Annotated in this window: 210 protein-coding genes, 1 tRNA gene, 5 pseudogenes and 1 riboswitch (1 of these 217 cut by a window edge); of the genes and pseudogenes, 134 read left to right on the plus strand and 82 right to left on the minus strand. The window is 71.9% G+C overall.

Going from position 1 to position 227,154, the window contains the following annotated elements:
- Positions 1 to 175 carry the final stretch of a prepilin peptidase gene (locus OG767_RS02410; protein WP_405091953.1) on the plus strand. The gene continues 608 nt to the left of window position 1, outside the view, so the window shows 175 of its 783 coding nt (coding positions 609–783); its start codon lies beyond the left edge, outside the window; its stop codon occupies positions 173 to 175.
- Positions 176 to 219: 44 nt separating this feature from the next.
- On the opposite strand, the gene OG767_RS02415 is transcribed toward OG767_RS02410, so the two are convergent.
- Positions 220 to 708, minus strand: a complete 489-nt coding sequence (locus tag OG767_RS02415; protein ID WP_405091954.1) for a hypothetical protein — start codon at positions 706 to 708, stop codon at positions 220 to 222.
- A 60-nt stretch (positions 709 to 768) separates the two neighbouring features.
- Between OG767_RS02415 and OG767_RS02420 the strand changes: the two genes are divergently transcribed.
- Positions 769 to 1,545 (plus strand): SAM-dependent methyltransferase, encoded by a 777-nt coding sequence (locus tag OG767_RS02420; protein ID WP_405091955.1) that lies wholly within the window; start codon positions 769 to 771, stop codon positions 1,543 to 1,545.
- Between the two features lie 228 nt (positions 1,546 to 1,773).
- Positions 1,774 to 2,907 (plus strand): MFS transporter, encoded by a 1,134-nt coding sequence (locus OG767_RS02425; RefSeq protein ID WP_405091956.1) that lies wholly within the window; start codon positions 1,774 to 1,776, stop codon positions 2,905 to 2,907.
- 3 nt (positions 2,908 to 2,910) lie between these two features.
- Here the strand turns inward: OG767_RS02425 and OG767_RS02430 are convergent, their stop codons facing one another.
- Both OG767_RS02430 and OG767_RS02435 read right to left on the minus strand, forming a co-directional pair.
- Entirely contained in the window at positions 2,911 to 3,234 is a 324-nt protein-coding gene (locus OG767_RS02430; RefSeq protein WP_405091957.1) for a hypothetical protein, read from the minus strand.
- The gene (locus OG767_RS02435) at positions 3,231 to 4,130 is read right to left on the minus strand and encodes an RNA polymerase sigma-70 factor (RefSeq protein WP_405091958.1); all 900 of its coding nucleotides are present in this window, start codon (positions 4,128 to 4,130) and stop codon (positions 3,231 to 3,233) included. The genes OG767_RS02430 and OG767_RS02435 overlap by 4 nt, the downstream gene beginning before the upstream one ends.
- Before the next feature lie 166 nt (positions 4,131 to 4,296).
- Between OG767_RS02435 and OG767_RS02440 the strand changes: the two genes are divergently transcribed.
- The 7 genes from OG767_RS02440 to OG767_RS02470 all read left to right on the plus strand — a co-directional run bounded on the left by OG767_RS02440 (position 4,297) and on the right by OG767_RS02470 (position 12,717).
- On the plus strand, positions 4,297 to 4,782 hold the full coding sequence (locus OG767_RS02440) for a carboxymuconolactone decarboxylase family protein (protein WP_405091959.1): 486 nt from the start codon (positions 4,297 to 4,299) through the stop codon (positions 4,780 to 4,782).
- 205 nt (positions 4,783 to 4,987) lie between these two features.
- A complete protein-coding gene (locus tag OG767_RS02445) occupies positions 4,988 to 5,908 on the plus strand; it encodes an endonuclease domain-containing protein (protein WP_405091960.1) in 921 nt (306 codons plus the stop codon).
- Complete coding sequence (locus tag OG767_RS02450) at positions 5,895 to 6,548, plus strand: hypothetical protein (protein WP_405091961.1); 654 nt, start codon at positions 5,895 to 5,897, stop codon at positions 6,546 to 6,548. The genes OG767_RS02445 and OG767_RS02450 overlap by 14 nt, the downstream gene beginning before the upstream one ends.
- The gene (locus tag OG767_RS02455) at positions 6,548 to 9,712 is read left to right on the plus strand and encodes a helicase HerA domain-containing protein (RefSeq protein WP_405091962.1); all 3,165 of its coding nucleotides are present in this window, start codon (positions 6,548 to 6,550) and stop codon (positions 9,710 to 9,712) included. Before OG767_RS02450 ends, OG767_RS02455 begins: the two co-directional genes overlap by 1 nt.
- 212 nt (positions 9,713 to 9,924) lie before the next feature.
- Complete coding sequence (locus OG767_RS02460) at positions 9,925 to 10,218, plus strand: hypothetical protein (protein WP_405091963.1); 294 nt, start codon at positions 9,925 to 9,927, stop codon at positions 10,216 to 10,218.
- Positions 10,218 to 10,838, plus strand: a complete 621-nt coding sequence (locus OG767_RS02465) for an RNA polymerase sigma factor (protein ID WP_405094113.1) — start codon at positions 10,218 to 10,220, stop codon at positions 10,836 to 10,838. The genes OG767_RS02460 and OG767_RS02465 overlap by 1 nt, the downstream gene beginning before the upstream one ends.
- Positions 10,825 to 12,717 (plus strand): EAL domain-containing protein, encoded by a 1,893-nt coding sequence (locus OG767_RS02470; protein WP_405091964.1) that lies wholly within the window; start codon positions 10,825 to 10,827, stop codon positions 12,715 to 12,717. The genes OG767_RS02465 and OG767_RS02470 overlap by 14 nt, the downstream gene beginning before the upstream one ends.
- A gap of 211 nt (positions 12,718 to 12,928) precedes the next feature.
- Here OG767_RS02470 and OG767_RS02475 read toward each other — a convergent pair whose 3' ends face one another.
- Positions 12,929 to 13,615 carry a trypsin-like serine protease gene (locus OG767_RS02475; RefSeq protein ID WP_405091965.1) on the minus strand — a complete coding sequence of 229 codons (687 nt, stop codon included), beginning with the start codon at positions 13,613 to 13,615 and terminating at the stop codon, positions 12,929 to 12,931.
- A 297-nt stretch (positions 13,616 to 13,912) separates the two neighbouring features.
- Here OG767_RS02475 and OG767_RS02480 point away from each other — a divergent pair, with 297 nt between their 5' ends.
- Positions 13,913 to 15,388: an endo-1,4-beta-xylanase gene (locus OG767_RS02480; RefSeq protein ID WP_405091966.1), complete on the plus strand. Its 1,476-nt coding sequence runs from the start codon at positions 13,913 to 13,915 to the stop codon at positions 15,386 to 15,388.
- 78 nt (positions 15,389 to 15,466) lie between these two features.
- On the opposite strand, the gene OG767_RS02485 is transcribed toward OG767_RS02480, so the two are convergent.
- On the minus strand, positions 15,467 to 17,680 hold the full coding sequence (locus OG767_RS02485) for an ATP-dependent RecD-like DNA helicase (RefSeq protein WP_405091967.1): 2,214 nt from the start codon (positions 17,678 to 17,680) through the stop codon (positions 15,467 to 15,469).
- Positions 17,681 to 17,696: 16 nt separating this feature from the next.
- Positions 17,697 to 18,377: pseudogene (locus OG767_RS02490) on the minus strand (AAA family ATPase); the annotation flags it as partial.
- 130 nt (positions 18,378 to 18,507) lie between these two features.
- Here OG767_RS02490 and OG767_RS02495 point away from each other — a divergent pair.
- The 11 genes from OG767_RS02495 to OG767_RS02545 all read left to right on the plus strand — a co-directional run bounded on the left by OG767_RS02495 (position 18,508) and on the right by OG767_RS02545 (position 29,469).
- Complete coding sequence (locus OG767_RS02495; RefSeq protein WP_405091968.1) at positions 18,508 to 18,762, plus strand: Txe/YoeB family addiction module toxin; 255 nt, start codon at positions 18,508 to 18,510, stop codon at positions 18,760 to 18,762.
- A 113-nt stretch (positions 18,763 to 18,875) separates the two neighbouring features.
- A tRNA-Lys gene (locus OG767_RS02500) sits at positions 18,876 to 18,948 on the plus strand.
- 393 nt (positions 18,949 to 19,341) lie between these two features.
- The gene (locus OG767_RS02505) at positions 19,342 to 19,536 is read left to right on the plus strand and encodes a hypothetical protein (RefSeq protein WP_281943769.1); all 195 of its coding nucleotides are present in this window, start codon (positions 19,342 to 19,344) and stop codon (positions 19,534 to 19,536) included.
- A 156-nt stretch (positions 19,537 to 19,692) separates the two neighbouring features.
- Entirely contained in the window at positions 19,693 to 20,742 is a 1,050-nt protein-coding gene (locus tag OG767_RS02510; RefSeq protein ID WP_405091969.1) for a LacI family DNA-binding transcriptional regulator, read from the plus strand.
- A 264-nt stretch (positions 20,743 to 21,006) separates the two neighbouring features.
- On the plus strand, positions 21,007 to 22,083 hold the full coding sequence (locus tag OG767_RS02515) for a LacI family DNA-binding transcriptional regulator (protein ID WP_405091970.1): 1,077 nt from the start codon (positions 21,007 to 21,009) through the stop codon (positions 22,081 to 22,083).
- Positions 22,080 to 23,369: an extracellular solute-binding protein gene (locus OG767_RS02520; protein ID WP_405091971.1), complete on the plus strand. Its 1,290-nt coding sequence runs from the start codon at positions 22,080 to 22,082 to the stop codon at positions 23,367 to 23,369. Before OG767_RS02515 ends, OG767_RS02520 begins: the two co-directional genes overlap by 4 nt.
- On the plus strand, positions 23,369 to 24,322 hold the full coding sequence (locus OG767_RS02525) for a carbohydrate ABC transporter permease (protein ID WP_405091972.1): 954 nt from the start codon (positions 23,369 to 23,371) through the stop codon (positions 24,320 to 24,322). Before OG767_RS02520 ends, OG767_RS02525 begins: the two co-directional genes overlap by 1 nt.
- A 1-nt stretch (position 24,323) precedes the next feature.
- Entirely contained in the window at positions 24,324 to 25,169 is an 846-nt protein-coding gene (locus tag OG767_RS02530; RefSeq protein ID WP_405091973.1) for a carbohydrate ABC transporter permease, read from the plus strand.
- A gap of 1 nt (position 25,170) precedes the next feature.
- A complete protein-coding gene (locus OG767_RS02535; RefSeq protein ID WP_405091974.1) occupies positions 25,171 to 26,244 on the plus strand; it encodes a hypothetical protein in 1,074 nt (357 codons plus the stop codon).
- Positions 26,245 to 26,261: 17 nt separating this feature from the next.
- Positions 26,262 to 28,298 carry a hypothetical protein gene (locus OG767_RS02540; RefSeq protein WP_405091975.1) on the plus strand — a complete coding sequence of 679 codons (2,037 nt, stop codon included), beginning with the start codon at positions 26,262 to 26,264 and terminating at the stop codon, positions 28,296 to 28,298.
- An 88-nt stretch (positions 28,299 to 28,386) separates the two neighbouring features.
- Positions 28,387 to 29,469, plus strand: coding sequence for an NAD-dependent epimerase/dehydratase family protein (locus OG767_RS02545; protein WP_405091976.1), 1,083 nt, complete (start codon positions 28,387 to 28,389; stop codon positions 29,467 to 29,469).
- Positions 29,470 to 29,532: 63 nt separating this feature from the next.
- Here the strand turns inward: OG767_RS02545 and OG767_RS02550 are convergent, their stop codons facing one another.
- A complete protein-coding gene (locus OG767_RS02550) occupies positions 29,533 to 30,711 on the minus strand; it encodes a hypothetical protein (RefSeq protein WP_405094114.1) in 1,179 nt (392 codons plus the stop codon).
- Positions 30,712 to 30,791: 80 nt separating this feature from the next.
- The gene (locus OG767_RS02555; RefSeq protein WP_405091977.1) at positions 30,792 to 31,541 is read right to left on the minus strand and encodes a ZIP family metal transporter; all 750 of its coding nucleotides are present in this window, start codon (positions 31,539 to 31,541) and stop codon (positions 30,792 to 30,794) included.
- A 1,104-nt stretch (positions 31,542 to 32,645) separates the two neighbouring features.
- On the opposite strand from OG767_RS02555, the gene OG767_RS02560 reads away from it, so the two are divergent.
- Positions 32,646 to 35,246 (plus strand): NACHT domain-containing protein, encoded by a 2,601-nt coding sequence (locus tag OG767_RS02560; protein WP_405091978.1) that lies wholly within the window; start codon positions 32,646 to 32,648, stop codon positions 35,244 to 35,246.
- A gap of 472 nt (positions 35,247 to 35,718) precedes the next feature.
- Here the strand turns inward: OG767_RS02560 and OG767_RS02565 are convergent, their stop codons facing one another.
- Entirely contained in the window at positions 35,719 to 36,141 is a 423-nt protein-coding gene (locus tag OG767_RS02565) for a GntR family transcriptional regulator (protein WP_405091979.1), read from the minus strand.
- Between the two features lie 538 nt (positions 36,142 to 36,679).
- Here OG767_RS02565 and OG767_RS02570 point away from each other — a divergent pair.
- The 4 genes from OG767_RS02570 to OG767_RS02585 all read left to right on the plus strand — a co-directional run bounded on the left by OG767_RS02570 (position 36,680) and on the right by OG767_RS02585 (position 39,074).
- A complete protein-coding gene (locus OG767_RS02570) occupies positions 36,680 to 37,021 on the plus strand; it encodes a hypothetical protein (RefSeq protein WP_405091980.1) in 342 nt (113 codons plus the stop codon).
- A gap of 10 nt (positions 37,022 to 37,031) precedes the next feature.
- Positions 37,032 to 37,358 (plus strand): hypothetical protein, encoded by a 327-nt coding sequence (locus OG767_RS02575; protein ID WP_405091981.1) that lies wholly within the window; start codon positions 37,032 to 37,034, stop codon positions 37,356 to 37,358.
- 139 nt (positions 37,359 to 37,497) lie between these two features.
- The gene (locus OG767_RS02580; protein WP_405091982.1) at positions 37,498 to 38,310 is read left to right on the plus strand and encodes a GntR family transcriptional regulator; all 813 of its coding nucleotides are present in this window, start codon (positions 37,498 to 37,500) and stop codon (positions 38,308 to 38,310) included.
- Positions 38,298 to 39,074, plus strand: coding sequence for a glycosyltransferase family 2 protein (locus tag OG767_RS02585; RefSeq protein WP_405091983.1), 777 nt, complete (start codon positions 38,298 to 38,300; stop codon positions 39,072 to 39,074). Before OG767_RS02580 ends, OG767_RS02585 begins: the two co-directional genes overlap by 13 nt.
- Here the strand turns inward: OG767_RS02585 and OG767_RS02590 are convergent.
- Positions 39,058 to 39,504: a hypothetical protein gene (locus tag OG767_RS02590; RefSeq protein ID WP_405091984.1), complete on the minus strand. Its 447-nt coding sequence runs from the start codon at positions 39,502 to 39,504 to the stop codon at positions 39,058 to 39,060. The genes OG767_RS02585 and OG767_RS02590 overlap by 17 nt on opposite strands.
- A 90-nt stretch (positions 39,505 to 39,594) precedes the next feature.
- Positions 39,595 to 39,792 carry a hypothetical protein gene (locus OG767_RS02595; protein ID WP_405091985.1) on the minus strand — a complete coding sequence of 66 codons (198 nt, stop codon included), beginning with the start codon at positions 39,790 to 39,792 and terminating at the stop codon, positions 39,595 to 39,597.
- Positions 39,793 to 40,341: 549 nt separating this feature from the next.
- On the opposite strand from OG767_RS02595, the gene OG767_RS02600 reads away from it, so the two are divergent.
- The 8 genes from OG767_RS02600 (at position 40,342) to OG767_RS02635 (ending at position 46,753) form a co-directional block, all read left to right on the plus strand.
- Positions 40,342 to 40,737: a transcriptional regulator gene (locus OG767_RS02600; RefSeq protein ID WP_405091986.1), complete on the plus strand. Its 396-nt coding sequence runs from the start codon at positions 40,342 to 40,344 to the stop codon at positions 40,735 to 40,737.
- A 355-nt stretch (positions 40,738 to 41,092) separates the two neighbouring features.
- A complete protein-coding gene (locus OG767_RS02605; protein ID WP_405094115.1) occupies positions 41,093 to 42,631 on the plus strand; it encodes a cell division protein FtsK in 1,539 nt (512 codons plus the stop codon).
- Positions 42,628 to 42,882 (plus strand): hypothetical protein, encoded by a 255-nt coding sequence (locus OG767_RS02610; RefSeq protein ID WP_405091987.1) that lies wholly within the window; start codon positions 42,628 to 42,630, stop codon positions 42,880 to 42,882. Before OG767_RS02605 ends, OG767_RS02610 begins: the two co-directional genes overlap by 4 nt.
- A 5-nt stretch (positions 42,883 to 42,887) precedes the next feature.
- Positions 42,888 to 43,079 carry a hypothetical protein gene (locus OG767_RS02615; RefSeq protein WP_405091988.1) on the plus strand — a complete coding sequence of 64 codons (192 nt, stop codon included), beginning with the start codon at positions 42,888 to 42,890 and terminating at the stop codon, positions 43,077 to 43,079.
- Positions 43,076 to 43,621 (plus strand): DUF2637 domain-containing protein, encoded by a 546-nt coding sequence (locus OG767_RS02620; RefSeq protein WP_405091989.1) that lies wholly within the window; start codon positions 43,076 to 43,078, stop codon positions 43,619 to 43,621. The genes OG767_RS02615 and OG767_RS02620 overlap by 4 nt, the downstream gene beginning before the upstream one ends.
- Positions 43,618 to 45,372, plus strand: a complete 1,755-nt coding sequence (locus OG767_RS02625) for a replication initiator (protein WP_405091990.1) — start codon at positions 43,618 to 43,620, stop codon at positions 45,370 to 45,372. Before OG767_RS02620 ends, OG767_RS02625 begins: the two co-directional genes overlap by 4 nt.
- A complete protein-coding gene (locus tag OG767_RS02630) occupies positions 45,372 to 45,551 on the plus strand; it encodes a helix-turn-helix domain-containing protein (RefSeq protein ID WP_405091991.1) in 180 nt (59 codons plus the stop codon). Before OG767_RS02625 ends, OG767_RS02630 begins: the two co-directional genes overlap by 1 nt.
- Positions 45,551 to 46,753: a tyrosine-type recombinase/integrase gene (locus OG767_RS02635; protein WP_405091992.1), complete on the plus strand. Its 1,203-nt coding sequence runs from the start codon at positions 45,551 to 45,553 to the stop codon at positions 46,751 to 46,753. Before OG767_RS02630 ends, OG767_RS02635 begins: the two co-directional genes overlap by 1 nt.
- Before the next feature lie 65 nt (positions 46,754 to 46,818).
- Here the strand turns inward: OG767_RS02635 and eis are convergent, their stop codons facing one another.
- The 3 genes from eis to OG767_RS02650 form a co-directional block, all read right to left on the minus strand.
- Entirely contained in the window at positions 46,819 to 48,018 is a 1,200-nt protein-coding gene (gene eis / locus OG767_RS02640; RefSeq protein ID WP_405091993.1) for an enhanced intracellular survival protein Eis, read from the minus strand.
- 51 nt (positions 48,019 to 48,069) lie between these two features.
- Positions 48,070 to 48,789 (minus strand): PP2C family serine/threonine-protein phosphatase, encoded by a 720-nt coding sequence (locus OG767_RS02645; protein WP_107154591.1) that lies wholly within the window; start codon positions 48,787 to 48,789, stop codon positions 48,070 to 48,072.
- A 93-nt stretch (positions 48,790 to 48,882) separates the two neighbouring features.
- Positions 48,883 to 49,410 carry a helix-turn-helix domain-containing protein gene (locus tag OG767_RS02650; RefSeq protein WP_281943745.1) on the minus strand — a complete coding sequence of 176 codons (528 nt, stop codon included), beginning with the start codon at positions 49,408 to 49,410 and terminating at the stop codon, positions 48,883 to 48,885.
- Positions 49,411 to 49,465: 55 nt separating this feature from the next.
- On the opposite strand from OG767_RS02650, the gene OG767_RS02655 reads away from it, so the two are divergent.
- Both OG767_RS02655 and OG767_RS02660 read left to right on the plus strand, forming a co-directional pair.
- Positions 49,466 to 50,704, plus strand: a complete 1,239-nt coding sequence (locus OG767_RS02655) for a benzoate/H(+) symporter BenE family transporter (RefSeq protein ID WP_405091994.1) — start codon at positions 49,466 to 49,468, stop codon at positions 50,702 to 50,704.
- A 349-nt stretch (positions 50,705 to 51,053) separates the two neighbouring features.
- Positions 51,054 to 51,176, plus strand: coding sequence for a hypothetical protein (locus tag OG767_RS02660; RefSeq protein WP_405091995.1), 123 nt, complete (start codon positions 51,054 to 51,056; stop codon positions 51,174 to 51,176).
- A gap of 98 nt (positions 51,177 to 51,274) precedes the next feature.
- Here the strand turns inward: OG767_RS02660 and OG767_RS02665 are convergent, their stop codons facing one another.
- The 4 genes from OG767_RS02665 to OG767_RS02680 form a co-directional block, all read right to left on the minus strand.
- Entirely contained in the window at positions 51,275 to 51,640 is a 366-nt protein-coding gene (locus OG767_RS02665) for a hypothetical protein (protein WP_107154594.1), read from the minus strand.
- Positions 51,641 to 51,669: 29 nt separating this feature from the next.
- The gene (locus OG767_RS02670) at positions 51,670 to 51,918 is read right to left on the minus strand and encodes a hypothetical protein (RefSeq protein ID WP_107154595.1); all 249 of its coding nucleotides are present in this window, start codon (positions 51,916 to 51,918) and stop codon (positions 51,670 to 51,672) included.
- A gap of 78 nt (positions 51,919 to 51,996) precedes the next feature.
- Complete coding sequence (gene mscL / locus OG767_RS02675) at positions 51,997 to 52,467, minus strand: large conductance mechanosensitive channel protein MscL (protein WP_405091996.1); 471 nt, start codon at positions 52,465 to 52,467, stop codon at positions 51,997 to 51,999.
- Between the two features lie 39 nt (positions 52,468 to 52,506).
- Positions 52,507 to 53,190, minus strand: coding sequence for a FadR/GntR family transcriptional regulator (locus OG767_RS02680; RefSeq protein WP_405091997.1), 684 nt, complete (start codon positions 53,188 to 53,190; stop codon positions 52,507 to 52,509).
- 49 nt (positions 53,191 to 53,239) lie between these two features.
- Between OG767_RS02680 and OG767_RS02685 the strand changes: the two genes are divergently transcribed.
- Positions 53,240 to 54,541, plus strand: coding sequence for an MFS transporter (locus OG767_RS02685; protein WP_405091998.1), 1,302 nt, complete (start codon positions 53,240 to 53,242; stop codon positions 54,539 to 54,541).
- A gap of 10 nt (positions 54,542 to 54,551) precedes the next feature.
- Here the strand turns inward: OG767_RS02685 and OG767_RS02690 are convergent, their stop codons facing one another.
- The gene (locus tag OG767_RS02690) at positions 54,552 to 54,908 is read right to left on the minus strand and encodes an STAS domain-containing protein (RefSeq protein ID WP_067310147.1); all 357 of its coding nucleotides are present in this window, start codon (positions 54,906 to 54,908) and stop codon (positions 54,552 to 54,554) included.
- Positions 54,909 to 55,067: 159 nt separating this feature from the next.
- Here OG767_RS02690 and OG767_RS02695 point away from each other — a divergent pair, with 159 nt between their 5' ends.
- The 10 genes from OG767_RS02695 (at position 55,068) to OG767_RS02740 (ending at position 64,375) form a co-directional block, all read left to right on the plus strand.
- On the plus strand, positions 55,068 to 55,928 hold the full coding sequence (locus OG767_RS02695; RefSeq protein WP_405091999.1) for an STAS domain-containing protein: 861 nt from the start codon (positions 55,068 to 55,070) through the stop codon (positions 55,926 to 55,928).
- Complete coding sequence (locus OG767_RS02700; protein ID WP_405092000.1) at positions 55,928 to 56,341, plus strand: STAS domain-containing protein; 414 nt, start codon at positions 55,928 to 55,930, stop codon at positions 56,339 to 56,341. The genes OG767_RS02695 and OG767_RS02700 overlap by 1 nt, the downstream gene beginning before the upstream one ends.
- The gene (locus OG767_RS02705; RefSeq protein WP_396855953.1) at positions 56,338 to 56,757 is read left to right on the plus strand and encodes an ATP-binding protein; all 420 of its coding nucleotides are present in this window, start codon (positions 56,338 to 56,340) and stop codon (positions 56,755 to 56,757) included. The genes OG767_RS02700 and OG767_RS02705 overlap by 4 nt, the downstream gene beginning before the upstream one ends.
- Positions 56,754 to 57,767, plus strand: coding sequence for a SpoIIE family protein phosphatase (locus OG767_RS02710; RefSeq protein WP_405092001.1), 1,014 nt, complete (start codon positions 56,754 to 56,756; stop codon positions 57,765 to 57,767). The genes OG767_RS02705 and OG767_RS02710 overlap by 4 nt, the downstream gene beginning before the upstream one ends.
- A complete protein-coding gene (locus OG767_RS02715) occupies positions 57,764 to 59,113 on the plus strand; it encodes a sensor histidine kinase (RefSeq protein WP_405092002.1) in 1,350 nt (449 codons plus the stop codon). The genes OG767_RS02710 and OG767_RS02715 overlap by 4 nt, the downstream gene beginning before the upstream one ends.
- A gap of 2 nt (positions 59,114 to 59,115) precedes the next feature.
- On the plus strand, positions 59,116 to 60,654 hold the full coding sequence (locus OG767_RS02720; RefSeq protein ID WP_405094116.1) for a SpoIIE family protein phosphatase: 1,539 nt from the start codon (positions 59,116 to 59,118) through the stop codon (positions 60,652 to 60,654).
- 344 nt (positions 60,655 to 60,998) lie between these two features.
- Entirely contained in the window at positions 60,999 to 61,565 is a 567-nt protein-coding gene (locus OG767_RS02725; protein WP_405092003.1) for a TIGR03086 family metal-binding protein, read from the plus strand.
- A 76-nt stretch (positions 61,566 to 61,641) separates the two neighbouring features.
- Entirely contained in the window at positions 61,642 to 62,178 is a 537-nt protein-coding gene (locus tag OG767_RS02730) for a PadR family transcriptional regulator (RefSeq protein WP_405092004.1), read from the plus strand.
- The gene (locus OG767_RS02735) at positions 62,175 to 62,876 is read left to right on the plus strand and encodes an ABC transporter ATP-binding protein (RefSeq protein WP_405092005.1); all 702 of its coding nucleotides are present in this window, start codon (positions 62,175 to 62,177) and stop codon (positions 62,874 to 62,876) included. The genes OG767_RS02730 and OG767_RS02735 overlap by 4 nt, the downstream gene beginning before the upstream one ends.
- Complete coding sequence (locus OG767_RS02740) at positions 62,873 to 64,375, plus strand: FtsX-like permease family protein (protein ID WP_405092006.1); 1,503 nt, start codon at positions 62,873 to 62,875, stop codon at positions 64,373 to 64,375. The genes OG767_RS02735 and OG767_RS02740 overlap by 4 nt, the downstream gene beginning before the upstream one ends.
- Positions 64,376 to 64,385: 10 nt before the next feature.
- Here OG767_RS02740 and OG767_RS02745 read toward each other — a convergent pair whose 3' ends face one another.
- Positions 64,386 to 64,529 carry a hypothetical protein gene (locus OG767_RS02745; RefSeq protein ID WP_405092007.1) on the minus strand — a complete coding sequence of 48 codons (144 nt, stop codon included), beginning with the start codon at positions 64,527 to 64,529 and terminating at the stop codon, positions 64,386 to 64,388.
- A 134-nt stretch (positions 64,530 to 64,663) separates the two neighbouring features.
- The gene (locus tag OG767_RS02750) at positions 64,664 to 66,757 is read right to left on the minus strand and encodes a S9 family peptidase (protein WP_405092008.1); all 2,094 of its coding nucleotides are present in this window, start codon (positions 66,755 to 66,757) and stop codon (positions 64,664 to 64,666) included.
- Positions 66,758 to 66,856: 99 nt separating this feature from the next.
- On the opposite strand from OG767_RS02750, the gene OG767_RS02755 reads away from it, so the two are divergent.
- Positions 66,857 to 68,344 carry an FAD-binding oxidoreductase gene (locus OG767_RS02755; RefSeq protein ID WP_405092009.1) on the plus strand — a complete coding sequence of 496 codons (1,488 nt, stop codon included), beginning with the start codon at positions 66,857 to 66,859 and terminating at the stop codon, positions 68,342 to 68,344.
- A gap of 18 nt (positions 68,345 to 68,362) precedes the next feature.
- Here the strand turns inward: OG767_RS02755 and OG767_RS02760 are convergent, their stop codons facing one another.
- A complete protein-coding gene (locus tag OG767_RS02760) occupies positions 68,363 to 70,423 on the minus strand; it encodes a SpoIIE family protein phosphatase (protein WP_405092010.1) in 2,061 nt (686 codons plus the stop codon).
- A 181-nt stretch (positions 70,424 to 70,604) separates the two neighbouring features.
- On the opposite strand from OG767_RS02760, the gene OG767_RS02765 reads away from it, so the two are divergent.
- Together OG767_RS02765 and OG767_RS02770 are read left to right on the plus strand one after the other, a co-directional pair.
- Positions 70,605 to 74,969: a HAMP domain-containing protein gene (locus OG767_RS02765; RefSeq protein ID WP_405092011.1), complete on the plus strand. Its 4,365-nt coding sequence runs from the start codon at positions 70,605 to 70,607 to the stop codon at positions 74,967 to 74,969.
- The gene (locus OG767_RS02770) at positions 74,966 to 75,523 is read left to right on the plus strand and encodes a two-component system response regulator (RefSeq protein WP_281943698.1); all 558 of its coding nucleotides are present in this window, start codon (positions 74,966 to 74,968) and stop codon (positions 75,521 to 75,523) included. The genes OG767_RS02765 and OG767_RS02770 overlap by 4 nt, the downstream gene beginning before the upstream one ends.
- Positions 75,524 to 75,527: 4 nt before the next feature.
- Here OG767_RS02770 and OG767_RS02775 read toward each other — a convergent pair whose 3' ends face one another.
- Positions 75,528 to 76,052 carry a GbsR/MarR family transcriptional regulator gene (locus OG767_RS02775; protein WP_405092012.1) on the minus strand — a complete coding sequence of 175 codons (525 nt, stop codon included), beginning with the start codon at positions 76,050 to 76,052 and terminating at the stop codon, positions 75,528 to 75,530.
- Positions 76,053 to 76,105: 53 nt separating this feature from the next.
- On the opposite strand from OG767_RS02775, the gene OG767_RS02780 reads away from it, so the two are divergent.
- A complete protein-coding gene (locus tag OG767_RS02780) occupies positions 76,106 to 76,996 on the plus strand; it encodes an ATP-binding cassette domain-containing protein (RefSeq protein ID WP_405092013.1) in 891 nt (296 codons plus the stop codon).
- Positions 76,993 to 78,585, plus strand: a complete 1,593-nt coding sequence (locus tag OG767_RS02785) for an ABC transporter permease (protein ID WP_405092014.1) — start codon at positions 76,993 to 76,995, stop codon at positions 78,583 to 78,585. The genes OG767_RS02780 and OG767_RS02785 overlap by 4 nt, the downstream gene beginning before the upstream one ends.
- Before the next feature lie 6 nt (positions 78,586 to 78,591).
- On the opposite strand, the gene OG767_RS02790 is transcribed toward OG767_RS02785, so the two are convergent.
- Positions 78,592 to 78,909, minus strand: a complete 318-nt coding sequence (locus OG767_RS02790) for an STAS domain-containing protein (RefSeq protein WP_107154615.1) — start codon at positions 78,907 to 78,909, stop codon at positions 78,592 to 78,594.
- A 210-nt stretch (positions 78,910 to 79,119) separates the two neighbouring features.
- On the opposite strand from OG767_RS02790, the gene hemL reads away from it, so the two are divergent.
- The 6 genes from hemL to ccsB are packed head-to-tail and all read left to right on the plus strand — an operon-like array spanning position 79,120 to position 85,139.
- Positions 79,120 to 80,457, plus strand: a complete 1,338-nt coding sequence (gene hemL / locus OG767_RS02795) for a glutamate-1-semialdehyde 2,1-aminomutase (protein ID WP_405092015.1) — start codon at positions 79,120 to 79,122, stop codon at positions 80,455 to 80,457.
- 3 nt (positions 80,458 to 80,460) lie between these two features.
- Entirely contained in the window at positions 80,461 to 81,108 is a 648-nt protein-coding gene (locus tag OG767_RS02800) for a histidine phosphatase family protein (RefSeq protein ID WP_281943686.1), read from the plus strand.
- Positions 81,108 to 81,683: a TlpA disulfide reductase family protein gene (locus OG767_RS02805; protein WP_281943684.1), complete on the plus strand. Its 576-nt coding sequence runs from the start codon at positions 81,108 to 81,110 to the stop codon at positions 81,681 to 81,683. The genes OG767_RS02800 and OG767_RS02805 overlap by 1 nt, the downstream gene beginning before the upstream one ends.
- Positions 81,683 to 82,534, plus strand: coding sequence for a cytochrome c biogenesis CcdA family protein (locus OG767_RS02810; RefSeq protein WP_405092016.1), 852 nt, complete (start codon positions 81,683 to 81,685; stop codon positions 82,532 to 82,534). The genes OG767_RS02805 and OG767_RS02810 overlap by 1 nt, the downstream gene beginning before the upstream one ends.
- Positions 82,534 to 84,153: a cytochrome c biogenesis protein ResB gene (locus tag OG767_RS02815; RefSeq protein WP_405092018.1), complete on the plus strand. Its 1,620-nt coding sequence runs from the start codon at positions 82,534 to 82,536 to the stop codon at positions 84,151 to 84,153. Before OG767_RS02810 ends, OG767_RS02815 begins: the two co-directional genes overlap by 1 nt.
- A complete protein-coding gene (gene ccsB / locus OG767_RS02820; RefSeq protein WP_405092019.1) occupies positions 84,153 to 85,139 on the plus strand; it encodes a c-type cytochrome biogenesis protein CcsB in 987 nt (328 codons plus the stop codon). The genes OG767_RS02815 and ccsB overlap by 1 nt, the downstream gene beginning before the upstream one ends.
- Positions 85,140 to 85,179: 40 nt before the next feature.
- Here the strand turns inward: ccsB and OG767_RS02825 are convergent, their stop codons facing one another.
- From OG767_RS02825 to OG767_RS02845, 5 genes are all read right to left on the minus strand, one after another.
- A complete protein-coding gene (locus tag OG767_RS02825) occupies positions 85,180 to 86,511 on the minus strand; it encodes a hypothetical protein (protein WP_405092020.1) in 1,332 nt (443 codons plus the stop codon).
- Complete coding sequence (locus OG767_RS02830; RefSeq protein WP_405092021.1) at positions 86,511 to 86,846, minus strand: hypothetical protein; 336 nt, start codon at positions 86,844 to 86,846, stop codon at positions 86,511 to 86,513. The genes OG767_RS02825 and OG767_RS02830 overlap by 1 nt, the downstream gene beginning before the upstream one ends.
- A 472-nt stretch (positions 86,847 to 87,318) precedes the next feature.
- The gene (locus tag OG767_RS02835) at positions 87,319 to 88,665 is read right to left on the minus strand and encodes a hypothetical protein (protein ID WP_405092022.1); all 1,347 of its coding nucleotides are present in this window, start codon (positions 88,663 to 88,665) and stop codon (positions 87,319 to 87,321) included.
- Between the two features lie 75 nt (positions 88,666 to 88,740).
- Positions 88,741 to 90,102, minus strand: coding sequence for a DNRLRE domain-containing protein (locus OG767_RS02840; RefSeq protein WP_405092023.1), 1,362 nt, complete (start codon positions 90,100 to 90,102; stop codon positions 88,741 to 88,743).
- A gap of 151 nt (positions 90,103 to 90,253) precedes the next feature.
- Positions 90,254 to 90,454, minus strand: coding sequence for a hypothetical protein (locus tag OG767_RS02845; protein WP_405092024.1), 201 nt, complete (start codon positions 90,452 to 90,454; stop codon positions 90,254 to 90,256).
- Positions 90,455 to 90,563: 109 nt separating this feature from the next.
- Here OG767_RS02845 and OG767_RS02850 point away from each other — a divergent pair, with 109 nt between their 5' ends.
- Positions 90,564 to 91,775 carry a pectate lyase gene (locus OG767_RS02850; protein WP_405092025.1) on the plus strand — a complete coding sequence of 404 codons (1,212 nt, stop codon included), beginning with the start codon at positions 90,564 to 90,566 and terminating at the stop codon, positions 91,773 to 91,775.
- A 67-nt stretch (positions 91,776 to 91,842) separates the two neighbouring features.
- On the opposite strand, the gene OG767_RS02855 is transcribed toward OG767_RS02850, so the two are convergent.
- A complete protein-coding gene (locus OG767_RS02855; RefSeq protein ID WP_405092026.1) occupies positions 91,843 to 92,313 on the minus strand; it encodes a MarR family winged helix-turn-helix transcriptional regulator in 471 nt (156 codons plus the stop codon).
- 63 nt (positions 92,314 to 92,376) lie between these two features.
- Here OG767_RS02855 and OG767_RS02860 point away from each other — a divergent pair, with 63 nt between their 5' ends.
- Positions 92,377 to 92,931: a carboxymuconolactone decarboxylase family protein gene (locus OG767_RS02860; protein WP_405092027.1), complete on the plus strand. Its 555-nt coding sequence runs from the start codon at positions 92,377 to 92,379 to the stop codon at positions 92,929 to 92,931.
- A gap of 30 nt (positions 92,932 to 92,961) precedes the next feature.
- On the opposite strand, the gene OG767_RS02865 is transcribed toward OG767_RS02860, so the two are convergent.
- Complete coding sequence (locus OG767_RS02865; RefSeq protein WP_405092028.1) at positions 92,962 to 93,849, minus strand: alpha/beta fold hydrolase; 888 nt, start codon at positions 93,847 to 93,849, stop codon at positions 92,962 to 92,964.
- A gap of 109 nt (positions 93,850 to 93,958) precedes the next feature.
- On the opposite strand from OG767_RS02865, the gene OG767_RS02870 reads away from it, so the two are divergent.
- Positions 93,959 to 95,416, plus strand: a complete 1,458-nt coding sequence (locus OG767_RS02870; protein WP_405092029.1) for a menaquinone biosynthesis decarboxylase — start codon at positions 93,959 to 93,961, stop codon at positions 95,414 to 95,416.
- Entirely contained in the window at positions 95,416 to 96,318 is a 903-nt protein-coding gene (gene mqnP, locus OG767_RS02875) for a menaquinone biosynthesis prenyltransferase MqnP (protein ID WP_405092030.1), read from the plus strand. The genes OG767_RS02870 and mqnP overlap by 1 nt, the downstream gene beginning before the upstream one ends.
- 31 nt (positions 96,319 to 96,349) lie before the next feature.
- Here the strand turns inward: mqnP and OG767_RS02880 are convergent, their stop codons facing one another.
- Positions 96,350 to 97,315, minus strand: a complete 966-nt coding sequence (locus OG767_RS02880) for a terpene synthase family protein (RefSeq protein ID WP_405094117.1) — start codon at positions 97,313 to 97,315, stop codon at positions 96,350 to 96,352.
- A 99-nt stretch (positions 97,316 to 97,414) separates the two neighbouring features.
- Here OG767_RS02880 and OG767_RS02885 point away from each other — a divergent pair.
- Positions 97,415 to 98,038, plus strand: a pseudogene (locus OG767_RS02885) (UbiX family flavin prenyltransferase); the annotation flags it as partial.
- A gap of 267 nt (positions 98,039 to 98,305) precedes the next feature.
- On the opposite strand, the gene OG767_RS02890 reads toward OG767_RS02885, so the two are convergent.
- Positions 98,306 to 98,572 carry a BldC family transcriptional regulator gene (locus tag OG767_RS02890; protein WP_013473529.1) on the minus strand — a complete coding sequence of 89 codons (267 nt, stop codon included), beginning with the start codon at positions 98,570 to 98,572 and terminating at the stop codon, positions 98,306 to 98,308.
- Positions 98,573 to 98,840: 268 nt separating this feature from the next.
- Here OG767_RS02890 and OG767_RS02895 point away from each other — a divergent pair, with 268 nt between their 5' ends.
- The 3 genes from OG767_RS02895 to OG767_RS02905 all read left to right on the plus strand — a co-directional run bounded on the left by OG767_RS02895 (position 98,841) and on the right by OG767_RS02905 (position 101,843).
- Positions 98,841 to 99,299, plus strand: coding sequence for an Lrp/AsnC family transcriptional regulator (locus OG767_RS02895; RefSeq protein ID WP_107154636.1), 459 nt, complete (start codon positions 98,841 to 98,843; stop codon positions 99,297 to 99,299).
- A gap of 599 nt (positions 99,300 to 99,898) precedes the next feature.
- The gene (locus tag OG767_RS02900; protein WP_405092031.1) at positions 99,899 to 100,741 is read left to right on the plus strand and encodes an SDR family oxidoreductase; all 843 of its coding nucleotides are present in this window, start codon (positions 99,899 to 99,901) and stop codon (positions 100,739 to 100,741) included.
- Positions 100,742 to 100,751: 10 nt separating this feature from the next.
- Positions 100,752 to 101,843 carry a PLP-dependent cysteine synthase family protein gene (locus OG767_RS02905; protein ID WP_405092032.1) on the plus strand — a complete coding sequence of 364 codons (1,092 nt, stop codon included), beginning with the start codon at positions 100,752 to 100,754 and terminating at the stop codon, positions 101,841 to 101,843.
- A gap of 13 nt (positions 101,844 to 101,856) precedes the next feature.
- On the opposite strand, the gene OG767_RS02910 is transcribed toward OG767_RS02905, so the two are convergent.
- Positions 101,857 to 102,756 (minus strand): SDR family NAD(P)-dependent oxidoreductase, encoded by a 900-nt coding sequence (locus tag OG767_RS02910; RefSeq protein ID WP_405092033.1) that lies wholly within the window; start codon positions 102,754 to 102,756, stop codon positions 101,857 to 101,859.
- Positions 102,757 to 102,847: 91 nt separating this feature from the next.
- Here OG767_RS02910 and OG767_RS02915 point away from each other — a divergent pair, with 91 nt between their 5' ends.
- Positions 102,848 to 103,408, plus strand: coding sequence for a TetR/AcrR family transcriptional regulator (locus tag OG767_RS02915; RefSeq protein ID WP_405092034.1), 561 nt, complete (start codon positions 102,848 to 102,850; stop codon positions 103,406 to 103,408).
- 16 nt (positions 103,409 to 103,424) lie between these two features.
- Here the strand turns inward: OG767_RS02915 and OG767_RS02920 are convergent, their stop codons facing one another.
- From OG767_RS02920 to OG767_RS02930, 3 genes are all read right to left on the minus strand, one after another.
- Positions 103,425 to 104,045: a putative glycolipid-binding domain-containing protein gene (locus tag OG767_RS02920; protein WP_405092035.1), complete on the minus strand. Its 621-nt coding sequence runs from the start codon at positions 104,043 to 104,045 to the stop codon at positions 103,425 to 103,427.
- Between the two features lie 108 nt (positions 104,046 to 104,153).
- Entirely contained in the window at positions 104,154 to 106,181 is a 2,028-nt protein-coding gene (locus tag OG767_RS02925; RefSeq protein ID WP_405092036.1) for a DEAD/DEAH box helicase, read from the minus strand.
- Positions 106,182 to 106,369: 188 nt separating this feature from the next.
- A complete protein-coding gene (locus OG767_RS02930; protein ID WP_405092037.1) occupies positions 106,370 to 106,831 on the minus strand; it encodes a hypothetical protein in 462 nt (153 codons plus the stop codon).
- Between the two features lie 361 nt (positions 106,832 to 107,192).
- On the opposite strand from OG767_RS02930, the gene OG767_RS02935 reads away from it, so the two are divergent.
- Complete coding sequence (locus OG767_RS02935) at positions 107,193 to 107,411, plus strand: hypothetical protein (protein ID WP_405092038.1); 219 nt, start codon at positions 107,193 to 107,195, stop codon at positions 107,409 to 107,411.
- An 18-nt stretch (positions 107,412 to 107,429) separates the two neighbouring features.
- Positions 107,430 to 108,041 (plus strand): hypothetical protein, encoded by a 612-nt coding sequence (locus OG767_RS02940; RefSeq protein WP_405092039.1) that lies wholly within the window; start codon positions 107,430 to 107,432, stop codon positions 108,039 to 108,041.
- A gap of 301 nt (positions 108,042 to 108,342) precedes the next feature.
- Here OG767_RS02940 and OG767_RS02945 read toward each other — a convergent pair whose 3' ends face one another.
- Positions 108,343 to 110,037 (minus strand): C40 family peptidase, encoded by a 1,695-nt coding sequence (locus tag OG767_RS02945; RefSeq protein WP_405092040.1) that lies wholly within the window; start codon positions 110,035 to 110,037, stop codon positions 108,343 to 108,345.
- A gap of 230 nt (positions 110,038 to 110,267) precedes the next feature.
- On the opposite strand from OG767_RS02945, the gene mqnE reads away from it, so the two are divergent.
- The 3 genes from mqnE to OG767_RS02960 are packed head-to-tail and all read left to right on the plus strand — an operon-like array spanning position 110,268 to position 112,212.
- On the plus strand, positions 110,268 to 111,437 hold the full coding sequence (mqnE, locus tag OG767_RS02950; protein ID WP_107154643.1) for an aminofutalosine synthase MqnE: 1,170 nt from the start codon (positions 110,268 to 110,270) through the stop codon (positions 111,435 to 111,437).
- Between the two features lie 7 nt (positions 111,438 to 111,444).
- Positions 111,445 to 111,906 (plus strand): hypothetical protein, encoded by a 462-nt coding sequence (locus OG767_RS02955; protein WP_405092041.1) that lies wholly within the window; start codon positions 111,445 to 111,447, stop codon positions 111,904 to 111,906.
- A gap of 27 nt (positions 111,907 to 111,933) precedes the next feature.
- On the plus strand, positions 111,934 to 112,212 hold the full coding sequence (locus OG767_RS02960) for a DUF4229 domain-containing protein (RefSeq protein ID WP_281943650.1): 279 nt from the start codon (positions 111,934 to 111,936) through the stop codon (positions 112,210 to 112,212).
- Positions 112,213 to 112,271: 59 nt separating this feature from the next.
- Here OG767_RS02960 and OG767_RS02965 read toward each other — a convergent pair whose 3' ends face one another.
- Positions 112,272 to 113,612, minus strand: a complete 1,341-nt coding sequence (locus OG767_RS02965; RefSeq protein WP_405092042.1) for a C39 family peptidase — start codon at positions 113,610 to 113,612, stop codon at positions 112,272 to 112,274.
- Positions 113,613 to 113,818: 206 nt separating this feature from the next.
- On the opposite strand from OG767_RS02965, the pseudogene OG767_RS02970 reads away from it, so the two are divergent.
- The 4 genes and pseudogenes from OG767_RS02970 to OG767_RS02985 form a co-directional block, all read left to right on the plus strand.
- A pseudogene (locus tag OG767_RS02970) lies at positions 113,819 to 115,129 on the plus strand (M14 family metallopeptidase); the annotation flags it as partial.
- A gap of 120 nt (positions 115,130 to 115,249) precedes the next feature.
- Positions 115,250 to 115,343, plus strand: a riboswitch (cobalamin riboswitch).
- A gap of 109 nt (positions 115,344 to 115,452) precedes the next feature.
- A complete protein-coding gene (locus tag OG767_RS02975) occupies positions 115,453 to 116,385 on the plus strand; it encodes an ABC transporter substrate-binding protein (protein WP_405092043.1) in 933 nt (310 codons plus the stop codon).
- 68 nt (positions 116,386 to 116,453) lie between these two features.
- Positions 116,454 to 117,542: an iron ABC transporter permease gene (locus OG767_RS02980; RefSeq protein WP_281943823.1), complete on the plus strand. Its 1,089-nt coding sequence runs from the start codon at positions 116,454 to 116,456 to the stop codon at positions 117,540 to 117,542.
- Positions 117,543 to 117,777: 235 nt separating this feature from the next.
- Positions 117,778 to 118,554 carry an ABC transporter ATP-binding protein gene (locus OG767_RS02985; protein WP_405092044.1) on the plus strand — a complete coding sequence of 259 codons (777 nt, stop codon included), beginning with the start codon at positions 117,778 to 117,780 and terminating at the stop codon, positions 118,552 to 118,554.
- Positions 118,555 to 118,652: 98 nt separating this feature from the next.
- Here the strand turns inward: OG767_RS02985 and OG767_RS02990 are convergent, their stop codons facing one another.
- The 4 genes from OG767_RS02990 to OG767_RS03005 form a co-directional block, all read right to left on the minus strand.
- A complete protein-coding gene (locus OG767_RS02990) occupies positions 118,653 to 119,411 on the minus strand; it encodes a VOC family protein (RefSeq protein WP_405092045.1) in 759 nt (252 codons plus the stop codon).
- Positions 119,412 to 119,505: 94 nt separating this feature from the next.
- Positions 119,506 to 120,243, minus strand: a complete 738-nt coding sequence (locus OG767_RS02995) for an ABC transporter permease (RefSeq protein WP_281943642.1) — start codon at positions 120,241 to 120,243, stop codon at positions 119,506 to 119,508.
- A 9-nt stretch (positions 120,244 to 120,252) separates the two neighbouring features.
- The gene (locus OG767_RS03000; RefSeq protein WP_405092046.1) at positions 120,253 to 121,140 is read right to left on the minus strand and encodes an ABC transporter ATP-binding protein; all 888 of its coding nucleotides are present in this window, start codon (positions 121,138 to 121,140) and stop codon (positions 120,253 to 120,255) included.
- Positions 121,141 to 121,223: 83 nt separating this feature from the next.
- Positions 121,224 to 123,296: a HelD family protein gene (locus OG767_RS03005; protein WP_405092047.1), complete on the minus strand. Its 2,073-nt coding sequence runs from the start codon at positions 123,294 to 123,296 to the stop codon at positions 121,224 to 121,226.
- A gap of 228 nt (positions 123,297 to 123,524) precedes the next feature.
- Between OG767_RS03005 and OG767_RS03010 the strand changes: the two genes are divergently transcribed.
- The 3 genes from OG767_RS03010 to OG767_RS03020 are packed head-to-tail and all read left to right on the plus strand — an operon-like array spanning position 123,525 to position 126,311.
- Entirely contained in the window at positions 123,525 to 124,106 is a 582-nt protein-coding gene (locus tag OG767_RS03010; protein ID WP_405092048.1) for an ArsR/SmtB family transcription factor, read from the plus strand.
- A gap of 42 nt (positions 124,107 to 124,148) precedes the next feature.
- Positions 124,149 to 125,408, plus strand: a complete 1,260-nt coding sequence (locus OG767_RS03015) for an MFS transporter (protein ID WP_405092049.1) — start codon at positions 124,149 to 124,151, stop codon at positions 125,406 to 125,408.
- Positions 125,409 to 125,459: 51 nt separating this feature from the next.
- A complete protein-coding gene (locus tag OG767_RS03020) occupies positions 125,460 to 126,311 on the plus strand; it encodes a menaquinone biosynthetic enzyme MqnA/MqnD family protein (protein ID WP_107154657.1) in 852 nt (283 codons plus the stop codon).
- Positions 126,312 to 126,342: 31 nt separating this feature from the next.
- On the opposite strand, the gene OG767_RS03025 is transcribed toward OG767_RS03020, so the two are convergent.
- Positions 126,343 to 127,278 (minus strand): hypothetical protein, encoded by a 936-nt coding sequence (locus tag OG767_RS03025; protein ID WP_405092050.1) that lies wholly within the window; start codon positions 127,276 to 127,278, stop codon positions 126,343 to 126,345.
- Positions 127,278 to 128,270, minus strand: coding sequence for a hypothetical protein (locus OG767_RS03030; protein WP_405092051.1), 993 nt, complete (start codon positions 128,268 to 128,270; stop codon positions 127,278 to 127,280). The genes OG767_RS03025 and OG767_RS03030 overlap by 1 nt, the downstream gene beginning before the upstream one ends.
- Positions 128,271 to 128,639: 369 nt before the next feature.
- Between OG767_RS03030 and paaA the strand changes: the two genes are divergently transcribed.
- From paaA to OG767_RS03165, 27 genes and pseudogenes are all read left to right on the plus strand, one after another.
- Positions 128,640 to 129,707, plus strand: a complete 1,068-nt coding sequence (paaA, locus tag OG767_RS03035) for a 1,2-phenylacetyl-CoA epoxidase subunit PaaA (protein ID WP_281943628.1) — start codon at positions 128,640 to 128,642, stop codon at positions 129,705 to 129,707.
- Entirely contained in the window at positions 129,704 to 129,991 is a 288-nt protein-coding gene (gene paaB, locus OG767_RS03040) for a 1,2-phenylacetyl-CoA epoxidase subunit PaaB (protein ID WP_405092052.1), read from the plus strand. The genes paaA and paaB overlap by 4 nt, the downstream gene beginning before the upstream one ends.
- Positions 129,988 to 130,713: a 1,2-phenylacetyl-CoA epoxidase subunit PaaC gene (gene paaC / locus OG767_RS03045; RefSeq protein WP_405092053.1), complete on the plus strand. Its 726-nt coding sequence runs from the start codon at positions 129,988 to 129,990 to the stop codon at positions 130,711 to 130,713. Before paaB ends, paaC begins: the two co-directional genes overlap by 4 nt.
- Positions 130,710 to 131,186 carry a 1,2-phenylacetyl-CoA epoxidase subunit PaaD gene (gene paaD / locus OG767_RS03050; RefSeq protein WP_405092054.1) on the plus strand — a complete coding sequence of 159 codons (477 nt, stop codon included), beginning with the start codon at positions 130,710 to 130,712 and terminating at the stop codon, positions 131,184 to 131,186. Before paaC ends, paaD begins: the two co-directional genes overlap by 4 nt.
- Positions 131,183 to 132,304, plus strand: coding sequence for a 1,2-phenylacetyl-CoA epoxidase subunit PaaE (gene paaE, locus OG767_RS03055; protein ID WP_405092055.1), 1,122 nt, complete (start codon positions 131,183 to 131,185; stop codon positions 132,302 to 132,304). The genes paaD and paaE overlap by 4 nt, the downstream gene beginning before the upstream one ends.
- An 82-nt stretch (positions 132,305 to 132,386) precedes the next feature.
- The gene (locus tag OG767_RS03060) at positions 132,387 to 132,665 is read left to right on the plus strand and encodes a type II toxin-antitoxin system Phd/YefM family antitoxin (protein WP_405092056.1); all 279 of its coding nucleotides are present in this window, start codon (positions 132,387 to 132,389) and stop codon (positions 132,663 to 132,665) included.
- Positions 132,662 to 133,072 carry a PIN domain-containing protein gene (locus OG767_RS03065; protein ID WP_405092057.1) on the plus strand — a complete coding sequence of 137 codons (411 nt, stop codon included), beginning with the start codon at positions 132,662 to 132,664 and terminating at the stop codon, positions 133,070 to 133,072. Before OG767_RS03060 ends, OG767_RS03065 begins: the two co-directional genes overlap by 4 nt.
- Before the next feature lie 76 nt (positions 133,073 to 133,148).
- Positions 133,149 to 134,339, plus strand: coding sequence for a cyclic dehypoxanthinyl futalosine synthase (gene mqnC, locus OG767_RS03070; protein ID WP_281943618.1), 1,191 nt, complete (start codon positions 133,149 to 133,151; stop codon positions 134,337 to 134,339).
- 424 nt (positions 134,340 to 134,763) lie between these two features.
- On the plus strand, positions 134,764 to 136,017 hold the full coding sequence (locus OG767_RS03075; protein ID WP_405092058.1) for a cell wall anchor protein: 1,254 nt from the start codon (positions 134,764 to 134,766) through the stop codon (positions 136,015 to 136,017).
- Positions 136,018 to 136,107: 90 nt separating this feature from the next.
- Entirely contained in the window at positions 136,108 to 136,818 is a 711-nt protein-coding gene (locus tag OG767_RS03080) for a demethylmenaquinone methyltransferase (RefSeq protein ID WP_405092059.1), read from the plus strand.
- 73 nt (positions 136,819 to 136,891) lie between these two features.
- Positions 136,892 to 137,113: a hypothetical protein gene (locus tag OG767_RS03085; RefSeq protein ID WP_396772119.1), complete on the plus strand. Its 222-nt coding sequence runs from the start codon at positions 136,892 to 136,894 to the stop codon at positions 137,111 to 137,113.
- A gap of 135 nt (positions 137,114 to 137,248) precedes the next feature.
- A complete protein-coding gene (locus tag OG767_RS03090; RefSeq protein ID WP_405092060.1) occupies positions 137,249 to 138,523 on the plus strand; it encodes a geranylgeranyl reductase family protein in 1,275 nt (424 codons plus the stop codon).
- Positions 138,524 to 138,656: 133 nt separating this feature from the next.
- Positions 138,657 to 139,022, plus strand: coding sequence for an NADH-quinone oxidoreductase subunit A (locus OG767_RS03095; RefSeq protein ID WP_089154551.1), 366 nt, complete (start codon positions 138,657 to 138,659; stop codon positions 139,020 to 139,022).
- Between the two features lie 11 nt (positions 139,023 to 139,033).
- On the plus strand, positions 139,034 to 139,711 hold the full coding sequence (locus OG767_RS03100) for an NADH-quinone oxidoreductase subunit B family protein (protein ID WP_091062855.1): 678 nt from the start codon (positions 139,034 to 139,036) through the stop codon (positions 139,709 to 139,711).
- Positions 139,708 to 140,445 carry an NADH-quinone oxidoreductase subunit C gene (locus OG767_RS03105; RefSeq protein WP_405092061.1) on the plus strand — a complete coding sequence of 246 codons (738 nt, stop codon included), beginning with the start codon at positions 139,708 to 139,710 and terminating at the stop codon, positions 140,443 to 140,445. Before OG767_RS03100 ends, OG767_RS03105 begins: the two co-directional genes overlap by 4 nt.
- A complete protein-coding gene (locus tag OG767_RS03110) occupies positions 140,442 to 141,767 on the plus strand; it encodes an NADH-quinone oxidoreductase subunit D (protein ID WP_405092062.1) in 1,326 nt (441 codons plus the stop codon). Before OG767_RS03105 ends, OG767_RS03110 begins: the two co-directional genes overlap by 4 nt.
- Positions 141,764 to 142,618, plus strand: a pseudogene (nuoE, locus tag OG767_RS03115) (NADH-quinone oxidoreductase subunit NuoE); the annotation flags it as partial. The gene OG767_RS03110 and the pseudogene nuoE, both read left to right, overlap by 4 nt.
- A 314-nt stretch (positions 142,619 to 142,932) precedes the next feature.
- Positions 142,933 to 144,249 (plus strand): NADH-quinone oxidoreductase subunit NuoF, encoded by a 1,317-nt coding sequence (gene nuoF, locus OG767_RS03120; protein ID WP_405092063.1) that lies wholly within the window; start codon positions 142,933 to 142,935, stop codon positions 144,247 to 144,249.
- Positions 144,249 to 146,762 (plus strand): NADH-quinone oxidoreductase subunit G, encoded by a 2,514-nt coding sequence (locus tag OG767_RS03125; protein WP_405092064.1) that lies wholly within the window; start codon positions 144,249 to 144,251, stop codon positions 146,760 to 146,762. Before nuoF ends, OG767_RS03125 begins: the two co-directional genes overlap by 1 nt.
- On the plus strand, positions 146,759 to 148,114 hold the full coding sequence (gene nuoH / locus OG767_RS03130; RefSeq protein ID WP_281943601.1) for an NADH-quinone oxidoreductase subunit NuoH: 1,356 nt from the start codon (positions 146,759 to 146,761) through the stop codon (positions 148,112 to 148,114). The genes OG767_RS03125 and nuoH overlap by 4 nt, the downstream gene beginning before the upstream one ends.
- A gap of 1 nt (position 148,115) precedes the next feature.
- The gene (gene nuoI, locus OG767_RS03135; RefSeq protein ID WP_405092065.1) at positions 148,116 to 148,754 is read left to right on the plus strand and encodes an NADH-quinone oxidoreductase subunit NuoI; all 639 of its coding nucleotides are present in this window, start codon (positions 148,116 to 148,118) and stop codon (positions 148,752 to 148,754) included.
- The gene (locus OG767_RS03140) at positions 148,751 to 149,521 is read left to right on the plus strand and encodes an NADH-quinone oxidoreductase subunit J (RefSeq protein ID WP_405092066.1); all 771 of its coding nucleotides are present in this window, start codon (positions 148,751 to 148,753) and stop codon (positions 149,519 to 149,521) included. The genes nuoI and OG767_RS03140 overlap by 4 nt, the downstream gene beginning before the upstream one ends.
- A 55-nt stretch (positions 149,522 to 149,576) precedes the next feature.
- Positions 149,577 to 149,876: an NADH-quinone oxidoreductase subunit NuoK gene (gene nuoK, locus OG767_RS03145; protein ID WP_089154544.1), complete on the plus strand. Its 300-nt coding sequence runs from the start codon at positions 149,577 to 149,579 to the stop codon at positions 149,874 to 149,876.
- Positions 149,877 to 149,886: 10 nt separating this feature from the next.
- Positions 149,887 to 151,815 carry an NADH-quinone oxidoreductase subunit L gene (gene nuoL, locus OG767_RS03150; RefSeq protein ID WP_405092067.1) on the plus strand — a complete coding sequence of 643 codons (1,929 nt, stop codon included), beginning with the start codon at positions 149,887 to 149,889 and terminating at the stop codon, positions 151,813 to 151,815.
- A 64-nt stretch (positions 151,816 to 151,879) separates the two neighbouring features.
- Positions 151,880 to 153,412, plus strand: coding sequence for an NADH-quinone oxidoreductase subunit M (locus OG767_RS03155; protein ID WP_107154680.1), 1,533 nt, complete (start codon positions 151,880 to 151,882; stop codon positions 153,410 to 153,412).
- Positions 153,409 to 154,962 carry an NADH-quinone oxidoreductase subunit NuoN gene (gene nuoN / locus OG767_RS03160; RefSeq protein ID WP_405092068.1) on the plus strand — a complete coding sequence of 518 codons (1,554 nt, stop codon included), beginning with the start codon at positions 153,409 to 153,411 and terminating at the stop codon, positions 154,960 to 154,962. The genes OG767_RS03155 and nuoN overlap by 4 nt, the downstream gene beginning before the upstream one ends.
- A 90-nt stretch (positions 154,963 to 155,052) precedes the next feature.
- The gene (locus tag OG767_RS03165) at positions 155,053 to 156,093 is read left to right on the plus strand and encodes a polyprenyl synthetase family protein (protein ID WP_405092069.1); all 1,041 of its coding nucleotides are present in this window, start codon (positions 155,053 to 155,055) and stop codon (positions 156,091 to 156,093) included.
- A 246-nt stretch (positions 156,094 to 156,339) separates the two neighbouring features.
- Here OG767_RS03165 and OG767_RS03170 read toward each other — a convergent pair whose 3' ends face one another.
- Positions 156,340 to 157,521 carry an MFS transporter gene (locus OG767_RS03170; protein ID WP_405092070.1) on the minus strand — a complete coding sequence of 394 codons (1,182 nt, stop codon included), beginning with the start codon at positions 157,519 to 157,521 and terminating at the stop codon, positions 156,340 to 156,342.
- Between the two features lie 152 nt (positions 157,522 to 157,673).
- Between OG767_RS03170 and OG767_RS03175 the strand changes: the two genes are divergently transcribed.
- Entirely contained in the window at positions 157,674 to 158,456 is a 783-nt protein-coding gene (locus OG767_RS03175; protein ID WP_107154684.1) for an IclR family transcriptional regulator, read from the plus strand.
- Between the two features lie 72 nt (positions 158,457 to 158,528).
- Here OG767_RS03175 and OG767_RS03180 read toward each other — a convergent pair whose 3' ends face one another.
- A complete protein-coding gene (locus tag OG767_RS03180; protein WP_405092071.1) occupies positions 158,529 to 160,652 on the minus strand; it encodes a PhoX family protein in 2,124 nt (707 codons plus the stop codon).
- Between the two features lie 245 nt (positions 160,653 to 160,897).
- Between OG767_RS03180 and OG767_RS03185 the strand changes: the two genes are divergently transcribed.
- Positions 160,898 to 161,413 (plus strand): sigma-70 family RNA polymerase sigma factor, encoded by a 516-nt coding sequence (locus tag OG767_RS03185; protein WP_107154686.1) that lies wholly within the window; start codon positions 160,898 to 160,900, stop codon positions 161,411 to 161,413.
- A complete protein-coding gene (locus OG767_RS03190) occupies positions 161,410 to 162,099 on the plus strand; it encodes an anti-sigma factor family protein (protein WP_405092072.1) in 690 nt (229 codons plus the stop codon). The genes OG767_RS03185 and OG767_RS03190 overlap by 4 nt, the downstream gene beginning before the upstream one ends.
- Before the next feature lie 104 nt (positions 162,100 to 162,203).
- Here OG767_RS03190 and rarD read toward each other — a convergent pair whose 3' ends face one another.
- The 4 genes from rarD to eccE all read right to left on the minus strand — a co-directional run bounded on the left by rarD (position 162,204) and on the right by eccE (position 165,861).
- Positions 162,204 to 163,133 (minus strand): EamA family transporter RarD, encoded by a 930-nt coding sequence (rarD, locus tag OG767_RS03195; protein WP_405092073.1) that lies wholly within the window; start codon positions 163,131 to 163,133, stop codon positions 162,204 to 162,206.
- Between the two features lie 52 nt (positions 163,134 to 163,185).
- Positions 163,186 to 163,617 (minus strand): GNAT family N-acetyltransferase, encoded by a 432-nt coding sequence (locus OG767_RS03200; RefSeq protein ID WP_281943581.1) that lies wholly within the window; start codon positions 163,615 to 163,617, stop codon positions 163,186 to 163,188.
- Positions 163,618 to 163,717: 100 nt separating this feature from the next.
- Positions 163,718 to 164,104: a phage holin family protein gene (locus OG767_RS03205; RefSeq protein ID WP_405092074.1), complete on the minus strand. Its 387-nt coding sequence runs from the start codon at positions 164,102 to 164,104 to the stop codon at positions 163,718 to 163,720.
- Between the two features lie 47 nt (positions 164,105 to 164,151).
- Positions 164,152 to 165,861, minus strand: coding sequence for a type VII secretion protein EccE (gene eccE, locus OG767_RS03210; RefSeq protein WP_405092075.1), 1,710 nt, complete (start codon positions 165,859 to 165,861; stop codon positions 164,152 to 164,154).
- A 338-nt stretch (positions 165,862 to 166,199) separates the two neighbouring features.
- Here eccE and OG767_RS03215 point away from each other — a divergent pair, with 338 nt between their 5' ends.
- Positions 166,200 to 166,517 carry a WXG100 family type VII secretion target gene (locus OG767_RS03215; RefSeq protein WP_281943575.1) on the plus strand — a complete coding sequence of 106 codons (318 nt, stop codon included), beginning with the start codon at positions 166,200 to 166,202 and terminating at the stop codon, positions 166,515 to 166,517.
- Positions 166,518 to 166,538: 21 nt separating this feature from the next.
- The gene (locus OG767_RS03220; protein WP_405092076.1) at positions 166,539 to 166,832 is read left to right on the plus strand and encodes a WXG100 family type VII secretion target; all 294 of its coding nucleotides are present in this window, start codon (positions 166,539 to 166,541) and stop codon (positions 166,830 to 166,832) included.
- 187 nt (positions 166,833 to 167,019) lie between these two features.
- Here OG767_RS03220 and mycP read toward each other — a convergent pair whose 3' ends face one another.
- The gene (gene mycP / locus OG767_RS03225) at positions 167,020 to 168,228 is read right to left on the minus strand and encodes a type VII secretion-associated serine protease mycosin (protein ID WP_405092077.1); all 1,209 of its coding nucleotides are present in this window, start codon (positions 168,226 to 168,228) and stop codon (positions 167,020 to 167,022) included.
- 153 nt (positions 168,229 to 168,381) lie between these two features.
- On the opposite strand from mycP, the gene OG767_RS03230 reads away from it, so the two are divergent.
- Together OG767_RS03230 and OG767_RS03235 are read left to right on the plus strand one after the other, a co-directional pair.
- Complete coding sequence (locus OG767_RS03230; protein WP_405092078.1) at positions 168,382 to 172,215, plus strand: SseB family protein; 3,834 nt, start codon at positions 168,382 to 168,384, stop codon at positions 172,213 to 172,215.
- The gene (locus OG767_RS03235; protein WP_281943568.1) at positions 172,212 to 172,577 is read left to right on the plus strand and encodes a hypothetical protein; all 366 of its coding nucleotides are present in this window, start codon (positions 172,212 to 172,214) and stop codon (positions 172,575 to 172,577) included. Before OG767_RS03230 ends, OG767_RS03235 begins: the two co-directional genes overlap by 4 nt.
- Before the next feature lies 1 nt (position 172,578).
- On the opposite strand, the gene OG767_RS03240 is transcribed toward OG767_RS03235, so the two are convergent.
- The 5 genes from OG767_RS03240 to acs form a co-directional block, all read right to left on the minus strand.
- Positions 172,579 to 173,511, minus strand: a complete 933-nt coding sequence (locus OG767_RS03240) for an alpha/beta fold hydrolase (RefSeq protein ID WP_405092079.1) — start codon at positions 173,509 to 173,511, stop codon at positions 172,579 to 172,581.
- A gap of 86 nt (positions 173,512 to 173,597) precedes the next feature.
- Complete coding sequence (locus OG767_RS03245) at positions 173,598 to 174,128, minus strand: hypothetical protein (RefSeq protein ID WP_405092080.1); 531 nt, start codon at positions 174,126 to 174,128, stop codon at positions 173,598 to 173,600.
- Positions 174,129 to 174,233: 105 nt separating this feature from the next.
- On the minus strand, positions 174,234 to 176,636 hold the full coding sequence (locus OG767_RS03250; protein ID WP_405094118.1) for an immune inhibitor A domain-containing protein: 2,403 nt from the start codon (positions 176,634 to 176,636) through the stop codon (positions 174,234 to 174,236).
- A gap of 346 nt (positions 176,637 to 176,982) precedes the next feature.
- The gene (locus OG767_RS03255) at positions 176,983 to 179,775 is read right to left on the minus strand and encodes an immune inhibitor A domain-containing protein (protein ID WP_405092081.1); all 2,793 of its coding nucleotides are present in this window, start codon (positions 179,773 to 179,775) and stop codon (positions 176,983 to 176,985) included.
- Between the two features lie 205 nt (positions 179,776 to 179,980).
- Complete coding sequence (gene acs / locus OG767_RS03260) at positions 179,981 to 181,969, minus strand: acetate--CoA ligase (RefSeq protein ID WP_405092082.1); 1,989 nt, start codon at positions 181,967 to 181,969, stop codon at positions 179,981 to 179,983.
- A 207-nt stretch (positions 181,970 to 182,176) separates the two neighbouring features.
- On the opposite strand from acs, the gene OG767_RS03265 reads away from it, so the two are divergent.
- Positions 182,177 to 182,923 carry an oxidoreductase gene (locus OG767_RS03265; RefSeq protein ID WP_405092083.1) on the plus strand — a complete coding sequence of 249 codons (747 nt, stop codon included), beginning with the start codon at positions 182,177 to 182,179 and terminating at the stop codon, positions 182,921 to 182,923.
- A 104-nt stretch (positions 182,924 to 183,027) separates the two neighbouring features.
- Here the strand turns inward: OG767_RS03265 and OG767_RS03270 are convergent, their stop codons facing one another.
- The 11 genes from OG767_RS03270 to OG767_RS03320 all read right to left on the minus strand — a co-directional run bounded on the left by OG767_RS03270 (position 183,028) and on the right by OG767_RS03320 (position 191,852).
- Positions 183,028 to 183,834: an HAD family phosphatase gene (locus OG767_RS03270; protein ID WP_281943557.1), complete on the minus strand. Its 807-nt coding sequence runs from the start codon at positions 183,832 to 183,834 to the stop codon at positions 183,028 to 183,030.
- Positions 183,835 to 184,000: 166 nt separating this feature from the next.
- Positions 184,001 to 185,404 carry a tyrosine-type recombinase/integrase gene (locus OG767_RS03275; RefSeq protein ID WP_405092084.1) on the minus strand — a complete coding sequence of 468 codons (1,404 nt, stop codon included), beginning with the start codon at positions 185,402 to 185,404 and terminating at the stop codon, positions 184,001 to 184,003.
- Between the two features lie 11 nt (positions 185,405 to 185,415).
- A complete protein-coding gene (locus OG767_RS03280; protein WP_405092085.1) occupies positions 185,416 to 185,700 on the minus strand; it encodes a helix-turn-helix domain-containing protein in 285 nt (94 codons plus the stop codon).
- 15 nt (positions 185,701 to 185,715) lie between these two features.
- On the minus strand, positions 185,716 to 187,422 hold the full coding sequence (locus tag OG767_RS03285) for a replication initiator (protein ID WP_405092086.1): 1,707 nt from the start codon (positions 187,420 to 187,422) through the stop codon (positions 185,716 to 185,718).
- 68 nt (positions 187,423 to 187,490) lie between these two features.
- On the minus strand, positions 187,491 to 188,108 hold the full coding sequence (locus tag OG767_RS03290) for a DUF2637 domain-containing protein (protein WP_405092087.1): 618 nt from the start codon (positions 188,106 to 188,108) through the stop codon (positions 187,491 to 187,493).
- Positions 188,105 to 189,532: an FtsK/SpoIIIE domain-containing protein gene (locus OG767_RS03295; RefSeq protein WP_405092088.1), complete on the minus strand. Its 1,428-nt coding sequence runs from the start codon at positions 189,530 to 189,532 to the stop codon at positions 188,105 to 188,107. The genes OG767_RS03290 and OG767_RS03295 overlap by 4 nt, the downstream gene beginning before the upstream one ends.
- Positions 189,523 to 189,822: a hypothetical protein gene (locus tag OG767_RS03300; RefSeq protein WP_405092089.1), complete on the minus strand. Its 300-nt coding sequence runs from the start codon at positions 189,820 to 189,822 to the stop codon at positions 189,523 to 189,525. The genes OG767_RS03295 and OG767_RS03300 overlap by 10 nt, the downstream gene beginning before the upstream one ends.
- A gap of 97 nt (positions 189,823 to 189,919) precedes the next feature.
- Positions 189,920 to 190,348 carry a hypothetical protein gene (locus OG767_RS03305; protein WP_405092090.1) on the minus strand — a complete coding sequence of 143 codons (429 nt, stop codon included), beginning with the start codon at positions 190,346 to 190,348 and terminating at the stop codon, positions 189,920 to 189,922.
- A 114-nt stretch (positions 190,349 to 190,462) separates the two neighbouring features.
- Positions 190,463 to 191,194: a GntR family transcriptional regulator gene (locus tag OG767_RS03310; protein ID WP_405092091.1), complete on the minus strand. Its 732-nt coding sequence runs from the start codon at positions 191,192 to 191,194 to the stop codon at positions 190,463 to 190,465.
- 37 nt (positions 191,195 to 191,231) lie between these two features.
- Positions 191,232 to 191,528, minus strand: coding sequence for a DivIVA domain-containing protein (locus OG767_RS03315; RefSeq protein WP_405092092.1), 297 nt, complete (start codon positions 191,526 to 191,528; stop codon positions 191,232 to 191,234).
- A 12-nt stretch (positions 191,529 to 191,540) separates the two neighbouring features.
- Positions 191,541 to 191,852, minus strand: coding sequence for a hypothetical protein (locus OG767_RS03320; protein WP_405092093.1), 312 nt, complete (start codon positions 191,850 to 191,852; stop codon positions 191,541 to 191,543).
- A gap of 685 nt (positions 191,853 to 192,537) precedes the next feature.
- On the opposite strand from OG767_RS03320, the gene OG767_RS03325 reads away from it, so the two are divergent.
- The 3 genes from OG767_RS03325 to OG767_RS03335 all read left to right on the plus strand — a co-directional run bounded on the left by OG767_RS03325 (position 192,538) and on the right by OG767_RS03335 (position 195,428).
- Entirely contained in the window at positions 192,538 to 193,818 is a 1,281-nt protein-coding gene (locus OG767_RS03325; RefSeq protein WP_405092094.1) for a hypothetical protein, read from the plus strand.
- 14 nt (positions 193,819 to 193,832) lie between these two features.
- Positions 193,833 to 194,378, plus strand: a complete 546-nt coding sequence (locus tag OG767_RS03330; RefSeq protein ID WP_405092095.1) for a GNAT family N-acetyltransferase — start codon at positions 193,833 to 193,835, stop codon at positions 194,376 to 194,378.
- 570 nt (positions 194,379 to 194,948) lie between these two features.
- A complete protein-coding gene (locus OG767_RS03335; protein WP_405092096.1) occupies positions 194,949 to 195,428 on the plus strand; it encodes a hypothetical protein in 480 nt (159 codons plus the stop codon).
- A 54-nt stretch (positions 195,429 to 195,482) separates the two neighbouring features.
- Here OG767_RS03335 and OG767_RS03340 read toward each other — a convergent pair whose 3' ends face one another.
- Complete coding sequence (locus OG767_RS03340; protein ID WP_405092097.1) at positions 195,483 to 196,007, minus strand: hypothetical protein; 525 nt, start codon at positions 196,005 to 196,007, stop codon at positions 195,483 to 195,485.
- Positions 196,008 to 196,205: 198 nt separating this feature from the next.
- Entirely contained in the window at positions 196,206 to 196,835 is a 630-nt protein-coding gene (locus tag OG767_RS03345) for a hypothetical protein (protein WP_405092098.1), read from the minus strand.
- Between the two features lie 508 nt (positions 196,836 to 197,343).
- On the opposite strand from OG767_RS03345, the gene OG767_RS03350 reads away from it, so the two are divergent.
- Positions 197,344 to 197,997 carry a hypothetical protein gene (locus OG767_RS03350; RefSeq protein WP_405092099.1) on the plus strand — a complete coding sequence of 218 codons (654 nt, stop codon included), beginning with the start codon at positions 197,344 to 197,346 and terminating at the stop codon, positions 197,995 to 197,997.
- A 662-nt stretch (positions 197,998 to 198,659) separates the two neighbouring features.
- On the opposite strand, the gene OG767_RS03355 is transcribed toward OG767_RS03350, so the two are convergent.
- The 5 genes and pseudogenes from OG767_RS03355 to OG767_RS03375 form a co-directional block, all read right to left on the minus strand.
- Positions 198,660 to 198,971, minus strand: a complete 312-nt coding sequence (locus tag OG767_RS03355) for a hypothetical protein (protein ID WP_405092101.1) — start codon at positions 198,969 to 198,971, stop codon at positions 198,660 to 198,662.
- Between the two features lie 575 nt (positions 198,972 to 199,546).
- Positions 199,547 to 201,055 carry a hypothetical protein gene (locus OG767_RS03360; RefSeq protein ID WP_405094369.1) on the minus strand — a complete coding sequence of 503 codons (1,509 nt, stop codon included), beginning with the start codon at positions 201,053 to 201,055 and terminating at the stop codon, positions 199,547 to 199,549.
- A gap of 138 nt (positions 201,056 to 201,193) precedes the next feature.
- Positions 201,194 to 201,583 (minus strand): annotated as a pseudogene (locus tag OG767_RS03365) (ATP-binding protein); the annotation flags it as partial.
- Entirely contained in the window at positions 201,583 to 202,053 is a 471-nt protein-coding gene (locus tag OG767_RS03370; RefSeq protein ID WP_405092102.1) for a hypothetical protein, read from the minus strand. The gene OG767_RS03370 and the pseudogene OG767_RS03365, both read right to left, overlap by 1 nt.
- Before the next feature lie 2 nt (positions 202,054 to 202,055).
- Positions 202,056 to 202,967, minus strand: a complete 912-nt coding sequence (locus OG767_RS03375) for a hypothetical protein (protein WP_405092103.1) — start codon at positions 202,965 to 202,967, stop codon at positions 202,056 to 202,058.
- Between the two features lie 394 nt (positions 202,968 to 203,361).
- Between OG767_RS03375 and OG767_RS03380 the strand changes: the two genes are divergently transcribed.
- Positions 203,362 to 203,685, plus strand: coding sequence for a hypothetical protein (locus tag OG767_RS03380; protein ID WP_405092105.1), 324 nt, complete (start codon positions 203,362 to 203,364; stop codon positions 203,683 to 203,685).
- A 364-nt stretch (positions 203,686 to 204,049) separates the two neighbouring features.
- Here OG767_RS03380 and OG767_RS03385 read toward each other — a convergent pair whose 3' ends face one another.
- Both OG767_RS03385 and OG767_RS03390 read right to left on the minus strand, forming a co-directional pair.
- Positions 204,050 to 204,937: a hypothetical protein gene (locus OG767_RS03385; RefSeq protein WP_405092106.1), complete on the minus strand. Its 888-nt coding sequence runs from the start codon at positions 204,935 to 204,937 to the stop codon at positions 204,050 to 204,052.
- 120 nt (positions 204,938 to 205,057) lie between these two features.
- On the minus strand, positions 205,058 to 205,747 hold the full coding sequence (locus OG767_RS03390) for a hypothetical protein (RefSeq protein WP_405092108.1): 690 nt from the start codon (positions 205,745 to 205,747) through the stop codon (positions 205,058 to 205,060).
- A gap of 308 nt (positions 205,748 to 206,055) precedes the next feature.
- Here OG767_RS03390 and ssd point away from each other — a divergent pair, with 308 nt between their 5' ends.
- The 7 genes from ssd (at position 206,056) to OG767_RS03425 (ending at position 211,416) form a co-directional block, all read left to right on the plus strand.
- A complete protein-coding gene (gene ssd, locus OG767_RS03395; RefSeq protein ID WP_405092109.1) occupies positions 206,056 to 207,159 on the plus strand; it encodes a septum site-determining protein Ssd in 1,104 nt (367 codons plus the stop codon).
- Positions 207,156 to 208,367, plus strand: a complete 1,212-nt coding sequence (locus OG767_RS03400) for a TadA family conjugal transfer-associated ATPase (protein WP_405092110.1) — start codon at positions 207,156 to 207,158, stop codon at positions 208,365 to 208,367. The genes ssd and OG767_RS03400 overlap by 4 nt, the downstream gene beginning before the upstream one ends.
- A 59-nt stretch (positions 208,368 to 208,426) precedes the next feature.
- A complete protein-coding gene (locus OG767_RS03405; RefSeq protein WP_405094119.1) occupies positions 208,427 to 209,212 on the plus strand; it encodes a type II secretion system F family protein in 786 nt (261 codons plus the stop codon).
- Entirely contained in the window at positions 209,212 to 209,940 is a 729-nt protein-coding gene (locus tag OG767_RS03410) for a type II secretion system F family protein (protein ID WP_405092111.1), read from the plus strand. Before OG767_RS03405 ends, OG767_RS03410 begins: the two co-directional genes overlap by 1 nt.
- 23 nt (positions 209,941 to 209,963) lie before the next feature.
- Entirely contained in the window at positions 209,964 to 210,131 is a 168-nt protein-coding gene (locus tag OG767_RS03415; protein WP_013283643.1) for a DUF4244 domain-containing protein, read from the plus strand.
- A 59-nt stretch (positions 210,132 to 210,190) separates the two neighbouring features.
- Positions 210,191 to 210,601: a TadE family type IV pilus minor pilin gene (locus OG767_RS03420; protein WP_405092112.1), complete on the plus strand. Its 411-nt coding sequence runs from the start codon at positions 210,191 to 210,193 to the stop codon at positions 210,599 to 210,601.
- 455 nt (positions 210,602 to 211,056) lie between these two features.
- A complete protein-coding gene (locus OG767_RS03425; protein WP_405092113.1) occupies positions 211,057 to 211,416 on the plus strand; it encodes an Rv3654c family TadE-like protein in 360 nt (119 codons plus the stop codon).
- 152 nt (positions 211,417 to 211,568) lie between these two features.
- Here OG767_RS03425 and OG767_RS03430 read toward each other — a convergent pair whose 3' ends face one another.
- From OG767_RS03430 to OG767_RS03440, 3 genes are all read right to left on the minus strand, one after another.
- The gene (locus OG767_RS03430; RefSeq protein ID WP_405092114.1) at positions 211,569 to 212,147 is read right to left on the minus strand and encodes a hypothetical protein; all 579 of its coding nucleotides are present in this window, start codon (positions 212,145 to 212,147) and stop codon (positions 211,569 to 211,571) included.
- Between the two features lie 207 nt (positions 212,148 to 212,354).
- A complete protein-coding gene (locus OG767_RS03435; protein WP_107154710.1) occupies positions 212,355 to 212,561 on the minus strand; it encodes a hypothetical protein in 207 nt (68 codons plus the stop codon).
- Between the two features lie 338 nt (positions 212,562 to 212,899).
- Complete coding sequence (locus tag OG767_RS03440; protein WP_405094120.1) at positions 212,900 to 215,536, minus strand: DEAD/DEAH box helicase; 2,637 nt, start codon at positions 215,534 to 215,536, stop codon at positions 212,900 to 212,902.
- 104 nt (positions 215,537 to 215,640) lie between these two features.
- Here OG767_RS03440 and OG767_RS03445 point away from each other — a divergent pair, with 104 nt between their 5' ends.
- The 6 genes from OG767_RS03445 to topA all read left to right on the plus strand — a co-directional run bounded on the left by OG767_RS03445 (position 215,641) and on the right by topA (position 223,457).
- Complete coding sequence (locus tag OG767_RS03445) at positions 215,641 to 215,991, plus strand: STAS domain-containing protein (protein WP_107154711.1); 351 nt, start codon at positions 215,641 to 215,643, stop codon at positions 215,989 to 215,991.
- The gene (locus OG767_RS03450) at positions 215,991 to 216,428 is read left to right on the plus strand and encodes an ATP-binding protein (protein WP_107154712.1); all 438 of its coding nucleotides are present in this window, start codon (positions 215,991 to 215,993) and stop codon (positions 216,426 to 216,428) included. Before OG767_RS03445 ends, OG767_RS03450 begins: the two co-directional genes overlap by 1 nt.
- Before the next feature lie 293 nt (positions 216,429 to 216,721).
- Entirely contained in the window at positions 216,722 to 219,070 is a 2,349-nt protein-coding gene (locus OG767_RS03455; RefSeq protein ID WP_405092115.1) for a sodium-translocating pyrophosphatase, read from the plus strand.
- A gap of 99 nt (positions 219,071 to 219,169) precedes the next feature.
- Positions 219,170 to 219,709: a hypothetical protein gene (locus OG767_RS03460; protein ID WP_405092116.1), complete on the plus strand. Its 540-nt coding sequence runs from the start codon at positions 219,170 to 219,172 to the stop codon at positions 219,707 to 219,709.
- Entirely contained in the window at positions 219,700 to 220,314 is a 615-nt protein-coding gene (locus OG767_RS03465) for a hypothetical protein (RefSeq protein WP_405092117.1), read from the plus strand. Before OG767_RS03460 ends, OG767_RS03465 begins: the two co-directional genes overlap by 10 nt.
- 314 nt (positions 220,315 to 220,628) lie before the next feature.
- On the plus strand, positions 220,629 to 223,457 hold the full coding sequence (gene topA, locus OG767_RS03470) for a type I DNA topoisomerase (protein WP_405092118.1): 2,829 nt from the start codon (positions 220,629 to 220,631) through the stop codon (positions 223,455 to 223,457).
- Between the two features lie 50 nt (positions 223,458 to 223,507).
- On the opposite strand, the gene OG767_RS03475 is transcribed toward topA, so the two are convergent.
- Positions 223,508 to 224,815, minus strand: a complete 1,308-nt coding sequence (locus OG767_RS03475; RefSeq protein ID WP_405092119.1) for a D-arabinono-1,4-lactone oxidase — start codon at positions 224,813 to 224,815, stop codon at positions 223,508 to 223,510.
- A 228-nt stretch (positions 224,816 to 225,043) separates the two neighbouring features.
- On the opposite strand from OG767_RS03475, the gene OG767_RS03480 reads away from it, so the two are divergent.
- On the plus strand, positions 225,044 to 225,619 hold the full coding sequence (locus tag OG767_RS03480) for a TetR family transcriptional regulator (RefSeq protein WP_405094121.1): 576 nt from the start codon (positions 225,044 to 225,046) through the stop codon (positions 225,617 to 225,619).
- Between the two features lie 75 nt (positions 225,620 to 225,694).
- On the opposite strand, the gene OG767_RS03485 is transcribed toward OG767_RS03480, so the two are convergent.
- Positions 225,695 to 226,903, minus strand: a complete 1,209-nt coding sequence (locus OG767_RS03485) for an amino acid deaminase/aldolase (protein WP_405092120.1) — start codon at positions 226,901 to 226,903, stop codon at positions 225,695 to 225,697.
- Positions 226,904 to 227,154: the final 251 nt, after the last annotated feature.

Genomic DNA, 227,154 nt, shown 5'->3' on the forward strand with positions numbered 1-227,154 from the left:
GTACGGCTGGCCGGTCCTGGTGGCCGGGCTGGTGCTCGCGGTCACCCTGGCCGCGCTGGCCGGGCTGGTGCTGCTCGCCGCCCGGCGGGTCCGCTGGCGCAGTCACCTGCCGTTCGGGCCGTTCCTCATCCTCGGCACCACCGCCACGCTGGTGCTCACCACCGCAGGCGGGTAAGGACGGGCCCCCGCTTAACGCCTCCGGTAGAGAAGGGGCCCCGCCTAACGCTCCGTGCCCCGGTCGCCCGGCGGCTGGGCCGGTACGCCGGACATCCGCTCGACGATCTTCTCCAGCGCCTCGAACGCGTACGCCCAGTTGTGGCACTTGAAGCTGCGCAGCCCGGTGATCGGGGTGCGGCAGTCGGCACAGTGGACACCGGGCACCGCGTCCGGCACCTCGGTGTTGACGTACTTCCGCTCGCCGAGCACCACCCGCGCGATCATCGCCGTGTCGTGCACCCGGTGCAGCGCGGACGAGACGATGTCGTACCAGGTCACCCGGCGTCCGCACGTGGGGCAGTCCGGCTCGTCGCCGCTGACCCACAGCGGCGCGCCGATGCTGTGCGCCGGGATGTTCAGCAACCGCTCCATCCGGCGTACGTCCGACTCGGGGGTGGTCCACCGGTGCCGCCCCGGTAGCGAGGCGGGCGAGTCGTAGACGGCGCGGAACAGCACCGGGTCGACCTCCACGGTCTGCCGCCGATCGGTCATCGGTACCTCCTGGGAACAACGGGTCAGCGTTTCGTCGCCCAGGGTGCTACACATCAGGGCGTGACGGCTGCTGAAACGCGACCCAACGTGGCCCGGATGTACGACTACTACCTGGGCGGATGCCACAACTTCGCGGCCGACCGGGCCGCCGCGGAGGAGATCCTGAAGATCTTTCCGGACACCGGCGTGGCGGCCCAGACCAACCGCGCCTTCCTGCGCCGGGCCGTGCGGTGGGCGGCCGAGCGGGGCGTACGCCAGTTCCTCGACGTCGGCGCCGGGCTGCCCACCCAGGGCAACGTGCACGAGGTGGTCCGCGCGGTGAACCCGGACGCCCGGGTGGTCTACGTGGACACCGACGAGGTGGCCGTCGCGTACGCCCGGCGGTTGCTGCCCACCGACGGCGGTCGCACCGTGGTGGTCCGCGGTGACCTGCGGCGGCCCGACGAACTGCTGGCCGACCCGACGCTGCGCGCGACGCTCGACCTCCGCGAGCCGGTGGCGCTGCTGCTGGTCGCGGTGCTGCACTTCGTGCCCGACTCGGACGACCCGTGGGCGGCCGTGGCCCGGCTGCGCGACGCCACCGCGCCCGGCAGCCTGCTCGCGTTGTCGCACCTGACGCTGGACGGCGCGCCGCCGCTGCCCGCGCGGGCCGGCACCGAGGTCTACCGGCGCAGCAGCGCGCCGCTGGTGCCCCGCACCCACGCCGACGTGGCCCGCTTCCTCGACGGGTACGACCTGGTCGAGCCCGGTCTGGTCCGGCTGGCCGACTGGCGGCCGGACGGCGAGCCGCAGGCCGCGGTGTCGCACGGTTACGGCGGGGTGGGCGTGCGTCGCTGACCTCCCGACGCTATCCAAGTTAGCAAGCATCGGGCGTCTGCGGTATCGGCCGACGAACCGATCAGATCGGGCGGAAATCCTCGTTAGATTCGCCGAGCTGATCTGACGGGGAGGTCACCGGTGTCCACTGTGCCCACAATCGAAAAGCGAATTCCGCCACTGGTCCGGCGAGGACTCGTTCCGGAAACGCGACCACAGCGCATTCTCGCGCTGGCGACGTTCGTCAACATGATCGGCAGCGGCGTCTTCATGGTCACCGCCGCGCTGTTCTTCACCCGCGTGGTCGGTCTGCCGCTGGCCCAGGTCGGCCTCGGCATGGGCGTCGCCGCCGGCGCCGGCCTGCTCGCGGGCGTACCGGTGGGGCATCTCGCCGACCGGCGCGGGCCCCGGGAGGTCTACCTGGGAATGCTCGTGATCCAGGGCGCGGCGATGGGCGCGCTGCTCGTCGTCCGCAGTTTCTGGCTGGTCCTGGTGGCGCTCTGCGTCGGTGAGCTGGCCCGTTCCGCCGGGGGCGCGGCGCGGGGACCACTCGTTCGCGGAATCGGCGGCGACGACCTGCCGAGATATCGCGCGTACCTGCGTTCGGTCGCCAATCTGGCCGGCAGTTGCGCCGCGATCGCGACCGGGTTCGCCGTGCAGTTCGACAGTCGCCCGGCCTACCTGGCGCTGGTGCTGGCGAACGCGCTCAGCTTCGTCGCCGCCGCGACCGTGGTCGCCGCCCTGCCGGCGCTGCCGCCGGTGCCCGCGCCGCCACGCGCCGGCCGCTGGACGGCCCTGCGCGACCGGGGGTACGTGGCCGTCACCGTGCTGGACGGCGTCATGTCGATCCACCACCAGGTGCTGCTCTTCGCGCTGCCGCTGTGGATCGTCGGGCACACCGACGCGCCCCGCTGGCTGGTCGGCGCGACCGCCCTGGCCAACACCGCGCTCGTGGTGCTGCTCCAGGTCCGGGCGAGCCGGGGCGTGGACAGCAGCGACGCGGCCGGCCGGGCCGTACGCCGGGCCGGGGTGGCCTTCCTCGCCGGGATGGCGGTCGTCGCCGCGACCGCCACGCTGCCCACCTGGCTCGCCGTCGCCGGCATCGGGCTCGGTGTCTGCGTGCACACCGTCGGCGAGCTGTGGCACACCGCCGGCTCGATGGAGCTGCGTTTCAGCCTGGCCCCGGCGCACGCGCAGGGGCAGTACATGGGCGTGTTCGGGTTCGGCGCCGGCCTGGCGAACGTGGTGGCGCCGACCGTGCTGGCGTTGTGCTGCATCACCTGGGGCGCGCCCGGCTGGCTGCTGCTCGGCGGCGTGTTCCTGGTGGTGGGACAGGTGACGCCGGAGGTGGTGCGCCGGGCGGAGCGGAACCGCCCGGCGTGACGCTCAGTCGAGGCCGCGGTGGGCGGCCCAGAGCGTGGCCGCGCGGTCGGCCGCCGCCGCCACCAGCGCGGCCAGCTCCGGCCGGTCCGGCACCCGGAACGACACGTACGCGCCGCGCCCACCCGCCGTGGGCCGGCCGTACGCCTTCGCGGCGAGCCGGCCGTCCGGCAGCAGCCGGATGTTGAGCGTGGTCAGCGTGAACTCCTCGCCGCGCCGGGTGTCGGTCCAGCGCAGCGCCTCCGGAACGGCCACGTTGATGGCGAGGGCGGTGACGTCGGGCGGGGCGTCGCTGCTCATCCGGGCTCGGGCGGGGGCGTCGCTGCTCATCCGGGCATCGTCGCACGGCGGCTCAGCGTCGTCTCCCGGGTCATCCGGGACAGCTTCTCCGGGTTGCGCACCGCGTAGAGCCCGGTGATCAGGCCGTCGTCGAGGCGTACCGCCACGACCGTGTCCAGCTCGCAGTCGAGCCGCACGAGCAGCGCCGGGTAGCCGTTGACCTGCGCCGGCACCATCGACGCCGCCTCGGCGACCCGACGCCAGCCGCCGGCCAGCAGGCGGGCCACCTTGTCGGCGCCCGCGACCGGGCGCGGGATCGCCTGCCTGATTCCGCCGCCGTCGCCGACCAGCACGACGTCCTCGGCGAGCACCGCGAGCAACGACCGGAGGTCGCCGGTCTCGACGGCCCGCCGGAACGCGTCGAGCGCGTCCCGGGTCTCGGCCGCGGAGACGGTACGGCGGGGCCGGCGCGCCGCCACGTGGGCGCGCGCCCGGTGCGCGATCTGCCGTACCGTGGCCGGCGTCCGGTCGACCGTCTCGGCGATCTCGTCGTACCCGACGTCGAACACGTCACGCAGCACGAACACGGCCCGCTCGGTCGGCGCGAGCGTCTCCAGCACCAGCAGCATCGCCATCGAGACGCTGTCGGCCAGCGCCACGTCGTCGGCCACGTCGGGGGTGGTCAGCAGCGGCTCGGGCAGCCACGACCCGACGTACGACTCCTTGCGCCGGCCGAGCGCGCGCAGCCGGGACAGCGCCTGGCGGGTGGTGATCCGGACCAGGTAGGCGCGTCGGTCCCGGATCTCGTCGAGGTCGACACCGGCCCACCGCAGCCAGGTCTCCTGGACCACGTCCTCGGCGTCGGCGGCCGAGCCGAGCATCTCGTACGCGACCGTGAAGAGCAGGTTCCGGTGGGCGAGGAACTCCTCGGTGGCCGGGTCCGCCATGGCTGGCTCCTCCGCTGCTCGACTGCGTTCCCCACCAGACGCCGGCCGCCGGCCCGCTGTGACGCCGCACCGCTGTGGCGGTCGTCACCCGGCCACGGTGTCACGCCGGCCCCGCCGCCGGCATCTCGTGTCCGACCGAACGCCACACCACCAGAGAGGCGGAACCATGGAGACCCGATTCAACCTGTTCGACAACGCGATCTCCGCGAACTTCTTCAAGCGGTTCGCCAACGCGGGCCTGGTGATCCAGCAGTCGCCGCTGCCGCACTCCACCCAGGAGCTGGTGTCGCTGCGGGCCAGCCAGATCAACGGCTGCGGCTGGTGCATCGACATGCACACCAAGGAGGCCGCTGCCGCCGGGGAGAGCGCGGTCCGGCTGCACCTGGTCGCCGCCTGGCGCGAGTCGACGGTCTTCACCGAGGCGGAACGCGCCGCGCTGGCGTTCGCCGAGGAGGGCACCCGGCTCGCCGACGCCCACCCGGGGGTGTCCGACGAGACGTGGGCCCGGGTGCGTGAGCACTACGACGACGACCAGGTCGCGGCGCTGGTCTGCCTGATCGGGTTGATCAACGCGGCGAACCGGGTCGCGGTGATCGTGCACCAGCGGGGCGGCTCGTACGAGGCCGGCACGTTCGCCGCCGCGCTGCGCTGACCGACGGGGATCGGCCGGCCCGGGGCACTGTCGGTTTGCGGTCAGCGCGACAGCCTGGCGTGGTCCGAAGCGGATTCGTACCCTGATCCGGGACGTCTCGGTCGACGGTGGGGAGGGGCTGGCGCTGCTGTCGAACCGGAGCCTCGCCGACGTCCCGACCGATCGCGTCGTCGCCCTGCCCGACGCGGAGACCGACGCGCTGGCCATGCTGATCGCCCGCGACCATCCGGACCTGGCCGCCGTGGTGCATCGCCCGGCCACTCGACCCGTCATGCCGGCGGACGTCGTGCACGCCGCGCTGGACCGGCTCGAACAGGTCGCCGTCGAGTTGCTGCCGGCCTGGCTGCCCGAGATCGCGGACGGGGTCCGCCCGGACACGGCCGGGCTGGCGGCGGTCCGGGTCGCGGCCACCGCGCGGGCCCGCCGCGAGCGGTATCCCGGCACGTTCCTGCCCGACCTGGCCCGCTACGCGGTGACCGGTCGACGGGCCACCACCACCACGCCGCTTCCGGTGCGTACCCGGGCGGCGGCGCTGGCCCGCCTCGTCGCCGGCGCGTTCGGGCGGCGGCGGGTGGTGCTGCTCGTCGAACCGGCGGCCGGCGACGCCGCGGTGGTCGCGGCCGGGGCCACCTGGCTCGGGCAGCACGGCGGTCCGGCCGTCTGGCTGGTGGGGGCCGGCGCGGCCGGGCCGGAAGGGTTGCCGGCGTTCCGGCTCGCGCCGCCGCGCGCCCCGCTCCCCGGCGGGTTGGCGGCGGGAAAGCCGCATCCGGGCAGCGACGTCGAGAAACGGTTGGAGACGGCACTCGCCGCCGAGAGCTGGGCGGCCGGACGACGGTGGAACCAGAGCTTTCAGTCGCACGGCTTGGCCACGCCGGTGCGACTCGATCTACTGTGGCCGAACGAACGGTGCGTGGTGGAGATCGACGGGCCGGAGCACTGCCGTCCGGTCCACTACGAGGCCGACCGGCAGCGCGACGTCCAGCTCCAACTGGACGGCTACACGGTCCTGCGCTTCACGAACGCCCGGGTGATCCACGACGTCGGCGCCGTGGTCCAGCAGATCGGCACGTATCTGCGGGCCCGTCGCCGGGACATGGCGGAAGGACGGCAGCATGGCCGGCGATGAGCTGACCGCATCCGAGAGCGCGATCCTCGTCGTGCTCATGGCCGAGGCGCGGGAGGTGTTGAACACCGAACTCCGCGACCGTTACCAGCTCGACGTACGCAAGCCGCAGCGGGACAAGCTCACCCGTCTGCAGTACGTCGCCAGCCGCCGGAGCGGGTCGACGTACGCCCTCCAGCTCGACGACAAGGGCTGGGTACGCATGCAGACCGACCTCGACTTCACGCTGCGCGGGGCGTCCGCGCTCGGTGCCGCGTTGGCCGCCCTCCAGACCAACCTGCGTGAACGCGTCCTGGCGCGGAGCGGCTGCGCCACGCTGGCCGAGTTGTTCGCCCTGACCGACGTGCGCGCCCCGGCACCCGCTCCGGCGGCCGGGCCGACCGGGTCGATGGAGGCGCGCGTGGTCAGCGCCTACCGGGCGCTCGCCGACGAGCCGGGGGCCTGGGTGAGCCTGCGCCGGCTGCGCCCGTTCTTCGCCGACGTGTCGCGGGAGCACCTGGACGAGGCGCTGCGCGGGCTCAGCCGGAGCGACGGCGTGAGCATCGCGCCCGAGTCGAACCAGAAGACGCTCACCGAGGCGGACCGCGCTGCGGCGCTGCGACTCGGCGGCCAGGAGAACCACCTGCTGGCGATCGGCGTGTGATGGACGAGGCGGAACGGGCCGCGCTGGCAGCGCTGCGGTTCGACTGGGCGCCGGTGCCCGACGACGTGTGGCGACCGCTGCCCTTCCACGTCGACGGCCTGCACCTCCCGGTGGTCCGGGACGTCCTCGCCGGCGTGGACGAGGCCGCGTCGAACCCGCACGGCAGCCCGCTCGGCCTGGTCGTCCAGGGTCAGCGGGGCTCCGGCAAGACCCACCTGCTGGGCGTGATCCGCGAGCGGGTGCAGCAGCGGGGCGGCTACTTCTTCCTGGTCGGCCTGCTCGACGCCGAAAGTTTCTGGGACGGGGTGCTCGCCGCGATGCTGGACGGCCTGGCCCGGCCGGTGCCCGGCAGCTCGGAGACGCAGCTCAAGCTGCTGCTGCGGCGCCTGTCGGCGCTGGTGGGCGCGCCCCGGACGGCCCGTCGGGCGGTGATGGGCGACACCGAACTCACCCGCGCCGCACTCGACGCGTTCCTGGAAGGGCTTGGCGACTTCGACAGGCACGCGGCCCGGACCTGCCAGGAGACGGCGCGGGCGCTGGCGCTGAGCGCCTCCGAGAACATCTCGCACCGGGATGTCGCGGAGAACTACTTCCTCTCCGGCGAGGAGATGACGCCCGGCGAACGCGCGGCCTGGGGGATGCGTCGGGTGCCGCGCCCGGCCCAGCAGATCGTGCAGGACCTGTCCTGGCTGTTGGCGCTCACCGGCCCGTCCGTGGTGGCGATCGACCAGATCGACACGCTGATCGCCCAGTTGGCGATCCAGAGCGACCCGGCGGTGGTGGGCGCCGCGATGAGCCCGGAGCAGGCGCTGACGCTGGCCCGGATGGCGGACGGCCTGATGTCGCTGCGCCAGACGACGCGGCGCACGCTGACCGTGCTCGCCTGCATCCCGAACTCGTGGACCATCATCCGGTCCACCGCCGCCGACACGGTGGCCGACCGGTTCCGGGAGACGCCGATGCTGCGCCGCATCGACGACGCCGACCTGGGCCGGGCGATCGTCGAGAAGCGGTTCGCGCTGCGCTACCAGGGGGTCGGGTTCTCCCCGCCGTACCCCTCGTGGCCGGTGTCCCCGCGCGCCTTCGCCGGGGCCGGCTCGTTCACCCCGCGCCAGTTGCTGATCGAGATCGACGGGCACATCCGGGCCTGCCTCGCCGACGACGAGGTCCGGGAGATGACCGGCCTGGGCGAGCCGTCCGCCGTGCCGTCCCGGGTGCCCCGGCCCACTCCGGCGACGGCCACCGCCGAGGAGACGGGCCGCTACGACGCCCGCTTCGCGGAGCTGCGAGCGGCCGCCGATCTCGTCGCGCCGCGCGATCGCGCGTCGGAGGACGGGACGATGCCGGCACTGCTGACCGCCGGGCTCACCGCCTGGATCCTGGAACGCGGTGACGCCGGGGCGGCGTTCAGCGTCGATCCGCCGCCGAGCACGGACCCGCCGCTGCACGCCCGGCTGCGCCTGACGCTGAACGAGCACACCGAGGACCAGGTGCACTGGTGTTTCCGGGCGGTCAGCGACAACCACCACGGCAACGCGGCGCTGGCCCGGCTCCGCAAGGCGAGCATGGCGTCGGCCCTCGACACCGGGCTGACGAAACGCAAACTGTTCCTGCTGCGCAACCGCGACTGGTCGACCAGCGCGGCCACCCGGAGGACACTCGACGCGTTCCACGCGGCGGGCGGCCGGACGATCGGCCTGGACGACGAGGACCTGCGGACCCTCTCGGCGCTACGGGTGATGCTCGCCGAGACCACCATGGACCTGCGAGGCTGGCTGGCGGATCGGCGTCCGACCCGGAGCCTGACGTTCCTGCGGCACGCGCTGGCGGACGTCGACGGGTGGACGGCGGCCGACGGGCCGCCACCGGCGCCCGCGTCGACCCGGCCCGTGGCCCGGCCCACGCCACCCTCGGCCGCGAGCGGGCCGGCGTTCGTGGTGGGACACGGGTACGACGACGACGCGCCGGTCCCGCTGGCCCTGGAAGCGCTCCGGAAACACGCCACGATCTTCGCCGGCTCCGGCTCGGGCAAGACCGTGCTCATCCGCCGCATCGTCGAGGAGTGTGCCCTCGCGGGTGTCTCCGCCATCGTGCTCGACCCCAACAACGACCTCGCCCGGCTCGGGGAGGCGTGGCCCGACCCGCCGCCGCAGTGGCGGCCGGGTGACCCGGCCCGGGCGGCGGACTACCTGGCCCACACCGAGGTGGTGGTCTGGACGCCGCGCCGCAGCTCGGGCCGTCCGTTGAGCTTCCAGCCGCTGCCCGACTTCACCAGCGTGCGCGACGACCCGGACGAGTTCGGCGAAGCCGTCGAGGCGGCCGTCGCGGCGCTCGCGCCCCGGGCCATGGTCACCGGCCGGGCCACCCGGGCGCACCTGGGGCTGGCGGTGCTGCGCAAGGCCGTCGAGCACTACGGCCGGCGCGGCGGTTCCCGGTTGAAGGGCCTCGTCGACACGCTCGCCGACCTGCCGGACGGGATCATCGACCTGGAGGACGCCGACAAGATCGGTCTCGGTCTCGCCCAGACGCTCACCGCCGCCATGGTCAACGACCCGCTCTTCGGTGGCGAGGGCACGCCGATGGACCCGGGCGTGCTGCTCACCCCCGCCGCCGGCAAGCGGGCCCGGGTCTCGGTCGTCAGCCTGGTGGGGCTGCCGTCCGACGACGTCCGCCAGAGTTTCGTCAACCAGCTCCAGATGGCGTTGTTCGCGTGGATCAAGAAGCACCCGGCCGGTGACCGGCCGCTGCTGGGGCTGCTCGTGATGGACGAGGCGCAGACGTTCGCCCCGTCGGGGGCGATGACCGCCTGCACCCAGAGCACGCTGGCGCTGGCCGCGCAGGCCCGCAAGTACGGGCTCGGGTTGATCTTCGCCACGCAGGCGCCGAAGGGGCTGCACAACCGCATCCCCGGCAACGCGGCGACCCAGGTGTACGGCCTGATGAACAGCCCCATCCAGATCGAGGCGGCTCGCGAGATGGCCCGGGCCAAGGGCGGGGACGTGCCGGACATCTCCCGGCTGACGGTGGGCGAGTTCTATCTCGCCGCCGAGGGCGCCGCGCCGCGGAAGATCCGTACGCCGCTGTCGTTGAGCCACCACCCGCGCAGCCCGCTCACGGTCGAAGAGGTGCTGGAGCGGGCGCGCGGGACGGGCCGTGGTGGTTGATCGGTAGCCAAGAGTGACGGAGAGCTACGCGCAAATTGCCCTCATGGGATTGTCATGACCACTTCGCGCAGCGTCCCGACGAGATGACTTTGTGCTGTATGTGCTGCCAGAGAGCTTGATCATCGATCTTCGAGAACATTGTGGACGCGGAGGCGTCTACATCCGCTGCCCGCCACGGATAGTAATTGGCGACCGAAGGGGGCAGGAGAACGATGAACGAAGCGCTGGCGGAACCGCTCACCGGCTATCAGGTGATGGCCGTGGCTGTGGCCGTCGCGGGGGCAGCGGCCGGACTGGTGCGCGCGTGGGTCGCGTACCGGGCACGCATACAGGAGGAACGCGAGGCGACGACACGTACCACAGCCCGGGTCACCTGGCTGATCAGGCTCGCGGAGGCCGACCACGACATGGTGCGGATCGTGGAGCGCGACCGCGACGGGCACCGCGAGGTGGAGCTGGGTGGCCGCGGCGTGCCGAAGGCCGAGGCCGTCGAGGAGGCGGCGTGATGGAGTTCGAGGGCACCGCCGCCCTGACGACGGACCAGGTCGACCGCGAGACGGCGCGGAAGGCTGAGGCCGCTCGCGTGAAGGCCGCGCACGACCAGGAGTTCGCCGTGTTCGCCGAGGCCTCCTACCACCAGGTGGAGCGGATCCTCAGGTCGGCGTGCCGGGACCGCGAGGTGGTCGAGGACGCGCTCAACGAGGCGTACCTGCACGGGCGGGTCAAGTGGTCCGAGCTGCGGGCCCACGACCGGCCGATCGGCTGGATCGTGGTGACCGCCCGATTCAAGATCATGAAGGACCGCCAGCGGTGTCAGCGGGAGGCCGCGATGGCCCCGGAGGACCTGCCGCCGGTACCGCGCTCGAACATCGCCGACGTGTGGGAGGCGCAGGAGACGCTGCGGGGCTGGTTGCACCAGCTCCCGACGCGGCACGCCGAGGTGTTCCAGATGGCGCAGGAGGGATTCTCCAACCAGGAGATCGCGCGCATTCTCGGGCTGACCGAGAACAGCGTCCGCTCCTACAAGGTGGCCGCCCGGCGGGGGCTGCGCGAGTTGGCCGAGGAAGCCGGCTACACCGGCCCGGACGGCCACCGGCGGCAGGGGGAGAGCCGTGGATCTCGATGACATCCTGGCACTGGCCGAGACCACGCCCAGCCCGCTGGAACTCGCCCGGGCGCGGCGGGTCGCGCGCGCCGCGCAGAGCCAGTACGACGTCTCACTCGCCGAGGGCTACAAGATCCTGGTCGACGCCGACCTCGTCGACCCGTTGACCTGCGACGCAGACGAGGCGGCCCGGGTCGCGCGCGCCGCCCAACTGTCGAAGTTGGGCACCGTCACCTGGGCAGCCGGTGGAACCGAGGGCGTCGGGCGGATCTTCTGGTCGGACGAGATGGCGCGGATCTTCGGGCACGCGCCAGGAACGTTCCGGCTCACCCCCGACACGCTTCTCGGCCTCGTGCATCCCGGGGACGCGGGGCGGGTCCGTGCGGCGGTCCGGGCCGTATGGGAACGGAAGCGTCCCGGCGAGGTCGGCTTCCGGGTGATCCGCCCTGGCGGCAGCATCCGCCACGTGCACTGCCACCTGGAGATTACGACCGACCAGGGCGAGCCGTCCGGAATCATCGCCACCGGTGAGGACGTCACCACGCTCGAACTCGCCCGGCGGGAACGCCGTCGGCTCGCCGTCCGCAGCCGCATGCTCTGCGCCGATCCGGCCGCGCGGGACGCCCTTACCGGGCTGGCGACCCGCGGCTACGTCATCGACAGGGTCGATCGGGCCCGCCGCACCACCGGTGGCACCGTCGTCGTCGTGGCGACCGAGCCCGCCACCCGGCTGCCGGAGGCGCTCACCGACGAGGACCGCGACCAGTTGACCGCGGCGGTCGCCCGTCTCCTGCGTACGGTCGTCGGGAGCGAGCTGACGGGGGGCCTGGTCGGCTCCGGCCTGTGGGGAGTGCTCCTCGCGCCGGCCGGGGACGACGCCGAGCGCCTGGCGGCTCGGATCGTCGAGCGGTTCCGGAACCATCTGTTCAGCGTCCGGCAGAAGACGGTGCGACTCAACACCTCGGCGGGTGTCGTGCATTTCGACGGCGGGATCAGTGCGAGCGGATTCGACCTGCTCGTCGACGGCGAGCACGCGGCCCGTGACGCCCGCCGCGACGCGGCCTCCATCACCGTGCTCGACCAGCCGGTCGCCGACGGCGAGCGGGCGGACCGGTGCCGTTCCCGGGTGCGGCACGCGGTCTCGGCGAACAGATTCGCCCTCTACGCGCAGCCCATCGTCGATCTCCAGCTCAACCAGGTCACTCGCCACGAGATCCTGCTGCGGGTGCGGAGTGACACCGGCGAGCCGGTCGCACCCTGGGCCTTCCTCGACATGGCCGAGCGGGTCGGGGAGATCCTCACGGTGGACAAGTGGGTCGTCGACCACGCCCTGGAGTTGATCGGCCGGGGCGCCCAGACCTCCCACTACCAGGTCAACCTCTCCGGTAGGTCGCTCGCCGACCCGGGGCTGCTCGCCTTCGTGACCGAGGCGATCGACAGGCACGGCGTCAGGCCGGAGTGTCTGACGTTCGAGATCACCGAGACCGCCCTCATCGAGAACCGGAACGAGGCGCTTGCCTTCGCGACCGGGATCAGAGAGGTCGGCTGCCACCTGGCACTTGACGACTTCGGCACCGGCTACAGCACGCTCACCCATCTGAAACAACTTCCGGTGGACCTCGTCAAGATCGACGGGACGTTCATCGTCGACCTCTGCCGGTCTCCGGCAAGTCAGGCCCTGGTGTCCATGCTGGTCAAGCTCTGTGAGGCGCTCGGCATCCGGGTCGCCGCCGAGTACGTCCAGGACGAGCAGACCATCGAGCTGCTGCGGAACCTCGGGGTCGACTTCGCCCAGGGTTACCGGACCGGACGACCCGAGCCGATAACCGTCAGCCGGACGGAGGCGCAGACGGTCGAGCTGGAACTGCGGTTCCCGCCGCAGTACACCGCGCTCGGCTGATCGTCGTCCGGCGCGGTGCGAGCCGCGGTCAGGGCCGGAGCACGTGACGGCCGCGTACCCCGCCCTTGGCCACCGCCTGGTGTGGCTGGTGGATCATCCCCAGCGTGTGGAAGAAGCCGCTGGCGACGCCGAGGTCGACCGGGTTGACCGCTGCGGCGCCGGCTGGCGCGGGCCTGCCCCTCGGAGCGGGCAGGCCCGACGGGCGGGACGGTCAGCCGGAGACCCCGCTGATGCCGCTGACGCTGTGGATCCAGCCGGCCAGGAAGCCGGTCGGGATCGCCCGCGCACCGTTCGAGTCGTCCCCGTCGACGTAGACGGCGTGGACGCGGCTTCCGTACCAGACGCCCGCGCCCGAATCACCGTAGGAGGGATATCCGTTCAGGCCGCTGAGCACAAGCTCCGACCCCGACGCGGAGTCCAGCCGCAGCGAGCAGACCTTCAGCGACGGGGACACCGGCCCGGTCCGGGTCGTGTATCCCCAGCCCCGGACCGCCATCGTCAGGCCCGCCTTGAGCGGATTGGGGTCGGAGCTGTAGCGGACGATGAGATTCGTCTGGGTGATGTCGGCCGCCAGATGGAGCACGGCCATGTCGTAGCCCTTGGGGGCGACCGCCGTGCCGTCCACCTCGATTCGTTGACCGTATCCGAGCCGCCGGTCTCCCACCTTGACCACCAGTCTGCTGGGATGGAGGCAGTGCGCCGCGGTCAACACGTAGTGCTTACCGATGATCGTGCCGGTGCAGTTGAAGCTGGCTCCGCCGTTGATCCAGACCTGCGCCTGCCCGGTGATCGAGCCTGAGGTGGTCCCGTCGATGATCGCGGAGGCCGGGGACGGCGCACCGGCAATGATCGCGACGATGCACGCGATGGCCAGAAGCGCCCTGGGGGCACCCTTCACGGGAGTCTCCTCTTCGGTTGTCGATCGATCCGATCTCGGAAGTTACCGGTCATCCGACGGACATCCCGTATGGACAGCGTTAACGGTGCGTTATATCTGTGGGCTTCGCGACCGAAGCCGTACCCTTCCGCGCCGCGACCAGGTCAATTCCATTGACATTGACCGATCATCGGCGTCCGAGTATCTTCCGAGAAGTTACCGGTAGTTTTCCGAAAAGTTTCGGGGCTGCCGGCGGGGACGCGGGTCCGCATCCCGCCACTACCTTGCACGCCACCGTCCCATATGCAGAGGAGTGTCATGAAAGGTCTACTAAGGCGTGGCCCCTACCGCCTGCTGCTGGCCGCCACCGCCGGCTCGCTGGCCCTGGCTGGGGCCGCCCTTGTGGTGCCCGGCCCGGCCCAGGCCGCCAGCACGCTGGGCGCGGCGGCCGCGCAGTCGGGCCGCTACTTCGGCACCGCCATCGCGGCGAGCCGGTTGAACGACTCGACGTACAGCACGATCGCGGCGCGTGAGTTCAACATGATCACGGCCGAGAACGAGATGAAGCCGGACGCCACCGAGCCGAACCAGAACCAGTTCAACTTCAACTCCGGTGACCAGATCTACAACTGGGCGACCCAGCGTGGCCTGAAGGTGCGCGGTCACACGCTGGCCTGGCACGCCCAGCAGCCCGGCTGGATGCAGAACATGCAGGGCAGCACGCTGCGTAATGCGATGATCAACCACATCAACGGTGTGATGGCCCACTACAAGGGCAAGCTCGCCGCGTGGGACGTGGTGAACGAGGCGTTCAACGAGGACGGCAGCCGCCGTAACTCGAACCTCCAGGGCACCGGCAACGACTGGATCGAGGTGGCGTTCCGCACCGCGCGGGCGGCCGACCCGTCGGTCAAGCTCTGTTACAACGACTACAACATCGAGAACTGGTCGTACGGCAAGACGCAGGGTGTCTACCGGATGATCCAGGACTTCAAGTCCCGGGGCGTGCCGATCGACTGCGTCGGTCTGCAGACCCACTTCACCGGCGGCAGCTCGCTGCCGAGCAACTTCCAGACCACGCTGTCCAGCTTCGCCGCGCTCGGCGTCGACGTGGCGCTCACCGAGGTCGACGTCACCAACTCGTCGACCTCGCAGTACCAGGGTCTGACCCAGGCGTGCCTGAACGTGCCGCGCTGCATCGGCATCACCGTGTGGGGCGTGCGCGACAGCGACTCCTGGCGCTCCAACGAGAACCCGCTGCTGTTCGACGGCGGCGGCAACAAGAAGGCCGCGTACACCTCGGTCCTGAACGCGCTCAACGCGGCCGGCCCGGGGCCGACCACCTCGCCGACCACCTCGCCGACCGCGACGCCGACCTCCGGGCCGACCACGCCGCCGCCGTCCGGCGGCGCCAGCCGGATCGTCGGCAGCCAGTCCGGCCGGTGCGTCGACGTGCCCAGCTCGTCGCAGACCAACGGCACCCGGGTGCAGCTCTACGACTGCCACGGCCAGACCAACCAGCAGTGGACGTACACCGGCAGCAAGCAACTGACCATCTACGGCGGCAGCCGCTGCCTGGACGCGGCCGGCTCCGGCAACGGCGCGGCGGTCCAGATCTACGCCTGCAACGGGCAGGCCAACCAGCAGTGGAACGTCAACTCCAACGGCACCATCAGCGGCGTGCAGTCCGGCCGCTGCCTCGACGTCTGGGGCACCGCCAACGGCCAGCAGGTCCAGCTCTACGACTGCAACGGCCAGGCCAACCAGCAGTTCCGGCTCGTCGCGAACTCCTGACCGACAGGCGGTGGCTCACCGTGGCGACGGTGGGCCACCGCAGTCGTCGGGCAGGTCTCCCGCGTCGGCTCGGGGTTGTCACGCGAGGCGGTGGTTGAGGGCGGTGTGCCGTCGTCCGGCGCCGACGGTGCGGACGGCGGCGGCGAGCGCGCGGCGGGAACCGACCAGGACGACCAGTTGCTTGGCGCGGGTGACGGCGGTGTAGAGCAGATTGCGTTGCAACATCATCCAGGCGCTGGTGGTCAACGGGATCACCACGGCCGGATACTCCGAACCCTGGGACCGGTGGATGGTCATGGCGTACGCGTGGCTGAGTTCGTCCAGCTCGTCGTAGTCGTACGCGATGTCCTCGTCCTCGTCGGTGCGGACGGTGAGCGTCTGGTCCTCCGGGGAGATGGCGGTGACGATGCCGAGCGTGCCGTTGAAGACGCCCGCCTGACCCTTGTCGTAGTTGTTGCGGATCTGGGTGACCTTGTCGCCGATCCGGAACACCCGCCCACCCATCCGCCGTTCCGGCTGCCCCTCGCGGGGCGGGGTGAGTTTCTGCTGCAACAGCGTGTTCAACGCGCCGGCGCCGGCCGGGCCGCGGTGCATGGGGGCGAGCACCTGGATGTCGCGGCGGGCGTCCAGGCCGAACCTGGCCGGGACGCGGGTGCAGGCGACGTCGACGGTCAGGGCGGCGGCGGCCTCGGTGTCGTCGCAGGCGAACAGGAAGAAGTCCGGCAGCCCCTGGAGGAGGGGCGGGCGGCCGGCGTTGATGCGGTGCGCGTTGGTGACGACGCCGGACTCGGCGGCCTGGCGGAAGACCTGCGTCAGCCGCACCCGGGGAATCGCCGGGGCGGCGAGCAGGTCGCGGAGCACCTCACCGGCGCCGACCGACGGAAGCTGGTCGACGTCACCGACCAGCAGCAGGTGCGCGCCGGGCGGGACGGCCTTGACGAGCTTGTTGGCGAGGACGAGGTCGAGCATGCTCGCCTCGTCGACCACGAGCAGATCGACGTCGATCGGGTTGTCGCGGTCGTAGGAGGCGTCACCGCCGGGGCGTAGCTGCAACAGCCGGTGCACGGTGGCGGCCGGATGGCCGGTCAGCTCGGCGAGACGCTTCGCGGCGCGGCCGGTCGGCGCGACGAGCGTGACCTTCGCCTTCTTCGCGGCGGCCAGCTCGACGATCGAGCGTACGGTGAAGCTCTTGCCGCAGCCCGGCCCGCCGGTGAGCACCGCGACCTTCGAGGTCAGCGCGAGCCGGACGGCCTGCTCCTGCTCCTCGGCGAGGTCGTTGCCGGTGCGGGCCCGCAACCACCGCTGCGCCTTGCCCCAGTCCACGTCGTGGAAGTGGGGCAGCCGGTCGACCCGGTCGCGCAGCAGCCGGGTCAACGAGGTGGCGAGCGACCGTTCGGCGCGGTGGAGAGGCACCAGGTAGACCGCCGGCACCGGTTCCCCGTCCCGGCCGGGCAGCGCCTCGCGGACGACACCCTCGTCGGCCACCAGGTCGTCGAGGCAGCGGGCGACCAGGTCGGCGGGCACGTCGAGGATCTTCGTCGCGTCCGCGACCAGCTCCGGTTCGGGCAGGTAGCAGTGCCCGTCGTCGGTGGCCTCGGAGAGCGTGTACTGGAGGCCGGCCATCACGCGTTGCGGGCTGTCGTGCGGGATGCCCACCGACCGGGCGATCGTGTCGGCGGTCTTGAAGCCGATGCCCCACACGTCGGCGGCCAGCCGGTACGGCTCCTTGGTGACCACGTCGACGGAGGCGTCGCCGTACTGCTTGTAGATCCGCACCGCCAGCGAGGTCGACACGCCGACGCCCTGGAGGAAGACCATCACCTCCTTGATGGCCTTCTGTTCCTCCCACGCGGCGGTGATCTTCGCCGTACGCTTCGGGCCCAGCCCCGGCACCTCGACCAGTCGGGCCGGCTCGTCCTCGATGACCCGCAACGTGTCCAGGCCGAAGTGCGCGACGATCCGCTCGGCGAACACCGGCCCGATGCCCTTCACCAGACCCGAACCGAGGTAGCGCTGGATGCCCTGGATCGTGGCGGGCAGCACGGTGGTGTACGAGTCGACCTCGAACTGCCGGCCGTAGCGCGGATGCGACGACCAGCGTCCGTGCAGACGCAGGCTCTCACCGGGCTGCGCCCCCAACAGCGCGCCGACCACGGTCAGCAGGTCACTGCCCCGCTCGGTGGCCACCCGGGCCACCGTGTAGCCGGTCTCCTCGTTGACGTAGGTCAGGCGCTCCAGGACCGCTTCCAGCGTGGCCAGCGGGGGACGGGGTGCGGCGGTCACGGCCACCATCTTGCCTCCGACCGACGCGGCTCTCCCAGACCGGCTGCCGCGGTTCGTCGTTGTGCACGATGATGTCCGCGTGCTCGGTCGGGCGGACCGTAGCGAAGTAGAGCTGCTGGGCGGGAAGGTACCGCTCGCGCCAGCGCCGTTCGATCCCCGCCCGGGACGACACCTGGCGCTCCCGGACCACGGCCCGCTCCAAGGTCCGGTCGAGTGCGGTCGACACGAAGACGCGCAGGTCCCACCGGTCGATCAGTTCCGGGCGCATCAGGAAGACGCCGTCGAAGACCAGCACGGCGTCGGCGGGGGCGGTCGTGACCGGCGGGGCCAGCACCGTGTCCGTGGCGTGGTCGTACACCGCGGGTCGGAAGCGCCGGTCCCCGCCGGGGCCGAGCGGGTCCAGCAGCACCCGGGTCAGTGATTCCCGGTCGTGGGTGTCGAAGTAGCAGCCCTCGGCCGAGAACTCACCGCGCGGATAGCGCTGCGCCCGGGGGAACAGGAAGTCGTCGACGGTCGCCCGGATGACGTCGCGGCCCCGCTCGCGCAGGACGGTGGCCAGCTCGTCGGCGAGGGTGGTCTTGCCGGCGGCGGGCGGCCCGTCGACGGCGACGCGCGTCGGGTGGGTGGCGGTGACGGACCCGACGGCTTCGGCCAGGTGGTCGAGCAACTCGTCGCGGGTGCCGTGCTCGCGTGGCCGGCTCACCATTCCTGCTCCGCCTCGATCCGCTCGCACAACCGCACCAGGATTGCTCGACCGTCGAAGAGTTGCGCAACGGGGGCGGGGAAGTGCACGACCTGATCGATCCGGAGGTCAGCCCGGGCGGGGCGTCGGCGGCGTGAAGGTCCAGTTCGCCGGGCGGGGTTGGGAGGACTATCTGGCCTGGCAACGAGACCGTCAGATGCTCAGACGGGTGAACGCCCTGATCGAGGACGTGCGACGTAACGGGCATCAGGGCATCGGAAAGCCGGAGCAGCTTCGGGGCAGCTGGTCCGGGTTCTGGTCGCGGCGCATCGATCAGGAGCACCGGCTGGTGTACCGGATCGTCGATGACACCGTGCAGGTCGCGCAGTGCCGCTATCACCACGAATAAGTCGTTCGACACAGCATGCGACCGGATCCTGGCGATGGCTTTCGGCCCTCGCCGTGTGCACGTCGGACGGACCGCGCCCCCACGTCAGCGATCGGGTAGCCTGATGGCCCAGCGGGCCGTTAGCTCAATTGGCAGAGCTGAGGACTTTTAATCCTTAGGTTCTGGGTTCGAGTCCCAGGCGGCCCACTGGCAGCGTGCCGGCCCATAAGTCGCGCAGACGTGTGCGCCGCGTCCGGCGTGGTGCCCGCTTCGGCCTTTGCGCGCTCGGCCGCCTCGTGCCCGCGCGGTCCCCCGCGGCCACGTTGCCGTCGCCCACACGTTCACCACTGCCGCCGTCACCTCGTTCGCGGTGCCACGCGCCGCTCGGTAGCCGTGTTCGCCCCATCCGCTCTCCGGTGGACCGATTCCGAAGCGCCGCGTACGCCAGCCGCCGTTCTCCGGGCCGAGGCCCGGAGAACGGCGACACCTTCCCGGCTCGCTCTGGCCAGCAGTGGCACACGTCGATCGAAGACGCTGCACACTAGTTTCTTGACCGGTAAAGAGAGCCGCTGTACTGTACCGGTATAGAACGCAGCGCCGATGAGTCAGGAGTTCGCCATGGAGATGCCCGCCGCCTTCGTGACCGCCGTCAACGCCGTCGACTTCGAATTCGCCAGCGCCCGCCCGGACGCCCCGGTCGTCCCGTACGTGGAGAAGCCGCCGCGCACCAGGGCCGTCCGCGCGGCCGTTGCCAGGCGTCTCGCTCGCGTCGCCAAAGTGGTCAGGCTGGCGTGACGCCGGTCTTTGATAGCCTCGTACCAGCCGGTAGGCATCGGCGTCCGCCGACCCGCACGGCGGGTGTCGGACGACAGGACCGGTCCGCCGTCAGGGCTCCCTCGCCCTCCGGCGGCGGACACATCTGGACCGACTGGTGGTGGCGTGGCGTCCCGGGTGACACTGCAGACGATCGCTGACCGGGTCGGCGTGAGTCGGATGACCGTGTCGAACGCCTTCTCCAAGCCCGACCAGTTGTCCGCGGCGCTACGCGAGCGCATCCTCACCGCCGCCCAGGAAGTGGGCTACGTCGGCCCTGATCCGGCGGCCAGAGCCCTGGCCAAGGGCACCACCGGCGCCGTCGGCATCGTGCTGACCTCCTCGCTCCGCTTCGCCTTCACCGACCTGGTCGCCACCAGCTTCCTCGGCGCGGTGGCGGAGGAACTCGGCCCGACCGGCCTGTCGCTCACCCTGCTGACGTCGTCCGACGACGGCGCGATCATTCCGGCGCGTGACGTGGCGATCGACGGTGCGCTGGTCTACTCGTGCGATCCCACGTCGACCGCCGTCCAGTTCCTCACCCGCCGCAAGCTGCCCCTGGTCTACGTCGACCAGGTGCCGGTCGACGGGATCCCCGCCGTCAACGTGGACGACCGCGCCGGCGCTCGGGCCGCCGCCCAGCACCTGATCGACCTGGGGCACCGGCGGATCGGCCTGCTCCTGTCCGGCCTGCACGGCACGCACGGTGTGGTCACCGCGGCCGACCTCACGGCCGAGGGGCACGCCTCCACGCAGCGGCTGCTCGGGTGGCGCGACGCGCTCGACGCGGCCGGCATCGATCCCGTGATGGCTCGGCAGAGCGGCGCCGACCTGGAGCAGGCGAAGGCGGGCGCCCGGCTGCTCCTGGACCGACCCGACCGGCCCACCGCGCTGCTCTGCTTCTCCGACGCTGTCGCCTACGGCGCGCTCCGGTGCGCCGAGGATCTCGGCATCGACGTGCCCGGCCAGCTGTCGGTGGTCGGCTTCGACGACAACCCACTCGCCGTGCAGATTCGCCCCACCCTGACCACCGTCCGTCAGGACGTGCAGGCCAAGGGGCGGCTCGCGGCGGCAGCGCTCAGCCGTGCGATCCAGGACCGTCTCGCCGGCCGTCCGATCACCGCCGAACACACGCTGCTCCCGACCGAACTCGTCGTCCGGGACAGCACCGCCCCACCGGCAGGCTGATCACTCCGCGATTCACCGGCCAGCGCGCACACCGGCGCCCGGCTCGGCGGTCCGCCACGTCCCTCTCGGCGCACTCGCCCTCGCCCCGGACGGCACCGCCCGTGGCGCGTGCGTAACCCGGCGTCGCGTCCCCCTGACGTGGCGCTGACCTGCCGTCGAGCCGCTGTGCATCGATCGGCCGTCTCCTGTTGTGCAGTCGCGGGAACGGGTCTAACCTCCGTTTCTTAAACCGGTTTAGTCGTCCGTCCGACGAGGGAGGTGCCGGTGACCCGGCCAGGCCGACCGACGATCCGCGACGTCGCCCGCGCGGCCGGCGTATCGAAGGGTCTGGTGTCCTTCGCGCTCAACGGCCGCCCCGGGGTGGCCGACGAGACGCGGGAGCGGATCCTCACCGCCGCCCGCGCCCTGGGCTGGGAGCCGAGCCACCGGGCCCGCGCCCTGTCCGCCTCGCGGGCGTTCGCGGTCGGCCTGGTGATCACCCGCCCGCCCGAGCTGCTCGGCGCGGACCCGTTCTTCCCCGCCTTCATCGCCGGGGTGGAGCGGACCCTGTCCGACCGGGGCCAGGCCCTCGTCCTCCAGGTCGTGCCCGAGTCGACCGAGGAAGCCGGCTACCGACGGCTGGCCGCCGACGGCCGGGTGGACGGCGTCTTCCTGCTCGACCTGCGGGTGGACGACCCACGGCTCGCGCTGCTGGAACAGCTCGGGCTGCCGGCGGTGACGATCGCCCGGCCGATGGCGCCGAGCCGCTGGCCGGCGCTGCTGATCGACGACCGGCCGGGCATCGCCGCGGCGGTCGCCCACCTGGTCGAGCTGGGGCACCGGCGGATCGGGCACGTCGCCGGGCCGGACCACTTCCTGCACGGCCGGGTCCGCCGGTTGGCCTGGGAGCGGGCGCTGGCGGACGCCGGCCTGCCCGCCGACCTGTGCGTGCCGTCGGACTTCTCGGCGGCCGGCGGCGCGCAGGCCACCCGCGCGATGCTCGACCGGGCCGAGCGGCCCACCGCGATCGTGTACGCCAACGACCTGATGGCCATCGCCGGGCTCGCGGTGGCCCGGGAACTCGGCATCGACGTGCCCGGGCAGCTCTCCGTGACCGGGTTCGACGACGCCGAGTTGGCCGGCTACGTCAGCCCGCCGCTGACCACCGTGCGCACCGACCCGTTCGAGTGGGGTCGGGCGGCCTCGCACGCCCTGCTGGAACTCATCGACGGCGAGCCGGTGGCCGACGTGCCCACGCCGCCCGCGCAGCTCGTCCTCCGTGCCTCCACCGCACCACCACCACCGGCGCCACCGGCCCAGCGGCGTCGTTCCCCCGCACCGTCCCGATCGGAGCAGACATGAAACGTACCCTTCCGGCCCTGCTGCTGACCGCCGCGATCGCCGTCACCGCGGGTTGCGACGGCAGCGGCGGTGGCGGCGACGCCGCCGAGGCCAACGCCGCCCGTGGACCGATCGACATCTGGCTCTCCAACAACCAGGAGGAACTGGCCTGGGGCAAGGCGATGGTCGAGGCGTGGAACGCGGAGCACGCCGACCAGAAGATCACCGCCCAGGAGATCCCGGCGGGCACCAGCTCGGAGGAGGTGATCGGGGCCGCCATCACCGCCGGCAACGCGCCCTGCCTGATCTTCAACACCGCGCCGGCGGCCGTGCCGCAGTTCCAGAAGCAGGGCGGGCTGGTCGCCCTGGACTCGTTCGACGGTGGCGCCGCCTACATCGCCGAGCGCACCGGCCAGACGGCGGACCAGTACAAGTCGCCGGACGGCAAGTTCTACCAACTGCCGTGGAAGTCCAACCCGGTGATGATCTTCTACAACAAGACGGTCTTCGCCAAGGCCGGGCTGGACCCGGAGCGGCCCCCGCTGGCGACGTACGACGAGTTCCTCGCCGCCGCCCGGAAGATCAAGTCGTCGGGCGCCGCGCCGGCCGCCATCTACCCGGCCCCGACCAGTGAGTTCTTCCAGTCCTGGTTCGACTTCTACCCGCTGTTCGCGGCCGAGACCGGCGGCAAGCAGCTCGTCGACCAGGGCAAGGCCCAGTTCGACTCGCCGGAGGGCCAGCGGGTCGCGGAGTTCTGGAAGACGCTCTACGCCGAGGGCCTCGCCCCGAAGGAGAAGTACAACGGCGACTCGTTCGCCGACGGCAAGGCCGCCATGGCCATCGTCGGCCCGTGGGCGATCTCGGTGTACGGCAGCAAGGTGAAGTGGGGCGCGGTGCCGGTGCCGACGTCCACCGGCAAGCCGGCCGACCAGATCCGCACGTTCAGCGACGCGAAGAACGTCGCCATGTACTCCGCCTGCAAGAACCGCGCCACCGCCTGGGACGTGATGCGCTTCGCCACCAGCAAGGAGCAGGACGGCGCGCTGCTGGCCAAGACCGGTCAGATGCCGCTGCGCACCGACCTGGCCGCCGCGTACCCGGACCACTTCGCCAAGAACCCGGCCTACCAGGCGTTCGCCGACCAGGCGGCCCGGACGGTCGAGGTGCCGAACGTGCCGAACTCGGTGGCCGTCTGGCAGGCGTTCCGCGACGCGTACTCCGAGTCGGTGATCTTCGGTAAGAAGCCGGTGCCCGACGCTCTCGGCGCCGCCGCGGACAAGGTCGACCAGCTCGCCGCCGGATCCTGATGTCCACCGCCCACACCGCGGCGGCCCCCGCTGCCGGGGCCGCCGCGCGAAGCCCGAGACCGGCCGGCCGGGGCCGGGTGGCGACCGTGCTGGGCCGCCACCCGGTGGGCATGGTGCTGGCCGCGCCGTACGCGGTCTTCATCGCCGTGGTGTTCGCCTATCCGCTGGGCTTCGCGATCTGGATGAGCTTCCACGACTACTTCTTCGCCGCGCCGGGCGCGGTGGTGGACCGGCCCTTCGTCGGGCTGGACAACTACCGCGCGGTGCTCGCCGACCCCGCGGTCCGCCAGTCGTTCGGCAACATCGGGATCTTCCTGGTCATCAACGTGCCGCTGACCACGGTGCTGGCGCTGCTGCTCGCGGTCGCGCTGAACCGGGTGGTGCACGCCCGGACGTTCCTGCGGGTCGCGTTCTACGTGCCGTACGTGACCGCAAGCGTGGCGGTGGTCGGGGTGTGGCTGTTCCTGTTCAACGCCGGCGGCCTGGTCAACTCCGTGCTCGGCCCGCTGGCGCCCGACCCGTCCTGGCTGGTGAACGCCGGCCTGGCGATGCCGGTCATCGCGGTGTTCGTGGTCTGGAAGCAGCTCGGTTTCTTCATCCTGCTCTACCTCGCCGCGCTCCAGAACGTGCCGAAGGAGCTGTACGAGTCGGCGTCGGTCGACGGCGCGGGCTGGTGGCGGCGGTTCCGGTCGGTGACCGTGCCGGCGGTCCGCCCGGCGACCGCCCTGGTGGTCATCCTGGCCACCATCACCGGCGCCAACCTGTTCACCGAGCCCTACCTGCTCACCGGCGGGGGCGGCCCGAACGGCGCGTCCGCCTCCCCGGTGCTGGTGATGTACCAGCGCGGCATCCAGCAGGGCCAGCCGGACGTGGCCGCCGCCATCGGCGTGCTGCTGGTGATCGGGGTGCTGCTCATCTCGTTGGTCAACCGCCGGCTGATCGAGAGGGACTGACGTGACACCGACCTCCACCGCCCGGTGGCCGGGGCTGCTGCGCCACGTGGTGCTGTTCGCCGGGGCCCTGCTGTTCCTCTTCCCCTTCTACTACATGCTGATCGGCAGCCTCCAGGCCGAACCGGACACCTCGGTCGCCGGGGCGTTCCCCACCTCCGGCCTCACCCTCGACAACTACCGGGACATCAACTCCCGGGTCGACCTGCTCGGCTCGCTGATCAACTCGGGCGTCTTCACCGGCGGCGTCATCCTCGGCACCGTGGTCTTCGGGGTGCTCGCCGGCTACGCGCTGGCCCGGCTGCGGTTCCGCGGCCGGGGCACGCTGTTCGCGCTGGTGCTGCTGGTCCAGGTGATCCCGTTCCAGCTCCTGCTGATCCCGCTCTACGTGCTGATCGTGCGCGGCTACGGGCTGGCCGACTCCTACCTCGGGATGATCCTGCCGTTCGCGATCAACACCACCGCGGTCTTCGTCTTCCGGCAGTTCTTCCTGCAACTGCCGGACGAGTTGTTCGCCGCCGCCCGGATCGACGGCGCCGGTGAGCTGCGGCTGCTCTGGTCGGTGGCGTTGCCGCTGGTCCGCCCCGCGCTGCTGACCGCGGTGCTGCTGACCTTCATCGGGCCGTGGAACGAGTTCCTCTGGCCGTTCCTGATCACGAAGCAGGCGGACATGCAGCCGCTGGCGGTCTCCCTGGCCAACTACCTCAGCAACGTGGCGGCCCGCGCCGCCAACCCGTACGGCGCGGTGCTGGCCGGCGCCTGTGTGCTCGCCGCGCCGGCCGTCGGCCTCTTCGTGGCCTTCCAACGACACTTCATCTCCACCGACGTCGGATCCGGAGTGAAAGGTTGACATGCGATCCTTCTCGACCACTGTCCCGTACACGCTGACCCGGCTGGGCGTGCTGATGGCGCCCGACCCGGCCGAACCGTTCGAGGCCGCCGGCGTGCTCAACCCGGCGAGCGGGCGTACCCCGGACGGCCGGCTGCACCTGCTGCCCCGGCTGGTCGCCGACGGCAACGTGTCCCGCGTCGGGCTCGCCGAGGTCGAGCTGCGCGACGGCGTACCGGTCGGCGTGCGCCGGCACGGCGTCGTGCTGGCCCCGGACGAGGGCTGGGAACGCGGCCTCCACAACGCCGGGGTGGAGGACCCGCGCACCACCTGGGTGCCGGCGCTCGGCCAGCACCTGATGACGTACGTGGCGTACGGGCCGCTCGGCCCCCGCCTCGCGCTGGCCGTCTCCACCGACCTGCGCTCCTGGCGGCGGCTCGGGCCGGTGCAGTTCGCCTACCAGCCCGACCTGGACACCGACCTCAACCTGTTCCCCAACAAGGACGCGGTGTTCTTCCCCGAGCCGGTGCCCGGCCCGGACGGCCGGCCCTGCTACGCCATGCTGCACCGGCCGATGTGGGACCTCGGCTGGTTCCGCCCCGGCGAGGGCGTGCACCTGCCGGCCGGCACCACCGACGAGCGGCCCGGCATCTGGATCTCGTACGTGCCGGCGGACGAGGTGCACGCCGACGTCACCGCGCTGTCCCGCCCCCGGCACCACCGGTGCGTGGCGCTGTCCGAGTTCCCCTACGAGGAGCTGAAGATCGGTGCCGGCCCGCCGCCGCTGCGGGTGCCGGAGGGCTGGCTGCTGCTCCACCACGGGGTGACCGGCCACGTCCCCAGCGGCTGGGACCCGACCACCCAACGCGTCGAGTACGCGGCCGGGGCGATGCTGCTGGACCCGGCCGACCCGGCCCGGGTGCTGGCCCGCACCGCCGAGCCCATCCTCGCGCCGTACACCGAGGACGAGAAGGCCGGCACCGTGCCCAACGTCGTCTTCCCCACCGCGATCGAGGAGGTCGACGGCGTGCGGTTCGTGTTCTACGGAATGGCGGACACGAAGATCGGCGTCGCCCGGCTCGACCGCACCCCCTGACGCCCGAGGAGACCACCATGAAACGCCGATCCCTCCTGCTGGGTGGCAGCCTCGCGCTGGCCGGACCGCTGCTGGCGCAGCCCGCCCCCGCCGGGGCCGCCACCGTGTCCGCCGCCGACCCGTTGACGAACCTGTCCCATCTGGACTACCTGCTCGACCGGGTCACCCCGCCCGCGCAGTCCGGGCACACCACGTACCGGCTCGCCGAAACGCCCACGGTCGGGGTGCTGTGGACGTACGCCGAACCGAACCCCGACGGCACGTTCCGGCGCGTCGGCGGCGGGGCGTACGACCCGGCGACGGACACCTGGGGGCAGGGCGCCTACAACGCCGACGACATCGCCCGCGCCGCCGTGGTCTACCTGCGACACTGGCGGTCCACCGGCGCCACCACCAGCCGTGACGCCTCGTACGCCCTGCTGCGGGGCCTGACCTATCTCCAGACCGCCACCGGGCCGGACGCCGGGAACGTGGTGCTCTGGATGCAGCCCGACGGCACGCTGAACCCGAGCGCCGAACCGGTCGAGCTGCCTGACCCGTCCGACAGCGGCCCGTCGTACTGGCTGGCCCGCACCGTCTGGGCGCTGGGCGAGGGGTACGCCGCCTGGCGTACCGCCGACCCCGGGTTCGCGTCGTTCCTGCGCGCGCGCCTCGACCTCGCGGTCGGCGCGTTGGAACGCCAGGTGCTCGTCCGGTACGGCACGTGGCAGGTCGTCGACGGCGAGCGGACGCCCGGCTGGCTGATCGCGGACGGCGCGGACGCCACCGCGGAGGCCGTGCTGGGGCTGGCCGCGTACGTGCGGGCCGGTGGCGGTGCCGGGGCGCGGCGGGCGCTGAGCCGGTTCGCCGAGGGCATCGCCGCGCTGGCCGACGGGGACGTCCGCGAGTGGCCGTTCGGCGCGGTCCGCCCCTGGGCGCTGTCCCGATCGGTGTGGCACGCCTGGGGTTCGCAGATGCCCGCGGCGCTGGCCGTCGCCGCGCGGGTGCTCGGTGACCGGCGGCTGCTGCCGGCGGCGGTGGCCGACGCGGCGGTCTTCACGCCGTGGCTGCTCACCTCCGGCGGCCCGGACAACGGGCGGCAGCCCACCCCGACGGACCGGTCGCAGATCGCCTACGGCGTGGACTCCCGCGTGCAGTCGCTGCTCGCCGTCGCCGACGCCACCGGGCGCGACGGGTTCCGGCAGCTCGCCGGCCTGACGGCCGCCTGGTACTTCGGCGCCAACGCGGCCGGCGTGCCCGGGTACGACCCGGCGACCGGGCGCACCGTCGACGGCATCGCCGGCGACGGGACGGTCAACCGCAACGCCGGCGCCGAGTCGACCATCCACGGCCTGCTCAGCATGCTGGCGTTGGACGCCCACCCCGAGGTGGCGGCGCTGGCCCGGCAGGGCCGGATCGTGGCGCGGGTCGGCGGCACCGTGGTGGAGGCCGAACAGGCCACGCTGACCGGCGGCGCGGACGTGGTCACCCCCGACTCGACGTGGACCGGCGAGTCCGCGTTCAGCGGCGCGTACGCCCTGCTGCCGGCCGGCGCGACCGCCCGCTGGCGGTTGCCGGCCGCGGACCAGCCCCGGCTGGTGCTCCCGGTGGTCGAGTTGCGGCCGGGCAGCCGGGCCGTCACCCGGTGGTCCGCCGCCTCGCCCGACGGCCGGGCGCGGACCGTGGGCACCGTCCGGCACGGGCGGGTCGGCGCGCAGGGGACCTCCCCGGCGCCCGGCGCGCTGCTGCCGGTGACGCCGAGCGGCCCGGCGGAGGCGCCGGCCGACGCCGTCGACCTGGTCGCGGTCTCGGCCGGCGGGGACGCCGTGGTCGACGCGGTCCTGCTGGAACCGCTCGTCTCCCGGTACGTGATCGCCGGCACCGGATCGACGACGGCGCTGCTGCGCAGTGCCGCCCGCACGCCCCGGACCGTCCCGGTCACCGTGCCCGGCCCGGGGACGGTGTGCGTCGAGACGTACGACGCGCAGGGCGTACGGCGCTCCCGGACGCAGGCCCGGGGCGGCACGGTGCCGGCGGTGGTGCTGCCCGGCGGCTTCACCCTCGTCCGGCGCTGACGGGCGCGGCCCGGGCGGTCTCCCCGCCCGGGCCGGAAGTCGCGCTCCTGCGCGGTTGCTGTCCGGTTCAGCGGGTACCGCACCGGGCATGCGCATCGTGATCGTGGGGGCCACCGGCAACGTGGGGACCGCCGTACTCCGCCGGCTGCGGCAGGAGTCGGCGGCGGAACTGGTCGGGGTGGCCCGCCGGCTGCCCGGGCCGGACGCCGGTGAGCCGTACGACGACGTCCAGTGGCACTCCTGTGACATCGGCGCGCCCGGCGCCGCCGACGAGCTGGTGCGGATCTTCGCCGGGGCGCGGGCGGTCGTGCACCTGGCCTGGCAGATCCAGCCCAGCCACGACCGGCGCACGCTCCACCGGACCAACGTCGGCGGCAGCCGCGCGGTCATCGAGGCCACCGTCCGGGCCGGCGTTCCCGCCCTGGTGTACGCCTCGTCCGTCGGCACCTACGCGCCCGGCCCGAAGGACCATCCGGTCAGCGAGAACTGGCCGGCGACCGGGGTGCGGACGTCGTCGTACAGCCGGGACAAGGCCGAGGTGGAGGCGCTGCTGGACGACGTGCAGCGGGAGCACCCGGAGCTGCGGGTGGTCCGGCTGCGGCCGGGTCTGATCTTCCAGCGTGACGCCGGCACCGAGATCAGCCGCTACTTCCTCGGCCCGCTGGTGCCGGTGCGGCTGCTGCGCTACGGCCGGATCCCGCTGGTGCCCTCGCACAAGCGGCTCCGGATGCAGGCGGTGCACGCCGACGACGTGGCCGACGCGTACGCCCGGGCGGTCCTCGGCGACGCGCGCGGCGCGTTCAACGTGGCGACCGACCCGGTGCTGACGCCGGCGCTGGTGGCGCGGCACTTCCACGGCTGGACCGTGCCGGTGGCGGTGCCGGTGCTGCGCGCCGCGGCGGCGGTGACCTGGCGGGCCCGGCTGCAACCGGTCGACACCGGCTGGGTGGACCTGGCGCTGAACGTCCCGCTGATGTCCGCGCAGCGGGCCGAGACGGACCTCGGCTGGGTGCCCCGGGTCGACACGGTGACCGCCCTGAAGGACCTGATCGCCGGCATGTCGACGAGGTCGGGAACGAAATCCCCACCCCTGTCGACGGACCCCACCCTCCCCGGCCGCGCGGCTGCCCTGCCGAAGGGCCACCTCCCCGGCCACCCCAACCCGTACTAACCTCCGCGTTCCGGTGAGAAGGTGCCCCTTCTCTACCGGAGGCGTTAAGCAGGGGCCCGGCCTTCAGCCGCGGGTGAGGCGGGCGCCGAGGAAGAAGATGCCGGGGGCGCCCTTCGTCTCGAAGCCCCTGCTGGGGTTGCGGCGCAGGGTCGAGCTGGTGATCGACAGGGTGCCGGTGCGGTTGTTGCTGACGAAGAAGATGGCGCCGCCGCCCTCGTTGGCGCTGTTGTCCTCGACTATCGTGCCGGCGAGCTTCACCGCGAACTCGTTGCCGTCGCAGTAGATCGCGCCGCCGCTGCCGCCGCCCGGCGTGCCGCCCCGGGCCGGGTTCGCGCCGGTGCCGACCGCCTGGTTGTCGCGGAAGACGCTGTTCAGCACCGTCCAGGAGACGCCGATGCTGCTCAACGCCGCGCCGTTGGCGCACACCCCACCGGTGAACGTGCTGCCCACCACGTACACCGGCTTGTTCTCGAACTGGCTGAGCACCCGCAGCGCGGCGCCGCCCAGGTCCGGCCCGGTACGGTCGCAGCGGTTGTCGACGAACCGGGAGTTGACCACCTTGACCCGGCCGCCACGGACGAAGATCGCGCCGCCCCCGCCGCCCTCGGTCCGCTCGCCCGTCGAGTTGCCGTTCGCGAACGTCAGGTTCTGCACGGTGAGCTGCGGGTGGTCCTGGTTCTGGCAGTGCGAGGTGGTGAAGCCCTGCGCCGGGTCGCAGGTGTTCAGGTAGAGGATCCGTCGGCTGCCGCCGCCGCTCAGCGTGACCTTGCCGCCGCCGTCCAGCACGATGCGCGGGCCGTGCGCGTTCACCACCTTGGCGGTGGCCTTCATGGTGATGGTCACCGGTGCCGGGCCGCAGTCGAACGTGATGATGCCGCCGGCCGCCACCGCCTTCACCACCGCCGCCGAGGTGCAGCTCGCCGGCGTGCCGGTGCCGACGGTACGGGTCGGACGCGACGTGTCCACGGCCCGCGCCTCGGCCGGCACGGTGGCCCGCCCGTCCGGGTTGCCGGCGCGGAACGCGACAGCGGCCGGGCCAGGACTCGGCTTGGCGGTGCCGAGGCCGGCGCGGGCGTTCGGCGAGGCGGCCGGGGCGGCCGGGGCAGCGGCATCGGGGGCACCGGACGGTGTGCCGGCCGGGGTGGCGGCGGCCGGGGCGGTCCGGTCGGACGGCTCGCCGCCGCACCCGGGCAGCGTGGCGGTGGCCAGGGCGAGGACGAGGAGGGAGACAGCGGACTTCACGCGCACCCGCCGATGCTAGGGGGACCGGTCGCCCCGGCACGACTCCGTCGGCGATCCTTAACCCGCGGCTAAGCCGGCGGTCAGGCGTGCGAGAGGGCGAACGCGACCAGGAAGCCGAGCACCGTGATCAGGCCGACCAGCAGGTGGGCGTCCTCGAACGCCTCCGGGACCATGGTGTCGGTGATCATGGCCAGGATCGCGCCGGCGGCGAGCGCGGTGATGGTGGCCAGCACCTCCGGCGGGGCGCCGCCGAGCAGCGTGTACCCGGCCAGCGACGCGGCGCCGGAGATCAGCGCGATGGCCGCCCAGAGCCCGAACACGTAACGCCGGGACCGCCCGGCCTGCCGCATGCCGGCCGCGCTGGACAACCCCTCCGGCACGTTGCTGAGGAAGACCGCGATCACGGTGACGAGGCTGACCGGGCCGCCGGCCAGCAGGCTCGCGCCGATCACCACCGATTCCGGTACGCCGTCGAGCAGCGCGCCGACCGCGATCGCGTTACCCGAACCGGGCTGCTCCTGCTCGGAGGGCTGCTCGTCGCCGGAGCGCTTGCGGTGCCGCGCCCCGTGCCGGGCCAGCAGCACGTTCGCCCCGGTGTAGGTGAGCGCGCCGACCGCCGCGCCGATCGCCACCGGCAGCAGGCCGCCCTGCTCGTGCGCCTCCTCGATCAGCTCGAACGAGACGGCGGAGAGCAGCACGCCCGCCCCGAACGCCATCACCGACGCGGTGGCCCGGCGCGGCACCCGCGCGAAGAACCCGACGGCCGCCCCGATCAACAGGGCGGACCCGGCCAGCAGACCCCAGAATCCCGCTTGCAACCACTCCGGCACCCGCAGGACCCTACCCCCGGCCCGGCACCGGCAACCCGATCAGAAGTCGGCGTACAGGTCGACTCGTCCGTCGCTCACCAGCTCAGAGCTTTGATCAAGGCTCTGAGCTGGTTCTATGTCCGGGCGCCGATGGTCGTTCATGGTCAACGTTGGCCGGCGTTTGACGCCCTGACGACGCCCTGACGCCCTGGAGACGCCCTGAGCGCTGGCTCAGTTGACCCTCTTCTCGGGCCGGGCTCGCTGTGCCGCTGTGGGCCGTCTGAGGGGCTGCCGCTCGATGGTTCCGGAGCGGGGCCGGCGGCTGTGGAGAAGGGTCGGGCACGTCCTGGCGGTGGAGCTGGTGCCGCGACCCGGTGACTCGGTGGCAAGCCAGTCCCGGGGTTGGACTGGCGCGGCAGGCGGAAGCCCCGACCACTCGACCGGATTGACCTGCCGGCTTCCGTCGCGGCCTCGCTGAGCCTGCTTCCTCTCCACGTGGGGGCGGTGTCCCGGCGGCTGTCGGTGGCTCACCGCCCCGGCGCCGTAGGCGGCCGGGGCGGCTTGCCGCCGGCCGGGCTTGCCGTCCCGCACCGCGCGGAGCGCGGTGCCTTGATCCAGAACAGAGTAAATCGGCATTGGCGTGAGAGCGTCATCTGTCCCGTCATCTTCGGTGAGCGTTCGACTGCTACGACCAACACGACCATGAGGCGGCCCGAAACCGAGCGGTTCATGGGGCTGCCGCGACGTCGTCCTGGCCGGCACGTCGGCGCTATTGCCACACATGGTTTAGGAAGCCACTAGCGATCAGCACTGCGCGGCCTGTCGACCATCGCAAACGGCGGCAGCAACGTTGAGCACCTCCGAGGTCGATCCGCGTCTGTGCCGGATCTTGCGAAACGACCGGTCTGCTCACTACGAGTCGGTGATGGCTATCCCTGGTGGTTAGAGCGGGCCGCAGGCCAGGCAATCCGGTGTAGTCGCATCCACGACATTCACCTTCCTTTTGAGTCTGAGCGCTGGTATTTCTGCCCTCTTGGGCCTGCAGGTGTAGCGACGCTCGCGGCATGGAACCACTAGCCATCGCCGACAGCACACCTCAGAGGACTATTGGAGGAGTCATTGAGCTTGTACGGTCTGGATATCAAGACCGCGGCCGTTACCGCAATAGCGGTTCCCTTGATCTTTCTCGTCCTAAAAAGGATATCGCGATTTGTTCAAGAGAATGCAAACCAAATCCTTGACGCGGGAGTGTGGATAGCTGACAGGTTCATTGCCGAGTCGATAACGACACGAATGAGCTTAAAGAGATATTGTCACGCAGAGTTGGCCAAGGATACGACGAAGTTTCTTCAAGTCCCAGGAGCGGCAGAGGCTGCTTTGCCAACGGACTCAACTTTCGTTCCACTGAGGCTTGAAAGCGCTTCTCGCCATGCAAAATCGACTCAAGATATCTGGAGGGACGAGGCAACACGGGTACAGATCATTGGAGATCCCGGATCGGGCAAAACATCGCTCGTCAAGAGGACCTTCAGAGATGCGTGTTGGGATGCTTTGCAGTCGAAGCAGGCACCCTTGCCAATCGTTGTGGATCTGAAGAACTTCCTGCCGCCGAAACGGACTACCTCTGAGCGTGCTTTGGGAGACTGGGCTATCCGGCATCTTCGCGAGAAAGTCGAGTCGGTTGGCGGCTACCAGATGGGCAAACTATTTGATCTGTCGCTGGGCGGCAGAGGGCTAATGGTTCTACTTGACGGACTGGATGAGGTTTCTACTGACAGTTACCCCATAGTCGCCAAGGCAATCAGTACATTGAGTCAAAGAATGGCTAATGCGGGCCCCAGTAATAAGCTCGCCTTGACGATGCGGACCCAGTTTTACAAGCAGATCCATTCCAGCTTCTCTGAGGCGTTTCCGATCGTGTATCATGTCCAACCGTTTACACCGACGGACATTTATAGTTTCCTATCAGTGTGGCCTTACCCTGACGGCGTTCCGCGAAACGCTACGATCAACAGAATTTTCGCCGAACTTACCGATAGGCCAACGCTGCGAGAAATGTGTAGCAATCCCCTCGTGCTAGCAATGTATGTCGCCAGCGACCAAGGCGGGAACAGTGTCGGAACTCCAGACACACGTACAGGTTTCTACTCGCGGGTTGTTGATGAACTATTGCTTTTTCGACGAAACCGTCAATTAGACTTGCCCATGAAGAGCACAGTCCGCGAACAGCGAGAGCGTCTCTTCGGAAAACTTTCCTTTGAAAACTTGACTGACCCTTCTCAGCCCGCCAACCTAATTAATTGGGATCGCGCCCTGGCGGTTACTAGCGAGATCTACGGCTGCAACTCCGAACAAGAGGCGAAAGGGCGATTGCGAGAAATATGTAAAGAGACGGGGTTGTTGTCGGAGGAGCGAGCCGGTGAAACCCTTCGGTTTATCCACTTAACATTTTGTGAATTTCTAGCGGCAAAGGAGGCGATCCACGGGCGAGAAACGGGGTGGCTTGAACTAATTTCCGTACATCGGGAGTTTGCGACGAAGGATGTACAAAGCGCCACAAAACTCATCGAGGTGCTCCCGTTCGCAGCGGGACTAACATCGCGAGTTATGAGGGCGCGGATGCTAGACGACATCGCGGCTTTGAGTGATTCAAGAGTCTTGGGCCGCGTGTTCTTGGAGACACATGCTTACGATCACCCTATTTGGACGTCTTTTGCCAGCTCTGAGGCGGCTTTCCTGACAAGCAGTCCTCAGTCACGTTGGGACGACGAATGGTTACAAAGACTCCACCTTTTCACCGTAATTCTCACCGACGAGGCCGAGTGGCGACAAGCATATAATCGAGCCCCGGCAGCAATAACCCACGAACAACTTCTCAAGATGCTGATTCAGGGTGACCGGACGAGACTTGTAGCAGTACTAGGCTCGTACGCCTCCGTTGATCCGCAAGCCGCTTTCCGTCTGGCCCAGTCTCTTCAGGTGGATCTCATTGCAGACCATCCCGCAGTGATCGTAGAAAACCTCTCCAATTATCCCCTGTATTCGCTTGTGATCGAGGATTTAAGCACACGTCCGACTCCGGAACTACAGCAAGCGCTCATAGTCTGCGAGGCGGCAATGCTGAACCCCTTTGCGGGTTTCAACCTAAGCGACGAACCGTATTCGACCTTGCGATTTCCGGCACCTTCGTCGATTCCTCGTCGATTCCGCTGGTACACGAGCGACAAAGATCTGAATTTGCTCTCGTATTCGGCGAGCATCATATCCAATGCCCACTTAACTGACGTCATAGATGAAAAAAAGTTCCCCCGCTGCGCTCGGCTGGCAGCGTTGAAGCCCCCGGGCGCCTTCCTGTTCACGAGATTTCTCTGGTTTGGACGATGGCGCGTTCTGGCGTTGAGCTTCGCCTTTTATGCGGCCTCGGCCGTGGTGGCGCTGGACAGGACAAGCGGCCGACTTTTCCTCTGGGCCAGCAGCCTAGGCATCTCCGCCTTTTTTTGGATCGCCAGTAGCTTCATCTTTTATAGGCAGGAACGTATGAGGCACTTCGAGTGGTTCTTGCTTGGATTGCTCCACGATGTTAGGGGGCGCGTTCGCTTGACGGCCCCGAGAAAACGGCCCTGGATCTTGCGAATCCCCGCTCTGCTTGCCGTGCGCGCCTCGCAGCCTCTGCTTAATGCCGCCACCGCCGCCGAAGACGCGACTTCCAAATCGCCAAAGCAATAGTCGCCATAGGCCATCCTCACTGTCTTTGGCCGACCCACCCTCTAGGGAGCGGGCCACCGCCCGACCGCCACGTCAAGTGGACCTTGGTGCCACGTACGCACGCGCTGGCGGGTCGGGGCGGCGGCCCGCTCGGCTCGGTGGCTGACAGGATGGCCCAGCGCAGCCACATACCGATCGCAACCCGCCGACGGACCCCGACCATCTCGGAGTCACCGCGGCTCGTCGCGCGGACCCCGCGTACGCTCCCCTGTGCCGTGCCGCTCGGGGCGCGGCCCGGCCGGCTGCCGGCTCACGAACACTAACCACCTTCGGCATCCTCAGAGGCGGCACTGGGCCTTCCGCTCTTCGCGTTGGCCGATGGGCATGGGCATGACCGCTGCCATCTCCCGGCCGGGCGGTCATGGCGCCTAATTGGCGGCGCTCGCGGCCCGTTGAGGGCCGCCTCGAAAAGCATCGAAAGTGCGGAGGAATGTTATTTATTCGTTCGAAGTAGGTGGTAGGTTCTGGCGACTGTTCTAACCGCTCCATTCGTTCGGGCAACGGTTTGCTCTTCTACCAGTAGCGAGCCAACCTCGACAGCGAAGAGCGCCGCTAGCTCCCTGTCGGCGGCGACGCGGCGTCTCCGCGTTTCCGATCCAGAATTCTTGTCAAGCGCGCTGTCGTGCCAGCGAGGGTTCGCGTAGGTGCCGCGTCCTTGCTCGGTATTAACTACCCGTTCCTCGCGCAGAACCGCAATAGCTTGGCGGATTGTGCCGCGACTGGCCCGAAACTCCGTGGTGAGGGCGCTCTCTGGTGGTAGTAGGGCGCCCAGCGGGATAGCGCCGCTCTGTATGCGCTCTCTCAGCTCGTCGGCGATGACGCGGTAGCGGGGTTGTCCGTAGTGCGGGGTGGGCACCTGCTCACCGTACCTGGCACTTGTCTTACCAAGTGTCAACCAAACGACCCGTTTCGACGTCTAGACAACTCGTTCACTTGTAGATACGTTTCGTGGTGTGCGGCCAGGGTGACGGCCCGTGTCAGGGGTGGTCTCGTGCTGGCCCTGGTCGCACCTGACGCGCGGCGTCCTGTCGGACCGGTTGCGGTAGCCGCGCGGACAAGTTGGCTCGGCGATACCCGACCCGTCCCCGTCGGGCGGTGCGCCGTGCCTTCATCCGAGCCGGTGGCCGGCCGCATTCCCCCGTGGCCGGCCGCCAGCTCTCTTCTACCTGTGGAGGTGCTATGTCCAGCCGTCCTCGCCGACGCCGCCGGCTCTCCCTGCGGTGGCCCCGAAAGCGGTACCCGACGCGATCAGCCACGGGCAATGTCCCGGCAGGTGCGTGCCCGACGGTCCCACTGTTCGCGCGATGGTCGGTCGAGCAGGCACGGAAGTCGTCCGCGTTGCCGCCTACCCCGCCGATCACGCAAGTCCAGATCTACCGGGACGGTGCCGGGCGGTGGCCGCGGTGACGCCTACGAACAAGCGCGCCGACGTTACGAGCCACCCGGACTGGTGTGCCCCGGATCGCTGCGGTCACCTCGTGCCGCCGCTAATGACGGAGATGACTCGCAACCATCGCGGTGCAATGCATCGGGTCGGCAACGCTCGTGCGGGCGGCATGGTGGTTGCGTACCTCATCGGCGCCGACGTCCGGACTCCCCTGATCGCGGTGCATGCGACGTGCCGGGCTGGTATCGGCTGGGCTGAGCTGTCCCTGACGCAGGCCGTTCGACTGGCCGAGTGCCTGCGGGGCCTGGTGATCGAGGCGGGCGGAGATCCCGGGAGCCGTGATGACTGAGGCAGGGAGCATGCCGGAGTACGTCCTGGGGTCGGTGACCGATGTCGTCGGATGTCCCGCGTGGTGCCAGGGGTGTGGGTCGAACGACCCGATGCACCGAGGGTTCCTCGCCACCGTCGGCCAGGAGCGGACGGGCTGGGTCAGCGTTCAGATGCTGCTCGACCGGTTCGGCCGACGGGACCTGGTCGTGAAGCTCGACGCCACCCGCGACGGCGTGATCCAGCCCGTCCTGCTCGATCGAGTCCGTCTGGACCGCCTCATCTACGAACTGACCTACGTCCGCCTGGTGATGATGACCAAGGGCCTACATCTGGAAGAGCACGATGAGCACCCCTGAGCGTCGGCACAGCCAGACTCCCTCACCGGCCGCGCGGCAGACCAGGCGGCCTGCGCCTCCGGTCGCCCCGGTCCCCGAGCGTCCGGCTAGGGGGACCACCTGGCAGACGTTGGAACGTCTTGGGGGTACGGTGTCCGGTATGCAAGGCCGGGACTGGCGCCCTCGCTACCTGCAACTCGCCGAAGAGTTGCGGGCAAAGATCATGGGCGGCGAATTGGCCCCCGGCACGCTGATGCCGAGTGAAACCGAGCTTGCCGACTCCTCCGGCCTGTCCCGCACCAGCGTGCGCAACGCGATCCGGCAGCTCCGCGAGTGGGGCCTGGTCCGCGCCGAGCAGGGACGCGGCACCTACGTGCGGGCACCCCGCCAACGGGTACGCCGACGCAACGCCGAGCGCTACCAGTGGGAGAAGGACCGGGTCCTGCTCGACGAGGACGAGCGGCTGAAGACCGGTGCCACCGAGCACGACACCGGCCTCACCGTCGACGACCTCAAGTTCCACGCCGAGTACACGCGCGTGGAAGCGGATGCGGAGATGGCGGCGGCCTTACAGGTCGACCCGGGTACGCCGCTGCTACGCCGGGTCTACTGGACCTCCTCGCGGCACGAGAACGCGCCGCTGACGGTGTCGTACTCGTATCTGCCATACGACCTGGTGGCCGCGAACCCGGACCTGCTCGACGAGGGCAAGGAGCCGTGGCCCGGCGGTACACAGCACCAGCTCCACACCATCGGCATCGAGCTGGACCGGATCGACGACGAGATCCGCGCACGTCCGCCGTCGCCGGATGAGGCCGAACTCCTGGACATCGACCCGGGCGTCTCCGTCCTCACCGTGCGCAAAACCTCCGTCGACACCACCGGCCGCGTCGTCGAAGTAGCGGACGTCGTGATGCCCGGTGATCGCACCGAGCTTGTCTACTCCCACACACTCCAGCGGTGGAAAACGTGACGCGACTCGTCTCGGTCGTCACCCCGGTCCACGCGCCCAGCATCGAATACCTGACTGGCGCCTACGAGTCGCTGACCAAGCAGGACATGCCCACCGGGTGGGACTGGCAATGGCTCGTCCAAGAGGACGGACAGACCGGCGCCCTGGTCGACGTCCTGCCTGATGAGCCCCGGATCAGTCTCGGCATCGGTCGTCCCGGTGGGCCTGGTGTTGCCCGTACCCTCGCTCTTTCCCGGGTGTCTGGTGACCTCATCAAGGTCTTGGACGCCGACGACCAGTTGACGCCCGGCGCGCTCGCCCGGGACATCGCCGCGTTCGACGCGCATCCGCAGATCGGCTGGACCACCTCACGGGTACTCGACCTGCTGCCCGACGGGTCAACCGCCGGCTGGGACAAGGACCCAGCCGGCGGGATCGTCGACCGCGGGGCGGTCCTGTCGTTCTGGCAAGCCAACGACTACCGGGCATCGGTGCACCCGGCGACCCTGTGCCTGCGGCGGGATCTCGTCTTCGCCTTGGGTGGCTGGATGGCGCTCCCCGCCTCCGAGGACACCGGCCTACTGCTCGCCGCCAACGCCGTCAGCGCCGGCTACTTCACCCGGGAGTACGGGCTGCTCTACCGCAAGTGGCCCGGCCAGGTCACCAGCCAAGCCGCGCACCGGGAACCGGCCGAGTATCAGGCCCGCATGCGGATCATCGAGGCCAGAGCCAACGCCCTGGCCTCGATGCTGCCGACCGGCCTACCGCTCACTCCTTCGGCGTAGCCTCGTGCCCCGGCATTCCGTGGGTACGCCGCCGCTCCTTCATCTCCGCCTCGTAGATGTGCCGCCGGCCGTCGGCCAGCTTCTCCCGTGCGTCCCGCTCGATCTCCTGGAACGCGGCGTAGTAGCCATCGTCGAACTCCTCCACGATCTGGAACGTCCAACGGCCGGGAAGTAGGTTCCGCCCCAATAGCTCGTGCTCGACACGGTCGGCCGTCTCGTCGTGCCCAGCCTCGCGGAGTAGCTTCACCACTCGGTCGAGCGTGAGATCCGCCCCGCCGACGAGCTGGTGTGCCGAGTACAGGTGACCGCGTACTCGGTGGATCGTTTCCAGGGCCTTGCTCAGTTCCCCCAGGGCTTCGACTGTTGCATCATCCATTCCGTTCGGCCGGGCGTGATCCCGGTCTACCGAGTGGTGTGGTTGAGCGTTCATGCCGCGAGAGATAGCCCCGGACGGACTTCCCAAACTCGGGGAAGGGCGAAGCCCACACCAACGAGTGGTGCGGGCTTCGCTGGCCTACGTCTACTTGCCGCCGCTCTTGTTCTTGGTGGCGTCGACGAGCTTCACGGGGCCGCCGTTCGGGGTCGGGGGGACCCGGTGCCCCTTCGGAACGGTCACCTCGGGCCCACCGTTGACCGGCTGGTACTGGCCGCTGTAGGGAGCAGGCGTTCCCGGGTTGATGATGACGGACTTGCTGGGGCGGGTGGCCTTCTTCGCCACGTCGCCTCCCTTCGATGAGCACTAGGACGCTCGCCGGATTCGCGCCGCGAGATCTCGCGTCGTCTAAGACGGAGTGCTAGCCTCTCGGGTCTACTGGCAGGTAGGCGCGTACCCGACGAGTGTCCGAACCCGACGCTCTGTCGGGTTTTCGTGCTTGGGAAGCTAAGCACACTCCGTGTCCGTCCACAATGCCCTCCCCTGAAAACCTGAGTTGACAGCCGCGCTGGTGGGCCGCCGGATGATGTGCATCTCGCGGTGGGTTGGATCTTCGGGCGAGCGGCCAAATGTCACGCTGCGTATATACGGTCAACCGGGCCGAGCTGCGGTTTTTCCCCGAACACGCGTACGAGGCGTCTAGCTCCGATGTCTACACGCGCGACTGTGGAAAACGATCACATCAATCGGCCTGGGTCGATAATGTGATGCGCGCCTCTCCCTAGATTTCGCGCCTGCTCGCCCCCGTGTATGAACTTGTTGACTTGTCTGCCAAGTGCCGTCTACCTTGGAGTCTCAACTTGGCAGACATGCCAACGACCTGGAGGTTGAGCGATGGCTCTGCGTGGCGGTACGAGGTTCGCCGTGCGTTGTGAGGACGTGTTCCCGGCGGGATGCGCCCTGGTTCCCGAGTCCCTGGGTGAGGTCGAGGACTTCGACGAGAAGACGGGTCGGCGTAGCCCGGCGAAGGACAAGTTGACCGGCCAGCGGGTGTGGCAGGTGCGGGTGATGGACCTGGACCCGGAGCTTGGCAAGCGCTCCCGGGAGACGACGGTCAAGATTTCCGCCGACTACCAACCGGTGCCGCCGACGGGGGCGCCGTTCGAGGCGGTGGAGTTCGAGGGCATGACGGTGACGCCGTACGTGTCGAACAACGGCCGGATGGCGTACTCGCTGCGGGCGACCGGCATGCGGGCCCCGGCGGGCGTGGCCAAGAAGGCGGCGGCGTAGCCGCATCAGGTGGGGGCGGGGCTGTCAGGTCTTGGCGGACGGCAGCCCCGCCCTCTGTCTCTTTCCCCTGCTCTGTCGAGAGAGGTAGTGACGTGTCCAAGGGTATGCGTCCGGCTGGCCGTGGCTGGCCTCGGTGTGGCGTGTGTCAGTCGCGGTTCGATCCGGTCACCGGTGTCGACGGCCGGTGTGAGGGCTGCGTGGGGCAGCTCGTGCTTCCGTTTCCTCCGGTCCGGGATGCGTCGGGTCGGTTCGTGTCGCTGCGGGGTGCCAAGTGATTGGGCGGCCTCGCGGTGAGGTGGTGACGACCTCGGCCGGTGACCTGATCGTGTTCCGTCCGAGACGGTTCGAGCTGCCGATGTGGGCGGTGGTGCTCGGCCTGGTGCTGCGCTGGTCGGGGCGGCTGCTGTGGTGGTGCCTGCGGCATCCGGTGGCTACCGCCTCGGTGGTGCTGGCGCTGTGGCTGTACGTCGAGTTCGACTGGCCCGGCCTGGTGGTGCCGCTCGTGGTGACGTTGGCGGTGTCGGCGCTGTGGCGTTGGCGGGATGAGTCGTCGTGGTGGGCGTGGCTGGCGGGTCCGCTGCTGGGGGCGTTCCGGCGGATCTTCGTCTATCGGCGGGTGTGGCGTGAGGCGATGACGTTGTGCGGGTTCGCGGAGTCGTTCGACCGGCGGCACGTGCTCCCTGACCTGTTGCGGGTCCGTTCGGATCAGGCCCTGGATGTGTTGACGGTGCGGATGGTGCGGGGGCAGACGCCGGAGCAGTTCCAGCGGGTGAGCGCGAATCTGGCGTACGCCTTCGGCCGGCGGCATGCCCGGGTCTACTCGGAACGTCCCGGTGATCCGCCGACGCGTGCCGGTCGGTGGGGCTGGGTGCTGCGGCTGGTGGATCGGGTGCGGTATCGGGACCGGCCGACGGTGGTCTATCTGGCGTTGGTGCGTACCGATGCGTTGCGCATGGTGGTGCCGCCGTTCCCGGTGCCGTCGGTGCCGGACTTCACCGCGCTTCCGCTGGCTCGGCGGGAGGATCTGCGTCCCTGGTCGCTGCATCTGCTGGCGACTCACGTCCTGGTGGGCGGCGCCACCCGGTCGGGGAAGGGATCGGTGCTGTGGTCGCTGGTCCGGGTCCTCGGCGGCGGTGTCGCCTCGGGCCTGGTGCGGCTGTGGGTGGTCGACCCGAAGGGCGGGATGGAGTTCGCGCTCGGCCGGCCGATGTTCGCCCGGTTCGCGTGCAAGTCGTTCGAGGCGATGGCGGACCTGCTCGACGAGGCCGTCACGGTGCTGCGGGAGCGTCAGACCCGCCTGGCGGGAACGGTGCGGGTGCACACGCCGACCGAGGTGGACCCCTTGGTCGTGGTCGTCGTCGACGAGATGGCGGCGCTGACCGCGTATCTGCAGGATGTCGAGCTGCGCAAGCGCATCGCCGGCTCGCTTGGGGTGCTGCTGTCGCAGGGGGCCGGCGTCGGCGTGCTGGTGGTGGCCGCGTTGCAGGACCCGCGTAAGGAGGTGCTGCCGTTCCGGGACCTGTTCCCGACCCGCATCGCGCTCGGCCTGACCGAGGCGTCACAGGTCGACATGGTCCTCGGTGACGGTGCCCGCAACCGGGGCGCGCTCGCGGACCAGATGCCCCGCTGGGCCAAGGGCGTCGGGTACGTGATCCTCGACGGCACCCCCGACCCGATGCGGGTCCGGTTCTCGTACGTCAGCGACGACGACATCCGCGACATGGCCCAGCGGTTCCCGGCGCCGGCTGACGCCTCGGACATCCTCGCCCAGGTCGGCCGGGAAACCGCCACCGAACCGGTACGCCTTCCGTTGCCGCGTAAGCCGTCCGGGCGGCTGCTGCCCGACGCGCTGCGCAACCTGCTCGACTCCGACGGCGGGGGTGAGCCGCGGTGACCACCCCTGCGAACGGTCGCCGGTTCTACCGGCTGCGCATCCCCGAACCGGTCACCGCCGTGTCCGTCCGCGTCGACGCCGATCGGCCTGACCCGTACCCGGTGTATCTCGCGGTCGGTGCGGGCCGGCGACGGATGTCCCTGACCCCCGACGAGGCGTGGGCGCTGTGGCGCTGCCTGTCCGAAGCGGTCGCCACGCTCGGCGCCCCTCCCGACTACATCCGCACCGACATCCGACCGGCCAGGAGGTAACCGCGATGACCACCCTTACCCGCATCGTCAACCGGCTCCGCCGCCCGCTGCGCATCCGCCTGGTTGGCCCCGCCGACCACACCGCCGCCGCCCTGCACGGACTGGCGCACATGGTCAACCGCCGCCCCGACATGGCCGACCGCCGCATCCGCATCGACCTGACCATCCGCGAGAAGCCGTTGCAGGAGTGGCGATGACCGAGCGCACCGAATCGGCCGTACGCCTGGTGATCCTGCTCGCCATCGCCGCCATGGCCGGCGCCGCCGCCTTCACCCACGTCCACGACCTGTCCGTCGCCCACGGCCAACCCGACTGGATCGGCTGGGCCAACGCCGTGGCGGTCGAGCTGATGACGATCTACCTCGGCCTGGAACTACGCGCCCGCCGCCGCGCCGGCCGACCCGTCGGCCTGGTGGGCTCGCTGCTGGTGGCGTTCGCGGTGCTGTCCCTCGCGGCCCAGGTCGCGGAAGCCCATCCGTCGGTCTGGGGCTGGGTCGTGGCGGCGGTGCCGTCGCTGGCCTTCCTCGCCCTGGTCAAAGTCGTCCTGTCCAACGCCCCGGTCACCCCGCCGGCTGTCGAGCCCGACCAGCCCGACGCCTACCGGTACGACGAGCCAGAGCAGGCCACCGAGGTCGAATCGGTCCGCCCGATCGTGCCGGCACCGCCCGTCGTGCCGGCGGTGCTGCCTCCGCGCACTGTCCAGCCCAACCGGCCGCACGTCGTCGGGATCATCCGATGACCGCTCCGACCCTGCCCGGCCTCGCGCCGGCCGCCCCGACCCCGGCTGCTGCTCCCCGGCCGGGGTCGCGGGCGGCCCGCATGGCACTACCCCGCTCGGTCGACGTGCTCAAAGAGATCGCCGCCGAGTACGGCGTCTGCGTGCGCCCCCTGGCCATGCGCCGCACCGACCTCGACACCGGCCTGACCGAGGTCATCGACCTGCCCTGTGGCGCGACCCGGGAGGACAAGTGCGCGCCGTGCGCGAAGAAGAACCGCCGGCTACGGCAGGCCCAGATCCGGGAGGGCTGGCACCGCGACGACGAACCGCTACCGCCCCCGGAGCCGGCGACCGACGAACAGGAATCCCTGATCCTCTTCCGCGCACACCTGGAGTTCTCCCGCGACGAGGCATCCCGGTCATGCCAGTGGGACCAGGTCGAAGACCTCGACGAGGCGATCCGCGAAGTGGAAGAGGCCATCGCGGCCGAAGGGCTCCGGGGACGGGTCGCCCCGCCACACGCCACCGCCGACGACGACCAGGGCGACGACGACACCGGCCCGCGCCGCAAGCGCTCCACCCGACGGCGTCAGGACGCACCGGAACTGCCTCGCCGCAAGGTCGAGCCGCGCACAGTCGGCAGGACATACACCGCTGCGGACGGGGCCACCTACCGGCCGTCGATGTGGCTGACGCTCACCCTCGACTCCTACGGCCCGGTCCGCCCCGACGGCACCCCACTCAACCCCGACCGGTACGACTACCGCCGGGCCGCCTGGGACGCGGTGCACTTCCCTCGGCTGCTCGATCGGTTCTGGCAGAACCTGCGCCGCTGTGAGGGCTGGAACGTCCAGTACGCCGGCTGCGTCGAGCCGCAACGCCGCCTCGCCCCACACGCCCACTTCGCCATCCGAGGCACGATCCCCCGGGACATCCTGCGCACCGTCGCGGCGGCGACCTACCACCAGGTGTGGTGGCCGGCGGTCGACATCCAGCGGTACACGGTCGAGCGGCCCCCGGTGTGGGACGAGGACACCTCCGCGTGGGTCGACCCGGACACCCGCCAGCCGCTGACCACCTGGACGGAAGCCCTCGACGCCATCGACGACGACCCCGACGCCGAACCGGTGCACGTCGTGCGCTTCGGCTCCCAGGTCGACGCTCGGGGCGTCATGCCCGGCACCGAGGACGCCGAGCGGACGATCCGGTACGTCACGAAGTACATCACCAAGCACACCGGCGACTGCCACAAGGCGACCACCGACCGGCAGCGGACGCACCTGGACCGGCTGTGGCGGGAACTGCGCGTGACCCCGTGCACCGACCGGTGCGCGAACTGGCTGCTGTACGGCGTCCAGCCGAAGAAGGCGCACGCGAAGCTCAAGCCGGGCCGCTGCAAGGGCAAGGTCCACCAGCGCGACACCCTCGGCATCGGCGGCCGGCGCATCCTCATCTCCCGCGACTGGTCCGGCAAGACGCTGAGCGACCACAAGCACGACGTGCGGGCCTGGGTGCGGGCGCTGCTCGGCGTCACCGTCGGCCTCGATGGCGTCGACGACCAGGGCGCCACCGCCGAACCGGTCCGCCACGCCTGGGAACTGGCCCGCCCCGATGACCCGGACGTGCCGGCCATGGCCCACCGGCTGCTGCGGTCGATCAGCGAACGCGCCCGCTGGCGCTCCGAACTGCTCGCCGCGAAGGACCGCGCGGCCCAGCTCCCCGAGGACACCTCGACGACGGACACGGACGACAAGACGGGGGAGGGGCCGTAATGGCCAAGGACGAGCTGTGGACGGTTCAGGACGTGTCGACGTACCTCCGGGTACCGCAGGAAACGCTGTACCGCTGGCGCAAGGTCAAATACGGCCCGCCGGCGGCTCGGATCGGCCGACACCTGCGCTACGAGCCGGAAGCGGTACGGGCCTGGGTACGTGAGCAGGCGGCGGCCTGATGGGGCACGTCGAAGACCGCTGGTACAAGACGCTGCGTCACGAGGGCGGGCGGAAGGAGCGGGTCAAGACGCAACTGTTCGGCAAAGGGCTGCGCTACCGGGTGCGGTACATCGGGCCGGACGGCAAGGAACGCAAGAAGTCCTTCCCGGACCGGGCCAAGCGCGAGGCTGACGCGTTCCTCGTCTCGACCGAGACGGACAAGCTTCGCGGCTCCTACGTCGACCCGGTCGCCGGCCGGATGACCTTCGCCGAGTACGCCGAACGGTGGCTCAGGACGCGCTCGGTCGACGAGTCGACTCGCGAGACCACCGAGTTCCGCGTACGAAAGCATCTGCTGCCCTTCTTCGGCTCTCGGCAACTGGCGGCGATCAAGCCCGGTCTCATCCGGGAGTGGGACGCCGCGATGGTCGGCAAGCTGGCGCCCTCCACCCGGGCCGTCGTCTTCGCCCACCTGCAAACCATCCTCGCCGCGGCCGTCGATGACGAGCGGATCGCCAAGAATCCGTGCTCGGCAACGTCGGTCAACCCTCCGCGTCCGGCTGCGCGCCGGGTAGTGCCGTGGCGGTACGACCAGATCTCGGCAATCCGCATGGGCCTTGCCCCGCGCTATCGGGCGATGGTCGACCTCGGCGCCGGCTGCGGACTGCGGCAGGGGGAGATCCTCGGCCTCAGCATCGACGACATCGACTTCGACGCCGGGTGGGTCCAGGTTTCGCGACAGGTCAAGATCGTCCGGTGCCGGTTGGTGTTCGGGCTGCCAAAGAACGACCGGGACCGTCGGGTGCCGCTGCCGGACTCCGTCGGCCAGGCGCTGCGGCAGCACATCGAGGATCGCTACTCGCTGACGCTCACCCTGCCGTGGGAGCACCCCGCCAGCGAGGAGCGGGCCACGGCGCGACTGTTGTTCACCACCACCCATCGCAACGCGATCAACCGTTGCAGGTTCAACGAAACGAGCTGGCGGCCGGCTGTCGTCGCGGCCGGCATCACGCCGACCCGGGCGACCGGCATGCACGCGCTACGGCACTTCTACGCCTCCTCGCTGCTCGACGCGGGAGAGAGCATCAAGGCTGTCGCGTCGTACCTCGGGCACGCCGACCCCGGGTTCACGCTCCGGGTCTACACGCACCTGATGCCGGCCAGCGAGGAGCGCACCCGGAACGCGATCGACGGACTGTTCGGGGCGCCGCGAGAGCCCTGACGCCCTGGCGACGCCCTGCGCGGCCTCCCGAAACACACAGCGCCTGATCAGGACAGGTGTCGAGGTCAGAAGTCGGCGAACAGGTACGGCAGTTCACGTGGGAAGAGTCGACGCAGCTCGACGGCGGCGTCCACCGGCACCTCACCCAGCCCGCGTACCGCCACCTCGACCGGGTCGAGCACGCCGTACGCCAGGGCGGACAGCCCGGCGGCGGTGAGCCGGGCCGCCGGCACGGTGCCCTCGGCGGCGCTGTCGGCCGGCAGCACCGCCAGCTTGCCGGTGGTGCCGTCGAGCAGGTGCCGGCCGGCGAGCCAGCGGTCGCTGACCAGCTCGACGAGCACCCGGCCCACCCCGACCGGCTGCTCGGCCAGCGCCTCCAGGCTGAGCAGCCGGGCCATCGGCGCGGAGGAGTCCGGCCGGTGCGCCCGCGTCTCGACGTGCACGTCGAAGTCGGTGAGCCACAGCTCGGGCAGCTCGTCGGGGCCCAGCTCGACGCTGACCCGGTTCACCTGGTCGACGTGCCGGGCGAAGAACTGGAGCAGCGACGCCCGGGCGTACGGGTCGTCGAAGAGCAGGTCGTCGGCGACCAGCGTGCCGGCGTGGTCGTCGATCCGGTAGGTCACCGCGCCGACCGTCGCGCCGTCGCGCACCACGCTGAGCAGCCAGCGGTCGTCCCGCTCGCGCAGGCCGACCGCCCGGAAGTCGGGGAAGACCGCGAAGCCGTGGCGCTCGCGCAGGCACCGGTCGGTGTAGGCGCGCCACCGCGGGTAGCCCGTCCCGATCCGTTCCCAGACCAGCTCGTCGGGCAGCTCGGCGCGCAGCAGCGGCGCCAGCTCCGCGGGGGCGAACACCGCGGTACGCCGCCGGGGCAACCCGGCGTAGCCGAAGCGCTCGTAGAACGAGGGCCGGAACGGGTACAGCGCGCTGAGCTGGTGCCCCTCGTCCCGCATGCCGTCGAGGAGCTGGTGCATCAGCGTCCGGACGTGCCCGCGCCGGCGGGCCAGCGGATGGGTGGCCACCCCGGCGACACCGGCCATCGGCAGCACCGCGCCGCGCAGGTTCTGCCGCATCGGGATCGCCGAGGCCGCGGCCGTGGCGACGCCGTCCTCCTCGACCACCAGCGTGGTGTTCCCCGCGTTGGTCGGCAGGTAGGCGCGGAACTCGTCGGTCCGGGCCGGCGTCATCGGCGACGCCTCGAACGCGTACGCCTGGAGCGGGAAGCTGGTGGTCGGGCGTTCCTCGGCGGTCAGCCGGCGAATGTGCATCCGTTCATCCCAACGTGCCCGCCCCCGGGTCGCAACCCGAATGGGTCGCCGTCAGGCCTCGGCGACGTCGGAGATGACCACCGTGACGTTGTCCGGTGCGCCGGCCTGGTGGGCCAGCTTCACCAGCTGCTCGCCGCACTGCTGCCGGTCGCCGTAGGTGGCGAGCGCGGCGGCGATGGCGGCGTCCTCCACGTAGTCGGAGAGGCCGTCGCTGCACAGCAGCAGCCGGTCGCCGGGGAAGACGGTGAGCGCCCCCACCGCCGGCGGCGCGTCCTGGCCCTGCACCGCGCGGGTGACCAGCGAGCGCTGCGGGTGGTGCCGGGCCTGGTCGCGGGAGAGCGCGCCCTGGTCGACGAGCGCCTGCACGAACGTGTCGTCGCGGGTGAGCTGGGTCAGCTCGTGGTCGCGCAGCAGATAGCAGCGGGAGTCGCCGACCTGGGCGAGGACCAGCCGGTCACCGGCCAGCAGCGCCGCGGTCAGCGTCGTGCCCATGCCGTCGCGGGCCGGGTCCACCGTGATGGCCGCCCGGATCCGCTGGTTGGCGGTGCTGACCACGGCGCGCAGCGCGTCGGCCGCCTCCTCGGCGCCGGTGGGCGGCGTCAGCTCGTCCAGGATCCGGATGACGATCTCGCTGGCCACCTCGCCGGCCGGGAGGCCGCCCATGCCGTCGGCCACCGCCACCAGGCGGTCACCGGCGAGGGCGGAGTCCTCGTTGTTGGTCCGGACGAGGCCGACGTCGTTGAGGATGGCCGAGCGGAGGATGAGCGTCATGGGGACAAGCTTGCCAAGAAGACCCGCTCCGCGTCTCTACGCGCTGCCGGGTCGGTGGAAAGAAATGTCACCGACTTGCATCCCGGGTATCCGTCAACCGTCCTTCCCGGATGGACGCGGATAGCGCAACAGCAGGCTGGCCCGGACCTGCTCCTCGCCCACCGCGGCGTAACTGTGCGGCACGTCGGAGGTCCAGCGCAGATACTCTCCGGGGCCGCCGGTGAGCGGGGCGTCCACCGGGCCGGCCCGGAGCACGCCGGAGAAGACGGTCACGTGTTCGGTGACGCCGGTCTGGTGGGCGGGGGAGAGCTGCGCCGGCCCCGGGCTGACCCGCATCCGGTACAGCTCGTACGTCGCGTCGCGGTCGTGGAACACCTCCAGCAGCGTCGCGCCCACGGCGGCCCCGCGTACGGTCGGCGTCTGCTCGGGGGCGGAGAGCACGGCGGTCAGCGGTACCCCGAGCTGCGCGGTGATCGCGTACAGCGTCTCCAGGGTGGGGTTGCGGACGCCGTTCTCCAGACCGGAGAGCGTGGCCTTGCCGACGCCGGCCAGCCGCGCGAGTTCGGAGAGGGATAGCCCCCGTTCCATCCGGAGGGCGCGGATCCGCGGGCCGACGTCCATGGGGCTATCGTGCTACATCATGTCGTTCCGTAAACGGAACACCGGAGGAGGAAGCGTGGCCGGTCGACTCCAACCCGTACTGGCCGGCGTGGTGACCGCCCTGGTCGGCTTCGCCAGCTCGTTCACCGTCGTGCTGGCCGGGCTGCGCGCGGTCGGCGCCGACCCGGCCCAGGCCGCCTCCGGCCTGCTCACGCTCTGCGTGGCCAGCGGCGCCTGCGCGGTCTGGCTCGGTCTGCGACACCGGCTGCCGCTCGCCATCGCCTGGTCCACGCCGGGCGCGGCGCTGCTGGTCGCCACCGGGCCGGTCCCCGGCGGCTGGCCCGCCGCCGTGGGCGCCTTCCTGCTCACCGGTCTGCTGATCATCGCCGCCGGGCTGATCCCCGCGCTCGGCCGCGCGGTCGCGGCGATCCCCGCCCCGGTCGCCTCCGCCATGCTCGCCGGGGTGCTGCTGCCGCTCTGCACCGCGCCGGTACGCGCCCTGGTGGAGGTGCCCCGGCTGGCCGGGCCGGTGGTGCTCGCGTGGCTGCTGCTGCACCGGTTCGCGCGCCGCTGGGCGGTGCCCGGCGCGCTCGCGGTGGCCGTGGTGGCGATCGCGTTGACCACCTCCGGCCCGGCCCGGCTGGACGTCGCCCCGGTCGTCGCGCTGACCGTGCCGACCTGGACGCTGCCCGCCGTCGTCGGGCTCGCGCTGCCGCTGTTCCTGGTCACCATGGCCGCGCAGAACGTGCCCGGCACCGCCGTGCTCGCCGGCTACGGCTACCGGGCGCCGCTGGGCTCCGCGCTACGGGTCACCGGGCTCGCCACCACGCTCGGCGCGTCGGCCGGCGGCCACGCGGTGAACCTGGCCGCGATCACCGCCGCGCTCGCCGCCGGCCCGGACGCCCACCCCGACCCGGACCGGCGCTGGATCGCCTCGGTCACCGCCGGCATCGGCATGGCGTTGCTCGGCCTCGGCGCCGGCGTGGCGACCGCCCTGGTGCTGCTCTCCCCGCCGGTACTGGTCGAGGCGGTGGCCGGGCTCGCGCTGCTCGCCGCGCTGGCCGGCGCGGTGTCGGCGGCGGTCGCCCAGCCGGACACCCGGGAGGCCGCCGTGGTCACGCTGGTGGTCACCGCGTCCGGGGTCAGCCTGCTCGGCATCGGGGGCGCGTTCTGGGGCCTGGTCGCCGGCTGCCTGATGCTCCTGCTCTTCCGCCGCCGCCCGCCCGCCGCGCCGCCGGCTGCCGCGCCGCCGGTCGAACCCGACAGCCGTACCGCATTGGGGCCGGATCTGGCCGCCGCGCACCGGCAGGGCTGACTGTGAGCATGGCGGGGTCGGCTCAGCAGTGGTTAGCTGGCAGCAGTGGGTGTGACTCTAGGTCTGACTGGCTGTGTGCCGTTGAGCGGACTTGTCCGTCTGCTGCTGCCGGCGCCGACCCGGCGGGAGACGTTTGGCCTGATCAGGAGCCCCGCCTCCTGGCCTTTCGCCCTGCTCCTGGCGCTTCGCCCTGGTCTCGGCCCCGCGCTCGATCGTGAACCGGTGCTCCCCGGCGGCGGTGTGCCCGAAGTGCCTACGAACTTGATGGCGTGAACGGTTCACCGGTCGTGACCCATCGGCGCCATCAAGTTCATAGGGGCTGCCGGTATCTGCCCGGGACCGCCGGCCGGTGACGGGTCAGGAGTGGCGTCGCCGACCGGCGCTGCCTGCTCCCGGCCAGGAGAGCGAGAAGATGGCGATGCCTGCTCCCGGACAGGAGAGCTGGGAGGCGGCGGCGCCGGTCAGCGGGTGACGGCGGTGCCGGCGAGGTGGCATCGGCGGGCCGGGAGGTGACTCACCGGGCGGGGAGACGGCTCGACAGGCCAGGAAGTGCCCTGGTCGAGCCGGTGGTCACTCCTCGGCGGGCAGTTCAGCGGCCGGGACGGTGAGGCGGACCGCGCCGTCGGCCACGGCCGCGATCCGGTCGGCCAGCACGTAGACCGCGCCGGTGTCGGCCAGCTCGGTGGAGACCTTGAGGTAGCCCTCGCGCAGCAATCGCGCGGCCAGGTCGGCGGGCACGTCCGGCTCGTCGACGGCGGCCGACTCGATCAGCTCGTCGAGGCTGCTGCCCGGGTCGACCGGGGCGGGCGCCTCCACGGTCACCGCGGCGGGGTCGCCGCGCTGGACGAGATCCACGGTGCCCACCTCGACGCCGGTGGAGTCGACCACCCGCATGCCGGTGGTGACCCGGGAGACGGTGTCCTGCTGCTGGCTCATGCCGAAGCGGTTCCCGGGGCGCGCGGGCGCTAAACGGAGGGGGCCCAGCCGCCCGGCGGGCGGGGGGACAGCTCGCGCCAGGTGTCCGGCCCGTCGAGCAGCGCGCGGACCGTCTCCTCGGCCTCCTCGACACTGGTGTGCTCGTAGAAACGGGAGACGCCCTCGGCACCACCGGCGCGCTGCTCCACGTGCCAGCGGTCGCCGTCCACCCGGAGGAAGACGTCCCGCCGGGCGAGCCGGCCCCATTTCCCGTTCCACCAGTGCCTACGCTGCTCCATGCCCGGGACTCTATCGAACATGTGTTCGATTCGGGTCGGCCCCCGCGGAATCTCCGCGGGGGCCGGTGGGCTATGGCGTCAGCGCGGGGCCGGCGGCTCCTGCCGGCGGCCGAGCACGTCGTCAAGCGCGCCGCGCTGGGCGGGCGTGCCGTGGTTGCCGGCGAGCAGCGCGTCCCGGATCTCGGTGAGCAGCTTCACCTCTTCGCTGGGCGCGGAGGGCGGCGGCTCCTCGCCGCGCTTGCGCCGCTCGGCGAGCCGGTTCATCGGGTAGACGACCAGGAAGTACAGCGCCGCCGCGGTGAGCATGAACGTGATCAACGCGTTGATGAACGCCACCCAGTCGAACGGGATGCCCCGGAAGCTCGGGGTCGAGCCGGTGAGCCCGTTCTTGTTGCCGGTGATCAACACGATGAACACGCGGACCAGTGGTTCCAGGAACGACTTGGTCAGCTGCGTGACCACGCCGGTGAACGCGGCACCGATGACGACGCCGACCGCGAGGTCGACGACGTTGCCGCGCATGATGAAGTCTTTGAAGCCCTTGAGCATTCGCTCTCCCGTGCTGTCCGAATCTGCGTCCGGCACAACCTATGCCTCGGTCGGCCCCTCAAGAAACGCACCGGCCTCGATCGCTGCCCGCGTCGGGTCGCCGGCCCGGATCGCCGCCACCAGTCGACCGTGGTCGACGTACCGCTCGGCGGTCAGCGCCGGCCCCATGGCCTGCGCGACGGTGCGGCGCAGCGCGGCGCCGACGGAGGCGTACAGCTCAGCGAGCATGGCGTTGTGCGCGGCGGCCACCACCACCGTGTGCAGCGCGGCGTCCGCCTCCACGAACTCGTCCACCCGGCCGGAGCGCCACGCGGCCTCCCGGGCGGCGAGCGCGGCGTCGAGCGCCGCCAGGTCCTCGGGGGTACGCCGCAGCGCGGCGAGCCGGGCGGCCTCCACCTCGAACGCGCGCCGGACCTCGACCACCTCGGTCATCCGGTCGTCGGTGAGCCGGCGGGCCACCACCGGGGCCAGCTCGTCGGTCGACACCACGTAGGTGCCGGAGCCCTGCCGGCACTCCAGCACACCGGCGTGCACCAGGGCGCGGACCGCCTCGCGGACCGTGTTCCGCCCCACGCCGAGCGCGGCCACGAGCTGCGGCTCGGTGGGGATGCGTGCGCCCACCGGCCACTCGCCGCCCAGGATGCGCGCCCGGAGCTGCTCGATCGTCCGGTGGACCCGGTGGCCGCGCGGCGGCACGACGACGGAATCCACGGCGGGTGTCACCGGTTACACCTGCTGCCGAAATTCATCCCATGATTGTAGGTTCGAGGTCATGACGCCGCCACCCCCGCCCACCGCGACCGCGCCCACCGCCGACGTCACCCCCGGGCCGGCGCCGGCGGCCACCCCGGACCCGCCGGCCCCGGCGGCGGTCTCCCCGGTGCGCGGCGGACTCCTGGTGCTGGTCGGGATGCTGCTCGTCGCGTTGAACCTGCGGGCGGCGGTGACCAGCCTCGGCGCGCTGCTCGACGAGATCCGCGTCGGGCTGGGCCTCTCCGGCACCATGGCCGGCCTGGTCACCACGCTGCCCACCATCGCGTTCGCCGGGCTCGGCGCGCTCACCCCGTGGCTGGTCCGCCGCTGGGCGGCACCCCGGGTGCTGGTGCTGGCCATGATCGCGCTCACCGCCGGGCAGGTGTTGCGCGCGGTCACCGGCTCGGCGGCCGTCTTCGTGCTCACCAGCGCGCTCGCGCTGGCCGGCATCGCGGTGGCGAACATCCTGCTGCCGATGCTTGTCAAACAGCACTTCCCGCACCGCACCGGGCTGGTCACCGGGGCGTACACGATGGCGCTGACGGTGGGCACGACGGTGGCCGCCGCCTCCGCGGTGCCGGTGGCCCACGCCTTCGGCTCCTGGCGGGCCGGGCTCGGCGTCTGGGCCGGGCTGGCCGCGCTGGCCGTGATCCCGTGGGTGCCGCTGGCGCTGCGGGCGCGCGCCGCGCGCCGGGCCGCCGACCGGACCGCGACCCCGGCGGTCGTCGCCGCCCCGGCGCGGGTACGGCCCGGCCGGACCCGGCTCGGCTGGGCCATGGCGGTCTACTTCGGGGCGCAGTCGCTCAGCGGGTACGCGATCATGGGCTGGCTGGCCCAGCTCTTCCGGGACGCCGGCTACCGGCCCGAGGCGGCCGGCCTGCTGCTCGCCGGCGTGACCGCGCTCGGCGTGCCGGTGGCGCTGACGATGCCGGCGCTGGCCGGCCGGCTGGCCACCCTGCGTCCGCTGGTGCTGTCGCTGACCGCGTTCTCCACCGCCGCGTACGTCGGACTGGCGCTCGCCCCGCGCGGCCTGGCGCCGCTCTGGGTGCTGCTGCTCGCACTCGGCCAGGGCGCGTTCCCGCTCATCCTGACCACGATCGGGTTGCGGGCCCGGACCGCCGAGGGCACCGTGGCGCTCTCCGCCTTCGCGCAGAGCACCGGGTACGTCATCGCCGCGCTCGGCCCGCTGCTGGTCGGCATCCTCTACGAGGCGACCGGCGGCTGGACCGCCCCGCTCGGCTTCCTGCTGGTGGCACTCGCCGTGCAGACGACCGCGGGCATGGTGATCGCTCGTCCCCGCTACATCGAGGACGAGCGCTGAGCGAAGTCGGTCAGGAGGAGGCCGGGGTGGGGTCGCCCGCGACGGCCTCGTCCACCGTCGGGTACGTGTGCAGCACCTCGACCAGACCGCTGACCTCGAGGATGCGCAGCACGCCGCGCTGCGGGGCGGCCAACCGGACCACGCCGCCGGCCTCGTCGCAGCTGTTCTTGGCGCGGACGAACACCGACAGCCCGGTCGAGTCGCAGAACGACACCTCGGCCAGGTCGAACACGAGGCGGCTGCGCCCCTTGTCGAGCAGGTCGGTGATCTGATCCTGGAGCTGCGGTGCGGTGGCCATGTCCAGCTCGCCCGCGACCGACACCACGACCACGTCGCCGCGCTGTTCCGTGTGCACCGTCAGGGACATTCGTCGACCTCCTGTGTTCGGGGGAACGGTATCCCACAATGACCGCGCCGCGCAGAACGGGAGCCGGCACAGGTGCTGTCGATCATTTCTTTGTCCCGTGGCAAGTAGTGCGGCAACCCCCGGTGATAGAGTCCGCCCGTCCAGATCTGGGAGGTCAACGTGGCATTGGGCGCAGAGCAGGGCGGTCGGCTCGCCGAACTGCTGAGTCAGCACGAGGACCGGTTGACCAACCGCTGGATCGAGATCGTCGCCGGCTCGTTGCGCGGCCGGCTCAGCCGGGCGGAGCTGGCCCGCCAGGTGCAGGAGCTGCACCGCGCGGTGGCCGACGCCGGCCGGCAGGGCATCGGCGACCTGGCCGACGAGCACGGTGGGGAGCTGCGGGCGGTGCTCGCCGAGATCTCCACCAACCGGGCCCGCCAGGGATTCAGCGCCACCGAGACCGCGATCAGCGTGTTCGCGATCAAGGACGTCCTGCTGGAGCTGATGGAGCAGGAGCGGGGCGAGGGCACGCTCCGCGACTTCGTCGCGTTCTCCTCGCTGATCGACCAGATGGGGCTGTTCACCTTCGAGACGTTCGTCCGGGCCCGGGAGAGCCTGATCGCCGACCAGGCGGAGCAGTTGCTGGAGCTCTCCACCCCGGTGGTCAAGCTCTGGGAGGGCGTGGTCGCCGTCCCGCTGGTCGGCACGCTCGACTCGGCCCGTGCCCAGGTGGTGATGGAGCGGCTGCTCCAGACGCTCGTCGACACGGGTTCGCCGTACGCGATCATCGACATCACCGGCGTGCCGGCGGTGGACACCCAGGTCGCCCAGCACATCCTCAAGACGGTGGTGGCCGCCCGGCTGATGGGCGCCGACTGCATCATCTCCGGCATCCGCCCGCAGATCGCCCAGACGATCGTCGCGCTCGGCATCGAGTTCGGCGACATCGCCACCAAGGCGAGCCTGGCCGACGCGCTCCGTCACGTGCTGCGCCTGACCGGGGTCGAGACCTCCGCCCGCCGCGCCCGCCGGGAGTCGTGATGGAGCGGGTGCCGATCCTCAAGATCGGCGACATCCTGCTGGTCTCCATCCAGGTCGACATGTCCGACCAGACGGCGATCCAGCTCCAGGAGGACCTGGCCGAGCGGATCGTCGCCACCGGCTGCCACGGCGTCATCATCGACATCACGGCGCTGGACATCGTCGACTCCTTCGTCGGCCGGATGCTCTCCACCATCGCGTCCATCTCGAAGGTGCTGGACGCCGAGACGGTGGTGGTCGGGATGCGTCCCGCCGTCGCCATCACGCTGGTCGAGCTGGGGCTGTCGCTCAACGGCATCCGGACCGCGCTGAACGTCGAGCGCGGCATGGAGCTGATCGCGGCGAGTCGCGCCGACGACTGGGACGCGGTGCTCGTCGACGACGAGGACACCGAGACGACGGCGACGCCATGACCGCGGGCGTCGACCTGGGGGTGCCGGCGACGCAGGCGATCCGTAGCGACGAGGACGTGGTGCGGGTCCGGCAGTTGGTACGGACCACCGCGGTCGCGGTCCGGCTCTCCCTGGTCGACCAGACCAAGCTGGTCACCGCCGCCAGCGAGCTGGCCCGCAACACGCTGATCTACGGCGGCGGGGGCAGCGCCGAGGTGACCACCGTCTCCGACGGCCGCCGGCGCGGCGTCCGGATCGTCTTCGCCGACCAGGGCCCGGGCATTCCCGACCTCGACCTGGCCCTCACCGACGGCTACACCACCGGCGGCGGGCTGGGCCTCGGCCTCAGCGGCGCCCGTCGGCTCGTCGACGACTTCGACATCCGGACCGCCGTCGGCGAGGGCACGGAGATCACCATCACCAAGTGGTCGCGATGAGCACCGACGTGGTCCCCGACCACGGCGTGTGGTTCCGGGTCGACAACGGCGCGACGGCCGGCGGCGTACGCCGGGTGGCCGAGCGGCTCGGGGGGCAGCTCGGGCTCAGCAGGGAGCGCATCGCGGATCTGGCCATCGTCACCGCCGAGATCACCAGCAATCTGGTCAAGCACGCCCGCGAGGGCGCCCTGCTGCTCCGTCCGGCGCGTCGGGACGGGCGGGCCGGGGTGGAACTGGTGGCCATCGACTCGGGTCCGGGCATGGCCGATCTCACGGTCTCCTCGGCCGACGGGCACTCCACGGTCGGCACGCTCGGCATCGGCCTCGGCGCGATCGCCCGGCAGTCGAGCCGGTTCGACGCCTACTCGCGACCCGGCCGGGGCACGGTCCTGACCGCCCAGATCTGGGACGGTCCGCCACCGGCGCCGGACTGGGCCGGCGGGTTGGCCCGGCCGATCACCGGCGAGCAGGACAGCGGCGACGGGTACGCGGTCCGGCTGGTCGAGGGCCGGCGGCAGGTGCTGGTCTGCGACGGGTTGGGGCACGGCCCGCTGGCCGCCGCCGCCACCGGCGCCGCGGTCGCCGCGTTCCGTTCGGCCCCGGCCGGCCCGCCGGACACCGTGGTGCGGCACCTGCACGCCGCCATCTCGCACACCCGTGGCGCGGCGCTCGCGGTGGCCGAGCCCGACGCCGGGACCGGGCAACTGCACTACGCCGGCCTGGGCAACATCGCCGCCATGATCGTGGCCACCGGCGAGCGGCGGCGCGGCCTGGTGTCGCTGCCGGGCATCGCCGGGCACCAGCGCCCCACGGTTCGTGGGTACGACTACCCGTTCCCGCCCGGCGCGACGCTGGTGATGCACAGCGACGGCGTGGTGGACCGCTGGGACCTGGACGACTACCCCGGGCTGGTCGCCCGCCCGCCGCTGCTGGCCGCCGCCGCGTTGCTCCGCGACGCCGGGATCCGCCGTGACGACGCTTGTGTCCTGGTCGCCCGGGTGGCCCCATGACCGAGCCGCTCCTGCACCTGGCGCTCCGGGTCGAGCAGGACATCTTCCTGGTCCGGCAGCGGGGCCGGGAGGTGGCCGCGGCGATCGGGCTGGAGCACCAGGACCAGGTCCGGATCGCCACCGCGCTCAGCGAGGTGGCGCGGGAGCTGCTGCACGGGGTGGCCGGCGCCGACGTCACGTTCGCCGTCGACCGGGCCGGCCCGGCCGGTCGGGCGGAGCTGCGGGTGGACCTGTCTCCGGTCCGTCCGTTCCCCGGCGGCCGGTACGAGCCGCGGTCCGGCGCGGTCGCTCGTCTCGTGGACTCGTTGCGGGTGATGTCGGTCGAGGGCGTTACCGTCGTGAGGATGTCCCGACGAGTACCGGACCACGCCGAGGAGCTGACGCCGGAACGCGCCGACCAGCTCCGCGCCGAGCTGGCGGAGCGCGCTCCGGGTTCCGCGCTGGACGAGTTGGCCGCACAGAACGCGCAGCTCATCGCCGCGCTCGACGAGGTGCGCTCGCAGCGGGACGAGCTGGCGGTGCTCAACGCCGAGCTCCAGGAGACCAACCAGGGCGTGATGGCGCTCTACAACCAGCTCACCGAGGAGCTGGAGGAGACCAACCGTGGCGTGGTGGCGCTCTACGCCGAGCTGGACGAGAAGTCCGCCCAGTTGCGGGCCGCCAGCGAGTCGAAGAGCAGGTTCCTGGCCAACGTCAGTCACGAGCTGCGTGCCCCGGTCACCGCGATCATCGGTCTGGGGCGGCTGCTGGCCGACTCCGCCTCCGATCCGCTGACCGGCGAGCAGGCCCGCCAGGTGGGGCTGATCCGGTCCTCCGCGGGTGACCTGCTGGCGCTGGTGAACGAGCTGCTCGATCTGGCGAAGGCCGAGTCGGGCCGGATCGAGCCGGACTGGTCCGAGGTCGACCTGCGCGCCGTGTTCGGGCAGCTTCGCGGCACGCTGCGGGCGTTGGCCACCCGACCCGAGGTGGAGCTGGTGGTGGAGGAGCCGCCGGCCCCGGCGACGGTCCGCTCGGACGAGGTGCTGCTCGCCCAGGTGCTGCGCAACCTGTTGCACAACGGCCTGAAGTTCACCGAGCGGGGCGAGGTGCGGCTGCGCGCCGAGCGTCGGGACGAGGTGTGGTCGCTCTCGGTGACCGACACCGGCGTCGGCATCCCGCCCGAGTTGCACGAACGGATCTTCGAGGAGTTCTACCAGGTGCCGGGCACGACCCGGGTCGGCGGCACCGGCCTCGGCCTGCCGTACGCCCGGCGGCTGGTCGCCCTGCTCGGCGGCACGCTGAAGCTGACCAGCGAAGCGGGCCGGGGCAGCACGTTCACCGTGGTCCTACCCGTGGGCGGAGCGTGACGGTGGAGGGCGGGCCGGCGACGGTGCTGGTGGTCGACGACAGCGGCCCGAAGCGTTACCTGCTGGTGAACTGGCTCACCCGGGCCGGGTTCGTGACCGTGGAGGCCGAGAACGGCACGGCGGCGCTGGAGCGGGTGGCCCGGGAGCCGGTCGATCTGGTCGTGCTCGACGTGCGACTGCCGGACATGAGCGGCTTCGAGGTCTGCGAGCGGATCAAGGAGGCGCATCCGTCGGTGCCGGTCATCCACGTCTCCGCGCACGCGGTGGACGTGGTCGACCGGGCGCAGGGGCTCACCCGGGGCGCGGACGCGTACCTGGCCGAGCCGATCGAGCCGGAGGAACTGGTCGCCACCGCGCACGCGGTGCTGCGCTACTACCAGGCCCGGCGGCGGGCCGAGCAGCTCGCCGAGCGGTTGGCCGCGCTGGCCGACGCCACGGTGGAGATGCACGCGTCGTCGAACTTCGTCCGGCTGCTGGAGGCCGCCGCGTCCGGCGCCGCGCGGATCTTCCGGTCGCCGGCGGCGGTGGTCGCCGAGACGTTCGACGGGGACTGCCTGGCGGGCGTGGCCGCCGACCCGCACACGCCGGCCGGGATCGTGCCGTGGGTGGTGGACGACACCGGCGTGCCGATCGGCACCCGGGTGTGGGTGGACCAGCCGGGCAACTGGCCGTTGACCGACTGGCCGGAGGGGGACACGGTGACCGTGGCCGCCTCGCGGCTGCGGGAGGACCGGGCCCCGCTCTACGTGGTGGTGCCGACGTCCACCCAGACCGTGCAGACGCCGGTGCTGGTGCAGCTCGCCCAGGCGGTGGCGTCCGCGGTGGAGGCACAGCGTTCCTTCGACGAGGAGCATCGGATCGCGGTGACGCTCCAGCGCAGCCTGCTGCCGCGGCGGCTGCCCGAGGTGGCCGGCCTGGACCTGGCCGTCCGCTACGAGCCGGCGAGCGCCCAGACCGAGGTGGGCGGGGACTTCTACGAGCTGGTGATGCTCGACGGGCACCTGCTGGTGGCGATCGGCGACGTGGCCGGGCACTCGCTGCACGCCGCCACCGTGATGGCCGAGCTGCGGCACGCGGTCCGGGCGTACGCGGTCGAGGGGCACCAGCCGGGCATGATCCTGGACCGGGTCAACGAGCTGATGCGGACGCTGCTGCCGAACGAGCTGGCCACCATCTGTGTGCTGCTGCTCCACCCGGGCACCGGGCTGATCCGGATGGCCAGCGCCGGGCACCTGCCGCCGCTGCTGAGCCGGGACGGGCGGGTCGAGTTCGTCTCGCAGTCCGCGGCGTTGCTCGGCGTGCGCGCGCCCCGCCCGCCCGACCTGGAGTTCGTGCTGCCGGCCGGCGCCACGCTCGTCCTCTACACCGACGGGCTGATCGAGCGTCGGGACGCCACCATCGACGACGGGATGGCCGCGCTCGGCGTGGTGGCCACCCGGGTGGACGACGACCTCGACCAGTTCTGCCAGCGGCTGCTGATCGAGCTGGCGCCGCCGGAGATCCACGACGATGTCGCGGTGGTGGCGGTCCGCCGCCGCTGACTTCCGGTCGACCACTCACCGTAGTTGTCCGCAGTGGTTACTGACGGTGTCCGTCGGCTCGGGCGGTGGGTGAAGGCTTCCGCCGCCTTTGCTCTGCAGCCACCGGCGCAGCACGGTCTTGAGCAGGGTCTTCGGGTCGAGCGGTGCTGCGGCGGTCGGGGGGCGTCGTCACCTTACGTGCGCGATGCGTCCGTGGCTGCAGAGCAAAGGCGGTCCGGCCTCACCTCGACGGCGCCGACCGCGGTTACGCAGCGCATTGCATCGATTTCGATCCGACCGATGCGCCCGCCCGCCGCGGTTCGGGTGTCGCATTTCTTCAAGACCGCCCCCATACCCTGGGTCCTATGAGTACGAAGACTAGTGAGCTGCTGGCCCTCGCCGAGCCGGGCACGGTGGCGGTGGTGCGGGGGATCTCCGACGACCACCTCGACCGACCCACGCCGTGCCGTGACTACACGGTGCGTGACCTGCTCAACCACCTGTTCGACGTGGTGGTCAACTTCGAGGCGCTGGCCCGGCGCGAGGAGGTCGACTGGTCGGTCCGGACCGACCACCTGACCAGTGGCTGGCGGGACCGGTTCCCGAAGGAGGCGGCGCGGTTGGTCGAGACGTGGTCGGACCCGGCCGTGCTGGAGGGCGTCTCGGCGGGCATGGGCGTGCCCCAGAAGACGATCGGGTCGATGGCTCTGATCGATCTCACCGTGCACGGCTGGGACCTGGCCCGTGCCACCGACCAGGAGTTCACCGTGGACCCGTCGGTGGTGACGGCCCTGCACGAGTTCCTGGACGAGCGGGGCGACATGGGTCAGCGGATGGGCGTGTTCGCCGCGCCGGTGCCGACCGCCGCGGCCCCGGGCACGGTGGACGCACTGCTGGGCCGGACCGGGCGCGACCCGGCCTGGAGCCGCTGAACCGACCGGCCCGCGTCGGCCCGGGCCGACGCGGGCCGCTCTTGACACCGCTATTCGCTCAGCGAATAGTGATGCCGTGTCCACTCAGCACGTTCTGCTCGGGCTGCTCGCCGCCGGGCCACGCCACGGCTACGAGCTGAAGCGCGCCCACGACGAGCGGCTGCCCCGGGCCCGACCGCTGGCCTTCGGCCAGGTCTACGCCACGCTGGCCCGGCTGCACCGCGACGGCCTGGTGACGCCGGCCGGCCAGGGCCGGGAGGGCGGCCCGGACCGCACCGCCTACGCGCTCACCGACGACGGACGGGCCACGCTCGACCGGTGGCTGGCCACCGTCGAGCCACCGATGCCGTACGTGGCCAGCACGCTCTTCGCCAAGGTGGTGGTCGCGTTGCTGGTGGCCGACGCCGACCAGGCCCGCGCCTACCTGATCGCCCAGCGCCGGGCGCACACCGCACGGCTGCGCGAGCTGACCGCCGTCAAGACCACCCCCGGTTCCCACCTCGACGAGGTGGTCGCCGCCGACTTCGCCATCGCTCACCTCGACGCGGACCTGCGGTGGCTGCACACCACCCTGGACCGGGTCGCCGACTGGCACCGGGAGGTGCACTCGTGACGTTCCTGGAAGCGCGCGGCGTGGTCCGGGCGTACGGCCCGACACCGGCGCTGCGCGGCGTGACGCTCGACGTGGCCGAGGGCGAGATCCTCGCGGTGACCGGTCCGAGCGGCTGCGGCAAGTCCACGCTGCTGCACTGTCTGGCCGGCATCCTGCGCCCCGACGCGGGCCAGGTGACCTGGCGGGGAGAGCGGATCGACACGTGGTCGGAGTCGGCCCGCTCCCGGCTGCGCCGCACCGAGTTCGGGGTGCTGTTCCAGTTCGGTCAGCTCGTCGCCGAGCTGACCGCGGCGGAGAACGTCGCGCTTCCGCTGCTTCTCGCCGGCACGGGACGACGGGCGGCGCGGACGGCGGCGCTCACCTGGCTGGAACGGCTCGGCGTGGCCGAGGTCGCCGACGTCCGGCCCGGCGAGATGTCCGGCGGGCAGCAGCAGCGCTGCGCGCTGTCCCGGGCGCTGGTCACCGAGCCGCGGGTGCTCTTCGCCGACGAGCCCACCGGCGCGCTCGACACGCTCGCCGGCGAGCAGGTGCTCACCCAGTTGGTCCGGCTGGCCCGGGAGCAACGCACCACGGTCGTGCTGATCACGCACGAGCCGCGGATCGCCGGGTACGCCGACCGGGAGGTCAGCCTGCGCGACGGCATGGTCGACCACAGCGGGCTGGGTCTCGATCCGGCGTTGCCGGGCGGCACGCGGTGAGGCCGGGCACGCTGCTGCGACTCACCCTGGCCGGCACCCGCACGGACGGCGCGCGGGTGGCACTGACCGCGTTGAGCGCCGCGCTGGCGACGCTGGCCGGACTGGCCGCGCTGACCGTGCTGGCGGTGGCGAAACCGCCCGGTCACGACTGGACGGAGTCCGCGCAGTACACCAACGGGCTGCTGCGCGAGCCCGGCCTGCGGCCCGGCGTGGCGGTCGCGTTGCTGCTGCTCTGCGTGCCGGTGCTCGGGCTGGCCGGGCAGTGCGCCCGCCTCGGCGCGCCCGGGCGCGACCGACGGCTGGCCGCGCTGCGGCTGGCCGGGGCCACCCCGGGCCAGGTCACCGGGCTCGCGGTCGCCGAGACCGGTGTGGCGAGCCTGCTCGGCACCGGCGCCGGCCTGGTCGTGTTCGAGGTCGGCCGTCGGCTGCTGCACCGGCCGGCCGCCGACGGGCGGCTGCCGCTTCCCACCGACGTGCACCCGGGCCCGGTGGCCGTGGCCGCCGTGGTGCTCGGCCTGCCGCTGGTCGCCGCGTTGGCCAGCGCGTTGCTGCTGCGCCGCGTCACCACCACCCCGTTCGGCGTGGTGCGCCGGGTCCGCACGAAGGCGCCGTGGCCGTGGCCGGGCCTGCTCATCCTGGTCGCGCTGGCGTCGTTCGCCGCGATCCGGCCGATCGGGCTGTGGTACGAGCGGCGTGACCAGGCACCGCCCGACTCGGTGGTGCCGCTGCTGCTGACGTTCGGCGGGCTGACCGCCATGATCGGCGTGGTGTCGGGCACCGGCTGGATCTCGTACACCACCGGGCGGTTGCTGCACCGCCACGGGCGCGGTCCGGCCGCGCTGCTCGCCGCGCGCCGGCTCATCGCCGACCCGTGGGCCGGCAGCCGCACGTTCGCCGCGCTGCTGGCCGCGCTGATCTTCGGGGCCGGGGCCGCCGGGGTACGGGCCGACTTCCAGGCCGAGACGGAACTGGACCGTCGCACCGGCGGTGGCCTGTCCAACCCGGACTTCTACCTCGGCGCGATGGACCTGGTCGACCTGGCCGTCGCGGTGGCCATGGCGATCGCCGCGGGCGGGCTGCTGGTGGCCGTGGTCGAGGGCATCACCAGCCGACGGCGGGCATACGCGGCCCAGGTGGCCACCGGCGTGCCCCGACCCACCATCGGCCGTGCGCTGCTCTGGGCGGCGCTCGCCCCGGCGGTGCCGGCGATCGGGCTCGCGCTGGCCGTCGGCTACCTGCTGGTCGCCGGCCTGATGCCGGCACCCAGTGGCGGCGGCTTCGTGCAGCAGGTCTGCGCCGCCGGCACAGCGGGGTGCGGCACGAACGGCGGCGAGCCGCGTACCGAATGGGTGCCGAAGGTGACGGTCACGCCGGACGTGCCGTGGGAGCAGCTCGCCTGGTTCGCGGCGGGTGGGCTGGCGGCGGTGCTGGTCACGGTCGTGGCCGGCCTGCTCTTCCTGCGCGCCGCCACGTCAGTGGAGGAGCTGCGCGCCACCTGAGCCGGCGGGCTCAGCGGCCGAGCAGTCCGGCGGAGCCGGCGACGGCCAGGCCGACAACGGTCGAGCAGCAGCAGACCACGAGTACGGCGGCGACCACCACGAGGATCAGCCAGGTCGGCCCCCGCCGCGCCGCCGGCTGCTCCTCGTCGCTCACCCGGGCAGTCTAGGGCCGGGCTCGACCGCACGTGCTGTCCGCGGCGCTGGGGAGGTCAGGCGGGGCCCTGCCTGACACTTGCCTGTCAAGAAGGGGCCCCGCCTATGCAGAAGGCGTTAGGAAGGGGCCCCTCCTTACCCGCGGCCGAGGCGGTCCAGCGTCCACGCGTTGACGAACGCCTCCTCGCGCCAGGAGTCGTACCGGCCGCTGGGCCCGCCGTGGCCGGCGCCCATCTCGGTCTTGAGCAGGTAGTCGCCCTGCGGGGCGAGCGCGCGCAGCCGGGCGATCCACTTGGCCGGCTCGTGGTAGAGCACCCGGGTGTCGTTGAGGCTGGTCACCGCCAGGATCGCCGGGTAGTCGGCCGACGTCACGTTCTCGTACGGGGTGTACGACTTCATGTACGCGTAGACCTCGGGGTCGTCCAGCGGGTTGCCCCACTCCTCCCACTCGGTGACCGTCAGCGGCAGCGACGGGTCGAGGATCGAGGAGAGCGCGTCCACGAACGGCACCTGCGCGACGATCCCGGCGAACGCGTCCGGGGCCAGGTTGGCCACCGCGCCCATCAGCAGGCCACCGGCCGAGGCGCCCCGGGCGACCAGCCGGTCGCTCGCCGTCCAGCCGGCCTTGACCAGGTGTCGGGCGCAGGCCACGAAGTCGGTGAACGTGTTCTTCTTGGCCAGCAGCTTGCCCTCGTCGTACCAGCGGCGGCCCAGTTCGCCACCGCCGCGGATGTGCGCGACCGCGAAGATGACGCCGCGGTCGAGCAGGCTCAGCCGGGGGATCGAGAACCACGGGTCCATGCTGGCCTCGTACGATCCGTAGCCGTAGATGACCGCCGGCGCGGAACCGTCGCGCGGGGTGTCCCGGCGGCAGACCAGGGAGATCGGCACCCGGGTGCCGTCGTCGGCCAGCGCCCAGTCCCGGTGCTGCTCGTAGTCGGCCGGGTCGTAGGCCCGCCCGTCCGGGCCGGGGCGTACCGGCTTGCGTCGCAGCAGCGTCAGCTCGCGGCCGGTCAGGTCGTAGTCGTAGATCGACTCGGGCGTGACCAGCGAGGCGTAGCGCAGTCGGATCGCGCCGGTGCGGTATTCCGGGTTCGCGTCCAGCCCGACGCTGTAGATCGGCTCGGGGAAGTCGATGTCCCAGCTGTCGTCGCTGCCGACCGGCACCACCCGCAGCCCGGTGAGCCCGTTGCTGCGCAGCGAGACCACGAGATGGTTCTCGAACGCGTCGACCGACTCCAGCCGGGTGCCCGGCGTGTGCGGGATCAGCGGCGTCCAGTCGCCCGGCGCGTCGGCCGAGGTGTACGCCAGCGCGAAGTCCTCCGCGCCGTCGTTGTGCAGGATCAGGAAGCGGTGGCCGTGGTGCTCGACCGCGTACTCGACGCCCTGCCGCCGTGGGGCCACGATCGCCGGCTCGCCGGTGGGGTTGGCCGCCGGGATGACCCGGACCTCGCTGGTGATCTTGCTGTGGATGTCGATGAGCACGAAGCGCTCGGAGCGGGTCAGCTCGACGCCCACCCAGAACCGCTCGTCGTCCTCCTGGTGGACCACCACGTCCTCGCCCGGGCCGGTGCCGACGGTGTGCCGCCACACCCGGTTCGGCCGCCACGCGTCGTCCACGGTGACGTAGAACAGCGTGGAGGCGTCGCCGGACCACGCCGTGCCGTAGAACGTGTCGGGCACCTCGTCGGGCAGCAGCTCGCCGGTGGACAGGTCTTTGATCCGCAGCGTGAACCGCTCGTCGCCGGAGAAGTCGGTGGAGTAGGCCAGCCAGCGGCCGTCCGGGCTCACGTCGAACGCGCCGAGCGAGAAGAAGTCGTGCCCCTCGGCGAGCTGGTTGCCGTCGAGCAGCACCTCCTCGCCGTCGAGCGGGGCGCCGTCCGCGCTGACCGGGGGCGTGGTCTCACCGGGGCGGACGGCGCGGCGGCAGCGCACGCCGTACTGCTGCCCCTCGACCGTGCGGGTGTAGTACCAGTGGCCGTCCTTGCGGGTCGGCACCGACAGGTCGGTCTCCTGGGTGCGTCGGCGCGTCTCCTCGAACAGCTCGGCCCGCAGCTCGGCCAGGTGCGCGGTGCGCGCCTCGGTGTAGGCGTTCTCGGCCTCCAGGTAGGCGATCGTCTCCGGGTCGTCCTTGGCGGCGAGCCAGGCGTACTCGTCGACGACGGTGTCACCGTGGTGGGTCCGCTCGGCCGGAACGCGCTTCGCCGTGGGCTGTGGGGTCGTGGTCACGGCGTCACGTTACCGGTCGGCGGACCGCCGCCGGGCTCCGCGCCGCGCGAAGCCCGCGACGCGCCGCCAGCATTTTCGAACATGTGTACGATTGCCGCCATGGCGGCTGCTGCGCGTTCCACCGACCGACCCGGAGCCCTCGAGATCACCCGGAAGCTGGCCGAGATCTGCGGCCGTCCGTTCGCCCGTTTCGCCGGCCCGGCCGACGAGGTGGCCGGCCGCACCGCCCGCTGGGTGGCCGTGCCGGGCGGCCCGCGTGCCGCCGCCGAGGTGCTCCGGTTGGCGGCGGCGCACGACCTGACCGTGGTGCCGCGCGGCGCCGGCACGAAGATCGACTGGGGTGCCGCCCCGGCCGGGGTCGACATCATGCTCGACACCGGCCGGCTGGCCGGCGTCTGGCACGAGCCGAGGGACGCCGCGGTGGCCGAGATCGGCGCCGGCACGCCGCTGCGGGCCGTCCAGGCCACGCTGGGCCGCACCGGCCGGCGGCTCCCGGTCGACGCGCCCTCGCCGGGGGCGACGCTGGGCGGGGTGCTGGCCGCCGACGAGGCCGGCCCGTTGCGCCACCGGCACGGCAGCCCGTGCGCGCAACTCGTCGGCGTGCGTTACCTCGACGCCGACGGCGAGCTGGTCAGCGTCGGCGAGTCCGGCACGGCACGCCTCGAACGCGCGGCCCCGACGGGCGGCTTCGACCTCGGTGGCCTCGTCGCCGTCGGTGCGGCCGGTGGTGGCCTCGGTGCCGGCGGCCCGCTTGCCGGTGGTGGTGACGCGGTCCTCGGGTCCGGTGGCCTGCCGGGGCTGGACGTGGCCCGGCTGCTCTGCGGCTCGCAGGGCGGCCTCGGCGTGCTGGTCTCGGCCACCATGCGGGTGCACGCGGCGCCGGTCGGCCGGGTCTGGGTGTCCCGCCCGCTCTGGTCGCCGCTGGAGTTGCCCGACCTGGTCCGCGCGGTGCAGGCCGCCGGGGTCGATCCGGCCGCCGTCGAGCTGGACCTGCCGGTCCCGATCCCCCTGCCCCGCCGTCGGATCCCCGCCAGCCATCCCTCGGTGGTCGGCCGCCCCGACCATCCGGCCGTCACCGGGCGGCCGGCGGTGGGCAGCCTGGTGGTGCTGCTGGAGGGCGGCCCGTCCGACGTGACGGCACGCGCCGAGCGACTGATCGCCGTGCTCGGCGGCGACGCCGTGGTCAACCGCCACGCGCCCGAGTGGTGGGGCCGTTATCCGTTCGCCCCGGGCGACACCGCGCTGCGCATCGACCTGCCCGCCACCGACCTGCACGCCGCGGTCTACGCGTTGCGCGACGCCGCCGGCACCCCGATGCCGGTGCGCGGCTCCGCCGGGATCGGGTCCGCGTACGCCGCCCTGCCCGGATCGCTGGCACCCGAGCGGGTCGCCTCGATCCTCACCGCGGTCCGCAGCGTGCTGATCGCCCGGCAGGGCCGGTGCGTGGTGGTGGCGGCGCCGGCCCTGGTGCGCCGCAGCGTCGACCTCTGGGGCGAGCTGCCCGCGTTGCCGCGACTGCGCAGCGCCAAGGCGCACCTGGATCCGCACCGTCGGCTGGCCCCCGGCCGCCTCCCCGGCGGCCTCTGACCCGAGCCGCGTGGACGGTCAGGGGATGTCGTTGCGGAGCACCAGGACGGCGATGTCGTCGCGCGGAGGCTCGGCGGAGAACGCGATGGTGGCGGCGCGCAGACGGGCGGCGACCACGTCGGCGGAATAGCCGGCCAGCGGCGCCGCGGACTCACGCAGCCGCTCGGTGCCGAACAGCTCCCGGCCGCGCCGCCGCTCGGTCACCCCGTCGGTGTAGAAGATGAGCGCGTCGCCCGGCTTGAGCGCCAACTCGGCCGTCGGGGTGGTGATGGTGTCGAGCAGGCCGAGCGCGGTGCCGCTGGCGCCGACGAACGTCGCGCCGCCACCGCCGTGCAGCAGCACCGGCCGGTCGTGGCCGGCCAGGTGCAGGGAGACGTCGAGCTGGTCACCGTCGCCGGGCGTGACCGCCGCCAGCGCGAGCGTGCAGTAGCGCCCGCCGCCCCGCTCGACGAGCGTCTCGTTGAGTCGGCCGAGCACCTCCGGCAGCGGCTTGCCGTCGCCCACCAGCACCCGGATCACGTCGCGGACCAGGCCGGTCACGGCGGCGGCCTGCACGCCCTTGCCGGAGACGTCCCCGACCACCACCAGCCAGCGACCGTCCGGCAGCGGCACCACGTCGTAGAAGTCGCCGCCGACCTCGGCGTCGTCGCCGGTCGGGACGTACTCGGCGGCGAAGCCGATGCCCTCGACCACCGGCAGCACCGGCGGCAGCAGCGACTGCTGGAGCGTCTGCGCGACCCGGCGACGCTCGGCGTGGATGCGGGCGTTCTCGATGGCGAGCGCGGCCCGCCGGGCCACGTCCTCCAGCACCGAGACCTCGTCGGGGTCGTGCCGGTGCCGCTGGTGGCGGCCCACGGCGAGCGTGCCGAGCCGCTGCCCGCGGGCGATCAACGGGACGGCGAAGCCCTCCATCGGCCCGCCCAGCGGCACCTGCGTCTGGCTGCGGGACGCCTCGCGCAGCCGGGACTGGATCGAGTCCGGGCCGGTCTCGGCGAGGACCCGGTGCAGGTGGGGCAGCATCGCCTCGTCGGCGTGGCTGGACGCGGCGAGACGCAGCCGCCCCCACTCGTCGGTGGTGTGCACCGCGCACCACTGACCGAGCCGGGGCACCACGAGCTGCGGCACGAGCGCCATGGTCAGCTCGACGTCGAGCGACTGGGCGAGCAGCTCGCTCGCCTCGGCGAGGAAGGTCAGCCAGGCGGACCGGCGGACGTCCGCGCGACGCAGCCGGTCGTTCTCCAGGTGCAGCGACAGCCGCTCGGCGGCCAGCACCGCGAGCGGCCGGGCGTACGCCGAGGGCGCCGCGTCCAGTTCCAGCTCGCCGGCGTACGGGCGGTGCACGGCGAGCGGGACGCGCAGCAGCTCGTTGCCCTCCCGGGGGGCCCGGCCGTAGCGGGCGAACACCTGGGTGCCCTGCCCGTCCCCGCGGTCCAGTCGGACCGTGCCGCCGGCCGCGCCCACCATCTCGCCGACCCGGGTCAGCAGTCCGGCGGCGAACTCGGGCAGCGGATCGTCGGCGTACGCGTCGGGGGTGGTCTGCATCAGCTCGCTCATCGCCGCGGCGCTCGGCGTGCCCTGGTCCGGGCGTTCCGTGCCGGCCCGGGCCGGTGCGGCGGACAGCCGGGCGGGCCCGCCCCGACCGGGCCGGTCCAGGCGGAACCAGACGCCCTTGCCGGTGGGGAGGTACGTGGTGCCCCACCGGCTGGCGAAGTGGTCGACGAGCAGCAGGCCACGACCGCGCACGGCCACCTCGGTGATGTCGGCGGTGGTGTTGCGCACGCCGACGACCAGTTCGTCGACCGGGCCGGAGGCGAAGTCGGTGACGGTGACCGTGAACCCGGCGGGGTCGGCCTCGACCTCGATGTCCAGTTCGGTGCGGGCGTGCTCGACCGCGTTGGTGGTCAGCTCGGTGGTGAGCAGCAGCGCCTCGTTGAGCAGTTCGGGCAGGCCGGCTTCGAGGAGCATGGCCCGCACCAGCGCCCGGGCCGCCGCGGGGGTGCGCCGGTCGGCGGGGAGGCGGACGCGGCGGACGTGCTCGTCCGCGCCGCCGCCGTGGGCCGGCCCCGCATCCGCTGCCACCTCCGTATCCTCCACCGCCGCCACCCCGGCTGCCAACCACCTCGCCCGAACCCGGAAACTCGGGCGGATACCGTCCGTGACGCGCCCCGAGCCCGCCGTGACCTCGACGGATCGCGCGGCAGAATGATGGGATGGCCGCGTGTCGGCACGAGCCGGTGGGCCCCGAGCTGAGCGAGGAATGATGACCACGGCGAAACAGTCGGTGAGCGCGGATCCGTCCGCCACCGACCACGAGGCGCTCCTCGGCGAGCTGGTCGAGGCGTTGCAGCGGGTGGCTCGCGGCGACCTCCGGGTCCGGCTGCCGCGACGGGCGGGGCGCTCCGGCGAGGTGGCCGACGCGTTCAACGACGTGGTGTCGCTCCAGGAACGGCAGCAGCTGGACCTGCGCCGGATCAGCCGGATCGTCGGCCGGGACGGCCGGCTGACCGAGCGCCTCGACGACGAGGGCCTGGAGGGCTCCTGGGCGGAGGGGCAGCGGGCGGTCAACTCGCTGATCGACGACCTGGGCCGGCCGGCCACCGAGATCGCCCGGGTCATCGTGGCGGTGGCCGACGGCGACCTGTCCCAGCACATGGCGTTGGAGATCGACGGGCGCCCGCTGCGCGGTGAGTACCTGCGGATCGGCCGGACCGTGAACACCATGGTCGACCAGCTCTCGTCGTTCGCCGACGAGGTGACGCGGGTGGCCCGTGAGGTGGGCACCGAGGGCAAGCTCGGCGGCCAGGCCGACGTGCGCGGCGTCGCCGGCACCTGGAAGGACCTCACCGACTCGGTGAACACCATGGCGTCGAACCTGACCGGCCAGGTGCGGTCGATCTCCCAGGTGGCGACCGCGGTGGCGAAGGGCGACCTGTCGCAGAAGATCACCGTCGGCGCGCGCGGCGAGGTGGCCGAGCTGGCGGACACCATGAACTCGCTCACCGACACGCTGCGGCTGTTCGCCGAGCAGGTGACCCGGGTGGCGCGTGAGGTGGGCACCGAGGGCAAGCTGGGCGGGCAGGCGCAGGTGCCGGGCGTGGCCGGCACCTGGAAGGACCTGACCGACAACGTCAACTCGATGGCGTCGAACCTGACCTCGCAGGTCCGCAACATCGCCCAGGTCTCCACGGCGGTGGCGAAGGGCGACCTCAGTCAGAAGATCACGGTGGCGGCGCAGGGCGAGATCCTGGAGCTGAAGGACACCGTGAACACGATGGTGGACCAGCTCTCGTCGTTCGCCGACGAGGTGACGCGGGTGGCCCGCGAGGTCGGCATCGAGGGCAAGCTCGGCGGCCAGGCCCAGGTACGCGGTGTCTCCGGCACCTGGCGCGACCTCACCGAGAACGTCAACCAGCTCGCCGGCAACCTGACCAGCCAGGTCCGGAACATCTCGCAGGTGTCGACCGCGGTGGCGAAGGGCGACCTGGGTCAGAAGATCACGGTGGACGCGCAGGGCGAGATCCTGGAGCTGAAGAACACCGTGAACACGATGGTGGACCAGCTCTCGTCGTTCGCCGACGAGGTGACCCGGGTGGCGCGCGAGGTGGGCACCGAGGGCAAGCTGGGTGGTCAGGCGCAGGTGAAGGGCGTCTCCGGCACGTGGCGGGACCTGACCGACAACGTGAACTCGATGGCGTCGAACCTGACCAGTCAGGTCCGCAACATCGCGTCGGTCACCACGGCGGTGGCGAAGGGCGACCTGTCGCAGAAGATCACCGTGGACGCCCGGGGCGAGATCCTGGAGCTGAAGTCCACGGTGAACACGATGGTGGATCAGCTCTCGTCGTTCGCGGACGAGGTGACGCGGGTGGCGCGCGAGGTGGGCACCGAGGGCAAGCTCGGCGGTCAGGCGCAGGTACGCGGCGTGGCCGGCACCTGGCGGGACCTGACCGACAACGTGAACTCGATGGCGTCCAACCTGACCGCCCAGGTGCGGAACATCGCCCAGGTCTCCACCGCGGTCGCCAAGGGCGACCTGTCGCAGAAGATCACGGTGGACGCGCAGGGCGAGATCCTGGAGCTGAAGTCCACGGTGAACACGATGGTGGACCAGCTCTCGTCGTTCGCGGACGAGGTGACCCGGGTGGCGCGTGAGGTGGGCACCGAGGGCAAGCTCGGTGGTCAGGCGCAGGTGAAGGGCGTCTCCGGCACCTGGCGCGACCTGACCGACAACGTGAACTCGATGGGGTCGAACCTGACCAGTCAGGTCCGCAACATCGCGTCGGTGACCACGGCGGTGGCGCGGGGCGACCTGGGCCAGAAGATCACGGTGGACGCGCAGGGCGAGATCCTGGAGCTGAAGAACACCGTCAACACGATGGTGGACCAGCTCTCGTCGTTCGCCGACGAGGTGACCCGGGTGGCGCGTGAGGTGGGCACCGAGGGCAAGCTCGGTGGTCAGGCGCAGGTGAAGGGCGTCTCCGGCACCTGGCGCGACCTCACCGAGAACGTCAACCAGCTCGCCTCGACGCTGACCACGCAGTTGCGCGCCATCGCGCAGGTCTCCACGTCGGTGACCCGGGGCGACCTGACCCAGCGGATCAACGTGAAGGCGCAGGGCGAGGTCGCCGAGCTGAAGGACAACATCAACCAGATGATCGTCACCCTCCGGGAGACGACCAAGAAGAACGCCGAGCAGGGCTGGCTCGACTCCAACCTGGCCCGCATCGGTGGCCTGCTCCAGGGTCAGCGGGACCTGGGCGAGGTCTGCCGCATGATCATGATGGAGGTGACCCCGCTGGTGGACGCGCAGCTCGGCGCGTTCTTCCTGGCGGACAGCTCCGAGGGCAGCATGCGGCTGCGGCTCACCGCCTCCTACGGCTACGTGGCCCGGGGCCACGACGTCACGTTCGGCCCCGGCGAGGGGCTGGTCGGGCAGGCCGCGCTGTCCCGCCGGACGATCCGGGTCAAGGCGCAGCCGGGCGGCCGGCTGGTGGTCCGCTCCGGGCTGGCCGACACGCCCCCGGCCGACCTGGTGGTGCTGCCGGTGCTGTTCGAGGGCGAGCTGCTCGGCGTGATCGAGTTCGCCGGCGTGACCACCTTCTCCGAGCTGCACCTGTCGTTCCTGGAGCGGCTGGTGCTGACCATCGGCGTCGCGGTCAACACCATCCAGGCCAACCGGCGTACGGAGGAGCTGTTGGCGCAGTCGCAGCGGCTGGCGCACGAGATGCAGGACCAGTCGGCGGAGTTGCAGCGCACCAACGCCGAGCTGGAGGACAAGGCGAAGCTGCTGTCGGAGCAGAAGGCCAACATCGAGACGCAGAACCGGGAGATCGAGCTGGCCCGGCTCGGCCTGGAGGAGAAGGCGCAGCAGCTCACCCGCGCGTCGGCGTACAAGTCGGAGTTCCTGGCCAACATGAGCCACGAGCTGCGGACGCCGCTGAACTCGCTGCTGCTGCTGGCGCGGCTGCTGGCGGAGAACCCGGAGCGGAACCTCAGCGCGAAGCAGATCGAGTTCGCCCGGACCATTCACAGCGCCGGCTCGGACCTGCTCTCGCTGATCGACGACATCCTGGACCTCTCCAAGATCGAGGCGGGCCGGATGGACGTGGAGCCGGCCGAGGTCCACTTCTCCGAGATCCGGGGCTACGTCGAGCAGGCGTTCGCGCCGCAGGCCGAGGAGAAAGGGCTCGACTTCCAGGTCCGGGTCAGCCGGGAGCTGCCGCCGGCCCTGGTCACCGACGCCCAGCGGTTGCAGCAGATCCTGCGCAACCTGCTGTCGAACGCGGTGAAGTTCACCGACAACGGGGCGGTGACGTTGCGCATCGGGCCGGCCGCCGAGAACGCGGTCTTCGACGTGCCGGCGCTGACCAACGCCCAGCGGGTCATCGCGTTCACCGTCATCGACACCGGGATCGGCGTCTCGGACGACAAGCTCTCGCTGATCTTCGAGGCGTTCCAGCAGGCCGATGGCACCACCAGCCGGCGCTACGGCGGCACCGGGCTGGGCCTGTCGATCAGCCGGGACCTGGCCCGCCTGCTCGGTGGCACGATCACCGTGTCGTCCGCGCCCGGCCAGGGCTCGACCTTCACGCTCTTCGTACCGGATGTGCTGGCGCCGGACGCGGTGGTGGCGCCGGCGCCGCCGTCGCCGAGCCGCGCGGGCCTGTCGTCGTCGCTGCTCATGCCGATGGAGCTGCCGCAGCCGCAGGAGACGCCGGCGACCCGCCGGCTGGACGGCGTGACCGTCCTGATCATCGACGACGACGTCCGGAACGTGTTCGCGCTGACCTCCGCGTTGGAACTGCACGGGATGACCGTGTTGTACTCGGACAACGGGGTGGACGGGGTGCGCCAGCTCGCCGAGCATCCGGAGGTGGACATCGTGCTGATGGACGCGATGATGCCGGATCAGGACGGCTACGAGACGACCGCGCAGATCCGCCGCAACCACCGGTTCGCGGACCTGCCGGTCGTGTTCCTGACCGCGAAGGCGATGCCCGGCGACCGGGAGTCGGCGCTCGCGGCCGGCGGCAGCGACTACATCACCAAGCCGGTGGACCTGGACGAGCTGATCGGGCTGATGGCGTCCTGGATCGGCCGCAGCAGAGGCGAGGAGAACGCGTGACGCAGACGGCCAAGGCGCTGCTGGTGGACGACCGGCGGGAGAACCTGATGGCGTTGGAGGCCATCCTCCAGGGGCTCCCGGTGCAGTCGGTCGCGGTGGAGAGCGGTGAGGCCGCGCTCAAGCAGTTGCTGGTGGACGACTTCGCGGTGATCCTGCTCGACGCCCAGATGCCGGACATGGACGGCTTCGAGACCGCCACGCACATCAAGCGGCGGGAGCGCACCCGGCACGTACCGATCATCTTCCTCACCGCGGCGGACAAGGACGCCCAGCTCGCGCTGCGCGGCTACGCGGTCGGTGCGGTCGACTACCTGACCAAGCCGTTCGATCCGTGGGTGCTGCGGGCCAAGGTGACCGTCTTCGTCGAGTTGTGGGTGAAGACCCGGCAGCTCGCCGCCCAGTCGGACCTGGTGCGGGAGCGGGACCTCCAGTGGCGGCGCCTCGCCGAGGCGGTGGACGCCGCGACCGCGCTGTTGCGCGCCGACGACGACCCGGCGGCCCGGGAGCGGGCGGCGGACCTGCTGGAGCAGGCCCGCTGGGGCAACACCCGCTGAACGGTCAGCCGCCGGCCGGGCCGCCGTGCCCGGTCGCGGTACGCCGGGCCCGCCACCGGTCGCCGAGCGACTCCACCTCTTCCTGTACGAAGAGGAAGAAGTCCCGCATCTCGGCGACCCGTTCCCCGGCCGGGGTGCTCCGCCCGCGCAACGCGTCGACGCCACCCCCGGCGATGTCGATGAAGTTCTTGTAGAGGCTGGTCTTGGTGATGGTCGCCTCGTACCAGGGGTTGTCCGGCATCCGGTAGCGGTCGCGCCGGGAGCCCTTGACCGGTTCGCGGACCAGCATGGCGAACTGGGTGAGGTAGCGGACCGCGCCGCTCACGGCCGCCGCGCTGACGCCCAGCCGGTCGGCGATCTCGGCGGCGGTCAGCGGGTCGTCAGCGCTCATCACGGTGAACAGGACCCGGGCGGCCATCCGGGGGAAGCCCACGTCGGCGAAGGCCATCGCCATCCGCTCGACGAAGAGGTGGACCTCTTCCTCGTCGTGATGGGACAGCTCGGTCATGGTCGGCTCCTCGACACTCACGCTGTGACCCTACAGTCTTCACAAGTTTATGAAACGAGCGTAACTTCCGAAGTATGGAAAACACCATTGAGGTGTCCGGCCTGGTGAAGACGTTCGGCCGGACCCGGGCGCTCGACGGACTCGACCTGAGCGTCCGCACCGGTGAGGTGCACGGCTTCCTGGGCCCCAACGGCTCCGGCAAGTCGACCACCATCCGGGTGCTGCTCGGCCTGCTGCGGGCGGACGCGGGGGCCGTCCGACTGCTCGACGGCGACCCCTGGCGGGACGCGGTGGCCCTGCACCGCCGCCTCGCGTACGTGCCCGGCGACGTCACGCTCTGGCCCAACCTCAGCGGCGGTGAGGTGATCGACCTGCTCGGCCGGATGCGCGGCGGGCTCGACCCGAGACGCCGCGCCGAGCTGCTGGAGTCGTTCGAGCTGGACCCGCGCAAGAAGGGCCGGACCTACTCCAAGGGCAACCGGCAGAAGGTCGGCCTGGTGGCCGCGCTCGCCTCCGACGTCGAGCTGCTCATCCTCGACGAGCCGACCTCCGGGCTCGACCCGCTGATGGAGGAGGTGTTCCAGCACTGGGTCCGCCGGGCCCGCCACGACGGCCGCACCGTGCTGCTCTCCAGCCACATCCTGGCCGAGGTGGAGGCGCTCTGCGACCGGGTCACCATCATCCGGGCCGGCCGCGCGGTGGAGTCCGGCACGCTCGGCGACCTGCGCCACCTGCACCGCACCGCGATCGACGCCGAGGTCACCGCCCCGCTCGACGGGCTGGCCGACCTGCCCGGCGTGCACGACCTGCGGGTGGACGGGCACCGGGTGCGCTTCGACGTGGACGCCGCCGCGCTGGACGCCGCGCTGCGCCGCCTCACCGAGCTGGGCGTCCGCAGCCTGGTCAGCACCCCGCCGACACTTGAGGAGCTGTTCCTGCGGCACTACGAGGGGGCCGGCCTGTGAGCACGTTCACCGGGACCCGTCACCTGGCCCGGCTGATCCTGCGCCGGGACCGCGTCCTGTTGCCGCTCTGGGTGCTGGTCCTCGCCGTACTGCCGATGTCGTACGCGACCAGCTTCTTCGAGCTGTTCCCCACCGCCGCCGAACGGGCCGCGTACACCGAGGGGACCGCCCGCAACCCGTCCATCGTCGCGCTGCTCGGCCCGGTCTACGGCGACAGCGTCGGCGCGCTGACCGCCCAGCGCAGCGGGTTCCTGCTGGTGATCGTGGCGCTGGCCAGCCTGCTCACGGTGATCCGGCACACCCGCACCGAGGAGGAGGCCGGCCGGCGGGAGCTGCTCGGCGGCAGCGTGCTCGGCCGGTACGCCGGGCTGACCGCCGCGCTGCTCGTCACGTACGCCGCCGACCTGCTGCTCGGGCTGCTCACCGCCGCCGGGCTCGCCTCGACCGGGCTGCCGGCGGCCGGCTCCTGGGCGTACGGCCTGGCTGCGGCGTCGACCGGGATGGTCTTCGCCACACTCGGCGGGCTGGCCGCGCAGCTCACCGAGACCGCCGGCGGGGCGCGGGGCATCGGCCTCGCCGGCCTCGGCGCCGCGTTCGCGCTGCGCCTGGTCGGGGACACCGCCGGCAACGACTGGCCGAGCTGGCTGTCGCCGCTGGGCTGGGCGGCCCGGGTCCGGGCGTACGAGGGGGACCGGTGGTGGGTGCTGCTGCTGCCGCTGGCCGCCACGGTGCTGCTGGCCGCGCTCGCGTATCCGGTCTCGGTCCGCCGCGACCTCGGCGCGGGCCTGCTGCCGCCCCGCTTCGGGCCGGCCACCGCCGACCGGGCGCTGTCCGGTCCGTTCGGCCTGGCCTGGCGGCTGCACCGGGGGCAGCTCCTCTGGTGGTCGGTCGGGTTCGGCCTGCTCGGGCTGATCCTGGGCGGTGCCGCCGAGGCGGCCGGCCGCTCGGTGGAGGGGAACCCGCGGCTGGAGGAGATCATGGCCCGGATCGGCGGGGCGTCCGGGCTGGCGGACGCCTACCTGGGCGCCACGCTGAGCCTGGCCGGGCTGGCCGCCGCCGGGTACGGCATCCAGGCCGCGCTGCGGATGCGCGCGGAGGAGTCCGCCGGGCGCGCCGAACCGGTGCTCGCCACCGGCACGCGCCGCTCGACGTGGCTGCTCTCGCACGTGGCGTTCGCGCTGCTCGGCCCGGTGGTGGTGCTCGCGGTGACCGGCCTGGCCACCGGCCTCACGTACGGGTTCAGTGTGGGCGACGTGCCCCGGCAGGTGGGCCGGATGCTCGGCGCGGGGCTGGCCCAGGCGCCGGCCGCCTGGGTGCTGGCCGGGCTGGCCGTGCTGCTGCACGGGCTGCTGCCCCGGTTCGCGTCGGCCGCGTGGGCGGTGCTGGCGCTCTGCGTGCTGCTCGGTCAGCTCGGCGCGGTGCTGAACCTGAACCAGTGGCTGCTGGACCTGTCCCCGTTCACGCACACCCCCCAGGTGCTGCGCGCCACCTGGACCCCCACCCCGCTGTTCCTGCTGACCGCCCTGGCCGTAACCCTGACCCTGACCGGCCTGCAAACCTTCCGCCGCCGCGACCTCCCCATCACCTGAGTCGGGTCAGCGGATCATCAGGGCGCTGCGGAGGCCGGTGATGTCGAGGACGCGGAGCAGGAAGTCGCCGACGTTGCTCAGCATCAGCACGCACTGGGCGTGACTGGCCTTGCGGCTGAGCACCACGAGCGTGCCGAGGCCCTGTGAGTCGCAGAAGGTGACGCCGCCCAGGTCGAGCACGATGCGCGGCGGCGGATCCGCCAGCACCTCGTTGACCACCGTGGAGAGCTGGGCGGCCGTGAGCATGTCGATCTCACCGGCCAGGCGAAGCACGGCTTCGTCACCCGTCCGGTGCACGGTGATGGACAGTTCGGCACGATCCACCCGGTCAGCCTATCGCGATCCCCACCAACGGGCCCGTCGAGCGCTTCCCGCCCCACCCGCCCCGCCTCCGCACGCTGGTTCACGGAAAGAGTGGCCATGGAATGCGAGACGGCCACGCTTTCCGTGAAACCGCACGGGGGTGAGGCGGGTAACGCCCGGGGCGGGGTGCTGGTGGGGGAGGGGGCGGGCGCTGACACAATGGGGGGCATCGTGACCGAGACCTTTTCCGCCGGATCCGGCCGTTACCCGGCCGACGCTCCGGCCTCCGAGGCCCTGTTCGACCGCGCCAAGGCCCTCGTGCCCGGCGGGGTCAACTCCCCTGTGCGTGCGTTCCGCGCGGTCGGCGGCACCCCACGCTTCATGGTCCGGGGGGAGGGGCCCTGGCTGTTCGACGCCGACGGGCGGCGCTACGTCGACCTGGTCTGCTCCTGGGGCCCGCTGATCCTCGGCCATGCCCACCCCGCCGTGGTGGAGGCGCTGCGCGAGGCCGCCACGCTGGGCACCAGCTTCGGCACCCCGACCCCGGGTGAGGTGGACCTCGCCGAGGAGATCGTCGCGCGTACCCCGGTCGAGCAGGTGCGCCTGGTCAACTCCGGCACCGAGGCGACCATGTCGGCGATCCGGCTGGCCCGGGGCTTCACCGGTCGCGCCAAGATCATCAAGTTCGCCGGCTGCTACCACGGCCACTCCGACGCGCTGCTCGCCGCCGCCGGCTCCGGCGTCGCCACGTTCGGGCTGCCCGACTCGCCCGGCGTGACCGGCGCGGCGGCCGGCGACACCATCGTGCTGCCCTACAACGACCTGGGCGCGGTCGAGGCCGCCTTCGCCGCCGAGGGGCCGCACATCGCGGCGGTCATCACCGAGGCGGCGGCCGGCAACATGGGCGTGATCGCGCCCCGCGACGGCTTCAACGCCGCGCTGGCCCGGATCGCCCACGCGCACGGCGCGCTGCTCATCGTCGACGAGGTGATGACCGGGTTCCGGGTCTCCCGCGCCGGCTGGCACGGCCTCGACGCCTCCGACGCCGACCTGTGGACGTACGGGAAGGTCATGGGTGGCGGCCTGCCCGCGGCGGCGTTCGGCGGGCGCGCGGCGATCATGGCGAAGCTGGCCCCGGCCGGCCCGGTCTACCAGGCCGGCACGCTGTCGGGGAACCCGCTGGCCTGCGCGGCCGGCCTGGCCACGCTGCGGCTCGCCGACGACGCGCTCTACCGGCGCCTCGACGAGACGTCCGCCGCGCTGGGCAAGCTCGCCACCGAGGCGCTCTCCGAGGCCGGCGTGCCGCACCGCCTCTCCACCGCCGGCAACATGTTCTCGATCTTCTTCACCGACGCCGACGTGCGCGACTACGACAGCGCCCGCACCCAGCAGGTGTCGGCGTTCAAGGCGTTCTTCCACGCGATGCTCGCCGGTGGCGTCTACCTTCCGCCGAGCGCGTTCGAGTCGTGGTTCGTCTCGGCGGCGATCGACGACGCCGCGTGGGACCAGATCGCCGCCGCCCTGCCGGTGGCGGCGCGGGCGGCGGCAGCGGCGGGACACGGGGGGTAACCGATGGCGGAGACTGTGGTGCACGTGCTGCGGCACGGCGAGGTGTACAACCCGGACGGCATCCTCTACGGCCGGCTGCCCGGTTTCCGCCTCTCCGAGCTGGGCGTGCAGATGGCCAAGGCGGCGGCCCAGGCGCTCGCCGAGCGGACCGTGGTGCACGTGGTGGCCAGCCCGCTGGAACGCGCCCAGCAGACCGCCGAGCCGATCGCGGCGCAGTTCGGTCTCTCCGTCGGCGTCGACGAGCGGCTGATCGAGAGCGCGAACTGGTTCGAGGGCAAGAAGGTCTCCCCGGGGGACGGCTCGTTCCGCGACCCGCGCAACTGGTGGGTGCTGCGCGACCCGGTCACGCCGTCCTGGGGCGAGGCGTACCAGGTGATCGCCGAGCGGATGTTCGCCGCGCTGCACGCCGCCCGCGTCGCCGCCGAGGGGCGCGAGGCGGTGCTCGTCTCGCACCAGCTCCCGATCTGGACGCTGCGCCGCTACGTCGAGCGCAAGCGGCTCTGGCACGACCCGCGCCGCCGGCAGTGCGGCCTGGCCAGCCTCACCTCGTTCCACTTCGACGGCGCCCGGATCGCCGGCATCGGCTACTCCGAGCCGGCGGCCCACCTGATCGCGATCTCGCCGACCGCCCGGACGGCCAAGGGGGCCTGATGCTCACCCGGAGGCTCGCCGCCGCCCTGCTCGCCGCCGTCACCGCCGGTACGGCTCTGGTCGGCTGCTCCTCCGGCAGCCAGGAGAGCCGGTGCGCGGCCGACGGGCTCACCGTGACCTGCGCCCCGGACCAGCGGTCCAAGACCCCGAAGGTGAGCGGCGAGCTGCTCACCGGCGGAAACTACGACGTCGCCCGCGACCGTGGGCAGGTCGTGGTGGTCAACTTCTGGGGCTCCTGGTGCGCGCCCTGCCGGGCCGAGGCGGACGACCTGGAGGCCACCTACCAGGCCACCAAGGGCGCCGGCGTGACGTTCCTCGGCATCAACGTGCAGGACAGCAAGGACAAGGCGATCGCGTTCGAGGAGGGCCGGGTCACCTACCCGAGCATCTTCGACCCGTCCAGCCGGCAGGCGCTCAACTTCGACATCCCGCCGAACAGCACCCCGGCGACCGTGGTGCTGGACCGGGACGGACGCATCGCGGTGGTGATCCGCCGCGCGGTGACCCGGGACGAGCTGCGGCCGATCGTGGAGAAGGTCGCCGCCGAGCGGCCGGCGCCGAACGGCTCCCGCTGATGGGCGAGACGTTCGCCCGGCTCGCCGCGTCCGGCCCGCTGCTGCTCGCGGTGGGCGCGGCGGCACTGGCCGGCCTGGTCAGCTTCCTGTCCCCGTGTGTGCTCCCCCTGATGCCCGGCTACCTGTCGTACGTGACCGGCCTCGCCGGCACCCACTTGGAGGGTGCAAGGAGGGGCCCCCTGTTAACGCCTGCGGTAGAGCAGGGGCCCCCTGTTAACAGCGGCGGCGGCGTCGCGGTGGCGGAACGGGCGCCGGTCCGGAGCACGGTCGCCGTCAAGGGGCGGGTGCTCGCCGGCACGCTGCTCTTCATCGCCGGCTTCACCGCCGTGTTCGTCTCCACAGCCATCCTCTTCTCCGGCGTCGGCAAGCTCTTCTTCCGGTACGAGCGCACGCTGGAGATCGTCATTGGCGTGCTGGTGGTGGTGCTCGGGCTCGGCTACCTCGGCGTGATCCCCGGCATGCAACGCGAGTTCCGCATCCGCGCGCTGCCCGCCGCCGGCCTGCTCGGCGCGCCGGTCCTCGGCGCGGTCTTCGCGTTGAGTTGGCTGCCCTGCACCGGGCCGACGCTCGGCGCGGTGCTCGGCCTGGCCGCCACCGAGGGGAGCGCCGACCGGGCCGTGGTGCTCGCCGTGGCGTACTGCCTCGGGCTGGGGGTACCGTTCGTCGTCTTCGGGCTGGGCTTCCAACGCCTGCTCGGGGTGTTCCGCGCCGTCCGGCGCAACAGCCGATGGGTCACCCGCGTCGGCGGGGCCCTGCTGATCGTGATCGGCCTGGCGCTGGTCACCGGCGGCTGGACGAACGTGGTGATCTGGTTGCAGACGCACGTGGGCGTGGGTGAGGTGAGCATCTGATGACGTCCGTGGACGACCGACCGGCCACCCCGCCGGCGGAGGCGCCCCGGCGGCGGGTCAACCCGGTGCTGGCCCTGCTGCGCAACTCGTGGCGGCAGCTCACCAGCATGCGTACCGCGCTGATCCTGCTGTTCCTGCTCGCGGTCGCCGCCATCCCCGGCTCGGTGCTGCCGCAGCGCGGGGTCAACCCGGAGAACGTCGACAAGTGGTTCGTCGACCACCCCGACCTGGCGCCCCGGCTCGACCAGATCGGCATGTTCGGCGTCTTCGGCTCGGTCTGGTTCTCCGCGATCTACGTGCTGCTGTTCACCTCGCTGATCGGCTGCATCCTGCCGCGTACCCGCGACCACGTCCGGGCGTTGCGGATGCGTCCGCCGGCCGCGCCGAAACGGCTGGAGCGGCTGCCGCAGCACGCGGTGCTGGAGGCCCCGGCCGCCGCCGACCCGGCGGCGATCGCGGCGGTGCTGCGCCGCCGCCGGTGGCGGGTCACCGTCCGTGGCAACGAGGTCTCCGCCGAGAAGGGCTACCTCAAGGAGACCGGCAACCTGCTGTTCCACACGTCGCTGATCGCCGTCCTGCTCGGGGTCGCGGTCGGTTCCTGGTACGGCTGGCACGGCAACCGCATCCTGGTCGCCGGCGCGGACAACGCGTTCTGCAACACCCGCCAGCAGTACGCCGAGGCGTCGCTCGGCCCGCGGGTGGACAGCGCCGACCTGCCGCCGTTCTGCCTCACGCTGGAGAAGTTCGAGGCCGACTACCTGGACTCCGGGCAGGCGTCCCGCTTCTGGGCCACGGTCAGCGTGGACTCACCCGGTGACCCGCCCCGCACCGCCGGCTTCTCGGTCAACTCTCCGCTGCGGCTCGACGCGGCGAACGTCTACCTGCTCGGCAACGGCTACGCGCCGGTGCTGAAGTACACCGACCGGTTCGGCACCAGCCAGACCAGCGACGACCCGTTCCTGCGCACCGGCGACCCGAACGCCACCGAGGAGGGCGTGGCGGTCTTCCCGGATGCGAACGTCGACCCGAGGACCGGCACCCGGGCCCCAGACCAGCAGGTCGCCTTCGACGGGCTCTACCTGCCCACCGCGGGGGACCGCGCGCCGTACGTGGCGTCGCAGTTCCCGGCCGAGCGGAACCCGGCGCTGAACCTGACCGCCTACCGGGGCAACCTCGGGCTGGACGCCGGCATCCCCGGCTCGGTCTACCAACTCGACAAGCGGCAGGTCGACAACGGCAAGCTGAAGCAGATCGGCACGAAGCTGCTGCGGCCGGGCGAGACGTGGACCCTGGACGACGGCAGCACCCTGGAGTTCGTCGGCACCCGGCCGTACGTGACGCTGGCGATCCGGCACGCGCCCGGCCAGACGCTGCTGCTGGTGGCCAGCGGCACGCTGCTGCTCGGCCTGATGGGTTCGCTGTTCGCCCGGCGGCGGCGGGTCTGGTTCCGGGTGTCGCCCCCCGACGGTGGATCTCCGACGAGCGGTAGTAGCTTGGTGGAGGCCGGTGGGCTGCCGCGCACCGAGCACCCAGGGTTCGCCGACGAGTTCGCGCAGCTCGTCGCCGCGGTCAGCGGCGGCGGGCCGGACCAGCGGCGGGCGCGAGAAGGAGACGAGTGATGTCCGCACTCTCGGATCAGCTGGTCACGTTCGCGATCCTGGCGTACCTGATCGCGATGATCAGCCACGCCGTGGAGTTCGCGCTCGCCAACGCGCGGAAGGTGGCCGTGGCCGCGCCGGTCCGCGAGCTGGTCGGCGCGGGCGTCGGCAGCACCGGGGGGACCGTCGACGAGCCGGTCGCGCCGGTCGCGCCGGTCGCGCCGCCGCGTCCGGACCGCTCGGCCGCGCGGGCCGCGCTCGCCGGGCGGATCGCCGCCTGGCTCACCACGCTCGCCGCCGCGCTGCACCTGGGCGCGGTGGTCACGCGGGGCATCGCCGCCGAGCGGATGCCCTGGGGCAACATGTACGAGTTCGTGCTGACGGTCACCTGGATCGGGGTGGCCGCGTGGCTCGTGGTGCTCTGGAAGCAGCCGTCGTTGCGCCGGCTCGGGCTGTTCCTGACGCTGGTGATGGTGCTGCTGCTGGCGTTCGCCGAGCTGAAGCTCTACGTCCAGGTCGTGCCGTTGATGCCGGCGCTCCAGTCGTACTGGTTCATCATCCACGTGTCGACGATCATCTTCGCCTCGGGCATCTTCCTGCTGGGCGTGGTGCCGGCCGCCGCGTACCTGATGCGGGCCGGTTGGGAGCAGGGGCGGCGCAGCTTCCCGTACACCCTGGCCCGCCGGCTGCCGGCGGCGGCCGGGCTGGAGCGGCTGACCTTCACGACGCACGCCTTCGCGTTCCCGATCTTCACGTTCGCGGTCATCGCCGGCGCGATCTGGGCCGAGGCGGCCTGGGGTCGCGCCTGGGGCTGGGACCCGAAGGAGACCTGGGCGTTCATCTCGTGGGTGGTGTACGCCGGTTACCTGCACGCGCGGGCCACGCCGAGCGTGAAGCGCAACGTGGCCACCTGGATCGCCGTGGTGGGCTTCCTGACCATGCTGATGAACCTGTTCGGGGTCAACTTCTTCTTCACCGGCCTGCACTCGTACGCCGGGGTCAACTGACGCGGGGCCGCGGCCGGCCGGGGGTACCGACCGCGGCGGTCTAGCGTCCCGCCTCGTCCAGTTGGCGTCGGATGAGTCGTTCGGTGGCGGTGGCCCCGGTGGGTTGCAGGCCGGTGCCGGTGCCCTGTTCGGTGACGTCGATGGTGACGGCGATCCGGTCGGTGCCCGCGATGATCATTTCGAAGATCTTGTTGAAGTGGACCGGGACGTCCTGCCCGTCCTCTCCCTTGATCACGAGCTGGCTGCCCTCGGTGACCCCGTGCAGTTGCCGCATCCGCAGGCCGGTGATGTCGCGGTAGCGGAAGTCGAACGCGTCGGTGTTCGACACGATGCAGCGGATGAAGTCCCACTCGCAGGAGAACACCGAGATCCGGCTCTGCCCCAGGAGCAGGATGACGATCTTGTAGCGCGAGAAGCGCAGCACGCCGTCCTGGCCGCGTGCCTGCTGGGTGGGGGACGCCGGCCCGATGACGAGCTGCGGCTCGCAGACGAGATCGTCCAGGGCGGTGTCCAGGTGCCGCAGCGCGTGGTCCCTGATGCCGAACTTGTCGAAGTACAGCCAGAGGTCCATCTGCTCGTCGGTCGGCCTGGGCTGCGACGCGGCCAGGTCGCGTTGGTAGGCCGACGTCAACGACGTGTACTCCTGGAAGCCCTTGACCAGCATGACCGCGCCGCCGATGCCGAGCGGCACCGCCAGGCAGCACAGCACCGTCTCCTTCAGCGCGATCAGCAGCAGGATCAGGCCCAGCCCGGCCAGCACCCCGCCGATGATCATCATCGTCTTGGCGGTGCCGAGCAGCGGTGGATTCGGGATACGGATGAAGTAGCGGTGCACGTTCGGCCGACGCGCCTCGATCCCGGCGCGGGCGACCGCCAACGTGGCCTGCCAGAGCGGGTCCTCCCGGCTCTCCGTGAAGGGGGTGATCTCGGCGGCGTGCACCGGGGCCACCGCGCCGAGGCCGGCCTGGAGTTCCTCCACGCTCGGCCCGTGGTCGATGCGGTCGGCGTAGTGGTCCCGTTTGAGCGCTATCCAGAGCGCGCGGACGTGGGCGGCGGTCGGCTCGATCCGGAGGGCCCGACCGAGGTGTTCGTCCACCTGGTCCATGGTCCGCTGGGCGCCGCTTCCCATCCGGCTGGGCTTGCGACCGCCGAGCAGGGCGAGCGCCAGATAATAGTGCGGGTCCGCGCCGGCCGCGCCCTTGGCGATCGCCTCGGTGAAGAACTCGACCGCCTTCGGATAGAGCCCCTCCGCAATGGCCCGCCGGCCGTAGCCCATCAACTCGTCCGGGCTCGTGGTCACGCTGGCGATGACCGTGTCGGCATTGATCTGCGCGCCGAAGACCCGTTGGTTGCGCTGGTCGTAGCCGGCCATCAGGAGACCCCGCCGAGCGCGTTCCACACGGTCACCAGCGCGGCGCCGATGGCCGCCACGGGCGCCGCGACCTGAAGCGCCTCGGTGGCCCGGCGTACGCGGGTCGACGCCTCCGCCCGGTCGTCGCGGGCGATGCTCGCGGCGGCGACCCGTAGCTCCTCGGCGATCGCTGTACCGGCCGCCGGGGCGATGACGCCACGCTCGGTCGCCTGCGCGACGGCGGCGCGGACGGCGTCGAGCCGGTGGAGGAGCGTGGTCGGGTCGTCGTCCGGCAGCCCGGTGAACGTGGCGTCGCTCAGGTCGATCCGGTCGGCGTTGAATTGGTTGCCACGCACGGTCTGGTGTTTCTGATCGAATGTTGCCATGGCCGTTGTCACCCGCCAATTCACATGAGAATTGTTTCGGTGAACTGACCGAACCATTCGCCGAGGGGCATCGCAACGTCGGAAAACTTACTTGCCCGACGGCGACTGTCCACGGTGGTACGAATTGTTCAGGCGGCTCGGTCCGGACGGCTGACGCATTTCTCGGGAATTCGTGTTGGTGGGGACCGAAAAGGCAATGCGGAAGCGGGCCGCCAGGGGGCGTGTCGTGTTCCGTCGGGGTGCCCGGACTTCCGAACGTGCGCGGAGAAGGGCCGTTCGGTCTTCGGCCGTCCGGCCGATCACCGTTCGGGGGTCTTGACGGCGGCGGCTCCCCGGTGGCACGCGTCGCCACGTCCCTCACCGACCGGAGCGCGGCGCCGACTTGGGCGCGGCATCGACCGCCGGGAGTCGGGCGACTCCCGGCGGTCGCGTCGTCGCCCGCTCAGCCGATGACGACCGGGGCGGTGTCGTTCGTCGGGTCGTCGTCGGGCCGGGGGTAGCTGTAGGGCAGGGCGACCGTGCCGGGCGTGCCCAGCGGGCCGTCGATCCGCAGGTCGACGTCGACCAGGAAAGTGTCGCCGGCCGGGAAGACACCGTCCGGCACCGTGCAGTACCAGGTGATCGGCGCGCCCGGGTCCTCCTCGTCGCCGTTGCCCGAACAGTGCTCCGGCGCGTTCGTCACCACCGTTCCGGCCGGTGGGGTGAACGTGAAGCGGGCGGCGCTGTCGCCGGAGACGGTGCCGTCCGGCACGCCCGGCCCGTCGTTGCGCAGGCCGACCCGGACCCGCACCGTGTCGCCGGGTGCCCCGGCGGCGGTCGCGCCGAGCGCGACCACGTCGAACGCGCCGCGGACGGCGCGGAGATAATACTGACCGGAGGCGGACTGCTGATCCGGACGCAGCACGTCGACCGGGTCGCCGACCGGGCGCAGCCGCAGCGCCGCGTCCGCCGGGCGGCGCCGCAGCACCACGCCCTCGGGCAGCGGGCCGGCGGTCGCCTCGGGCGCCACGGTCTGCACGATGCGCTTGTCACCGATGGCGGCGGGGCCGACTGTGGTCGGGAAGCCGCCGGGCACCTGGTAGCGCAGGCCCGGCGTCAGCTCACGGCCGAAGTGGCAGACCACGACGGTGCTGAGCTGGCCACCCGTGCCGTACCGGCAGTTGCGGAACGCCGCCGGCTCCAGCCCGACCGGGAAGCGGAACGTGGCCCGCAGGCCGGTCACCGGCTGGTCGCCGGCGCTGACCAGGGTCACCGGCACGGCCAGCCGGTCGCCGGTGCCGGCGCCTTCCACGTACGCGTCGACCAGGTCGACGGCGTCGGGCCCGGTGCGCACCGTGACGGCCGCCTGCTGGGCCTCGCCGTCGACGCCGTCGGCCAGCGTCGCCCAGGCGATCGTGCCGGCGGCGCCGTCGACCGCACCGGCCACCGTGCGGAGCACGATCGGAACGGTGCCGGTGACGCCGCCGAACTCGTCGGTGGTGGCGTCGGCGGGCATCGGGCAGGTCGCCACCGCGTCCGCCCGGTCGCAGCCGGCCGGGAACGTGGCGGTGGCGACGCCGACGAGGCCGCTCACGTCGATGCGGACGCGCGGATGCACCGCGTCGGCGTCGCTGCTGAGCGAGAACGCGGCGGTGCGGGCGGGTGCGGCCGGACCGCCGAGGGTGGTGTCGCCGAGCCAGCCGCCGACCCAGCCGGGACCGGGGTCGGCGGTGGCCGGGGTCGGCAGCGCCATGACCACCCCGAGCGTGGCCAGCGCCGCCGCGCCGACCGAAACGCGCAGACGTCTCATCGAACTCCTTGCAGACGGGGACGCCGGCCCGAGCGGCCGGCGTCCGCGATCCTATGGGGAGGGTGTGACGGTGGGTCAGTGGCAGGTGCCGCTGCCGGAGTCGGTGAAGGTCGCGCCGGCCACCGGGAGGAACTGCCACGTGTAGGCGTTCGGGGAGAGCGTCAGCTTGAGCACCCCGAACGTGGTCCCGTTCCTGGCCTGGCTGTTCGCGGCCGGCTCGGGGAACGTCTTCATCAGCGGCCGGCCCCCCGTGCCGACCACGAACTCCCGGATGCCCCGGGTCGGGTCGGCCACGCCGGACGGGTTCTGCGGGGCGAACCGCTCGTACTGGTGGTTGTGACCGTTGATGACGATCTCGGCGCCCGCGTCGTAGAGCGCCTGGAAGAGCGGGCGGACCGCGGTGGACTCCCGGCCGCCGGAGCTGAACAGCGGGTGGTGGTACTGGGCCAGCGTGCATTGGTTCGGATGCGCGGCCAGGTCGGCGCGCAGCCATTTCTCCTGGGGTGAGCCGGCCTGGCAGCCGCCCACGTGTGAGCAGTTGGTGTTCAGCACGATGATGTGCCAGCCGGCCTTGTCGAAGGAGTAGTAGCCCTTCCCGGGCGGCAGGACCGCGCCGAAGTAGTCGAACGTGGGGACCGCGCCGGCGGTGAGGTAGTCGTGGTTGCCGAGGATCGGTTTCGTGCGGCTCTTGAACTGCCCCCAGGTCGGGCCGTAGCAGTCGGCGAGCTGAGCCGCCGTACCGCTGTCGGTCAGGTCGCCGCCGGCCATCACGGTGCCGGGCTCGCGGGCGATGATCTGCGCGGTCTGGTTGGCGCCGGTGGTGCTGCACGCGGAGATGTCACCGGCGTTGAGCAGCACGTTGTCCCCGGTCTGCGGCGGGCCGGTGGTGACGATCAGCATCGGCGCGTACGTGCCGGACTCCCGGCTGTCGTAGAACGCGCCGTCCGGGTTGGTGGAGGACAGCGAGAACGCCACGATGCCGTTGCCGGTGACGGCGCTGGTGACGTCCAGCTCGTACCAGGTGTTGCTCCGGACCGTGCCGAGCGAGTCGAGCGGGCCGCCGACGGACGCCGGCCGGTTGGCGTAGGTCAGCGTGCTCTCCGACCAGGACGTGCCGACCTCCTGCGCGGTGCCGCCGTTGGGGCTGGGGGCGTTCGCGGTGTTCCGGACGTGCAGACGTAGGCGCGCGCTGGAGACCGGGTCGGTCAGGCGGGTGACGGTGAACTGGAGGTAGGAGATCCGGACCGGGGCGGCGCCGACCACGAGGGAGTTGGTGCTGTTGAAGTTGGCGTTCGGGCTGGACGAGCTGACGTAGCTGTCCTGGGTGGCGGCGAACGGGACCGTGGTGGTGGCGGCCGAGGCCGGGGGCGCGCCGGCGAGCAGCGCGGCGGTGAGGGCCAACGCGGCCAGCCCGGCCTGGAGAGCGAGCCTCTTCATGGGATCTCCGATTTCCACGGCCGTTCGCTCGTGCCCGTCCGGGCGGACCGGCCGCCTCGTTGCGGGAACCCAGTTGACGTGGGGGCGCGTGACGTGGCCGTCACCGACGGCGAGAGGGTCGTGACGGCGACGGGTCGGAGGTGCGGACGTCCTACGAGGCGGTGAGGCGGCGACTCAGCACCTCGTCGATCCGACGGGTGATCTGGTAGGCCACCTCGGGCAGGTCGGCCAGGTCGAGGCGGTCGGCCCGGAGCGCGAACTGGGCGTGCAGCTCGCGGGCCACCGCGTCACGGATCTCGGTCTGAAGCGGGCTGAGCCCGTCGGGATCACCCACCACGTACGCGTCGTCCATCCGGCCAGCATGACAGAGGATGGCCCTTGCCTTGACATCGATATATGTCTATGGTTTATCTGAAAGCGCTTTCTAACACAGGGTACACACGCTCGAAAGGTGAAACCGGATGAGACGCAAAGTAGCCACTCGGTGGCTGACCGGCGGTGCCGCTGCGATCGCGGGCGCCGTCGTCGCGCTGGCGTTGCAGGTCCCCAGCGCGTCGGCCGCCACGAACCTGAGCCTCGGCGCCGGCGCCGACGGCTCCAGCAAGGCCAGTGGCACCAGCTACGGCAACGTCATCGACGGCAACGCCGGCACCTACTGGTCGCCGAGCGGCTCGACCGGCACGGTCTCGGTCAAGTGGGGCAGCGCCACCACGGTGTCCTCGGCCGTCATCGTGCAGGCCTCGGGCGGCGGCTCGATCAGCGGCTGGCAACTCAAGAACTACGACACGGGCTCCGTCCTGGCCAGCGGCGGCAGCGCCCCGAGCACCATCAACTTCTCCTCGACGTCGCTGAAGAAGATCTCCTTCGTCATCACCAGCGCGTCCGGCACCCCGCGGATCGCCGAGTTCGAGACGTACGCCAGCGGCGGGTCGACCCCGACCACCAGCCCGACCAGTGGCCCCACCAGCGGTCCGACGTCCGGCCCGACCGGCAACCCGGGCACGCCGACCGGTGCGTGGCCGTCGTCGGCCGGCTCGGTGAACATCTCGAGCACGGTCAACGTCTCCGGCACCTTCGACGGCGGCATGAAGACCTACTGCTGCATGGGTGACGGTGGGCAGGGCGAGTCGCAGGACCCGATGTTCAAGATCGCCAACGGGGGCACGCTCCAGAACGTCATCCTCGGTTCGCCCGCCGGTGACGGCGTGCACTGCGAGGGCACCTGCACGCTGCGCAACGTGTGGTGGAACGACATCGGTGAGGACGCCGCCACCTTCAAGCAGACCAACGGCGGTACGTCCTACGTCATCGGTGGCGGCGCGCGCAGCGGCAGCGACAAGACCTTCCAGCACAACGGCAACGGCACCGTCAGCATCTCCGGCTTCTACCTGAAGGGGTCCGGCAAGCTGTACCGCGCCTGCGGCAACTGCTCCACCTCGTACACCCGCAACGTGCGCATCGACAACGTCCTCGTCGACGACATCGACATGCTCGCCGGCATCAACAGCAACTGGAACGACACCGCGACGATCACTCGCGTGGTCGTGATCGGCTCGGCGGTCATCTGCGGCAAGTACAAGGGTGTGGCCAAGGGCAGCGAACCCAGCTACCTCGGTGAGGGCTGGAACGACGCCAACTGCAGGGTCAACCGGAGTGACGTCATCTTCCGGTAGTGGTGTGACGAAAGGGGTACCCGACCTCCGGTCGGGTACCCCTTTCGTGTTCTGTGACCGCTGAGGCTCACGCGCCGAACCAGCCGGGGACGTCGAGGCGGAACGCGTCGGCGGGGACCATCCGGCGCAGGTCGTCCTCGATGGCCGCGACCCGGTCCGCGCCGAGCGTGGCCGCCCAGCGGTCGCGCAGCGCGTCGAAGACGACCGCCGAGCGGCGTAACCCGTCGTGGCCCCGGGCGGTCATCCGGACCAGCTTCCGGCGGGCGTCGGCGGGGTCGTCCACGCGTTCCAGGTAGCCGAGCGCGACCAGCCGGTCCACCGTCTTGCCGGCGGCCTGTTTGGAGACGCCGAGGCGTTGCCCGAGGTCGGAGGCGGTGGTGCCGGCCGGTCCGACGGCCTGGAGGACGAAGCCGTGCGCCGGTCGCAGCTCGGGGTGCCCGTGCCGCGCCAGCTCGGCGTGCAGATCGTCGACGAGCGTCCGGAAGCCGGCCAGCAGGAGCAGCGGCAGCGCGAAGCCGGGGCGGTCAGGCGTTGCCATGTTCGACAACCTGGTTTACGGTTTGGTCAACCACGTTGACTATCTTAGGAGAGGGGACCGCGGATGTCCCGCTTCACCGCGTACGAACCCGACACCGCACCGGCCGCCGCCCGCCCGGTGATGGCCGGCGTCCACCGCAAACTGGGCCACCTGCCCGCCGCCGTCGGCCTGATGGCCGGCTCACCGGAGCTGCTCAAGGGCTTCCTCGCCGCCAACGCCGCCTTCGAGGCCACCGACCTCGACCCGGTCGCCCGGGAGGTGGTCGTGCTGACGGTCGCCACCCGCAACGAGTGCCACCTCTGCGTGGCCATGCACACCGCCACGCTCACCCGGCAGGACGCCGCGCCCGAGCTGATCGACGCGCTGCGAACCGGCGGCGTGCTGCCCGAGCCCCGGCTGGAGGCGCTGCGCCGGTTCACCGTCGCCGTGCTCGACCACCGGGGCGCGGTCCCCGACGCCGACCTGGACGCGTTCCTGGCCGCCGGCTGGCAGCCACGGCACGCGCTGGACGTCGTGCTCGGCGTCGGGACCTACACCATCTCGACGTTCGCGAACCGGCTCACCGCCGCGCCGCTCGACGCGCCCCTGCATCGGTACGCCTGGGCGCCTGCCGCCTGATGGGTGCGGTGTCGTCCTCTACCGGAGGCGTCAAGCGGGGGCCCCTCCTTCACTGAGGAACGGCAGCAGCAGGGCGGTTAGCTTTGTCGGCTGCTCTTCGAACAGCCAGTGGCCGCAGTCCTCGACCACCTCGCCGGTGACCCGGTCGGCGTACCGGCGCACCTGCTCGGCCACCTGGGCGCCGAGGCTGGCCTGCGCGCCGACGGCCAGCACCGGCATCGGCAGCTTCCGACCCCGGTACGCCGTGTTGTCCGCGACGTCCTGCCCGAACGCCCGGAAGTAGGCGAAGCTGGCCCGCAGATGCGCCTCGTCGCGCAGGTGACCGGCGTACTCCTCGATGTCGTCCGGGCCGAGACTGTCCTTCCGGATCATGATGGAGTCGGTGAACCGGTCGACCCAGAGCGCCTCCCGGCCGGCGACGAGCTGCTCGGGCAGGCCGTTGGGCACGGTGAAGAAGCCGAAGTTCCACACCGCCGGGCCGGCCGCGGTGAGCGCGGGCATGGCGTAGACGCTCTCGTCGGGGATCGGTGCCTCGGTCAGCACCAGCCGGGCGACCGAGTCGGGATGGGCGGCGGCATAGGCGTACGCGACCATGGTGCCGAGATCGTGGCCGACCAGCCGGATGTCCCCGGCCAGGTCGAGCGCGGTGAGCAGCCCGTGCAGGTCGGCGGCGACCGTCTTCTTGTCGTACCCGCCGGCCGGGGCGTCGCTGTCGCCGAAACCGCGCAGGTCGGGGGCGATCACCTCGAAGGAGCGCGCCAGCTCCGGCAGCACGTGCCGCCACATGCGCCAGCACTGCGGGTAGCCGTGCAGCAGGACCAGCGTGGGCCCCTGGCCCCCTCTGACGTAGTTGATCTCCACGTCGCCGACCTGGGCCCGCTGCTCGCTGAACCCCGCCGGCACCCGTCCCTCGCCCATGCCGCCGACTACCCGCCCGACGGGGCGTTAAAAGGGGGCCCCGCCTCTACCTCAGGCGTTAACAAGGGGCCCTTCCTTGCACCTCAGGGGGGTGGGGGAGGATGGAGGCATGGGGCGTGGCTTTCCGTACGACGATCTCAAGGACTTCCTCGTGGCGCTGGAACGCGCCGGTGAGCTGCGGCGGGTGAGCGTCCCGGTCGACCCCACGCTGGAGATCAGCGAGGTGGTCACCCGGACCGTCCGCGCCGGCGGGCCGGCGCTGCTGTTCGAGCGGCCCACCCGGGGCGAGATGCCGGTGGCGGTCAACCTGTTCGGCACCGAGAAGCGGATGGCCATGGCGCTCGGCGTCGAGTCGCTCGACGAGATCGGCGCGCGGATCGGCGAGCTGCTCAAGCCGGAACTGCCGCAGGGCTTCACCGGCATGATGGGTGGGCTCGGCAAGGTCATGCAGCTCAAGTCCATGCCGCCGAAGAAGGTCCGGACCGCCCCCTGTCAGCAGGTGGTCTACCGGGGCGACGACGTCGACCTGAACCGGCTGCCCGGGTTGCAGGTGTGGCCGGGCGACGGCGGCATCTTCCACAACTTCGGGCTGACCCACACCAAGCACCCGGAGACCGGCAAGCGCAACCTCGGGTTGTACCGGCTCCAGCAGCACGGCCGGAACACGCTCGGCATGCACTGGCAGATCCACAAGAACTCCACCGCGCACCACGCGGTCGCCGAGCGGCTCGGGCAGCGCCTGCCGGTGGCGGTCGCCATCGGCGCCGACCCGGCGGTCGCGTACGCGGCCAGCGCCCCGCTGCCCGCCGACATCGACGAGTACCTGTTCGCCGGTTTCCTGCGCGGTGAGCGGGTCGAGATGGTCGACTGCCTGAGCGTCCCGTTGCAGGTGCCGGCGCACGCGCAGGTCGTGCTGGAGGGCTACCTCGAACCGGGCGAGCGGCTGCCCGAGGGGCCGTTCGGCGACCACACCGGCTTCTACACGCCGGTCGAGCCGTTCCCGGTGCTGCACATCGAGACCATGACCATGCAGCGCGACCCGGTCTACCACTCGATCGTCACGTCCCAGCCGCCGCAGGAGGACCACGGCCTCGGCAAGGCCACCGAGCGGATCTTCGCGCCGCTGCTGCGCTTCCTGATCCCGGACATCGTCGACTACGACCTGCCCGCCGCCGGCGTGTTCCACAACTGCGCGATCGTGTCGATCCGCAAGCGCTACCCGAAGCACGCGCAGAAGGTGATGAACGCGATCTGGGGCGCGCACATGATGTCGCTGACCAAGCTGATCGTGATCGTCGACGAGGACTGCGACGTGCACGACTACAACGAGGTCGCGTTCCGCGCCTTCGGCAACGTCGACTACGCCCGCGACCTGCTCCTCACCGAGGGCCCGGTGGACCACCTGGACCACGCCTCGTACCAGCAGTTCTGGGGCGGCAAGGCCGGCGTGGACGCCACCCGCAAGCTGCCCACCGAGGGGTACACCCGAGGCTGGCCCGAGGAGATGCGGATGTCCCCCGAGGTGACGTCCCTGGTCGACAAGCGCTGGCAGGAGTACGGAATCTGATGACCGCGGTGGCGGAGCGGCCCGGCCGGGTCAAGTCCTTCCTGAAGCTCGTCGCGATCGAGCACTCGGTGTTCGCGCTGCCGTTCGCGTACCTGTCGGCGCTGACCGCGATGCAGGTCTACGGGGGGCGGGTGCGGTGGGGGGACCTGCTGCTGATCACGGTGGCGATGGTCGGCGCGCGGACGTTCGCGATGGCCGCCAACCGGATCCTGGACCGGCGGATCGACGCGCGGAACCCGCGTACCGCGAACCGGGAACTGGTCACCGGGGCGGTGAGCGTGCGGACGGCCTGGACCGGCGCGGCCGTCGCGCTCGTGGTCTTCCTGGCCGCCGCCGCGCTGCTCAACCCGCTCTGCCTGATGCTCGCGCCGCTGGCCGTGGTGCCGCTGGTGGTCTACCCGTACGGCAAGCGGTTCACCAACTGGCCGCACGCCATCCTCGCGGTCGCCCAGGCGGTCGGCCCGGTCGGCGCGTGGCTGGCGGTCACCGGCACGCTCGACGGCTCCGGCCCGGCCTGGCTGCTCGGCGCCGCCGTCGGGCTCTGGATCGGTGGCTTCGACCTGATCTACGCCTGCCAGGACTCCGAGATCGACCGGGAGATCGGGGTGCACAGCGTCCCCGCCCGGTACGGCCGGCGCTTCGCGCTGCACGCCTCCACGATCGCGCACGTGGTGACGTTCGCGCTGTTCATCTGGTTCGGCGCGCTTGTCGGCTTCGGCTGGCTGTGGTGGATCGGGCTGGCGCTCACCGCGGTCGCCTTCGGCTACCAGCACCTGGTGGTCAGCCCCACCGACCTGAGCAAGGTCAACCGGGCGTTCTTCACCGCCAACGGGTTCGTCGGCATCGCGTTGTTCGTGCTCGCGCTGCTCGACCTGGTGGTCCGGCTCGGCCTGCGACCCTGACCTCCCGGGTCGCCGGTCCCCGGTCAACCGGTCAGGGCGTCGCGGCGACCGGGTAGCGGGCGCTCTCCAGCGTCCAGTCGACAGTGCCGCGCACGGCGGCGGCCACCCCGTCGAGATGGATGGTGACGGCCTCGTCCAACGCCGGGCCGAACGACGGCACCGCCGCGCGCAGCGCCATGAAGCGGCTCATCTCGGCGCGCCAGTGCGCGGCCACCAGGTCGACCGCGGCCGGCAACGGCACGCCCCGCTCGGCGGCCACCGCCAGCACCAGGTTGTGCCCCCCGCCGGTGACCCGGTCCCGCTCCAGCGAGGCGATGTCGTTGAACCAGGAGAGCAGGTCGTTGGCGAGGTCCGCGTGACGGCGCAGCGCGGGATGGTGGTAGACCGCGTCGGGCAGCGGACGACGGGCGGCGAACTCGATCAGCGGGTACGACACGTACGCCGCCGAGGTGGCCCGCCGCAACCGGACGTACTCCGCGACGCCGGGCGTCCGGCCGGCCGACGTGGCAGCCGTCTCCCGGCAGACGCCGTCGAGGTGGTCGGCCACCGCGTCGGCGAAGCGCAGCCGCCAGCGCGCCGGCATCCGGTGCCGTGGCTCCCGCCACGCCTGCACGAGCAGCCGGCGCAGCGGACCGGTGAACCCCGGGTGGCGGGCTCGCGGGCCCTCGCGGAGCAGCGCGAGCGCGCCGTCGCGCAGCGCGCGGATCTGCGCCGGGGCCAGCCCGTCCGGCCCGTCACAGGCGTCGTCGACCAGGAAGAACCAGGTGAACAGCGCGGACAGCACCCGCAGGTCGGGCTCGGTGGCGTCCGGGTAGAGCCGGCCGGCGTACCGGGCGAAGCCGGCGCGGGCCAGCCGTCGGCGGGTGCCCGGATCCAGCGGCAGGCCGAGCTGGTCGAGGTGGTCGACCAGCCAGACCTGCACCTGGTCGGCGTACGGGGAGAACCGGGGCGCGACGGGGCAGTCGGATCGCAGCGCCCGCAGCACCGCCGCCGTCATCACCGGCCCTTCCATGAAGGTGGATCGCCGAATCAGAGAATCCCATGCGGCGGGAAGCCCCGTCGACCCACCGGACATTTGGCCTGGCAGGCTTACGGCATGCGCGAACCATGGGTGGTGGGCGTCTCCGGTGCCTCCGGCACCCCGTACGCGGCGGCGGTCGTCCGGGGACTGCTGGACGCCGGTGCGGCGGTCGACCTGGTCGTGTCCCGGGCCGCCCGACTGACCGTGCTCGACGAGACCGGCCGGCCCTTCCGGGACGCGCACTGGGCCGCGGACCTGGCCGCGTGGCTCGACCGCGACCTCACCGGGGCGGACCTCCGGTACTGGCCCGCCGGTGACCTGGCCGCCGGCCCGAGCAGCGGCTCCTACCGGGTACGCGGCATGGCGGTCGTGCCGGCCAGCACCGCGGCCTGCGCCGGCATCGCGATCGGTCTTTCCAAGGACCTGCTCCAACGGGCCGCCGAGGTGAACCTCAAGGAGCGCCGCCCGGTCGTGGTGGTGCCCCGGGAGACCCCGGTGACCCGCAGCCACCTGGAACACCTCATCGCGCTGCACGACGCCGGCGCAGTGGTGCTGCCGGCCAGTCCGGGCTTCTACGGCGCCGGCGCGTCGGCCTCCGCGCAGCAGTTGGTCGACTTCGTGGCCGGGAAGGTGCTCGACGCGCTCGGCGTCGAACACACGCTGTTCCGGCGCTGGTCGGGCACGCTCGCCGCGGACCGCCGCGACGTGAACGGCGCGGACGGCCGGGACGTGAACGGCCGGGACGGTCGGGACGTGAACGGCCGGGACGGCCGGGACGTGAACGGCCGGGACGGCCGGGACGTGGGCGGGGCCTGACCGGCCCACCACCGGAGCGGCCGACACCGGCCCGCCTCACCGGCCCGCCTCACCGGCCCGCCTCACCGGCCCGCCTCACCGGCCCGCCTCACCGGCCCGCCTCACCGGCCGGGCGCGGCCCGCCTCACCGGCCGGACCGCGCCCGCTCGCTCAGTACATGCCGGCGTTTGCCGGGCCGGGGCCGGTCGAAGCGGTCGGGCCCATGTTGCGGGCCTTGCCCATGTCCTCCGCCTCGTCCAGCATGCCCTCCCCCTCAAGCAGGGCTCGCACCTCGGATTCCCGAAACCGGCGATGCCCGCCTGGAGTCCGGATGCTGCCGATCCGGCCGGCCGCTGCCCATCGGGTCACGGTTTTCGGGTCCACCCGAAACAGCGCAGCGACCTCACCCGGTGTCAGCAGGCGATCTCCAGTGTCCACAGCCCCCTCCTCGCGTCGACGAAGCCCCCGGCTGAACACACTGCCCCCGGCCGGTGCGAGCCCAGAGCCGTCATGAGGGACGTATGGCAATTACAGCACCAGGGACCGGGCGTGTCCGCCAAACGCGAAATACGCACACACTGCGAAGTTAGGAAATGGTACCGGCGTAGAACCTCCGTGACGGGACGTTTGTGAATGGCAACGTACCGTCATGTTCAACGGGTGCCGTCCGCCTCCGGTCACGGCCCAGAGGATAGGGTCACTCTCCGTGGACACGATCGACCTGGCCCTCGTGGAGCTGCTACGGGGCAACGCCCGCCTGTCGTACGCCGAGCTGGCCCGGCAGGTCGGCCTCTCCGCCCCGGCCGTGCACGAGCGGGTCGGCAAACTGGAGTCCGGTGGGGTGATCCGGGCGTACCGCGCCGAGGTCGAGCCGGAGGCGATCGGGCTCGGGGTCACCGCGCTGATCGGCATCGTGGAGAACTCCGACGCGGACACCGACGACGTGCTGGAGGCGTTCCGCCAGATCCCCGAGATCGAGTCCTGCTACTTCATGGCCGGCGTCGAATCCTTCCTGCTCAAGGCGCGGGTCGGCACCATCGCCGAGCTGGAACAGCTGATCGTCCGGCTGAACCGGACGCCCGGGGTCGCCTCCACCCGCACCGGGATCGCGCTGTCGACCAAGTGGGAGAACCGTCCCCAGCCGCTCGAACCACCCACCCCCTGACGACCCGTCCGCCAACCTCGCCCGGCCGGCCCGGGGACGCCATTTTGCTGCGCCTACAACCTTGATGGCGTAAACGACTCAGGCGAGCACCAGTGCCCCGCCCTTGCGCCCCGCCCTCGCGCCCCGCCCTCGCGCCCTCGCGCTCCCGCGCCCGCCCACATTCACGGAAAGAGTGGCTGTTCGAGCCGGAATAAGCACTCTTTCCGTGAAACTGTGCCGGTGCCGGTGCCGGTGCCGGTGCCGGTGCCGGTGCCGGTGCCGGTGCCGGTGCTCGGATGCGGATGCGGGCAGGGGTGGGGGTGCGCGGATGCGGGGGTGGGCGGGGTACGGCACGGGGAGCGCCAGGGCCAGCCCACGGCCCTCGGGAGTCCACTCGCTGCGCCGGGGCTCGGATGGCGAGCCTCCGGCGGCCACCAGCGGGTCCTGCTTCGCCCGTCGACATCGGTGCGGAACCCGACGACCCGGCCTGACTCATCTGCGCCATCAACTTTGTAGGCGGACGCGCGGATACCACCGCCGCCTCTCCACCGGCCCGGCCCGGCCCGCCCGGCCCGGCCAAGGGTCTGGCCGAGGGCGGTGCGGACGGATAGCGTGCGGCGATGACGACCTCGGGGCGGGGTGCCGCCGTGGTGACCGGCTCGGCCGGCGGACTGGGCCGCGCGCTCGCCGCCGCGCTGCACGCCGACGGCTGGCGGGTGCTGCTGACCGACGTCGACGCCGAGGCGGTGGGCGCCGTCGCCGGGCCGCTGGGCGGCTGGTCCCGCCCGCTCGACGTCCGCGACGAGGCCGCCTGCGCGGCGGTCGCCGCCGAGGCGGCCGGCGGTCCGGGCGGGCTCGGGCTGTGGGTGAACAACGCCGGCATCCTGGTCACCGGCCCCGCCTGGGAGCAGGACGCCGAAACCCGGCAGCGGGTGATCGAGGTCAACGCGCTCGGCGCGGTCAACGGCACGCTGGCCGCCGTGGCGGTCATGCGGGAGCAGGGCCACGGCCACGTGCTCAACGTCGTCTCGCTGGCCGGGCTGATCGCCGCGCCCGGCGAGACGGTGTACGCGGCCAGCAAGCACGCCCTGCTGGCGTTCAGCCTCGGCACGCTGACCGACCTGCGGATGGCCGGCGTCCGGGGCGTACACGTGTCGTGCCTGTGCCCGGACGGGATCTGGACGCCGATGCTGCACGACAAGCTCGACGACCCCGGGGCGCTGGCGTCCTTCACCGGGTCGCTGCTGACGCCGGAGCGGGTGGCCGCGCGGGCGGTCCGGCTGGCCCGCCGGCCGCGCCCGGTGGTCAGCCTGCCGCGCTGGCGTGGCGCGCAGGTCCGGCTGCTCGACGCGTTCCCCCGGCTCGCCCTGGCGCTCACGCCGGTGGTGCGCGCCGCCGGCCGGGCCGGGCAGCGCCGGCAGGCGCGCCGGGTCCGGACGGACGCGAGCCGGCCTCGCTTGTAACGTTGCCGGCGTGACTCATCTCGACCGGTGTGACGAGGCCGCCCGGCGCTGGCTCACCGAGGCGATCGCCACGGTCGAGGCGGACGCCAACCGGTCCGCCGACACCCACCTCCTGCCGTTCCCGCTGCCCCGGGCGTGGGGGATCGACCTCTACCTCAAGGACGAGTCGGTGCACCCGACCGGCTCGCTCAAGCACCGGCTGGCCCGCTCGCTGTTCCTCTACGGGCTGTGCAACGGCTGGATCCGCCGGGACACCACGATCGTCGAGGCGTCGTCCGGGTCGACGGCGGTCTCCGAGGCGTACTTCGCGCGGATGCTCGGGCTGCCGTTCATCGCGGTCATGCCGGCCTCCACCTCGCCGGAGAAGATCGCCCAGATCGAGTTCCAGGGCGGGCGCTGCCACCTGGTCCGGGACCCGGCCAAGGTGGTGATCGAGGCGCGCTGGCTGGCCGAGGACACCGGCGGTCACTACATGGACCAGTTCACCTACGCCGAGCGGGCCACCGACTGGCGGGGCAACAACAACATCGCCGAGTCGATCTACGCGCAGCTCGCGCTGGAGCGGCACCCGGTGCCGGCCTGGATCGTGGTGGGCGCCGGCACCGGCGGCACCAGCGCCACCATCGGCCGGTACGCCCGCTACCGCCGACTGCCCACCAAGCTGTGCGTGGTGGACCCGGAGAACTCCGCGTTCTACCCGGCGTGGCAGGCCGGCGACTGGTCGTTCCGCACCGGTCGTGGCTCCCGGATCGAGGGCATCGGCCGGCCCGGCGTCGAGCCGTCCTTCCTGCCCAGCGTGGTGGACCGGATGGTGCAGGTGCCGGACGCCGCGTCGCTGGCCGCCATGCGCGCCGGCTCGGCGGTGCTCGGCCGCCGGGTCGGCGGCTCCACCGGCACCAACCTCTGGGGCGCGTTCGGGCTGATCGCCGAGATGCGCGCCGCCGGCCGGACCGGCTCGGTGGTGACGCTGATCTGCGACCCGGGCGACCGCTACGTCGACACGTACTACTCCGACCGGTGGGTGGCCGGGCAGGGCCTCGACCTCGCCCCGTACCTCACCGCCGTCGACCGGTTCCTGGACGACGGCACCTGGCCGGCCTGACCGGCGTCGGTCGTCATCGCAGGTCCGGCGGGTACTCGACAGCGGACCAGGTGCGGGCCCGGTCCCACAGCCGGCCGGCGACGGCCGGGTCGTTCGCGGGCGCGGCGACCGGGTCGAGGTGCACCCGGTCGTCCGACTTCCGGTTGCCGGGGCCGATGAAGACCCCGCCCCGCGCCCCGGGGGCGGTGGCGGCGAACAGCAGCGGAACCGCCGCGCGTTCGGCCGGCCGGCCGATCAGCGCCTGGAGGACCGCCATCGTCGCGCGCAGGGCCGGGCGGCGGATGTCGTCGTTCAACGCGGTTCTCGCCAGGCCGGGATGGGCCACCAGGCTCTGCACCGGCCGGCCGGCGCGCCGCAACCGGCGGTCGAGTTCCAGGCCGAGGAGCAGGTTCGCGAGCTTGGACGTCACGTACGCCCGCGAGGGCGAGTAGGACCGCTCGGCGGCCGGGTCGTCGAAGGGCGGCGCCACCCGGAAGATCCGGTAGAGGCCGGACCCGACGTGCACGACGCGCCCGCCGTCGCGGATCAGGTCGAGCAGGCGACCGGTGAGCGCGAAGTGGCCGAGGAAGTTGGTGGCGAACTGCATCTCGATGCCCTGCGGGCTGAGCCGGCGGCCCTGGTGGCCGCCGATGCCGGCGTTGTTGACCAACAGGTCGAGGGACCGCCCCTGGGCGTGCAGGCCGGTGGCGAAGGCGGCGACCGAGTCCAGGTCGGCGACGTCGAGCCGCCGCGCCTCGACCCCGGGCAGGACGCGGGCCGCCTTGTCCACGTCGCGGACCGCCGCGATCACGGTCGCGCCGTGCGCCGTCAACTGCCGCGCGACGACCAGGCCGAGTCCACTGGTCGCGCCGGTCACCACGGCCGTGCGGCCGGTCAGGTCGGGGATGTCGGCGAAGGTCCAGCTCACAGCCATGACAACTCCTCAGCGGATGTGTGATCCGATCGGATTATCTATCCGATCTGCGCCCAGCGTAGCAGGCAAGCGGATGAGTTATCCTTTCGCCATGTCGACAGGCACGGGCGGACGGCTGCGGGCGGACTCCGCCCGGGTCCGCGAGCAGATGCTCACCGTGGCCGGGGCCCGGCTACGCGGCGGCGACCGCGACCTGCCGCTGAACGCGATCGCCAAGGCCGCCGGCGTCGGCGTGGGTACCGCCTACCGGCACTTCCCCAACCGGCAGGTGCTGATCGAGGCGCTGGCGGCGCAGAGCTTCACCCGGCTGGCCGCGGACGCGCGGGCGAGCGCCGCCGCCGCCGATCCCGTCGCCGGGTTCGAGCGGCTGATGTCGACCGGGCTGCGGCTGCTCCGCGAGGAACCGGCGCTGGCCGAGGTGCTGGCCGCCCGCGACGGCCTCACCGCCGACGCCGTCGCCCCGGCGGCCGACTTCTTCGACGCGCTCGACCACCTGCTCCACCGGGCCCGGCAGGCCGGCGCCGTCCGATCCGACATCACGGCCGACGACCTGCGCAGCCTGATGTGCGGCGTGCAACACGCGGCGATGATCAGCGACGCGGACGCCGCCGACCGCTACCTCGGCGTCCTGCTGCGCGGACTGCGCGCCTGACCGGCCGCCCCGACGGTCAGCGCGGGTCGACCCGCTCCGCGAGCCCGGGATAGCGCACCACGAAGCCCTCCGGGTCGACCTCCAGGTCGGCCGTGAACCCGTCACCGGCGTACCGCACCCGGCCCGGCCCCAGCGAGGTGTAGACCTGCTCGGCGGGGAGCACCGTCAGGCCGGGCAGCAGCACCCACACCACCGTCACGCTCGTCGCCAGGTCGGCGGGGAGCCGGCCCAGCCCGATCCGGCGGATCGGCAGCGTGTTGGTCAGCGGGGAGCCGCCCAGGTCGACGTCGAGCGCCTCGGCCAGCCGGTCCGGGTCATCCGTACCGGGCAGGCCCACGGGCGGATGCCCGGCCGCCCGCAGCGCCGCGTCCAGGTCACCCTCCTCGCCGGTACGCGCGCGCCACCCGTCGCCGCCCCGCTCCAGGCGTACGCTCCGCGCCCAGCCGGCGCCTTCCGCGTCGACCTCCAGCCGGCTGGTCGACCAGTCCGGCGCGACCGTCAGGCGGTAACGGCAGGTGTACGGGATCGGGTCCACGGCCAGCGCCACGCCCTGCGCGGTCAGCCCCTGGCGGTCGTCGAGCACGACATGCTCGGATCCGGCGGTGTCGGTCCGGGCCCAGAAGAGCGACTTCGGCATGGACCGGACGTTACGCGACCCGCCGGGTACCGGCAGCGGATGCGCGAACGCCGCCGCAGAGCGGGTGCTCGACGGCGGCGTTCGCAGTGATCTTCCGGAGGCTCCGGATCAGTGGGTACGGGCCGGCGGGCGCCCGCCGAAACCGCGCCGGTCGTCGCGCGGCCGGTCGTCCCGGCCCCGGCCCTCGGGACGGAATCCGCCCCGACGCTCGGCCGGCCGGGCCTCGCCCCGGTCCCCGAAGCGACGCTCGGTGCCGCCGTCGCGGTCTCCGAAGCGACGCTCGGTGCTGCCGTCCCGGTCCCCGAAGCGACGCTGGGCGCTGCCGTCCCGGTCCCCGAAGCGACGCTCACCCTGCGGGCGGTCCCCGTGGCGGCGCTCGCCGAAGTCACGCCCGCCGGTGGGGCGGTCGTCGCGTCCCCGGTCGTCCCGGTCGAAGCCGCGCCCGCCGGTCGGCCGGTGCCGGTCCCCGAACGGCCGGTCGCCGCCGGTCCGGTCACGCTGCGCCCGCTCGCCGAAGCGCCGGTCGTCGGACTGCCGGCCCTCGAAGCGGTCCCCGCGGTCGTCGGACCGCCGGTCCCCGAAGCGCCGGTCGTCGCGGCGCTCGGTCCGGTCGCTACCGAACCGGTCCCCGAAGGCGCGCTCGCCGGTCGGCCGGTCGCCGAAGCGACGCTCACCGCCGGGTCGGTCGCCGAAGCTGCGCTCACCGCTGGGCCGGTCGCCGTAGCGACGTTCGCCGGTGGGTCGGTCGCCGTAGCGGCGCTCGCCGCTGGGTCGGTCGCCGTAGCCGCGTCCGCCGGTGGGCCGGTCGCCGTAGCCGCGTCCGCCGGTGGGCCGGTCGCCGTAGCCGCGTCCGTCCCGGTCGCCGAAGCGGCGGGGGCCGCCGCCACGGCGGGGCTCCGGCTCCTCGCGGACCGGTACGCCGCTGGGCTCGCGCGCGCCGGTCAGCTCGGCCAGCGCCTCGTCGCCGGCGCGGACCCGAGCCTGGGACGGCTCGACGCCCGCCTTCTCCAGCATGGCCAACGTGGTCCGGCGCTGCTTCGGCAGCACCAGGGTCGCCACCGCGCCGGACTCGCCGGCCCGGGCGGTGCGGCCGGCCCGGTGCAGGTAGTCCTTCGGGTCCTTCGGCGGGTCCACGTGCAGCACCAGCGAGACCCCGTCGACATGGATGCCCCGGGCCGCCACGTCGGTGGCGACCAGCACGTTCATCCGGCCCTCGCGGAACTCGGCAAGCGTCCTGGTGCGCATCCGCTGGGTCTTTCCGCCGTGCAGGCCACCGGCCCGTACGCCGACCGCGGTGAGCTGCTCGACCAGCCGGTCGACGCCGAGCTGCGTACGGGCGAAGACCATGGTGCGCCCCTCACGGGCGGCGATGGACGCGGTGACCGCGAACTTGTCGTGCGGCGGGATCAGCAGCATGTGGTGATCCATGGTGGACACCGCCGCGGTGGCCGGCGCGGTCGAGTGGGTGACCGGGTCGGTCATGAACCGCTTGACCAGCGAGTCGACGTCGTTGTCCAGAGTGGCCGAGAAGAGCAGCCGCTGGGCGTCCGCGGGCGTCTTCGCCAGCAGCTCGGTGACCTCGGGCAGGAAGCCCATGTCGGCCATCTGGTCGGCCTCGTCCAGCACGGTGACCTCGACGTCGTCGAGCCGGCAGACACCGCGCGCGATCAGGTCGCCGAGCCGCCCCGGCGTGGCCACCACGATCTCCACACCCCGGCGGAGCGCGTCGATCTGCCGGTCGTACGGCACGCCGCCGACCGCGGTCTTCAGGAAGATGCCCACCGCCTTGCCGAGCGGCACCAGCGCGTCGTTGACCTGCATGGCCAGCTCACGCGTGGGGACCAGGATCAGTGCGCGGGGGTGCAGCGGCCGGGCCCGGTTGCGGTCGGCGAGCCGGGCGATCACCGGCAGGCCGAAGGCCAGCGTCTTGCCGGAGCCGGTCTGGCCCCGGCCGAGCACGTCGCGGCCGGCGAGCGCGTCCGGCACGGTGGCCCGCTGGATCTCGAACGGGGTGGTGATGCCCTGCCGGGCGAGCGCGTCGACCACCTGCGTCGGAAGGCCGAGCGAGGCGAAGTCGGGGGCGTCGGTGATCGGGTCGGTGGACGGGGACATGCCGGATTCAGCGAAGGTGGTCAAGAAATACCTTTCGAGCGGGGCGCATCTTCGCGATGGCCTGCCGCGGCACCGTCACGCCGCCGAATCGCCCGCAAGATCGCCCATGGGCGCGCAGTCGGGCGCGCCAGGTCAGTGATCCCGACAAGTGTACGGCGCTTCACCGACACGGCCACCGCATCGCGCGGCCGTAGTGGGCGGGCTCACCCCCGTCAGCGCATCAGCACGGTGCCGGTCAGGCCGCTCAGCGCGTCGTTGGCCAGGAACACCACGAGCAGACTGATGGCGATCAGCGCCGTCAGCGCGACGGCCAACACGATGATGACCTTGGTGTTGCTGGCCCGGGTGGCCGGGGTGTCCTCGGCCCAGCCCTGGGCCAGGATGTGCCCGGTCAGCGAACCGGTGTTCTCCGACGGGCTGCTCTGCGGGAGCGCGACCGTGGCGAAGCCCGGGCCCTCCGTGCCGCCGTACGCGGTTCCGGCGAGGTCCTGACTGCCGAGCTGCGGGCGTACCGGAGGGGTGGTTTCGGTCTGCCGTGCGGAAGCGGCCGGCGGCGGCCAGGTCGGCGGCGCCGGGACGGCCGGGGCCGGCGGCGCGGACGTGGGGGGCCAGACCGGCTGCGCTCCGGGCACGCCGGCCATCGCCGGCGGCGGCGGGAACGGGGGCGCGGGCATCGGGCCGGGCGGCGGCGGTGGCGGAGGCACCACCGGACCCGGGGGCGGCACCGGTGGCCCGGGCATCGGCGGAACCGGCCCCGGCGGATTCGGTCCGGGCGGATTCGGCCCCGGCGGATTCGGTCCGGGCGGATTCGGGGACGGAGCCGGCACGGGGGCCGGCACCGGGGGCGACGGGCGGAGCGGGGGCTCCGGCTCGGGTACGGGCGGAGCCGGTGACGGGGGCGTCGGCCCGGGCACCGGGGTCGGAGCCGGCTCGGGCTCGGGACCCGGCGGGGACGGCGGCTGCGCCGGCTCCGGCGGCTGGGCGGGCTCCGGTGGCTCCGGGTTGACCGGGGCGGCCCGGTAGAGCTTCGCGGCGGTGGGCGCGGCCGCCACCGACACGGCGACCTCGTCGGCCGAGACCCGGCTCAGGCCGGGCACCGAAGCGCTGGCCCGGGCGGGCGCTGCCGGGGAGTCGGTGCGTGGCGCGGGCGTGACCCGGCCGGCGAACCGGTCGGCCGGCTGCTGGCCGGCGTCGCCGCCGGGGCGGGCGTCCCGGCTCGCGTCCGGGGACCCCGCGCGCGGCGCGGGCACCTGAGCGGCACCGGAGACCTGGGTGGCGCTGGGCACCTGGACGGAGTTCGGCACCTGGGTTGAGCCGGGCACCTGGGTTGAGCCGGGCACCTGGGGGGCGCTGGGCATCTGGGGGGTGCTGGGCATCTGGGTTGAGCCGGGCACCTGGCCGGCACCGGGCACCTGGGCGGAGCCGGAGATCCGGGCGGCGCTGGGGGCCGGGGCGGCACCGGAGGCCGGGGTGGTCGGGGAGGCGCCGTCGGTCGGGCCCGCCGCGGCGTCGTCGGGAGCCGGCCCGGAACGGTCGGCGGCGTCCACGGTCGGAACGGGTGCCGGCGTCGCGGCGGCCGGGAGCGGGATCGGACCAGCCGGGGTCGGGGCAGCGGAGGTCGGGGCAGCCGGGCTCGGGACAGCCGGGGTTGGGGCGGCCGTGGTCGGGGTGGCCGTGGTCGGGGTGGCCGGCGGTGGCGGGACCGGGGCCACCGGAACCGGCGTCGGCGGCGTCGAGGCGGCCGGCGAACCGGCGTCGTCGTCGGTCGAGGCCGGCCGGTCGGCCGCCGCGAAGGCGGACCAACTGGACGGCGGCGAAACGGTCGCCCCGGGGCGGCGGCGGTCCAGCGGCGGGACGCTCTCCGCCGGGGCGCCCGCCCGGTAGGTGGTGGCGGTGGCCGGCGGACCGGGCCGTTCCCCGCCCGACGGCGGCGCTACCGCCGAGCCGGCCACGCTGACCCGGGCCCGCGCGACGGCGACCGGACCCGGCTGCGCCGGGCGCTCGTCGGCGTTCCCGACGGGGTCGGGCGTGGATCCCGGTTGGACCGTCTCCGCCGGAACCTCGTGCTCGCCCATCTCGCCCCTCCGCACCCACGCTCGCCCCCGACCGTGGCGCCGGCCGGAAGTGCCTGGATCTCACCGTGCCACATTCCGGCCCGGGAACACAGTCGGAGCGGACGGTTGGGTCAGCCGGTGCTGGTCGGGCTGGCGGACTTGCTGCCGGCCGTGCTCTCCGTCGGCTTCGCCGTGCTGCTCGACGGCGCGGCGGCGCTCTCGGTCGGTTTCGCCGAGGTCGACGACGGTGCGACGGTGGCGGTGCGACTCGGCGACGGGCTCGGCGTGTCCGACGGGGTGGGCGTCGGGGTGGGCGTCGGGCTGGTGCTCGTCGACGGGGTGGGCGTCGGACTGGACGTGGTCGGCGTGGGCTTCGGCGTGGCGGACTTCGTCGGCTTCGGCGTCGGCTTCGGCTTCGGCGTGGCGGTCTTCGTCGGCTTCGGGGTCGGCTTCGGCGTGGTGCCGGGCTTCGGCGGGTTGACCGGCACGGTCGGGAGCGGCACCGGCGTGGCGGGCCCGGGGACGGCGCCGACCACCCGGGTCGCCGCGTAGAGCCGGGACCACCGGACCACCGAGATCTTGACCACGTCGCCGGTCCGCGGCGCCTCCACCATCTTGCCGTTACCGATGTACATGGCGACGTGGTGGATGCTGCTCCAGCTACCGCTGGAGGCGAAGAAGAGCAGGTCACCGGGGAGGAGGGCGGTCGGGCTGACGGTGCGGGAGCGGGTCGCGTAGTACTGGTCCCGGGAGACGCGGGGCAGGCCCCGGTAGCCGGCAGACTGGTAGGCGGCGAGCATCAGACCGGAGCAGTCGAACCGGTCCGGGCCCTCCGCCGCCCAGAGGTAGGGGTCACCCAACTGGGCCAGGGCGTAGCGCACGGCGGCCAGCGCCCGCGGGTCGGCGACCAGGCCGTTGATGCTCTGGTTGACGACGTACGGGTTGCCGAGCCGCTGCTCGGCGGCGTCCTCGCGGCGCTCGATCTCGAGCAGCTTGGCGGCGTTGTCGCGGCGGAGCTTGAGCAGCGCGGCTTCCTGCTTGTGCAGGTCGGTCTCGACCCGGGTGAACTCCGCGGTCTTCTCGGTGACCCGGCGCTGGACCGAGGCGTGCGCCTCACGCGCGACCCGCTCGTCGGTGGTGGCGCGCAGCAGCTCGCCGGTCACCGAGGTGGTGGCCCCCTCGGCCTTGTCGCCCCGGGTGATCCGCTGGAGATCGGAGAACTGGCGCAGGCTGGCGCCGAACTCGCCGGGCGGCAGCGCGGCGTCGGCCTTGACCGCGTCGGCGGCGGCGCTCTTGGCGTTCTCCTGGGCCCGGGCCAGCGCGGCCTGGGCCTCCTTGAGCCGGGCGGCGGCGGCGGTCAGCTCGGCCTGGGCCGCGTCCCGCTCGCCCTTGACCCGCAGGAGGTTGTCGCCGAGCTGGGCGACCTGGCCGTCGACCTGGTTGATCTGCGCGATCAGCGGCCCGTCGGCCGGGTTCGTGACACCGGTCGTGGCACCCGGCAGGACCGGCGCGCCGCCGGGCACGGCGGCACCGGGGACGGTGGCGCCGGGCAGGCCGGGCACCGGGACGCCGGGCTGGCCGGGGACGGTGGGGCCAGGACGGCCGGCGGTGGCGCCCGGCACGGTGGGGAGCTGGAGCGGGCCGGTGACCTGCGGCCGGGACCCGGTGCTGGGGATGGTGTCGGGCAGCGGATCGGCCCAGGCCGGGGTGGCGAGCGCCGCGGCCGCGACCGCCCCGAGCAGGGCGGACCAGAGCGCCGGGCGCAGCACCGGTGAGATCACCGGTGAGCGTCGCCGTCGCCTTCGGGCCTTGGTGCTGTCGACCATTCCGCTCCCCGTCCGGTCTGGTGCGCGCCACGCGTCGTGGGCGTGATGAGACAGGGCGACCCCTGGTGTGTGTTCCGCCCCACCCTGTCTTACCTCACCGACGCAACGATGTCGATGTGCGGAGCGTGACGACCGGTGAACTGGGTCGCTGCGGTCGACCGCGCGGGCGGCGCTCCGGACCCGCGACGTACGCTCGATCGGGACCCCAGGTGGAAGGACGTGGCTTTCGGATGGACGCCGGACTCAAGCGCGAGCTCGAAGCGAAGGTCTACGCGGGGGAGCGGCTGACCCGCGAGGACGGCATCGCGCTCTACGCGAGCGACGACCTGACCTGGTTGGGCCGGCTGGCCCACCACAGGCGTACGGAGCTCAACGGCGACCGGGTGATGTTCAACGTCAACCGGCACCTCAACCTGACCAACGTCTGTTCCGCGTCGTGCGCGTACTGCTCGTTCCAGCGCAAGCCGGGCGAGAAGGACGCCTACACGATGCGGATCGACGAGGCGGTCCGCAAGGCCAAGGAGATGGAGGACGAGCAGCTCACCGAGCTGCACATCGTCAACGGCCTGCACCCGACGCTGCCCTGGCGCTACTACCCCAAGGTGCTGCGCGAGCTGAAGGCCGCGCTGCCGAAGGTCAACCTCAAGGCGTTCACCGCGACCGAGGTGCAGTGGTTCGAGAAGATCAGCGGGCTGACCGCCGACGCGATCCTCGACGAGTTGATGGACGCCGGGCTGGAGTCGCTGACCGGCGGCGGCGCGGAGATCTTCGACTGGGAGGTCCGGCAGCACATCGTCGACCACGCCTGCCACTGGGAGGACTGGTCGCGGATCCACCGGTTGGCCCACTCGAAGGGCATGAAGACGCCGTCGACCATGCTCTACGGCCACATCGAGGAGCCCCGGCACCGGGTCGACCATGTGCTGCGGCTGCGTGAGCTGCAGGACGAGACCGGGGGCTTCCAGGTCTTCATCCCGCTGCGCTACCAGCACGACTTCGTCGACTCGGCGGACGGCAAGGTCCGTAACCGGATCCAGGCCCGTACCACGATGGCCTCCCCGGCCGAGTCGCTCAAGACGTTCGCGGTCTCCCGTCTGCTGTTCGACAACGTCCCGCACGTGAAGTGCTTCTGGGTCATGCACGGGCTCTCGGTGGCCCAGCTCTCGCTGAACTTCGGCGTGGACGACCTGGACGGCTCGGTGGTGGAATACAAGATCACGCACGACGCCGACTCGTACGGCACGCCGAACACCATGCACCGGGACGACCTGCTCCACCTGATCTGGGACGCCGGCTTCCGCCCGGTGGAGCGGAACACCCGCTACGAGACCGTCCGTGAGTACGCTGCCGCGCCGTCGATGGCCGAGCGCCGTTCCGAGCCGCAGCAGGTCTGGGCCTGACCCGGCGATGAGCATCGGCAGGTCTGGGCCTGACCCGGCGACGAGCACCGGGGAGCAGCAGCGCGGCTTTCCTCGGCGGGACGCCGAGGGACGCATCCTGACGCTCGGTGACCTGCTCGGCGTGACGCTCGCCGGGCTGGTCATCGGCGTGCTGGCGCTGCTGCTCTTCGAGTGGGCGTTCGCCGCCGTCGGCGCCGGCGGGTTCGGGGGGACCAACGGCTGGCTCGCGGTGATCCTGCCGCTCTGGCTGTTCTGGGACGACTTCCGGGCCTGGGAGTTCGGTGCCGCCCGGGTGCTGGCGGCGCTGGTCGGGCTCGGGGTCGGCGTGCTGGCCGGGTTGCTGGCGGCCGGGCTGGCCGCGGGGCTGCCGGCGCTGTTCACCGGCGCGCTGGCCGCGGCGGTTTTCACCGTGGTCTACGCGGTGATCTGGTTTCATGGCGTGCACTGGCTGGCCCGGCGGACGGGCTGAGGCGGCGGAGAGAGTGGGAATGCGGGCATGAGCGCGGCGGTCAAGTACACGCTGGGCCGGATCGGGCTGTTCGTCGCGGTGCTGGCGGCCCTCTGGTTCGTCGAGATGAACATGTTCCTGCGGCTGATGCTGGCGTTGGTCTTCTCCGCCACGCTGTCGTTCTTCCTGCTGAAGGGGTGGCGGGACGAGATGGCCGGGGAGATGGCCGACGCGGCGGAGCGCCGCCGCGCCGAGAAGGACCGGCTGCGCTCCGCCCTGGCCGGCGACGACCAGCCCACCGACGCGCCGGGCGAGCCCCGCGGCTGAGTGGTGAGAAGGGGCCCCTTCTCGACGCCAGGCGTTAACAAGGGGCCCCTCCTTTCAGCTCACCAGTTGGTGGAGTTGGGGACGGTGGGCCAGGGGCGGTTCAGCGGCTTGATCAGGTATGCGATGCCGCCGGAGCCGGAGGCCACGGTGCCGTTGGCCCGGTAGCGCTTGGTGCGCTGCCAGATCTGCTCGAACTGCTCGCGCTTGTAGACGTTGCGCACCGCCTCGTTCGAGGACGACGCCGGGTCGTTGACGATCACGTCGCCGTCGGCGGTGAAGCCGACGATCACGAACAGGTGCCCGGAGGTGCCGTAGTTCGCCCCGTCCAGCTCCTCGGCCAGGAACGACTGCGACGTGACCACCGGGATGCCGGCCTTGATGAACCGTTCCGCCTCGTCCAGCGAGTGCAGGCGGGTGACGCGCGCCTCCAGACCGGGGAAGCCGGCGGCGTACGCGGTGTTGAACGGCCAGTTGCCGGCGCCGTCGTACTCGTGGTCGTAGGTCATCCGGGCGGCGTGGTCGACGGTCGGGTCGGCGTAGGCGGGGTCGACCCAGGCGGTGTCCTCGGCCGAGGGCTTGCGTCCCCAGTACTCGACCACCATCTCGGTGGAGGTGGGCGAGCACCACGCCTCGCCGCCGCCGTCGTACTCCGGGTACTCGCCGATGTGGACGTTCTGCGAGTAGCGGGGCACGGCCAGCTCGGTGCCCCAGGCGATGCCGCCCCGGCTCGGCGTGACGGTGAACCGGTCCGGCACGTTCGAGGCCATCGCGCCGACCATCCGGACCTGCGGCGCGGCGGCCTGTCCGGGCGCGCGGTAGAGCGTCAGCCGGAGCTGGTACGAGCGCAGCAGCACCCCGGCCGAGGCGTCGTCGACGGCGAACGTGTCGGTCCAGATGCTCGACCAGGGGTCACCCTGACCGTCCAGCGTGGCCCGCTTGATGTCCTGGTCGCCGGAGGCCCAGCGGCCCATCACGTACCACGGGGTCTGGGCCCCGGTGTTGTAGGTGCCGTGCAGCTCGACCTGGATCCAGGTGCCGGCGGGGGTGCTGGCGTTCCAGGACGCGACGAGTTCGGTGGCGTCGAACCCGATCCGCCGCTCGGGTGAGGTCCAGGTGGCGTACTCCCAGGTACGGGTGGCGCCGGTGTGTTCGTCGGTGAATTCGGCTGTGCCGGCGGGCCGGGCGATGGTGAGCGCCGGCTGGCGGCCGGGCACGGCGCGGGTGCCCTGGTGCGTGCCGGTACGCCAGTCGGGGTAGCGGGAGAACTCCTGGAAGGTGATCTGTTCGTCGTGGGTGACGCCCGGCCGGGGGCCGTGGGCCTGGGCGGGTGCGGTGGTGCCGAGCAGGGTGAGCGCGGTCAGGCCGGCGAGGGCGACCGCGCGCAGGGGTCTTCCGAACATGGCAGCTCCACGGGGAAACGGCATCGTTGCCGTTCACTGTCGTCCTTGGCGGGAAGTTTCGCCAGATGTTCAGCCATGGAAAATCATTGCCGACGTGAGGATCAGGTCGGGATGGTTCATGACAACGACGGATGTTGATATGACCATGTGACTGCTGGTGGAGTGTGCGGACAACGGGATCTCCCCGTACCCCGAGGAGGTTGTCCATGGCCCTCCGCACGTCCCCGCTGCGCCGCCGGCTCGCGTTCGTCGCCGCCGTCGGCCTGATCCTGGTCACCGCCGCCGCCGGGCCGGCCGCCGCCCGCCCCGACCCGGACCGGGCCGGCGAGTCGGCCGCCGTCGCCTACCGGGTGCTCGGCCCACGCACCGTCGCCGACCGCACCGCGGTCGCCCGCACCGGCGCCGCCATCGACTACTCCGAACACGGCGTGCTGCACGTCACGGCCACCACCGCCGAGGCGAAGGCGATCACCCGACTCGGCTTCCGGCTGGAGAAGGACGTCGCCCCGGCGCCGGCCGGCGGCGCGACCGCGTACGCGTTCCCGCCCGCCGACTCGAACTACCACGACTACGCCGAGCTGACCGCGGTGGTGAACCAGGTGGTCGCCGACCACCCGAGCATCGCCCGCAAGCTCAGCATCGGCACGTCCTACCAGGGCCGGGACCTGATGGCCGTGAAGATCTCCGACAACGTCGGCACCGACGAGGGCGAACCGGAGATCCTGTTCAACGCCCAGCAGCACGCCCGCGAGCACCTGACCGTCGAGATGGCGATCTACCTGCTCAACCTGTTCACCGACAACTACGGCACCGACTCCCGGATCACCAACATCGTGAACTCCCGGGAGATCTGGATCGTGCCCACCGTCAACCCGGACGGCAGCGAGTACGACATCGCCACCGGCTCCTACCGCTCCTGGCGGAAGAACCGGCAGCCCAACAGCGGCTCCACGTACGTCGGCACCGACCTGAACCGCAACTGGAGCTACCAGTGGGGCTGCTGCGGCGGCTCGTCGAGCACGAAGTCGTCGGACACCTACCGCGGCCCGTCCGCCTTCTCCGCCCCGGAGACCGCCGCGCTGCGCAACTTCGTCAACAGCCGGGTCGTCGGCGGGGTGCAGCAGATCAAGGCGAACATCGACTTCCACACCTATTCCCAGCTGGTGCTCTGGCCGTACGGCTACACGTACAGCAACACCGCCACCGGGATGACCGCCGACCAGTACAACACGTTCGCCACCATCGGCCAGCAGATGGCGGCCAGCAACGGCTACACCCCGGAGCAGTCCAGCGACCTCTACATCGCGGACGGCACCAGCATCGACTGGATGTGGGGCACCCACAAGATCTGGGCGTACACGTTCGAGATGTACCCCGGCTCGGCCTCCGGCGGCGGCTTCTACCCGCCCGACGAGGTGATCCCGGCGCAGACCTCGCGCAACCGGGACGCCGTGCTGACGCTGTCCGAGTACGCCGACTGCCCGTACCGGGCGATCGGCAAGCAGAGCCAGTACTGCTGACCTCACCCGGCGGCGGGGACCCCGGCTCCACCCCCACCGGGGTCCCCGCCCACCCCGCCCGTCCGGGTGATCTTCGCTGGTCGTGCGCTACGGTGGCACGGACCGTGCCACAGCGAAGCCGGTGCGAAACCGGCGCTGTCCCGCAACTGTGATGCCCCGTACGGTCGGCGTCGGCCTCCCGCCGGCGCCGACGGACGTGGGACGAGCCAGGTCGCCTGCGGCCCGGTCGCGACACGCGCCTTCGAGGAAGGGCGCCTCGCGGACGGGGCCCTTCCAGCCTGTCGGCGAAGCACCACGCTCCTCGACCGACAGGAGGACCTGTGACCCGACGTACCCCTCGGCTCTTCGCCACCGCGCTCGCGGCCGGCGTGCTGCTTCTCGGCGGCTGCGCCGAGAAGACCTCGACCGACGCCCCCGCCCCCGGCGCGTCCGGCGGCTCGTTCCCCGCCAGCGTGGGCAACCTGACGCTGGAGAAGCGCCCCGAGAAGATCGTCTCGCTGTCGCCGACCTCGACCGAGATGCTCTTCGCCATCGGCGCCGGCAAGCAGGTCGCCGCCGTCGACGACCAGTCGAACTACCCGGCGGACGCGCCGAAGACCGACCTCTCCGGCTACCAGCCGAACGCCGAGGCGATCGCCGCGAAGAGCCCCGACCTGGTGGTGATCACCAATGACACCAACAAGATCGCCAGCCAGCTCGTCGCGCTGAAGATCCCGGTCCTGCTCACCCCGGCCGCGACCACGCTCGACGACACGTACCGGCAGCTCACCGACCTGGGCAAGCTCACCGGCCACCCGGCCGAGGCGGACGCCGTGGTGCGGAAGATGAAGGACGACATCACCGCGCTCACCAAGGACCTGCCCAAGCGCGCCGAGAAGCTGACCTACTACCACGAGCTGGGCCCGGAGCTGTACACCGCGACCAGCAAGACGTTCATCGGCACCATCTACGCGCTCGCCGGGCTGGAGAACATCGCCGACCCGGCCGACGCCGGCGGCAAGAGCGGCGGCTACCCGCAGCTCTCCCAGGAGGTCATCGTCAAGGCGAACCCCGACTTCGTCTTCCTGGCCGACACCAAGTGCTGCCAGCAGAGCGCCGACACGGTCAAGGCGCGCAGCGGGTGGGCCGGCCTCACCGCGGTCAAGAACAACCAGGTCGTGGCGCTTGACGACGACATCGCCTCGCGTTGGGGCCCGCGCGTCGTCGACCTGCTGAAGGCGATCGTCGACGCCACCGCCAAGGTCCCGGCCTGACCGTGGCCGTACGACCGGCGGACCCCGTGCCGGCCGGGACGCCCGACGCGTCCCGGCCGGCCGGCCGGCTGCCGCACCCCCGCCGGGGCGCGGCACACGCCGACGCTCCGGCCCGGCCGGCCGGGCTGCGCACACGCTGGCTGCTCGCCGGCCTGGTGGCGGTGCTCGTCGCGCTGGTGGCCGGCGTCTCGTTCGGCCCGGTCAGCCTGCCGCCCGGCAGCGTCGCGGCGGAACTGCTCAACCTGCTGCCCGGCGTGCACCTGGACAGCGGGCTCACCGAGCAGGAGGTCGCCATCGTCACCGAACTGCGCCTGCCCCGGGTCGTGCTCGGTCTGCTCGTCGGCGCGCTGCTCGCCCTGGCCGGCGGCTGCTACCAGGGCGTCTTCCGCAACCCGCTGGCCGACCCGTACCTGCTCGGTGTGGCCGCCGGGGCCGGGCTCGCGGTCACCGCGGCGATCGTGCTCGGCGCCGGGGCCGGCGGGGCGCTCACCGGCCTGCCGGTCACCGTCCCGCTCGCCGCGTTCGTCGGCTCGCTCGGCGCGGTGGCGATGACGTACCTGCTCGGCGCCGCCGGCGGCCGGGACCGCTCCCCGGCCACGCTGATCCTGGCCGGGGTGGCCGTCTCGGCGTTCCTCGCCGCCGGGCAGACCTACCTGCTGCAAGCGCACTCGGACAGCCTCCAGCAGGTGTACTCCTGGCTGCTCGGGCGGCTCTCCACCGCCGGCTGGCACGACGTGCTGCTGGTCCTGCCGTACTTCCTGCTCACCGCCGTGGTGGTGCTGGCGCACCGGCGGGAGCTGGACGTGCTCGCCCTCGGCGACGACGAGGCCACCAGCCTCGGGCTGCACCCGCAGCGGTCCCGCTACCTGCTGATCGCCGCCGCCTCGCTGGGCACCGCCGCCGCGGTCTCCGCCTCCGGTCTGATCGGCTTCGTCGGCATCATCGTGCCGCACACCGTCCGGCTGCTCGCCGGTTCCAGCCACCGGGTGATCCTGCCGCTGTCGATGCTCTTCGGCGGCGCGTTCCTGGCGCTGACCGACGTGGTCGCGCGGACCGCCGCGGCACCCGCCGAGATCCCCATCGGCGTGGTGACCGCGCTGCTCGGCGGCCCGTTCTTCGTCCTGATCCTGCGCACCGCCCGCGGGGTGCGCGCGTGAGCGCGAGGAGTGAGCCGGGTTTGCGAGCCCCGCAGTCGCACGCCCGGGGGACCAGCGTGAGCGCGAGGAGTGAGCCGGGTTTGCGAGCCCCGCAGTCGCACGCCCGGGGGACCAGCGTGAGCGCGAGGAGTGAGCCGGGTTTGCGAGCCCCGCAGTCGCACGCCCGGGGGACCAGCGTGAGCGCGAGGAGTGAGCCGGGTTTGCGAGCCCCGCAGTCGCACGCCGGTGGACCAGCATGACCGCCGCGGTCGAGGTCCGGGACCTGCGGGTCGAGTTGGGCGGCAGTCCGGTCCTGGCCGGCGTCGACCTGACCGTCGCGGTGGGCGAGTGGGTCACCGTCATCGGCCCCAACGGCGCCGGCAAGTCGACGCTGCTGCGCGCCGTCGGCGGCCTGCTGCCCGCGCCGGACGCCGTCTCCCTCTTCGGTACGCCGATCCGCGCGATGCGCCGCCGCGACCGGGCCCGGGTGGTGGCCACCGTGGCGCAGTCACCGGCGGTGCCGGCCGGCATGGCGGTCGTCGACTATGTGCTGCTCGGGCGCACGCCCCACATGCCGCCGCTGGGTCGGGAGTCCGCCGCCGACCTGGCCGCCGTGCGCCAGGTGCTGGACCGGCTCGACCTGGCCGGGTTCGGCAGCCGTGAGCTGGCCACGCTCTCCGGCGGCGAGCGGCAGCGGGTCTTCCTGGCCCGGGCGTTGGCCCAGGGTGCCACCCTGCTGCTGCTCGACGAGCCGACCAGCGCGTTGGACATCGGGCACCAGCAGGAGGTGCTGGAACTGGTCGACCAGCTCCGCCGCGAGCACGACCTGACCGTGCTCGCCACCATGCACGACCTCTCCATCGCCGGCGAGTACGCCGACCGTCTGGTGCTGCTCGCCGAGGGCCGGGTGGCCGCCGCCGGCCCACCCGCCGAGGTGCTCACCGAGGACCTGCTCGCCCGCCACTACCGCGCCCACGTCCGGGTCATCCCCGGCCCACACGGCCCACACGTCGTCCCGCTCCGCCGCCGGTGAGAAGGAGGGGCCCCCGCTTAACGCATTCGGTAGAGAAGGGGCCCCCTCTCACCGCCACCTGTTAAAAGGGGGCCCCTCCTTACACGCGGGCGGGGCGGTCAGCGGAGGGTGGAGATGGAGAAGAGCGCGCCGTGCGGGTCGCGGAGGGCGGCGGAGCGACCGGCCGGGTTGTCCCGGGGCGGGACGAGGATGGTGCCGCCCAGTTCGGCGGCGCGGGCCGCGGTGGCGTCGGTGTCCTCCACCCCGAAGTAGACCGTCCAGTACGCCGGCAGGTCGGCGGGGAGCGGCTCGGCCGGCGGCAGCATGCCGGCGACGATGCGGGCGCCGCAGCGCCATCCGATGTAGGGGGCCGGCCCGGTCGACCGTTCCTCGGGATGCCAGCCGAAGACCAGCGCGTAGAACTCCCGGGCTCCCTCCGGATCGGGGGTGACCAGCTCGTTCCAGCACATCGCGCCGGGCGCGTTGAACAACTCCGCGCCGCGCATCGCCATCGGCTGCCAGACGCTGAACACCGCGCCGGCCGGGTCGGCGAGCACCGCCATCCGACCCTGCGCGGCGACGTCGAACGGGGCGACGACCACCTGCCCGCCGGCCGCCGCGACCCGGGTGGCGACCAGGTCTGCGTCGTCCGTGGCCACGTACGTCGACCAGACCGGCACCTGGTCCGGGGTGGCCGGCGGGCCGGCCCCGGCGACGGCCTTGCCGTCCTTGAGGAAGACGGTGTAGCCGCCGGCGTCCGGCACGGTGGAGATCCGTCCGGTCCAGCCGAACAGTTGCGGGTAGAACCGTCTCGCGTCGTCCAGTCCGGGGGTGGCCAGGTCGGTCCAGCAGGGTGTGCCGGGCTCGACGCCGTTCACGGGTGACCCCTTCCGCCGGGGGCGGTCCCGCTGGCCGCCCTGCCGGCATCGTGGCACCACCGGGCCGGCCGCCGGGCCGGAACCGGACAAAACGTCAGCGGAAGCGGCGTCCCTCGTCCCGCCGGTACGCCCAGCCGGCGACCGCGGCGAGCGCCACCACCCAGACCACCAGCATCACCAGCGCCCGGGGGTCGGGCCGCCAGTCGGTGACCGCCGCCCACATCAACTCCACCGCGCCCCGGGTCGGCAGGTAGGGGGCGACCGCCTGGACGAAACCGGGGGCCTGGTCCGGCGCGGAGAGCAGGCCACCGCCGAACGCCAGCGGGAAGAAGAGCACCTGCGCCACCACGATCGCCGCCTTGCTCGGCAACGAGTAGCCGATCGCGAGGCCGAGCAGCGTGAACGGCACCGAGATCACGGCGACCGCGGCGAGCCCGATCAGGAACTGCGCCACGGTGACCCGCGCCGCGGTGGCCACCGCCGCGATCACCACCACCGGCACCATCGACAGGTAGGTCAGCACCAGGCCGGCCAGGATCCGCCCGGCCAGGCGCGGTGCCGGCCCGGCCGGCAGGGTCCGGGTGTACGGGTTCCAGGGCTGGTCGCGGTCCTCGGCGACGCCCACGCCGTACTGGAAGATGTTGGCGCTCATGGTCGCGAACGTGACCATGGCGGCGGTGGCGTACGTGGCGCCGGTGGGGTCGTCGCCGGCGAACGGCACCACGAAGAAGAGCATCGCGGCGGCGGGGAAGAACGCGCTGCCCACCACCGCCACCGGGATCCGGATGATCTCCAGGAGCTGGTAGCGGGCGTGGACCAGGGCGAGCGGCACGGCGGTCTCCTAGGCGGGGGTGGGCGCGGGCCGGGCGTCGGCCGTGATGGCGAGGAACGCCTCCTCCAGCGAGGTGGGGCGGACCTCCAGGTCGCGGAACGCCACGCCGGCGGTGACCAGGTCGCGGACGAGCTGGTCGGCGTCGGTGGTGAGCAGGTGGACCCGCCCGTCGACGCGTTCGGTGGCGACCACCCCGGGCAGCGCCGGCAGGTCGTCGGCGACCAGGCTGACCCGGCGTACGCCGACGATGCCCCGGATCGCCGCCACCGAGTCGTCGGCGAGCACCCGCCCGTGGCCGATCACCACCACCCGCTGGGCGAGCGCCTCCACCTCCTCCAGGTAGTGGCTGCTCAGCAGCACCGTGCCGCCGTCGGCGTGGAAGCCGCGGATCGCGTCCCAGAGCGCGTGCCGCGCTTCCACGTCGAGCCCGGTGGTGGGCTCGTCCAGCACCACCAGCCGGGGCCGGCCGACGAACGCCAGCGCCACGGCCAGCCGCCGGCGTTGCCCGCCGGAGAGGCCGCCGGTCTGCCGCCGCGCCTGGTCGGCGAGGCCGAACCGGTCGAGCAGCTCACCCCGGGGCACCGGGTCGGGGAAGTGCGCGGAGACGAAGTCGACCACCTCGCCGACCCGCAGCGTGCCGGGCAGGCCGGTCTCCTGCGGGGTCACCCCGAGCTGTCGCCGGCTCGCCGGGTCGCGCGGGTCACCGCCGAGCAGCTCGACCCGGCCGGCGGTCGGGCGGCGCAGCCCCACCAGCAGGTTGATCAGGGTGCTCTTGCCGGCGCCGTTCGGGCCGAGCAGGCCGACCAGCTCCCCGGCCCGGACGGTCAGGTCGACCCGGTCCAGCGCCAGCACCTCGCCGTAGCGGCGGCTGACCTGTTCGGCGCGGGCCAGGATCATCGCGGGCTCCTCGGGCGGGGGACGGTGCCTCCCCTGTGTACCGGGTGTCCGCCAGTCGCTCCGCCCGGGGGCCACCGGTTCCGTCAGTCGGCCAGCGGGGCGGGCAGCGGGGCGCGGTGCAGCACCGCCAGCCCGGAGACCGCCCGGGTCAGCACCACGTAGAGGCGGTGCAGGCCGCGCGGCTCGGCGGCCACGATCGCGGCCGGCTCGACGACCACCACGTGGTCGTACTCCAGGCCCTTGACCAGCGTTGCCGGGACGACGGTGACGCGCGCCGCGGCCTCGACGTCGTCGGCGGTCGCGGTCTCGACGCCGGCGGCGTCGAGCGCCGCGCGGAGCCGGTCCACCGTGTCGTCGGCGGCGATCACGCCGACCGAGCCGTCGTGCGCCAGCGCCGCCCGCACCTCGGCCACCGTCGCGGCCGTCAGATCCTCGACGGTACGCACATCGAGCGCCCCGTCGTGGCGCAGCGACCGGGCCGGGGGTACGTCGACGGCGAGCGCGGGCAGCAGCCGGTTCGCGAACGCCACCACGGCGGCCGGCACCCGGAAGCCGACGCTCAGCGGCACCACCGCGGCGTCCGGCTTGCCCAGGTGGGCCAGGGACTCCCGCCAGTCGGTCGCGGCCCAGGGCGCGGTGCCCTGGGCCAGGTCGCCGAGGAGCGTGATGGAGCCGTGTTCGCTGCGGCGGGCGATGGCCCGGCACTGCATCGGCGAGAGGTCCTGCGCCTCGTCGACCACCACGTGACCGAACCCGGCGGGTCGCTCCAGCAGCCCGGCGACCTCGTCGAGGAGGACCGCGTCGGCGGCGGTCCACCGGGTCGCCTTCGGGGTGCGTCCGACCTTGCCGGCGCGGAACAGCTCCTGCTCGTCGGCGCTGAGCAGCCCGTCGGCGGCGGCGGCGAGCGCTTCGGTGTCGGTCCGCAGCCGGTGCAGCAGCCCGTCCGGGGTGAGCGCCGGCCAGACCGCGTCGAGCAGGTCGGTGACCGGCTTGATCCGGCTCATCCGGCGCAGCCAGGCGTCGGAGGGCGACTCGGCGCGGCGGGCCTCGGCCTGGCGTTGCAGCAGCCCCACCACCCGGGCCCGGACCCGTTCCCGGCCGGTGGCGTAGGGCAGCCCCTCCTGCCGCGTCTCGGTGACCAGGCGGTGCAGCGGGTCGAGCCCGATCCGCCACCGGTACGAGCCGTCCGAGACCATGATCGGCTCGGTGGGCGTACCGATGTGGGCCTCGACGGCGCGACGCAGCACCTCGGCCATCCGGATGTCGTGCTTGAGCGCGGCGGCGGCCGGGTCGTCGACCGCGCGGACCGGCACGCGGGCGACCAGGTCCTCGACGGTGGCCTGCTCGACCTCGACCTCCCCGAGCGCCGGCAGCACCGCCGCGATGTACGACAGGAACGCCCGGTTCGGCCCGACGATCAGCACACCCGAGCGGCGCAGCCGTTCCCGGTGCAGGTAGAGCAGGTACGCGGCGCGGTGCAGCCCGACCGCGGTCTTCCCGGTGCCCGGCGCGCCCTGCACGCAGATCGAGTCGGCCAGGTCGGCCCGGACCAGCTCGTCCTGCTCGGGCTGGATGGTGGCGACGATGTCCCGCATCGGGCCGACGCGGGGGCGTTCGATCTCGGCGGTGAGGATGCGGCTGGCCGTGCCGAGTTCCTCGCCCCGGTCGAGGTGTTCGTCCTCGAAGCTGGTCAGCGCGCCGGCGCTGAAGCCGAACCGGCGGCGCACCGCGACGCCCTGCGGGTCGCGGGCGCTGGCCCGGTAGAACGATCGGGACACCGGGGCCCGCCAGTCGAGCACCAGCGGTTCACCCAGGTCGTCGGTGACGTGGCGCCGCCCGACGTGGTAGTTCCGCCCGGCGTGGTCCGGGTCCGTCTCCCCGCTGGGCGGGCTGTCGGCGTGCCCGCCGAAGTCCAGCCGGCCGAAGAAGAGCGGGGTGGTCGGATCGTCGGCCAGCTCCTTGACCCGCCGGGCCATGTGCCGGCCGAGCTGCTCGGCGGTGTACGCGTCGCCGGCCACCTTGTCGCCGGTGGCGAACAGTGACTCGGCGCGCTCCCGCATCCGGCGCAGCGCGGCGCGGGAGGTGTCCAGGTGGGCCCGTTCGGCGACGAGTTCGTCGTCGAGCGGGGTGGTGGCGGTCAGTTCCGGTGCGGGCACTGTGAACTCCCAGGCTCAACATGATGCTCGCTCGCGTGTCCGGGGGCGGTTGGCCTGCTCCCGGCGCGGGGACGTCCGCTGCGGTGCATGCTCACCGCGGCCGTCGGGCGGTCATCCACTATACGGAGGCCCTGATCGGCGACGCCACCGGATTTCGGCCGGACGCGGCTGGCGGCCGGCCGGCGCTGCCTCGTGCGCCGGTCGCCGCCGGCGCGGGATCATGGGGGCATGACCGAGGCGCGTCCCGAACAGCACCGGGTGACGATCAGCGACCCGCAGGTGATGCGGGCGCTCGCCCATCCGGCCCGCATGGCGATCATCGAGCATCTCAGCGCGGTGGAGGGTGGCGCGACCGCCACCGAGTGCGCCGAGATCGCCGGCCTGTCGCCGAGCGCCACCAGCTACCACCTGCGCGAGTTGGCGAAGTTCGGCCTGGTCCGCGAGGCGGCCGGCCGGGGTGACGCGCGGGAGCGGGTGTGGCAGGCGGTGAATCCGTCGTACTCGGTCGAGGCCGGGCTGGACGCCGACCCGGAGACGCACGCCGCCGAAGCGGCGCTGGTCGAGGCGCACCTGGTCCGGGATGCGCAGCGGGTCCGGGACTGGATGCGCCGTGCGCCGGACGAGCCGCGCGAATGGTACGAGGCGACCTGGTTCAGCGACAGCGTGCTGCTGGTGACCGCCGAGGAGTTGGCCGAGCTGAACGAGGCGGTCCGGGCGCTGACGTCGCCGTACCGGCAGCGGAGCCGGACCGACCCGCCGGCGGGGGCGCGCAAGGTGGCGGTGCAGTACCGGGCGATGCCCATCGACTGAGGTGGGTTGCGCGCGCCAGTTGTGAAGGATTATTTTCGAAGTATGTCTTTCGCAACTGGCTCCTCGTGCTGGCCGGACGTCTGGCTCGCCGCCACCGCCCGAGGCGTCTCGAGCTGCGGGGACTTCCTCGCGGCCACCGCGCTGACGCTCGCGCTCCAGTCCGCCGGCGCGGGCGGCCTCGCCGTCTCCGGGCTGCTGCTCGCCGCGACGCTGCCGCTCGTCGCGCTCGCCCCGCTGACCGGGCGCCTCGCCGACCGGGTGGACAGCCGGACCCTGCTGGTCGTCGCCGGCCTGGCCCAGTCCGGGATCTGCGCGGCGCTGGCGTACGCGACGACGCCGGCCCTGGTCCTCGTGCTGGTGGCGCTGCTGGCGACCGGGCTCGCGGTCACCCAGCCGGTGCTCGCCGCGCTGGTGCCGGTCATGGTCCGGGCCGAGGACCTGCCCCGGGCCGGCGCGCTCAACCAGACCGCCGGCACCCTGGGCGCGCTCGCCGGACCCGCGCTGGCCGGGCTGCTCGTCGGGCAGTACGGCACCCGGGTGCCGCTGCTCGTGGACGCGGTCAGCTACCTCGCGCTGGTGGTGGCCGCGCTGCTCATCCGTACCCGACGGGGTGGCCGGGCAGCCACGGCGGCGGCCGGCATCGCCGTGGCCACGCCCGCCTGGCGACTGCGTCGCGACCCGATGCTGCTGGTCATGATCGGCAGCGTGGCCGCGGTGGTCGGCGCGGTGGGGGCGATCAACGTGATCGAGGTCTTCTTCATCCGCGAGACACTGAACAGCTCCACCACCGTGTACGGCCTGGTCACCGGCGCCTGGACGGCCGGCATCGTGCTCGGCGCCTGGCTGTTCGCCCGGGTCGCCCGCCGGCTCGCGGACGACGGCGCGCTGCTCGGGGCCGGGCTGCTGCTGCTCGGCTGCTGCTGCCTGGCGGTGCTCGTCTCGGCGGCGGTGCCGACGGCGTGGCTGCTCGTGCCGATCTGGCTGGTGGGGGGCACCGCCAACGGCGGCGACAACGTCTTCAACAACCTGCTGCTGGCCCGCCGGGTGCCGGCGGCGGCCCGAGGGCGCGCGTTCGCGGTCTTCGGGGCGGCGGTGCAGGGCGCCGCGATGGGCGGCTACCTGGTCGGCGGCCTGTTGCTGGCGGTGGCCGACCCCCGGCCGCTGGTCGTCGGCTGCGGGGTGGTCGGCCTGCTGGTCGTGGCGGCGCTGGCCGGGCCGGTCCGCCGCGCGGTACGCGCCGAACGTGCCGCAGTCGCGGAATGGGGCGGTGAGAAGGGGCCCCTTCTCTACCGGATGCGTTAACAAGGGGCCCCTCCTTCCAGCCGGAGGCGGTGGCGGGGATACGGTCGGGTCATGGCCGACCGCATCGCCCGCCCCCGGGTGGGGCACATCCAGTTCCTCAACTGCCTCCCGATCTACTGGGGGCTGATGCGGTCCGGCGCGCTGCTCGACGTCGACCTGCACAAGGACTCACCGGACCGGCTGAGCGCCGACCTGGTCCGGGGCGACCTCGACATCGGCCCGATCACGCTTGTGGAGTTCCTGAAGCACGCCGACGAGCTGCTGCTCCTGCCGGACCTGGCGGTCGGCAGCGACGGCCCGGTGCTCTCGGTCAACATGGTCTCCACCCGGCCGCTGACCGAGCTGGACGGCGGCAAGGTGGCGCTGGGCTCCACCTCGCGTACCGGCGTGCTGCTGGCCCAGGTGCTGCTCGCCGAGCGGTACGGGGTGCGTCCGGAGTACTTCCGCTGCCCGCCCGACCTGACCCAGATGCTGCTGGAGGCCGACGCCGGCGTGCTGATCGGCGACGTGGCGCTGCGCGCGCTCTACGAGGCGCCCGGCAAGGGACTCGCGGTGACCGACCTCGGGCAGGCGTGGCACGAGTGGACCGGAATGCCGATGGTGTTCGCCGTCTGGGCGGTCCGCCGCGACTTCGCCGCCGCCCACCCGGGGCTGGTCAAGGAGGTGCACGAGGCGTTCCTGCGCTCGCGTGACCTCTGCCTGGCCGAGCTGGACCAGGTGGCCGAGGCGGCGGCCCGCTGGGAGCCGTTCGACGCGGCGACGCTGGCGACCTACTTCCGCACGCTCGACTTCTCGCTGGGCGAGCGGCAGGTGGCCGGGCTACGCGAGTTCGCGCGCCGCGCCGCCGCGTACGGGGAGGTGCCGGCGCTGCCGCCGGGCGGCCCGGAGTTCTTCCACCGCTGACCGGGTGCGGTGGTCAGCCGCCGCGCCGGGATCAGGTCGGCTCGCGCAACAGCGCCTCGGTGATCTGCTCGCACGCCTTCATGCCGTAGTCCCACCCGCCGACGCTGAACGGGCTCTTGACCATCACGCCCATCGTCCAGGTGTCGCCGATCGCCAGGCAGTTGACGTGGTACTCCTGTTCCTTCTGCCGGTCGATCCAGCCGTTCTTGATGGCGATCTTCTTCTGCTCGGCGGCCGGGAACGCCTTGCGGATGCCGAAGTCGCCGGAGCCGCGCACCAGGCGCATCTCGTTGAGCAGCCACGTGGTCCACTTCGGCCCGGCCGCCCGGCCGTCGTCGATGCAGAGGCCGAGCCGGGCGGTGTCCCGCGGGGACAGCAGCGTCCGGCTCCAGCCGCCGTCGGCGGCGACCTTGCTGTCGGTCAGCTTGCAGATCGAGATCAGCCGCTTGATCGAGGCGGCGCTGCCCACGCTCTCGTAGAACTCCTGGGCGCGGGTGTTGTCGCTGTCGCGGATGATCCGCGTGGCGTCGTCGAGTTTGGCGTCGCTCGGGGTCTTTCCCGCCTCGGCGCTGCGGCGCAGATAGTCGGCGACCACCCAGGACTTGATCAGGGATGCGGTGGTGCTGGTCTCGCCCATGTTCTTCGAGCCGATGATCTGGCCGGTCCGCTTGTCCAGCACGGACCAGGCGTACCAGCCCTTGAGGTCGAGGTCGTCGAGGTTCCTGGCCTGGAACGGCAGCGGCTCCAGCGACGGCGACGGGGCCGGCGCCGGCCGGTCGTTACGGTCGGTGGGCTGCGTGGTGGACCGCTCACCCGCCACGTCGGGGTGCGTGGCGGCGGTCGGCCGCAGCGGTGAGCCGGGGACCAGCCGGAGCGAGAGGACCAGCAGGCCGACCAGGGCAACCGCCACCGCGCTGAACGCCAGCGGGCGGCGGTGACTGCCGGGCCGTCGCCGGGCGCCCGCCATCAGAGCTTCCCGATCGGCTGCTGCGGCACCTTGAGCGCGGCGCCGGGCTGCGGGGTGACGAGCTGCGTGGCGACGCTCGCGCAGAGCTTCGACCCGTACCACAGGCCGACGGCGCCCGGATAGCGCATCATCACCGCGAGGCTCCACTTGTCGGTGACCGCCAGGCAGTTGACGTGCCAGTTGCCGTCGTAGGCGAGCCGGGTCCAGCCGTTCTTGATGCTCACCGGGCCCTGGGCCTTGATCGAGGCGGGCAGGCCGTCGATGATGCCCCACTTGCCGCCGCCGGACTTCTCCTGCTGGCTCTTGATGCTGCCCCGGACGTTGGCCATCTCGTTCATGACCCACTTCGTCCACTTCGGCCCGGCGGCCTTGCCGTCGGCGATGCAGTCGCCGAGCCGGACCGCGTCCCGGGGGGACATCTCGGTGAAGCTCCACCAACCCAGGTACGCGGGCACGGTGCCGGCCCTGGTGTCGGTCAGGCCGCAGATCTTGACGGCGCGCTGGAGCACCGGGTTCAGCTTGTTGCCTGGTTGCTTCTGGTAGGAGCCGCCGGCCGCCCGGTAGACCATGTTGGCGCCGTTGTCGTCGCTGTCCCGGATGGCCAGGCTCGCCGCCCTCTTGAGCTGGGCGGTCGGCTGCTTGTCGCCGAGCTGGCGCAGGTAGTCGGAGACGATCCAGGTCTTGAGCATCGACTCGGTGGAGCTGGTCCGGTTCATGTTCTTCGCGCCGGTGACCGTGCCGGTGGTGCGGTCCATCAGTGCCCAGGAGAAGAAGTCGCCTCGGAAATCCACCGAGACCGGGGCGTCGGCGAGCGTCGGGGACGGGGGCGCGCTCGGGGCGGGCGCGGGCACCTGCTCGGTGCCGCCGCCGAAGCCGCCGAGGCTGCTCGGGCTGTCTCCGCCGGAGAGCTGGGCGTACGCGGCGGGCACCAGCATGCCGCCGCCGACGAGCACTGCCACGACGGCGAGCACCATGGTCACGCGAGGTCGCATGAGTGGGTGAACTCCAGATGTATGGCCGGGGGGACCGGCTTCCGCATGTGTTCGGCCCGATGACCACGAGGCCGGGGGACGGTGGCCTGAAAGGTGGCGATCAACGGCAGCCGATCGGTGTGCCGGGGGAAGTCTACTTCCCGACTGGCATTCCGCCAGATCCCGACACCCGGCGACTCGCCGGGTGGGCGGGATATTGAGCAGATATGTGGTTCTTGGGGGGTTTCGTTTCCGGCAAGTGGTCGACGTCACAAACATTTTCCCAGCTCAGGGGCGACCACCTTCGGCTTCCGCGTGGCCACCGGAGGTGATTGCGGAATCCTGTTACACCCTCTGGTGTCATGCGTAGCGAGCTGTAACACTGGCCTCATGTATGGCAACGACTTCGCCCCGCCCGAGGACGCTCCGGGCGGCGGCCTGCTCGGCGAGGTGGAAGCCGCGGAGGCGGCGCTGCGCGAGGCCGCGGCGCGGGCCCGCCGGGGCGGCCCCGGGCCGGACGAGGACTTCGAGGCGTACTTCGCCGACGTGATCGACGCCGACCAGAAGATCGAACCCCGGGACTGGATGCCCGAGGCGTACCGGAAGACGCTGATCCGGCAGATCGCCCAGCACGCCCACTCCGAGATCATCGGCATGCAGCCGGAGGGGAACTGGATCAGCCGGGCCCCCTCGCTCAAGCGCAAGGCCATCCTGCTGGCCAAGGTGCAGGACGAGGCCGGCCACGGGCTCTACCTCTACGCGGCGGCCGAGACGCTCGGCATCAGCCGTGACGAGCTGGTGGAGCTGCTGCTCGACGGCCGGCAGAAGTACAGCTCGATCTTCAACTACCCGACGCTGACCTGGGCCGACGTGGGCGCCATCGGCTGGCTGGTGGACGGCGCGGCGATCGTCAACCAGGTGCCGCTGTGCCGCTGCTCCTACGGCCCGTACGCCCGCGCCATGATCCGGGTCTGCAAGGAGGAGTCGTTCCACCAGCGTCAGGGCTACGAGATCCTGCACACGCTGGCACACGGCACCGGAGCCCAGAAGGCGATGGCCCAGGACGCGCTGGACCGCTGGTGGTACCCGTCACTGGCGATGTTCGGCCCGCCGGACGGCGACTCCACGCACAGCGCGCAGTCCATGGCCTGGAAGATCAAGCGCTTCTCCAACGACGAGCTGCGCCAGCGCTTCGTCGACATGTGCGTCGGCCAGGCTGAGGTGCTCGGCCTGACCATCCCCGACCCGGGCCTGCGCTGGAACGACGAGCGGCAGGCGTACGACTACACCCAGCCCGACTACGCCGAGCTGATGCGGGTCATCAAGGGTGACGGGCCGTGCAACCGGGAGCGGATGGCGCACCGGCAGCGGGCCCACGCCGACGGCGCGTGGGTACGGGAGGCCGCCGCGGCGTACGCCGCGAAGCGGGTGGAGCGGAAGGAACCGGTGGCGGCATGAGTAGTCAGTCCTCGCCCCTGTGGGAGGTGTTCGTGCGGGCCCGGCGCGGCCTGTCGCACACCCACGTCGGCAGCCTGCACGCCCCCGATGCCGAGTTGGCGCTGCGCAACGCCCGCGACCTCTACACCCGCCGGCAGGAGGGCGTCTCGATCTGGGTGGTGCCGGCCGGCGCGATCACCGCGTCCAGCCCGGACGAGAAGGACGCGTTCTTCGACCCGGCGGCCGACAAGGTCTACCGTCATCCGACGTTCTACGAGGTGCCGGACGGGGTGGCCCACCTGTGAGCGGCGTCTTCGACTTCACGCTCGCCCTCGGCGACGACGCGCTCGTCGCGGCGCAGCGGCTCGGCGAGTGGACCACCCGCGCGCCGGAGATGGAAGAGGACATCGCGCTGGCCAACATCGCCCTCGACCAGTTGGGCGCGGCCCGGCTGCTGCTCACCTACGCGGGCGAGCTGGAGGGCGCCGGCCGGGACGAGGACGACCTGGCCTACCTGCGCGACGACCGGGAGTTCCGCAACTGCCTGCTGGTCGAGCTGCCCAACGGCGACTTCGGCGTGACCATGGCGAAGCTGTTCTTCCTGGCCGCCTGGCAGCTTCCGCTCTACACCGCGCTGGCCGGCTGCGGCGACGACCGGCTGGCCGCGGTCGGCGCGAAGGCGCGCAAGGAGTCGGCGTACCACCTGGACCACGCCTCGCTCTGGGTGAAGCGCCTCGGTGACGGCACCGACGAGTCGCACCGTCGCATGCAGGACGCGGTCGACCAGGTCTGGCCGTACGTCCACGAGCTGTTCACCAGCGACCCGGCGGCGCCGGTCGACCCGGCCACGCTGCGGGCCGACTTCGACGCCACCGTGGCCGCGGTGCTGGACGAGGCCACGCTGACCCGGCCGGAGACGCGCTGGACGCCCGGCGGGGGCCGGGACGGCGTGCACACCGAGCACCTCTCCTATCTGCTGGCCGAGATGCAGGTGCTGCACCGCGCCCACCCCGGAGCGCGCTGGTGACCGACCCCAGGGCGGCCGTGGCGGCGGTGGTGGACCCGGAGATCCGGGTCATCACCATCGACGAGCTGGGCATCCTGCGCGCGGTCGAGGAGGAGCCGGCCACCGGCCGGGTCGTCGTCACCATCACCCCCACCTACACCGGCTGCCCGGCCATGGACGTGATCCGCGCGGACATCAGCCGCGCGCTCGCCGCCGCCGGGCATCCGGACGCCGAGGTCCGCACCGTCTACGCGCCGGCCTGGTCCACCGACTGGATCTCCGACGTCGGCCGGGCGAAACTGGCCGCCGCCGGCATCGCCCCGCCCGCCCCGCGCGGCGACGACACGGTGGTGCCGCTGACCCTGGCGGTCCGCTGCCCGCGCTGCGGATCACCGGAGACCACGCAGGTCAGCCGGTTCGGCTCCACCGCCTGCAAGGCGCTGTGGCGCTGCCGCTCCTGTGCCGAACCCTTCGACCACCTGAAGGCGCTGTGACTGTCACCATCACCCGGCCGGTCCGCCGCCGGCCGGTCTTCCACCCGCTGCCGGTCGCCGCCGTCGACCGGCTCACCGACGACTCCGTGTCGATCACCTTCGCGGTGCCGGAGGAGCTGCGGGAGACGTTCGCGTTCTCCGCCGGGCAGCACCTCACGGTCCGCCGCCCGGCCGTCGCCGACGACCCGGAGTCCGCGGAGGCGCGACGGTCGTACTCGATCTGTTCCACCCCGGACGAGCTGGCCCGGCACGGCCGGTTGCGGATCGGGGTGCGCGAGGTCCCGGGCGGCGCGTTCTCCGGGTATGCCTGCGGCGCGCTGCGCGACGGGGACACCGTCGAGGTGCTGCCGCCGCTCGGGCACTTCACCTCCGCGTTCGCGCCGGACCGGGTCCGCCGGTACGGCGCGGTGGTCGCCGGTTCCGGGATCACGCCGGTGCTCGGCCTGGTCGCGACCGCGCTGGCCGTCGAGCCGCGGAGCACCTTCACCCTGGTGTACGGCAACCGCACGGCGAACACGGTGATGTTCGGCGAGGAGCTGGCCGACCTGAAGGACCGCTATCCGACCCGGCTGCACCTGGTGCACGTGCTGAGCCGCGAGATGGGCGAGTCGGCGCTGCTGTCCGGGCGGGTCGACGCGGACCGGCTGACCCGGCTGCTGGACACCGTGGTGCCGGGCGACCAGATCGAGGAGTGGTTCCTCTGCGGCCCGTACGGCATGGTGGTGGACGCCAAGGCGGTGCTGGCCGGTCGCGGCGTGCCCGACGCGGCGGTGCACACCGAGCTGTTCCACGTGGATGCCCCGCCGGAGCCGGTGCGCCGCCCGGTCGAGCAGCCGGGCGCGGGCGCCGAGGTGACGATCGTGCTGGACGGGCGCTCGTCGAGTTTCACCATGCGCCGGGACGAGCGGGTGCTGGACGCCGCGCTGCGGGTGCGGGGCGAGCTGCCGTACGCGTGCAAGGGCGGGGTCTGCTCGACCTGCCGGGCCCGGGTCACCTCCGGTGAGGTGACGATGGCCCGCAACTATGCGCTGGAGCCGGACGAGGTCGCCGCCGGCTACGTCCTGACCTGCCAGTCCAGCCCGGTGACCGAGCATCTGACGGTCGACTACGACGCGTGACGCCACGAACGTGTGCGCCGGTGCGGGTCACGCCGTGGCCGGGGACGATGCCGGGTAGAACGATTCGTTCTACACTTTGTTGATGGAGCAGATCCCGATACGAGAGCTGAACCAGCACACCAGCCGGGTGTTGGCGCGGGTACGCGCGGGTGAGACGGTCGAGGTGACCGACCGCGGTGAGCCCATCGCCCGTCTCGTTCCGGTGCTGGCCGGCGACGCGCTCCTGGGTCGACTCGTCGCCGAGGGGCGGGCCACGGCACCGACCGCGGCCGGCCCGGTCCCCATGCCGCCGGTTCTCGGTGACGAGTCGGTGGACGTCGCGGCGTTCCTGGCCGAATCGCGCGATGAGGAGCGCTGGTGATCTACCTCGACTCGGCGGCGGTCATCAAGATGCTCCGGCGTGAAGAAGGGACGTCGGATCTCATCGGCTGGTTGAACGACCGTTCCGGGACCGCCCTGGTCTCGTCGGTGCTGGTCGAGGTCGAGGTGCCGAGGGCGCTGCGTCGGGCCGCGCCGCAGGCGCTGGTGGGTGTCCCGTCGGTGCTGGGTCGGCTCTACCGGGTCGAGATCGACGCGGCGGTGCGAGCGACCGCCGGCGCGTACGCCGAACCGACGCTGCGCAGCCTGGACGCGATTCACCTGGCCACCGCGGAGATTCTGGCCCGCCAGGCGGTCACGGAGTTCGAGGCCTTCGTGACGTACGACCGGCGTCTGTTGCAGGCGGCCAAGGCTGTGGGACTGCCGGTGGCGAGCCCGGGACTCGCCTGATTCGGCGACTGCGGCCCTCGTCACCCGGCCGAGGTGGGCGTGTCCGCCGTCGGGGCCGCGACGTAGGCTCGGGAGCGTGACGGCGAACCGGGAGATCGACGACATCCTGCAGCGCGGCGCGGACGGCGGGCGGATCACGCCCGAGGAGGCGCTGCTGCTCTACACCGAGGCGCCCTTTCACGCGCTGGGTGAGGCGGCCGACGCGGTACGGCGGCGCCGGTACCCGGACAACATCGTCACCTACCTGATCGACCGCAACATCAACTACACGAACGTCTGCGTGACGGCGTGCAAGTTCTGCGCGTTCTACCGGGCCCCCAAGCACGCCGAGGGCTGGACCCACCCGACCGAGGAGATCCTGCGCCGCTGCGGCGAGGCGGTCGAGCTGGGCGCCACCCAGGTCATGCTCCAGGGCGGCCACCACCCGGACTACGGCGTGGACTACTACGAGGAGCTGTTCTCCTCGGTCAAGCGGGCCTACCCGCAGCTCGCCATCCACTCGATCGGCCCGAGCGAGATCCTGCACATGGCGAAGGTCTCCGGCGTGAGCCTGGACGAGGCCATCGCCCGGATCAAGGCGGCCGGCCTGGACTCGATCGCCGGCGCCGGCGCCGAGATGCTGCCGGACCGGCCGCGTAAGGCGATCGCGCCGCTGAAGGAGTCGGGCGCGCGTTGGCTCGAGGTGATGGAGCTGGCGCACCGGCAGGGCCTGGAGTCGACCGCGACCATGATGATGGGCACCGGCGAGACCAACGCGGAGCGCATCGAGCACCTGCGGATGATCCGGGACGTGCAGGACCGCACCGGCGGCTTCCGGGCCTTCATCCCGTGGACGTACCAGCCGGAGAACAACCACCTGAAGGGCCGCACCCAGGCCACCGCGCTGGAATACCTGCGCCTGGTCGCGGTGGCCCGGCTCTTCTTCGAGACGGTGCCGCACCTCCAGGCCTCCTGGCTGACCACGGGCAAGGACGTCGGGCAGCTCGCGCTGCACATGGGCGTGGACGACCTGGGCTCGATCATGCTGGAGGAGAACGTCATCTCCTCGGCCGGTGCCCGGCACCGGTCCAACCTGCACGAGCTGATCGGCATGATCCGGTCGGCGGACCGGATCCCGGCCCAGCGGGACACGCTCTACCGCCGGCTCGCGGTGCACCGCACGCCCGCCGACGACCCGAGTGACGACCGCGTGGTCTCGCACTTCTCCTCGATCGCGCTGCCGGGCGGCGGCGTCGGGAAGTCGTTGCCGCTGGTGGAGGCGAGCTGACCGGTCCACCGTTCGGTCGGTCGGGGGCGTCGTGCGGCCGGGTGTCGTCCCGTTTCCGGTGGAGCTTCGGCGTGGCCCTCGACGGGCCTGATCGGGAGCCGCTAACGTCCCCGCTCGACACCGCCCATCCGGGCCGCGAGCTGCCAGGTAACAGGTCGGCGGCGACCCGGGCGAGCGTGGCCACGCCGGTCGCCGTCGCGGCTACGCTGGCGGCGTTCGGCGGACCGTCGTCCTCCATCGGCCCATGAGGGCCGTTCACATAACGCACCGCGGCCAGGGGCGGGATGGGTGACCATCCCGCCCCTGCTGTCGGTCGGGGACGGTGGCAATTCCCACGCGTGGGACGCTGGCGCCGCGCCGCGTCGCTCCGGTACCGTCCGTTCGTTCCGTGCCTGATCGGCACGTCCCTACCCCCGGGGGAACCATGACCTTCCGATACCGATCCACACTGGCGCGTGCCGGTGTGGTGGCGCTGTTCTCCACCGCCGGCCTCGCCGCCGTCGCCGGCCCGGCGCACGCCGCCGACGAGGCCGACCTTCAGCTCGTCCCGCTCAGCTACCAGCTCGCCAAGGGCGTCGACGAGGCCCGGGCCAAGCCGTTCAAGTTCCAGGTGGACAACACCACCGGCACCGTCGACGCGAAGGGCGTCCGGGTCACGGTGGAGACGAAGGGCCTGAAGGACCGCAAGGTCGGCGTGCTGGTCCCGGAGGGCTGCGAGGTGACCGGCACCTCCTTCACCTGCCTGCTCGGCGACCTCGCCGCGGGCACCACCGAGGACTTCGGCATCCCGCTCTTCTCCACCGGCGGCAAGGGTGCGGCCGGCACGCTGAAGGTCTCCATCAGCGCGGCCACCGCCGACCCCGACCTGGAGAACAACTCGGTCGAGCACGACATCACCGTGACCGCCCCCGGCTACGACCTCACCACCTGGGTGCAGGACGTGTACGCCGACGTGCAGGTCGACGGCGACGATGCCGGCGAGGCGAACCTGCGTCCGGTCCGGCCGGGCGGGACCGCGCCGCTGGACTGGGCCGTCTTCAACGACGGCAGCCGGAAGGCCACCGGCGTCGCGTACGGCATCACGCTGCCGGCCGGCGTCACCTTCGCCGAATTGCCCGAGGGCTGCGTCGAGCAGGACCTGGGCGGCTTCGCGCAGGCGTACTGCGAGGACCGGGGCGCGGTGCTGAAGCCGGGCCAGTTCTACACCGCCGGCGTGCGGGTGAAGGTCGGCGCGGACGTGACCGAGAAGCTGCTCCGGCCCGGCTTCGTCTTCGCCGCCGGCCTGGACTCCGCATCCGGCGAGCCGGAGGAGGAGCCGCGCGTCGCCAGCTCGGCGCAGCGCCGCGCCTTCTCCGAGGTCGACGACGTCGACAACACCGCCCAGTTCGACGTCTTCGTGGACCCGAACGGGCAGCCGACCCCGACGCCGACGCCGACCGGCACCCCGACCGCCGAGCCGACCCCGAGCGGCGGCGCGACCGCGGTCCCGACCCCGACCACGGGTGGCGGCAGCGGCGGTGGCTCCGGTGACGGCGGCCTGCCGGTGACCGGTATGCAGGTCGGCCTGATCGGCGGCATCGGCGCGCTGGTGCTCGCCGCCGGCGCGGCGCTGATGGTGCTGTCCCGCCGCCGCAGGGTGGTTCTGGTCGCCCCGACCGACGAGCGCACCGGGGACTGAGCCGGACGCTCCGGACACGGCGGGGGCGGGGTGGGCGACCACCTCGCCCCCGCGCCGTACCCGGGTCGGTGCGGCTGGCAGAGTGGAGGGGTGAGCCGTACCCCGCAGGGCCGACGCGCCAGCCTGGAGAAGCAGCCGCACGAGGTCGCCGCCATGTTCGACGGCGTGGCGGCCCGCTACGACCTGACCAACACCGTGCTCTCCTTCGGGCAGGACCGGTCCTGGCGGCGGGCCACCCGGGCGGCGCTCGGGCTGCGCCCCGGCGAGCGGGTGCTGGACGTGGGCGCCGGCACCGGCGTCTCGACCGAGGAGCTGGCCCACTCCGGGGCGTACGCGGTCGGCGCGGACCTGTCGCTGGGCATGCTGCACGCCGGCAAGCGCACCCGCCCGGCGGTGCCGTTGCTGGCCGGCGACGCGCTGCGGCTGCCGTTCGCGGACGCCAGCTTCGACGCGGTGACCATCTCCTTCGCGCTGCGCAACGTGAACGACACCGACGCCGCCCTGCGCGAGCTGGCCCGGGTGACCCGGCCGGGCGGGCGGCTGGTGGTCTGCGAGTTCTCCACCCCGGTCAACCCGGCCTTCCGCACGGTCTACCTGTCGTACCTGATGCGGTCGTTGCCGACGGTGGCGCGCGCGGTCTCCAGCAACCCCGACGCCTACGTCTATCTCGCCGAGTCGATCCGGGCCTGGCCGGACCAGGCGGCGCTGGCGGCGCGCGTCGGCGCGGCCGGCTGGGGTCGGGTGGCGTGGCGGAACCTGACCGGCGGCGTCGTCGCGCTGCACCGGGCCGTCCGGAACTGATCGCCCCTGGCCCTCGGCCGGGCATTTCGTGAATGTCCGGCTTGAGCCTGATTCCCGCCGTAGGCTCGCGCCCATGACGGGACCCGACCACGCCGCCGCCACCGACGACGACGCCGCCGAACTGATCGCCCAGCTCAAGGAGCTGGCCGGCGCGGATCCCACCGAGGTCCGTCAAGTGGTCGCCGAGGTGCTGGCGGCGCTGGACCGCGCGGCCGGGGGCGCGTTGCGTGACCACCTGCCCGAGACGATCCGGCTCGACGCCGGGTTGGGACCGGCCGCGCCGGCCCGCCCGTGACCGATCTCCGCGTGCTCACCGGCGGGTTTCTGCGGAAGTTAGGCCCCCCTCAGCGCATACAGGTGTAACGCCGGTCATAGACTCCAACCCGATCGGCTTGTGAAGCATTTCACGAGCATGCGGGAGGAGGCGCGGATGACCGCGGTGGAGAACGACGCCGACGTCATCGTCGTGGGCGCCGGTCCCGGAGGATCGGCCACGGCATACCACCTGGCGCGGCACGGCGTACGCGTGCTGCTGCTGGAGAAGACGGAGTTCCCCCGGGAGAAGGTCTGCGGTGACGGGCTCACGCCCCGCGCCGTGCGGCAGCTCGTCCGGATGGGTGTGGACACCTCGCCCGAGGCCGGCTGGCTGCACAACAAGGGCCTGCGGGTGATCGGCGGCGGGGTACGCCTGGAGCTGGACTGGCCCGACCTGGCCAGCTTCCCCAACTACGGCCTGGTCCGGACCCGGCTCGACTTCGACGACCTGCTCGCCCAGCGGGCCGTCGCCGCCGGCGCGAAGCTGCGCACCGGCGTCAACGTCCTCGCCCCGGTGCTCGACGCCGACGACCGGGTGACCGGCGTGCAGGCCGAGGTCGGCCCCGACAAGGAGCCGGCCACCTTCCACGCGCCGCTGGTGGTCGCCGCGGACGGCGTCTCCGGCCGGTTCCCGCTCGCGCTCGGCATGGCCAAGCGGGAGGACCGGCCGATCGGGGTGGCGGTCCGCCGCTACTACCGTTCACCCGCCAAGCACGACGACGACTACCTGGAGTCCTGGCTGGAGCTGCGCGCCAAGGGCAACGACGCGTTGCTGCCCGGCTACGGCTGGATCTTCGGTCTCGGCGACGGCCGGGTGAACGTCGGCCTCGGCGTGCTCAACTCCTCCACGGCGTTCGGCAAGACGAACTACCGCCGGCTGCTCACCGACTGGTTGGCCAACACCCCGGAGGACTGGGGGATGACCGACGAGGCCAACGCGGACGGGCCGATCCTCGGCGCCGCGCTGCCGATGGGCTTCAACCGGGTCCCGCACTACAGCCGCGGCGTGCTGCTGGTCGGCGACTCCGGCGGCATGGTCAACCCGTTCAACGGTGAGGGCATCGCGTACGCGATGGAGTCCGGCGAGCTGGCTGCCGAGGTCGCCGTGCAGGCGCTCGCCCGCCCCGCCGGCGCGGAGCGGGAACGGGCGCTGATGGCGTACCCGCAGGAGCTGAAGGCCCGCTTCGGCGGCTACTACCGGCTCGGCGGGATCTTCGTGAAGCTGATCGGTCGGCCCGAGGTGATGCGGATGGCCACCAAGCACGGCATGCCGCACCCGATGTTGATGCGCTTCGTGCTGAAGCTGCTGGCGAACCTGACCGACCCGCGCGGCGGGGACGCGATGGACCGGGTCATCAACGCCATGACGAAGGTGGCCCCGACCGTGTGAGGAGACCACCGGCCCGCGGTCGACCGACCACGGAGCGGAGAGATCGACCCCCGCCGACCGCTGTCGTCAGGGACGTGAATAGTGTGATTTTGGCCAACCACCGAGGTCAGGGAAGGACGAGCAGGGGACAACGATGACGCTCTCTCCTTATGCACCCATCATCGGGCTGTTCGCCCTCGCCGCGGGGTTCGCGCTGTTCTCCGTGGCCGCTGCCCGATTCGCCGGCCCCCGGCGTCTGAACAAGGCCAAGCTCGAGGCGTACGAGTGTGGCATCGAGCCGAGCCCGCAGCCGGTCGGCGGCGGCCGGTTCCCGATCAAGTTCTACCTGACGGCGATGCTCTTCATCGTCTTCGACATCGAGATCATCTTCCTCTACCCCTGGGCGGTCTCCTTCGACGCCCTGCCGATCTTCGGCTTCGTGGAGATGGTCATGTTCATCGTCGCGGTCTTCGTCGCCTACGCCTACGTCTGGCGGCGCGGCGGCCTGGACTGGGACTGAGGAGGTAGCAGATGGGCATCGAGGAGAAGCTTCCCTCCGGCGTCCTGCTCACCAGCGTCGAGAAGCTGGTGAACTGGTCGCGGAAGTCGTCCGTCTGGGGCGCCACCTTCGGTCTGGCCTGCTGCGCCATCGAGATGATGGCCGCCGGTGGCCCGCACTACGACATGGGTCGGTGGGGCATGGAGGTCTTCCGCGCCTCGCCCCGGCAGGCGGACCTGATGATCGTGGCCGGCCGGGTCAGCCAGAAGATGGCCCCGGTGCTGCGGCAGATCTACGACCAGATGGCCGAGCCCCGCTGGGTCATCTCGATGGGCGTCTGCGCCAGCAGCGGCGGCATGTTCAACAACTACGCCATCGTGCAGGGCGTCGACCACGTCGTCCCGGTCGACATGTACCTCCCGGGCTGCCCGCCCCGGCCGGAGATGCTCATCGACGCGGTGCTCAAGCTTCGCGAGAAGATCATGTACGAGCCGCTGGGCCCGAACGGCCGCAAGATGCTGGAGGCCCGCAAGGAGCGCGGTGACGTGCCCGTCGTGCCGTACGGCTCGATGCCGTCGTCGTACCGCAACGACAAGGCCCGGCGTGCCGAGTGGACGAAGGCGGTCCGCGAGGGGCGCGAGGAGCAGTTGCGGATCGAGAACTGGATGAAGGCGCAGAACCACCTCCAGACGCAGGGAGGCCCGAAGTGACGTCGCCGAACGACAGGAACAACGACGGCGGGGTCCCGGTGCCGACCACTCCCGTCGGGGCCAGCAGCACCGCGCCGGCGGAGTACCCGCCGGCCAGCCCGGCCGGGCGGGGCATGTTCGGCAACCAGGGCACCGGTGACGTCTCCGGCTACGGCGGCCTGGTCCGCCAGCGCAAGCCGATCGAGGAGGCCACCCGCCCGTACGGGAGCTACTTCGACGAGGTGCGGGACGCGCTGGAGGAGGCGTACCCGGCCTTCGGTGACGCGATCGAGAAGGTCGTGGTCGACCGGGGCGAGCTGACCCTGCACGTCCGCCCGGAGCGGATCGCCGAGGTCTGCCAGGTGATGCGCGACGACCTGTCGCTGCGCTTCGAGCTGCTCTCCTCGGTGTCCGGGGTGGACTACCTGGGCGCCGACGCGCGCCGGCTGCACGTGGTCTACCAGCTCACCTCGATGACCTACCGGCGGCAGGTCCGGCTGGAGGCCGCGGTCTCCGTCGAGGAGCCGCACCTGCCGAGCGTCACCGCCGTCTACCCGACCGCCGACTGGCAGGAGCGGGAGACGTACGACATGTTCGGCATCGTCTTCGACGGCCACCCCAACCTGACCCGGATCCTGATGCCGGACGACTGGGAGGGGCACCCGCAGCGCAAGGACTACCCGCTCGGCGGCATACCCGTCGAGTACAAGGGTGCGGAAATTCCCCCGCCGGACCGTAGGAGGTCCTACCAGTGACCACGTCGAACTACGCGACCGAGCGCGAGACCACCGAGGGCAAGGTCTTCACCGTCACCGGTGGGGACTGGGACCAGGTCGTCTCCGGCACCGACCCGATCAACGACGAGCGGATCGTCGTCAACATGGGTCCGCAGCACCCGTCCACGCACGGCGTGCTCCGGCTGATCCTGGAGCTGGAGGGCGAGACGGTCCGCGAGGCCCGCTCCGTCGTCGGCTACCTGCACACCGGCATCGAGAAGAACCTGGAGTACCGCAACTGGGTCCAGGGCTCGACGTTCGTGACCCGGATGGACTACCTCTCGCCGATCTTCAACGAGACGGCGTACGCGCTCGCGGTGGAGAAGCTGCTCGGCGTCACGGACGACGTCACCGAGCGGGCCACCACCATCCGGGTGCTGATGATGGAGCTGAACCGGATCTCCTCGCACCTGGTCTGGCTGGCCACCACCGGCATGGAGCTGGGCGCGATCAACATGATGTTGTACGGCTTCCGCGAGCGGGAGTACATCCTCGACATCTTCGAGACCATCACCGGCCTGCGGATGAACCACGCGTACGTGCGGCCGGGCGGGGTGGCGCAGGACGTGCCGGACGACGCGATCCGCAAGATCCGCGACTTCCTGGTGCTGATGCCGAAGAAGCTCAAGGAGTACGAGAGCCTGCTCTCCGGGCAGCCGATCTGGATCGAGCGCACCACGAACGTCGCGGTGCTCGACGTGACCGCCTGCGTGGCACTCGGCATCACCGGCCCGGTGCTCCGCTCGGCGGGGCTCGCCTGGGACCTGCGCAAGACCATGCCGTACTGCGGGTACGAGACGTACGAGTTCGACGTGCCGACCCACACCGACGGCGACGTGTGGGGCCGCTACCTGGTCCGGCTGGCCGAGATCCGGGAGTCGCTGAAGCTGGTCGAGCAGGCGCTGGACCGGTTGAAGCCGGGCCCGGTGATGGTCGCCGACAAGAAGATCGCCTGGCCGGCGCAGCTCGCCATCGGCGTCGACGGCATGGGCAACTCGCTGGAGCACGTCGCCAAGATCATGGGTCAGTCGATGGAGTCGCTGATCCACCACTTCAAGCTCGTCACCGAGGGCTTCCGGGTCCCGCCCGGCCAGGTCTACGTCGGCATCGAGTCGCCCCGCGGCGAGCTGGGCGTGCACGCGGTCTCCGACGGCGGCACCCGGCCCTACCGGGTGCACTACCGGGAGCCGAGCTTCGTCAACCTCCAGGCCCTCCCGGCGATGGCCGAGGGCGGCCTGATCGCCGACGTGATCGCCGGTGGCGCCTCGCTGGACCCCGTGATGGGTGGTTGTGACCGATGAACGTGTTCACTGAGGAGACCCGGCTGCGGGCGCGGGAGATCATCGCCCGGTACCCGGCGGACCGGTCCCGTTCGGCGCTGCTGCCGCTGCTGCACCTGGTGCAGTCCGAGGAGGGGTACGTCTCCCCGGCCGGCGTCGAGTTCTGCGCCGAGGTGCTCGGGCTGAACAAGGCCCAGGTCGGCGCCGTCGCCACCTTCTACACCATGTACAAGCGCAAGCCGACCGGCGACTACCTGGTCAGCGTCTGCACCAACACGATGTGCGACGTGCTGGGCGGCCAGGCGGTCTACGACACGCTCGCCGAGCACCTGGGCGTCGGGCACGAGGAGACCACCGCCGACGGGAAGATCACCCTGGAGCACGCCGAGTGCCTGGCGGCGTGCGACTACGGCCCGGTGATGACCGTCAACTACGACTTCTTCGACAACGTGGAGCCGCAGGGCGCGCTCGGCGTGGTGCAGGAGTTGCAGGCCGGCGGCCGTCCGATGCCGACCCGGGGCGCGCGGCTCTGCACGCTCAAGGAGATGGCGGTCCAGCTCGCCGGCTTCGCCGACGAGCGGGACGGCGCGGTGGCCGACGGCGGGCCGGGCGAGCCGAGCCTGCGCGGCCTGCGCCTGGCCGAGCAGCACGGCATCTCGGTGCCGGGCTTCGACCCGAGGACGCCGATCCGCAGCAAGGCCGAGGCCGACCGGGCCGCCGCCGAGGCGAAGGCGAAGGCCGAGGCCGGGAAGCCGGCCCCCGCGCCGGAGAAGGCGCCCGAGCCGGCCAAGGTCGACACCCCCACCGCCAAGGCCGCCACCCCGGGCAACGCGGGCGCGGCCGAGCCGGCGACGCCGGAGGCGGCCAGCGGCAGCACCGCGCCGGACGTGAAGGCGCCGGACGACAAGTCGCCGCAGGTGCGTACCGCCGAGACCCGGCAGCCGGACGCGCGGACCCCGGTCGCGGACGCGCCCGGCACCAAGGTCCCGACGGACGGCCCGGCCCCGGCGCCCCGCGACGCGCGGGCGGCGGAGGCGGCCGGCGCGGCGGCGAACCCGCCGGCCGGCGACGGCAAGCCCGCCGGCGACGCGGCCGGCGCCCAGGAGCGCAACCTCAAGGACGCCGAAGCCGGTACGGACGCCGACGGCGCCGACCCGGCGGACGCGAGCGGAACGGGGGTCCGGAAGTGACCACTCCTCGGCCGGAGACGCTGGCCAAGCTCACGCCGGTGCTCACCAAGCGCTGGCTGTCGCCGGACGCCTGGCGGCTCGGCACCTACGAGAAACTGGACGGCTACGCCGCCCTGCGCAAGGCGCTCAAGGCGCACCCGGACGACCTGATCCAGCTCATCAAGGACTCCGGGCTGCGTGGCCGGGGCGGCGCGGGCTTCCCGACCGGGCTCAAGTGGGGCTTCATCCCGCAGGGCGACGGGAAGCCGCACTACCTGGTGGTGAACGCCGACGAGGGCGAGCCGGGCACCTGCAAGGACCTGCCGCTGATGACCCACGACCCGCACTCGCTGGTCGAGGGCGTCATCATCGCCTCGTACGCGATCCGGGCCAACCGGGCCTACATCTACATCCGCGGCGAGGCCGTGCACGCCGCCCGCCGGCTGCGCAGCGCGGTCGCCGAGGCGTACGCCAAGGGCTACCTCGGCCGGAACGTCCTCGGCTCGGGCTTCGACCTGGACCTGGTGGTGCACTCCGGCGCCGGGGCGTACATCTGCGGTGAGGAGACCGCGCTGCTGGACTCGCTGGAGGGCTTCCGGGGCCAGCCCCGGCTGCGCCCGCCGTTCCCGGCGACCCACGGCCTGTACGCCAGCCCGACCGTGGTCAACAACGTCGGCACCATCGCCAGCGTGCCGTACATCGTGCTGGGCGGCGCGGACTGGTGGAAGACCATGGGCACGGAGAAGTCGTCCGGCCCGATGATCTACTCGCTCTCCGGCCGGATCGCCGACCCCGGCCAGTACGAAGCCTCGATGGGCATCACGCTGCGCGAGCTGATCGAGCTGGCCGGCGGCATGCAGCCCGGGCACGAGCTGAAGTTCTGGACGCCGGGCGGCTCGTCGACGCCGCTGCTGACCGCCGAGCACCTGGACGTGCCGCTGGACTTCGAGGGGGTGGCGGCGGCCGGCTCGATCCTGGGCACCACGGCCACCCAGATCTTCTCGGACCAGGACTGCCCGGTGTACGCGACCTACCGGTGGCTGGAGTTCTACCACCACGAGTCGTGCGGCAAGTGCACCCCGTGCCGGGAGGGCAACTACTGGATGGTCCGGGTCTACCGGCGCATCCTGGCCGGCCAGGGCACCCACGAGGACCTGGACACCCTGCTCGACACCTGCGACAACATCCTCGGCCGTTCGTTCTGCGGTCTGGGTGACGGCGCGACCAGCTCGGTGACCTCGTCGCTGAAGTACTTCAAGCAGGACTACCTCGACTACATCGAGGGACGTACCGCACCGAAGCTGTCGGAGAAGACCCTGGTAGGGGCGCACTGATGACGGACGTAGCCAAGCAGACCGAGACCGTCACGCTGACCATCGACGGCGTCGAGGTCACCGCGCCGAAGGGGGCGCTGCTGATCCGGGTCGCCGAGCAGTTGGGCACCGAGATCCCGCGCTTCTGCGACCACCCGCTGCTGGCCCCGGCCGGCGCCTGCCGGCAGTGCCTGGTGGAGGTGGAGGGCCAGCGCAAGCCGGTCGCCTCCTGCACCCAGACCGTCGCCGACGGCATGGTGGTGCGGACCCAGCTCACCTCGCCGGTCGCGAAGAAGGCCCAGGAGGGGGTGATGGAGCTGCTGCTCCTGAACCACCCGCTGGACTGCCCGATGTGCGACAAGGGCGGCGAGTGCCCGCTCCAGAACCAGGCGATGTCCACCGGCCGGACGGACTCGCGCTTCCACGAGCACAAGCGGGAGTACCCGAAGCCGCTGCCGATCAGCACCCAGGTGCTGCTCGACCGCGAGCGCTGCGTGCTCTGCCAGCGGTGCACCCGGTTCTCCGAGGAGATCGCCGGCGACAAGTTCATCGACCTGATGGGACGCTCCTCGCACGAGGAGATCAACATCTACCGGGACGACGCGTACGGCGAGGAGGGCGACGAGGGGGACGTCCCCTTCAACTCCTACTTCTCCGGCAACACCGTGCAGATCTGCCCGGTGGGCGCGCTGACCGGCTCGCAGTACCGCTTCCGCTCCCGCCCGTTCGACCTGGTCTCCTCGCCCAGCGTCTGCGAGCACTGCTCGGCCGGCTGCGCGCAGCGCACCGACTGGCGGCGGGGCAAGGTGCTGCGCCGGCTGGCCGGCGACGACCCGGCGGTGAACGAGGAGTGGAACTGCGACAAGGGTCGCTGGGGCTTCCAGTACGCCCGAGCGTTCGACCGCCTCACCACCCCGCTGGTGCGCGACGAGAAGACCGGTGAGCTGCGCGAGGCGTCCTGGAGCGAGGCGTTCACCCGGGCCGCCGAGGGGCTGCGCGCGGCCCGCGACGGCGCGACCGGCACGGCGGTGCTCACCGGCGGCCGGCTCACCGTCGAGGACGCCTACGCGTACGCCAAGTTCGCCCGCGTCGCGTTGCACACCAACGACATCGACTTCCGGGCCCGCCCGGTCTCCCGCGAGGAGGCCGACTTCCTGGCCAGCAACGTCGCCGGGGCCACCGACGTGACCTACGCGGACGTGGAGAACGCGCCCGCCGTGGTGCTGGTCGGCCTGGAGCCGGAGGAGGAGTGCCCGATCCTCTTCCTGCGGCTGCGCAAGGCGTACCTGAAGAAGACGCTCACCGTGTACGCGATCGCGCCGTTCGCGACCCGCGGCCTGGAGAAGCTCGGGGCCAAGCTGGCCCGGGTGGTGCCGGGCGAGGAGGCCAGCGTGCTGGCCGAGCACGCCACGGTGGCCGAGGCGCTGGGGCAGCCGGGCGCGATCCTGATCGTCGGCGAGCGGCTCGGCGCGGTGCCCGGCGGCCTGTCGGCGGCGGCGGACGTGGCCCGGCGTACCGGCGCCCGGCTGGCCTGGGTGCCGCGGCGCGCGGGCGACCGCGGCGCGGTCGACGCGGGCTGCCTGCCGAACCTGCTGCCCGGCGGCCGGGTGGTCACCGAGCCGGCTGCCCGCGCGGAGCTGGGCGAGACGTGGGACCTGCCGGCCGGGGTGATCCCGAGCCAGGCGGGCCGCGACACCGACGGCATCCTCGCCGCGGCGGCCGACGGCAAGCTCGGCGCGCTGGTGGTGGCCGGCGTCGACCCGGCCGACCTGGCCGATCCACGCGGTGCCGAGGCGGCCCTGGACGCGGTGCCGTTCCTGGTCAGCCTGGAACTGCGGATGAGCGCGGTGGCCCGCCGGGCCGACGTGGTCTTCCCGGTCGCCCCGGTGGTCGAGAAGGCCGGCAGCTTCCTGGACTGGGAGGGCCGGCTGCGGACCTTCGAGCGGGTGCTGGACACCGGCGCGATGACCGACGGCCGGGTGCTGGACGCGATCGCCGCGCAGCTCGACGTGCGGCTCGGCACCGGCGACGTGCTGAGCGTGCGCCGCGAGCTGGGCGCGCTGCCCCGGACCCGCACCGAGCGGCCGTCCGCCCCCTCGGTCGACCCGGCCACCGTGCCGCAGCCCGGTCCGGGCGAGGCCGTGCTGGCGACCTGGCACCAACTGCTCGACCTGGGCAGCCTCACCGACGGCGACGAGCACCTCGCCGGCACCGCCCGCCTGCCGGTCGTCCGGCTGGGCAAGGGCACCGCCGAGGCGCTCGGCGTGGCCGACGGCGACCCGGTCACGGTCGGCACCGACCGCGGCGCGGTCACCCTGCCGGCGGCGATCACCGAGATGCCGGACGGTGTCGTCTGGTTGCCGACCAACTCACCCGGTTCGACCGTGCGGCGCAGCCTCGGCGCGACGTCCGGTCATGTGGTCAAGGTGACCGCGGGCTCTACCGACGGGCCGGCCGTACCGGCCGGACGTGTCGCCGCGGACGCCGCCGCACGGCCGGGTCCGCTCCTCAACGCAGGGGGTGCACACCAGTGAACGCGGTCTACCTCGCGGCGCAGGACCCGACGCTGGCCGACTTCGGCAAGGACCCGTGGTGGCTGGTCCTCGGGAAGATCGTCTTCGCGTTCGCGTTCGGCCTGCTGGCCACGCTGCTCGGCGTCTGGTTCGAGCGGCGGGTGGTCGGCCGGATGGCGGTGCGGCCCGGCCCGAACCAGGTCGGCCCGTTCGGCCTGCTCCAGACGCTCGCGGACGGCCTGAAGATGGCGTTCAAGGAGGACATCCTCCCGCGCGCCGCCGACAAGGTGGTCTTCTTCTTCGCGCCGACCATCTCGGTGATCTCCGCGGTCACCGCGCTGTCGGTGATCCCGTTCGGCCCGAAGGTGAGCATCTTCGGCCACTGGACGCCGCTCCAGGTCACCGACGTGTCGGTGGCGGTGCTGGTGATCCTGGCCTGCTCCTCGATGGGCGTCTACGGGATCGTGCTCGGTGGCTGGGCCTCCGGCTCGACGTACCCGCTGCTCGGCGGTCTCCGCTCCAGCGCCCAGATGATCTCGTACGAGGTCGCCATGGGACTGAGCATCGTGGCGGTCTTCATGACCGCCGGCACGATGTCGACGAGCGGGATCGTCGCCAAGCAGGCCGACGGCACGCAGCTCAGCATCGGCGGCTTCGACCTGCCCACCCCGGGCTGGTACGCGATCCTGCTGCTGCCCAGCTTCATCATCTTCTTCATCGCCATGGTCGGCGAGACCAACCGGGCCCCGTTCGACCTGCCGGAGGCGGAGTCGGAGCTGGTCGCGGGCTTCATGACGGAGTACAGCTCGCTGAAGTTCGCGCTGTTCATGCTCTCCGAGTACGTCGCCATGGTGACCATGTCCGCGGTCACCACGACGCTGTTCCTCGGCGGCTGGCGGGCCCCCTGGCCGATCACGCTGTGGTCGGGCGCCAACGAGGGTTGGTGGCCGATGCTGTGGTTCTTCGGCAAGGTGATCCTGCTGGTCTTCGTGTTCGTCTGGCTGCGCGGCACGCTGCCCCGGCTCCGGTACGACCAGTTCATGCGCTTCGGTTGGAAGGTGCTGCTGCCGATCAACCTGGTCTGGATCCTGGTGCTCGCCGGGCTCCGCTCGATCGAGGACTGGCAGACCCGGGACCGGCTGCTCGTCACCGCCATCGGCGCGGGCGTGCTGCTGCTGGCCACGCTCTTCTGGCCGAGCCGGAAGAAGCAGCCGAAGCCGTCGCCCCAGGAGCAGGCGGACAGCCGGCCGTACGGCAGCTTCCCGCTGCCGCCGATGGATCTTCAGGTTCCGCCGAGCCCGCGTACCAAGCGCGTGGTCGCCGAGCGGGAGCCGGCCAACGTCGTCGCCGGCTCCGAGTCCAGGGAGGTGTGACGTGGGCGCGATCACCGGAACGTTCAAGGGCTTCGGGGTCACCTTCTCGCACATGTTCAAGAAGGTCGTCACCACCGATTACCCGTTCAAGCCGCCGGTCTCGGCGCCGCGCTACCACGGGCGGCACATCCTCAACCGGCACCCGGACGGGCTGGAGAAGTGCATCGGCTGCGAGCTGTGCGCCTGGGCCTGCCCGGCCGACGCGATCTACGTGGAGGGTGGCGACAACACCGAGGAGCAGCGCTTCTCCCCGGGTGAGCGGTACGCCAGCAACTACCAGATCAACTACGCCCGGTGCATCTTCTGCGGGCTCTGCATCGAGGCCTGCCCGACCCGTTCGCTCACCATGAGCAACGAGTACGAGCTGGCCCGGGACAACCGGCAGGACCTGATCTTCACGAAGGAGCAGTTGCTCGCGCCGCTGCTCGAAGGCATGGAGCAGCCGCCGCACCCGATGCGGCTGGGCGACAGCGAGAAGGACTACTACGTCGGTGCGCTGACCAACCCGGGCACCTCGGCCGGCGCCGAGCACTCGCCGATGGGCGGCCAGTATCCGGTGGAGGAGCACCCCGGCGTGACCTTCCCCGGCGCCGAGCAGGCCGCGCAGCGGTCCGAGGCGGGCAAGGGAGCAGGGGTATGACCACTTCTACGGTGCTCGCCGCGGCGGGCGACGTGACCGGGGGTGAGGAGGTCACGTTCTGGATCCTCGCCCCGCTGGCCCTGATCGGGGCGCTCGGCATGGTGTGGGCCCGCAACGCGGTGCACTCCGCGCTCTGGCTGGTGCTGACCATGCTCTGCCTGGGCGTGTTCTACGTGCTCCAGGCCGGCCCGTTCATCGGCATGGTGCAGATCATCGTCTACACCGGCGCGATCATGATGCTCTTCCTGTTCGTGCTGATGCTCGTCGGCCGCGACGCGTCCGACTCGCTGATCGAGACGCTGCGCGGCCAGCGGGTCGCCGCGGTGGTGCTCGGGCTCGGCTTCGCCGGCCTGGTCGGCACCGGTCTCTACCGCGCGCTCGACGGCGTGCAGGCGGCCGGGCTCGACCAGGCGAACGCCGAGGGCAACGTGCAGGGCATCGCCCGGCTGCTGTTCACCAAGTACGTCTTCGCCTTCGAGCTGACGTCGGCGCTGCTGATCACGGCCGCGGTGGGCGCGATGGTGCTGGCGCACGTGGAGCGGCGCAAGGAGGACCGGATGGACCAGGTCGCCACCATGAAGGCGCGGTTCCGTCCCGGCAACTACCCCGGCCCGAAGCCCGGCCCGGGCGTCTTCGCCACCTCCTCCTCGGTGGCCACGCCGGCCCGCCTGCCGGACGGCCGGCTGACCGACCGCGGCATCCCGGAGATCATGCCGGTGCGCGACATGACGTCGGAGGAGACCGCACTGAAGGGCACGGATCGGTGAGCGCGAGGAGTGCAGCGAAGCGGAGCCCCGCAGTCGCGAACGAAGGGACAGCACAGTGACCCCGGACTACTACCTGATCCTCGCGGCGGTGCTGTTCACCATCGGCGCCGTGGGCGTGCTGGTCCGGCGCAACGCGATCGTGCTGTTCATGTGCGTCGAGCTGATGCTCAACGCGGCCAACCTGACCCTGGTCACGTTCAGCCGGATCAACGGTGACCTGAACGGCCAGATCATGGCGTTCTTCGTGATGGTGGTGGCGGCGGCCGAGGTCGTGGTCGGGCTCGCGATCATCATGGCGATCTTCCGGACCCGGCGCTCGGCCAGCGTCGACGACGCCAACCTGCTGAAGTACTGAGGGGCCAGTCGTGGAACAGACTGTGGAATTCGCTACGGCGGATGGGCTGCTGGGCAGTGTCTGGCTGCTGGTGGCGATCCCGCTGGTCAGCGCGGCGGTCCTGCTGCTGCTCGGCAAGCGGGCGGACCGCTGGGGCCACTGGCTGGGCGTGGCGGCCATCGGCGCCGCGTTCGTGCTCGGCCTGACCTACTTCTTCCAGCTCCGTGGCCTGGAGAACAAGCAGGTCCAGTCGAGCCTCTGGCAGTTCATCACGGTCGGCGACCTGAAGGTGGACTTCGGTCTGCTCTTCGACCCGCTGGCCGCGGTGTTCGTGCTGCTGATCACCGGGGTGGGCTTCCTGATCCACCTCTACGCCGTGGAGTACATGGCGCACGACGAGGGCCGGCGACGGTTCTTCGGGTACTTCAACCTGTTCGTCGCCGCGATGCTGCTGCTGGTGCTCGGCAACAACTACGTGATGCTCTACTTCGGCTGGGAGGGCGTCGGCCTGGCGTCGTACCTGCTGATCTCCTTCTGGTACGGCCGGCCGAGCGCGGCCACCGCCGGCAAGAAGGCGTTCCTGATGAACCGGGTCGGCGACGCCGGCCTGGCGATCGGCATCTTCGTCATGTTCGCCATGCTCGGCACCACCCAGTACGACGAGGTGTTCAACGGGGTCGGCTCGCTGACCTCCACCACCGTGCTGGTGCTCGGCCTGCTGCTGCTCCTGGGCGCGGCCGGCAAGTCCGGCCAGTTCCCGCTCCAGGCGTGGCTGCCGGACGCGATGGAGGGCCCGACCCCGGTCTCCGCGCTCATCCACGCCGCCACCATGGTCACCGCCGGCGTCTACCTGATCGCCCGCTCCAACCCGATCTTCTCGGCGAACGAGACGCTCCAGCTCGTGGTGGTCAGCGTCGGCGCGCTCACGCTGCTGATGGGCTGCGTCATCGGCGCGGCGAAGGACGACATCAAGCGGGTGCTGGCCTGGTCCACGGTCAGCCAGATCGGTTACATGTTCCTCGGCGTCGGCCTCGGCGGCGGCGCGTACGCGCTGGCGATCATCCACCTGCTGGCGCACGGCTTCTTCAAGGCCAACATGTTCCTCGGTGCCGGCTCGGTCATGCACGGCATGAAGGACCAGGTGGACATCCGCCGCTTCGGCGGGCTGTCGAAGTACATGAAGATCACCTGGCTGACGTTCATGATGGGCTGGCTGGCCATCATCGGCATCCCGCCGCTCTCCGGCTACTTCTCCAAGGAGCCGATCATCGCGTCCGCGTTCGAGCGGGAGGGCTGGACGGCCTGGCTGTTCGGCATGGCCGCGCTCCTCGGCGCCGGGCTCACCGCGTTCTACATGACCCGGCTCTTCGTGCTCACGTTCCACGGCCCGAAGCGGTGGACCGAGGACATCGAGCACCCGCACGAGTCGCCGAAGCTCATGACGATCCCGCTGATCCTGCTCGCCGCCGGCTCGGTGGTGGCCGGTGGTCTGATGACGCTCAACGACAGCGTGGTGTCCTGGCTGACCCCGGTGCTCGGCGAGGAGGCCGGTGGCGAGGCGCACGGCGTGCTCTCGCACACCGTGATCACCATTCTCTCCATCCTCATCACGGTGCTCGGCGCCGGGCTGGCCTGGTTCCTGTTCCGCAACGGCACGGCCACCGAGCCGCAGCCGGCCGGCGTGCTGGTCACCGCCGCCCGCAAGAACCTCTACACGGACACCGTCAACGAGGCGGTCTTCGAGAAGCCGGGCATCTTCCTCACCCGGGCGCTCGTCTTCCTCGACAACCGGGGCGTCGACGGGCTGGTCAACGGCCTGGCCGCCGCGGTGGGCGGGGGCTCCGGCCGGCTCCGGCGGCTCCAGACCGGCTTCGTGCGGTCGTACGCGACCTCGATCCTGACCGGCGCGCTGCTCGTGGTGGCGGCGTTCCTGGCGGTACAGGCGGGGTGGCTGGCGTGATCGACCTCAACGCGGCCGCCCCCGCCGGCGGGCCACGCAGTCACGACGGAGGTAAGGCCGAATAATGTCCAACTTCCCGTTCCTCTCGGTGCTGACCGTGGCGCCGCTGGTCGGCGCGCTGGTGGTGGCGCTGCTGCCACGTCGGCGGCCGGACCTGGCCAAGCTGGTGGCGTTCGGCTGGTCGCTGTTGGTGCTGGTGCTGTCGGTGGTGATGTGGTTCGCCTTCTCCGCCGACGGTGACCGGTTCCAGTTCCGCGAGTCGTACGCGTGGATCCCGAACTGGGGTGTGCGGTTCACCTTCGAGGTGGACGGCATCGCGCTGGTCATGCTGATGCTGATCGCGATCCTGGTACCGCTGGTGATCCTGGCGTCGTGGCACGACGCCGAGCAGTCGAAGCGTTCGGTGCCGGTCTACTTCGCGCTGCTGCTCGTCCTCGAGTGCACGATGATCGGCGTCTTCGCCGCCGCCGACGTCTTCCTGTTCTACGTGTTCTTCGAGGTCATGCTCGTCCCGATGTACTTCCTGATCGGCAGCTACGGCGGCCACCAGCGGCAGTACGCGGCGGTGAAGTTCTTCCTCTACTCGCTGGTCGGCGGCCTGTTCATGCTGGCCGCGGTGATCGGTCTCTGGGTGGTCGGCGGGAAGACGTTCGACTGGCAGGCGTTGAGCCAGGCCGAGTTCGCCACCAACACCGCCCGCTGGCTGTTCCTCGGTTTCTTCCTCGCGTTCGCGATCAAGGCGCCGTTCTTCCCGTTCCACACCTGGCTGCCGGACGCCGGTGGCGCCGCGCCGGCCGGTGCGGCGGCGCTCCTGGTCGGTGTGCTGGACAAGGTCGGCACGTTCGGCATCCTGCGCTACTGCCTCCCGCTGTTCCCGGAGGCGTCCCGCTGGTTCGCGCCGTACGCGCTGGCGCTCGGCGTGATCGGCATCATCTACGCGGCGCTGCTGGCGGTCGGGCAGAACGACCTGAAGCGGCTGGTGTCGTACACCTCGATCGCGCACTTCGGCTTCATCGGGGTGGGCATCTTCGCGTTCACCACCCAGGCCGGCACCGGCGCGGTGCTCTACATGCTCAACCACGGTCTCGCCACCGGCCTGCTCTTCCTGGTGGTCGGCATGCTGATCGCCCGACGTGGCTCGGCGCTGATCAGCGACTTCGGCGGCGCGGGCAAGCTGGTGCCGGTGCTGGCCGGCGTGCTCTTCTTCGCCGGTCTGGCGTCGCTGGCGCTGCCCGGCACCGCGCCGTTCGTCTCCGAGTTCCTGGTGCTGATCGGCACGTTCACCGTCAACAAGCCGGTCGCGGTGATCGCCACGCTCGGCATCATCCTGGCGGCGGCGTACGTGCTGTGGATGGTGCAGCGCACCACCCAGGGCACGCTGAACCCGGCGCTCACCGAGGTCGAGGGCATGCGTCGGGACCTCAGCCTGCGCGAGAAGGTCGTCGTCGCGCCGTTGATCGCGCTGATCGTGCTGCTCGGCTTCTATCCCAAGCCGGTCACCGATGTCATCAACCCCGCCGTCCAGGCGACCATGCAGGACGTCGGCAAGTCCGATCCCGCCCCTGAGGTCGGCAGCGTCCAGGAGGCTTCAAAGTGAGTGAACTGAAGCTGCCGTCGATCGACTACGCGGCGCTCGCTCCCATCCTGATCATGTTGGGCGCCGCCCTGCTGGGCGTCCTGGTCGAGGCGTTCGTGCCGCGCCGGCTGCGCAACGCGGTGCAGCTCGCGCTCGCCCTGGTGGCGGCGCTGGCCGCGATCACCATGGTGATCCTGAAGTCCGACGCCCGGCTGGTGACCGCTGGCGGCGCGATCGCGGTGGACGGGCCGACGCTCTTCCTCCAGGGCGCCATCCTGGTGCTGGCCGTGATGGCGCTGCTGCTGGTCGGCGAGCGCACGGTGGAGCGGGGCGGTGCCTTCGTGGCGCACGCGGCGGTCACCGCCGAGTCGCCCGAGGACCGGAAGCAGGCCGACGGCGTCGGCGGGGCCACCGAGGTCTACCCGCTGATCTCGTTCGCGATCGGCGGCATGCTGATCTTCGTGGCGGCGAACGACCTGCTGACCATGTTCATCTCGCTCGAGGTCTTCTCGCTGCCGCTCTACCTGCTCTGCGCGCTGGCCCGCCGCCGGCGGCTGCTGAGCCAGGAGGCGGCGATGAAGTACTTCCTGCTCGGCGCGTACGCCTCGGCGTTCTTCCTGTTCGGCGTGGCCCTGATCTACGGCTTCACGTCCGGCATCCCGGGCCGTGGCGCCGGCGTCGACTTCGCCACCGTGCACGCCGCGGTCGGCGAGTCCTCGTCCAGCCAGGTGCTGCTCTTCGCCGGCATGGCGCTGCTCGCCATCGGTCTGCTCTTCAAGGCCGCCGCCGCGCCGTTCCACGTCTGGACGCCGGACGTCTACCAGGGTGCGCCGACGCCGGTGACCGGCTTCATGGCGGCCTGCACGAAGGTCGCCGCGTTCGGCGCGCTGCTGCGGGTGTTCCACGTCGCGTTCGCCGGGGCCTCCTGGGACTTCACGCCGGTGATCGGTGCGGTGGCGGTGCTGACCATGCTGGTCGGCGCCGTGCTGGCGGTCACCCAGACGGACATCAAGCGCCTGCTGGCGTACTCGTCGATCGCGAACGCCGGTTACCTGCTGGTGGGTGTGCTGGCCCCCAGCAAGGAGGGGCTGTCGGGCACGATGTTCTACCTGGCCGCGTACGGCTTCTCGGTGCTCGCCGCGTTCGCCGTGGTGACGCTGGTGCGGGACGCGGACGGCGAGGCCACCCACCTGTCCCGCTGGGCCGGGCTGGGCCGCCGCTCGCCGTTCTTCGCGGCGATCTTCACGTTCATCCTGCTGGCGTTCGCCGGCATCCCGCTCACCAGCGGCTTCACCAGCAAGTTCGCGATCTTCGGCCCGGCGCTGGAGGCCGACCAGGCCTGGCTGGTGATCGCCGGCGTGCTGACCAGCATGGTGCTGGCCTTCCCGTACCTGCGGGTCGTGGTGATGATGTGGCTGTCGGAGCCGGGTGAGGCGACCCCGACGGTGACCGTGCCGGGCGCGCTCACCTCGGCCGCCCTGATGATCGGCGTGCTCGCCACGCTCGTCCTCGGTGTGGTCCCCGGGCCCCTGCTGGACCTGACCACCGGTGCCGCCGAATTCGTCCGATGACGGAAGTGGTTCCACCCGGGGGCCGGTACGCCGTGGCGTACCGGCCCCCGGTCCGTATCCCCCTCACCGAGCAGGTCGAACGGGTGTGGCATGGTTGAAGACGTGGTGAACCCGGCTGGCGAGCGTTCAGGTCAGTTCGGCGCGCTCGGCCTGCACCTCGCCGACCCGCGCGTCGAAGCGTCCGTGCTGGGCGTCCTCGACCGGGTCGAGGCCCAACTGTGGTCCGGCGTGGCCAGCGCCGACCCGTTGGTCGCCGAGGCGGCCCGGCATCTCATGGAGGCCGGCGGCAAGCGGTTCCGGCCGCTGTTGGTGGCGTTGGGCGCCCAGTTCGGCGATCCGGAGGCCGCCCAGGTGGTCCCGGCTGCCGTCGTGATGGAACTCACCCATCTGGCCACGCTCTACCACGACGACGTGATGGACGAGGCGGCCGTGCGGCGGGGCGCGCCGAGCGCCAACTCCCGCTGGAGCAACTCGGTGGCCATCCTGGTCGGCGACTTCCTCTTCGCGCGGGCCGCGGACATCGCGGCCGACCTGGGCCCGGAGGCGGTCCGGTTGCAGGCGCGCACGTTCGCCCGCCTGGTGCACGGTCAGATCGCCGAGACGGTCGGCCCGCGCGGCACCGATCCGGTCGCGCACTACCTGCACGTGATCGCCGAGAAGACCGGTTCGCTGATCGCCACCTCGGCCCGCTTCGGCGGCATGTTCGGTGGCGCGTCCGCCGCGCACATCGAGGCCCTGGCCGGGTACGGCGAGGTCATCGGCGTCGCGTTCCAACTCTCCGACGACCTGCTGGACATCGCCAGCGAGTCGGTGCAGTCCGGCAAGACGCCCGGCACCGACCTGCGCGAGGGCGTGCCCACGCTGCCGGTGCTCTACGCGCTCGCCGGCGACGACTCGGACGCGGCCAGCGTCCGGTTGCGGGAGATCCTGGCCACCGGCCCGCTCGTCGACGACGCGCTGCACGCCGAGGCGCTCACGCTGCTCCGTGAGTCCCCGGCGCTCAAGCGCGCCCGGGAGACGGTGCGCAGCTACGCCGAGGACGCCCGGGCCCACCTGGCCCCGCTCCCCGAGGGCCCGGCCCGCCGCGCCCTCGAATCCCTCTGCGACTACATCGCCGACCGCACCAGCTGACCTGCTGCGGTCGTCGGGCGGCCGATTGCCCCGTGCGTCTGGACCGCGGACGCTCGGTTGCCGCTCCTGGCCGTTCCTGCGTTCCTGGCCGTTACCGAGCGTGATCTCCGCCGGGAACAGTTCGCAGCGGAGTCATATACCGCATGGTCATAAATATGACACCTGGTCATAGCCGTCCGAGGCAGTATCTTCCCGGTGGCCCGGCACAACGATGCGGCGGGACGGCGTGTGGCGGGCGGGGAGGGCTCAGGCCGGGCGGGACAGCAGGCGGGCGGCGAGGAGCATGAGCAGGGCCGCGAGGAGCATGGAGCCGGCCGCGGTCAGCCACATCGCCGGATAGCCGGCCGTGCCGGCCAGCGCGCCGAGACCGAGCGGGCCCAGGCAGCCGCCCGCGTACACGCCGGTCTGGGTGATCGAGGTGGCGGCGGCCGGGGCCTGCGGGTGGAGCCGGACCACCGCGAAGGTCAGCAGCCCCGGCCAGGCCCAGCCGAGCCCGAAGCCGAGCACCACGCCGGCGACCAGCGGCACCGGGTCGGCCACCGCGAGCAGGAGCAGCCCCACCGAGCCCGCCACCAGCAGCCCGGCGACGACGCCGACGTGCCCGCCGGCCCGCCGGTCGGCCAGCCACCCCACGCCGACCCGGGCGGACACGCACACCGCGCCGCCCAGCGTCAGCGTCAGGCCGGCCAGGCCGGGGGAGAGCCCTCGTGCGGCCGACGAGTCGACCAGGAACGTGCCCAGCGCGTTCGCCGCGCCGGCCGCGAGTGTCGCGGCCAGTCCGACCACCACCAGCGCGGCCCGGCGGCCGCCCCGGGCGGCGGAGGCGGACCGGGTACGCCGGTCCCGATCGGACCGGGGTACGGCCGGCAGCGCGGCCAACGCGGCCCCGGCGGCCGCCACGAACGCCCAGCGCCAGCCGGCGGTCAGTGCGACGGTGGGGACCGCCGCGCCGGCCAGCAGCGTGGAGAACGGGATGGCGGCCTGCTTCACGCCGAAGGAGAGCCCCTGCCGGTGGGCGGGCACGTGCTCGGCCAGCGCGGCGTTGCTGGCGAGCTGGCCGAGCGCGTTGCCGGCGGCGCTGAGCGCGAGCAGCGCCACCAGCGTGGGGTACGACCGGGCGAGGCCGGCCACGGCCAGCAGCGAGCCGGCGGAGAGCACGATGGCGACGCGGGCCACCGGCGCCGGCCCGTACCGCTCGACCAGGGCGCCGGACGGCACCGAGGCGAGCGCGCTGATGCCGAAGTAGACCGAGACGGCCAGCCCCAGCCCGGCCGGGCTGAAGCCCAGCTCGTCGCCGAGCTGCACGGCGAGGCCGCCGACCAGGAAGACCGGCAGGACGCAGGCGATCGTGGTGACGGTGGCGCCGGCACCGACCCGAACCGGTCGCCCGACCGCCGGCCGACCGGTTCGCGAAATAGTTTCAGTCATTGTCGGTCAACCTACGCCGACCGCGTTTTCGCTGCTGATCGTGTCTGTCGATGCACGTTCTGTGCCCGGTGATCTGACATCCTCGACCCGAACAGGCATTTCGCACCCGGACCTTTTTTCATATGGTGTAAGCCCCGGCGGCGGAGGTGGTTGTGCGCGACCCTCTGGCGGAGCCTTCGGACCTGATCCGCAGCGTCTCCCGCGCGCTTCGAGTGCTCGAGTCGGTCGGCCGTGCGCCGAAGGGCCTCACCGTGAAGCAGATCGCCCGCCGCTGCGAACTGACCGTCGCCACCACCTACCATCTGGTGCGCACGCTCGCGTACGAGGGCTACGTGATCCGGCGCGAGGACGGGACGTACATCGTCGGGCTGGAGATCGCCGACCGCTACCGTGAGCTGGTCACCGCGTTCCGGGGCCCGCCCGCGGTCGGCGAGGCGTTGCGCCGGGCCGCCGCGGAGACCGGCTGGAGCCACTACCTCGGCCGTTTCGTCGGCGGGCAGGTGGCGGTGACCGCGTGTGCCGAGGGGCCGCGCTCGCCGTACCTGGAGGATCTGGTGCCGGGCTTCGCCGAGGGCGCGCACGCCACCGCGCTCGGCAAGAGCCTGCTCGCCACGCTCACCGCCGAGCAGCGCTTTCGCTACCTGCGGGAGTACGGTATGCGGCCGTTCACCACCGCCACCCTCACCACGGTCGAGGCGTTCGAGGCCGACCTGGCCGCCGGCGACCGGCGCGGCATGCAGTTGGAACTGGGCCAGTTCCGGCAGGGCGTGGCGTGCGCCGCGGTGCTCGTCGCCCCGGACAAGGACATCGAGCGGCGGGTGGTGCTGGCCTGCGCGTTGCCGGCCAGCGAGATGATGACCTCGGCACGGGTGGTGCGGGCGAAGCTGCTCACCGCCGCGCGGGCGATCGCCGACGGGATCGCCACCGAGAACTGAGAGGGCCACCATCCCGGCCGGATGGTGGCCCTCCAGCGGGCGGTCCAGCGCCGGACCGCCCCGGGGTTGGGCTCAGCTGCCGACCGGGCCCCCGTCGAGGCGCCAGGTGACCACCACGCCGGGCTTGGCGAAGTCACCGTCCGGCCAGGTGGAGGCCGGGTTCTCCACGGACGCGCCGGAGATCTCACCCGGGTGCTGCACGGCCACGAACACCGACCGGTTGTCCCGGGTGATGAACGGGCCGCAGGTCTCCGCGCCCAGCGGGACGGTGAGGAACTGCTTCAGGTGGCCCCGCTCCGGGCCCTCGACGGCGGTGGCGAACAGGCCGTCGTTGCTGCCCAACGCGTTGCCGTCGGTCGAGATCCAGAGGTTCCCGGTGGCGTCGAACGCGACGTTGTCCGGGCAGGAGATCGGCGACACCTTCGTCTTGTCGTACCCGGCGAAGTACGTCGAGGCGTCGGCCGGGTCACCGCAGACGATCGGCAGCGACCAGGTGAACGTCTCGGCGGTGTTGTCGCCGCGCTCCTCGACCAGCTCCAGGATCTGCCCGTGCTTGTTGGCGTTACGCGGGTTCGCCTCGTCGGCCGGCGCCTTGCCGGCCTTGCCCCGGTCGCTGTTGTTGGTCAACGCCACGTAGACCTTGCCGGTGAGCAGGCTCGGCTCGACGTCCTCGGGACGGTCCATCTTGGTCGCGCCGACCTTGTCGCCGGCCAGCCGGGTGAACGTGAGCACGTCGGCGGCGGTCATCCCGTCGACGTACGAGCGGTTGCCGCTGACCAGCTTGATCCACCGGCCCCGGCCGCCGAAGCCGCCGTCGGCGGGGAGCGTGCCGCTGCCGTCGATCTCCCCGGCCGGGCTGTCGCCGGTCAGCGCGGCCACGTAGAGCGTGCCCGACTCCAGCAGCGTCAGGTTGTGCTTGCGGGCCACCCAGGAGTTGCCCGGCAGGAACTTCTTGTCCGACACGAACTTGTAGAGGTAGTCGAAACGCTCGTCGTCGCCCATGTACGCGACCACGTGCCCGCTGCGGGCCACGATGACGTTCGCGCCCTCGTGCTTCACCCGGCCCAGCGCGGTGTGCTTGCGCGGCCGGGCCTGCGGGTCGAACGGGTCGATCTCGACGACCCAGCCGAACCGGTGTGCCTCGTTCGGGTGCTTCGCCAGGTCGAACCGCTCGTCGGCCCGGTCCCACTTGCGGCTGCCGCTCGGGTAGCGCACGTCGGTCGGGATGCCGTAGCGGGCCAGCTTCGGCTTCAGCTCCTCCGGCGCGCCGTCGCCGCCGACGAAGTACTGGTTGAAGTTCTCCTCGCCGGAGAGCACGGTGCCCCACGGGGTGACGCCGCCGGCGCAGTTGTTCAGCGTGCCGACGACCGTGCGGCCCTTCGGGTCGGCGGCGGTCCCCAGCCACGCCGAGCCGGCGGCCGGGCCGGTCAGCTCGAACTTCGTGGCCAGCGCCGTGACCCGACGGTTGTACTCGCGCCGGCCCCGGCGTACCGGCCGCCACTGGCCGGTGTCCGTGACCCGCTCCAGCTCCACCACGGACATGCCGTGCGCGGCCATCGCCACCCGCACCTGCTCCACGGTCAGCGCGTCCTGGCTGGTGAAGCCGGGGAACATCAGGTCCTCGTTGGTGTACTCGTGGTTGACCACGAGCAGCGCGCGCCTACGGTCGATCGGCAGCACGCCGACGAAGTCGTTGTTGTAGCCGAACTGCTTGGCCTGGGCGGCGGCGCTCTGCTGACGTACGTCGAACGCGGGCGCGCCGGGGACCACCTCGTCGCCCCACTTGATGACGACGGCGTGGTCGTACCCGTTCGGCACCACGAGCGTGTCGAGCTTGTTCGGCGGGATCGGCTTGAACGACAGCGCGCCGCTGCCCGGGCGAGCGGACGCGGCGACGGCCTCGTCCGTGCCCGGGGCGGTCGGGGTGGCGGGCGCGGCACCGGCCGGCGCCGCGCCGGCGAGCGCGCCCGCGGCGGCGCCGCCGAAGCCGAGCACCAGCGCGCCGACCGCACCGGCCCGGACCACGCCGCGGCGGGAGACCTCGGCGTCGACCAGGTCGCCGAAGTACGGGTTGTCGGAGGAGTTGGGCACCGGGTGGTCGCAGGCGTTGCCGCACCGGTACAGACAGGTCATCGCGTCGCGGCTGCCGTGGCGGGTGCCGCCCAGCAGCGGAAGCAGGCGAGGACGTTCGCTCATGGGGTGGAGCCTCCTGGTCGGACGTCGGACGGCGTGCCGGGCGGTCGACCCGGACGCGTACCTGCCGGACGGTGCCAGCACGCGGTGAGCGCGCGTCGGCCCGAACATGAACCGGACGTGAACAGCTCCGGCGTGACCTGCGGCTGAACCGTTCGGCGGCCCGGCACGTATGCAAGGACGAACGCAACCGCCCGGACGGGCGAACGCATCGCCGGTCTCCCCGCCGCCGGAAGCGAGGTACCGCCATCAGCGACCACGACGCCCAACTGCTGCGCGCGCTGCACGACGAGCACGCCGACGCGCTGTTCGCGCACGCCCTGCGACTGGTCAACGGCGACCGGCCGCGCGCCGAGGACCTGGTGCAGGAGACGCTGCTGCGGGCCTGGCGGCACCCGGAGTCGCTGGACCCGCGGCGTGGCTCGGTCCGGGCCTGGCTCTTCACCACCGCCCGGAACCTGGCCATCGACGCCTGGCGTCGCCGCTCCGCCCGGGTCGGCGAGGTCTACACCGACGAGCTGCCGGAAACCGCGGAGACGGTCGACGAGACGGAGCGCGCGGTGGAGGCGTGGACGGTGGCCGAGGCGCTCAACCGCCTCAGCCCGACCCACCGCGAGGTGCTCGTCGAATGCTTCTACCAGGGCCGGTCGGTGGCGGAGGCGGCGGCCCGGCTGGGCGTACCGCCGGGCACGGTGAAGTCGCGCACCCACTACGCGCTGCGCTCACTACGGTTGGCGCTGGCCGAGATGGGGGTGACCGGATGACCCGCTGCGAGTTCGCGCACGACGACGGCGCGTACGTGCTGGGCGCCCTCGCCCCGGCCGACCGCGCCGCCTACGAGCGGCACCTGGGCGGGTGCGCGCAGTGCCGGGAGGCGGTGGCCGAGATCGCCGTGCTGCCCGGTCTGCTGGGTCGGCTCGACCCGGCCGGGTTGGAGCAGTTCCTGGAGGTCGGCCCGGAGACCTCACGGCTGCCCGCGCTGCTCGACGCCGCGCGGGCGCGCAAGCGCCGCGACCGGTCCCGCGCCCGACGACGGTACGCGTCGACCGCGCTCGCCGCCGCCGCGCTCGCGGTGCTGGCCGGCGTGGGCGTGACGCTGATCCGGCCGCCGGCCGAGCCGGCTCCCCGGCCGGTGGCGCTCACCTCGATGCGGCCGGTCGCCGGGACCGCGCCGGTGCACGCCGAGGTGGGGCTGACCGAGACACCGTGGGGCACCGAGGTCACCATGCACTGCGGTTACGACAGGCGGGCCGGGCACCGCGAGGCGTACACGTTCCGGCTGGTGGCGCACGGCCCGGACGGCGCGACCGAGCAGATCGGGTCCTGGCTGGCCGCGCCCGGCGACGACCTGCGTTTCTCCGGCGTCACCCGCTTCACCCGGGGTGACCTGGTCCGCCTGGAACTCCTCCGCGGCACCGACACCCCCATCCTCGCCTACGACCTCCGCTAACCCACCCACCTCGCCCCCGCCCCCGCCCCCCGCCCCCCGTCTGTTGCGCGCTGATTCACGGAAAGCGTGGCTGTGCGGCGCGAAATAGCCACGCTTTCCGTGAATCAGCGCGGAAGGAGGGTGGGGGGTGCGGGGGTGGTGGGGCGGGTGGCGGCCCGGGTGCGGCGGGTGTGGTTCAGGGCGTCGACGGTGAAGACGACGAGGGCGAGCCAGACCAGGGCGAAGCCGGCCAGGCGGGCCGGCGGCATCGGCTCGTGGAACAGCAGCACGCCGCAGCCGAGCTGGAGGATCGGGGCCAGGTACTGCAACATGCCGACGGTGGACAGCGGCAGCCGGTTGGCCGCGCCGGCGAAGAACAGCAGCGGGATCGCGGTGGCGGCGCCGGCCAGCACCAGCAGCGCGGTGTGCCCGGCGGAGACGTGCCCGAACGTCGAGTCGCCGCGCGTGGCGAGCCAGCCCAGGTACGCCAGGGCGGGCAGCGCCAGCACCGCCGACTCGACGAAGAGCCCCTCGGCGGCGGGCAGGCCGAGCTGCTTCTTGACCAGGCCGTACCCGGCGAAGCTGAACGCGAGCGTGAGCGCCAGCCAGGGCAGGCGGCCGTAGTCGACGGTGAGCACCGCCACCGCGAGCGCGCCGACGCCGAGCGCCGCCCACTGCGCCGGGCGCAGCCGTTCCCGCAGCACCAGCACGCCGAGCAGCACCGACACCAGCGGGTTGATGAAGTAGCCGAGCGCGGTCTCCACCACCCGGTCGGAGTTCACGCCGTAGATGTAGGTGCCCCAGTTCACCGCGATCAGCGCGGCGGCGAACGCGATCCCGGCCAGCGCGCGGGGCCGCCGGGCCAGCGCCCGCAGGAAGCCGACGTGGCGCATGGCGGCCAGCAGCAGCGCCACGAACACCACCGACCAGATGATCCGGTGCGCGAGGATCTCCACCGGCCCGGCCGGCCGGAGCAGTTTCAGGTAGATCGGGAAGAAACCCCAGAGCAGGTACGCGCCGATGCCGTACAGATAGCCGAGGCGGAGCTGGTTCACGGCTCCACCGTAAGTGGTGAAGCCGGCCGTCGGTCCTTTCCGGTGACCGGCGTCACCGCTCGTCCAGTTCCATGTACCGGTCCGCCGCCACCGGCTGGAAGCCGAGCTTCCCGTACACGCCGTGCGCGTCCATGGTGGCCAGCACGATCCGGCGTACGCCCAGCTCGGCCACGTGGTCGCGGACGCCCGCGGTCAGCCAGGTGCCCAGCCCGCGACCACGTTCGGCCCGGTCCACGTAGACGTCGCACAGCCAGGCGAACGTGGCCCGGTCGGTCACCACCCGGCCGACCGCGACCTGCCGGCCGTCACCGGGACGGTAGACGCCGAAGCCGATCGAGCCGGCGAACGCGCGCTCGACCGTCTCCCGCTCCCGCCCCCGCGCCCAGTACGCGTCCGTGGCGAGCCAGGTGTGCACGCGGCCCAGGTCGAGCCGGTCGGGGTCGGTGCTGAGCTGGTAGCCGTCGGCGCGCGTCAGGGTGAACACCCGGCCGAGGCTAGTGCCGCTCCGGGGGCCGCTCGCCAGCCAATTCCCGCGCACTGGCCTGCCCGCCCGGACGGCGTGCCGGGCGGGCGGCGAAGACGTCTCAGTCGCGGTCGAGGACCGCGCCCAGGATCCAGGTGACGATGCCGACGAGGAGCGCGCCGAGCACCGCCGCCGGCCAGAACCCGTCCACGTGGAAGGGCAGCCCGGCCTCCCCGGCGATCCAGCTCGTGAGCAGGAACAGCAGCCCGTTCACCACCAGCGCGATCAGCCCGAGGGTGAGCAGGTAGAAGCCGCACCCCACGGTCTTGATGATCGGCTGGAGCACCGCGTTGACCACGCCGAAGATCACCGCGACGAGCAGCAGCGTCGTCACCGTCTCGATGGCGGACCCGGAGTCGAGCGTGATGCCCGGGATGAGCAACGTGGCGAGCCAGAACGCCACCGCCGTCGACGCCACCCGGATCAGAAGACCCTTCAGGAAATCCATGGCCGGGATCGTGCCACGCCGCTCCCACCGGCGGAAGCGCGTACGCCTCAGCGGCGGGCCGGACGACCGACCAACTGCGACTCGACCGGGGTCGGCGACAGCAGGGCCCACCGCAGCGCCCGCCGGTTGACCACCGCCACCATGTCGTCGCGGATCCGGGTGAGCCAACCGGCGGAACCGCCGAGCCCCAGCGCGGTGCCGGCCAGCTCGGCCTCGGCCGGGTCGAGCGGCTGGAGAACGGCCAGGTCGGCGCGGGCCAGCGCCGGGGCGTCCGCCGGGGTCAGCTCGTCGCGGACCACCAGCACCGACTGCCAGGCCGCCGCCGGACCGACCTCCGGCGGCACCGGGCCGGCGTCGATCACCAGCAGCAGCGGCCGCAGCGGCGAGCCGGGCGCGCCACCGACCGGCCGCCCCGGCGGGAGCAGCGGCACCCCGTCGCCGGGCCCGCCGACCCCGCGCGCGAACGCCTCCCAGGCGCGCGGCCTGGTGGTCTGCACCGCCACCCGGGCACCGAGCGCCAACGCCCGCAGCACCAGCAGTTGCGCGGCGGGCACCCCGCCGACCAGCAGTACCCGGGTCGTCGCCGGACGGAACAGGCGGACGGTGAGCGGGCCGCCGCGTCGGTTGGCGCCCACCATCAGGCCGGACCCGCCGACCGGCAGGTCCGGCGCGGCCGGCGGCGACCCGGCCGGGGGCACACCGCCGCCGGTCACCGCCAGCGGCAGGGTGGCGGCCAACCCGGTGAGGTGCTCGCCGTCGAGGCGGTGCAGCTCCGCCCCCGCGTCCCCGGCCGCCCGACGGAGCGCCTGTTCGGCGACCGCCAACTCCGCCACGCTCCCGGCGGCCACCCGGACGGTCAGCTCGGCCCGGGTCGGCGCGGCGTCGGCGCGGGGACCGACGCAGAGCGCGACAGTGGTGGCGGTGGCCGGCACGGCGAGCAGCCGGGGCACCAGCCCGCGGGCGGCCTCGCCCCGTGGATCCGGCCAGCGACGCAGCCGCCAGGTGGCCTGGGCCAGCCCACCCACGGTGAGCAGCGGCCAGGTCTCCCGGGCCGGGGCGCCGGTCTCGTGATGGGCCAGCTCGTCGATCACCCGCAGGGCGGCCGGCGCGCCGAGCGGCCGGCCGCCGAGCGAACCGAGCCGGCGGACGATCCGCAGGACCGTCCCGGAGAGCGCCCGCAGCAGTTCCTCGTCCGACCAGCCGTCGGCCCGCAGCGCCCGCACGGCCAGCACCACCCGCGTACGCCCGGCCAGCCGGCCGTCGGTGAGCTGGCGGTAGGACGTCCCGGCCGGCCCGGACGCGACGGGCGGCACGGGGGCCGGCGAGGCCGAGAAGACCAGCTGGAGCCGGACCGGAGGGCTCTCCGGGCCGGCGGGCGGGAGCAGGTCGGGCGGGGCCGGGAGCGCCTGCGGGCGGTCGCCGAGCAGGTCGTCCGGATCGCCGAGCTCCAGCAGCGCGGTCAGCCCGGCGGCGTCGTGCAGCACGGCGGCCGGACCGCCGGCCAGCTCCGCGGCGTGCACCACCGTGCCCGGCCCGACCAGGTCCAGCAGCGCCGAGGGCTCGGTGGCCGCCGGCAGGGCGCGGCGACGGCTCAGGTACGCGGCGCCGACGGTGAGCCACTCGTGCAGCCAACGGCCCCGGAACCGGACCCACGCGGCAGGCACCAGCAGGGCCGCGCAGCACAACGCCCCGGCGGTCGGCGCGACGCCCCGCCCCAGGGCGGCCAGCAGGACGGCGGCCGCGACCTGTGTGGTCACGATCTGTCCGGCGCGGAGCCGCCAAAGCCTCCACTGTGGAGATGGAGCCGGCGCGGGCGCGGGCGCGGGCCGCTCCGTCGTGCTCGCGGTCACCGCACCTCCTCGTCGGGCCGCCGGGTGACGCCGCCGTGGCACATCGTAGTGGCGTCGTTGTCCACAGGGGAGGCCCCGGGGGTAGCAGAACCGGACTGGGACCGCTACCGTCAGCGACGAAAATCGTTGCGCGTGCGCCCGCCGTCTCCCTCCCCCTTCCGGCGGCCGCGAGCGCCGCGCCGACGAGTCCACGGTGGCCACCCCGGGTGGCCAGCCACGACCGAGGAGACGAGGTGACGTCCGGGATGTCCCAGACCCAGGCAGAAGCCGCGGTGATGCAGCAGACCGCCGCGAAGTTCGAGCACGTCGACCAGTCGCTGCAGACCATGCTCAGCGGCCTGATGGCCGAGCTGGAGGTGCTGCAACAAGCGTGGCGAGGCGCCGGCGGGCGCTCGTTCGCACAGGTGAAGCAGCAGTGGGCGCAGGACCAGGCGGCCCTGCAGCGGGCCCTGCGCGAAACCGCCACCGCGATCCGCACCGCCGGCCGCCAGTACGACGTCTCCGACACCGAGGCCGCCGGCCGGGTGGCCGGCACCAACCGCGGCATCCAGCTGCCGCTCTAGACCATCGGAAGGATCGAACCCATGGAGCACGGTGTGCTGGTCGTCAACTTCGCCGCCCTGCAACAGGCCGGCGCCGACATCCAACGGGCGCTGACCACCCTGGAGAGCCAGCTCGGGCAGCTCGAACGGGACGCGGCACCACTGGTGGCGAGCTGGAACGGTGAGGCGCGCGAGGCGTACGAGCAGCGGCAGTCCCGTTGGCGGGCCGCCTCGCAGGACATGCAGGTGATGCTGCGCGACATCAAGCTCGCGGTGGAGGACTCCGCAGCCGACTACCTCGACACCGAGAAGCGCAACGCCAACCTGTTCCACTGATTCGGGCGGGTACGGCCCGGGTGCCCGCACCCGGGCCGTACCTGTCCCCCCGCCCCCATCCCGTCCCCGGGGTCCCGCCCCGCTTCCGCGATCTTGCACTTTCGGCCCTCGGGTTAGGCGTCTTGCCCGTTTCGTCCGGGCACCAACTGCAAGATCGGCGTGCGGGTGGGGTGGGACGGGACGGGGGTCAGGTGGGGTTGGCGGGGTGCCAGCGTCGGCGGGTTCCCCGGGGTAGCACCACGGCCAGCAGCGCCACGAGCGCTGCCGCGCCACCTGTCACGCCGGCCACCAGGAGCGCTCGGTCCCGGGCCGTGGCCCGGCGGGACTGGCGGGACTGGCGGGCCGGGTCCGGCCGGTCCGCCGGGAGCGCGGCAACACGCCCGGGCCGGGCGTCCGCCCCGCCCGGCGACTCGGTCACCGCGCGGTACGGGTTGAGCACCCCGGCGCCGTAGCCCTCGCCCCGCCCCGGTGCCGGGTCGGTGCCGGCCACGATCCGCACGGCGACCTCGGCCGCGTGCAGCCCGGGGCGATACTGCCGCAGCAACGCGGCGGTGCCGGCGACGAACGGCGTGGCGTAACTGGTGCCCTCCGCCCGGCGATGGCCCTGCCGGGGCGCCGCCATCAGCACCTCGCTGCCCGGGGCGACCAGGTCGACGTACGGGCCGGTCTGGGAGAACGCGGCACGCGTCCCGTCCCGCCCGATCGCGCCGACGCCGAGCACCCCGTCGTACGCGGCCGGGAAGGGGCGGGGATCACCGCTGTCGTGCAGGTTGCCGGCGGCGGCCACCACCACCACGTCCCGCCGCACCGCGTAGGCGACCGCGGCGCGCACCGCCGGGTCGTCCGCGTACAGCACGACCGAGAGGTTGAGCACGTCGGCGTCGTGGTCCACGGCCCAGCGGACGGCCCGGGCGAAGTCGGCCGCGTCGACCGTCCGCCCCGACTCCCGCCCGTCGACCACCTGCTGTTCGCTGACGCGTACCGGCAGGATGCGCGCGCCCGGTGCGAGGCCCCGGAACGCGACACCCGGCCGGGGCGTGGCGGCGATGATGCTCGCCACGCCGGTGCCGTGCCCGGCGCAGTCGCGGGTGCCGTCCCCGCCCGGGTCGAGGAAGTCGGCACCGGCCAGCACCCGACCGGCGAGCTGCGGATGGGACCGGTCCACCCCCGAGTCGACCACCGCCACCACCACGCCCGCGCCGGTCGCGAGCGGGGCCAGCCGGTCCGGCGCGTACCGTTGCTGGGGCCACGGCTGCTCGGCCACCGGGCGGGCCGGCGCGGGCGGCGTGGCGCAGCCGGACGGCGCGCGGGCCGCCGCCGCCGGGGCCGCCGGCAGGCCGGAGACGAGGAGGGTCGCCAGCGCGACCGCGGTGGAGCGCGCGAGGGGCCGGGGCATCGACGACCTCCGTAACGTGTCGACTCCGGAACGGGATGTTAGCGCCTCGCCGACGCCACGGCCGACCGTCGATGGCCAGGCATTGTGATCTTGTTACCACCTTGTAGGTTGTAGGCGATGCCTGTGGCCTGTGCGCGGAAGGAGAGGTGGCCCGTGACCGGATGGGAGCCGGCCACCGAGGCCGAGGTGGCGATGCGGGACGCGCTACGAGCGCAGGACCAGCAGCAATACTTCCGCGTGCTGACCCGTGTCGATCTGGTGCTGCCGATCGCCGGCGGCCCGACCGCGGGGTGGGGCACCTGGACCTCCGAGGGCCGCACGCACGTGCTGGCGTTCACGTCGGTCGCCGCGCTGCGCGCCAGCCTGGGCGAGAACGCCGGCGCCACGCGTCTCGTCGCGTACCCGGACCTGGCCGCCGGCTGGCCCAACCAGGAGTGGTGGCTGGCGGTGAACCCGGGCCTGCCGATCGAGGGCTACCTGCCCGCCTGGTACGTCGCCCAGCTCGCCCGGGGCGACGTCCGGCTGCCCGGCCGGACCATGGGCGCCCGAGCCCGTCTGGAGCGGGTGGAGAGCGCCGCCCGGGCCGCCCGTGACGGCGTCCCCGGGCCGGTGCGTGACAGCGGTCCCGGACCGGTGCGTGACGGCGTCTCCGGTGCGGTGCGTGACAGCGTCTCCGGTTCGGTGCGTGACGTCGGCGCCGAATCCGGCCGCTTCGGTGTCCCGGAACCCGCCCGCGAGGCGCCGTCCGTTCCGGTTCCCGCCGCCGTGACACCCCCGACCCCGTCGGGCCGTGGCGGGCGGGTGGCGGAGGCCGAGGAGCCCGCCACCGTACCCATGCGATCCGTTCCCCTTCTCGGCCGCCGCGCCCCGACGGCGCCGCACCGCCGCCCGGCGTCCGGTGACCACGGCCGCACCGGGGCGGGCGACGGGGCCGACCCGGACGCGCTCGACGGCTGGCTCACCGACCTGCGTCGCCGTCCCGACGAGCCGGACCCGTTCGCGGCCGGCCGTGCGACGCCGGACGAGCCGCCGGCGCCGCCGGCCCCACCACCGGCCCGCTCCTTCTTCGAGCCCACCTCGGGCCGCGCGACCCGGCGGCCCTCGCCGCTGGACACCCCCAGGCGGTCCGGCGAGCGGGCGACGCCGCCCTCCCGGTTCGCCGGCGGCCAACCGTTCCCCCGGCGCCGGCCACTGAACGAGCCGGTGCGCGAGGACCAGACCCGACCGTTCCGGGTGGGAGCGGACGAGCCCGCGCCGACGTCGGCCGAACCGGCAGCGCCGTTCCGGCCTGCCCGCCCGCCCGAGGACACCCCCCGGACACTGCCCCGCCGGCACTCCGGCCCGCCCGCTCCCGACCGGTGGGCCGGAACGCGCACCGACCACGACGCGCCGGGCTGGACCCCGCTCGACGACCCGACGGAAGCCGAGGCGCTGCCACCGTCGATGGCCGAGCCGGTGTCCGCTCCGCCCGCGCCGCGCCGGGACTTCACGCCGATCGTCATCGAGGGCACCGTCATCGAGGCCCGTGACCTGACCGCACCCGCGGCGACCGGGCCAGCTTCCGAGGGGTACGCGGCCGCCGGCCCCGTCGTGTCCCGGGTGGACGCCGCCGATCCGGTCGGGTCGCCGACCGTCGACGTCGCCGAGCCCGCGCAGGCCGACGACCGCAGGGCACCCGAGCCATTCGTCACCGAGCCATCTGTCGCCGAGCCATTCGTCACCGAGCCATCTGTCGCCGAGCCATTCGTCACCGAGCCGTCTGTCGCCGGGCTGTCTGTCGCCGGGCTGTCTGTCTCCGAGCCGTCTGTCTCCGAGCCGTCTGTCTCCGAGCCGTCGGTTGCCGGGCCGTCCGTTGCCGGGCCGTCTGTTGGCGGGCCGCAGTCGACCGCGCCGTTCTCCACCGGGTCGTTCGCCACCGGACCGATGGCCGCCGAGCCGTTCGACGCCGGGGCATCGGCCACCGCGCCGTTCGCCAGCCAGCCGTCGGCCACCGACTCGTTCGACGCCGGGTCATCGGCCCCCACCGAGCCGTTCGCCACCGGGTCGCGCTCGGACCGGGTCGGGTCGGCTTGGGAGACGACGGCACCGCTCTCGCCGGCCGCCGCCGAGCCGTTCCCGTCCCCGGCCAGCGAGCCGACCAGATCGGTGTTCGATCCGCTTCGACCGGCGGCCGAGGCATCCGTCCCGGCGGACGTGGCACCGCTGCCGACCGGACCGGACGAGCCGACGGTGTCGCTCGCCCGGCCGGCCAGGTACCCGGACGAGCCGACGGTGTCGTTGTTCGAGCCGACCACACCGCTGTTCACGCCGTCGCCGTCGCCGTCGCCGTCGTCTTCGCCGTCTCAGCCGACGTCGCCAGCATCGGCGTCGCCGTCGGACGAGCCGGGCACCCCGGTGACGTCCTCCGCCGGGGAACCCACCAGGTCGCTGTTCGAGCCGTTGTCCTTCCCGGCCGCGCCCGTCCCGGCCGAACCGACGGTGTCCCTGTCCACGCCGGTCGCGGACGAGCCGACGACGTCCCTGTCCAGCCCGGTCACGGACGAGCCGACGACGTCCCTGTTCGCGCCGAGCGCGGCGGAGCCGACGGTGTCCCTGCCCGCGTCGGCAACCTCGGACGAGGTGACCACGTCGTTGTCCGCGCCGGCCGGGGACGAGGTGACCACGTCGTTGTCCGCGCCGGTCGCGGCGGAGCCGACGGTGTCCCTGTTCGCGCCGGTGCCCTCGGACGAGCCGACCACGTCGTTGTTCGCGCCGGTCAGCGGCCCGGCGGCGGACGAGCCGACCACGTCACTCTTCGCGTCGGCGGCGGACGAGGCCACCACGTCACTCTTCGCGCCGGCCAGCCGGCCGGCGGCGGACGAGCCGACCACGTCGTTCTTCGCGCCGTCGCCGTCCGAGGAGCCGTCCCCGTCGTCGGAGACGGGGCTGGAGACGGAGACGATCCCGTACGTCACCGCCGGGGAGCCGCGCGTCGAGCCGGTGACCGACGGCACCGGCCGCCCGGCGGTCGAGCCGGACTTCGTGCCGGCGAACGAGGTGGAGGAGGAGCTGCTGGCGGCCGCCGCCAGCGGTAACACCGACGGCTTCCTCACCACGCTGCTGCTGGCCCGGGTGATGTTGCCGGTCGCGTTCGACTCGGCGGCGGGCACCCGGCCCGGCGATCCGGGTTTCTCCTGGCGTACCGAGACTGTCGACGGGGTGCGGTACGTGGTGGTCTACACCTCGCCGGAGCGGCTCGCCGAGCACGCCGGAGGGCCGGTCGACACGGTACGGGTCAAGTTCGTCCAGCTCATCCGTCAGTGGCCGGATGTGGCCTGGTCGTTCCGGGTCAACCCGGACACGCCGGTCGGTGCGGCGTACCCGGGGGAGCAGGTCCTGGCGCTTGCCAACTGGGCCGCCGAGGTGGGGCTCGGCGACGACCCGGAGACCGAGCCGGAGCCGCCCGCCACCGGACCGGCGCCCACGACCGAGCCCCGGCCGGACGCGCCGGCGGCGAAGCCGACCCGGCCGGTGGTCATGCAGAAGGCCATCGCGGCGAGCCAGCTCGCCTACTACCTGGAGCGTGGCTACGACCGGGTGTCCGGCTTCGTGCACCGGGCCGGCGAGCTGGCCCATTTGCGTACGCCGGCGGAGCTGTTCGACGCGCTCGGTCTCGGCCATCCCGGGTCGCCGTTCTCCCGGGACGCCGAGGAGCTGTACCTGCTGCGCTGGCCGGCCTACCGGCCGAGCCTCTACCGGATTCCGTACGGCGGGCAGAACGAGGCCGCGATGCGGGCGATGGAGGGCTGGGTGATCGAGCGGTACCCGTTCCGGGGCAACGGCTTCGCGCCGGGTGAGAGCAGCGACGTGATCGCCGAGTTCAAGGTGGACAGTGCCCGGCTGCCGCACGGCGCCGAGCTGTGGCGGGTCGCCGCTGACGGCGGTGCCCGGCTGGTCGCGGTGCTGGACACCGACGCGCTGCTGTGGCGGAAGGCGGACGGGGCGTGAGCCGCGACGGTTACGTGGCCCGGTGGCGCGGCCGGGAGTACCAGGCCAGCCCGGACGGTGACGACGTGCGGCTCTACCAGCCCGAACCGGACGAGGGCTTCACCGAGGCGCGCCCCGGCCGGTACGTCCGGGTGGTGCCGGCGGCCGAGGTCGACGACCTGGCGTACGTGCGGACCACCTGCACCTGGCAGGGGCAGCCGTTCATCGTGCTGGCCGAGCACGAGGGCTGGCTGCGGGTGGAGTACACAGGTGGGCGTTGGCCGGTGGCGGAGGCGATGGGGCTGGAGGCGTTCGACTTCGGCGTCTACCAGGGCTGGGCGCCCGCGACCGAGGTGGCCGGGCTGGGCGAGCAGCGGGTCTGAGTCAGGACTTCGCCCACCGCAGGATCTCGCCGAGCACCACGTCCCGCGCCTCCACGTGCGGGAAGTGGCCCACCCCGTCGAGCAGCCGCCACTCGTACGGGGCGCTGACGTACCGGCCGGAGCCCTGCGCGGTGCGGGGGAGCGAGGCCCGGTCCAGCGCGCCGTGCAGTTGCAGGGTCGGGGCGACCAGCGGCTTCTGCATCAGCTTGACGAACCGGTAGCCGTGCAGCCGCAGCACCGACCGGAACGCCCAGCGGTAGCCCTCCAGGGCGCAGAACGCGGCCTGCGGGATCTGCATCGCCACCCGGCAGCACCGGGCGTAGTCGTCGAAGTCCGGGCCGTCGACCCAGGCCGGCCCGCCCCAGCGGCGCAGCATCTCCGCCACCTCGGCGGCGTCGTCCCGGGTCAGCACGTGCTCGTAGCGGGGGAGCTGGAACTTCAGCGTGGCCGTGGCGGACGCGAACTGGCCGCGCGGGTCGGCGACGATGGCGGCCCGCAGCCGCAGCGGGTGCGGCGCGCCGAGCACCACGAGCCGGCGGACCAGCGTGGGGTGGAACGAGGCGGCGGTCCAGCCGATGAGGCCGCCCGCGCCGGTGCCGACCACGGTGGCGGACCGCTCACCGAGCGCGCGGATCAGGCCGGCCACGTCGGCGGCGAGCGTGTAGCCGTCGTACCCCCGGGGTGGCTTGTCGCTCGCGCCGTAACCGCGCAGGTCGACGGCGACCGCGCGGAAGCCGGCGTCGGCGACCGCCGGCAGCATCTCGTGCCAGGCGTACCAGTATTCCGGGAAGCCGTGCAGGAAGAGCACCATCGGGCCGGTGCCCGCCTCGACGACGTGGAACCGGCTGCCGTTGGCGCCGACGAACCGGTGCGTCCACGGCCCTTCGGGCAGGACGCAGGATTCGTCGGCGAACCCGCCGCGCTGGTCGGTCATGGGGCACAGCCTAGGGCCGCCGGTCGCCCGCCGGTCCCGTAGGTGCCCAGGATCAGGGGATTCTCCGGGACAGGGCGTCGAGCGGGTCAGCCCACGCGTTCGATGCGCAGCAGGCCGACCAGCCGCCCGGGCCCGCACTCGACGCCCGCCGGCGGCGGGCCGACGGTGACCCGGACCCAGGTGCCGGCGGGCCAGGTGCCCTGGTCCGGGCCGTACAGGGCGTGTTCCTGGCCGTCGTCGGTGACAAGCGTGTAGCAGGGACCGCTTCCGCCGTGGCTGAGCCGGCCGGCGAGGACGTTCGGCTTGCGTTGGTCGGTGGGCTGCCGTGGTGGCCCGGTCGGCGGCCAGAGCGTCGGCAGATCGGTCGCGGAGAGCGGGGGCCGGCCGGTGGAGGCGGCCGGGGCCGGTGCGGTCGGCGTCGGCGCGGTCGGGCGCGGTGCGGTCGGGGACGGGGGCTGCGGCGTGGCGTCGACGGGTCCGGTGGGCGCGCCGGGACGGGCGGGGGGTTCGGACGCGGACACGTCTCCTCCGTTCTCCGGGTTCGCGCAGCCGGCCAGCGCCAGGGCCAGGGGCAGTGCGAGGACCGCGGCGAGGCGGCGGTCGAGGGTTGTGGTCACCCGCTTGGGACGCGCCGCGGGTCGCGACGGTTCCCCCCGACACAGGGCGAGGCCCGGGCAGGTGACCTGCCCGGGCCTCGTCGTGGTGTCGCGTGGATCAGTGGCTCAGGAGAAGCGGACCTTCAGCGAGGTGCCGTCCTGCTCCAGGACCTTGATCTTGGTGCCGGTGGCCGGGAGCTTGACGCCGTGGTTCGGCAGCTCCGGGTACCAGTACTGCTTGGTGTCGTCGAACAGCGGCTGCGCGGCCTGGCCACGGATGTACTGCGGCTGGCTGTTGAGGTGCAGCGTGAACGAGTCCGCCTTCTTCAGGCCGAACGGCGCGTCGTAGACCTGGACGCGGGCCCGCCAGGGCGCCCCGGTCAGGTTGTAGATCGGCCGCGGGTGGGCGTCGATGATCATGTTCCGACCCTCACCCGGGTGCACGAACGTGTCGTTGTCCGCCCACCGGAGGTTCCAGTAGGAGATCAGCAGACCCTCCTGGTACGCGTAGTGGTCCACGTAGTCCGGGCGGGTGTTCGCGTAACCGAAGAAGTACGGGCCGGTCTTGAGGTACTTGTCGTACGAGACGTACGACCGGTTACCGGCGATGTAGTAGTTGTCGAACAGACGGGTGTAGGTCTCCTCGACGATGCTCCAGCCGTTGAGCGTCCAGCCGGGGGCACCGGCCTCGGCGCCATCGGTGAGCAGCGTCTGACCGTCGGCGGTCACGGTGAGGGCGTCACCGTAGAAGCCACCCTCGGACACGCCACCGTCGGTCTGGTAGCGGAGCCGGAACTGCACGGCCTTGCCGACGACCGAGTCCAGGTTGACGTTGACGTCGACCCAGTTGCCGTCGCTGGAGCCGTCCAGGGCGTAACGTCCGGGGGAGATCTCCTTCAGGGCCTGGCCGTTGGCCGTGCCCGGGAGCGAGACCCAGTTCTGGCCACCGTCGGTGGAGGCCTCGAAGAAGAGGTAGTCGAAGTCCGCCTCGATGCTGTAACGGCCCTTCATCGACACCGCGGCGCTGCTCTTCCCCGTGAGGTCGATGCTCCGCGTCATCGTGGTGTTCAGGTCGTCCTCGTTGCCCGAGAAGAACTGCTTCGTACCCTCGAACGGCTTGCCGTTCTGGAACTCGTACGCCCGCTGCGGCAGCACCACCACGGCGGCCTGCGCCTTGGCGGAGTTGTACTCCTGCGGGCCCAGCTCCAGCGTGCGCTTCTGACCGGCGACGACCACCTCGTAGTCGAGCCAGCCGAGCTGGAGCTTGTTCCAGGCGCCGAGGTCGCCGCCGCGGTCGCCGATGCCGGCGTCGTTCTTGGCGCCGAGCCGGCTCTGGGCCATCAGGGTCCAGTGCTCGTTGTTGTTGTCCCCACCACTGGTGACGTTGTAGTCGTCCGGCAGACCGAGGTCGTGGCCGTACTCGTGGTAGAAGACGCTCCGGCCACCGTTCTCCGGCTGGATGGTGTAGTCACCGATCCAGACGCCGGTGTTGCCGATCTGGGTGCCGCCGGCCGGGAAGTTCTCCGGACCGGTGTTGCCCTGGTCGCTGGCGAACGCGTACCAGCGGTGGCTCCAGATCGCGTCCTCACCCTGGATCGGGTCACCGTCGGCCTGGTCGCCGCCGGCGTGGACGATCTGGAAGTGGTCGATGTAGCCGTCCGGCTCGTTGAAGTTGCCGTCGCCGTCGAAGTCGTAACGGTCCCACTCGTCCATCGACTTGACGTCGGCCGCGATCTCCTCGTCGGAGCGGCCCTGGGCCTTCTGGTCGGCGACCCACTGGTTCGCGGCGTCGCGGACCAGCGCCCAGGTGTTGTTGCAGACGTTCGAGGCGCACGGGTAGCCGTTGGAACGGCCGTAGCGGGCCTCGTTGTACTTGACCTTCACCCAGTTGGTGACCTCGCCGTCGACGCTGTACCGACCCGAGGACTGGGCCTCGTAGTACTGCTTCAGCGACTCGTCACCGGGGTTGGTGCCGAAGTACAGCTGCCGGAAGTGGTCGGCGCTGAAGTCCGGCTGCCAGATCGTGGAGTTGTCCACGGCCCGGTTGGGCTCGGGGATCTGGTTGACGAGCGGACCGTCGAACCGGGTCGGACCCGGCACAGCCGGGGCGGTGTCCTGGTCCGGGTAGTTCGGGTGCCGCTCGTCGCCGAACTCCGCGAGGATGACGAAGATCTTGTCGGTCTTCTCGCGGGAGAGCTCGACGTACTGGTCCTCGGTGGGACCCTTGCCGGCCTTGGTGCTCCGGGCGGCCTTGCCCGCCGCGGCACCCTCGGCAGCCTTCTCGCCAACCTTGACGACGGTGCTGCCGTTGATCTTCTGGGCCTTCGCCCGGCCCGACAGGACCTCGCTCAGGCCCTCCTGGCGCAGTGCGCGCCGCTTGTCCTCGAGCGGGTTGGGCAGGTCGTGCTCAGCCTGCGCAGGCTCGGCCACCGACGGGGCGGCGGCTGGCAGCTTCGGCGTCGGCGCGGCGCTGGCGGACGTGCCCGCCATCAGCCCCGTTGCGGTCAGCGAAAGCCCGAGCAGACCCACTGCGACTTTGCGCACGTGGTACCTCCGGTGTGAGGGAACCGGCCCCATGGGGGTACGGGCCGGTGGAACGTCCCACAAGTGGGACCCACGGTGAACATAGACACTGCTGGGACTGCTGTGAAGATGTGTGCGTCGATTTGTAGCAACTTTTTGTTGGGGTTGACTTTCGCCGTCACACTCTGGTTCGTCATCTCGGCGTTGACCAGCGGCGATGGCCGTTCGGTCGAAGGCAGCGAAACGGATGGATATACGGAACGGGCCGGGAGCGCCATGCTCCCGGCCCGTCCGTCATCCGGTCCGTTCGGCCCGTTTTCCGGGCATTCCGGTTCCGCTTTGAAGGTGTCGATCAGCTCCGCGGCGGAACCACGTACACCTGGGCGTACGAGTTGTCCCGGGCGGCCCGCTTGATGATGATCGACGTGCCGTACCCGACGCCCGCGTCACCCGGGTTGCCGGTGCCGAGCACGATCGCCCCGCCACCCAGCGTCGAACCGTAGTAGTCGGTCGCCGGGGTGCCGTCCGGGTTCACCACCCGGGTCGTGTACTGCTGGTTGCCCTTCGACGGGACCACCACCGAGGCGTCGTTGTCCCGCGCGTACGGCGAACCGTCGCGGATCTCGATGCCCGGGTACCAGCCCTTGTTGTCGGTGAAGCCGCGCACCGGCGCCTGCGCGCCGAACTTCGTGCAGTACTCGCTGTACGGCTCGTCGGCCGCCTCCAGGCACTCCTTGAACGGGTAGGTCTTCGTCAACCCGAACGCGGCGTTGGAGGACTGCGGCCGGCTGGGCAGGTTGTCCAGCACCGACGGGTCCTTCTCGGCCGCCACGCCCGTGCGACGCAGCGGGTCGTTGTGCGAGTCGACGATCAGCAGCCCGCCCTTGGCGCCGTAGCTGGGCAGCGCGGTCATCTGCGCGGTGACGTGGTTGACGTCGCCGAGCTCGGTGTCCCGGTACCAGACCAGCATGCCGGGCGCGTTGTACGCGATCCGGTCGACCTTCCACGCCTCGTGCGAGTAGACGGTGTCGTAGGCGTACTTCAGGCCCTTGTCGAAGCCGTCGAAGTTGCGCCACTCGGCCAGGTAGTAGTGCGAGCGGACCTGGGTGCCCGAGTCGACGTGCCAGCCCGCGCCGGTGGTGTCGGTGAACGTGCCGCCGGTCTGGGTCCAGCCGGCCGCGCCGCCCTCGACGTCGTCGCTCCAGGTGGTGGCGCCGCCGCCGGTCACCGAGAAGTCGTCGGCGAACCAGCCGCGCTCCTGGAACGCCTCGTCGGTGGCGTACCGCAGCCGGACCTGCACGGTCTGCCCGGCGTACGGCGACAGGTCCACGTAGTCGTGGCGCCAGCCGCCGGTGCTGCCGGTCAGGCCGTACTTCTTGTTGCCGAAGTCGACCATCCGGCCGTTCGGGTCGGCGTAGCCGTCATCGGTGGAGACCAGCGCGCCGGAGGAGTCGTACACCTTGCGCTCGGTCCAGGTGGCGCCGCCGTCCGTGGAGACCTCGACGAAGCCGTAGTCCCAGTCCTCCTCGATGACGTAGTCGTTCCACATCCAGAACTTCGCGTCGGTGGCGTTCGGGACACTCACCGTGCGGCTCAGCTTGACGTCCGCCCACGCCTGGTCGGCGCCGGAGTACCACATGTTCGCGCCGCTGTGCGGCTCGGCCAGCGTGATCACCTTGTCCGGCAGGTCGATCTTGATGCCGTCCTCGGTGCCCACCGGCGTACGCGAGGTCTGCCCGAGCTTGACCAGCTTGGCCCGGTCGCCCGGCCCGAACGTCTTCGGCTCGGCCCAGCCGAGCACCCACTTGTCCCAGAGGCCCATGTGGGTGGGGAGCGCCTGGAAGATCTCACCGGAGTGCGAGCCGGACGCCATCAGGTCCCAGAAGTCCACGTCGGAGTCGGCGTTGCCGGACGTGTCGTAGAGGTCCGGCAGGCCCAGGTCGTGCCCGAACTCGTGGGCGAAGACACCGACACCGGCGTCCTCCGGCTGCACGATGTAGTTCGACACCTTCAGGCTCGTGCCCGGGATGGTGTAGCCACCGGCCACGGTGGAGGAGTGCGCCCAGACCGAGTAGACGCCGACGTCGCCGCCACCACGGGACTTGCCCTGGTTGGCGTGCACCAGCACCAGGTGGTCGATCACGCCGTCCGGCTCGTGGAAGTTGCCGTCGCCGTCGCGGTCGCTCTGGTCCTCGATGTCGTAGTCGGCCCAGGGGAAGTTCGGGTCGACGGCGGCCAACGCGTCGATCGCGTCGGTGGCGAGCCGGCCCGCGCCCTGCGGGTTGTCCGGGTGACCGTTCATCGACTGCTCACGGCCGGCGACCCAGTTGCCGTTCTCGTCCTGGAAACAGCGGGAGGCGGCGTACCAGCCCTCCGAGTGCGGCACCGTGATCCACGGGCTGGCCTGCCCGTCCACGGTGTACGCGTTCTTGGACATCTCCAGGTACATGTTGTGCATGGTCCGGCCCGCGAGGCTGATGCCCGGCTTGCCGTCCGGCCCCTTGAGGTCCTTGCGGACCCGCTCGGTGATGCCCTGCTTGGTGTAGAGCATCTTGTTGTAGTGGGCCGGCGAGAAGTCCGGCACCCACATCGAGTTGTTGTCCTTGTGCGGCAGCGTGGCCGGGTTCGGGATGGTGTTGTGCCGCGGCCCGTTCTGCACCGTGCCGGGCACGCAGGTGCGGTCCTCGAAGACCGTCTTCGGCACCATCACGCCGGTGAAGTCGTCGTTGGCCTTGTCGTTGAACTCCACCAGCAGCGTCAGCAGCTTGGCGGTCTGGGTGTTCTTGGCCTTCTTGATCTTGCGAGGGCTCTGGCCGGTCCGGATGGACTTGGCCTCCAGCTTGGCCAGCTCGCGGGCCGCGATCGGGTTGCCGCCGGCGTACTTGCGATCGTAGGCGCGGGCCTCGTCCGCCGGTGCGGAGAAGACCCCGTCCTTGCCCTTGGCCTCCTTGCCGCCGGTGTCCGGCTGCACCTCCGGCTCGGCGTAGTTGATGTAGAACTCGTCCGCCGCGATGGTGGCCGGCGCGGACCGGGACGGCTGAGCCGACGCACTACCCGTCACGGTCAGCGACGTGGCCGCGAGGGCGATGGCGGGCAGCGCGACGAGTAGTCGCCGGCGGGCCCGGGACTGCGAACTGGGGAGCATGCCACTCCGTTCGTAGGGAATGGTGAGGGACCGGCCGTCTCAGTGACGCGTGTCGAAATTTGCCGGTGCGGCTGAACGTAGTCGACGGGAAGCACCATCGACAGGGGTGAACAGGCCAGTGCTCCTCCGCCGATCGACCGGCACGGCTCCCGGGTACGACGAAGGGCGGGCCGCCGCGCGACCCGCCCCCGCCGTACCGGTGTCGTCAGTCCTCGTCGGACTTGCCGCCGCTCATCCCCGACGAGATCAACTCCATCACCGAGGAGTCCTGCAACGTGGTCACGTCGCCCAGCGACCGGTTCTCCGCCACGTCCCGCAGCAACCGGCGCATGATCTTGCCGGAGCGGGTCTTCGGCAGCTCCGGCACCAGCATGATCTGTCGCGGCTTGGCGATCGGGCCGAGCGTCCGCGCCACGTGGTTGCGCAGCTCGGCGATGAGCTGCTCGCCCGCGTCGCCGGTGATCTCCGCGCTGCCGCGCGGAATGGCGAACGCGACGATCGCCTGCCCGGTGGTCGGATCGGTCGCGCCGACCACCGCCGCCTCGGCCACCGACGGGTGGCTGACCAGCGCCGACTCCACCTCTGTGGTGGAGATGTTGTGCCCGGACACCAGCATCACGTCGTCGACCCGGCCGAGCAGCCAGATGTGCCCGTCGTCGTCCTTCTTGGCGCCGTCACCGGCGAAGTAGACCCACTTGTCGCCGGTGTTGGCGCCCGCCCCGAACCGCGACCAGTACGTCTCCAGGAACCGGTTGTCGTCACCCCAGATGGTGCGCAGCATCGACGGCCACGGCTCGGTGAGCACCAGGTAGCCACCCCCGCCGTTCGGCACCGACTCACCCTGGTCGTCGACCACGTCGGCGACCACGCCGGGCAGCGGGGTCATCGCCGAACCCGGCTTCGCCTCGGTCACCCCCGGCAGCGGCGAGATCATCATCGCCCCGGTCTCGGTCTGCCACCAGGTGTCGACCACCGGCAGCTCACCGCGTCCGACGTACTGCCGGTACCAGATCCACGCCTCCGGGTTGATCGGCTCACCGACGCTGCCGAGCAGCCGCAGCGACGACAGGTCGTAGCCCGCCGGGATGTCCTCGCCCCACTTCATCATGGTGCGGATCAGCGTCGGCGCGGTGTACAGGATGCTGACCCGGTACTTGTCGACGATCTCCCAGAACCGGCCCTTGTGCGGCGTGTCCGGCGTGCCCTCGTACATGACCTGGGTGGCGCCGTTGGAGAGCGGGCCGTAGACGATGTAGGAGTGCCCGGTCACCCAGCCGATGTCGGCCGTGCACCAGTAGACGTCGGTCTCCGGCTTCAGGTCGAACACCGCGTGCGTCGTGTACGACGTCTGGGTCAGGTACCCGCCGGTGGTGTGCAGGATGCCCTTCGGTCGGGCCGTGGTGCCGCTGGTGTAGAGGATGAACAGCGGGTGCTCGGCGTCGAACGCCTGCGCCTCGTGCTCCGGCGCGGCGGTCTCCACCGTCTCGTGCCACCAGTGGTCCTTCGCCGACCAGCCGACCTCCTCGCCGGTCCGGCGGACCACCAGCACGTGCTCCACCGACGGGCAGTTCGCCACCGCCTCGTCCACGGTCGGCTTGAGCGCCGACGGCTTGCCCCGCCGGAAGCCGCCGTCCGCGGTGATCACCACCTTGGCGCTGGCGTCCTGGATCCGGTTGGTCAACGCGTCGGCGGAGAAGCCGCCGAACACCACGCTGTGCGTGGCGCCGATCCGGGCGCAGGCGAGCATCGCCACCGCCGCCTCCGGGATCATCGGCAGATAGATCGCCACCCGGTCGCCGGCCGTCACGCCCAGCTCGGTCAGCGCGTTCGCCGCCTGGCAGGTGAGCCGGTGCAGGTCCGCGTAGGTGACCGTGCGGGTGTCGCCCGGCTCGCCCTCCCAGTGGATCGCCACCTTGTCGCCGTGGCCCGCCTCCACGTGCCGGTCCAGGCAGTTGTACGCCACGTTCAGCCGGCCACCGGTGAACCACTTCGCGAACGGGGCCTTCGACCAGTCGAGCACCTGCTCCCACGGCTCGGCCCAGCTCAGCCGGCCGGCCTGACGCGCCCAGAAGGCGAGCCGGTCGGCGGCCGCCTCCTCGTACGCCTCCGCGGTCACGTTGGCGTTCGCGGCGAGTTCGGCCGGCGGCGGGAACTGGCGCGTCTCGTTCAGCAGATTGGCCAATGCCTCGCTCATACGGTGACTCCTTCGTCGCGTGACCTGCGTCTCCCTACTCCGGGGAAGGTTAGCCCCGCCGTACCCGACCCGCGACCGCCCGCCCCGCTCCGCGCGCTCAGCGGCTCCCCCTCCGCGCCGAGGTGCAAGGCCGGGCCCCCGGTTAACGCCTCCGGTAGAGAAAGGGCCCCCTCTCAACGCCCCGGACCGTGTCGCTAGCGTGACGGGGTGACCACCGATCCGCTCGCCCCGCTGCTCGCGCTCGCCGACGTCGCGCTCGCCGTCGAGCAGGCCCGGGACCGGGTCGACCAGGCCCACCGGCACCGCGCGCTGCGCCGCCAGGGCGGTCCCCTCGCCGCCGAGATCAGTCTCCGCTCGGCCGTGGCCAGCGCCGCGCTGGAGGGCCGGGACCACGACCGCGAGGAGGTACGCGCCGGTACGGTCACCGACCCGGTGCTCCAGGGCGCGCTGCGGGTGGCCGGCGCGCTGCCCGGCCTGAGCGACCTCTGGCCGAAGGCGCCCCGACAGGTGCTCGCCCGGCTGCACGTGCTCGCCGCCCGGGACGTGGTGACCGAGGAGGAACTGGGACGCCCGGTCGCCGACCCGGTGGTGGCGGCCCGCCTCGACGGCCTGTCCAGCCTGGTGGCCGGCGGCACGAAGGTACCGCCGCTGGTGCTGGCCGCCGTCGTGCACGGCGAACTGCTGAACCTGCGCCCGTTCCCGGGCCCCTCCGGCGTGGTCGCCCGCGCCGCCGCGCGACTGGTGCTGATCTCCACCGGGTTCGACCCCCGCGGGCTGGTCGCGGTGGACGTCGGGCACCGTGAGCGGGAACCGGAGTACGTCGGCGCGGCCGGTGCCTTCGCCACCGGCACCCCGGACGGCCTACGCTCCTGGCTGCGGCACTACATGGCCGCGGTGGAGGTCGGAGCGGAGCAGATCACGCTCATCGGCGACGAGATCCTCGCCGCCTCCTGAGGTGCGCTGCCTCTCGGGCGCTTCCGGCTCCTGGGCGCGGCCGTCTTCTGGGCGCAGCCGTCTTCTGGGGGTGCCGTCTTCCCGGCGGTCGCGGCCGAACCGGGTCAGGCGGTGGGCGCGACGGCCCGGGTGCGGCGGTGCCGGCCGTACCAGGCGATGCCGATGGCGACACCGACACCCACGCCCAGCGCGGCCGCCGCGACCGGCACCGCCGGCCGCTCCCGCAACCGGCGGCCCAGCGGGATCGGGTGCCGGAACTCCAGCACCGGCCAGGCGTTCTCCATGGCCAGCCTGCGCAGCGCCCGGTCCGGGTTGACCACGGACGGGTGGCCCACACACTCCAGCAAGGGCCGGTCACTGTACGAGTCGGAGTACGCGTACGACTCGGCCAGGTCGTAGTCCCGCTCCTGGGCCAGCTCGCCCACGGCGTCGACCTTGCTCGGGCCGGCCGCGTAGAACTCGACCTCGCCGCTGTAGCGGCCCTCGACGACCGCCATCCGGGTGGCGATCACGTCGGTCACCCCGAGCAGCTCGCCGATCGGCCGGACCATCTCCTCGCCCGAGGCGGAAACCAGCACGACATCCCGGCCGGCAGCCTGGTGCTCCTCGATGAGGGCGGCCGCTTCGGCGTACACATAGGGGTTGATCAGCTCGTGCAGCGTCTCCGCGACGATCTGGCGGACCTGTTCCACCGGCCAGCCCTTACAGAGCGTGGCCAGATAGTCCCGGGTGCGGGCCATGGTCTGCTCGTCGGTGCCGCCCAGCCGGAACATCAGCTGCGCGTACGCCGACTTGACCACGTCACGCCGAGTGATCAGCCCGTCCCGGTAGAACGGCCGACCGAACGCCAGAGCGCTCGACTTGGCGATGACGGTCTTGTCGAGATCGAAGAAAGCGGCACCACGGCCCACGGCGCGAAAGTCTAGCCGGACGGGACGCCCAGAGCTGCCCGGCCCGGACCCCTAACCTGAGGTGCACCCGGCTGAGTGACGCCGGTCACAGGGGCGCGCAAGAAATTAGCTTTGCGTGGAGTGAACACCACTCGACGTATAAGGGTCGGCTGCGGCATGCTTGTCCTCACGACGGGAGTTCACGTCCCGTCGCTGCTGGAGGCCCTCGGCGGTTGCACCCCCCGTGACCGCTGAGTCGGTTCGGCTCGACCCCCCCGGAGCCGAACCACCCGACGACCCCCGTCTCCCCCCGACGGGGGTCGTCCCTTTGCGGGGAGCGCTCCCGGCCTGGCGGGAGCGCCTTTCCCGACTCGGTCGGGTCGGGCGACGGGCGGAAAGTCAGCGAATCGTCAGCGAACGTCAGCCGGACGCGGTCGGCGTAGTCGTCGGGCGTGTGCGTGTAGCGGTCCAGCGTCGTCGACGCCTTCTCGTGGCCCGCCACCCGCCGCACCACGTTGACCGGAACCCCGTCCGACACCAGCCACGTGATGTACGAGTGCCGCAGGTCGTGGAACCGGAGCCCGCCGACCGCCGAGGCCGCCGCGTGCGCGACCGCCGCCGCCTCCGTGGTGAACTCCGCCCGCTGCTCCCGCCCGTCCCGATCCGGCCACACCGCCAGCCACCGGCCCGGCGTCACCTCGCTGACGCGCCCGAGCAGGCCGGCCCGCACCAGCGACGGCAGCCACACCCGCCGCCGGAAGTTCGACCGCCGTTGCGGCCCGCCGTCCCGGTCGGCGAAGACCAACGCCCGGCCGTCCGGCGAGCCGGCCCCGCGCCGCTGGCGCAGCTCGTCGACGAGGAACCGTGGCATCGGCACCGCGCGCACGCCGGCCCGAGTCTTCGGGTACGCCCGCAGCACGATCCCGCCGTGGGTCTCCACCGCCACCTGGGCGACGTGCACAAGCCCACGGTCGAGGTCGACCGCTTCCCAAGGCAGACCCGCGCACTCACCCCAGCGCAGTCCCGCCCCGGCGGCGGCGCAGACGATCCCTCGGTGTTCGGCCGGCACAGCGGGCAGCAGCCAGCCGAGGAACGCCTCCCGGCTGATGATGCCGGCGCGAGCCTCACCAGCCCGGTTGCGCGGTATCCGCACCCCCTCGCACGGGTTCACCGCGATCAACCGCGCCCGGATCGCCGTCTGCATGATCATCGAGAGCATCCCGAGGTGCTTCGCCGTCGTCGAGGGCGCCAGGGTCCGGCCGAGGTTCGTCACCCACTCCTGTACCGCCAGGTAGTCGATCCGCGACAACGGCCAGTCCGCCCACTGCGGCAGCAGATGTGCCCGCAGCATGGATTCCGTCCGCTCGGCCGTCCGGACCTCCACGGACCGCCCGGCCAGCCACCGCGTCACGAACTCACCGAACCGCATCCGTCCCGCGTGCGGGTCGACATACGTACCCCGGTTGATCGTGCCCTCCACCTCGGCCAGGTACGCGTTCGCCTCCTTCTTCGTACGGAACGTCTTGGCCTTCTGCCGGTTGGCCGAGTCCCGCCAGTTCGCCCGGTAGGTCCCGGCCGGCGTCTTGCTCACGAAGCCCACGGTCACCACCCCCCACGCGGTGAGTCGGTCCCGGTCGCCGAGAGCCCGCCGGCCGGACCGTCCAGCCAGGCATGGAAACGGCTGCGCGGCACCACCCAGCGCCGCCCCAGACGCTCGGCGGGGATCTGCCCAGACCGGACCAGGGTGTAGGCCGAGCTGACCGAGAGGGACAGCATCGCGGCCACCTCCTTGACCGTGTAAACGGCCCGGACCGGCCTGGCCTCGGAGTCGACTTCACCAACCCGAGGGCCGGCCTGACGCAGCTCGAATGGCACGACGTTGGACAAGATTTCCCCCATGGTTCAGGCCGCGAGCGCGGCGGGTCGATCGGGTGACGGCGAGAGCGCGGTTGTTCGCAGCCGCGCGGTGTCGAGGTCTGTGCGCCAGCGGATGCGGGCGGATATCGCGCGCAGGAGTCGGTGCTCCAGGGGCGGCACGTCCGGGTCTTCTGGTCGGGCGAGTTCGAACCGGTACCGCTTGGATCCGTCGTCGGCCGCCTGGTCGTGCTCCTCGGTGTCGGCCATGCCGCCGGCGAGGATGGCGCGCACCCAGGCGCGGTTGTCGGCGCGGTGGTCGGCAAGGGTCTTGCCGGACCACTGGCGGGAGACGAGGACGCGGCGGCCGGTGAAGCCGAGGGTGGAGCGTTGGTGGACCTTTCCGGTACACCTGCCCGGGGTCAAGCCGGGCTTGACGCCATCCGGCTGAACGCCGTACAGCAGCCAGTTCGCACACGTCGGCGAGCACGGCAGGACCGAGAGCTCGGCGTGGAGCCGGTCGAAGTGCGCCTTCTGCGGGTCTGAGCGGGGCTTGGCCTGGTCGGTCAGGTCCTTGGTGACGTACTTGGTCACGTAGCGGATGGACCGTTCGGCGTCCTTGGTGCCCTGCTCGATGCCGCGGGCGTCGATGCGGCCGAGGCGGGCGACGTAGGCGGGGCGGCTGTCGGGTTCCTCCAGGGCGTCGAGGGCTTCACCCCAGGTGGGCAGCGGCTCACGCGTTTTGGGGTCGACGTATGCCTGTCGGTCGACGTCCCAGACCGGCGGCTTGTCCACGCGGTAGACGGGTTCGTTGAAGGGTGGCCACCAGACTTGGTGGTAGGTGGCGGCGGCGATCTGCTTGAGCAGCCGGCGGGGCAGGGTGCCGCGGATGGCGAAGTGGGCGTGTGGGGCAAGGCGGCGTTGCAGTTCGACGGCGCCGGCGTATTGGACGTTCCAGCCGGCAGCACGGCGGACGTTCTGCCACCACCGGTCAAGGACCCGGGCGAAGTGGATCGCGTCCAGGGCCGCGCGCCGGTAGTCGTAGCCGGCAGGGTCGACGGGGGTGCCGAGGAGGTCATCATGCGGGCCGTGTCGAGTGCCGCACTCGCATGGCGCGATGTAGGCGCCGCGACGGAGGTGGGAGTGCACCGGCCCGTGCGAGTCGAGCGTCAGCGTGACCAGCATCGACGGCCGGTAGGTCTTGCCCGTCCGGCCCGAGTAGGCCCGGCCCACGGTGCGCGGGTCGACGGGCAGCCGGGGCAGGTCGGGTGAGTCTTGACGCCGTCGGGTGGAGCGCTTTCGGCGGGGCCGCTCGTCGCGTTCCTTCGGAGTGAGGTGGCCGCGCAGGCTGGTCTCGCCGAGGGCTTCGTCCAGTTCCACGATCGCGGCGTCGATCTCGGCCACCTGGGCGGCCCGCTCATCCGGGGTCATCGGTTGGTACTGGACGGCTTCGCGTTCGAACTCCAGATGCGCCCGCACCCGCACCAGGGCGAGTGCGTCCTCACCGGGCTTGTCAGGGCGGACGGCGGGCTCGTCGGCGAGGTGCCAGCCTTCCCGGATCTGCTGGATGCGCAGCCGCCGGCCCTTCTCCGCGCACGGCTTGCACTTGACGGCCAGGGTCGCCCCGCAGGGCACTTCCACGACCTCGGTGAGGCCGGTGGCGGTGTCGGTGCGGCGCAGCGCCAGGGGGCGGACGCAGACGCCGTGTGATTCGGCGAGTTGCTTGAGCGCGTCCTTGGCGAGGGGCTTGCGCATCCGGTCGGCCCGGGACCCAGGCCGCGGCGACGTCTCTGGTGGGGTCGTGGGGATGAGGGCCAATTGGGTCACTGGTCACGCTCCGCGCCGTACGGGATGCCGTTGCGGGCCGTGAACGCCGCTGCGGGGACGGGCACCAGTCCGGGCCGCTGCACCGCCACTGCCGCCGGCCGGGCCGGTTCGCCGGTGACCGCCTGGCCCTCGTCGACGACGTTGGCCACGACGGGCCGGTGATCCTCGATCGGTTCGTAACCGGGCGGCACCTCACCCCGGTCGCCGGCTGGCTGGTCGACGGGCGCCGCCGGGGCAGCGGAGAAGACGAGTTTGGACAGGCCGAGGAACGCCAGCGCGGGCACGGCCGACAGCAGCCACCCGGACGGGCTCGGCTTCGCCACGGCCAGTTGCGCGGCGAGGGACAGCGCGACGGCGCAGACGAGCAGGAACAGCGGGTACCCGACCGGGCCGCCGGTGCGGCGGCGTCGCCGGATGGTCAGCAGCGCCGCGAACGGGAGCAGTTCGGAGATGGCGGCATTCGCCCAGCCGAACCAGTCCCCGGTACCGGCCGGCGAGTTGTTCATGGTCCAGTCGTGGACATGGGTGAACGAGGCGGCGCCGGCCAGTCCGCCGACGGTGAGGACGATGAGCACCAGGGCGAGCCCTTCCGTGCGTTCGGTGTCGGCCTTCATGGGGTCACCTCCTGGTCGGTGTCGTCGCAGAGGCGGCGGTAGTCGCGGCCGAGCTGGCGGATGTCGTCGTCGGTGAGGTAGGCGAACCGGACCCGGACGGGTTCACGGACGCCGTCGAGGACCACGAACCCCACCCCCGGCGACGACTCCGGAATGCGGTCGCAGAGCGCTCCCCGGTCGCGGGCGGCGTCGCCGAGAACCATGTCCACCTGCTCGGGCTCGGTCAGCCGCAGCCCTATGCGGGTGGGGAACAGGTCGCGGAACGGCAGCACGTCCTTGCGCGGGTCCTGCAACGCGGCGACCACGTGCACGCCGACCGCCCGGCCCTGCGACAGCAGCAGCCCGAGTGATTCCTTGATCCGGTCGCGGACCTTCCGATCGGTGATGTAGGCCGTGAGCGCGGCCAGCTCGTCGACGACCAGGACGAGCAACGGATCCTCCGGCGTCGGTACGTGCTGGCGGGTCACCCCGCGCAGCCGGGCCGCCCGCAGCCGCATCCGCTTCACGGCCTCTTCCAGGACGCCAGCCATGCTGTCCGGGTCGTCGTAGGCGAACCGGGTGAACAGCGGCACCCCGGCTGCCAACTCCATCCCGCCCTTCGGGTCGAACGCCCACACCTCCACCAGCCCTGAGCGAATACCACCGGCCAGGGAACGGAGCAGCGACCACAGCACCGACCCCTTGCCCGACCCCGTGGCCCCCGCGATCAGCACATGCGACCCGACCAGCCGCAGCCGGTAGGGCTGCCCGTCCTCGTCGACGCCGAGGACGAGCCCGCCCAGATCCGGCACGTCGGCCACCGGCAGCGGCGCCACGACGGCGGCGAGGGGGTCACGGCGTACGAGGCGCACCACCACGCGATCCGGCCGCGCCGTCGAGCGCGCCTGCCCGCTGCGGCGGCGGAAGGCGTAGGCGAGGCGTTCCGCGGCCTGCCCCCAGTCGTCCGGGATCTGCCCCGGCAGCAGCCGGACGGTCAGCTCGTCGCCGAACCGGTCGCACCGCACCCGCAGAAGCTGCGGAACATACCGGTCACCGGCGAACGCGGTCGCCAGCCCACAGGTCGCCACCACCGACGCCCACCGCCGCCGGTAGACGAACAGCGCGCGGACCCGGCTGACGATCGGGTACCAGCCGAACCGCAGCCACGACGACGGATGCCACCGCCACCACGCCACGCAGCCGGCGACGACGGTCAGGACGACGCCGCCCATGACCAGGCCGCCGAACTCGACCCAGATCCACAGAGCCAGCGCAGACGGGGCGGTGAGCCACCAGTACCGGACCGCCAGCACGGTGAGCCGGAACAGGCCCCGGGCCAGCCACCAGAGCACCAGCAGCCAACCCGGAACCCGCCACGCAGGAAGACGCACGTTCATCGGCGCCATGGGGATCTTGTCCCCGGGAATCACGTTGATCAGAGGCACAGGTCACCACCCCGAGCCGAGCGCCCCAGCGTCGAGATGCACGAGTGACACGACATGCGGCGCAGGTCGAACCGACGCGGCTTCACCCACCGACAGCAACGGGGACAGCGGATCGCACACACCCGGGCGGAAGCCGGCGGCAGCCGCAGCGCCGACCGGAGCGCCGCCTCGGTCTCCCGGTAGGCGTGGCGCAGACCGGCCAGGAGCGAGCGCGTGCGGGTGAGCGTGAGGGCCGCGCCGAGGAGCAGGGGTGCGGCGATGATCAGGGCAGGGGGAATTACGGTGGGCATCACGCCCTCCTTCGCCAGATGAGGGATGGCAGAGCGCGGGACGGGTCGGGACTCTTGGCGGGGAAACGACCCGCCCCGCGCGCACAACCAGCAGCGGTCAGGCCGTCGCCGAGCCCGGCACCACCGACGCCGGGCGGATCGCGGTGGCCCGTAGCGAGTACGCCATGCGGGAACGGCAGTCGCCCGAGGAGCGGCCCGGCTTGCACCGCTGCGAGTCGACATACGGGGTGAGGGTCAGGCCCTCGAACTCCACGGCCGGCGGGTAACCCGGCACGGTCGACGGCGGCGGCACCGGCTGCTGCGGAGCCACGACCTTGACCTTCACCTCGGTGGACCGGCCGAACTTCCCGGCCTCCGGGTCCAGGTCCATCACCCGCACCACCCAGACCCGCTCGCCGGTGTCCTTGTCCCGCGCCTGGTTGTCCGCCTCGCCCCGCCGCTCAAAATCGATCTGCGGCGAGACGCCGAGGCAGAGCGCCCCGGCGGGGAAGACGTACTCGGACGGAACGGGCACCTTCAACGTCATCGGAACCACGGCAAGACCTCCAAGTCCACAAGGCAACTCAACTAGTTGACTTGTTAAGTCAGATCGAAGGTAAAGAGTGCCAACTTGACTTGTCAAGTGGCTAATCCACTTTGGTCAGTCGAGCGGGTAGACGTCTTCCAGATCGTGCCGGGCGGCGGGAAGGAGCACGTCTACCGCCAGCACCGGCGTGGCGCTCCGGTCGCAGATGACCAGGAGCACGGTCAGCACCGGATCGTTTTCGCGGACCTGCAACAGCTCGGCTTCCTCGGTGTTGGGCAGCCGCGCCGAGATGCGTTCGGTCACGTGGTCGAGCTTGAGGCGCTTGCGGGAGGCGACGTGCCTGAGCAGGCCCTCCGGCATCACGTCCTGAGAGCCCACGCCGGTTCCATTGGCCAGCTCGACGGGCAGGAACGCCGTACCCAGTTCCACCGGGCCGACATCATCGACGGTGATGAGGCGTCGACGTGCCACGACCGGAGTCCCCGGTTTCACGCCGAGAGCGGCAGCGGCTCGTGGGGGAGCGGGAACGGTGCCGGCGGCCAGCAGCGTCGACCCGGCCCGCTCGTCGTCGTCGAGCAGGCCATAGCGGCGTTCACGTGATCGCTTGTCGGTGCCGCCCGGACGGCCCAGGACGAACCGACCCTTGCCCTGGCGGCTCTCGATCCAGCCGTCCTGCCGCAGGAGGTCCAGGGCCCGGACCACGACGGGACGGGACGCGCCGAATTCGCGGATGAGTTCGGTCTCGCTGGGCAGCATCCCGCCCGGCGGGTAGGTGCCGTCGTCGATGCGCTGTTGCACCGCGTTGACGATCACCACGTACTTCGGCGGCGCAACCTCGATCGGCACCGTTTCACTCCAGACGACAACTCAGCTTGTCAACAGGCTATCTGCGCTGCTGATCCCCTGTCCATGCGCTGCCGTCCATCTGACCCGGCCTCGGTGCGTAGCCGCCCTGCCAGTCCCGCAGAGCGTTCTTCAGCCGGGCGTTCTCTTCCCGGAGACTCGCCTCGACCCGGTCCCTGGCGATCAGCTCATCGACGACGCGATGCAGGAACGCGTAGACATGTGCCTCGACGAGCCCCCGCCGGCCGAACCCGGTACGCCGGAACCGCTGCCGGCGTACCTGATCGGGGACCATCGGCGCGAGCCGCGAGGCCACACGAAAGACTCCCACTGCCATCGAACTCTCCCATCAAGTCGTCGCACGTGTTCCCTGCCGCGGGCCGTCCTTAGCCGGCGTAGCTGCTGCTGGCTTTCGGCGTGGTTGACGGACCACGGCCCGAGGCGGGTCCGCCCGCAGCAGGCCAGCTTTCTGCACGAAGATCTCTCGACGTGCCAGAGCGTTGCCCGCTTGGTCGAGGACGTAGCCGGTCAGCCAAATCCAGTCGTGGTGGACCAGCTCGCCGGAGATCTTGATGACTCGGAAGATCAAGGCCCGGTCGCCGCCGAACTGCACCGACGCGCCCCGATTGACATACAGCACGTCTCCCGGCTTCGGGACCACGACCGACCGCCTTCCACACCTCGGATGACCGGGGCGCCGAGGCGGGCGGGCATCCGAGCGCGGCCGACACCGCGCTTCCACCAGCACCCGCCCCGGGCCAACTCAGGACACGGCGGAAACGCCGCGTGATGATCGGAGGGCCGGCGGTCGTCGCTGTCAGACGACCGCCGGCCCCGCCCACTGCCCTTGGGCGCCGGTGCCCGCGCAGTCAGGGCAGTCACGCCGTTGCAACCGGTTCGGGTCACCGGGAGCCCGGAGCGAGCGCCGAGGGCTGGCCATCTTCCAGCCCCGCCCCTCGCACGCGGGACACGCAATCGGCGCGGACGGCGAGGACTGGAGCGACCCTCGCCGCGGGCGCGACCCATCCACACACCGCACGACCCGAACCCCGGTTTGCTCAGCGCCCCTCCTCGCTGAACTCACCTCCCGGTGTCCGCGCCGACGCTGCTGCCCATGTGCATCGACGGGATGCACATGCACAATTGCGGTGGGTGAGCCGTCCATGTAGGAGAGATTGCACGGGACCTACGGGACCGATCGAGGACCCGTAGGGACACCTCTGACGGACATCGAGCGGACACCACGAGGACCTGCATTGCCGGAAGGACCTCACCCGGGCGAGCGTGGAGAAAGCCCATCAGGAAGGCGTAGACGGATGGCACGAGAACGCCGCGAACCTCGCACCATGCTGGAGCACCTGATCCAGCAGAGCGACCGCACGTACGAGGAACTGGCCGACGAATTCTCCCGGATGGACCCCCGGGCGGCGATCAGCGCCCGGCACCTCGGGCGGTTGGCACGCGGCGAACGCGACCTGGCCTCATCGACCCCCGCCACCCGGCGGGCACTACAGGCCATGTTCAGCAGGCCCATCGACGAACTACAGCGCCCTTGGACTCCCCACCAGTTGACCCCTGCGCCGGAGCGACACCTCCTTGTCGACCCTGCCGGCGCCGGCCCGGAAAGGAACCTCCTCGCCATGGCCGCACAACGCGCCCGCCAGTACGCCATGCTCGCCGCCGAGTCCACCAGCCCGGCCGCCATCGAACAGCTCGCCGAGGACGTGCAGCGCCTGGCGCTGGCCTACCCGCAGCGCCCCGTCAGCCACGTGCTGCCCGACCTGGTCGAGACACAGGACACCCTGTTCACTCTCCTGGAGCGTCGCCAGGCGCCGAACCAGTCCAGAGACCTGCACTTCCTCGCCGGCATCACCAGCGGTCTGCTCGCCAAGGTCTCCCACGACATGGCCGACCCGCACTCGGCCATGCTCCAGGCCCGCACCGCCGTTCTCTGCGCCGAGCAGGCCGGCCACCCCGGGCTACAGGCGTGGCTGCGCGGCCTGCAATCCCTCGTCGCCTACTGGGCCGGCCGCTACGCCGAGGCGGTCCGCTACGCCGAAGCCGGCCGCGAGTATGCCACCCGAGCCGGCGGCACCTCCGCCGTCTGGCTGCCCGCCAGCGCCGCCCGCGCGTACGCCGCACTGGGCAACGCCGAGCAGGCCAAGGCCGCCATCACCGAGGCCGAGGACGCCTGGTCCCGGGTACGCCCCGACGAGATGGACGCGATGGGCGGCATCTGCACCTTCAACCAGCCCCGCACCCTCTACTACGCCAGCGACGCCCTCGCCTGGCTCCCCGGCGAGGCCACCAACACCGAGCGATACGCCCTGCGCGCCACCCAGGCGTACGCCGACCCCAACGACCCGGCATGGGCATTCGGTGACCAGGCCGGCTCACACGCCAACCTCGCCATTGCCCGCGTGGCCGGCGGCAACCTGGACGCCGCTGCCGACGCCCTGGCCCCCGTGCTCGACCTGCCCACCGATCAGCGCATCAACGGCATCGTTCACTCCGTACGCCGCGTCCACCAGGCCATCACCCGCGCCGGCCACGCCAACGACGCCCGCGAACTCATCGACGGCATCGAGCACTTCACCCACACCCCGGCCAACGCCCTCCCTCGATAGGGCACGATCGAGCCATGGAGCCGATCACCATCCCCGGCCGCGTCATCACCCTGCGCGACTTGCGCTCCGATGACGCGGCCGATGCTTGGGCAATCGTCGGAGACAACCGGGTCACTCAGTGGCTCTCCTTCGACAGCCGGGACCAGGCCGCCGCAGTCGCCATGGTCGAAGGCGCCATCGAGCGAGCCCGGATCACCCCGCGCACCGAGTACTACCTAGCCGTTGCCGACGCCTCAGACCGCATGATCGGCTTCGCGCGACTCGGACTCACCGGCCACCAGGCCGCCAAACTCGGGTACGCCATCAGCGCCGACCAATGGGGCCACGGCTACGCCACCGACGCCGCTCGCACGATGCTGGCCTACGGCTTCCAGACGCTGAAGCTCCACCGCATCACCGCAGCCATCGGCCCCGACAACGCCGCCTCCATCACCGTTGCCGAAAGACTCGGCATGCAGTACGAGGGCCGGCTCCGCGACCACGTCTTCACCAACGGCGCATGGCGCGACTCCCTGCTCTACTCCATCCTCGCCCAGGAGTGGACCAGCAACGCCGGCTGACCAACCGCCGGCGGCTCGACGGCCAGCGCCGGCCCGATCATGGCGCCGGTACGATCGCCGGCATGCGCGACGCCGACACGCCGCCGTAGGAACCCGCCGACCGCCGTTACGCCGACACCGCCCTCACATCCCGGGAGCACGCGGCCCGTATCCGCGCCGCCGCAGCCGAGGTGTACGCACGTGTCCAGGAATGGCAGCGCGCCCCAGGTTGGCGGGAGACACCGACGAATGCTCACCGGTACGCGGTGACGGCGGACGCTGTCGCGGCGCTCGGCGCGTTGCCCGAGTCCGAGACCTCGGAGGATTTGGCCGCTGTCGTCGGTGCGGTCCGTCCGGTGCTCGCTGAATGGCGCCCGAGCCGGCCGGGGCCGGAGCAGCAGATCTTTGCGGCAGTCGAGCGACTTCGGCAGGCATGCGGATAGCGGAGCTGTCCTCAGTTCTGCGCAGCCCGGACCGAGTAGACCTCCAAGGTCATCTCGTAGACTCGCCCAAGTGATCTTGGGGGAGGTTCCACAGGGGTGGCGGTCACGCCGAGTCCGACAAGCTGGGCGTCCTCGCCGGTGGCACTGGGTGCTGCTGGCGTTGGTGGTGATCAGTTGCGCTGGCCTTGTGGCTGTGCCTGCCTCCTGGGCCGTGCGCAAGCAGTTGGAGGCAGAGCGCGGCGAGGCGACGCCGGAGGCCGCGGCCCGCGTGTGGCTGTTACAGCTCAGCGCCGGTGAGGAGCTGGGACTGTTGCGGGTGCTGGCTGGCGCGCGCCATGACGAGCTGCGGCAGCAGTGGCGGGACTACCGGGCCGAGATGACGGGCGCCGGCCGGGAGCCGTCGAAGCTGGAGAGCGTGGGGCCGAGCGCGATCGAGCACCAGGCCGCCGACCGGGCCACGGTGATCGAGCAGGTACGCGCGGTGTGGTGGGACGATGCGCAGATCCTCGCCGGTACCGCGCATCCGTGGCGGTGGGAGCTGCGCAAGGACCGCGGCGGGTGGCGGGTGTGGTCCGTCGACCTGCCGGCATGGTGCGGGGTGCATATCCGGGCGAACCTGTGTCCGTGATGAACGGTCACGGAACGGTCCCGTGGGGCATCAGGGAGGCAGGACCGAAGGAGCCTACAGCGGCAAGATCGATACGAGTTTCCACCAGGAGCACCCCACTACAAGCGCCGCCATCGTGGCCACCACAGCCATCAGCAAGGGAACTCGGCCACCCCGAATCCTGAAATACAGCAACGCCACGCCAGCGGTCAGGCCGAGTGCAGGGACAAGCGCACTTGGCATCAGCGCGACCGCGAGAAAGCTGGTCATCCCTTCCGGGCCATCTCGACCAAGTACAGCAAGGAGGACAAGACCCGCCACCGACAGCCACGCCAGCCCAGCCAAGATCGCGGCAAGAACAAGGACGGCCGAGGCCCGATGGTGGCCCACCCATCCACCAGCGCTCGCCGACCTCGCCGACCGCTCCAGGCCGCCGCCCCGTCTGTTGCGTGCGAGAGCACGGTCCGCCACCCCGACTTCTGCGGCGCCAGGCTTTCGAAGCTCCACCCCAGGCGATCCCACTGTGCGATCCGGGATGTCGTCGCGCGGCACCGCCGTCCTGAGCCGAAGCCAGGGATGCAACTCTTCGGCATCGGACATGGCGGGATTGTGGCACTTCCTCACAAGCCCTGCCGCCCGCACGGATGGCTCGTGGATCAGCCACACCGCCGTCGTGCCCCGATCCCTTGAACGGAGCTGCGGAGCTGCGGAGATGTGATCCGTCAGCTGATGTGCGACGCAGTTCCGCCAGGTGATGTGCGACAGATCCAACAACTTAGGGGCGGGCGCGAGAGGGGCTCAGCCGGCGGCCGAGTGCTGGTGGCACCGGTCGCCGGCGGTGTCCGGCAGCAGGACACACCCGCACACCTGGCACGTTCCCCAGCGGCCATACCACGATCCCGTGCGCCGGAAGCGGGCGAGGGCGGCCCGCCAGGCACTCAGATCGGCCTCGTCAGTCTCGCCGTCAACGTCCACCGGATACCCGGGCTCGTTGCCGGCCAGAAAACCTGCAACAAAGTAGCGGGCCTCCTCCGACATGGCTCCCATCTCGGCACGCGACACGTTGTAGCCCACGCCCTCGTGGGGACACCACGCTGCCATCCGCCCAGTGAACGAGTGGCCGTTACCGACCAGGACGTCACGCCCGCAGGGGGCCTCAAACCACAGCCGCTCGTCGATCGGCGGTTCATCGATCGGAGCCCGCTCCCAACGCACTGGCAGGCTCACCTTTGCCACAACGCACGAAGGGGCCGCCTCGCCGGTCGGGGGACACGAGGCCACGAGATTGGCCCCCCGCTCGTGGGCGAAGGCGATCGACTCGTCCCGGGCCATCAACTCCAGCTCTGTCCCGCTGTCGAGGTATACCTCGGCAGCCTCAATGGCCTCGTCGAAGCGGAACTCGGCGAGTGACCACATCCTGTCGGGCATGGATGACGATCCTAGATCCGCCGAGCCGCCCTGAACACTCGCAACTGTCGTATCAGCACGTTGAGGTGTTGCAGATCAGTTGGCGGACGCGTGTCGCACATCAGCCGACGGAGGACAGCGGAGATGCGGAGATGCGGAGATGACTGCCGAAACAATCTCATCAGGATCAAGGCGGCCCGCAAGCGGGCCGCGCCGGACGCGCTCGGCCTGCTGGTGGCGCAAGCGCCGGCATCGGCCGGCGCGCCGGCCGATAAGGGCTTTTGCCTCCGGCGGGGGCCAGACGACTCCGAGATGGAGTTGCCGAACGGTTCCGGCCCGTGGGTGGTGGGATGCCATCCCGCCAGCCACCGACCCAGGCAGAGCCGAGCAGACCAGGGCCAGGGTGACAAGGTCGTTCGTCCAGTAGGGCGCTCCACCTTGTCACCCTGGCCCTGGCCTGCTCCACTGTGTGTGGGTCGGCGGCAGACGGGATGGCAGCGGAGTGGTGGCCTGGTGACACCATGACGTGGTGGACGACTTCTGGAACGGCGCTGTTAGCGCGTTGATAGGGGCTGTCGTTGGTGGTGCTGCGAGCTGGATCGCTGCCCGGATTCAGGTAAGAGGCGCGATCAAGGTCGCGAACATGCAGACGAGGCAGACGCTTGACGCTCAGCGCCTACTGAGGCGAGAAGAGCGGGAACATGAAGCCCTTAAGGCCCTCCGAGTGTTCGTTGATAAGCAACTGGTGGCTTTCTCTGAGGTGGCGGCGCTGCATGAGGACCACGAGCCCGACGATAGCGAGGCTGGATGCGCGCACCCGACAACCGGCCACATCGATATGGCTGCTCTGTGCGAGGAGAGCGCAAGACTCCGGCTGACCCACGGTCCTTTCCTTCATCCTGCGGTGAGCCATCAGTACGAATACCTGCACGACGCGATGCACGATTGCAAAGACGGAATATTTCAGCCAAGATTTTACGCTAACTTGGACTTGCATGGCTGCAAATGGAAATCAGTAATGGTGTCCACAACGGAACTAGCCGACTGGATATCGGTCTTCTTCGAGTATCAATTGGAAGGGAGAGGTGTAGAGTCCTTGCTGGCCGATTTTAGAGTGGATGGCTATTGGCCAGATCAGTTGAGCGCCCGGGCGCGAGCGCTTAGTCAAGGCGACCAGCGCTAGAGCTCCTGACCGAGGTCGCCGCCGCATCGTTTAGCAGTCCGCATCCAGTCCGCAAGAGGTCGCCGGGCGGCGGGGGAGTGGTGAGAGATGCCGAGAGGCGTTTCCGCTGGCAGGAGCGCACATGCGCAGGTCGCCGGATCGCCCATCTTGATCTCATAATCCCTCGGTCGCCGTGCCATCCACGTGCCAGGTAGCCGGTACCTGGAAGGTCAACAGAGGGAGGTTGCCGTGCGATCTACGTGCGACAAGGGGCGGCAAGCAGCGGGATTCCGGGGTCAACTAGGCTCTGCCCGGACAGTTGGATCACGGGGCAAAAAGCAGAGCGCCGACCGGCGTTTCCGCTGGTCGACGCTCCTGTAGCCCGGCGAAAGGCTATGTGGATAGGGGCGGGGCGAACCGCTGACCTTCCGATTTTCGCTGGGTGGGCTGATTGCAGATGAGAGGACAGGAAAAGGCGCGAACGAGGCGTGATGGCCGCATGGCCGTCGGCCCCGTTGATCCTCGTGATACGCGCTGGGAGGTACCCGCGCCGAGGTGCCGGGTGAGTGTCAAGGTGTCGAGATTTTGCAGGGGCGCGGACCCCCTCGGCTACCAGCCAGGCCGCACGAAATCAAGGAAGATCCCACGGAGCGCCGCCCGTAGGCGTTCGCTGGCGTAGAGCCCTATACAGCGATGATTTCCGAGCCGATGCCGAGACTCCCGAGGTCGTCCATCAACCGCCAGTACACGTCAGACTCGTAGAAGCCTTCGGCATCGCTATTTCCCTCGGCGGGATCGATCTTGTGCATGTCGGGGACGTCGTAGGCGATTGTGTATCCCGCCTCGGAGTCGTTCCACTCGACGCGAACAACCATGTCCACAGTGCCGATGTCGTAGTTGTCGTTCCCGTGGTTCTTGGCGATGTATTCGAACGGATACGTGAAGGTGTAGCTGTCCTCTTTCTTGAGCGACCGCAGATAGTCGTGCTCGTTCACGAAGCCATGGTTATCGGACTCACTCCACATGGCAGAAGCATACGACCACTAGGGCCTACGCGGTGCTCACGACGGCGAACGGCTCCAGCCGCACAACACGAGCCGTGGACGATCGCACGGCCGCCGAGTTGACTCCAGGCGGGGGCGGGAGCCACTGGAGGGAGCCACCAGGGCGACCGGCGGTGAACGAGCCCATACAAGATCGAACGCTGCGATGCTGGTGACAGACATGATCCGGATAGACATGAACCACCGAGACACTGCGATGCAAATCTACGGATCAGAAGGTCAGCGAGAGCCGGCCGTACAGCCATCCGTACAGCCACGACCACCCGCCAACGCCGACGTTGCCCTACAACTACGGACAGGCTGACCAGGCGCGCAGCCGCTCTACCAGCTATCTGCGATCTTCTTCTAATCCCCAGGCCGCCGGCGCCCGCGCATGACAACTGCCATTGAGACTCGTCCGGTAGGGCGCTCCACCTTGTCGCCCTGGCCCTGGCCCGCTCCACAATGCGTGGGTCGGCGGCAGACGGGATGGCGCTCGCGGCAGCTGGCTGCTACTTAAGCGCGGGTTACCATTCTTCATAATCTTCATCCAGTGGCACAAGCAGTTTCCGGCGTGCAGGAACGTTAATAAGATTGTGTTGTACGCCGGTCAACATGTCTTGCGCCCGAGACTCCTCCTCGCTTGTGGCTACAAGCACCTGCAAACTCGGGCCTGATGCCTCGGCGAGGCGCCGCATGAATGATACGAAGTCGGAGTACTCGACCTCCTGTTGTCGGGGCTCGTCAAGCGCCAGAAAGCCAAGGTGATTAGTTGGATATGTGCGACCGAGTTCCGCGAGCGAAAGGAGATAGGCCCAAATCGAACGAATCATATCACTGGCCGAAAGATCAAAGCCAAGGTCAAAGCCGTCGTGTGTCGGGCGGTAAGTCTCCTCCGAGATGCGAATATCAGCCGGACTTAAAGACCTGAATCCATATTCGGCTAACTGGCGGCGAAAGTTAGATCCGAGCGCGTTAATTTTCGCCTTATCTGTCGCGCTTAGCCGATCCTTGCCAAGCTCGGCCAAAAATCTACGGTTATCCTGCCACCTCGTGGCGACATGTCGCAGGGTTTCCTCAACGTCGTCCGTTTCGTCTCTCAACTTTTCGAGCGCCTGCAATTGAGCTTCTAGGCGAATCCTAGCAGCGATATCTGCGGATGAGGGCATACTCGATGGCGCTACGAGACTGTCCTTAACGTCGCGAATCTCGGCCCTCAAATCCGCAGCGGCTTGGCGCAGGGTATCCACCCGGGCTCTCAGAGCAGCTGCCAATCGCAGTGCATCCTGGTGCATTGCCCTAAAGCTCCGAACTTCCTGCTCGATGAAGGCGATATTCTGCTCTTCGGACATAGGGCTTTCGGTAACATCGAAGCCATCGGGAAGAAACTGATGACATGTCGGGCAATGAGGCTCTGCGTCGAATACGTGAGTAGTGCGAGAGCCGAGGTTGCGCAGTACTGCGGCGTCTTTATGGCGCTGCAGGTCTTCTCCGAGTGCTTCGAGCCGAATGTTGAGCCCGTCTGCCCTCTGCTGTGACTCTTCATATGAGCTTAAGGCTTCCGCTATCGCTGCGTTCAAAACAGCCAACTCGGACTGGGTGGCATCGAGCCGGAGGTTGAGGTGTTCCTGATCGGCGGCGACTGTTTTGAGAGGCAGAGACGAGATTTCAACAACCTCTTCCCGGAGTCGACCTATCCCATCATCCAGGCTAATCCACTCATTGCCTATAGGCATCAACAGGTCCAAGGCAACTAGGTCGGGATTGGATGGCGGTCGAGGACCGATCCCTCTAAGCACGACGGATGCCGATGCGGCCGACGTTTGAACTCGTTCGAGATGACGCCGCCATTCTGACTCGATGTTCGCTGCTTCTGACTCAAGACGTTGCCGTTGAAGTACCATCTCGTAAGCGTCCAAGGAGAGGACGAATTCAGCCGAGCGCCGAACTACATCTCGGATGCCGAAGTACGTTGGGATACGCGCCTGCAGTCCCAACCACCCGTGCTTCTGCTCGACAAAGAAGTAGGGGAACAAGCATTCAAGGTAGAGGGGGCCCTCCGTGCCGTCGGTCCTCGTAACGCGCGGCAGTTCCCAGCCCAAGAAGTCCGCAAGCCACCGGTGGAATCCAGCCTCGTTTTGAGCGGAACCACGTCGCCTTACGAAATAATCCCGCCGTTGTCCACGTCCATCCCCTGTCAGGCCCTTGCCGGCCAGCACCTTAACTAAACCATTGCTTGGTTCCCGCCCCTTAACGGAGCGTTCGATAGTGGCGACTTCCCCCCGCTCATTCCTGATCTCAATACGCACGCGTGATCGGATTACGCTTAGACGCTTGCCAGATAGCTCGATTGAGTCGGTCATCGCGTGAGGTAGCGGCACCTCACGACGGGGACTCAACATGCCCTCTAGGCCGAGGCCGTAGAGCAATGCTTGGAGGCATGTTGATTTGCCGCTGGAGTTGTCGGCCCTCACCACGTTGAGGCCATCTTTAAAAAGAATGTCGACACCAAAGACGGGACCAGAGGTTTGCGCTCTGAGCTGAAGGGCGCTTACGTGAAGCATTACACCTCCAGCATCTCGCGGATCGACTTCTGAGAGATAACTTTCGGAAGCTTGGATAGGAATTCTTTCTCTCGCCTTAGGACAGATTCGTTGCTTCTGATCGAGGCGGCGAGCATTAGTCCGTCATCTGTTAGAGTCACAGACGGCCCTTTCCAATCGGCCAAGCCCGAGGCGATCGCCAAGCCAATGGTTCTCGACATCGAAGGGTCGTAGCGAATAACCGGATCATCAGGAGCTCTTGCGCCTCTGAACCACCGGATCGCCACACGTGCAACCTTATCGGACCTCATTGCCGAGGTAAGGAAGTGAATCTGTTCGAGACTGGCCGTCTTGCCCCGGGATCTTTCAAGGACGAGAACGAGAGCTGACAGCCGCCAACTGAGCCTCAGATCCCCCGGGATCGGATCGGGGCGGGGGGTGAAACGAATAGTGCCCTTTGCGCCGATGAACGCGTCCTCAAGAATGCCCACGGTCACACCCCCGCACCCTCGAAGTCGAGTGGGCATCTAATGAGCCAATCACCGATGGCCCCCCATGCAAGGGTTGTCAAGGTGTCATTGTCCAAGACGGGCACGCCCTCGCTCAGCTTCCGCTCTAGGTCGCGAACGATCCTAGGGATGAGCTGAGCCGGCGGGTCGCCGTATGAGAGATACTCGATGTTGAGCCGCTTTTCGGTGCGGGTCAACATCCGGGAGGCATCTTCCCACTGGTCCGGGTAGCGCTCTCGAAGCTTCTGCAGATAATTATTCGAGTCAACGTAGTGGCTAACTAGTTCGTTGATGTACCGACCCCGGTTAGTCGGCGAAGGGAATATCGATATAAGCTTGCTGTCGATTTTCTCGCGCACCTCTGTGTTCTCATCCATCCACTCGCGCAGGTTGTCGCCGTCGATGGACGGGACTGATATTAGCTCCTTCGGCCGCCCCAGCAGAGCTTTCCTGGCATCCTGAAAAGCGTCGTCCGTTACAACGCGAACTCTAAACTCGGGGTCAATGAATGGTAAGCCTGTGCCTTTATAGTCTACTGCTTTTTGCTGGGCATGTAGGACGAGCTCTTTCGAGTCGAAGTATGGCACCAGAAAGAAATAGCAGTTGATCTTAACATCACCTAGAAGCTTTTCGAATTCCTTCTTCTTTGTGATTAACTTTTTCATGTCGCGAGTGAGCTTGTCGCGCTGGTTCTCATAGCGGTCGGCGACGCTTGTAGGCTCCTCAGCTGCGTAACACTGGAAAGCGTGCCCACTGTACGTAAAGGCCTCGATCCCCAGATCTCCACCGTGCCGAGCCGGCATCTCCTGCAACTGGTCGGCGCCATACGCGAGACGGAGGAGTTGAAGGCACCACTTCTCCCAATCATTGGGATCCCAGGCCACTGGATTTGTCACATGCTCCCCTATTAGCTCGGCATGCACATGTAAGGTCGGCGAGAGCCGCTGAGCCTAACCGGCTAGGGCCGAAGAGGAAACCTTCTTGTCAAGAAGACGTCGATGGCCGGTGCTTGGGAAGTGGGACGCCGCAGGCGTCCCCTCCGGGCCGACGGTGGGCGACACGGGAGCAGATCAGCGGCAGTCACCGGCGCTGGCCGACAAGGGTCTTGATCTTTGCAAAGCAGAGGTGGTTGCGAGTGATCCCCGCCGAGAGCAGCAGGGGTGCGACCGTGTTCCGTCGGGTACCCGACGCTTGCCCGGCCTTCCGCAGGGGTGGCGCTAGGTTGCCCGGGTGACCGCACCAAGCGAACTGGGCTCGCCGCTGCCATGCAAGACCATCTGGCACTGACCCATGCAGATCTTCACCCTCAAAGCGGGCAGTCTTGGCCGCTCCTGGCACACTGCGCACATCCTTCTGTCGATGCTCACGCTCGGCTGGTGGCTGCCGATCTACGGCATCCACGCCCTCATCTCCGCCACCACCCGGCCCACCGTGCAGGTGGAGGTTCCCGACGGACACCGAGTGGAGTACCGCGACGGGTGGCCCAACGTCCTCGGACCGGACGAGTACCTTGAGCCCCGCCCCGTGAGGGAGAGAATTCTGATTGCCGCAGGCTATGCCGCTCCGGTGCTGATCCTCGTGGCGATTGTCGTCGGGGTGACGCTCCGGAGCTGACCAACGAGTCGGCACGCAGTCCGTCCAAGCAGTGATCCGCGCTCGCGGACTGCCCTGCGGGCGGCCTCCGGCCGTCCTCGGGCGCCCGCAGCGCGTCATTTCCAGTCAGCGGATAGTCAGCAAACGCCGTACCACGTGGCCACTCTCGATCATGCTCGACGACACGACCGGTACGTCTGACCACGCGGTACGGCACTCGATCACACTCGCTGCTACGTCAGGTCACTTTCCCCCCGACGGGGGTCGTCCCTTTGCGGGGAGCGCTCCCGCCCTGGTGGGAGCGCCTTTCCGGCTCGGTCGCCTCCGGGTGCCGGAGTGGCGGAGCGGCCGACCCTTCGTCGGGCCGGCCGCTCCCATCGGCGGATCAGCCCTTGATCAGCTTGACGACCGCGGTGTCGTTGACCTCGACGTACTGGTTGTACTCGCTGTCGTAGCCCTGGGCCCTGGTGCTGACCTCCACGTCACCCTTGACGAACGGCTGGGTGCCGCCCGGCGTGGCGGTGGCGGTCCAGGCCGCCGGGCTGCCCGGGGCACAGTCCACGCGGGTGGTGAAGTCCCCCCGGACGATGGTCTTCTTGACGATCTCGGTGACCGTGCCGTACAGCGCCACGGAGGTCGGCTGGTTGCAGGTGACAGTGCCGTGCACGACCGCCTTGCCGCTCACCGTGCTGGCGGTGCCCTGCGTGGCCACGGCGAGCGCGAGGTCCAGCGGCGCCGGGGCCGGCGGGTTGGCGATGTGGACCTCGCCGCGGGCCGCCGCGGTGCCGCCCTCGCAGTGCTGCTCGAAGGTGGCGTCGAACGTCTGGACGTAGCCGTTCGGTCCGAAGACGGCGTTGAGCACGGTGAACGTGCCGGTCAGCTCGTTGCAGCCGCGGCCGTTCCCGTCCAGGCCCAGGCCGGGGCCCGCGCCGTTGAACGGGTAGCGGGTCGCGTTCTCGTAGGTGCCAGGGGCCAGCGGCTGGCTTCCCGGGGCGTCGAAGTCCAGGTACCACCAGTCGCCGCCGTAGCCGTTGACGTTGACCGACACGTGGCTGGCGTCGGTCGACGCGGAGGTGGTGAGCTGGTCGCCGTCGGCGACCGAATAGGCGTACGACCCGCCGCCGGTGATGTAGTCGCCCTGGTCACCGCTGAAGGTGACCGAACCGGACGCCACCGGCTGCGCCTGTGCCGGCGCGGCAGCGACCAGCCCACCCAGCGCCCCCGTGATCGACAGGCTGGCCGCCAGGGCCGCCCTCCGCCAGGTCTTTTGCATCCCCGCTCCTGTCGGTGAGACAGCTGGGCGGTCGTACCGCCCGAAAGTTGCTGTCGATCAATTACCGCACGGAGTGGTGATGTCGTTACACCGCGAGGACAAAGCGTCCGAAAGGGACGGTCAGCGGATCACGGCGTGCAGCGTCTGCCCGGCCGGCTCGAAGCAGACGAGCCCTCGGCCCTGCTCGTCGGTCACCACCCACGGATGGCCCACGTACGTCTGCTGCCGGTAGGACTGCCCCGCCTGGAGCACCGCGTACCGCTGGCGTCGGCCGTCGTAGTCCAGCCAGTTGACGACCACGGGCGCGGTCCGGGCGTTGACGAAGTCGACGAAGGTCTCCGGCCCGCCCCCGCTGGAGCGCAGCGTCGACTCCCGGGACGCCGGCAGCGGGGTGAGTTCGCCGGGCCGGGACACCGGCGGCTTCGTCCGGCTGGCCGATGGCTTCGGTGCCGGTGGTCGGGCCGCCGGAGTGGTGCGGCGAGGTGGGGCCGGCGAGCGGGTCGGCAGCGCGGCGCGGGTGGAGAGCGACACGGGCGCCGGGGAGTACGACTCGGTTGTCAGGTCCGCAGCCGGCGTGCCGGGCGAGGCCAGGATCGCCTCGGCGCCGCCGGGCGGCGGCAGGTCGGGGCGGCGCGGCATGGCGAAGAAGCTGAGCGTGCCGACCAGCACCACCACCATGACCCCGATCGCCACCGAGGCGAGCGTGGCCGGGGACGGGTCGCGGAGCCAGGCCTCGCCGCCGCTCGGCGGGGCCGGCCGGGCGCGGCGTCGGCCGGACGGGGCTCCGGTGCCGTGCGGTGAATCGGTCATGGCCTCGATTCCGCGAGCGGTGCCGTCCGTTCCACGGCAGGGCGCTCCGATTATGCGGGACGGGCAGCGTTCCCAGTCAATGGCTGGCGGGGTCACCGGTTCCGGCCGGTGAGCCGGGCCGGACCAGTCGTCCGGGCAACCTTCCCCGCCGATCCGGCCGCGTGGACGCATAGCAGATCGACTCGTTCGGCGAGGTCTGTCCACAAGCCCCCTTGTTGTCCACAGGCGAGCGGTTGCGGCGCCCGCACGGTCGGCCCGATGGGCAGGCTCCACCACGGCACGCCCAAGTCCGACCGTTGGAGGCCGCCATGGCGCCCCGCACCCCGCTTCCGCCGTACCGTCGACTGCCGTTGCTCGTCACGGCCGACGGTGACCTGCTCGATGAGCTGCTGCGCCTGGCCGCGGCCGGCGGCACCGAGGTCGAGCTGGCGGCCGACCCGGCCGCCGCCCGTGCCCGCTGGGCGCCCGCGCCGCTGGTGCTGGTCGGCGCCGACCAGGCCGCGGCCTGCCTGCGGGCCCGCCTGCCGCGGCGTCCGCGCACCGTGCTGGTCGGGCGCTCCGGCCAGCTCGATCCGGGTACGGAGTTGGCCGAGCTGATCGGCGCCGAGCATGTCGCGGCGCTGCCCGCGGCGGAACCCTGGCTGGTCGACCGGTTCGCCGAGTGCGTGACCGGGCCGGTCGGCGCGGGCCCGGGCCGGGTCGTGGCGGTGCTCGGCGGGCGCGGCGGCGCGGGAGCCAGCGTGCTCGCCGGAGGGCTCGCGGTCAGTGCGGCCCGGGCCCGGCTCCGCACGCTCCTGGTCGATGCCGACCCGTTGGGCGGCGGCCTCGACCTGGTGCTCGGGTGGGAGCAGCTCGACGGGTTGCGCTGGCCCGAGCTGGCCGGTGCCGACGGCCGGGTGGATCCACCGTCGCTGGTCCGCGCGCTGCCCAGCCGTGGCGACCTGGTGGTGCTCTCGTGGGACCGGGGGGACCTGCGGCACCTGCCGGCCGAGGCGATGGCCGCCACTGTCGACGCTGGTCGGCGCGGGCGGGACCTGGTCGTGCTCGACCTTCCCCGGCATCTCGACGACGCGGCGGTGATCGCCCTCCAGGCGGCCGACCGCGCGCTTCTCGTGGTGCCCGCGGAGCTGCGTGCCACCGCCGCCGCGGCCCGGGTGGCCGCCGTGGTGGCACCCCAGTGCGCCGACCTCTCGGTGATCGTGCGTGGTCCGGCGCCGGGCCGGCTCCGGGCGGCCGAGGTGGCCCGCGCGCTCGGCTTGCCGCTCGCCGGCACGCTTCGGCCGGAGCCCGGCCTGTGTCGGGGGCTGGAGCGCGGCGAGGCCCCGGGCGCCACCGGCAAGGGCCCGCTCGCCGTGCTGTGCCAGCGGCTCGTCGACGAGCTGACCGGTCGGTCCGCGGCGGGCGCGGCGTGACCGGCCCGGCCGATCCCGGAGAGCTGGCCGCCCGGGTCCGGCACCGCTTCGCCGCCGACGCCACCCCGGTCACCTCCGCCGCGGTGGTCTCCGCGGTACGCGCCGAGCCGGGCGCCGGCGTGCTCGGCGACACCACTCTGCTGCGGATCGCCGACCGGGTGCACGACGACCTCGTCGGCGCCGGCCCGCTCGCGCCGCTCCTCGCCGACCCGCAGGTCACCGACGTGCTGGTGAACGGCGTCCGGGTCTGGGTCGACCGGGGGCGGGGCCTGCACCAGGTGGCCGTGCCGCTCGGCACGGTCGACGACGTACGCCGGTTGGCGCAGCGGTTGACCGCGGCGGCCGGTCGCCGGCTGGACGACGCCTCGCCCTACGCCGACGCGCGACTGCCGGACGGCACCCGGCTGCACGCCGTGCTGCCGCCGGTGGCGACCGACGGCCCCTACCTGTCGCTGCGCACCTTCCGGCAACGGCCGTTCACGCTGGCGGAACTGGTCGACCACGGCACCGTGCCCCGGCCGGTCGCCCCGCTGCTCGACGCGGTGGTGGCCGCCCGGCTCGCGTACCTGGTGACCGGCGGCACCGGCTCCGGCAAGACCACGCTGCTCAACACGTTGCTCGGGCTGGTGCCCGGCACCGAGCGGATCGTGCTGGTGGAGGACGCCGCCGAGCTGCGCCCGGTGCACCCGCACGTGATCGGGTTGCAGGCGCGCACCGCGAACGTCGAGGGCGTCGGCGCGGTCGGCCTCAGCGACCTGGTCCGGCAGGCGCTCCGGATGCGACCGGACCGGCTCGTGGTGGGTGAGTGCCGGGGCGCCGAGGTGGTCGACCTGCTGGCCGCGTTGAACACCGGCCACGACGGCGGGGCGGGAACGCTGCACGCCAACGCCCCGACGGATGTGCCCGCCCGACTGGAGGCGCTCGGAATGCTCGGCGGGCTGCCGCGGATCGCGTTGCACGCCCAGGTCGCCGCCGCCCTGCAGGTCGTCCTCCAGGTACGCCGGACCGGCGAGGGGCGGGTGCTCGACTCGATCGGCCTGCTCCTCCCGGGTGGCCCCGACCGGGTGGTGACAGTGGTTCCGGCCTGGATCCGGGGCCGTGGTCTCGGCCTGGCCGCCCGGCCGCTCGGCAACCTGCTGCGCGAGCGGGGCGTGCCCGTGCCGCCGATCCTCTGCGCGGTCTGGCCAGACGCGGCAGGCCCCTCGTGACCGGCCAGCTCGTGACCGGCCAGCTCGGGCTGGTGGTCGTGTTGCTGGTCGGTGCCGCGGTGACGGTCGGCTGGCCGGTACGCGCCGGCCGGACCCGAAAGCGGGCCGTCCTCGACCCGGGACCCGGTCCCGGCCGACGGCCCACCCCTGGCCGACGGCCCGCCTCGACGCCGGGCGGTCGGGCTGCGTTCCCGACGCGGCCGGCCCCTGACCGGCGGCTTGCCTCGACGTCGGCGGGTCTGGCTGCGTTCCGGACCGTCTCCGTCCGGCGGGCCCTGCCGGCGGCGGCGCTGCTCGGTGGCGGGGTGGGGGCGCTCCTCGGTGGTCCGGTGGCCGCGCTGGCACTCGCCGTCTACGGCACGCTCGCGGCCCGGGCGGCGTTACGCAGGCGCACCCGGCAGGCGGCCCAGGCGGAGCACCGTCGTGATCTCGACCGGCTCGGTGCCGTCGCCGCCGATCTGCGGGCCGGTCTGCCCACCGGCCACCTGCTCGACAACGGTTTGGGGCGGATCGCGCGGCTGACCCGGGCCGCGGTGCGACTTGCCGACCGGACCGGAGCGCCGCTGGCCGACCTGCTCGAACGGATCGAAGCCGACGCCCGCGCGGCCGACCGAGGGCTCGCCGCTGCCGCCGCCCAGGCCGCCGGCGCGCGGGCGACGGCGTGGCTGCTCGCCGCCCTGCCGCTCGGCGGGATCGGTCTCGGTTACGCCATCGGCGTCGACCCGGTGGCCGTGCTCCTGCACACGCCGGTGGGCGGTGGCAGCGCCGTGGCGGCCGTGGCCCTGCAGGTGGGCGGGCTGCTCTGGGCGGAACGGCTCGGCGCCGGGCCCGGTCGGGCGGCCTGATGTCCCGCCAGGTGGTCGCCGCCGTCTGCCTCGGCGGCGCCGCTTCCCTCCTGCTCGTCACCGGGGCCGCCGCCCGGCCGGTCCGGCGGTTGCGGCGGCTCGCGCCCACCCCTCGGCAAGGCCGGCCGAACTGGTGGCCGGACCGGATCCGGCTGGGTGCCGGCGTGACCGCCGTGGCCGTGGCGGTGATCGCCGGTGGCTGGGTCGGCCTGCTCACCGGTCTGCTGGCCGGGGTGGCCGCCGACCGTCTGCTGCGCCGGATCGAGCCCCGCGCCGTACGGGAGCGTCACCTGCGCGAAACCGCGGACCTGCCGCTCGCCGCCGATCTGCTGGCTGCGGCGCTCCGGGCCGGCGCACCTGTCGACCGCTCGGCGCTCGCGGTCGCCGAGGCGCTCGGCGGGCCACTCGCGGACCGGCTCGGCCGGGTGGGCCGCACGCTGGGCCTGGGCGGTACGGCGACCGAGGCGTGGGCGCACCTGCGCCCGGTCTCCGGGGCGGAGAGCCTGGTGACCGCCGCGGTCCGCTCGTCGAACAGTGGCGCCGCGCTGGCCGGCGCGCTCACCCGACTCGCGGACGACCTGCGGGCGGAGCGCTCGACCGCGGCTGAGGCGGCGGCCCGACGCGCGGGCGTGCTCATCGTGTTGCCGCTCGGGCTGTGCTTCCTGCCCGCCTTCATTCTCGCCGGTCTGGTGCCGGTGATCGTCGCCGTCCTCGGCGACGTGCTGTGAACCATCGAGAAGGGACGTACGACATGCGCAAGCTTCTCACCCGACTGCGGGGTGACGCCGGCATGAACACCGCGGAGTACGCCGTGGGCACCCTCGCCGCGGTCGCCTTCGCCGGCATCCTGCTGAAGGTGCTCACCTCCGGGAACGTGCAGTCCGCGCTGACCGCTGTCATCGACCGGGCCTTGAAGTGACCGGGCGCCGGTGGGCCGGCCGTCACCGTGGCCGGTACGCCCTCGTTCCGGCCGCCCCGGTGGCGAGTGGCGGGGCGCCGTACGGCGTCCGGTGTGGCACCGCCCGCCGTCGCCCCTGGGACGCCCGGGAACGGGGGTCGTTCACCGCCGAGCTGGCGGTCGGTCTGCCGGCGTTGATGTTCCTGCTCGTCGCCGGCCTCACCGCGGTCGACGCGGTGACCACGCGTGCCGGCTGCGTCGACGCGGCCCGGGAAGCGGCACTCGCCGCCGCGCGGGGCGAGCCGGGCCCACCCGCCGCCACCCGGTACGCCCCGGCGGGCGCGGAGGTGACGTTGACCGTGACCGGTGACCGGGTGACCGCGACCGTCCGGGCACCCGTCCGGACGTTCGGCACGAGGCTGCCCCGGTCGACCGTCTCCGGCGTCGCGGTGGCCGCCGTGGAACCCGGCGCTCCCGGGCCTGTGTCGTGACGCCGCCAACGCCGGAGAAGCCGGGAACGCTGGAGAAGCCGGGACGGCCGGCGAGGCCGGCGACGCCAGGGCGGCTGGGGACGCTGGAGAAGCTGGGGACCTTGTCACCGACCGTCAGCTCGGCCGACCGTGAGCCGCACCCGGATGAGCTGTCGGACCCCGCCGGGCCGCACCTTGCCGGAGCGGGCCCTGCCGGGCTGGGCCTCGCCGAGCCGGACCTCGCCGGGCCGAGCCCTGACAGGCCGGACCTCGCCGGGCCGAGCCCTGACAGGCCGGACCTCGCCGGGCCGAGCCCTGACAGGCCGGACCTCGCCGGGCCGAGCCCTGACAGGCCGGACCTCGCCGGGCCGAGCCCTGACAGGCCGAGCCTTGCCGGGCCGAGCCTTGCCGGGCCGAGCCCTGACAGGTCGAGCCTTGGTGGACCGGACGCACACGGACGGCCCACCGGCTGGTCGGTGGACGAGCGGGGCGGGGCGACCGTGTGCCTGCTCGCCATCGGTCTGGTGTTCGTGCTCGTGGGGCTGTTCGGCGCCGGGCTCGGGGCCGCCCGCTGCGCGCGCCATCAGGCCCGGGTGGCGGCCGACTTCGGCGCGCTCGCGGGCGCGAGCCGGGTGCTCGACGGGGCGGACGCCGCCTGCGGGTCGGCCGACGCGCTGGTGTCCGCCAACGCCGGCCGGATGACCGGGTGCCGGATCGACGGCCTCGACCTGATCGTCACGGCGCAGGTACGGGTCGCGCCGCTACCCGGGTTGACCCGCGTCGCCACCGCCACGTCCCGGGCCGGCCCGGCGCGCGAACTCGCCGTCGCGCCATGACCATGACCATGACCATCGCCTGCCGCCTGCCGCCTGCCGCCTGCCGCCTGCCTGGCGACACTGGTTTCGCTACCGGCGGGCGGGCGGCGGAACCCACCCGGCGGTCGACCGGTGGAGCCCGCCGCGACGGGCCGCACCGGTCGACGCCGGCGTCAGCGGGACTGGAGCGCGTCCAGGCCCACCGCCATGGCGATGACCAGGCGACGGTCGATGTGCGGGTGGTGGATGTCGACGACGTACCGGTCGCGCAGGCCCCACTTCTTGTCGACCGAGAACACCGGCTGGCCGCCGGCCAGGAAGTCGAAGTGGTAGGGCAGCCAGGAGAGCGAGTCGACGAAGCGGCGCAGCAGCGCCACCGGCAGGCTGCGCTCCTGTCCCGTCGCGGGCGGCAGACCGGGCTGCTCGACGTGCCAGGTCGAACGCAGCAGCGACTGGGCGAAGTCCTTGCGGAACAGGCCGATCGGGGCACCGGCGTGGTCGGTCACGTCGTAGGTGGCGCCGAGGTCGAGCCGTTGGCGGGCCTTGAACCCGAGCAGGGGGTACTGCTTGGTGTCGTCGGTGTAGATGGTGACCTGCTCCTTGAAGGCGAGCCGCTTCTGCTGCGCGAACGCGAGCAGCCCGCCCTCGGAGCCGTCCGGTGCCACGGCGTGCACCTCGTACTGGTTGACCATCATCCGGATCCGCTGGCGGACGATGAACCGGTGCTGGGCCTGCAGGCTGTCGAGCGACATCTGATCTCCTTCGAGGGGTCGCCGGAGTCTCGCACAACGCCGCCACCAGCGCGCACCGCTGGTCAGCCCTGACGGTGACCTTGATCGACTCCCGCACACCGAAGTGACGGTGCCGGTCATCGTCCGACACCGTCCTCCCGTGAGCTGGCGAGACGCCACCCGGCCCGACCGCGCTCATCAAACAGCGGTTCGGGCCGCGACGGGCGGTCAGCGTCCGCCGTCGACCGTGGCCTTCATCGCCCACGTGTTGAGCACCTGGTGGATACCGCGCAGGCGTTCGTTGATCTGGTCCAGCCGCTCCGCCTGGGCCAGGTTCGCCAGCGCGGTACCCAGCGCTATCTGCTGGTCCGGGGTGAGGCTTTCCTGGTCGATGGTGTAGAGCAGCTCGACGGTCTCGGCGATCGTGTCGGCCACGGCGGCACCTCCGGCGGACGGGTCTCGGGTCGCGTCTGCGCTACCGGAATGATGCATGGAAGCGCTCCCATACATCAATGCCCCGTGGCACCCTTCCTCATGCACCCGTCCCACCCACCAGACTCACTCCTCCCACCAACCCGCCCGTCGATCTTGCACCTTGCGCCCAGGCGTATTGGACAAACAGGGCGCGGCGTGGGCCGAAACTGCAAGATCGACGGGGTGGGTGGGGTCTGCGCTGGTCGAGCATCGGGCGGCGCGTCGGGGGCGGGAACAGTCCTCGCTCGCTGGCGTCACCGCATCGGTGGGCCGAGGTGGTGACGAGTGATGCGGCGAGGTCAGTCCGTCGTGATGGGGTCGGTCGCCGATCGCCGGGCTGCCCGGTCGTCCTGCCGTGGCAGCACCCCGTCGCGCTCCGCCCCCGGCTCCGACTCGTCACCCGACGAGCCCTCACCCGCCACCGCATGGACGCCCACCGCGCTGCCGGCCACCGCATGGACGCCCACCGCGCTGCCGGCCACCGCATGGACGGCCGCCGCGCTGCCGGCCGCCGCATCGACGTCCACCGTATGGACGCCCGCCGCGTCGCCGGCCGAGGCGTCGACGGCCGTCGCGGTGCCCGCCGCGGCGGCGAGGTTGGTGAGCACCACGTCGAGGACCTTGACGGCTTCCGGCTTGGCCAGCGGGTTGTTGCCGTTTCCGCACTTCGGGGACTGGACGCAGGACGGGCACCCGGTCTCGCACCCGCACTCGACGATCGCGTCGCGGGTGGCGCGCAGCCAGGCGGCGGCCGTCCGGTACGCGCGCTCGGCGAAACCCGCCCCGCCGGGATGACCGTCGTAGACGAACACGGTCGGGGCCTCGGTGTCCGGGTGCAGGGCGGTCGACAACCCGCCGATGTCCCAGCGGTCGCACGTCGCCATCAACGGCAACAGGCCGATCGCGGCGTGTTCGGCGGCGTGCAGCGCGCCCGGCACGTCCGCGGCCTCGACGCCGGTCCGAGCCAGCGACTCCGGCGAGAGCGTGAACCAGACCGCGACCGTACGCAGCTCGCGCGCGGGCAGGTCCAGCGGGCGGGTGTCGATCACCTCGCCGGTGGCGATGCGCCGGCGCTGGTACGACACCACCTGACTGGTCACGTCCACCTCGCCGAGGAACAGCCCGACCGGGCCGGCGTCGACGTACGAGCGGACGGACACCACGGACAGCGAGGTGACGTCGCGGGCGTGGGTGGACCAGTCCGGCTCCTCGGTGTGCACCAGCGCGCACCCGTCGGCCAGGTCGAGCGTGTCGACCACGTATGAGACGCCCTGGTGCAGGTAGACCGCGCCGGTGTGGAGCAGGAAGTGTGCGGAGCCGCCGTCGACGGTGCCGAGCAGCCGCCCGGTGGACTCCTCGACCACGCAGACCGGGGCGCCGCCCTCGCCGCGCAGGTCGACCTCGGGGCGTTCCCGGTGCCGCCAGTACCAGCCGGTGGGCCGCTGCCGCAGCGCGCCCGCCTCGACCAGCGAGTCCACCGCCTCCTTCGCGCCGTCGCCGAACAGGTCCAGGTCGGCGGCGGTGAGCGGGGCCTCGTGGGCGGCGCAGGCGAGTTGCGGCGCGAGCACGTACGGGTTGGCCGGGTCGAGCACGGTGGCCTCGACGGGACGCCCGAACAGCGCCTCCGGGTGGTGCACGAGGTAGGTGTCGAGCGGGTCGTCGCGGGCCACCAGCACCGCGAGCGCCTCGTCGCCGGAGCGCCCGGCCCGGCCGGCCTGCTGCCAGAGCGAGGCGCGGGTGCCGGGCCAGCCGCAGATCAGCACCGCGTCCAGCCCGACCAGGTCGACGCCGAGTTCGAGCGCGTTGGTGGAGGCGAGCCCGAGCAGGTCGCCGTGCAGCAGCGCCCGTTCCAGCTCGCGACGCTCCTCGCGCAGGTAGCCGGCCCGGTAGGCGGCGACCCGGTCGCCCAGCCCCGGCACCGCCTCGTCGAGCGACCGCCGCGCGTTCGCGGCGACCACCTCGGCGCCCTTGCGGGACCTGACGAAGGCGAGCGTGCGTACCCCCTCGACCACGCTGTCGGCGAGCAGGTCGGCGGTCTCCCGCAGCGCGGAGCGCCGGACCTGGACGAGATCAGCGTCAACAGACGAATCCGTGGGCGGCAGCAGCGGCGGCTCCCAGAGCGCGAACGTCACCCCGCCGCGCGGCGACGTGTCCTCGGTGACGGCGGTGACGGGCAGGCCGGTGAGCCGCCCGGCCGCCGTCGCCGGGTCGCCCGACGTGGCCGAGGCCAGCAGGAACACCGGCGTACGCCCGAAGCGGGCGCACTGTCGACGCAACCGTCGCAGCACGTGCGCGACGTGTGAGCCGAAGACGCCCCGGTAGGTGTGGCACTCGTCGATGACCACGTACGCGAGCCGGCGCAGGAAGCCGGACCAGTGGGCGTGCCCGGGCAGGATGCCGTGGTGCAGCATGTCCGGGTTGGTCAGCACGAACCGGGCGTGTCGACGGATCCACTCCCGTTCGGTGCGCGGGGTGTCGCCGTCGTAGGTGGCCGGGCGTACCCCGTCGAGGTCCAGGCCGGCGACGGCGCGGAGCTGGTCGGCGGCGAGCGCCTTGGTCGGGGCCAGGTAGAGCACCGTGGCGCGCGGGTCGGCGAGCAGCGTGCTCAGCGCGGGAAGCTGGTACGCCAGCGACTTGCCGGACGCCGTGCCGGTGGCGACGACGACGTGCTGCCCCGCGTACGCCAGCTCGGCGGCCTGGGCCTGGTGCCGCCACGGCGCGGCCACGCCGCGTCGCGTGAACGCCGCCCGCAGCTCCGCGGGCGCCCAGTCGGGCCACGACGCCGGCTCGCCGACGCGGGCCGGCACCCGCTCGACGTGGGTGACCGGGTCGGTGGCGTGGCGCAGCCGCAACCGGCGCAGCAGCTCGTCCGGCGTACGCCTCGGGCCGGGGCTGTCGTCGGTCACGTCCTGCACTCTCGCACTGGTGTTCGGAATTGGGAACCGCCGGGTCGGGGTATGGGGAGGGCCGGGCCGGTGACCCGAAGCGGTCGCACGGGGGGATGGTTAGATGCCCAGGAGAGTTTACCGAGGAGGGGCCGATGGAGCTGTCGCTGGCGACCCGCACCGTGGGGGAGCACACGGTGCTCGAGGTCGGCGGTGAGGTGGATGTCTACACCGCACCCCGCCTGCGGGAACGGCTCATCGAGTTGATCGACGGTGGGGCCCGCCACGTGGTGGTGGACCTGGGTCGGGTGGACTTCCTCGACTCGACCGGGCTCGGCGTGTTGGTCGGCGCGCTCAAGCGGCTCCGGTCGGCCAGCGGCTCGTTCGCGTTGGTCTGCGACAAGGAGCCGCTGCTCAAGATCTTCCGCATCACCGCCCTGGATCAGGTCTTCCCGCTGCACCCGACGGTCGACGCGGCCATCGCCGCCGACACCACCGGCGCGTGATGGCCACCGTCAAGCTCTCCTTCTCGCCGGCGCCGGTGCACGTGCGCACCGCCCGCCTGGTCGGTGTCGCGGTGGCCCGGCGGGCCGGGGTCCGCGAGGACCTGCTCGACGAGGTGCGGCTGGCCATCGGTGAGGCGTGCACCCGGGCGGTCGCGCTGCACCGGCAGTACGGGCTGGCGGAGCTGGTCTACGTGGAGATGTCCGACGGCGGGCCGTACACGGTGCGGGTGGTGGACCGGGCCCCGATCGAGGCGGGTCTCGGGTTGGCCGCGCTCGGCCCGGACGAGCTGGCGAAGGAGTCGCTCAGCGAGGACGCGCTCACCACCGGCGTGGGGTTCGCCCTGCTCGCCGGTTTCGTGGAGGACCTCCAGGTCCGCCCGGTCGACGAGGGTGTCGGCACCGAGGTCCGGATGGCCTGGCCGACCGGCCGCGGCTGATCTGATCGTTCCGCAGGCCGCGTTCCCCGCACGGGGAGCGCGGCCTCGTCGTGTTGACCGGCCCGTATATCAGATTTCCTCGCATAACACAGTTACGAAGATCATCGAGACACGGTGCCCCCTCCATGTGACCCTCACCACGCCGGAGGGCTACAGTACCCGGGTTGTCAGCAAGTGATCGCTCCCCGCAGCCAGCGGGAACGGGTCGATGGCGCGCGCTGGCGAGTTCGCATCCAGGCGTCGGCCGTGCGTCTCCACGAGCCGACGCGAGTGTTCGGTACAGGAGGACACAGATGTCCGGGACCTTGGCCGCCGACGGCGGCGCACTGTCCCTTACCGGAGCCAACGTGACGTACGTCGTCATCGCCGCGGTCATCGCGCTGGTGGCGCTCGTCTTCGCCGCCGCCTTGACCAAGGCGGTACTGGCAGCCGGTACGGGAACCACCAACATGCAGGAGATCTCCGGGGCGGTGCAGGAGGGCGCGTCCGCGTACCTGCTGCGGCAGTTCCGCACCCTGGCGATCTTCGTGGTGATCGCCGTCGTGCTGCTGTTCCTGCTGCCGGTGCACGACACCGACGGGAACCAGACGCTGGTGAAGATCGGCCGGTCGGCGTTCTTCGTGGTGGGTGCGCTGTTCAGCGCGTTCATCGGCGGCGCCGGCATGTGGCTGGCCACCCGCGCCAACCTGCGGGTCGCCGCCGCCGCGCGGGAGCGCGAAGGTGGCCGCGAGGGCGCCATGAAAATCGCCTTCCGCACCGGCGGCGTGGTCGGCTTCCTCACCGTCGGCCTCGGCCTGTTCGGTGCGGCGCTCGTCGTCATCCTGTTCCGGGGCGACGCGCCGACCGTGCTGGAGGGCTTCGGCTTCGGCGCCGCGCTGCTGGCCATGTTCATGCGGGTCGGTGGTGGCATCTTCACCAAGGCCGCGGACGTCGGCGCGGACCTGGTCGGCAAGGTCGAGCAGGGCATCCCGGAGGACGACCCGCGCAACGCCGCGACCATCGCCGACAACGTGGGCGACAACGTCGGTGACTGCGCCGGCATGGCCGCCGACCTGTTCGAGTCGTACGCGGTCACGCTGGTCGCCGCGCTGATCCTGGGCCGGGCCGCGTTCGGCGAGGACGGCCTGGTCTTCCCGCTGATCATCTCCACCATCGGCGTGCTGGTCGCCATCGTCGGCGTGTTCATCACCCGGCTGCGCGCCAGCGACCGCAACGGCCTGACCGCGATCAACCGGGCCTTCTACCTCTCCGCGGTGATCTCCGCGGTGCTGGTGTCGATCGCCGCGTTCGCGTACCTGCCGGCCACGTTCGGCGAGCTGGAGGGCGGGCTGACCGACGTCGACCGCAACCCGCGGCTGGTGGCCATCGGCGCGGTCGTGATCGGCATCGTGCTGGCCGCCGCGATCCAGGCGCTGACCGGCTACTTCACCGAGACCAACCGCCGCCCGGTGCAGGACATCGGCAAGAGCTCGCAGACCGGCGCCGCCACCGTCATCCTGGCCGGCATCAGCATCGGCCTGGAGTCGGCGGTCTACTCGGCGCTGCTGATCGGCGCGGGCGTCTTCGGCGCGTTCCTGCTCGGCGGCAGCTCGATCACGCTGTCGCTGTTCGCGGTCGCGCTGGCCGGCACCGGCCTGCTCACCACCGTCGGCGTCATCGTCGCGATGGACACGTTCGGCCCGATCTCGGACAACGCGCAGGGCGTTGCCGAGATGTCCGGCGACATCGACGAGCACGGCGCGCGCACGCTGACCGAGCTGGACGCGGTCGGCAACACCACCAAGGCGATCACCAAGGGCATCGCGATCGCCACCGCGGTGCTGGCCGCGACCGCGCTGTTCGGCTCGTACACCGACACGCTGCGGACCTCGTACGAGGACGCGGGCGTGGGCGACGTCGGCACCGAGATCCTCAACGCGCTGAACGTGGCCAACCCGCGCAACCTGGTCGGCCTGATCATCGGCGCGGCCGTGGTCTTCCTCTTCTCCGGCCTGGCCATCAACGCGGTCTCCCGCTCGGCCGGCGCCGTGGTGATGGAGGTCCGCCGGCAGTTCCGCGAGCTGCCCGGCATCATGGACCGCACCCAGCGGCCCGAGTACGGCAAGGTCGTGGACATCTGCACCCGGGACGCGCAGCGCGAGCTGCTGACCCCCGGCCTGCTGGCCATCCTGGCCCCGATCGCGGTCGGCTTCGGCCTCGGCCCGGGCGCACTGGCCTCCTACCTGGCCGGCGCGATCGGCGCGGGCACGCTGATGGCGGTCTTCCTGTCCAACTCCGGCGGCGCGTGGGACAACGCCAAGAAGCTGGTCGAGGACGGCGCGTACGGCGGCAAGGGCTCCGAGGCGCACGCCGCCACCGTGATCGGCGACACCGTCGGCGACCCGTTCAAGGACACCGCCGGCCCGGCGATCAACCCGCTGATCAAGGTGATGAACCTGGTCTCGCTGCTGATCGCCCCGGCCGTGGTGGCCTGGAGCGTGGGCGACGACAAGAACCCGGCGCTGCGGATCACGATCGCCGTGGTGGCCGCGTTGATCATCGCGGCGGCGGTGGTGTTCAGCAAGCGCAAGGGCGTGGCCATGGACAGCTCGGACCACGGTGCGGGCACCCCGGGCCAGCGCACGGAGACGGTGGGCGCCTGACCGACGGGACGTTCCCGGCCGGCTCAGGCCGGCCGGGAACGTCCCGTGCACGAAACCTGACCGGTGGCGGTTCCCCCCGGAGGTCGTACGCTGCATCGCATGCGTACGCGCCGGACGGCAACCGCCGGAAAGCTCACGGTGGTCCTGGCCACGCTGGTCCTCGTCGCCGCCGGGTGCGGCGGGCCCAGCCCTCGGGCCTGGGCCGCGTCGGTGTGCCAGGCGCTCACCCCGTGGCGCGCGGAGATCTCCAAGCTGACCAGCAGCACCAAGCAGCAGATGACCGCGCAGACCACCCCGCCGCAGGCCAAGGAGAACCTGGTGCGGTTGTTCGCCGGGGCGGAGCAGGCCAGCGAGACGGCCCGACGCAAGGTCGAGGAGGCGGGCGTGCCGGAGGTCGACCACGGCCCCGAGGTCTCCGCCGGGTTCCGTGGCTCGCTGAGCAAGATGCGGGACGCGTACGGGCGGGCCCGGACCACCATCGACCGGCTCGACACCGCCCAGGCCGGCCCGTTCTACGACGGCGTGCGCGCCGCCGTGGACACGCTGAACCAGGAGTACGACGCGAGCGCGCTGGACACCAGCAAACTCAACTCACCCGAACTCAAAGAGGCCTTCGACGAGGTCCCGGAGTGTCGCTGACGCCACCCTCCCCGAATCCGAACCCGGCCCGCCAGCCCTCGCTGTTCTCCACCGAGGCGGCCGATCCCGCGCTGGCGGACCTCGCCGGCCTGCTCGCCGGGCCGGGTGAGGTGGTGCGGATGGGCGGCACGGCCCGGCTCTCCGTGGTGGTGGAGGCGGCCTGGCGGGTACACGTGCTGGTGGCCGAGTTGGGTGCCCGCGGCGTGCCGGCGGGCTGGGAGCCGACCGGGGACGGCCGGTACCGGGTGCGCACCGCGTACGCGAGCACGCTGACGCCGCTCGCCCGGGGCTGGCTGCACGGCGCGGCGAAGCGACCGCCGGCCCGGTTCCACCTCGACGGGCGGCGGTTGCGGCTCTGGGCCGCCGCGGCCGGGGCCGCCGAACCGGCCGGGTTCCGGCTCGGGCTCGGCCCGGCCGACGAGCAGTGCTGGAAGGCGGTGCGCGCCGCGCTGGCCGCGGTGGGACTGCCGGCCGCGTTCGTGGAGCCGGGGGAGGGCGGGCCCGCGTACCGGATCGGTGGGCGGCGGGTGACCCGGCTGGCGGAGCTGGTGGGGGAACGGCCGCCGGCCGCGCCGCCCGCCGACTGGCCGGGCCCGCACGGCTGACCCGTCGGCGCAACCCCGCCGGCTGTCCGATCGCCGACCGTCCCGGCGGCGGTTTGCGCAGGAATTCGACTGGAGCCGCCTCCGCCGGGGGGTGTGTGATCGTCACAGTGACCCGCCCGGCGCCCTACCCACGGTGTACGGTGGCGCCGTCCGGCAGGGTGCGGCCGGCGACCGCCGGGGAGGCGGCCGGTTCGCCGCCCACGAAACCCGGGGCGCGGACGGCGCGTTACGTTGGACGTCCGGGCCGACCGCGGTCCGGGCGGTGCAACACGGCCCGGAGTGGGCGTGGCGTAGGAGTGAGGTCGGGGAGAGACGTGCCGAGCAACGCTGGAACCACCCGTCTGGTCATCGTCGAGTCACCGGCGAAGGCCAAGACGATCTCGGGCTACCTCGGCCCGGGGTACGTCGTGGAGGCCAGCTTCGGCCACGTCCGGGACCTGCCCCGCAACGCCGCCGACGTGCCGGCGAAGTACAAGGGCGAGCCGTGGGCGCGGCTCGGCGTCGACGTCGACAACGGCTTCCACGCGCTCTACGTGGTCTCGGCCGACCGCCGCCAGCAGATCAACAAGCTGGTGAAGCTGGCCAAGGAGGTCGACGAGATCTTCCTGGCCACGGATGAGGACCGCGAGGGCGAGGCGATCGCCTGGCACCTGGTGGAGACGCTCAAGCCCAAGGTGCCGGTCAAGCGGATGGTCTTCCACGAGATCACCAAGCCGGCCATCCAGGCCGCGGTGGCCAACCCCCGGGAGATCGACCGCGACCTGGTCGACGCCCAGGAGGCCCGGCGCATCCTGGACCGGCTCTACGGCTACGAGGTCTCCCCGGTGCTGTGGAAGAAGGTCATGCCGAAGCTCTCGGCGGGCCGGGTGCAGTCCGTGGCGACCCGGATCGTGGTCGAGCGGGAGCGCCAGCGGATGGCGTTCCGCACCGCCGAATACTGGGACATCCTGGCCACCCTGGCGGTGGCGAAGCCGGGTGAGGGCCCGCGCACGTTCAACGCCACCCTCGTCGCGCTGAACGGCGACCGGATCGCCACCGGCAAGGACTTCGAGCCGACCACCGGCCGGGTGCGCGCCGGCGCGGGCGTCGTGCACCTCGACGAGGGCGGCGCCCGGGGGCTGGCCGCCCGGCTGGCGGACCGGCCGTTCACGGTCACCCGGGTCGAGGAGAAGCCCTACCGCCGTCGCCCGTACGCGCCGTTCATCACCTCCACGCTCCAGCAGGAGGCGGCCCGCAAGCTGCGGTTCTCGTCCCAGCAGACGATGCGCACCGCGCAGCGGCTCTACGAGAACGGCTACATCACCTACATGCGTACCGACTCGGTGAACCTGTCGGAGACCGCCATCGCGGCGGCCCGCCGGCAGATCGTCGAGCTGTACGGCGAGCGCAGTGTGCCGCCGGAGCCGCGCCGCTACACCGGCAAGGTGAAGAACGCGCAGGAGGCGCACGAGGCGATCCGCCCGGCGGGCGACAACTTCCGCACCCCGGGCGACGTGGCCAAGGAGCTGTCCGGCGAGGAGTTCAAGCTCTACGAGCTGATCTGGCGGCGCACCATCGCCTCGCAGATGACCGACGCGGTCGGCTCCAGCGTGTCGGTGCGCATCCGGGCCGTCTCCTCCGCGCAGGAGGAGGCCGACTTCGGCGCCACCGGCAAGACCATCACCGACCCGGGCTTCCTGCGCGCGTACGTCGAGTCGAGCGACGACGAGAACGCCGAGGCGGAGGACGCCGAGCGGCGGCTGCCCACGCTGGTCAAGGACCAGCCGCTGACCGCCGACGAGCTGGCCGCGCAGGGCCACCACACCCAGCCGCCGTCGCGCTACACGGAGGCGTCGCTGGTCAAGGCGCTGGAGGAGCTGGGCATCGGCCGTCCCTCCACGTACGCCTCGATCATGCAGACCATCCAGGACCGCGGGTACGTCACCAAGCGCGGCCAGGCGATGATCCCGACGTTCCTGGCGTTCGCGGTGATCGGGCTGATGGAGCGGCACTACCCGCGCCTGATCGACTACGACTTCACCGCCAGCATGGAGAACGAGCTGGACGAGATCGCCGGCGGCGACCACGCCGCGGTCGACTTCCTCACCTCGTTCTACTTCGGCAGCGCCAACGGCGCCGGTGACCAGGCCATCGCGCACGCCGGTGGGCTGAAGAAGCTGGTCACCGAGAACCTCAGCGACATCGACGCGCGCAGCGTCAACTCGATCCCGCTGTTCACCGACGACGAGGGGCGCGAGGTTGTCGTCCGGGTCGGCCGGTACGGCCCCTACCTCCAGCGCGCGGTGCCCGGCGAGCAGCAGACGCCGGCCGCCCCGGCCGAGGGCGAGGAGGGCGGCTCCCAGGGCGACCGGGCGCCGATCCCGGAGGGCCTGGCGCCCGACGAGCTGACCCCGGAGAAGGTGCACGAGCTGTTCCTCGGCGGCGGGGGCGAGCGCAAGCTCGGCGACGACCCGTCGACCGGCGAGCCGATCCTGCTGAAGTCCGGCCGTTACGGCCCGTACGTGGCCAGCGGGGAGCGGAAGTCGTCGCTGCTGCGTTCGCAGTCGCCGGACGACCTCACGCTGGAGCAGGCGCTGCGGCTGCTCAGCCTGCCCCGGCTGGTGGGCGTGGCCCCGGACGGCGGGGAGGTCTTCGCCAACAACGGCCGCTACGGCCCGTACGTCAAGCGTGGTGACGAGTTCCGCTCGCTGGACTCGGAAGACAAGATGTTCACCGTCACGCTGGACGAGGCGCTGGCGCTGCTGGCCGCCCCGAAGACCCGCCAGCGTCGGGCCGCCGCGCCGCCGCTGCGGGAGATGGGCGTCGATCCGCTCACCGAGAAGCCGCTGGTGATCAAGGACGGGCGCTTCGGGCCGTACGTCACGGACGGGGAGACCAACGCGTCGCTGCGGCGCGCGCAGACGCCGGAGGCGCTGACGCTGGAGGAGGCGTCGGAGATGCTCGCCGAGAAACGGGCGAAGGGCCCGGCGCCGAAGAAGAAGGCCACCAAGAAGGCCGCTCCCGCCAAGAAGACCACGGCCGCGAAGAAGACCACCGCCGCCGCGAAGAAGACGACGGCTGCGGTGAAGAAGACCACGGCCGCGAAGAAGGCTCCGGCGAAGAAGGCCGCCCCGAAGAAGGCGACCTCGACCCCGAAGGAGTGATCATGGTACGCGTCCGCCCCTCCGGGGGCGGGCACGTACCACGATCTCGGTCAGGAGCCGAGGACCTGCTTCAGGTAGGGGTTCGTGAAGAGGTTCTGCGGGTCCAGGCGGGTGCGGAGGGACTGGAACGCGGCGAACTTCGGGTAGGCGGGGGCCAGCGAGGCCGCGTCGCGCCAGTGCAGCTTGCCCCAGTGCGGGCGACCGCCCAGCTCGGTGGCCACCTGCTCGAACGCGCGGAAGTACGGCTCGTACGGCATCCCCACGTACTGGTGGACCGCCACGTACGCGGACTCCCGCCCGTACGAGTGGGAGAGCCAGATGTCGTCGGCGGCGGTGAACCGCACCTCGACCGGGAACAGCACCTTGAACGGCAGCCGGTCCACGATCCGGCGCAGTTCGGCCAGCGCGGTGGGCAGCGCGTCGCGCGGCAGCCCGTACTCCATCTCCACGAACCGGACCCGGCGCGGGGTGCAGAAGACCAGGTCGGAGCGGCCGGTGTAGGTGCGTTCGGTGAGCGCCCGGGCGGAGACGGCGCTGATGCCGGGCGCGAGCGCCGGCACCGCGCGGCCGAGGCGGCAGGCCCCGGCGAAGACGGTGTTGGCGAGGAACTCGTCGTCCAGCCAGCCGCGCCAGCGGGGCAGCGGCCGGTCGTCGGCGGGCACCCGGTCGTTGGTCTTGACCTGCGCCCGGTCGGTGTACGGGAACCAGTAGAACTCGGCGTGGTCGTGCGCCTGGTGGAGGCCGGGCAGGTCGGCCAGCACGTCGGCGAGCGCGGCCGGCCGTTCGTGTGCGCGCAGCACGAAGGCGTCCACGCAGCGCAGCGTGACCTCGACCAGGATGCCGACCGCGCCGAGCCCGACCCGCGCGGCGTCGAACACGTCGGGGTGCTCGTCGGCGGAGCAGCGCAGCACCTCGCCGGTGCCGGTGACCAGCGTCAGGCCGGCCACGAACGTGGAGAGGCAGCCGAGTGTCGCGCCGGTGCCGTGGGTGCCGGTGGAGATCGCGCCGGCGATGGTCTGCGCGTCGATGTCGCCGAGGTTGGGCACCGCCAGCCCGTGGCCGGCGAGCAGGTCGTTGAGCGCGTGCAGCGTCATTCCGGCCGGTACGGTGACGAGGCGGCGCGCCACGTCGACGGTGACGTCGGTCGTCAGGTCGGCGAGGTCGAGCCGGTGTCCGTCGGCGACGGCGGTGGCGGTGAAGGAGTGACCGCTGCCGACCGCCCGGATGGTGGTGCCGGCGGCGGCGGCTCGGCGGACCGCCTCGGCGACGTCCGCCACGCTCCGGGGTCGCGCGGTGACCAGTGCCGTGCTGCGTTGGTTGCCGGCCCAGTTGGACCAGTCGGCGGGGCTACCGGCCATGGCGAACGCTCCTCGACATGAATATGAACTGAATTCATATCAGGAACGTTGTGCCTGGTAAATACCGCAATCGAGGTCGGCTCGTTGTACCGGTAGTCACAGACTCGTGACGTGCGGATATGTTCAACCGTCGAAGGGGGGTGGCGCCGAGTGTCCACACCAGCCGCCACGACCGGGCCGCTGCGTCGGGTACCGGTGCAGGGTCGAAGTGTCGCGCGCGTCCAGCGGATGCTGGACGCCTGCGCCGAGCTGGTCGACGAGGTGGGGTACGAGGGGTTGACCACGACCCTGCTCGCCGAGCGTGCCGAGGTGGCGATCGGGTCGGTCTACCAGTTCTTTCCGGACAAGCGGGCGATCGTGCAGGCGCTGACGTTGCGGACCATGGAGTCCTACCTCCAGCGGCTCGACGAGCGCTTCGCCTCGGACGACCTGACCCACTGGTGGGACGGGGTCGACGCGGCGATCGACGAGTACATCTCGATGCACCGCACGGTGCCCGGTTTCCGTACCCTGCACTTCGGCGACGTGGTCGACCTGCACCTGCTGGACGACCAGCGCGACAACAACGGGGTCATCGCGGAGCAGCTCGCCCGCGTGCTCACCGAGCGGTTCGGTCTGGCCGGCGTGCCCGACCTGCGGTTCCACCTGGAGATCGCGGTGGAGGCCGCCGACGCCCTGATCAAGCTGGCGTTCCGCCGCCGTGCCGACGGCGACGAGCGGGTGCTGGTCGAGGCGAAGGCGCTCATCCGGGAGTACCTGCACCGCCAGGTCGACGCCCCGACCGAGGCCGTCCCACAGGGCTGAGCGGCACGCCGAGCGGCGGGTTCTGAGAGTGCGCCGGGGCCCGCCGTCGTCATGTCCCGACCTGTTCCTGCCCGGTCAGAGGAACGCGTGGCCCTCGCCCCGGTAGGTGGGCACGGTCGCCACCACGGCGTCGCCGTCGACCAGGTGCACCTCGTTGACGTGCTCGCACACCTCGCCCGCCTTGGCGTGGCGGAACCACACCCGGTCGCCGACCCGCAGGTCGTCCGCGGCGTCGCCGGCGAGCGGGGTCTGCACCTCGCCCGCGCCCTCCGCGCCGAGCAGCTTCAGCCCCTCCGGCAGCCACGGCCGGGGCAGCCGGCTCTCCGCCGCCGGGCCGGAGGCGATCCAGCCGCCGCCGAGCACGGTGGCCAGCCCGGGCGCCGGCCGGCGGACCACCGCGCAGGCGAAGAACGCCGCCGGGGTGGGTCGCCAGGCGCGGTACGCGTCGAACAGCGTCGGGCCGTACAGGCCGGAGCCGGCGGTGACCTCGGTGACCGCCGGGTCGGCGCTGGTGGCGGCCACGCTGCCGGTGCCGCCGCCGTTGACGAACTCCAGGTCGGCGTGCTCGCGTACCGCGGCGACCGCGGCCGAGCGGCGGGCCAGCAGTTCCCGGTACGACCCGCGCTGCGCGACCCGGATCGCCGAGCCGAGCGCCGCCTGCCCGGGCGGGGCGTCCCCGAGACCGGCGATCTGTGCCTCGTACGACATCAGGCCGACCAGCCGGAAGCCCGGCCGGCCGGCGACGGCGGCGGCGAGCGCGCCGGCCGCCCGGGCGCTGTGCACCGGGGAGCGGCGCACGCCGACGTGCACCCGGCCCCGCAGTGGTCGCCAGGAGGCGTCCAGGTCGAGGCAGACGCGCAGCGCGGGCCGGCTGCCGGGCGGGCACACCCGGTCGATCAGGTCGAGCTGCCCGGCGTCGTCGACCATCAGCGTGACCGCGTCGGTGAGCGCCCGGTCGGCGGCCAGCTCGGCGAGCGCCCCCCGGTGGGCGGTCGGGTACGCGACCAGCACGTCGTCGGCGACGCCGGTGCGGGCGAGCCAGAGCGCCTCGGGCAGCGTGAAGGCCATCACACCGTGCCAGCCCGGGCGCTTGAGCGCGCGGGTGAGCAGCTCGCGGACCCGCACCGACTTGCTCGCCACGCGCAGCGGCTTGCCCCCGGCCCGGCCGACCAGCGCGTCGGCGTTGTCGTCGAACGAGGAGAGGTCGACCACCGCGTACGGCGGGTCGAGGTGGGCGGTCGCCCGGTCGAGACGATCGCGAAGTTCGGCACGGTCGATGGCCACGTCTGCACGCTAACTGTCCGGACGGAAATGCGAAATACCCTCGCGTCTGTCCGGGCTGCGGGTGGTGGTCCCGGCGGCCTAGGCTCGGCGAACAGGCGATGTCACGGGGGGCGACACCCTCCGCGCGGCTAGAGTGTTCCACCGGGGATGCCCAGACCTGGGCCGGCACGTGGAGGTACGGCCATCGAAAGCCAGAAGAACGGCGAGTCGTCCGGCGTGTCGTCGTCCGGGACAGCCGCCGACCGGTCCGG

The sequence above is a fragment of the Micromonospora sp. NBC_01392 genome (assembly GCF_045040125.1).
Lineage (GTDB): Bacteria > Actinomycetota > Actinomycetes > Mycobacteriales > Micromonosporaceae > Micromonospora.

What these genes read in the sequence shown, in the direction of transcription:
- OG767_RS02910 (WP_405092033.1), bottom strand. Translation starts at nt 102,756, where the DNA reads ATGGCTGTGAGCTGGACCTTCGCCGACATCCCCGACCTGACCGGCCGC.
- OG767_RS02755 (WP_405092009.1), top strand. Translation starts at nt 66,857, where the DNA reads ATGGCGGCTGCTGCGCGTTCCACCGACCGACCCGGAGCCCTCGAGATC.
- OG767_RS02425 (WP_405091956.1), top strand. Translation starts at nt 1,774, where the DNA reads ATGATCGGCAGCGGCGTCTTCATGGTCACCGCCGCGCTGTTCTTCACC.
- OG767_RS02525 (WP_405091972.1), top strand. Translation starts at nt 23,369, where the DNA reads ATGTCCACCGCCCACACCGCGGCGGCCCCCGCTGCCGGGGCCGCCGCG.
- OG767_RS02630 (WP_405091991.1), top strand. Translation starts at nt 45,372, where the DNA reads ATGGCCAAGGACGAGCTGTGGACGGTTCAGGACGTGTCGACGTACCTC.
- OG767_RS03430 (WP_405092114.1), bottom strand. Translation starts at nt 212,147, where the DNA reads ATGTCGCTCGACAGCCTGCAGGCCCAGCACCGGTTCATCGTCCGCCAG.
- OG767_RS03345 (WP_405092098.1), bottom strand. Translation starts at nt 196,835, where the DNA reads ATGCCCGACAGGATGTGGTCACTCGCCGAGTTCCGCTTCGACGAGGCC.
- OG767_RS02815 (WP_405092018.1), top strand. Translation starts at nt 82,534, where the DNA reads ATGACGTCCGTGGACGACCGACCGGCCACCCCGCCGGCGGAGGCGCCC.
- OG767_RS03015 (WP_405092049.1), top strand. Translation starts at nt 124,149, where the DNA reads ATGTCTTTCGCAACTGGCTCCTCGTGCTGGCCGGACGTCTGGCTCGCC.
- OG767_RS03100 (WP_091062855.1), top strand. Translation starts at nt 139,034, where the DNA reads ATGGGCATCGAGGAGAAGCTTCCCTCCGGCGTCCTGCTCACCAGCGTC.
- OG767_RS02960 (WP_281943650.1), top strand. Translation starts at nt 111,934, where the DNA reads ATGAGCGCGGCGGTCAAGTACACGCTGGGCCGGATCGGGCTGTTCGTC.
- mqnE (WP_107154643.1), top strand. Translation starts at nt 110,268, where the DNA reads ATGGACGCCGGACTCAAGCGCGAGCTCGAAGCGAAGGTCTACGCGGGG.
- OG767_RS02810 (WP_405092016.1), top strand. Translation starts at nt 81,683, where the DNA reads ATGGGCGAGACGTTCGCCCGGCTCGCCGCGTCCGGCCCGCTGCTGCTC.
- OG767_RS02460 (WP_405091963.1), top strand. Translation starts at nt 9,925, where the DNA reads ATGAACGAAGCGCTGGCGGAACCGCTCACCGGCTATCAGGTGATGGCC.
- OG767_RS02915 (WP_405092034.1), top strand. Translation starts at nt 102,848, where the DNA reads ATGTCGACAGGCACGGGCGGACGGCTGCGGGCGGACTCCGCCCGGGTC.
- paaB (WP_405092052.1), top strand. Translation starts at nt 129,704, where the DNA reads ATGAGTAGTCAGTCCTCGCCCCTGTGGGAGGTGTTCGTGCGGGCCCGG.
- OG767_RS03300 (WP_405092089.1), bottom strand. Translation starts at nt 189,822, where the DNA reads ATGCCCACCGTAATTCCCCCTGCCCTGATCATCGCCGCACCCCTGCTC.
- OG767_RS02505 (WP_281943769.1), top strand. Translation starts at nt 19,342, where the DNA reads ATGAGTCAGGAGTTCGCCATGGAGATGCCCGCCGCCTTCGTGACCGCC.
- OG767_RS03410 (WP_405092111.1), top strand. Translation starts at nt 209,212, where the DNA reads ATGTCCCGCCAGGTGGTCGCCGCCGTCTGCCTCGGCGGCGCCGCTTCC.
- OG767_RS02485 (WP_405091967.1), bottom strand. Translation starts at nt 17,680, where the DNA reads ATGGTGGCCGTGACCGCCGCACCCCGTCCCCCGCTGGCCACGCTGGAA.
- eis (WP_405091993.1), bottom strand. Translation starts at nt 48,018, where the DNA reads ATGCACATTCGCCGGCTGACCGCCGAGGAACGCCCGACCACCAGCTTC.
- OG767_RS03090 (WP_405092060.1), top strand. Translation starts at nt 137,249, where the DNA reads ATGACCGCGGTGGAGAACGACGCCGACGTCATCGTCGTGGGCGCCGGT.
- OG767_RS02870 (WP_405092029.1), top strand. Translation starts at nt 93,959, where the DNA reads ATGGGGCGTGGCTTTCCGTACGACGATCTCAAGGACTTCCTCGTGGCG.
- OG767_RS02650 (WP_281943745.1), bottom strand. Translation starts at nt 49,410, where the DNA reads ATGGACGTCGGCCCGCGGATCCGCGCCCTCCGGATGGAACGGGGGCTA.
- OG767_RS03455 (WP_405092115.1), top strand. Translation starts at nt 216,722, where the DNA reads ATGTCCGGGACCTTGGCCGCCGACGGCGGCGCACTGTCCCTTACCGGA.
- OG767_RS02835 (WP_405092022.1), bottom strand. Translation starts at nt 88,665, where the DNA reads ATGAGACGTCTGCGCGTTTCGGTCGGCGCGGCGGCGCTGGCCACGCTC.
- OG767_RS02625 (WP_405091990.1), top strand. Translation starts at nt 43,618, where the DNA reads ATGACCGCTCCGACCCTGCCCGGCCTCGCGCCGGCCGCCCCGACCCCG.
- OG767_RS03475 (WP_405092119.1), bottom strand. Translation starts at nt 224,815, where the DNA reads ATGGCCGGTAGCCCCGCCGACTGGTCCAACTGGGCCGGCAACCAACGC.
- OG767_RS02545 (WP_405091976.1), top strand. Translation starts at nt 28,387, where the DNA reads ATGCGCATCGTGATCGTGGGGGCCACCGGCAACGTGGGGACCGCCGTA.
- OG767_RS03165 (WP_405092069.1), top strand. Translation starts at nt 155,053, where the DNA reads ATGGTTGAAGACGTGGTGAACCCGGCTGGCGAGCGTTCAGGTCAGTTC.
- OG767_RS02670 (WP_107154595.1), bottom strand. Translation starts at nt 51,918, where the DNA reads ATGGAGCAGCGTAGGCACTGGTGGAACGGGAAATGGGGCCGGCTCGCC.
- OG767_RS03385 (WP_405092106.1), bottom strand. Translation starts at nt 204,937, where the DNA reads ATGCAAAAGACCTGGCGGAGGGCGGCCCTGGCGGCCAGCCTGTCGATC.
- OG767_RS02435 (WP_405091958.1), bottom strand. Translation starts at nt 4,130, where the DNA reads ATGGCGGACCCGGCCACCGAGGAGTTCCTCGCCCACCGGAACCTGCTC.
- OG767_RS02860 (WP_405092027.1), top strand. Translation starts at nt 92,377, where the DNA reads ATGTCCCGCTTCACCGCGTACGAACCCGACACCGCACCGGCCGCCGCC.
- OG767_RS03390 (WP_405092108.1), bottom strand. Translation starts at nt 205,747, where the DNA reads ATGACCGATTCACCGCACGGCACCGGAGCCCCGTCCGGCCGACGCCGC.
- OG767_RS02620 (WP_405091989.1), top strand. Translation starts at nt 43,076, where the DNA reads ATGACCGAGCGCACCGAATCGGCCGTACGCCTGGTGATCCTGCTCGCC.
- OG767_RS02920 (WP_405092035.1), bottom strand. Translation starts at nt 104,045, where the DNA reads ATGCCGAAGTCGCTCTTCTGGGCCCGGACCGACACCGCCGGATCCGAG.
- OG767_RS03325 (WP_405092094.1), top strand. Translation starts at nt 192,538, where the DNA reads ATGCTGGAGCACCTGATCCAGCAGAGCGACCGCACGTACGAGGAACTG.
- OG767_RS03285 (WP_405092086.1), bottom strand. Translation starts at nt 187,422, where the DNA reads ATGCGCAAGCCCCTCGCCAAGGACGCGCTCAAGCAACTCGCCGAATCA.
- OG767_RS03000 (WP_405092046.1), bottom strand. Translation starts at nt 121,140, where the DNA reads ATGATCCTGGCCCGCGCCGAACAGGTCAGCCGCCGCTACGGCGAGGTG.
- OG767_RS02880 (WP_405094117.1), bottom strand. Translation starts at nt 97,315, where the DNA reads ATGACGGCGGCGGTGCTGCGGGCGCTGCGATCCGACTGCCCCGTCGCG.
- OG767_RS02575 (WP_405091981.1), top strand. Translation starts at nt 37,032, where the DNA reads ATGCCGGAGTACGTCCTGGGGTCGGTGACCGATGTCGTCGGATGTCCC.
- OG767_RS02540 (WP_405091975.1), top strand. Translation starts at nt 26,262, where the DNA reads ATGAAACGCCGATCCCTCCTGCTGGGTGGCAGCCTCGCGCTGGCCGGA.
- mycP (WP_405092077.1), bottom strand. Translation starts at nt 168,228, where the DNA reads ATGCCCCGGCCCCTCGCGCGCTCCACCGCGGTCGCGCTGGCGACCCTC.
- OG767_RS03460 (WP_405092116.1), top strand. Translation starts at nt 219,170, where the DNA reads ATGCGTACGCGCCGGACGGCAACCGCCGGAAAGCTCACGGTGGTCCTG.
- ssd (WP_405092109.1), top strand. Translation starts at nt 206,056, where the DNA reads ATGGCGCCCCGCACCCCGCTTCCGCCGTACCGTCGACTGCCGTTGCTC.
- OG767_RS02710 (WP_405092001.1), top strand. Translation starts at nt 56,754, where the DNA reads ATGAGCACCGACGTGGTCCCCGACCACGGCGTGTGGTTCCGGGTCGAC.
- OG767_RS02965 (WP_405092042.1), bottom strand. Translation starts at nt 113,612, where the DNA reads ATGTTCGGAAGACCCCTGCGCGCGGTCGCCCTCGCCGGCCTGACCGCG.
- OG767_RS02725 (WP_405092003.1), top strand. Translation starts at nt 60,999, where the DNA reads ATGAGTACGAAGACTAGTGAGCTGCTGGCCCTCGCCGAGCCGGGCACG.
- OG767_RS03305 (WP_405092090.1), bottom strand. Translation starts at nt 190,348, where the DNA reads ATGACGTTGAAGGTGCCCGTTCCGTCCGAGTACGTCTTCCCCGCCGGG.
- OG767_RS03095 (WP_089154551.1), top strand. Translation starts at nt 138,657, where the DNA reads ATGACGCTCTCTCCTTATGCACCCATCATCGGGCTGTTCGCCCTCGCC.
- OG767_RS02825 (WP_405092020.1), bottom strand. Translation starts at nt 86,511, where the DNA reads ATGGCCGGCTACGACCAGCGCAACCAACGGGTCTTCGGCGCGCAGATC.
- OG767_RS03170 (WP_405092070.1), bottom strand. Translation starts at nt 157,521, where the DNA reads ATGACTGAAACTATTTCGCGAACCGGTCGGCCGGCGGTCGGGCGACCG.
- OG767_RS03415 (WP_013283643.1), top strand. Translation starts at nt 209,964, where the DNA reads ATGCGCAAGCTTCTCACCCGACTGCGGGGTGACGCCGGCATGAACACC.
- OG767_RS03075 (WP_405092058.1), top strand. Translation starts at nt 134,764, where the DNA reads ATGACCTTCCGATACCGATCCACACTGGCGCGTGCCGGTGTGGTGGCG.
- OG767_RS03215 (WP_281943575.1), top strand. Translation starts at nt 166,200, where the DNA reads ATGTCCCAGACCCAGGCAGAAGCCGCGGTGATGCAGCAGACCGCCGCG.
- OG767_RS03190 (WP_405092072.1), top strand. Translation starts at nt 161,410, where the DNA reads ATGACCCGCTGCGAGTTCGCGCACGACGACGGCGCGTACGTGCTGGGC.
- OG767_RS02465 (WP_405094113.1), top strand. Translation starts at nt 10,218, where the DNA reads ATGGAGTTCGAGGGCACCGCCGCCCTGACGACGGACCAGGTCGACCGC.
- OG767_RS03020 (WP_107154657.1), top strand. Translation starts at nt 125,460, where the DNA reads ATGGCCGACCGCATCGCCCGCCCCCGGGTGGGGCACATCCAGTTCCTC.
- OG767_RS02605 (WP_405094115.1), top strand. Translation starts at nt 41,093, where the DNA reads ATGTGGGCGGTGGTGCTCGGCCTGGTGCTGCGCTGGTCGGGGCGGCTG.
- OG767_RS02445 (WP_405091960.1), top strand. Translation starts at nt 4,988, where the DNA reads ATGCTGATCGCCCGCGACCATCCGGACCTGGCCGCCGTGGTGCATCGC.
- OG767_RS03480 (WP_405094121.1), top strand. Translation starts at nt 225,044, where the DNA reads ATGCTGGACGCCTGCGCCGAGCTGGTCGACGAGGTGGGGTACGAGGGG.
- OG767_RS02415 (WP_405091954.1), bottom strand. Translation starts at nt 708, where the DNA reads ATGACCGATCGGCGGCAGACCGTGGAGGTCGACCCGGTGCTGTTCCGC.
- OG767_RS03155 (WP_107154680.1), top strand. Translation starts at nt 151,880, where the DNA reads ATGTCCAACTTCCCGTTCCTCTCGGTGCTGACCGTGGCGCCGCTGGTC.
- paaA (WP_281943628.1), top strand. Translation starts at nt 128,640, where the DNA reads ATGTATGGCAACGACTTCGCCCCGCCCGAGGACGCTCCGGGCGGCGGC.
- OG767_RS03380 (WP_405092105.1), top strand. Translation starts at nt 203,362, where the DNA reads ATGCAGATCTTCACCCTCAAAGCGGGCAGTCTTGGCCGCTCCTGGCAC.
- OG767_RS02800 (WP_281943686.1), top strand. Translation starts at nt 80,461, where the DNA reads ATGGCGGAGACTGTGGTGCACGTGCTGCGGCACGGCGAGGTGTACAAC.
- OG767_RS02865 (WP_405092028.1), bottom strand. Translation starts at nt 93,849, where the DNA reads ATGGGCGAGGGACGGGTGCCGGCGGGGTTCAGCGAGCAGCGGGCCCAG.
- OG767_RS02455 (WP_405091962.1), top strand. Translation starts at nt 6,548, where the DNA reads ATGGACGAGGCGGAACGGGCCGCGCTGGCAGCGCTGCGGTTCGACTGG.
- OG767_RS02930 (WP_405092037.1), bottom strand. Translation starts at nt 106,831, where the DNA reads ATGCCCGCGCCCCCGTTCCCGCCGCCGCCGGCGATGGCCGGCGTGCCC.
- OG767_RS03330 (WP_405092095.1), top strand. Translation starts at nt 193,833, where the DNA reads ATGGAGCCGATCACCATCCCCGGCCGCGTCATCACCCTGCGCGACTTG.
- OG767_RS02855 (WP_405092026.1), bottom strand. Translation starts at nt 92,313, where the DNA reads ATGGCAACGCCTGACCGCCCCGGCTTCGCGCTGCCGCTGCTCCTGCTG.
- OG767_RS02665 (WP_107154594.1), bottom strand. Translation starts at nt 51,640, where the DNA reads ATGAGCCAGCAGCAGGACACCGTCTCCCGGGTCACCACCGGCATGCGG.
- OG767_RS03255 (WP_405092081.1), bottom strand. Translation starts at nt 179,775, where the DNA reads ATGCTCCCCAGTTCGCAGTCCCGGGCCCGCCGGCGACTACTCGTCGCG.
- OG767_RS02700 (WP_405092000.1), top strand. Translation starts at nt 55,928, where the DNA reads ATGGAGCGGGTGCCGATCCTCAAGATCGGCGACATCCTGCTGGTCTCC.
- OG767_RS03060 (WP_405092056.1), top strand. Translation starts at nt 132,387, where the DNA reads ATGGAGCAGATCCCGATACGAGAGCTGAACCAGCACACCAGCCGGGTG.
- OG767_RS02480 (WP_405091966.1), top strand. Translation starts at nt 13,913, where the DNA reads ATGAAAGGTCTACTAAGGCGTGGCCCCTACCGCCTGCTGCTGGCCGCC.
- OG767_RS02955 (WP_405092041.1), top strand. Translation starts at nt 111,445, where the DNA reads ATGAGCATCGGCAGGTCTGGGCCTGACCCGGCGACGAGCACCGGGGAG.
- OG767_RS02985 (WP_405092044.1), top strand. Translation starts at nt 117,778, where the DNA reads ATGACCGCCGCGGTCGAGGTCCGGGACCTGCGGGTCGAGTTGGGCGGC.
- ccsB (WP_405092019.1), top strand. Translation starts at nt 84,153, where the DNA reads ATGTCCGCACTCTCGGATCAGCTGGTCACGTTCGCGATCCTGGCGTAC.
- OG767_RS02590 (WP_405091984.1), bottom strand. Translation starts at nt 39,504, where the DNA reads ATGAACGCTCAACCACACCACTCGGTAGACCGGGATCACGCCCGGCCG.
- mqnP (WP_405092030.1), top strand. Translation starts at nt 95,416, where the DNA reads ATGACCGCGGTGGCGGAGCGGCCCGGCCGGGTCAAGTCCTTCCTGAAG.
- OG767_RS03025 (WP_405092050.1), bottom strand. Translation starts at nt 127,278, where the DNA reads ATGGCGGGCGCCCGGCGACGGCCCGGCAGTCACCGCCGCCCGCTGGCG.
- OG767_RS02615 (WP_405091988.1), top strand. Translation starts at nt 42,888, where the DNA reads ATGACCACCCTTACCCGCATCGTCAACCGGCTCCGCCGCCCGCTGCGC.
- OG767_RS02520 (WP_405091971.1), top strand. Translation starts at nt 22,080, where the DNA reads ATGAAACGTACCCTTCCGGCCCTGCTGCTGACCGCCGCGATCGCCGTC.
- OG767_RS02705 (WP_396855953.1), top strand. Translation starts at nt 56,338, where the DNA reads ATGACCGCGGGCGTCGACCTGGGGGTGCCGGCGACGCAGGCGATCCGT.
- OG767_RS02850 (WP_405092025.1), top strand. Translation starts at nt 90,564, where the DNA reads ATGAGACGCAAAGTAGCCACTCGGTGGCTGACCGGCGGTGCCGCTGCG.
- OG767_RS03240 (WP_405092079.1), bottom strand. Translation starts at nt 173,511, where the DNA reads ATGACCGACCAGCGCGGCGGGTTCGCCGACGAATCCTGCGTCCTGCCC.
- OG767_RS03315 (WP_405092092.1), bottom strand. Translation starts at nt 191,528, where the DNA reads ATGGCAGTGGGAGTCTTTCGTGTGGCCTCGCGGCTCGCGCCGATGGTC.
- OG767_RS02685 (WP_405091998.1), top strand. Translation starts at nt 53,240, where the DNA reads ATGACGCCGCCACCCCCGCCCACCGCGACCGCGCCCACCGCCGACGTC.
- OG767_RS02600 (WP_405091986.1), top strand. Translation starts at nt 40,342, where the DNA reads ATGGCTCTGCGTGGCGGTACGAGGTTCGCCGTGCGTTGTGAGGACGTG.
- OG767_RS02430 (WP_405091957.1), bottom strand. Translation starts at nt 3,234, where the DNA reads ATGAGCAGCGACGCCCCCGCCCGAGCCCGGATGAGCAGCGACGCCCCG.
- OG767_RS03445 (WP_107154711.1), top strand. Translation starts at nt 215,641, where the DNA reads ATGGAGCTGTCGCTGGCGACCCGCACCGTGGGGGAGCACACGGTGCTC.
- OG767_RS03180 (WP_405092071.1), bottom strand. Translation starts at nt 160,652, where the DNA reads ATGAGCGAACGTCCTCGCCTGCTTCCGCTGCTGGGCGGCACCCGCCAC.
- OG767_RS02840 (WP_405092023.1), bottom strand. Translation starts at nt 90,102, where the DNA reads ATGAAGAGGCTCGCTCTCCAGGCCGGGCTGGCCGCGTTGGCCCTCACC.
- OG767_RS02645 (WP_107154591.1), bottom strand. Translation starts at nt 48,789, where the DNA reads ATGACGCTCATCCTCCGCTCGGCCATCCTCAACGACGTCGGCCTCGTC.
- OG767_RS02900 (WP_405092031.1), top strand. Translation starts at nt 99,899, where the DNA reads ATGACGACCTCGGGGCGGGGTGCCGCCGTGGTGACCGGCTCGGCCGGC.
- acs (WP_405092082.1), bottom strand. Translation starts at nt 181,969, where the DNA reads ATGAGCGAGGCATTGGCCAATCTGCTGAACGAGACGCGCCAGTTCCCG.
- mscL (WP_405091996.1), bottom strand. Translation starts at nt 52,467, where the DNA reads ATGCTCAAGGGCTTCAAAGACTTCATCATGCGCGGCAACGTCGTCGAC.
- OG767_RS03140 (WP_405092066.1), top strand. Translation starts at nt 148,751, where the DNA reads ATGACCACTTCTACGGTGCTCGCCGCGGCGGGCGACGTGACCGGGGGT.
- OG767_RS02635 (WP_405091992.1), top strand. Translation starts at nt 45,551, where the DNA reads ATGGGGCACGTCGAAGACCGCTGGTACAAGACGCTGCGTCACGAGGGC.
- OG767_RS03085 (WP_396772119.1), top strand. Translation starts at nt 136,892, where the DNA reads ATGACGGGACCCGACCACGCCGCCGCCACCGACGACGACGCCGCCGAA.
- OG767_RS03125 (WP_405092064.1), top strand. Translation starts at nt 144,249, where the DNA reads ATGACGGACGTAGCCAAGCAGACCGAGACCGTCACGCTGACCATCGAC.
- OG767_RS03220 (WP_405092076.1), top strand. Translation starts at nt 166,539, where the DNA reads ATGGAGCACGGTGTGCTGGTCGTCAACTTCGCCGCCCTGCAACAGGCC.
- OG767_RS02780 (WP_405092013.1), top strand. Translation starts at nt 76,106, where the DNA reads ATGGAAAACACCATTGAGGTGTCCGGCCTGGTGAAGACGTTCGGCCGG.
- OG767_RS03205 (WP_405092074.1), bottom strand. Translation starts at nt 164,104, where the DNA reads ATGGATTTCCTGAAGGGTCTTCTGATCCGGGTGGCGTCGACGGCGGTG.
- OG767_RS02765 (WP_405092011.1), top strand. Translation starts at nt 70,605, where the DNA reads ATGACCACGGCGAAACAGTCGGTGAGCGCGGATCCGTCCGCCACCGAC.
- OG767_RS02805 (WP_281943684.1), top strand. Translation starts at nt 81,108, where the DNA reads ATGCTCACCCGGAGGCTCGCCGCCGCCCTGCTCGCCGCCGTCACCGCC.
- OG767_RS02440 (WP_405091959.1), top strand. Translation starts at nt 4,297, where the DNA reads ATGGAGACCCGATTCAACCTGTTCGACAACGCGATCTCCGCGAACTTC.
- OG767_RS02945 (WP_405092040.1), bottom strand. Translation starts at nt 110,037, where the DNA reads ATGGTCGACAGCACCAAGGCCCGAAGGCGACGGCGACGCTCACCGGTG.
- OG767_RS02715 (WP_405092002.1), top strand. Translation starts at nt 57,764, where the DNA reads ATGACCGAGCCGCTCCTGCACCTGGCGCTCCGGGTCGAGCAGGACATC.
- OG767_RS02580 (WP_405091982.1), top strand. Translation starts at nt 37,498, where the DNA reads ATGCAAGGCCGGGACTGGCGCCCTCGCTACCTGCAACTCGCCGAAGAG.
- OG767_RS02845 (WP_405092024.1), bottom strand. Translation starts at nt 90,454, where the DNA reads ATGGACGACGCGTACGTGGTGGGTGATCCCGACGGGCTCAGCCCGCTT.
- OG767_RS02450 (WP_405091961.1), top strand. Translation starts at nt 5,895, where the DNA reads ATGGCCGGCGATGAGCTGACCGCATCCGAGAGCGCGATCCTCGTCGTG.
- OG767_RS02535 (WP_405091974.1), top strand. Translation starts at nt 25,171, where the DNA reads ATGCGATCCTTCTCGACCACTGTCCCGTACACGCTGACCCGGCTGGGC.
- OG767_RS03010 (WP_405092048.1), top strand. Translation starts at nt 123,525, where the DNA reads ATGACCGAGGCGCGTCCCGAACAGCACCGGGTGACGATCAGCGACCCG.
- OG767_RS03030 (WP_405092051.1), bottom strand. Translation starts at nt 128,270, where the DNA reads ATGCGACCTCGCGTGACCATGGTGCTCGCCGTCGTGGCAGTGCTCGTC.
- OG767_RS03340 (WP_405092097.1), bottom strand. Translation starts at nt 196,007, where the DNA reads ATGTCCGATGCCGAAGAGTTGCATCCCTGGCTTCGGCTCAGGACGGCG.
- OG767_RS02690 (WP_067310147.1), bottom strand. Translation starts at nt 54,908, where the DNA reads ATGTCCCTGACGGTGCACACGGAACAGCGCGGCGACGTGGTCGTGGTG.
- OG767_RS03450 (WP_107154712.1), top strand. Translation starts at nt 215,991, where the DNA reads ATGGCCACCGTCAAGCTCTCCTTCTCGCCGGCGCCGGTGCACGTGCGC.
- OG767_RS03290 (WP_405092087.1), bottom strand. Translation starts at nt 188,108, where the DNA reads ATGAAGGCCGACACCGAACGCACGGAAGGGCTCGCCCTGGTGCTCATC.